The sequence below is a fragment of the Stenotrophomonas sp. YJH_SMC_105-26 genome (assembly GCF_059368915.1).
The window spans coordinates 277,746-505,920 of sequence record NZ_JCAFSD010000001.1; the positions used below are offsets into that span (position 1 = coordinate 277,746).

204 protein-coding genes, 9 tRNA genes and 3 pseudogenes (2 of these 216 only partly in view) are annotated in these 228,175 nt (G+C 66.9%); 84 read left to right on the forward strand and 132 right to left on the reverse strand.

What is annotated here, in order from left to right; translation table 11 throughout:
* The 8 genes from AC5P7F_RS01395 to AC5P7F_RS01430 form a co-directional block, all read right to left on the reverse strand.
* Positions 1–670, reverse strand: the 5' portion of a protein-coding gene (locus AC5P7F_RS01395) for a carbohydrate ABC transporter permease (RefSeq protein ID WP_006456347.1). Its footprint begins 167 nt before the window's first position; 670 of the gene's 837 nt are visible here — the first part of the coding sequence; its start codon is at positions 668–670; its stop codon lies beyond the left edge, outside the window.
* The gene (locus AC5P7F_RS01400; RefSeq protein WP_164077315.1) at positions 667–1,548 is read right to left on the reverse strand and encodes an ABC transporter permease subunit; all 882 of its coding nucleotides are present in this window, start codon (positions 1,546–1,548) and stop codon (positions 667–669) included. The genes AC5P7F_RS01395 and AC5P7F_RS01400 overlap by 4 nt, the downstream gene beginning before the upstream one ends.
* Entirely contained in the window at positions 1,545–2,885 is a 1,341-nt protein-coding gene (locus AC5P7F_RS01405) for an extracellular solute-binding protein (protein WP_164077314.1), read from the reverse strand. Before AC5P7F_RS01405 ends, AC5P7F_RS01400 begins: the two co-directional genes overlap by 4 nt.
* A gap of 4 nt (positions 2,886–2,889) precedes the next feature.
* A complete protein-coding gene (locus tag AC5P7F_RS01410) occupies positions 2,890–4,494 on the reverse strand; it encodes a glucoamylase family protein (RefSeq protein ID WP_014647750.1) in 1,605 nt (534 codons plus the stop codon).
* A gap of 243 nt (positions 4,495–4,737) precedes the next feature.
* A complete protein-coding gene (locus tag AC5P7F_RS01415) occupies positions 4,738–7,818 on the reverse strand; it encodes a TonB-dependent receptor (RefSeq protein WP_481462502.1) in 3,081 nt (1,026 codons plus the stop codon).
* A gap of 78 nt (positions 7,819–7,896) precedes the next feature.
* Positions 7,897–8,934 carry a LacI family DNA-binding transcriptional regulator gene (locus tag AC5P7F_RS01420; RefSeq protein ID WP_014647752.1) on the reverse strand — a complete coding sequence of 346 codons (1,038 nt, stop codon included), beginning with the start codon at positions 8,932–8,934 and terminating at the stop codon, positions 7,897–7,899.
* Between the two features lie 148 nt (positions 8,935–9,082).
* Positions 9,083–9,358 (reverse strand): BolA family protein, encoded by a 276-nt coding sequence (locus tag AC5P7F_RS01425; protein ID WP_014647753.1) that lies wholly within the window; start codon positions 9,356–9,358, stop codon positions 9,083–9,085.
* Complete coding sequence (locus tag AC5P7F_RS01430; protein ID WP_014037825.1) at positions 9,355–9,654, reverse strand: YciI family protein; 300 nt, start codon at positions 9,652–9,654, stop codon at positions 9,355–9,357. Before AC5P7F_RS01430 ends, AC5P7F_RS01425 begins: the two co-directional genes overlap by 4 nt.
* 375 nt (positions 9,655–10,029) lie before the next feature.
* On the opposite strand from AC5P7F_RS01430, the gene AC5P7F_RS01435 reads away from it, so the two are divergent.
* From AC5P7F_RS01435 to AC5P7F_RS01445, 3 genes are read left to right on the forward strand one after another with little or no spacing between them, the layout of a single operon-like run.
* Positions 10,030–10,938: a segregation and condensation protein A gene (locus AC5P7F_RS01435; protein WP_014647754.1), complete on the forward strand. Its 909-nt coding sequence runs from the start codon at positions 10,030–10,032 to the stop codon at positions 10,936–10,938.
* A 13-nt stretch (positions 10,939–10,951) separates the two neighbouring features.
* Positions 10,952–11,827 carry an SMC-Scp complex subunit ScpB gene (gene scpB / locus AC5P7F_RS01440; RefSeq protein WP_014647755.1) on the forward strand — a complete coding sequence of 292 codons (876 nt, stop codon included), beginning with the start codon at positions 10,952–10,954 and terminating at the stop codon, positions 11,825–11,827.
* Complete coding sequence (locus AC5P7F_RS01445) at positions 11,820–13,457, forward strand: pseudouridine synthase (RefSeq protein WP_164077313.1); 1,638 nt, start codon at positions 11,820–11,822, stop codon at positions 13,455–13,457. Before scpB ends, AC5P7F_RS01445 begins: the two co-directional genes overlap by 8 nt.
* Positions 13,458–13,572: 115 nt before the next feature.
* Here the strand turns inward: AC5P7F_RS01445 and AC5P7F_RS01450 are convergent, their stop codons facing one another.
* The gene (locus AC5P7F_RS01450; protein ID WP_069116916.1) at positions 13,573–14,361 is read right to left on the reverse strand and encodes an AraC family transcriptional regulator; all 789 of its coding nucleotides are present in this window, start codon (positions 14,359–14,361) and stop codon (positions 13,573–13,575) included.
* Between the two features lie 90 nt (positions 14,362–14,451).
* Between AC5P7F_RS01450 and AC5P7F_RS01455 the strand changes: the two genes are divergently transcribed.
* Complete coding sequence (locus tag AC5P7F_RS01455; protein WP_164077312.1) at positions 14,452–15,582, forward strand: MFS transporter; 1,131 nt, start codon at positions 14,452–14,454, stop codon at positions 15,580–15,582.
* Here the strand turns inward: AC5P7F_RS01455 and AC5P7F_RS01460 are convergent.
* The 3 genes from AC5P7F_RS01460 to AC5P7F_RS01470 all read right to left on the reverse strand — a co-directional run bounded on the left by AC5P7F_RS01460 (position 15,569) and on the right by AC5P7F_RS01470 (position 18,084).
* Entirely contained in the window at positions 15,569–16,003 is a 435-nt protein-coding gene (locus tag AC5P7F_RS01460; RefSeq protein ID WP_014037831.1) for a hypothetical protein, read from the reverse strand. The genes AC5P7F_RS01455 and AC5P7F_RS01460 overlap by 14 nt on opposite strands.
* 111 nt (positions 16,004–16,114) lie before the next feature.
* Positions 16,115–16,921 carry an amidohydrolase gene (locus AC5P7F_RS01465; protein ID WP_053495345.1) on the reverse strand — a complete coding sequence of 269 codons (807 nt, stop codon included), beginning with the start codon at positions 16,919–16,921 and terminating at the stop codon, positions 16,115–16,117.
* Between the two features lie 14 nt (positions 16,922–16,935).
* Positions 16,936–18,084 carry a pyridoxal phosphate-dependent aminotransferase gene (locus tag AC5P7F_RS01470; protein WP_032960092.1) on the reverse strand — a complete coding sequence of 383 codons (1,149 nt, stop codon included), beginning with the start codon at positions 18,082–18,084 and terminating at the stop codon, positions 16,936–16,938.
* Positions 18,085–18,322: 238 nt separating this feature from the next.
* Between AC5P7F_RS01470 and ccmA the strand changes: the two genes are divergently transcribed.
* From ccmA to AC5P7F_RS01525, 11 genes are all read left to right on the forward strand, one after another.
* Positions 18,323–18,892: a heme ABC exporter ATP-binding protein CcmA gene (gene ccmA, locus AC5P7F_RS01475; protein ID WP_414616775.1), complete on the forward strand. Its 570-nt coding sequence runs from the start codon at positions 18,323–18,325 to the stop codon at positions 18,890–18,892.
* The gene (gene ccmB / locus AC5P7F_RS01480) at positions 18,889–19,584 is read left to right on the forward strand and encodes a heme exporter protein CcmB (protein ID WP_014647762.1); all 696 of its coding nucleotides are present in this window, start codon (positions 18,889–18,891) and stop codon (positions 19,582–19,584) included. The genes ccmA and ccmB overlap by 4 nt, the downstream gene beginning before the upstream one ends.
* Before the next feature lie 43 nt (positions 19,585–19,627).
* A complete protein-coding gene (gene ccmC / locus AC5P7F_RS01485) occupies positions 19,628–20,398 on the forward strand; it encodes a heme ABC transporter permease CcmC (RefSeq protein ID WP_032960090.1) in 771 nt (256 codons plus the stop codon).
* Positions 20,395–20,583 (forward strand): heme exporter protein CcmD, encoded by a 189-nt coding sequence (locus tag AC5P7F_RS01490; RefSeq protein ID WP_046431684.1) that lies wholly within the window; start codon positions 20,395–20,397, stop codon positions 20,581–20,583. The genes ccmC and AC5P7F_RS01490 overlap by 4 nt, the downstream gene beginning before the upstream one ends.
* A complete protein-coding gene (ccmE, locus tag AC5P7F_RS01495; RefSeq protein WP_014647764.1) occupies positions 20,580–21,041 on the forward strand; it encodes a cytochrome c maturation protein CcmE in 462 nt (153 codons plus the stop codon). The genes AC5P7F_RS01490 and ccmE overlap by 4 nt, the downstream gene beginning before the upstream one ends.
* On the forward strand, positions 21,042–22,961 hold the full coding sequence (locus AC5P7F_RS01500; RefSeq protein WP_049420105.1) for a heme lyase CcmF/NrfE family subunit: 1,920 nt from the start codon (positions 21,042–21,044) through the stop codon (positions 22,959–22,961). It abuts the gene before it with no gap.
* Between the two features lie 8 nt (positions 22,962–22,969).
* A complete protein-coding gene (locus AC5P7F_RS01505) occupies positions 22,970–23,587 on the forward strand; it encodes a DsbE family thiol:disulfide interchange protein (RefSeq protein ID WP_014647766.1) in 618 nt (205 codons plus the stop codon).
* Between the two features lie 4 nt (positions 23,588–23,591).
* Entirely contained in the window at positions 23,592–24,041 is a 450-nt protein-coding gene (locus AC5P7F_RS01510; RefSeq protein WP_049405998.1) for a cytochrome c-type biogenesis protein, read from the forward strand.
* Complete coding sequence (locus tag AC5P7F_RS01515) at positions 24,035–25,024, forward strand: c-type cytochrome biogenesis protein CcmI/CycH (protein WP_164077490.1); 990 nt, start codon at positions 24,035–24,037, stop codon at positions 25,022–25,024. Before AC5P7F_RS01510 ends, AC5P7F_RS01515 begins: the two co-directional genes overlap by 7 nt.
* Positions 25,025–25,200: 176 nt before the next feature.
* On the forward strand, positions 25,201–26,313 hold the full coding sequence (gene metX / locus AC5P7F_RS01520) for a homoserine O-acetyltransferase MetX (RefSeq protein ID WP_164077491.1): 1,113 nt from the start codon (positions 25,201–25,203) through the stop codon (positions 26,311–26,313).
* On the forward strand, positions 26,314–26,658 hold the full coding sequence (locus AC5P7F_RS01525) for a DUF1294 domain-containing protein (RefSeq protein ID WP_164077492.1): 345 nt from the start codon (positions 26,314–26,316) through the stop codon (positions 26,656–26,658).
* A 112-nt stretch (positions 26,659–26,770) separates the two neighbouring features.
* On the opposite strand, the gene cydC is transcribed toward AC5P7F_RS01525, so the two are convergent.
* The gene (gene cydC, locus AC5P7F_RS01530) at positions 26,771–28,450 is read right to left on the reverse strand and encodes a thiol reductant ABC exporter subunit CydC (protein WP_164077493.1); all 1,680 of its coding nucleotides are present in this window, start codon (positions 28,448–28,450) and stop codon (positions 26,771–26,773) included.
* Positions 28,447–30,192: a thiol reductant ABC exporter subunit CydD gene (gene cydD / locus AC5P7F_RS01535; protein ID WP_164077494.1), complete on the reverse strand. Its 1,746-nt coding sequence runs from the start codon at positions 30,190–30,192 to the stop codon at positions 28,447–28,449. The genes cydC and cydD overlap by 4 nt, the downstream gene beginning before the upstream one ends.
* Before the next feature lie 228 nt (positions 30,193–30,420).
* Here cydD and AC5P7F_RS01540 point away from each other — a divergent pair, with 228 nt between their 5' ends.
* The 10 genes from AC5P7F_RS01540 (at position 30,421) to pgaD (ending at position 41,112) form a co-directional block, all read left to right on the forward strand.
* The gene (locus AC5P7F_RS01540) at positions 30,421–32,010 is read left to right on the forward strand and encodes a cytochrome ubiquinol oxidase subunit I (protein ID WP_005410352.1); all 1,590 of its coding nucleotides are present in this window, start codon (positions 30,421–30,423) and stop codon (positions 32,008–32,010) included.
* A gap of 15 nt (positions 32,011–32,025) precedes the next feature.
* Complete coding sequence (gene cydB / locus AC5P7F_RS01545; protein ID WP_164077495.1) at positions 32,026–33,177, forward strand: cytochrome d ubiquinol oxidase subunit II; 1,152 nt, start codon at positions 32,026–32,028, stop codon at positions 33,175–33,177.
* Positions 33,178–33,235: 58 nt separating this feature from the next.
* Positions 33,236–33,352 carry a cytochrome bd-I oxidase subunit CydX gene (cydX, locus tag AC5P7F_RS01550; RefSeq protein ID WP_495204127.1) on the forward strand — a complete coding sequence of 39 codons (117 nt, stop codon included), beginning with the start codon at positions 33,236–33,238 and terminating at the stop codon, positions 33,350–33,352.
* A gap of 55 nt (positions 33,353–33,407) precedes the next feature.
* Positions 33,408–33,484: transfer RNA gene (locus tag AC5P7F_RS01555), tRNA-Pro, on the forward strand.
* Positions 33,485–33,624: 140 nt separating this feature from the next.
* Positions 33,625–33,701 (forward strand) — tRNA-Pro (locus AC5P7F_RS01560).
* 222 nt (positions 33,702–33,923) lie between these two features.
* Entirely contained in the window at positions 33,924–35,129 is a 1,206-nt protein-coding gene (locus AC5P7F_RS01565; protein WP_032956113.1) for a CynX/NimT family MFS transporter, read from the forward strand.
* A gap of 342 nt (positions 35,130–35,471) precedes the next feature.
* Complete coding sequence (pgaA, locus tag AC5P7F_RS01570; RefSeq protein WP_164077496.1) at positions 35,472–37,499, forward strand: poly-beta-1,6 N-acetyl-D-glucosamine export porin PgaA; 2,028 nt, start codon at positions 35,472–35,474, stop codon at positions 37,497–37,499.
* Between the two features lies 1 nt (position 37,500).
* On the forward strand, positions 37,501–39,387 hold the full coding sequence (pgaB, locus tag AC5P7F_RS01575) for a poly-beta-1,6-N-acetyl-D-glucosamine N-deacetylase PgaB (protein WP_075076327.1): 1,887 nt from the start codon (positions 37,501–37,503) through the stop codon (positions 39,385–39,387).
* Positions 39,388–39,394: 7 nt separating this feature from the next.
* Entirely contained in the window at positions 39,395–40,645 is a 1,251-nt protein-coding gene (pgaC, locus tag AC5P7F_RS01580; RefSeq protein WP_172412062.1) for a poly-beta-1,6-N-acetyl-D-glucosamine synthase, read from the forward strand.
* A complete protein-coding gene (pgaD, locus tag AC5P7F_RS01585; protein WP_014647778.1) occupies positions 40,642–41,112 on the forward strand; it encodes a poly-beta-1,6-N-acetyl-D-glucosamine biosynthesis protein PgaD in 471 nt (156 codons plus the stop codon). Before pgaC ends, pgaD begins: the two co-directional genes overlap by 4 nt.
* Positions 41,113–41,224: 112 nt before the next feature.
* On the opposite strand, the gene AC5P7F_RS01590 is transcribed toward pgaD, so the two are convergent.
* The 11 genes from AC5P7F_RS01590 to AC5P7F_RS01640 form a co-directional block, all read right to left on the reverse strand.
* Positions 41,225–42,496, reverse strand: a complete 1,272-nt coding sequence (locus AC5P7F_RS01590; protein WP_481462519.1) for a glutamate-5-semialdehyde dehydrogenase — start codon at positions 42,494–42,496, stop codon at positions 41,225–41,227.
* Positions 42,493–43,650 (reverse strand): glutamate 5-kinase, encoded by a 1,158-nt coding sequence (proB, locus tag AC5P7F_RS01595; RefSeq protein WP_014647780.1) that lies wholly within the window; start codon positions 43,648–43,650, stop codon positions 42,493–42,495. Before proB ends, AC5P7F_RS01590 begins: the two co-directional genes overlap by 4 nt.
* An 11-nt stretch (positions 43,651–43,661) precedes the next feature.
* Positions 43,662–43,925 carry a YciI family protein gene (locus tag AC5P7F_RS01600; protein WP_014647781.1) on the reverse strand — a complete coding sequence of 88 codons (264 nt, stop codon included), beginning with the start codon at positions 43,923–43,925 and terminating at the stop codon, positions 43,662–43,664.
* Entirely contained in the window at positions 43,925–45,220 is a 1,296-nt protein-coding gene (argH, locus tag AC5P7F_RS01605) for an argininosuccinate lyase (RefSeq protein WP_014647782.1), read from the reverse strand. Before argH ends, AC5P7F_RS01600 begins: the two co-directional genes overlap by 1 nt.
* A gap of 20 nt (positions 45,221–45,240) precedes the next feature.
* Positions 45,241–46,194 (reverse strand): N-acetyl-gamma-glutamyl-phosphate reductase, encoded by a 954-nt coding sequence (argC, locus tag AC5P7F_RS01610; RefSeq protein WP_014647783.1) that lies wholly within the window; start codon positions 46,192–46,194, stop codon positions 45,241–45,243.
* The gene (locus AC5P7F_RS01615) at positions 46,191–46,790 is read right to left on the reverse strand and encodes a GNAT family N-acetyltransferase (RefSeq protein WP_014647784.1); all 600 of its coding nucleotides are present in this window, start codon (positions 46,788–46,790) and stop codon (positions 46,191–46,193) included. The genes argC and AC5P7F_RS01615 overlap by 4 nt, the downstream gene beginning before the upstream one ends.
* Before the next feature lie 4 nt (positions 46,791–46,794).
* Positions 46,795–48,123, reverse strand: coding sequence for an acetylglutamate kinase (locus AC5P7F_RS01620; protein WP_046431735.1), 1,329 nt, complete (start codon positions 48,121–48,123; stop codon positions 46,795–46,797).
* Between the two features lie 75 nt (positions 48,124–48,198).
* The gene (locus tag AC5P7F_RS01625; RefSeq protein ID WP_014647786.1) at positions 48,199–49,287 is read right to left on the reverse strand and encodes an acetylornithine deacetylase; all 1,089 of its coding nucleotides are present in this window, start codon (positions 49,285–49,287) and stop codon (positions 48,199–48,201) included.
* Between the two features lie 151 nt (positions 49,288–49,438).
* Entirely contained in the window at positions 49,439–50,635 is a 1,197-nt protein-coding gene (locus AC5P7F_RS01630; protein WP_014647787.1) for an argininosuccinate synthase, read from the reverse strand.
* A gap of 119 nt (positions 50,636–50,754) precedes the next feature.
* A complete protein-coding gene (locus AC5P7F_RS01635; protein ID WP_197641348.1) occupies positions 50,755–51,765 on the reverse strand; it encodes an N-acetylornithine carbamoyltransferase in 1,011 nt (336 codons plus the stop codon).
* 331 nt (positions 51,766–52,096) lie between these two features.
* On the reverse strand, positions 52,097–52,660 hold the full coding sequence (locus tag AC5P7F_RS01640) for a glycine zipper 2TM domain-containing protein (RefSeq protein ID WP_014647790.1): 564 nt from the start codon (positions 52,658–52,660) through the stop codon (positions 52,097–52,099).
* A gap of 188 nt (positions 52,661–52,848) precedes the next feature.
* Between AC5P7F_RS01640 and cysS the strand changes: the two are divergent.
* The 3 genes and pseudogenes from cysS to AC5P7F_RS01655 all read left to right on the forward strand — a co-directional run.
* Positions 52,849–54,321 (forward strand): annotated as a pseudogene (cysS, locus tag AC5P7F_RS01645) (cysteine--tRNA ligase); the annotation flags it as partial.
* A gap of 168 nt (positions 54,322–54,489) precedes the next feature.
* A complete protein-coding gene (locus AC5P7F_RS01650) occupies positions 54,490–54,942 on the forward strand; it encodes a SufE family protein (RefSeq protein ID WP_032956126.1) in 453 nt (150 codons plus the stop codon).
* Positions 54,939–56,186 carry an MFS transporter gene (locus AC5P7F_RS01655; protein WP_032956128.1) on the forward strand — a complete coding sequence of 416 codons (1,248 nt, stop codon included), beginning with the start codon at positions 54,939–54,941 and terminating at the stop codon, positions 56,184–56,186. The genes AC5P7F_RS01650 and AC5P7F_RS01655 overlap by 4 nt, the downstream gene beginning before the upstream one ends.
* Positions 56,187–56,738: 552 nt before the next feature.
* Here AC5P7F_RS01655 and dksA read toward each other — a convergent pair.
* Positions 56,739–57,965 (reverse strand): RNA polymerase-binding protein DksA, encoded by a 1,227-nt coding sequence (dksA, locus tag AC5P7F_RS01660; protein ID WP_075076325.1) that lies wholly within the window; start codon positions 57,963–57,965, stop codon positions 56,739–56,741.
* A gap of 271 nt (positions 57,966–58,236) precedes the next feature.
* On the opposite strand from dksA, the gene yidD reads away from it, so the two are divergent.
* Genes yidD through AC5P7F_RS01675 form a run of 3 tightly spaced genes read left to right on the forward strand, consistent with a single transcriptional unit; the run spans position 58,237 to position 60,684 of the window.
* Positions 58,237–58,491, forward strand: coding sequence for a membrane protein insertion efficiency factor YidD (gene yidD / locus AC5P7F_RS01665; protein WP_014037867.1), 255 nt, complete (start codon positions 58,237–58,239; stop codon positions 58,489–58,491).
* A gap of 1 nt (position 58,492) precedes the next feature.
* Positions 58,493–59,839 carry a dihydroorotase gene (locus AC5P7F_RS01670; protein WP_164077498.1) on the forward strand — a complete coding sequence of 449 codons (1,347 nt, stop codon included), beginning with the start codon at positions 58,493–58,495 and terminating at the stop codon, positions 59,837–59,839.
* Positions 59,839–60,684: a peptidoglycan DD-metalloendopeptidase family protein gene (locus AC5P7F_RS01675; RefSeq protein WP_164077499.1), complete on the forward strand. Its 846-nt coding sequence runs from the start codon at positions 59,839–59,841 to the stop codon at positions 60,682–60,684. Before AC5P7F_RS01670 ends, AC5P7F_RS01675 begins: the two co-directional genes overlap by 1 nt.
* Positions 60,685–60,773: 89 nt before the next feature.
* Here the strand turns inward: AC5P7F_RS01675 and AC5P7F_RS01680 are convergent, their stop codons facing one another.
* The 5 genes from AC5P7F_RS01680 to efp all read right to left on the reverse strand — a co-directional run bounded on the left by AC5P7F_RS01680 (position 60,774) and on the right by efp (position 65,041).
* The gene (locus AC5P7F_RS01680) at positions 60,774–61,478 is read right to left on the reverse strand and encodes a squalene/phytoene synthase family protein (RefSeq protein ID WP_014647798.1); all 705 of its coding nucleotides are present in this window, start codon (positions 61,476–61,478) and stop codon (positions 60,774–60,776) included.
* A gap of 11 nt (positions 61,479–61,489) precedes the next feature.
* Positions 61,490–62,185: a phosphoglycolate phosphatase gene (locus AC5P7F_RS01685; RefSeq protein WP_014647799.1), complete on the reverse strand. Its 696-nt coding sequence runs from the start codon at positions 62,183–62,185 to the stop codon at positions 61,490–61,492.
* A complete protein-coding gene (gene ubiG, locus AC5P7F_RS01690) occupies positions 62,182–62,898 on the reverse strand; it encodes a bifunctional 2-polyprenyl-6-hydroxyphenol methylase/3-demethylubiquinol 3-O-methyltransferase UbiG (RefSeq protein WP_014647800.1) in 717 nt (238 codons plus the stop codon). The genes AC5P7F_RS01685 and ubiG overlap by 4 nt, the downstream gene beginning before the upstream one ends.
* Positions 62,899–62,924: 26 nt before the next feature.
* The gene (locus tag AC5P7F_RS01695) at positions 62,925–64,268 is read right to left on the reverse strand and encodes a TRZ/ATZ family hydrolase (protein WP_014647801.1); all 1,344 of its coding nucleotides are present in this window, start codon (positions 64,266–64,268) and stop codon (positions 62,925–62,927) included.
* A gap of 206 nt (positions 64,269–64,474) precedes the next feature.
* Complete coding sequence (efp, locus tag AC5P7F_RS01700; RefSeq protein ID WP_005410381.1) at positions 64,475–65,041, reverse strand: elongation factor P; 567 nt, start codon at positions 65,039–65,041, stop codon at positions 64,475–64,477.
* A 96-nt stretch (positions 65,042–65,137) separates the two neighbouring features.
* Here efp and epmB point away from each other — a divergent pair, with 96 nt between their 5' ends.
* Complete coding sequence (gene epmB / locus AC5P7F_RS01705) at positions 65,138–66,178, forward strand: EF-P beta-lysylation protein EpmB (protein WP_180834965.1); 1,041 nt, start codon at positions 65,138–65,140, stop codon at positions 66,176–66,178.
* Positions 66,179–66,244: 66 nt separating this feature from the next.
* Here epmB and AC5P7F_RS01710 read toward each other — a convergent pair whose 3' ends face one another.
* From AC5P7F_RS01710 to AC5P7F_RS01720, 3 genes are all read right to left on the reverse strand, one after another.
* Positions 66,245–68,371 carry an EAL domain-containing protein gene (locus AC5P7F_RS01710; RefSeq protein WP_164077500.1) on the reverse strand — a complete coding sequence of 709 codons (2,127 nt, stop codon included), beginning with the start codon at positions 68,369–68,371 and terminating at the stop codon, positions 66,245–66,247.
* Positions 68,368–69,243, reverse strand: coding sequence for a phosphate/phosphite/phosphonate ABC transporter substrate-binding protein (locus tag AC5P7F_RS01715; RefSeq protein ID WP_227864238.1), 876 nt, complete (start codon positions 69,241–69,243; stop codon positions 68,368–68,370). Before AC5P7F_RS01715 ends, AC5P7F_RS01710 begins: the two co-directional genes overlap by 4 nt.
* A gap of 104 nt (positions 69,244–69,347) precedes the next feature.
* Positions 69,348–70,118 carry a TrmJ/YjtD family RNA methyltransferase gene (locus AC5P7F_RS01720; RefSeq protein WP_164077501.1) on the reverse strand — a complete coding sequence of 257 codons (771 nt, stop codon included), beginning with the start codon at positions 70,116–70,118 and terminating at the stop codon, positions 69,348–69,350.
* A 120-nt stretch (positions 70,119–70,238) separates the two neighbouring features.
* On the opposite strand from AC5P7F_RS01720, the gene AC5P7F_RS01725 reads away from it, so the two are divergent.
* Positions 70,239–71,066, forward strand: a complete 828-nt coding sequence (locus AC5P7F_RS01725) for an inositol monophosphatase family protein (protein ID WP_005417749.1) — start codon at positions 70,239–70,241, stop codon at positions 71,064–71,066.
* Between the two features lie 671 nt (positions 71,067–71,737).
* On the opposite strand, the gene htpX is transcribed toward AC5P7F_RS01725, so the two are convergent.
* Positions 71,738–72,604, reverse strand: coding sequence for a protease HtpX (gene htpX, locus AC5P7F_RS01730; RefSeq protein WP_014647806.1), 867 nt, complete (start codon positions 72,602–72,604; stop codon positions 71,738–71,740).
* Positions 72,605–72,697: 93 nt separating this feature from the next.
* Here htpX and gluQRS point away from each other — a divergent pair, with 93 nt between their 5' ends.
* From gluQRS to phaR, 3 genes are all read left to right on the forward strand, one after another.
* A complete protein-coding gene (gluQRS, locus tag AC5P7F_RS01735) occupies positions 72,698–73,618 on the forward strand; it encodes a tRNA glutamyl-Q(34) synthetase GluQRS (RefSeq protein WP_134809106.1) in 921 nt (306 codons plus the stop codon).
* A 17-nt stretch (positions 73,619–73,635) separates the two neighbouring features.
* Positions 73,636–74,376 (forward strand): beta-ketoacyl-ACP reductase, encoded by a 741-nt coding sequence (locus AC5P7F_RS01740; RefSeq protein ID WP_014647808.1) that lies wholly within the window; start codon positions 73,636–73,638, stop codon positions 74,374–74,376.
* Between the two features lie 183 nt (positions 74,377–74,559).
* Complete coding sequence (gene phaR / locus AC5P7F_RS01745) at positions 74,560–75,099, forward strand: polyhydroxyalkanoate synthesis repressor PhaR (RefSeq protein WP_032956189.1); 540 nt, start codon at positions 74,560–74,562, stop codon at positions 75,097–75,099.
* A 74-nt stretch (positions 75,100–75,173) separates the two neighbouring features.
* On the opposite strand, the gene AC5P7F_RS01750 is transcribed toward phaR, so the two are convergent.
* The 6 genes from AC5P7F_RS01750 to AC5P7F_RS01775 all read right to left on the reverse strand — a co-directional run bounded on the left by AC5P7F_RS01750 (position 75,174) and on the right by AC5P7F_RS01775 (position 82,745).
* Positions 75,174–76,136 carry a TraB/GumN family protein gene (locus tag AC5P7F_RS01750; RefSeq protein WP_164077502.1) on the reverse strand — a complete coding sequence of 321 codons (963 nt, stop codon included), beginning with the start codon at positions 76,134–76,136 and terminating at the stop codon, positions 75,174–75,176.
* Positions 76,137–76,138: 2 nt separating this feature from the next.
* Positions 76,139–77,068, reverse strand: coding sequence for a DUF1684 domain-containing protein (locus AC5P7F_RS01755; protein ID WP_049442406.1), 930 nt, complete (start codon positions 77,066–77,068; stop codon positions 76,139–76,141).
* Between the two features lie 11 nt (positions 77,069–77,079).
* A complete protein-coding gene (mutL, locus tag AC5P7F_RS01760; RefSeq protein ID WP_049442405.1) occupies positions 77,080–78,984 on the reverse strand; it encodes a DNA mismatch repair endonuclease MutL in 1,905 nt (634 codons plus the stop codon).
* A 146-nt stretch (positions 78,985–79,130) separates the two neighbouring features.
* The gene (locus tag AC5P7F_RS01765) at positions 79,131–80,699 is read right to left on the reverse strand and encodes an N-acetylmuramoyl-L-alanine amidase (protein WP_164077503.1); all 1,569 of its coding nucleotides are present in this window, start codon (positions 80,697–80,699) and stop codon (positions 79,131–79,133) included.
* 82 nt (positions 80,700–80,781) lie between these two features.
* On the reverse strand, positions 80,782–81,264 hold the full coding sequence (tsaE, locus tag AC5P7F_RS01770) for a tRNA (adenosine(37)-N6)-threonylcarbamoyltransferase complex ATPase subunit type 1 TsaE (protein WP_049442404.1): 483 nt from the start codon (positions 81,262–81,264) through the stop codon (positions 80,782–80,784).
* The gene (locus tag AC5P7F_RS01775) at positions 81,261–82,745 is read right to left on the reverse strand and encodes an NAD(P)H-hydrate dehydratase (protein ID WP_164077504.1); all 1,485 of its coding nucleotides are present in this window, start codon (positions 82,743–82,745) and stop codon (positions 81,261–81,263) included. The genes tsaE and AC5P7F_RS01775 overlap by 4 nt, the downstream gene beginning before the upstream one ends.
* A 23-nt stretch (positions 82,746–82,768) precedes the next feature.
* Between AC5P7F_RS01775 and queG the strand changes: the two genes are divergently transcribed.
* Together queG and xseA are read left to right on the forward strand one after the other, a co-directional pair.
* Positions 82,769–83,839, forward strand: a complete 1,071-nt coding sequence (gene queG, locus AC5P7F_RS01780) for a tRNA epoxyqueuosine(34) reductase QueG (protein WP_164077505.1) — start codon at positions 82,769–82,771, stop codon at positions 83,837–83,839.
* Positions 83,840–83,883: 44 nt separating this feature from the next.
* On the forward strand, positions 83,884–85,215 hold the full coding sequence (xseA, locus tag AC5P7F_RS01785) for an exodeoxyribonuclease VII large subunit (RefSeq protein ID WP_046431756.1): 1,332 nt from the start codon (positions 83,884–83,886) through the stop codon (positions 85,213–85,215).
* Positions 85,216–85,865: 650 nt separating this feature from the next.
* On the opposite strand, the gene AC5P7F_RS01790 is transcribed toward xseA, so the two are convergent.
* Positions 85,866–86,762, reverse strand: coding sequence for a M48 family metallopeptidase (locus tag AC5P7F_RS01790; RefSeq protein ID WP_005417787.1), 897 nt, complete (start codon positions 86,760–86,762; stop codon positions 85,866–85,868).
* An 84-nt stretch (positions 86,763–86,846) separates the two neighbouring features.
* On the reverse strand, positions 86,847–88,733 hold the full coding sequence (locus tag AC5P7F_RS01795) for an SUMF1/EgtB/PvdO family nonheme iron enzyme (protein WP_164077952.1): 1,887 nt from the start codon (positions 88,731–88,733) through the stop codon (positions 86,847–86,849).
* Positions 88,734–88,817: 84 nt separating this feature from the next.
* Between AC5P7F_RS01795 and rnd the strand changes: the two genes are divergently transcribed.
* Positions 88,818–89,897 carry a ribonuclease D gene (gene rnd / locus AC5P7F_RS01800; RefSeq protein WP_046431761.1) on the forward strand — a complete coding sequence of 360 codons (1,080 nt, stop codon included), beginning with the start codon at positions 88,818–88,820 and terminating at the stop codon, positions 89,895–89,897.
* Positions 89,898–90,028: 131 nt separating this feature from the next.
* On the opposite strand, the pseudogene AC5P7F_RS01805 reads toward rnd, so the two are convergent.
* Positions 90,029–92,359: pseudogene (locus AC5P7F_RS01805) on the reverse strand (TonB-dependent receptor).
* A 231-nt stretch (positions 92,360–92,590) separates the two neighbouring features.
* Here AC5P7F_RS01805 and AC5P7F_RS01810 point away from each other — a divergent pair.
* Positions 92,591–92,666 (forward strand) — tRNA-Ala (locus AC5P7F_RS01810).
* A gap of 61 nt (positions 92,667–92,727) precedes the next feature.
* On the opposite strand, the gene AC5P7F_RS01815 is transcribed toward AC5P7F_RS01810, so the two are convergent.
* Positions 92,728–92,901: a hypothetical protein gene (locus AC5P7F_RS01815; protein WP_180834959.1), complete on the reverse strand. Its 174-nt coding sequence runs from the start codon at positions 92,899–92,901 to the stop codon at positions 92,728–92,730.
* Positions 92,902–93,059: 158 nt separating this feature from the next.
* On the opposite strand from AC5P7F_RS01815, the gene AC5P7F_RS01820 reads away from it, so the two are divergent.
* Positions 93,060–93,545: a hypothetical protein gene (locus AC5P7F_RS01820; protein ID WP_075076317.1), complete on the forward strand. Its 486-nt coding sequence runs from the start codon at positions 93,060–93,062 to the stop codon at positions 93,543–93,545.
* A gap of 6 nt (positions 93,546–93,551) precedes the next feature.
* On the opposite strand, the gene AC5P7F_RS01825 is transcribed toward AC5P7F_RS01820, so the two are convergent.
* Complete coding sequence (locus tag AC5P7F_RS01825) at positions 93,552–94,313, reverse strand: SDR family oxidoreductase (RefSeq protein WP_014647822.1); 762 nt, start codon at positions 94,311–94,313, stop codon at positions 93,552–93,554.
* A 132-nt stretch (positions 94,314–94,445) separates the two neighbouring features.
* On the opposite strand from AC5P7F_RS01825, the gene AC5P7F_RS01830 reads away from it, so the two are divergent.
* Positions 94,446–95,288 (forward strand): bifunctional transcriptional activator/DNA repair enzyme AdaA, encoded by an 843-nt coding sequence (locus tag AC5P7F_RS01830; RefSeq protein ID WP_049408320.1) that lies wholly within the window; start codon positions 94,446–94,448, stop codon positions 95,286–95,288.
* Between the two features lie 82 nt (positions 95,289–95,370).
* On the opposite strand, the gene curA is transcribed toward AC5P7F_RS01830, so the two are convergent.
* Entirely contained in the window at positions 95,371–96,396 is a 1,026-nt protein-coding gene (gene curA, locus AC5P7F_RS01835; protein WP_046431768.1) for an NADPH-dependent curcumin/dihydrocurcumin reductase, read from the reverse strand.
* A gap of 334 nt (positions 96,397–96,730) precedes the next feature.
* Between curA and AC5P7F_RS01840 the strand changes: the two genes are divergently transcribed.
* From AC5P7F_RS01840 to dxs, 7 genes are all read left to right on the forward strand, one after another.
* A tRNA-Phe gene (locus AC5P7F_RS01840) sits at positions 96,731–96,806 on the forward strand.
* 72 nt (positions 96,807–96,878) lie between these two features.
* A tRNA-Phe gene (locus tag AC5P7F_RS01845) sits at positions 96,879–96,954 on the forward strand.
* A gap of 141 nt (positions 96,955–97,095) precedes the next feature.
* Positions 97,096–97,647, forward strand: a complete 552-nt coding sequence (locus AC5P7F_RS01850; protein WP_049405026.1) for a lipocalin family protein — start codon at positions 97,096–97,098, stop codon at positions 97,645–97,647.
* A gap of 165 nt (positions 97,648–97,812) precedes the next feature.
* Complete coding sequence (locus tag AC5P7F_RS01855; protein WP_014647826.1) at positions 97,813–98,289, forward strand: LEA/WHy family protein; 477 nt, start codon at positions 97,813–97,815, stop codon at positions 98,287–98,289.
* Positions 98,290–98,353: 64 nt separating this feature from the next.
* Positions 98,354–100,144: an acyl-CoA dehydrogenase C-terminal domain-containing protein gene (locus AC5P7F_RS01860; protein ID WP_164077954.1), complete on the forward strand. Its 1,791-nt coding sequence runs from the start codon at positions 98,354–98,356 to the stop codon at positions 100,142–100,144.
* Positions 100,145–100,619: 475 nt separating this feature from the next.
* Positions 100,620–101,285: an HNH endonuclease gene (locus tag AC5P7F_RS01865; RefSeq protein ID WP_032956174.1), complete on the forward strand. Its 666-nt coding sequence runs from the start codon at positions 100,620–100,622 to the stop codon at positions 101,283–101,285.
* A gap of 105 nt (positions 101,286–101,390) precedes the next feature.
* Entirely contained in the window at positions 101,391–103,298 is a 1,908-nt protein-coding gene (gene dxs / locus AC5P7F_RS01870; RefSeq protein WP_032956193.1) for a 1-deoxy-D-xylulose-5-phosphate synthase, read from the forward strand.
* A gap of 139 nt (positions 103,299–103,437) precedes the next feature.
* Here dxs and AC5P7F_RS01875 read toward each other — a convergent pair whose 3' ends face one another.
* The 3 genes from AC5P7F_RS01875 to AC5P7F_RS01885 form a co-directional block, all read right to left on the reverse strand.
* Positions 103,438–103,641, reverse strand: a complete 204-nt coding sequence (locus tag AC5P7F_RS01875; protein ID WP_005417823.1) for a hypothetical protein — start codon at positions 103,639–103,641, stop codon at positions 103,438–103,440.
* Between the two features lie 174 nt (positions 103,642–103,815).
* Positions 103,816–104,379, reverse strand: a complete 564-nt coding sequence (locus AC5P7F_RS01880) for a DUF3011 domain-containing protein (protein ID WP_495204128.1) — start codon at positions 104,377–104,379, stop codon at positions 103,816–103,818.
* A gap of 127 nt (positions 104,380–104,506) precedes the next feature.
* Positions 104,507–105,178, reverse strand: coding sequence for a response regulator (locus tag AC5P7F_RS01885; protein ID WP_495204129.1), 672 nt, complete (start codon positions 105,176–105,178; stop codon positions 104,507–104,509).
* 340 nt (positions 105,179–105,518) lie between these two features.
* Between AC5P7F_RS01885 and AC5P7F_RS01890 the strand changes: the two genes are divergently transcribed.
* The 7 genes from AC5P7F_RS01890 to AC5P7F_RS01920 all read left to right on the forward strand — a co-directional run bounded on the left by AC5P7F_RS01890 (position 105,519) and on the right by AC5P7F_RS01920 (position 109,233).
* Positions 105,519–106,136, forward strand: coding sequence for a hypothetical protein (locus AC5P7F_RS01890; RefSeq protein WP_014647832.1), 618 nt, complete (start codon positions 105,519–105,521; stop codon positions 106,134–106,136).
* Positions 106,133–106,684 carry a GTP-binding protein gene (locus tag AC5P7F_RS01895; RefSeq protein WP_164077552.1) on the forward strand — a complete coding sequence of 184 codons (552 nt, stop codon included), beginning with the start codon at positions 106,133–106,135 and terminating at the stop codon, positions 106,682–106,684. Before AC5P7F_RS01890 ends, AC5P7F_RS01895 begins: the two co-directional genes overlap by 4 nt.
* Entirely contained in the window at positions 106,677–107,048 is a 372-nt protein-coding gene (locus tag AC5P7F_RS01900; protein WP_164077551.1) for a roadblock/LC7 domain-containing protein, read from the forward strand. The genes AC5P7F_RS01895 and AC5P7F_RS01900 overlap by 8 nt, the downstream gene beginning before the upstream one ends.
* A gap of 63 nt (positions 107,049–107,111) precedes the next feature.
* Positions 107,112–107,474 (forward strand): hypothetical protein, encoded by a 363-nt coding sequence (locus tag AC5P7F_RS01905; RefSeq protein ID WP_041863646.1) that lies wholly within the window; start codon positions 107,112–107,114, stop codon positions 107,472–107,474.
* Positions 107,475–107,583: 109 nt separating this feature from the next.
* The gene (locus tag AC5P7F_RS01910) at positions 107,584–108,030 is read left to right on the forward strand and encodes a pilin (protein ID WP_164077550.1); all 447 of its coding nucleotides are present in this window, start codon (positions 107,584–107,586) and stop codon (positions 108,028–108,030) included.
* Positions 108,031–108,183: 153 nt separating this feature from the next.
* Positions 108,184–108,639, forward strand: coding sequence for a pilin (locus tag AC5P7F_RS01915; RefSeq protein ID WP_164077549.1), 456 nt, complete (start codon positions 108,184–108,186; stop codon positions 108,637–108,639).
* A gap of 111 nt (positions 108,640–108,750) precedes the next feature.
* Positions 108,751–109,233, forward strand: coding sequence for a pilin (locus AC5P7F_RS01920; protein ID WP_481462487.1), 483 nt, complete (start codon positions 108,751–108,753; stop codon positions 109,231–109,233).
* Positions 109,234–109,278: 45 nt separating this feature from the next.
* Here AC5P7F_RS01920 and AC5P7F_RS01925 read toward each other — a convergent pair whose 3' ends face one another.
* Both AC5P7F_RS01925 and AC5P7F_RS01930 read right to left on the reverse strand, forming a co-directional pair.
* A complete protein-coding gene (locus tag AC5P7F_RS01925) occupies positions 109,279–109,623 on the reverse strand; it encodes a hypothetical protein (RefSeq protein WP_414616454.1) in 345 nt (114 codons plus the stop codon).
* Positions 109,624–109,699: 76 nt separating this feature from the next.
* Positions 109,700–109,957 carry a hypothetical protein gene (locus tag AC5P7F_RS01930; RefSeq protein ID WP_061478083.1) on the reverse strand — a complete coding sequence of 86 codons (258 nt, stop codon included), beginning with the start codon at positions 109,955–109,957 and terminating at the stop codon, positions 109,700–109,702.
* Positions 109,958–110,351: 394 nt separating this feature from the next.
* Here AC5P7F_RS01930 and AC5P7F_RS01935 point away from each other — a divergent pair, with 394 nt between their 5' ends.
* From AC5P7F_RS01935 to AC5P7F_RS01950, 4 genes are all read left to right on the forward strand, one after another.
* A complete protein-coding gene (locus AC5P7F_RS01935) occupies positions 110,352–110,633 on the forward strand; it encodes a hypothetical protein (RefSeq protein ID WP_014647838.1) in 282 nt (93 codons plus the stop codon).
* Positions 110,634–110,645: 12 nt separating this feature from the next.
* Positions 110,646–110,879 carry a DUF1653 domain-containing protein gene (locus tag AC5P7F_RS01940; RefSeq protein ID WP_014647839.1) on the forward strand — a complete coding sequence of 78 codons (234 nt, stop codon included), beginning with the start codon at positions 110,646–110,648 and terminating at the stop codon, positions 110,877–110,879.
* A gap of 91 nt (positions 110,880–110,970) precedes the next feature.
* A complete protein-coding gene (locus AC5P7F_RS01945) occupies positions 110,971–111,543 on the forward strand; it encodes a TetR/AcrR family transcriptional regulator (RefSeq protein ID WP_046431777.1) in 573 nt (190 codons plus the stop codon).
* 13 nt (positions 111,544–111,556) lie between these two features.
* On the forward strand, positions 111,557–111,889 hold the full coding sequence (locus AC5P7F_RS01950) for an SMR family transporter (protein WP_164077547.1): 333 nt from the start codon (positions 111,557–111,559) through the stop codon (positions 111,887–111,889).
* A 22-nt stretch (positions 111,890–111,911) separates the two neighbouring features.
* Here AC5P7F_RS01950 and AC5P7F_RS01955 read toward each other — a convergent pair whose 3' ends face one another.
* On the reverse strand, positions 111,912–112,085 hold the full coding sequence (locus AC5P7F_RS01955; RefSeq protein ID WP_005417836.1) for a DUF1328 domain-containing protein: 174 nt from the start codon (positions 112,083–112,085) through the stop codon (positions 111,912–111,914).
* 94 nt (positions 112,086–112,179) lie between these two features.
* Positions 112,180–112,821, reverse strand: coding sequence for a LysE family transporter (locus AC5P7F_RS01960; protein ID WP_164077546.1), 642 nt, complete (start codon positions 112,819–112,821; stop codon positions 112,180–112,182).
* Between the two features lie 162 nt (positions 112,822–112,983).
* On the opposite strand from AC5P7F_RS01960, the gene AC5P7F_RS01965 reads away from it, so the two are divergent.
* A complete protein-coding gene (locus AC5P7F_RS01965) occupies positions 112,984–113,676 on the forward strand; it encodes an amino acid racemase (protein ID WP_164077545.1) in 693 nt (230 codons plus the stop codon).
* 12 nt (positions 113,677–113,688) lie between these two features.
* Here the strand turns inward: AC5P7F_RS01965 and AC5P7F_RS01970 are convergent, their stop codons facing one another.
* Complete coding sequence (locus AC5P7F_RS01970) at positions 113,689–114,084, reverse strand: hypothetical protein (protein WP_032956187.1); 396 nt, start codon at positions 114,082–114,084, stop codon at positions 113,689–113,691.
* A gap of 241 nt (positions 114,085–114,325) precedes the next feature.
* On the opposite strand from AC5P7F_RS01970, the gene AC5P7F_RS01975 reads away from it, so the two are divergent.
* Together AC5P7F_RS01975 and AC5P7F_RS01980 are read left to right on the forward strand one after the other, a co-directional pair.
* The gene (locus AC5P7F_RS01975) at positions 114,326–114,841 is read left to right on the forward strand and encodes a DUF3011 domain-containing protein (protein ID WP_111206887.1); all 516 of its coding nucleotides are present in this window, start codon (positions 114,326–114,328) and stop codon (positions 114,839–114,841) included.
* Positions 114,842–114,927: 86 nt separating this feature from the next.
* Positions 114,928–115,377, forward strand: coding sequence for a GNAT family N-acetyltransferase (locus tag AC5P7F_RS01980; protein ID WP_032957620.1), 450 nt, complete (start codon positions 114,928–114,930; stop codon positions 115,375–115,377).
* Here the strand turns inward: AC5P7F_RS01980 and AC5P7F_RS01985 are convergent.
* The 11 genes from AC5P7F_RS01985 to thrS all read right to left on the reverse strand — a co-directional run bounded on the left by AC5P7F_RS01985 (position 115,356) and on the right by thrS (position 123,806).
* Positions 115,356–115,697: a low molecular weight protein tyrosine phosphatase family protein gene (locus AC5P7F_RS01985; RefSeq protein ID WP_014647846.1), complete on the reverse strand. Its 342-nt coding sequence runs from the start codon at positions 115,695–115,697 to the stop codon at positions 115,356–115,358. The genes AC5P7F_RS01980 and AC5P7F_RS01985 overlap by 22 nt on opposite strands.
* Entirely contained in the window at positions 115,694–115,894 is a 201-nt protein-coding gene (locus AC5P7F_RS01990) for a hypothetical protein (RefSeq protein ID WP_014647847.1), read from the reverse strand. Before AC5P7F_RS01990 ends, AC5P7F_RS01985 begins: the two co-directional genes overlap by 4 nt.
* 117 nt (positions 115,895–116,011) lie before the next feature.
* Positions 116,012–116,088: transfer RNA gene (locus tag AC5P7F_RS01995), tRNA-Pro, on the reverse strand.
* A 68-nt stretch (positions 116,089–116,156) separates the two neighbouring features.
* Positions 116,157–116,513 carry a MerR family transcriptional regulator gene (locus AC5P7F_RS02000; RefSeq protein WP_005410431.1) on the reverse strand — a complete coding sequence of 119 codons (357 nt, stop codon included), beginning with the start codon at positions 116,511–116,513 and terminating at the stop codon, positions 116,157–116,159.
* The gene (locus tag AC5P7F_RS02005; protein ID WP_005410432.1) at positions 116,494–116,793 is read right to left on the reverse strand and encodes an integration host factor subunit alpha; all 300 of its coding nucleotides are present in this window, start codon (positions 116,791–116,793) and stop codon (positions 116,494–116,496) included. Before AC5P7F_RS02005 ends, AC5P7F_RS02000 begins: the two co-directional genes overlap by 20 nt.
* A 27-nt stretch (positions 116,794–116,820) precedes the next feature.
* Positions 116,821–119,202: a phenylalanine--tRNA ligase subunit beta gene (gene pheT / locus AC5P7F_RS02010; protein WP_046431787.1), complete on the reverse strand. Its 2,382-nt coding sequence runs from the start codon at positions 119,200–119,202 to the stop codon at positions 116,821–116,823.
* A gap of 87 nt (positions 119,203–119,289) precedes the next feature.
* Positions 119,290–120,285, reverse strand: a complete 996-nt coding sequence (locus tag AC5P7F_RS02015) for a phenylalanine--tRNA ligase subunit alpha (RefSeq protein ID WP_005417865.1) — start codon at positions 120,283–120,285, stop codon at positions 119,290–119,292.
* Between the two features lie 193 nt (positions 120,286–120,478).
* A complete protein-coding gene (gene rplT, locus AC5P7F_RS02020) occupies positions 120,479–120,838 on the reverse strand; it encodes a 50S ribosomal protein L20 (protein WP_005410435.1) in 360 nt (119 codons plus the stop codon).
* Positions 120,839–120,849: 11 nt separating this feature from the next.
* Positions 120,850–121,047: a 50S ribosomal protein L35 gene (gene rpmI, locus AC5P7F_RS02025; protein WP_005410436.1), complete on the reverse strand. Its 198-nt coding sequence runs from the start codon at positions 121,045–121,047 to the stop codon at positions 120,850–120,852.
* Positions 121,048–121,313: 266 nt separating this feature from the next.
* Positions 121,314–121,856: a translation initiation factor IF-3 gene (infC, locus tag AC5P7F_RS02030; protein WP_079222586.1), complete on the reverse strand. Its 543-nt coding sequence runs from the start codon at positions 121,854–121,856 to the stop codon at positions 121,314–121,316.
* 48 nt (positions 121,857–121,904) lie between these two features.
* On the reverse strand, positions 121,905–123,806 hold the full coding sequence (gene thrS / locus AC5P7F_RS02035) for a threonine--tRNA ligase (protein WP_032957627.1): 1,902 nt from the start codon (positions 123,804–123,806) through the stop codon (positions 121,905–121,907).
* Between the two features lie 429 nt (positions 123,807–124,235).
* On the opposite strand from thrS, the gene AC5P7F_RS02040 reads away from it, so the two are divergent.
* From AC5P7F_RS02040 to AC5P7F_RS02050, 3 genes are read left to right on the forward strand one after another with little or no spacing between them, the layout of a single operon-like run.
* Positions 124,236–124,532: a hypothetical protein gene (locus AC5P7F_RS02040; RefSeq protein WP_005410439.1), complete on the forward strand. Its 297-nt coding sequence runs from the start codon at positions 124,236–124,238 to the stop codon at positions 124,530–124,532.
* Positions 124,532–124,795, forward strand: a complete 264-nt coding sequence (locus AC5P7F_RS02045; protein ID WP_046431798.1) for a hypothetical protein — start codon at positions 124,532–124,534, stop codon at positions 124,793–124,795. The genes AC5P7F_RS02040 and AC5P7F_RS02045 overlap by 1 nt, the downstream gene beginning before the upstream one ends.
* A 10-nt stretch (positions 124,796–124,805) precedes the next feature.
* Complete coding sequence (locus tag AC5P7F_RS02050) at positions 124,806–126,365, forward strand: PepSY domain-containing protein (RefSeq protein WP_164077544.1); 1,560 nt, start codon at positions 124,806–124,808, stop codon at positions 126,363–126,365.
* A gap of 24 nt (positions 126,366–126,389) precedes the next feature.
* On the opposite strand, the gene AC5P7F_RS02055 is transcribed toward AC5P7F_RS02050, so the two are convergent.
* The 29 genes from AC5P7F_RS02055 to AC5P7F_RS02195 form a co-directional block, all read right to left on the reverse strand.
* Positions 126,390–126,794 carry a VOC family protein gene (locus AC5P7F_RS02055; RefSeq protein WP_041863657.1) on the reverse strand — a complete coding sequence of 135 codons (405 nt, stop codon included), beginning with the start codon at positions 126,792–126,794 and terminating at the stop codon, positions 126,390–126,392.
* A gap of 97 nt (positions 126,795–126,891) precedes the next feature.
* On the reverse strand, positions 126,892–128,082 hold the full coding sequence (locus AC5P7F_RS02060) for a glycoside hydrolase family 18 protein (RefSeq protein ID WP_049405013.1): 1,191 nt from the start codon (positions 128,080–128,082) through the stop codon (positions 126,892–126,894).
* Positions 128,083–128,362: 280 nt separating this feature from the next.
* Complete coding sequence (pnp, locus tag AC5P7F_RS02065) at positions 128,363–130,471, reverse strand: polyribonucleotide nucleotidyltransferase (protein WP_164077543.1); 2,109 nt, start codon at positions 130,469–130,471, stop codon at positions 128,363–128,365.
* A gap of 151 nt (positions 130,472–130,622) precedes the next feature.
* Positions 130,623–130,883: a 30S ribosomal protein S15 gene (gene rpsO / locus AC5P7F_RS02070; RefSeq protein ID WP_005417886.1), complete on the reverse strand. Its 261-nt coding sequence runs from the start codon at positions 130,881–130,883 to the stop codon at positions 130,623–130,625.
* Positions 130,884–131,056: 173 nt separating this feature from the next.
* Complete coding sequence (gene truB, locus AC5P7F_RS02075) at positions 131,057–131,965, reverse strand: tRNA pseudouridine(55) synthase TruB (protein WP_014647857.1); 909 nt, start codon at positions 131,963–131,965, stop codon at positions 131,057–131,059.
* A gap of 107 nt (positions 131,966–132,072) precedes the next feature.
* Complete coding sequence (rbfA, locus tag AC5P7F_RS02080) at positions 132,073–132,456, reverse strand: 30S ribosome-binding factor RbfA (protein ID WP_005410447.1); 384 nt, start codon at positions 132,454–132,456, stop codon at positions 132,073–132,075.
* A 132-nt stretch (positions 132,457–132,588) separates the two neighbouring features.
* Positions 132,589–135,234: a translation initiation factor IF-2 gene (infB, locus tag AC5P7F_RS02085; RefSeq protein ID WP_014647858.1), complete on the reverse strand. Its 2,646-nt coding sequence runs from the start codon at positions 135,232–135,234 to the stop codon at positions 132,589–132,591.
* A 92-nt stretch (positions 135,235–135,326) separates the two neighbouring features.
* Positions 135,327–136,838 (reverse strand): transcription termination factor NusA, encoded by a 1,512-nt coding sequence (gene nusA / locus AC5P7F_RS02090; protein WP_014647859.1) that lies wholly within the window; start codon positions 136,836–136,838, stop codon positions 135,327–135,329.
* A 4-nt stretch (positions 136,839–136,842) separates the two neighbouring features.
* Complete coding sequence (rimP, locus tag AC5P7F_RS02095) at positions 136,843–137,433, reverse strand: ribosome maturation factor RimP (protein WP_014647860.1); 591 nt, start codon at positions 137,431–137,433, stop codon at positions 136,843–136,845.
* A 366-nt stretch (positions 137,434–137,799) separates the two neighbouring features.
* Positions 137,800–137,876 (reverse strand) — tRNA-Met (locus tag AC5P7F_RS02100).
* A gap of 82 nt (positions 137,877–137,958) precedes the next feature.
* Positions 137,959–138,035 (reverse strand) — tRNA-Met (locus AC5P7F_RS02105).
* 127 nt (positions 138,036–138,162) lie between these two features.
* Positions 138,163–139,623 carry an NADH-quinone oxidoreductase subunit NuoN gene (gene nuoN / locus AC5P7F_RS02110; RefSeq protein WP_032957446.1) on the reverse strand — a complete coding sequence of 487 codons (1,461 nt, stop codon included), beginning with the start codon at positions 139,621–139,623 and terminating at the stop codon, positions 138,163–138,165.
* Between the two features lie 15 nt (positions 139,624–139,638).
* Positions 139,639–141,147 (reverse strand): NADH-quinone oxidoreductase subunit M, encoded by a 1,509-nt coding sequence (locus AC5P7F_RS02115; protein ID WP_019660580.1) that lies wholly within the window; start codon positions 141,145–141,147, stop codon positions 139,639–139,641.
* A gap of 23 nt (positions 141,148–141,170) precedes the next feature.
* On the reverse strand, positions 141,171–143,345 hold the full coding sequence (nuoL, locus tag AC5P7F_RS02120; RefSeq protein WP_046431809.1) for an NADH-quinone oxidoreductase subunit L: 2,175 nt from the start codon (positions 143,343–143,345) through the stop codon (positions 141,171–141,173).
* 7 nt (positions 143,346–143,352) lie between these two features.
* Positions 143,353–143,658: an NADH-quinone oxidoreductase subunit NuoK gene (gene nuoK / locus AC5P7F_RS02125; RefSeq protein ID WP_005417921.1), complete on the reverse strand. Its 306-nt coding sequence runs from the start codon at positions 143,656–143,658 to the stop codon at positions 143,353–143,355.
* Positions 143,655–144,311 carry an NADH-quinone oxidoreductase subunit J gene (locus AC5P7F_RS02130; protein ID WP_014647864.1) on the reverse strand — a complete coding sequence of 219 codons (657 nt, stop codon included), beginning with the start codon at positions 144,309–144,311 and terminating at the stop codon, positions 143,655–143,657. The genes nuoK and AC5P7F_RS02130 overlap by 4 nt, the downstream gene beginning before the upstream one ends.
* 9 nt (positions 144,312–144,320) lie before the next feature.
* Complete coding sequence (nuoI, locus tag AC5P7F_RS02135) at positions 144,321–144,809, reverse strand: NADH-quinone oxidoreductase subunit NuoI (protein WP_005410456.1); 489 nt, start codon at positions 144,807–144,809, stop codon at positions 144,321–144,323.
* Between the two features lie 4 nt (positions 144,810–144,813).
* The gene (gene nuoH, locus AC5P7F_RS02140; RefSeq protein WP_014037948.1) at positions 144,814–145,908 is read right to left on the reverse strand and encodes an NADH-quinone oxidoreductase subunit NuoH; all 1,095 of its coding nucleotides are present in this window, start codon (positions 145,906–145,908) and stop codon (positions 144,814–144,816) included.
* A complete protein-coding gene (nuoG, locus tag AC5P7F_RS02145; protein ID WP_164077541.1) occupies positions 145,905–148,139 on the reverse strand; it encodes an NADH-quinone oxidoreductase subunit NuoG in 2,235 nt (744 codons plus the stop codon). The genes nuoH and nuoG overlap by 4 nt, the downstream gene beginning before the upstream one ends.
* Positions 148,136–149,476, reverse strand: coding sequence for an NADH-quinone oxidoreductase subunit NuoF (gene nuoF / locus AC5P7F_RS02150; RefSeq protein WP_014647866.1), 1,341 nt, complete (start codon positions 149,474–149,476; stop codon positions 148,136–148,138). The genes nuoG and nuoF overlap by 4 nt, the downstream gene beginning before the upstream one ends.
* 4 nt (positions 149,477–149,480) lie before the next feature.
* Positions 149,481–150,008 carry an NADH-quinone oxidoreductase subunit NuoE gene (nuoE, locus tag AC5P7F_RS02155; RefSeq protein ID WP_014647867.1) on the reverse strand — a complete coding sequence of 176 codons (528 nt, stop codon included), beginning with the start codon at positions 150,006–150,008 and terminating at the stop codon, positions 149,481–149,483.
* A 97-nt stretch (positions 150,009–150,105) separates the two neighbouring features.
* Entirely contained in the window at positions 150,106–151,413 is a 1,308-nt protein-coding gene (locus AC5P7F_RS02160) for an NADH-quinone oxidoreductase subunit D (protein WP_014647868.1), read from the reverse strand.
* Positions 151,410–152,159 carry an NADH-quinone oxidoreductase subunit C gene (locus AC5P7F_RS02165; protein WP_014647869.1) on the reverse strand — a complete coding sequence of 250 codons (750 nt, stop codon included), beginning with the start codon at positions 152,157–152,159 and terminating at the stop codon, positions 151,410–151,412. Before AC5P7F_RS02165 ends, AC5P7F_RS02160 begins: the two co-directional genes overlap by 4 nt.
* A gap of 33 nt (positions 152,160–152,192) precedes the next feature.
* Positions 152,193–152,747 carry a NuoB/complex I 20 kDa subunit family protein gene (locus AC5P7F_RS02170; protein ID WP_005417936.1) on the reverse strand — a complete coding sequence of 185 codons (555 nt, stop codon included), beginning with the start codon at positions 152,745–152,747 and terminating at the stop codon, positions 152,193–152,195.
* Complete coding sequence (locus AC5P7F_RS02175; protein WP_008265012.1) at positions 152,738–153,094, reverse strand: NADH-quinone oxidoreductase subunit A; 357 nt, start codon at positions 153,092–153,094, stop codon at positions 152,738–152,740. Before AC5P7F_RS02175 ends, AC5P7F_RS02170 begins: the two co-directional genes overlap by 10 nt.
* Before the next feature lie 111 nt (positions 153,095–153,205).
* A tRNA-Leu gene (locus tag AC5P7F_RS02180) sits at positions 153,206–153,290 on the reverse strand.
* A 51-nt stretch (positions 153,291–153,341) separates the two neighbouring features.
* Positions 153,342–153,779, reverse strand: coding sequence for a preprotein translocase subunit SecG (gene secG / locus AC5P7F_RS02185; RefSeq protein WP_164077540.1), 438 nt, complete (start codon positions 153,777–153,779; stop codon positions 153,342–153,344).
* A gap of 31 nt (positions 153,780–153,810) precedes the next feature.
* Complete coding sequence (gene tpiA / locus AC5P7F_RS02190; protein WP_014647872.1) at positions 153,811–154,566, reverse strand: triose-phosphate isomerase; 756 nt, start codon at positions 154,564–154,566, stop codon at positions 153,811–153,813.
* A gap of 781 nt (positions 154,567–155,347) precedes the next feature.
* Positions 155,348–156,283, reverse strand: coding sequence for an isopenicillin N synthase family dioxygenase (locus AC5P7F_RS02195; protein ID WP_032956201.1), 936 nt, complete (start codon positions 156,281–156,283; stop codon positions 155,348–155,350).
* Positions 156,284–156,477: 194 nt separating this feature from the next.
* Between AC5P7F_RS02195 and AC5P7F_RS02200 the strand changes: the two genes are divergently transcribed.
* The 3 genes from AC5P7F_RS02200 to AC5P7F_RS02210 are packed head-to-tail and all read left to right on the forward strand — an operon-like array spanning position 156,478 to position 160,368.
* Positions 156,478–158,352 (forward strand): DUF3413 domain-containing protein, encoded by a 1,875-nt coding sequence (locus AC5P7F_RS02200; protein ID WP_495204130.1) that lies wholly within the window; start codon positions 156,478–156,480, stop codon positions 158,350–158,352.
* Positions 158,353–158,372: 20 nt separating this feature from the next.
* Positions 158,373–159,518, forward strand: coding sequence for a glycosyltransferase (locus AC5P7F_RS02205; RefSeq protein WP_197603055.1), 1,146 nt, complete (start codon positions 158,373–158,375; stop codon positions 159,516–159,518).
* The gene (locus AC5P7F_RS02210) at positions 159,511–160,368 is read left to right on the forward strand and encodes a polysaccharide deacetylase family protein (protein ID WP_049407821.1); all 858 of its coding nucleotides are present in this window, start codon (positions 159,511–159,513) and stop codon (positions 160,366–160,368) included. The genes AC5P7F_RS02205 and AC5P7F_RS02210 overlap by 8 nt, the downstream gene beginning before the upstream one ends.
* A 78-nt stretch (positions 160,369–160,446) precedes the next feature.
* Here the strand turns inward: AC5P7F_RS02210 and glmM are convergent, their stop codons facing one another.
* From glmM to trpB, 5 genes are all read right to left on the reverse strand, one after another.
* The gene (glmM, locus tag AC5P7F_RS02215; protein ID WP_014647877.1) at positions 160,447–161,808 is read right to left on the reverse strand and encodes a phosphoglucosamine mutase; all 1,362 of its coding nucleotides are present in this window, start codon (positions 161,806–161,808) and stop codon (positions 160,447–160,449) included.
* Positions 161,808–162,683: an acetyl-CoA carboxylase, carboxyltransferase subunit beta gene (accD, locus tag AC5P7F_RS02220; protein WP_005410473.1), complete on the reverse strand. Its 876-nt coding sequence runs from the start codon at positions 162,681–162,683 to the stop codon at positions 161,808–161,810. The genes glmM and accD overlap by 1 nt, the downstream gene beginning before the upstream one ends.
* Positions 162,684–162,944: 261 nt before the next feature.
* Positions 162,945–163,754 carry a tryptophan synthase subunit alpha gene (gene trpA, locus AC5P7F_RS02225; RefSeq protein WP_014647878.1) on the reverse strand — a complete coding sequence of 270 codons (810 nt, stop codon included), beginning with the start codon at positions 163,752–163,754 and terminating at the stop codon, positions 162,945–162,947.
* A gap of 1 nt (position 163,755) precedes the next feature.
* Positions 163,756–164,436, reverse strand: coding sequence for a hypothetical protein (locus AC5P7F_RS02230; RefSeq protein WP_014647879.1), 681 nt, complete (start codon positions 164,434–164,436; stop codon positions 163,756–163,758).
* A complete protein-coding gene (gene trpB / locus AC5P7F_RS02235) occupies positions 164,433–165,650 on the reverse strand; it encodes a tryptophan synthase subunit beta (protein WP_032957499.1) in 1,218 nt (405 codons plus the stop codon). The genes AC5P7F_RS02230 and trpB overlap by 4 nt, the downstream gene beginning before the upstream one ends.
* A gap of 97 nt (positions 165,651–165,747) precedes the next feature.
* Here trpB and AC5P7F_RS02240 point away from each other — a divergent pair, with 97 nt between their 5' ends.
* A complete protein-coding gene (locus tag AC5P7F_RS02240) occupies positions 165,748–166,635 on the forward strand; it encodes a LysR substrate-binding domain-containing protein (RefSeq protein WP_164077420.1) in 888 nt (295 codons plus the stop codon).
* A 71-nt stretch (positions 166,636–166,706) separates the two neighbouring features.
* Here the strand turns inward: AC5P7F_RS02240 and AC5P7F_RS02245 are convergent, their stop codons facing one another.
* The 13 genes from AC5P7F_RS02245 to prmB form a co-directional block, all read right to left on the reverse strand.
* Positions 166,707–167,816: a toxic anion resistance protein gene (locus AC5P7F_RS02245; RefSeq protein ID WP_032957495.1), complete on the reverse strand. Its 1,110-nt coding sequence runs from the start codon at positions 167,814–167,816 to the stop codon at positions 166,707–166,709.
* Between the two features lie 44 nt (positions 167,817–167,860).
* Entirely contained in the window at positions 167,861–168,562 is a 702-nt protein-coding gene (locus AC5P7F_RS02250; protein ID WP_239510509.1) for a hypothetical protein, read from the reverse strand.
* A 2-nt stretch (positions 168,563–168,564) separates the two neighbouring features.
* A complete protein-coding gene (locus AC5P7F_RS02255; protein ID WP_164077422.1) occupies positions 168,565–173,952 on the reverse strand; it encodes a DNA repair ATPase in 5,388 nt (1,795 codons plus the stop codon).
* Between the two features lie 85 nt (positions 173,953–174,037).
* Complete coding sequence (locus AC5P7F_RS02260) at positions 174,038–176,056, reverse strand: flotillin family protein (RefSeq protein WP_495205411.1); 2,019 nt, start codon at positions 176,054–176,056, stop codon at positions 174,038–174,040.
* Entirely contained in the window at positions 176,053–176,727 is a 675-nt protein-coding gene (locus tag AC5P7F_RS02265; protein ID WP_164077423.1) for a DUF1449 family protein, read from the reverse strand. Before AC5P7F_RS02265 ends, AC5P7F_RS02260 begins: the two co-directional genes overlap by 4 nt.
* Before the next feature lie 168 nt (positions 176,728–176,895).
* Positions 176,896–177,552 carry a phosphoribosylanthranilate isomerase gene (locus AC5P7F_RS02270; protein ID WP_014647887.1) on the reverse strand — a complete coding sequence of 219 codons (657 nt, stop codon included), beginning with the start codon at positions 177,550–177,552 and terminating at the stop codon, positions 176,896–176,898.
* The gene (truA, locus tag AC5P7F_RS02275; RefSeq protein WP_014647888.1) at positions 177,549–178,319 is read right to left on the reverse strand and encodes a tRNA pseudouridine(38-40) synthase TruA; all 771 of its coding nucleotides are present in this window, start codon (positions 178,317–178,319) and stop codon (positions 177,549–177,551) included. Before truA ends, AC5P7F_RS02270 begins: the two co-directional genes overlap by 4 nt.
* 32 nt (positions 178,320–178,351) lie before the next feature.
* Positions 178,352–178,714 carry a VOC family protein gene (locus AC5P7F_RS02280; protein ID WP_014647889.1) on the reverse strand — a complete coding sequence of 121 codons (363 nt, stop codon included), beginning with the start codon at positions 178,712–178,714 and terminating at the stop codon, positions 178,352–178,354.
* Positions 178,715–178,740: 26 nt separating this feature from the next.
* A complete protein-coding gene (locus AC5P7F_RS02285) occupies positions 178,741–180,753 on the reverse strand; it encodes a FimV/HubP family polar landmark protein (protein WP_164077424.1) in 2,013 nt (670 codons plus the stop codon).
* Between the two features lie 145 nt (positions 180,754–180,898).
* Complete coding sequence (locus AC5P7F_RS02290) at positions 180,899–181,927, reverse strand: aspartate-semialdehyde dehydrogenase (protein ID WP_014647891.1); 1,029 nt, start codon at positions 181,925–181,927, stop codon at positions 180,899–180,901.
* A 90-nt stretch (positions 181,928–182,017) separates the two neighbouring features.
* Positions 182,018–183,055, reverse strand: a complete 1,038-nt coding sequence (locus tag AC5P7F_RS02295; protein WP_041863663.1) for a 2-hydroxyacid dehydrogenase — start codon at positions 183,053–183,055, stop codon at positions 182,018–182,020.
* A complete protein-coding gene (aroC, locus tag AC5P7F_RS02300) occupies positions 183,048–184,151 on the reverse strand; it encodes a chorismate synthase (protein WP_014647893.1) in 1,104 nt (367 codons plus the stop codon). The genes AC5P7F_RS02295 and aroC overlap by 8 nt, the downstream gene beginning before the upstream one ends.
* Positions 184,148–185,077, reverse strand: a complete 930-nt coding sequence (gene prmB / locus AC5P7F_RS02305) for a 50S ribosomal protein L3 N(5)-glutamine methyltransferase (protein ID WP_126411215.1) — start codon at positions 185,075–185,077, stop codon at positions 184,148–184,150. Before prmB ends, aroC begins: the two co-directional genes overlap by 4 nt.
* 123 nt (positions 185,078–185,200) lie before the next feature.
* On the opposite strand from prmB, the gene AC5P7F_RS02310 reads away from it, so the two are divergent.
* Positions 185,201–185,851, forward strand: coding sequence for an SCO family protein (locus AC5P7F_RS02310; protein WP_481462546.1), 651 nt, complete (start codon positions 185,201–185,203; stop codon positions 185,849–185,851).
* The gene (gene asd / locus AC5P7F_RS02315) at positions 185,848–186,690 is read left to right on the forward strand and encodes an archaetidylserine decarboxylase (RefSeq protein ID WP_164077425.1); all 843 of its coding nucleotides are present in this window, start codon (positions 185,848–185,850) and stop codon (positions 186,688–186,690) included. The genes AC5P7F_RS02310 and asd overlap by 4 nt, the downstream gene beginning before the upstream one ends.
* Before the next feature lie 111 nt (positions 186,691–186,801).
* Here asd and AC5P7F_RS02320 read toward each other — a convergent pair whose 3' ends face one another.
* Positions 186,802–187,149, reverse strand: coding sequence for a ribonuclease E inhibitor RraB (locus AC5P7F_RS02320; protein WP_046431838.1), 348 nt, complete (start codon positions 187,147–187,149; stop codon positions 186,802–186,804).
* Positions 187,150–187,172: 23 nt separating this feature from the next.
* Entirely contained in the window at positions 187,173–188,783 is a 1,611-nt protein-coding gene (locus AC5P7F_RS02325; RefSeq protein ID WP_014647898.1) for a transglycosylase SLT domain-containing protein, read from the reverse strand.
* 122 nt (positions 188,784–188,905) lie between these two features.
* On the opposite strand from AC5P7F_RS02325, the gene AC5P7F_RS02330 reads away from it, so the two are divergent.
* Complete coding sequence (locus tag AC5P7F_RS02330; protein WP_046431840.1) at positions 188,906–190,411, forward strand: helicase HerA-like domain-containing protein; 1,506 nt, start codon at positions 188,906–188,908, stop codon at positions 190,409–190,411.
* A 126-nt stretch (positions 190,412–190,537) separates the two neighbouring features.
* Positions 190,538–191,044: a transcription elongation factor GreB gene (gene greB, locus AC5P7F_RS02335; protein WP_197641345.1), complete on the forward strand. Its 507-nt coding sequence runs from the start codon at positions 190,538–190,540 to the stop codon at positions 191,042–191,044.
* An 87-nt stretch (positions 191,045–191,131) separates the two neighbouring features.
* On the opposite strand, the gene AC5P7F_RS02340 is transcribed toward greB, so the two are convergent.
* The 11 genes from AC5P7F_RS02340 to AC5P7F_RS02390 form a co-directional block, all read right to left on the reverse strand.
* Positions 191,132–191,956, reverse strand: a complete 825-nt coding sequence (locus AC5P7F_RS02340) for a DUF3025 domain-containing protein (protein WP_164077426.1) — start codon at positions 191,954–191,956, stop codon at positions 191,132–191,134.
* Positions 191,953–193,314, reverse strand: a complete 1,362-nt coding sequence (rimO, locus tag AC5P7F_RS02345; protein ID WP_049442367.1) for a 30S ribosomal protein S12 methylthiotransferase RimO — start codon at positions 193,312–193,314, stop codon at positions 191,953–191,955. The genes AC5P7F_RS02340 and rimO overlap by 4 nt, the downstream gene beginning before the upstream one ends.
* Before the next feature lie 188 nt (positions 193,315–193,502).
* Positions 193,503–193,718, reverse strand: coding sequence for a hypothetical protein (locus AC5P7F_RS02350; RefSeq protein WP_069116148.1), 216 nt, complete (start codon positions 193,716–193,718; stop codon positions 193,503–193,505).
* An 87-nt stretch (positions 193,719–193,805) separates the two neighbouring features.
* A complete protein-coding gene (locus AC5P7F_RS02355; protein WP_495204131.1) occupies positions 193,806–202,073 on the reverse strand; it encodes a host specificity factor TipJ family phage tail protein in 8,268 nt (2,755 codons plus the stop codon).
* A complete protein-coding gene (locus AC5P7F_RS02360) occupies positions 202,064–202,459 on the reverse strand; it encodes a hypothetical protein (RefSeq protein WP_014647904.1) in 396 nt (131 codons plus the stop codon). Before AC5P7F_RS02360 ends, AC5P7F_RS02355 begins: the two co-directional genes overlap by 10 nt.
* Positions 202,459–202,920 carry a DUF1833 family protein gene (locus tag AC5P7F_RS02365; RefSeq protein ID WP_014647905.1) on the reverse strand — a complete coding sequence of 154 codons (462 nt, stop codon included), beginning with the start codon at positions 202,918–202,920 and terminating at the stop codon, positions 202,459–202,461. The genes AC5P7F_RS02360 and AC5P7F_RS02365 overlap by 1 nt, the downstream gene beginning before the upstream one ends.
* Entirely contained in the window at positions 202,917–203,270 is a 354-nt protein-coding gene (locus AC5P7F_RS02370) for a hypothetical protein (protein ID WP_014647906.1), read from the reverse strand. Before AC5P7F_RS02370 ends, AC5P7F_RS02365 begins: the two co-directional genes overlap by 4 nt.
* Positions 203,267–205,582, reverse strand: coding sequence for a phage tail tape measure protein (locus AC5P7F_RS02375; protein ID WP_164077433.1), 2,316 nt, complete (start codon positions 205,580–205,582; stop codon positions 203,267–203,269). Before AC5P7F_RS02375 ends, AC5P7F_RS02370 begins: the two co-directional genes overlap by 4 nt.
* Before the next feature lie 94 nt (positions 205,583–205,676).
* The gene (locus tag AC5P7F_RS02380) at positions 205,677–205,919 is read right to left on the reverse strand and encodes a phage tail assembly protein T (protein WP_227864145.1); all 243 of its coding nucleotides are present in this window, start codon (positions 205,917–205,919) and stop codon (positions 205,677–205,679) included.
* Positions 205,920–205,999: 80 nt separating this feature from the next.
* On the reverse strand, positions 206,000–206,344 hold the full coding sequence (locus AC5P7F_RS02385; RefSeq protein ID WP_014647908.1) for a hypothetical protein: 345 nt from the start codon (positions 206,342–206,344) through the stop codon (positions 206,000–206,002).
* Complete coding sequence (locus tag AC5P7F_RS02390; RefSeq protein WP_014037992.1) at positions 206,344–206,802, reverse strand: hypothetical protein; 459 nt, start codon at positions 206,800–206,802, stop codon at positions 206,344–206,346. The genes AC5P7F_RS02385 and AC5P7F_RS02390 overlap by 1 nt, the downstream gene beginning before the upstream one ends.
* A 365-nt stretch (positions 206,803–207,167) precedes the next feature.
* On the opposite strand from AC5P7F_RS02390, the gene AC5P7F_RS02395 reads away from it, so the two are divergent.
* The 3 genes from AC5P7F_RS02395 to AC5P7F_RS02405 are packed head-to-tail and all read left to right on the forward strand — an operon-like array spanning position 207,168 to position 208,441.
* The gene (locus AC5P7F_RS02395; protein WP_032957503.1) at positions 207,168–207,839 is read left to right on the forward strand and encodes a dienelactone hydrolase family protein; all 672 of its coding nucleotides are present in this window, start codon (positions 207,168–207,170) and stop codon (positions 207,837–207,839) included.
* Positions 207,836–208,258, forward strand: a complete 423-nt coding sequence (locus AC5P7F_RS02400) for an HIT domain-containing protein (RefSeq protein WP_014647910.1) — start codon at positions 207,836–207,838, stop codon at positions 208,256–208,258. The genes AC5P7F_RS02395 and AC5P7F_RS02400 overlap by 4 nt, the downstream gene beginning before the upstream one ends.
* Before the next feature lie 15 nt (positions 208,259–208,273).
* Positions 208,274–208,441 carry a LiaI-LiaF-like domain-containing protein gene (locus AC5P7F_RS02405; protein ID WP_005418011.1) on the forward strand — a complete coding sequence of 56 codons (168 nt, stop codon included), beginning with the start codon at positions 208,274–208,276 and terminating at the stop codon, positions 208,439–208,441.
* A 106-nt stretch (positions 208,442–208,547) separates the two neighbouring features.
* On the opposite strand, the gene dcd is transcribed toward AC5P7F_RS02405, so the two are convergent.
* Together dcd and apbC are read right to left on the reverse strand one after the other, a co-directional pair.
* Positions 208,548–209,120, reverse strand: coding sequence for a dCTP deaminase (gene dcd / locus AC5P7F_RS02410; protein WP_014037995.1), 573 nt, complete (start codon positions 209,118–209,120; stop codon positions 208,548–208,550).
* A gap of 78 nt (positions 209,121–209,198) precedes the next feature.
* Complete coding sequence (apbC, locus tag AC5P7F_RS02415; RefSeq protein ID WP_014647911.1) at positions 209,199–210,053, reverse strand: iron-sulfur cluster carrier protein ApbC; 855 nt, start codon at positions 210,051–210,053, stop codon at positions 209,199–209,201.
* Positions 210,054–210,266: 213 nt separating this feature from the next.
* Between apbC and AC5P7F_RS02420 the strand changes: the two genes are divergently transcribed.
* From AC5P7F_RS02420 to AC5P7F_RS02450, 7 genes and pseudogenes are all read left to right on the forward strand, one after another.
* A complete protein-coding gene (locus AC5P7F_RS02420) occupies positions 210,267–213,056 on the forward strand; it encodes a TonB-dependent receptor plug domain-containing protein (RefSeq protein ID WP_014647912.1) in 2,790 nt (929 codons plus the stop codon).
* A 387-nt stretch (positions 213,057–213,443) separates the two neighbouring features.
* A complete protein-coding gene (locus AC5P7F_RS02425; RefSeq protein WP_164077429.1) occupies positions 213,444–216,422 on the forward strand; it encodes a TonB-dependent receptor plug domain-containing protein in 2,979 nt (992 codons plus the stop codon).
* A gap of 94 nt (positions 216,423–216,516) precedes the next feature.
* The gene (locus tag AC5P7F_RS02430) at positions 216,517–218,544 is read left to right on the forward strand and encodes a prolyl oligopeptidase family serine peptidase (RefSeq protein ID WP_164077430.1); all 2,028 of its coding nucleotides are present in this window, start codon (positions 216,517–216,519) and stop codon (positions 218,542–218,544) included.
* A 172-nt stretch (positions 218,545–218,716) separates the two neighbouring features.
* On the forward strand, positions 218,717–220,819 hold the full coding sequence (locus tag AC5P7F_RS02435; RefSeq protein ID WP_032957470.1) for a M13 family metallopeptidase: 2,103 nt from the start codon (positions 218,717–218,719) through the stop codon (positions 220,817–220,819).
* A 215-nt stretch (positions 220,820–221,034) separates the two neighbouring features.
* Entirely contained in the window at positions 221,035–223,041 is a 2,007-nt protein-coding gene (locus AC5P7F_RS02440) for a M13-type metalloendopeptidase (protein WP_164077431.1), read from the forward strand.
* A gap of 123 nt (positions 223,042–223,164) precedes the next feature.
* Positions 223,165–223,655: pseudogene (locus tag AC5P7F_RS02445) on the forward strand (VOC family protein).
* A gap of 76 nt (positions 223,656–223,731) precedes the next feature.
* Complete coding sequence (locus AC5P7F_RS02450) at positions 223,732–225,315, forward strand: phytoene desaturase family protein (RefSeq protein WP_014647918.1); 1,584 nt, start codon at positions 223,732–223,734, stop codon at positions 225,313–225,315.
* 50 nt (positions 225,316–225,365) lie between these two features.
* On the opposite strand, the gene AC5P7F_RS02455 is transcribed toward AC5P7F_RS02450, so the two are convergent.
* The 4 genes from AC5P7F_RS02455 to gorA form a co-directional block, all read right to left on the reverse strand.
* Positions 225,366–226,037: a rhomboid family intramembrane serine protease gene (locus AC5P7F_RS02455; RefSeq protein WP_126411223.1), complete on the reverse strand. Its 672-nt coding sequence runs from the start codon at positions 226,035–226,037 to the stop codon at positions 225,366–225,368.
* Between the two features lie 93 nt (positions 226,038–226,130).
* Complete coding sequence (locus tag AC5P7F_RS02460) at positions 226,131–226,559, reverse strand: MGMT family protein (RefSeq protein ID WP_401730001.1); 429 nt, start codon at positions 226,557–226,559, stop codon at positions 226,131–226,133.
* A complete protein-coding gene (locus AC5P7F_RS02465) occupies positions 226,466–227,386 on the reverse strand; it encodes an EamA family transporter (protein ID WP_164077432.1) in 921 nt (306 codons plus the stop codon). Before AC5P7F_RS02465 ends, AC5P7F_RS02460 begins: the two co-directional genes overlap by 94 nt.
* Before the next feature lie 160 nt (positions 227,387–227,546).
* Positions 227,547–228,175, reverse strand: the final stretch of a protein-coding gene (gene gorA / locus AC5P7F_RS02470) for a glutathione-disulfide reductase (RefSeq protein WP_126411224.1). The gene runs 730 nt beyond the window's last position; 629 of the gene's 1,359 nt are visible here — the last part of the coding sequence; its start codon lies off the right edge, out of view; its stop codon occupies positions 227,547–227,549.

The following is a 228,175-nucleotide window of genomic DNA, read 5'->3' on the forward strand; positions in this document are numbered from 1 at the left end:
GCTCCTGGTCGGTCAACACGATCAGCGGCCACATGAAATCGTTCCATGCGCCCATGAAGGTGAAGATCGCCAGGGTCACCAGCACCGGCTTGAGCATCGGCAGCACGATCTGGAAGAAGATGCGCAGCTCCCCTGCCCCGTCGATGCGCGCCGCTTCCAGCAGTTCGTCCGGGATCGAACGTGCGTACTGGCGTACCAGGAAGATGCCGAACACGCTGGCCAGCGCCGGCACGATCACGCCGCCGAAGCTGTTGACCAGCCCCAGCTGCTTCATCAGCAGGAACAGTGGCAGCATCGCCACCTGCGCTGGAATCACCAGCGCCGCCATCAGTACCTGGAACAGGCGCTCGCGGCCGACGAAGTTGAGCTTGGCGAAAGCGTAACCGGCCATGGTGTTGAGCAGCAGCGAGCCGATCGTGATGCCCAGCGACACCAGCAGGCTGTTGGCGAAGTTGCCGCCCATGCCGGTGCGCGCGAACAGTTCATGGTAGTTGTGCGTGGTGATGCTCGAAGGCAGCAGCGGCGGCGGGAAATGGCTGGCCTCGCCCTGCGGCATGAACGAGACCGAGACCATCCACAGCAGCGGTGCCAGGCTGACCAGGGCCAGCACCAGCAACGCACCATTGATCATCCACGGGTACCAGCGCGACTGGCCGATTTCACGACTCATACCAACTGCCTCTTGCGACCGAAACGCAGCATCACGGTGGTCACCGCCAGGATGATCAGGAACAGCAGGAACGCCACGGCGGAGGCACGTCCCAGGTTCCACCACTTGAAGCCTTCCTCGAACATGAAATACAGCACGCTGACGGTGCTCTGCAGTGGGTCGCCGCGGGTCATCACGTAGGGTTCGGCGAACAGCTGGAAGTAGCCGGACACGGTAATCACCCCGACCACCAGCAGCACCGGGCCGAGCATCGGCAGGGTGATGTGCAGGAACTGCTTCCAGCGCGAGGCACCATCGATGCGCGCCGCTTCGTACAGGTCATGCGGGATCGCCTGCAGGCCGGCCAGGAAGATCACCATGTTGTAGCCGAAGTTCTTCCACACCGCGAACAGCATGATGGTCGGCATCGCCCAGTTGGGATCACCCAGCCAGTCGATCGGGCTGATGCCCAGATGGCCCAGGCCGTAGTTCACCAGGCCATAGCTGGTATGGAACAGGTAGCGCCAGATCACCGCCACCGCCACCAGCGTGGTCACCACCGGCGCGAACAGGGCCGTGCGGAACAGGGCCTTGAAGCGCGCGGCCGGTGCATTGAGCAGCATCGCCGCGCCCAACGACACGCCGATCGACAACGGCACGCCGATCAGCACGAAGTAGGTGGTGTTCCACAGCGACTTCCAGAACATCGGCGTCTGCAGCAGGTCGATGTAGTTGCCCAGGCCGACGAAGCGCAGGTTGCCGCTGTCGGCCAGTGCATAGAGGTCGAAGTCGGTCACGCTCAGTGCAAGCGCCGAGGCGACCGGCAGGCCGAAGAACACGCCCAGCACGATCAGCGAGGGGCCGGCGAAGATCCAGCCGGCCAGCGAAGTACGTTTCATTGCGCGCTCCCGGCGGCCACGGCGCTGCTCGATTGCGGCGACGGCGCGCGCTCCTGCAGGCGTTGTTGTTCATGCATCCAGCGGCGCTTGGCCAGCACCTTGTCCACGCGCTGGTCCAGCTCTTCCACGGCCTTGTCCTGCGGCAGGCCACCGCGCACCACCTTCTCGGTGACGATGCGCATTTCCTGCACGATGCGCTCCCATTCGAGCACCTTCGGCGTCGGCCTGACCCGCTCCAGCTGATCGCGGAACGCGGCCGCCAGCGGGTCATTGGCCAGCGACGGCGTGTTCCACGCACTGCGGCGCGGCGGCAGGTCGCCAATGATCGAATGGAAGCGTGCCTGGATTTCCGGCCGCGACAGGAATTCGATCAGCTTCCAGGACGCCTCCTTCTGCTGCGACTTGCGGAAGATCACCAGGCTGGTACCACCGGCGATGCCCGCGCCCGGACCGTCCGGCCCCGGCAGCGCGGCGGTGCCCCACTGCCCTTCCAGTTCCTTCGGCTGCAGCTTCTTGAACTCGCGGATGTTCCAGGGGCCGGAGATGTAGAACACGTTGAAGCCGCGGAAGAATTCGTCCCAGACATTGGAGATCTGCGTCTCGGACATCTTCGGCGCCCAGCCCTGCTCGAACATGTTGGCGTAGAAGCCCAGCGTGCGGCGGAACCCCGGGCTGGAGAAATTGCCCCGGGTGTCGTCGTCACGCAGCAGCGGGTCGGGCTGCTGCAAGGCCAGCGACAGCTGCTGCTCGAACTCGTTGATCGGCATCAGCACCGCGTAGCGGCTCGGGCCCTGCATGCGCTTGATCGCCGCCATCTGCTCTTCCCATTCCTGCCACGTACGCGGCGGGTGGTCGTAGCCGGCCTTGGTCAGCAGGTCCTTGCGGTAGTAGATCAGGCGCGTATCGACGTACCACGGCACGCCGACCAGCCCGCCGTGGATCACGTTGGTATCCCAGATGCCCTGGAAGTAGTCCTTCGGGTCGACCACGGTGGAGCGCTGCACGAACGGCTGCAGCGGGGTCAGCGCGTCGAGTTCGGCGAACTCCGGCACCCAGGTGTTGCCAAGCTGGCACACGTCCGGCAGGCCGTCGGCGGCGAACGCGGTCAGCAGCTTCTCATGCGCGGCGGTCCACGGGATGTTCTGCACATCCACCTTGATGCCGGGGTTTTCGGCCTCGAATTCGTGGATCAGCTCGCTGACCACCTCGGCTTCGCGGCCCATCGCCCAGAAGCGCACGGTGGTGGTGCCCGGTTCGGTACGGGCGCAGCCGGCCACGGCCAACGCGGCCAGGGCAGGCAGCGCCCAGCGGCGCAGGCGGTCGATCCAGTTCGGCATCGGGCTACTTGCCCTGGCCTGTGGTGCGGTTGGCATTGTTCTTCTGTTCCTGCGCGGCAGCCGCGCGTGATTCGGCGATACCCACCGCGCGTGCTGCCGCGGCCTTTTCGTCTTTCTGCAGTTCCAGCGGCTGGAACGACCCTTCCGGCGCCAGCCAGCCGCCACTGAACCCGGCCCGCTCCAGGCCCTTGCGGATGTACGGGTTCTTCTTCATCACTTCCCAGACGAAGTCATCGCGGTAGTTGGCGATCATGGTCAGGATCGGGCCCTGGTCGATGGCGATGTAGTCGCTGGCGACCCAGCCGCGATCGGGAACCAGACGACCGGTCTTGATCGGGATGTCGTAGTTGAAGCTGGGGTTGAACGAATCCAGGAAGCCGTAGCTGGAATAGATGTAGTCGCCAAAGCGCTTGTGCATCTCCAGCGTGGCCGGGATCACCTGCTCGGGGGCGAACACCACCGAGGCGATCGCAGCGGTCGGGGCGATGGTGCCGTCATCGAAGTTCTCGCGCAGGCCGGCGCCGCGCGAGGAGTAGTGGCGGAACTGGCGCTGCTCGCCGCGGTACTCCTGCGTGGTGTTCTGCGGACCATCGCTGGCGGTCAGGCCCCACACGTTCTCGCCATACTCCTTCCACTGCATCGGGTTGGCGATGGCATATTCGCGCTGGGCCAGCGCGGCCGACCGGCTGTTGAGGAAATAGGTGCTGCCGCGCTCGCGCATGTAAGCGTCCTGGATGTCGCGGAAGTCGATCCAGACGTGGCTGTACTGGTGGCCGAACAGCGGGCCGAAGGACAGGTATTCCTGGCCCTGGTAGACGCCCCAGTCGTTGTCGTAGGTACGCGTCCACACCGTCCACGCGTCCGGGCTGACCGGGTGCGTCGGCGAGCCCAGGGCGAGGATGTACACCATCATCGCCTCGTTGTAGCCCATCCAGTCGTGGTCGATGAAACCGCTCTCCGGGAACCAGCCCATCGAGATCAGCGGTGCACGCTGCTGCAGCCACGGCCAGTCGACCTTCTTGTACAACGTATCGGCGATCTGGCGGATTTCCTTCTCGCGCGGATCATCACCGTCGTAGTACGACTGCGCGAACAGCACGCCCATCATCAGCAGCGCGGTATCCACCGATGACAGCTCGACCCAGCTGTCGTAGCGACGGCCTTCCTGCATGTCCAGGAAGTGGTAGTAGAAGCCCTTGTAACCGGCCTTGCCGGTGCGCTGCGGGCCCATCGGCACGTCGCGGAAGAACTTCAGCGTGGTCAGCGTGCGGTCGATCGCCTGGTTGCGGCTGACCCAGCCGTTCTCGATGCCGATCGGATAGGCGGTCAGCGCGAAGCCGACCGAGGCGATGCTGGCGAACGGCCGCGACGGGTAGCGGTCCGGGGTCAGCCCGTTGACCTCGTTGGTGGTATCCCAGAAGAACTGGAAGGTGCGGCGCTCGATGTCATCGAACAGCGGCGGCAGCTCAGGCTTCATGGGCCGAGGCGGTGCATCGGCCTCGATCAGGATCACCGGCGGGCGCGGTTTGGCAGGTTCCTGCTGGGCCGGCTGGCAGGCGGCCACGGCCAGGCTCAGCGCTGCGGCGGACAACAGATGGCGTGCCTGCATGGCGCGGTTCCTCCGGTGGTCTGATCGATGGGAAAGCATACCGTCCAATGATCTGAAATCGTTTACAAGGTGTGTGCTTAAAAAACCACGAAAAACGTGGCCTGACACCGCGATCATTGCCCACGCCGCTGCCCCCTGGCCGGCAGCGGCGTGGGCAATGGACCGGCACGGGGCCGGCCATTGCCGTTTTCACCGATGCCGCCAGCGAGCCGGCGGCATCGGGTCATGCATCACCGCCCGGGCTTAGAAGCGGAAGCCCACTTCGGCCTTGACCTGGCGCGGCGTACCGACGATGTCGCCGGTCTCGTTGTAGCTCACCAGCAGCTTGCCGTCGCTCTTCACGTAGTTCAGGTTGGAGAAGTTGTCGAAGTTGAGCACGTTGATGATGTCGATACGCGCATACAACTCGGTATCGCCGGCCAGCTTGAAGGTCTTGGTCGCCTGCAGGTCAAGCGACCGGTAGCCGAAGATCTTGCCGCCGAGCAGGAAGCGGCCGTTGCCCCCCGGGTAGCCGGCGGCCGGGGTCGGCAGGCAGTTCGGGTTGCCGGCCTGTGCCACGCAGGACCAGTCGTTGCCCGCCACCGGGGTGGCCAAGGTCAGCTTGCCACCGAAGGTGATGCCCCAGAAGCCATCGTAGGAGCCCGTGACCACCAGACGGTGGCGCGGCGCGCCGTTGGACTTGATGTATGGGTATTCGCCGATGGTGCCGCGATCGAACGAGTAGTGCTCGTCGATGTTGCGGTTGTGGCGCGCAGTGGTCCAGGTATAGGCGATCGAGGTACCCCAGCCACTTTCCTTGGTGTACGGCTTCTGCGCAGACAGGAGGATCTGGGTAGCGCGGGTCTTGATGCCCTGCTGGCCAATGATCAGGCTGCCGAAGCCGGGGATGTTGCAACCCCACGGTTGGCCGTAGGTTGGCTTTTCGGCACCACACAGCATCTGGTTGTCGAAGAAGTTGCCGTTGCGGAAGCGATTGCCCAAGGTGTAGGCGAAGCCATCATAGGTCAGCGTGCGCGAGATGGTGGCGTCGGTCAGCCACTCCCCGATCTGGTTGCTCATGCCCAGGCTGAACTGGTCCGCGTAGGGCACCTTCAAGTTGTTGTTGAGCAGATCCACTTCCAGGCCTTCGTTGCTGGTACTGCCCAGCAGGGCCTGCACGTTGCCGATGCCATTGAGCAGGTTCGGGTTCCAATCGAAGCACGGGTTCTGCCCGTACAGGCAGGCTCCGCTGCGCGGGTCGCGGAAGTACACGGTCGGCTGCGGCAGGGCCAGCTTGGTGGTTTCCAACGCCAGGTAGTCGAAAAGATCACGGTCGTAGGAACGACCGGCGCCACTATGGATCACATGCTGCTCGTCGGCATTGATGTCATACGAGAAGCCCAGCCGCGGCTGCCAGGCATCCTTGAATGCCTTGCGGTTGTGGCCGTTGCTGATGTAGTCGTTGATGTTCAGGCCGCTCAACGCGAGCGTCTGCGCGTAGCTCTGCCCGGCCGGGCCATGCGGATCCTGCGCATTGAGCGCGCTGACCACTTCCGGCGGGGTCACGAAGTCCAGGTAGGTCGGGTTCTTCTCGTAGTCCCAACGCAGGCCAAGGTTCAACTGCAGGTGGTCGTTGACCTGCCAATCGTCCTGAATGAACAAGCCAATCTGCGTGGTCTTCGAGCGTACTTCCGGCAACACGCCACTGACACCAGTAATCGGCTTGGTGAACTGCGCCTTGTACGGCGTATCAATGCCAAATTCCGGGTTGCCCACGGTGTAGTAGAACTGCGGGTTGATCTGCTGCGCGTCGGAGGCGTACAGATTGATCTTCTTGTACTTGGCGCCCATCTTGATGGTGTGGTCGCCAGCCCACTCCAAGCCGTCCAGGGTCAGGTTGTCTTCGATCGACCAGCCCTTCTGGCCCTTCACCTGCGAGGCGAAGGCGCTGGCACCACCGATTTCCACAATGGTGCGTTCCTGCGGGGTGTTGCCGTCAATGTCACGGCCGTCCGGCGCGGTGTACACGTAGCCGTTGCCCAGGGTCAGCGGCAGCGGGTTGTTGAACGACTTCTCGTGGGTGACCATCAGCTCGTTGTAGAAGCGCTCACCGCTGTGATTCCAGCGCAGCGCGAAACGACGGTCTGTGTTGTCAGTGACCTTGCCATGCTCCTTGGAGGTCTGGTCACTGAACTGCTGCTGATTCTCGTCACGATCCTGGACTGTGAACTCGATGCGGTCGTTGTCGGTCGGCTCGACGTCGATCTTGGCGAAGATCAGGTCCTGCTTGAACGGCTGGCTGGCCGGGCCCAGGCCGGCGGCGGCCGCCGCCGGCAGCTGCGAGGCAGCACTGGTGACCGCGCCATTCGGGGCAATGGTCACTGGCAGATCGAAACGCTTGGCTTCGTAGGTCACGAAGAAGTGGGCCTTGTCCTTGATGATCGGACCGCCCAGCGCGAAGCCGTATTCCTTCTCCGCCGATTCTTCCTTGCTCTTTCCCGGCTGGCGTTCGGCCGGGGTCATCGCACGCATACTGTCGTTGGTGTAACGATAGAAGGTCTCGCCCTTGAACTCGTTTGTACCCGACTTGGTCGCAGCGGTGATCGCGGCGCTGGACACCTGGCCGTACTCGGCCTTGTAGTTGCCGCTGATGACCTTGTATTCACCGATGGCGAGCTGCGGGAACGGGTTGCCTGCGCTGCCGGACTGGCCGGCCACGCCGCCGCCCTTGACGTAGCTCTTCTGGCCCACACCGTCAATGTACACGTTGGTGCCGTCGGCGTTGGTCGCACCGCCGCGCAGCGAGGTGTTGCCCTTGGCGTCACGGGTGAAGATCATGCCCGGCACCGCGTCGGCGAACTCCAGGAAGTTGCGCGACACCTGCGGGGTGGTCTGGATCTGCTGCAGGCTGACGGTCTTGCCGACTTCGGAGGTGCGCACTTCCTGCAGCAGGGTCGGCGCGACGACGTTGACGGTGTCCAGGTTGGTGGCCGCGGTCGAACCGGGGGTGCTGCTGGCGGCACCGGCAAAGTTCAGCGTCGCGGTCGAGGCCACGGTGACGGTGACCTTCTGGGTCTGGCCGTTGGCGACCACGTCATAGGTACCCGGGTCCAGGCCCATCAGCGAGTAGCTGCCGTCGGCGCGGATGGTGCCACGGCGGACGGTACCGGTAGCCACGTTGGTGGCGGTCACTTCGGTACCTGCCTGGGCGCCGGCAACCTGGCCGCGCAGGCTGGCGTTGGCCGACTGCGCCATGACGTTGGGGGCGGCGGCCAGCATCAGGCAGCTGACCAGTGCGGTGCTCAGCAGCCGGCGCGCCGGCATGCGGAAGGTGGTATGCATCATCAACTCAATCTCCGGGTGGCGGTAACCGCTTGCGCGGTCCCTGCGATCAGTCAAAAAAAAGAAGGAACGCCTCTGGCTTCAATGGCCGGATGGCGGAGTGGTGGAATCGCGAACTATCAAGCGGGGAACCAGGGTCTGCTTGTCCCCTGTCCCATCCGTGGAGGTGCCGTCCATCAACTGCATCAGACGCGTCATGGCCCGGTCGCCGAGCTCGGCGATGCTGACCTGCATGGTGGTCAGCGACGGGTGGACGAAACGCGCCAGTGGAATGTCATCGAAACCTGCCAGGGCAACATCGGCCGGCACACGGACACCAGCCTGCGTGAACGCATACAGGCAGCCCAGGGCCATCATGTCGTTGGCGGCGAACACGGCATCGGGCAGCGCTCCGGCTGCCAGCAACTCCTGACCGGCGCGATGGCCGGAAGCTTCGTCGAAATCACCGGGCAGCTCGATGCCTTCGGCGCCACTGCCAAACGCCACCAGCGCGTCACGGAAGCCGCGCAGGCGCTCGCGCGCGTCGAAGTTGAGGTCCGGGCCAGAAATGAAGGCAATGCGGCGGTGGCCGGCGTCCAGCAGGTGGCGGGTCATCGCCATCGCACCGGCGTGGTCGTCGATGCTCAGCACCGGATGGTCCTGCCCGGGCAGATAGGTGTTGATCAACACCGTCGGCAGCGACTGCGGCAGATTGTCGGTCAGGAAGCCCGGGCTCTCGGCATAGGGCGAGAGCACCAGCAGGCCGTCGACGCGGCCGCGCATGGCACGCAGGGCGGCGCCCTGCTGTTCCTGGTCGCCGTGGTAGCTGGACACCAGCAGGTGCTGGCGGCGGTTGCGGGCCACGCCGTCGATGCCGCGCATCAGTTCGGAGAAGAATTCGCCGTACAGGTCAGGCAGCACCACGCCCACCGTATTGGTGCGGCGGCTGCTCAGGCTGCGGGCGGCGGCATGCGGGGTGTAACGCAGCCGTGCGGCCACCTCCAGCACAAGCTGGCGGACCGGTTCGGCGACATTTTCATGCCCGTTGAGCGCGCGGGAAACCGTGGCCACGGAGACCCGGGCTTCGCGTGCGACGTCTTTGATTGTGATAGCTGCCTTGTTCACGAAGCCGCCCTCCACGGCTTGGACCTACCAGCATTGGCGCGGAATGTAAGCGTTTCCATCTGGGCTTGTAAACAGTCCGTTAGGCGAATGTCCCGAAATGGACATGAAAACCTGTCCGTGGCCAGGCCCTTGCGGACCCGCCAGGACAGTGCGGGACAAGGGCTCAGCCCTGTTCTGACGGGGTATGTGCGCGGATGGACAGCGCGTGGATATCGGTGTCCATCATCGACCCCAGCGCGGCATAGACCGCGCGATGCCGGGCCAACGGAGCCAGTCCGGCGAAGCGTTCACTCACCACATGGACGTTGAAATGGCCGCGCCCGTCGCGCGCGCCGGCATGGCCGGCATGGCGGTGGCTGTCATCCTCGATCTCGAGCACGCTGGGTGCCAGCGCCTGCTGCAGCGCATCACGGATCCGCTCGATCCGTTCCGCGTTCACGGCAGGACCTTGCGGAACGGGCGTACCTGCACGCGGGTGTAGACGCCGGCAGCCACGTACGGGTCGGCATCGGCCCAGGCCTGGGCCTGCGGCAACGACTCGAACTGCGCGATCACCACCGAGCCGCTGAAACCGGCCGGGCCCGGGTCTTCACTGTCCACCGCCGGGCACGGGCCGGCCAGCAGCAGGCGTCCCTCGTCGCGCAGCGCGTGCAGCCGCGCCAGGTGTTCCGGCCGCGCCTGCAGCCGCTGCGCCAGCACATCCTGGCCGTCATACCCTTCGATCACATACCACACCGGCATTTCCTCGCTTGCGTTGTCGGGTCCGCAGATTCTAGCCAATGCAGCCCCCGCCCCGGTCCGGCTGGACACTGGCGCGGCAAAGGCTTACCCTAGACTCCATTGCACGTGGCTGGATGCAGCGGCCCGTCGGTTTTTGCGGCCAACGCAGCCCCCGACGACCGTCCCGCTGCTTCAAACCGGACCACCCGGCCGGGCCACGTAGACGACCTCCCCGTAGTTCTGTCGCTGCCGTTTACCGCGGCGCGTCCCGCTGTTTGATATGTGTGGAATCGCGCCGATCCCGGCGTGTCTGGCGCCTTGGGGCTCCGTGGCGTTGGCCCGGCGAACCCGGTGCCGCGACTGGTCCGTTGCAATCCTGATCTCCATTAGATGACTTCCGAACTCGCGCTCGACGCGAACCCGCCAACCCGGCCGCCCGCCCCCCAGCAGCAGGAAATGCCGCTGGCCGTGGTGCATGGGCAACCGGTCCTGCAGATTCCGCAGGACCTGTACATCCCGCCGGACGCGCTGGAAGTCATCCTGGATGCCTTTGAAGGCCCGCTGGACCTGCTGCTGTACCTGATCCGCCGCCAGAACCTGGATGTACTGGACATTCCCGTTGCCGAGATCACCCGGCAGTACGTGGAGTACATCACCGTGATGCGCGAGCTGCGCTTCGAGCTGGCGGCCGAATACCTGGTGATGGCCGCGATCCTGGCCGAGGTGAAGTCGCGGATGCTGCTGCCGCGCCCGGTCAGCGAGGAAGGCGATGAAGCCGACCCGCGCGCCGAACTGGTGCGCCGGCTGCAGGAGTACGAACGCTTCAAGCAGGCCGCCGAGAACATCGACGCCCTGCCCCGCCAGGACCGCGATACCACCGTGGCACATGCCTTCATGCCCGAACGTGCCACGGTGAAGCTGCCGCCGCCGGTGGACCTGAAGGAAATGCTGCTGGCCCTGCACGACGTGCTCAAGCGCGCCGAGCTGTTCAGCGGCCACGCCATCAAGCGTGAGGCACTGAGCGTGCGGCAACGCATGGGCGAAGTGCTGGGACGCCTGGAAGATGGCAAGTTCTATCGTTTTGAAGGGCTGTTCACCGCCGAAGAAGGCAAGCTGGGCGTGCTGGTCACGTTCCTGGCGGTGCTGGAGCTGGCCAAGGAACAGCTGCTGGACATCGTCCAGGAAGAACCGCTGGCGCCGATCTACGTGAAGTCGCTGGCGGCCGGCAACACCAATGCCCCGCTGCAGTTCAGCAGCGAGTTCGACGACAACGACGACGACGCCAATGCAGACGAGTGAGCGCTGACTGCCGATGGATCAATCGCTGATCAACCGCATTGTCGAGGGTGCCCTGCTGGCTTCCAGCCAGCCGCTCACCCTGGCCCAGCTGAAGGACCTGTTCCCGGAAGAGGAACCGGCACCGCCGGGCAGCATCGAACGTGCGCTGGAACGCCTGCGCGAGGCCTGCGAAGGCCGCGGCGTGGAACTGGTCGAGGTCGCCTCCGGCTTCCGCTACCAGGTCACCGGCGAAGTGCATGGCTGGATCAGCCGGCTGTGGACCGAACGCAAGACCCGCTACACCCGTGCCACCCTGGAAACCCTGGCGCTGATCGCCTACCGGCAACCGATCACCCGCGGCGAGATCGAACAGGTGCGCGGCGTGGCGGTCAGCAGCAACATCATCCAGGCGCTGGAAGAACGCGAGTGGATCCGCGTGGTCGGCCACCGCGACGTGCCCGGCAAACCGGCGCTGTTCGGCACCACCAAGGGCTTCCTGGACTACTTCGGGCTGAAGCGGCTGGACGAACTGCCGCCGCTGTCGGAGCTGAAGGACCTGGGCGAGCTGGAACCGCAGCTTGCCCTGGACCGCGATGCGCCGGCCGTCGCCGGTGCCGAGGGTCCGGACATCTCGGCCGGCGCCGATGGCGCTGCCGCGAACGATGATGCCAGCCTGGCCGGCAGTGACACCCCCGATTCCGCCGATGCAGCCCCTGCGTCGGCCACCGATGAGCAAGCACCTTCGCCCCTCGATGATGGGCACCCCGATTCCGCGCCGGGCGAGCGCGCGGTGCCCCTGAACGAACGCGAAGACAACGCCGTCGCGATGACGACCGTGGCTGTTGACCAAGCCGATTCCGAACCAGAGGCCGACCTCGAAACCGTCGGCCGGAGCAAAACTGATGAGTGACACCCCCCGTAACAAGCTCTCGCTGAAGCGCGAAGCCACCTCCGAACAGTTCAAGCTGGAAGAACGCCTGCACAAGGTGCTCGCACAGGCCGGCCTCGGCTCGCGCCGCGCGCTGGAACAGCGCATCGCCGAAGGCCTGGTCAAGGTCAACGGTGAAGTCGCGCAGACCGGCATGTCGGTCAAGAGCGGCGACAAGATCGAACTGGATGGCCGCGGCTTCGTCGCCACCGCCCTGGCCGAGCCGTCGCGCGTGCTGGTCTACAACAAGCCGGAAGGCGAAGTGACCACCCGCGATGATCCGGAAGGCCGCCCGACCGTGTTCGAGTCGCTGCCGCCGCTGAAGGGCGCGCGCTGGATCGCCATCGGCCGCCTGGACATCAACACCACCGGCCTGCTGCTGGCCACCACCGACGGTGAGCTGGCCAACGCCATGATGCACCCGTCGTTCGAGGTCGAGCGCGAGTACGTGGTGCGCGTGCGTGCGCCGGAGGGCGAGGAAAAGGTCTCTGACGCCATCGTCGACCGCCTCACCCGTGGCGTCGCGCTGGAAGACGGCCCGGCCAAGTTCGATGAGATCGAACGCATCGGCGGCACCGATTCGCACGACTGGTTCCGCGTCGTGGTAAAGGAAGGCCGCAACCGCGAAGTGCGCCGGCTGTGGGAGTCGCAGGGCTGCCAGGTCAGCCGCCTGAAGCGCACCCGCTATGGCAAGGTGAGCCTGCCGCGCGAACTGGCCCGTGGCCATTCGGTGGAACTGGGCACCACGCAGGTTGAAGCCCTGCGCGCCCAGCTGAAGCTGGAAGAAGGCGCACCGTCGGCACTGACGCTGCAGCCGGTGATCGGCCAGCGCCGCGCGGCCAAGACCACCGTGCGCGTGCGCGAAGGTGGCCGTGGCAACGCCTACGTCAACGGCCACAACACCGCCGACGAAGGCCGCGAGCTGCGTCGTTTCGACAACGTCCGCGAAGACCGCGGCCGTGGTCGCGGCGGCAAGGGTGGCGGCTTCAAGGGCGGCCTGACGGTCAGTGGTGAAGCGGCAGCCAAGCAGTCGCAGAAGCCGTTCAAGCAGCGCGCGCCGAAGAATGATCGTTCGCTGCCGGAAGGCAATCCGGCCGCGTTCCGCACCTGGTACGTGCCGGATGGCGTGAGCACCGGCCCGAGCGGCCATCGCAACGCCGGCCCGGGCGCACGCGGCCCCGGTGCCCGTGGTCCGGGTGCAGGCGGCCAGGGCCGTCCGTACGGCAAGCCGAAGGGCCCGGGCGCAGGTGCCGGTGGCGGCCAGGGCCGTGGCGGCTTTGGTGGTGAAGGCCGTGGCGGCGCAGGCGGCCAGGGTCGTCCGGCCGGTGGCGGCAACCGCTCGCAGGGCCAGGGCAACAAGCACCCGTACGGTCATCCGGGCAACGCGCCGAGCTTCCCGTCCGACCACGCCACGCCGGGCTTCAACCCGTATGGCAGCCCGAAGCCGGCACAGGGCGCCCGTCCGGGCGGTCGCGGTCCGGGCGGTGGCAACCACCGTGGCCCGGGTGGTAACCGTGGTCCCGGTGGTCCGGGTGGCAACCGAGGCCCGGGCGGCCCCGGTGGCAACCGCGGTCCCGGCGGCCCGCGCCGCAGCGGCCCGCGCGGCGGCTGATCGGCAGCCACGTTGAAATGCAGAACCCCGGCTCCGGCCGGGGTTTTTCTTTGAAAAGGGGACGGAGGGGATTAAGTCGTTTTCGCCACGCTGTGCGTCGAAGGGCGAAAGCGACTTAATCCCCTCCGTCCCCTTTTGCGTGGCGCTGGAAAGCGGCGGGCGTGGTACCGGTCATGCTGCGGAAAAAGGCGATGAACGGACTCTCGGCGGAAAAACCAGTGTCCTGCGCAACGTGCCCGATGCGATGGCCAAGCAGCAGCAGCTCCATGGCGCGCATCAGGCGCCATTGCTGGCGCCAGGCCTGGTAGCCCATGCCGGTGTCGCGTTGCATCAACCGGCCGACCGTGCGCACGCTCAGGCCCGCACGCGCAGCGAGCTCACCCAGTTCAGGCGGCAACTGCTCGGCCAGCGGCAGGCAGCGCGCGATGCGTGGATCGCGTGGCAGCGGCAGGTCCATCGGCGCCACCGGTGCGGCGGCGATCTCCAGCACGCACAACGCCAATTGATGGTGCGCGCGTGGCGCCCGCCAGTCATGGTCGAACGGCGCCTGCGCGATCGGTTCCAGCAATGCCTGCAGCAGGGGACCGACGCCGATGATCGCCGGCTGCTGCGGCAGCCGTGCCGACAACGTGGCATCGAAATACAGCGAGCGGTAGTCCACGGCCTGGCGCATCTGTGCGCGATGGCGCAGGCCGCCGGGAATCCATGCCGCGCGCGAGGGCGGCAGCAGGCTGATGCGGTCGCCGAAGGTCAGCCGCGTGCAGCCCCGCCGGGTGTACAGCAACTGCGCGCGCGCGTGCTGGTGCCAACCCGAATCATGATCGGCCAGCGACGACGCGATGCCCAGCACCGGTGCGCTCCAGGCATCCGCATCGAAGTGCGCATCCGGTTGCAGCCACGCCATGTCCGATTTCATCCATTTCCTGTCCGGACCGACAGAGTGCGCCACTCCGCCGGCCACCACAATACGCGGCCCTGTTTGCGGAGCACCCGCATGTCGCGTCGCCTGTTGTTGCTCACCATCGCGCTGCTGATGTTCCCCCAGTTGGCGCAGACCCTGTACAGCCCGGCCCTGGCCGACCTCGCCGGGCGCTTCGCACTGCCCCCCGGCGCCGCCAGCCAGGCCATGAGCCTGTACCTGTTCGGTTTTGCCGCCGGTGTCCTGCTATGGGGACGGCTGGCCGACCATGTCGGTCGTCGCCCTGCCCTGCTCTGCGGCCTGGCCATGTTCGTACTGGCCGCCTGCGGCGGCCTGCTGGCCAGCACGTTCGGCCAGGTCCTGCTGGCGCAGGCACTGGCCGCACTGGGTGCGGCGGCGGCCTCGGTGGTAACCCAGACCGTACTGCGCGATCACCTGAAGGGTCCGGCGTTGGCGCAGGCGTTCTCGTGGATCGGCATGGCGCTGGCCTTGAGCCCGGCGTTCGGGCTGGCACTGGGTGTGCTGCTGGTGGACAGCCATGGCTATGCCGGCGTTCAGGCCGGCCTGCTGCTGATGGTCAGCCTGCTGATGCTCGGATGCGCAACGGGCCTGCGCGAGAGCCGCCCTGCGGAAGTCGCGCACACCCCCATGCTTCCACTGTTGTGGCAACTGCTGCGTGATCGCTGGATCTGGTCACAGGCGCTGCTGGTGATGGCGTTCAACGTGGCGATGTACAGCTGGTACGCGCTGGGCCCGTTCGTATTCGAACGCCTGCACTGGCCGCTGGCCTGGTTCGGTGCCAGCGGCGCGCTGCTGGCGCTCGGCTCGGCGCTGGGTGCATGGGGCAATGCTCGCCTGCTGCGCGCAGGCGTTGCCTCCGCCACGCGCATCCGGCTCGCCGCAGGGCTGGTGCTGGCCGGTGGGCTGTTGGCTGCCTTGCTGCACAATCAGCCGGCACTGGTCGCGGCGATGGTACCGGTAGTGGCCGGGTTCGGCCTGGCCATTCCCAATGTGCTGGGCCAGGCCCTCCGCGGATACCCGCACTGCCTGGGCAGCGCCGGCGCCCTGTTCGGCCTGCTCTACTACCTGTTGATCGGCGTGGCGATGGCCGTGGTCGGCGCACTGCAACTGCTGGCGCCGACACTCATCGTGTGCGGCGTGCTTGCCCTGTGGCTGCAGCGGCCGGCACGGCTCAGCGCCGGCTGATGGTGAAGGCGGCGCCGTCCACGCCCAGATCCCAGCCCTTGCCGGTGCCGGACAGGGCCAGCGAGATGTCGCCCTTGGTCATCACCTGCGCGTTGCTGGACTTCACGGCACCCGCATGCGCGCCAACCGAGGCGTAGGTGCCCAGCAGCTCGTTGACGCTGACAGCGCCGGTGAAGCTGCCACGGCCATTGGTGATCTTCGACTTGCCCACGGTCAGGCCGCCGCCCTTCACTTCGATACGCACCGGCAGGCTGGTGCCGTTGCTGCAGCTGACCGTGCCGTTGCCGGAAGCGGTCTTGTAGATCAGTGACCAGCCGGACAGGTTGTAGCGCAGCTGGCAATCGAGGTTGCCGGCGGCGTGCGCGGCCGGGGCCAGCGTAGCAGCGGACAGGGCCAGCAGCAGGGCGAAGGGCTTGTTCATGGCAGGACTTCCAGTTCGGTCGGACTGCCGGCGAATCTAGCAGCGCGCGCGTGCACGCTGGATGCAGGCGCGCGCGCTGCGTGGCAGGCATTCAGCCGCCGTCGTGCTGTTTCAGGCCTGCTCGTCCAGATGGAAGGCATCAGCATCGAGCATCGCAGGGAAACGCGCGCGATGTGCAGCCAGTGCTTCGGCGGAAAGGGTGGTGGTCACCACCTGTTCGCGTTCGCGGATCTCCACCTGCGGCTGGCCGAGGAAGTCGATCACCGCGCTGTCGCCGGCGTAGTGCAGCTGGTTGCCGTCCACGCCGACGCGGTTCACCGCCGCCACGAAGCACAGGTTCTCGATCGCCCGCGCACGCAGCAGGGTCTTCCATGCATAGGCGCGCGCCGACGGCCAGTTGGCGACGAAGATCTGCAGGTCGAAATCCAGCTGCTGCGGGCGTTCGACGTTGTAGCGGTTGCGGCAGAACACCGGGAAACGCAGGTCGTAGCAGACCTGCGGATTGATCCGCCAGCCCTTCCATTCCACGCTCAGGCGCTCACGGCCGGCGGCATAGCGCTCGTGCTCGCCGCCGTAGCGGAACAGGTGGCGCTTGTCGTAGTACTGCAGGCCGCCCTCTGGCGTTGCGAACAGCAGGCGGTTGTAGACGCCGTTGCCCTCGCGCAGCTGCACGCTGCCGATCACTGCCGCGTTCAAGACCTTGGCCTGTTCGCGCACCCAGGCCACGGTCGGCCCGTCCATGCCTTCGGCCTGGGCGATGGCGTCGTTGGAGAAGCCACTGGTGAAGGTCTCCGGCAGGATCACCAGGTCGGTACTGCCGGCCAGCGGTGCCAGCAACGCACCGTAGTAGGCGCGGTTGCCGGCCGGGTCATGCCAGCGGGTGTCGCCCTGGACGAGGGAAATGCGCAGGTCCTGCATGTCCGTGTCTCCGCTCACAGCAGGCGCAGGCGTTCGATCGCCGCGTCCATGGTCGCTTCGTTCTTGGCAAAGCACAGGCGCACCAGGCGCTGGCCGGCCGGCGGAGTCTCATAGAACGGCGACAGCGGAATGGCGGTGACGCCCTTCTCGATGGTCAGCCACTTCACGAACTCATGGTCCGGCAGGTCGCTGATCGCCGAATAGTCGACCAGCTGGAAGTAGCCGCCCGGCACCGGCAGCGCCTTCAGGCGGGTACCGGCCAGCTGCTCGCGGAAGCGGTCGCGCTTGGCCTGGTAGAACGCGCCCAGTTCCAGGTGGTGTTCGGGTTCGTCGCGGATCATCGCGGCGAAGCCATGCTGCGCCGGGCCGAAGCTGGTGAAGGTGTTGTACTGGTGCACCTTGCGGAACTCGGCGGTCAGCGCCGGCGGGGCGATCGCATAGCCGATCTTCCAGCCGGTGCAGTGGTAGGTCTTGCCGAAGCTGGAGATGACGAACGCGCGCTCGCGCAGTTCCGGGTAGCGCAGCGCCGATTCATGGCGACGGCCGTCGTAGATGATGTGTTCGTACACCTCATCGGAGATCAGGTAGATCTGCGTGCCGCGCAGCAGTTCGGCCAGCGCCTGCATGTCCTGCGCCGACAGCATCGCGCCGGACGGATTGTGCGGGGTGTTGACGATCAGCATGCGGGTGCGCGGGGTGATCGCTGCGCGCACGCGGTCCCAATCGACCGCGAACGTCTGCGGATCGAGCGACACATGTACGGCCCTGGCACCGGCCAGGTCGATCGCCGGTTCGTAGCAGTCATACGCCGGGTCCAGCACGATCACTTCCTCGCCGGCACGCACCACGGCGTGGATGGCGTTGAAGATGGCCTCGGTGCCACCGCTGGTGACGGTGATCTCGCTGTCCGCATCGACCTGCGCGCCGTAGCAGTCCAGCACCTTCTGTGCGATGGCCTGGCGCAGCGGCGCCACGCCGGTCATCGGCGGGTACTGGTTCAGCCCGGCGGCCATCGCCCTGGCGGTCTCGTCGATCAGGCGCTGCGGCGCCGAAAAGTCCGGGAAACCCTGGCCCAGGTTGACCGCGCCGTGTTCGGCGGCGAGCTGGGACATCACGGTGAAGATCGTGGTACCGACCTTGGGCAGCTTGGTGGTGGGTTGCATCGGCCTGGGCTGTGGGGGAACAGACCTGCGAGTTTACGCAATCCGCGCGTCGGTAGTGCCGGCCGCCGGCCGGCAACCTCGGCTGGCAGATGGCGAAATTGCCGGCCAGCGGCCGGCACTACCCTGTGAATTCACCGCTACAATTGCCGCCGCACTCCGGCATGAAGACCTTTGCCCCTTGAACACCCCTGCATTGCTGGCTGCCAGCGGCCTGAGCTTCTCCCGCAATGACGAGCCGGTGTTCGGCCCGCTGGACTTCCATGTGGACGCCGGCGAAGCCCTGCTGGTGCAGGGCGGCAATGGCGCCGGCAAGACCACCCTGCTGCGCGTGCTGGCCGGCCTGGCCCGGCCCGGTGCCGGCCAGGTGCGGATCGACGGCAAGCCGGCCAGCAATGCCGAGCGCGCGCGCTATGTCGCCTACCTCAGCCACCTGCCAGCGCTGAAACCGGACCTCGGCACGCTGGAAAACCTGCATTTCCTGTGCGGCCTGCACGGACGGCGTGCGCGGCAGATGCCCGGCAACGCGCTGGCCATCGTCGGCCTGGCCGGTTATGAGGACACCCTGGTACGGCATCTGTCGGCCGGACAGAAGCGGCGGCTGGCACTGGCGCGCATCTGGCTGTCGCCGGCACCGTTGTGGCTGCTGGACGAACCCTATGCCAACCTCGACCTGGAGGGCATCACCCTGGTCAACCGGATGATTTCGGCGCACCTGCGCGCCGGTGGCGCTGCGCTGGTCACCACCCACGGTGCCTATGCCGCACCGCCGGTGCGCACCCGCCAGCTCGACCTCGGCGGTGCCGCGTGATCGCGCCGGGCACCGAACCGGGCCTGTGGCAGACCGCAGGCGCCCTGCTCAGGCGCGACCTGCGCCTGCTCTGGCGCCGCCGCGGCGATGCGCTGCAACCGCTGCTGTTCGCGGTGCTGGTGGTGGTGCTGTTCGCCCTGGCCCAGGGCCGCGAACCACAGCTGTTGGCCGCCACCGCCGGTGCAGTGCTGTGGCTGGCCGTGCTGCTGGCCGGACAGCTGTCGCTGGATTCGCTGTTCCGCTCCGACGCCGAGGATGGCTCGCTGGAACAATGGCTGCTGGCGCCGGTGCCGCTGGCCTGGCTGGTGCTGGTGCGCGTGCTGCTGCATTGGGCCACCACTGCGCTGCCGCTGATCGTGGTCAGCCCGCTGCTGGCCGAAATGCTGCATCTGCCGCATGACCAGCTGCCGATGTTGCTGGCATCGTTGCTGCTGGGCACGCCGTTGCTGAGCCTGATCGGTGGCGTGGTCGCCGCGCTGACCGTAGGCATCCGACGCTCTGGTATTCTCGTGGCGCTGCTGTCGTTGCCGCTGTACGTGCCGGTGCTGGTGTTCGGCGCAGGCAGCCTGGCGGCAGCCGGACGCGGACAGGATCCGGTCGGTGCGCTGCTGATGCTGGGCGCCGGCCTGCTGGTCGCGCTGGTGCTGGCGCCGCTGGCCACTGCCGCTGCAATACGTATTTCTCTGAGTTGACCGAGCTGAGAGCCAATCCACCCCTGCTGGATAGCCGCCACGCATGAATCCGATTGTCCGCTGGTTCCACCAACTCGGTTCGCCCCCCACGTTCGACCGTTTCGCTGCCCGCTGGTCGCGGGTGTTCTACCTCGCGGCGGTGCCGGTGCTGCTGGTCGGCATGTGGCAGGCGCTGCTGGTGGTGCCACCGGAAGCCAAGCAGCTGGACAGCTTCCGCATCCTCTACATCCACGTGCCCAGTGCCTGGATGAGCCTGTTCGTCTTCGCGCTGATGGCGCTGTATGCGGCCATCGCACTGGTCTGGCGGATCAAGGTCTGCGAGATCCTGGCCATGGCCTGCGCGCCGATGGGCGCCGGCTTCACCCTGATCACCCTGTTGACCGGCAGCATCTGGGGCAAGGGCACCTGGGGCACCTGGTGGGACTGGGACCCGCGCATGACCAGCGAACTGGTACTGCTGTTCCTGTACCTGGGCGTGATCGGCCTGTACCACGCCATCGAGGACCGCCGCAGCGCCGCGCGCGCCGCTGGCCTGCTGGCCATTGTCGGTGTCAGCCTGCTGCCGGTGATCCGCTACTCGGTGGACTGGTGGGGCGGCCTGCACCAGCGCCAGTCGATCAACGTATTCGGTGAATCGGCGATCAGCAGCGCGATGATCGCGCCGCTGTGGTGGATGGTGATCGGCACCAAGTTCTGGTTCGCCGGTTCGGTGCTGGCCAAGGCCCGCGCCGACAATCTCGACCGCGAGGCCGGCAAGGCCTGGGTCGGCGGCCGCGTCGATGCCGGACGCCCGGCCCGGGAGGCCCAGCCATGACCCACCTGCCCTATGTGATCGGTGCCTACGCGGTGTTCGTGCTGGTGCTCGGCGCCGATGCCATCGGTTCGTGGCTGCGCCTGCGCGTGGCGCGCCGGCTGGCACTGGCCCGCCAGCAGCGCCAGCATACCCGCGCCGGCAGGCAGGACGCAGCGACGCCGTTGTCGACGGAGCTGGAACGATGACCCCGGTACAGCGCCGCCGCCTGGTGTGGGTGCTGCTGGCCCTGCTCGCCTCCGGCCTGGCCACCGCACTGGTGGCGATGGCACTGGAGCGCAACATCGCCTACCTGTACACGCCCTCGGAAGTGCTGCGCGGCGATGTCGATGCACAGTCGCGCTTCCGCCTCGGTGGCATGGTGGTGAAAGGTTCCTTCAACCGACCGGTCGGCTCGCTGGAGGCGCGCTTCGAGGTGACCGACGGCGACGCGCAGCTGGCGGTGACCACGTCGCGGATCCTGCCGGACATGTTCGCCGAAGGCACGGCGGTGGTCGCCAGCGGCCGCCTGCAGGACGGCACCTTTGTCGCCGACGAGGTGCTGGCCAAGCACGATGAGAAGTACGTGCCGAAGGAAGTGGCCGACAAGATGGGCGATGCCCATCGCAAGCACGACGTGCCGGTGACGGCACCCGAGGTGCGCTGAGTGCTGCCCGAACTGGGTCAGATCCTGCTGCTGTGCGCGTTGCTGGCCTCGCTGCTGCAGGCCGGCCTGCCGCTGGTCGGTGCGCAGCGCAACAATACGGCGTGGATGGCGGTGGCACGACCTGCCGCGTTCGCGCAGCTGCTGCTGGTCGCCGGCGCGTTCGCGGTACTGACCGCCGCGTTCGTGCAGCAGGACTTCTCGGTGCGCTACGTGGCCGAGAACTCCAATTCGCTGCTGCCGATGGTCTACCGCTACTCGGCGGTCTGGGGCGCGCACGAGGGCTCGCTGCTGATGTGGGCGCTGGTGCTGGCGCTGTGGACCGGCGCGGTGGCGTTGTTCTCGCGGCACTTGCCGGCACCGGTGCAGGCGCGCGTGCTGGCGGTGATGGGCGTGGTCAGCGTCGGCTTCCTCGCCTTCCTGATCTTCACCTCCAACCCGTTCCTGCGCCTGAACCCAGCACCGCTGGAAGGCCGCGACCTCAATCCGCTGCTGCAGGACCCGGGGCTGATCATCCATCCGCCCATGCTGTACCTGGGCTATGTCGGCTTTGCGGTGCCGTTCGCCTTCGCGGTTGCCGCACTGCTGGAAGGCCGCGTCGACGCACGCTGGCTGCGCTGGACGCGGCCATGGACCAACGTCGCCTGGGGCTTTTTGACCCTGGGCATCGCGCTGGGCAGCTGGTGGGCCTATTACGAGCTGGGCTGGGGCGGCTGGTGGTTCTGGGACCCGGTGGAGAACGCCAGCTTCATGCCATGGCTGGTCGGTGCGGCATTGATCCATTCGCAGGCCGTCACTGAAAAGCGCGGCACCTTCGGCAGCTGGACCCTGCTGCTGGCGATCGCCGCCTTCGCGCTGTCGCTGCTGGGCACGTTCCTGGTGCGCTCCGGCGTGCTGACCAGCGTGCATTCGTTCGCCGCCGATCCCTCGCGCGGCTTGTTCATCCTGGTGTTCCTGTCGGTGCTGGTCGGTGGCAGCCTGCTGCTGTACGCGCTGCGTGCCAGCCAGCTGAGCGTGGATGCCGAGGACCCACGCCGTGGCTTCACCGCCACCTCGCGCGAGACCCTGCTGCTGGCCAACAACCTGCTGCTGGCCACCGCCTGTGCGATGGTACTGCTCGGCACGCTGTACCCGCTGCTGGCCGATGCGCTGTCGCTGGGCAAGATCTCGGTCGGCCCGCCCTACTTCGGCAGCCTGTTCCTGCTGCTGATGGCGCCGATGATCCTGCTGCTGCCGTTCGGCCCGCTGGTGAAATGGCAGCGTGACCAGCCCTCGCGCGCCTTCGCGCTGCTGGCACCGTGGCTGGGCCTGGCGCTGCTGCTGGGCGCGCTGGCCTGGTGGCAGGCGCCGCAGAACGGGTGGAAGGCCGGCATCGGCGTGGCCGCTGCGGCCTGGGTCGCGCTCGGCACCGCACGCTTCGTCTGGCAGCGCCTGCGCGGCAATGGCCGCTTCACCGCCGAAATGCTCGGCATGATCGTCGCCCACGCCGGCATCGCCGTGTTCCTGGCCGGCGCGCTGCTGGTGGAGGCGCTGAACGTGCAGCGCGAAGTGGCGCTGGCACCAGGCCAGCAGCTGGTGGTCGGTCGCCACGAAGTGCGCTTCGAAGGCGTGGACCATCGCGAAGGCCCGAACTTCATCGCCGACCGCGGCCACCTGCGCGTGTTCCGCAACGGCCGCGAGCTGGCCCTGCTGCACCCGGAGAAGCGCCAGTACGCCAGCGGCGGCCAGGTGATGACCGAGGCCGGCATCGATGCACGCTTCAATGGTGACGTCTACGTGGCATTGGGCGAGCCGCTGGGCAACAATGCATGGGCGGTCCGGGTGCACATCAAGCCGTACGTGCGCTGGATCTGGCTGGGCGCGCTGTTGATGGCCCTGGGCGGATTCATCACCGCCGCCGATCGCCGTTTCCGTCGTCCGTAGGAGTTCCCATGTCCGAGTCCCCCACCCCGCGTCCCTCCCGCCCGCTGCCGCCGGTAGCCATCGTGATCGGCGTGCTGTTCTTCTTCGGCCTGCTCGGGCTGATGATCTACGGGGTGATGAAATCAGGCGATCCGCAGCGCGACGTACTGCCGTCGGCACTGATCGACAAACCGGCGCCGGCATTCGCGCTGCCGGTGCTGCACGACCCGGAAATGATCGTGCACAGCGACGACCTGCGCGGCGCGCCCTACCTGCTGAACGTGTGGGGCAGCTGGTGCGCGGCCTGCCGCGAAGAACACCCGGTGCTGACCCGCTTCGCGGAAAGCAAGCGTGTGCGCGTGATCGGCTACAACTGGAAGGACGACCCGACCGACGCGCTGCACTGGCTGGAACAGCTGGGCAACCCGTTCATGGTCGTGCTCAGCGATGTCGAGGGCCGCACCGCGATCGACTGGGGCGTGACCGCCGCACCGGAAACCTTCCTGGTCGATGGCAGCGGCATCGTGCGCTGGAAGTACAGCGGTGCGATGACCCAGCGCGTGGTCGACGAGAAGCTGATCCCGGCGCTGCAGAAGATCGAGAAGGCCCAGGGCAGTGCCGGCAACACCCTGCATACGGCGCCCTGAGCCCATGCGCTGGCTGCTGGCGTTGCTGCTTCTGACGCTGCCGCTGGCCGCGCTGGCCCAGCAGCCGCTGCACGATCCGCAGCCGCTGCAGTTCCGCGATGACGCCGAGGAACGCCGCTTCCATGACCTGGCCGCGCAGCTGCGCTGCGTGCAGTGCCAGAACCAGTCGCTGGCCGATTCGAACGCGCAGATCGCCCAGGACCTGCGCCGCGAGGTGCTGCAGCTGATGCAGCAGGGGCACGACGACGCACAGATCAAGCAGTTCCTGGTCGCGCGCTACGGTGAGTTCGTGCTCTATCAACCACCGTTGCAGCCGGGCACCTGGCTGCTGTGGGGTGGCCCCCTGCTGGTGCTCGGCGCCGGTGCACTGGTAGTGCTGGGCATCGTCCGCCGACGTGGACGCACCGTCGGCGCGGCGCCGGCCGGCAAGGCCGATGAAGGAGACGAATGGTGAACCATTGGCTGCCGATGCTGGCCGGGCTGGTCGCCGCGCTGATGGCAGCGCTGGTGCTGTGGCCACTGCGCCAGCGCGGTCGGCGCGGTTTCGTGGTCGGCGTGCTCGCGCTGGGCGTGGCCGGTGCCTGCCTGTATCTGCTGGTCGGTGACCCAAGGGCGGCACAGGTACAACCGACCCCGTCGGCAGCCACCCTGCGCGATGGCGTGCAGGCACTGCAGGACGCACTGGAGCGCGACCCGCAGCGTGCCGACGGCTGGGCATTGCTCGGCCGTTCGCAGGCCGAACTGGGCAACGCCGCAGCCGCGGCGGATGCCTTCGCGAGGGCCGCCGCATTGGCACCGGAAGATCCGGGCGTGCTGGTGGAAGCCGCGCAGGCGCGCGCGCAGGCTGATGCCGGCAAGCAGTTCGATGACACCGCAATGGCCTGGTTGCAGCAGGCGCGCGCACAGGCTCCCGATGCCGAGCGCGCCAGTTGGCTGCTGGGCATCGCCCTGCTCCAGCGCGGAAGGAACGCCGAGGCCGCGGATGTGTGGAGCGGCCTGCTGCCACGACTGGAGCCGGGTGCCGCGCAGGCGCTGCAGGCACAGATCGCCATCGCGCGCGAGGCCGCTGGCCAGGCGCCCGATGCTGGCGCTGCGGCGCCACCGGCGCTGCTGCAGGTGCGCGTGCAGCTGCCGGCACTGAAGAACGCCGAGTGGCCAGCCAGCACCCAGGTGTTCGTGCTGGCCCGTGCCGTCGGCGGCCCGCCGATGCCGGTGGCCGCTCGCAAGCTGCCGCTGAGCGGATTCCCAGACACGGTCGGGCTGGGCGACGGTGACAGCCCGATGCCGACCGCACCGCTGTCGGCCCATCGCGAAGTGGAAGTGGTGGCACGCATCTCGCGCAGCGGCAGCGCCAACCGCAGCGAGGACGACCTGCAGAGCGTTCCGGTGAAGGTAAGCCTGCCCCACGACGGTGTTGTGGAGCTGCGCTTCCCTTGACCTGTAGAGCCGAGCCCATGCTCGGCTGCCCGGCGCCGGCAACTCAACCGCAGCCGAGCATGGGCTCGGCTCTACAGTAGATCCACGCCATGCGTGGATGCGACGGTCCGGTCCGCGTCCATCCATGGAAACCAGCGTGTCGCCAGCTCCACATGCGGCCCCGCTAGAATGACTGCATGACCGAATTCATCCCGCCCGGCACCCGCTTCCACGCCCTGCCCTCGCCGTTCCCGTTCAAGCGCGGTGGCGCCCTGCATGGCGCACGCGTGGCCTACGAGACCTGGGGAACGCTGGCCGCTGACGCCAGCAATGCGATCCTGATCGTGACCGGCCTGTCGCCGGATGCGCATGCGGCGGCCAACGAGGCCAATCCGGCGCCGGGCTGGTGGGAAGCGATGGTTGGCCCCGGCAAACCCATCGATACCCGCCGCTGGTTCGTGGTCTGCGTGAATTCGCTGGGCAGCTGCAAGGGATCGACCGGCCCCGCCTCGATCAACCCGGCCAGCACTGAGCCCTACCGCCTGGACTTCCCCGAGCTGTCGATCGAAGACGGCGCTCGCGCCGCGATCGAAGTCGTGCGTGCGCTGGGCATCGCGCAGCTGGCCTGCGTGGTCGGCAATTCCATGGGCGGGATGACTGCGCTGGCCGTGCTGATGCTGCACCCAGGCATCGCGCGCAGCCACGTCAACATTTCCGGCAGTGCGCAGGCGCTGCCGTTCTCGATCGCGATCCGCTCGCTGCAGCGCGAGGCGATCCGTCTCGACCCGCGCTGGAATGGCGGCCACTACGACGATGCCGAGTACCCCGAGTCCGGCATGCGCATGGCGCGCAAGCTGGGCGTGATCACCTACCGCTCGGCACTGGAATGGGATGGCCGCTTCGGCCGCGTGCGGCTGGATTCGGACCAGGCCGACGACGATCCGTTCGGCCTGGAATTCCAGGTGGAAAGCTATCTGGAAGGCCACGCACGGCGCTTCGTGCGTTTCTTCGATCCCAACTGCTATCTGTACCTGAGCCGTTCGATGGACTGGTTCGACCTGGCCGAGTACGCCGACGGCGACGTGCTGGCCGGGCTGGCGAAGATCCGGGTGGAGAAGGCACTGGCCATCGGTGCCAACACCGACATCCTGTTCCCGGTGCAGCAGCAGCAACAGGTCGCCGACGGCCTGCGTGCCGGCGGTGCCGATGCGCGCTTCATCGGCCTGGAATCGCCACAGGGCCATGATGCCTTCCTCGTCGATTTCGAGCGTTTCGGCCCGGCCGTGCGCGGCTTCCTCGACGCGCTGTAAGTGTCGTGGCGGCGTAACCTCGCGCTGGCCGCCTTCGGCGCGCTGACCGCCTTGATGATCAGCGGTGTGCTGCCGTTGTGGCTGGGTGGCTGGTGCCTGCTGGCCAGTGCGGTGTCGTTCGGCCTCTATGGCCATGACAAGCGCGCGGCGCAGCGAAAGCGATGGCGCATTCCCGAGCGCACCCTGCAGCTGCTGGCCTTCGCCGGAGGCTGGCCCGGCGCGCTGCTGGGCCAGGCGCTGTTCCGCCACAAGCATCGCAAAGCCGCATTCCAGTGGGTGTTCTGGCTGTGCGTGCTGGCCAACGTGGCCTCGATCGCGGTGATGCTGCGCGAGTTCTCCCATTGACCGGCCTGTAGAGCCGAGCCCATGCTCGGCTGGCTTGCTTCCGGAGCCGAGCATGGGCTCGGCTCTACAGTAGATCCACGCCATGCGTGGATGTGCCGACCAAGGTCGGCATCTACCGAAGCACTTCGCGCTCCAACACCCCATCGCGCAACCGGTACTGCGCATCGACCACGCCTTCGGGCAGGTCGTCGTGGGTGATCATCAGCAGGCTGCGCCCGTCCAGCAACCCGGAAAGGTCCTGCAACAGCGCACGTGCGGAATCCACGTCCAGGCCTTCGGTGGGTTCGTCCAGCAGCAGGATCGGCGCATTGCGCAGCAGCGCGCGCGCCAGTGCCAACCGCCGCGCCTGGCCGGCCGACATCGTCGCGCCGTTCTCGCCCACCCAGGCCTGCAGGCCACCGTTGCGCTCGGCCCAGTCGCCCAGGCGCACGCGACGCAGGACCGCCCACAACGCGGCATCACGGGCGTCGGGATCCCCCAGCCGCAGGTTCTCGGCCACGGTACCGGCAAACACCGGTGCGTTCTGCGGAAGCCAGGCCAGCTGGCGGTGCCACTCGGCCTGGGCGACGTCGCGCAGGTCGCGTCCGCCATAGGTGATTCGCCCCTGTTGCGGATCCCACAACCGCAGCAGCAGGCTGGACAGCGTGGTCTTGCCACTGCCGCTGTCGCCACGGATCGCGATGCGTTCTCCCGGCGCCAGGGTCAGCTGCAGGCCGGACAACACCGGCCGCGCGGCACCTGGCCACTGGAAGTGCACGTCATCCCAATGCACGTGCGCCGCCTGGGGTACCGGCTGCGGCGTCTGCGGATCCTCCACCGTCGGCGGTTGTTCGACGATGGCCTGCAGGCGGTCAGCAGCAACGCGCCCGGACTGCAGCGACTGCCAGGCCAGGCCCATGCCGGCCCAAAGTTCGATCAGCGCCACGGTCAGGAAGACGAGGCCCGCGGCCATTTCCGGCGCGATGTGCTGCTGTTCGGTGGCGTGCAGGGCCAACGCCAGCATCGCCACCAGGCCCAGCCCCGCCACCAGGCCGTGCAGGGTCGAGGCCGCGATCAGGCGCCAACGCCGACGACGATCACGCGAGGCCAGCTGCTTGGCGGCCACGCGTACCTTCAGCTGCCAAGCCGCATCGGCATGCAGCGCAGCCAGGTCACCGGCCCCCTCCAGCCCTTCGAATGCAGCGGTGCGCAACGCCGCGCGGTGCGCGGCACGATCGGCCTCTTCGTCGTCATGGCCACGCACGCCCAGCCACGGCACGCCGAAGGCGATCAGCAGCGCCAGCACCGCCAGCAGTACCGCCGCCGAGGGCAGGATCAGCGCTGCCGAGGCAACCGCCACCAGCGACAGCGCGCCCAGCGCCACCAGCGGCCCGATCGCACGCACCAGCAGCCCATCCACTTCGCCGATGTCCCCCAGCAGCCGCGCCAGCAGCTCGCCGGTGCGCGTGGCGCCCAATCGTGCCGGCGCCAGTGGCAGCGCGCGGCGGAAGAACCACACGCGCAGGTCGCGGGCGATGCGCAGCGTGGCATCGTGGCCGACCAGCTTTTCGAAGTAGCGCGACACGATGCGCGCCATGGTCAGGCCACGGATGCCGGCCGAGGGTGAGAAGAAGTTGAAGCCCTGGCCGAGGCCCGCCGCACCGGCCAGCGCGGCAGCGGTCAGGAAGCCACCGGACAGGCCCAGCAGTGCGGTGCCGGCCAGCATCGTGGTCCACAGCAGCAGCAGGGTCAGCAGCAGGCGCGGACGATGGCGCAGGAACACGGCGCGCAGCGAATCGGGCGAACGGCTCACGCGCGCACCGCCTGTGCCGGTTCCACCAGCCGGCCTTCCGGCAACAGCAGGCAACGGTCGGCCCACGCGATCACGGCCGGGCTGTGGGTGGCGACAACCACGCTGCGGCCACGTGCATAGGCGGCCAGGCTGCGCAGCAACGCCGCTTCGGTATCGGCATCGAGGAACGCGGTCGGTTCGTCCAGCAGCAGCACCTGCGGGTCGCGCAGCAGCAGGCGGGCCAGGCCGATGCGGCGCGCTTCGCCACCGGACAGGCCGAAACCACGCTCGCCGATCACCGTATCCAGCCCCTGCGGCAGGCGCTGTGCGAACTGCAGTACCTGCGAGGCCTCGGCCACCGCGCGCAGGCGCGCATCGCTGGCGCCGGGATCGGCCAGGCGCAGGTTGTCGGCGATGCTGCCGTGGAACAGGTACGGTCGCTGGCTGGCATAGGCCACCTGCACGCCGGGGCGCAGCTGCAGCTTGCCGGCACGCGGCGGCAACCAACCGGCCAGCGCCTCCAGCAGCGTGCTTTTGCCGGACCCGCTGGGACCGACCAGGGCCAGGCGCTGGCCCGGCTCCAGCAGCAGGTCCAGATCCCGCAGCACATCCTGCGGCGCCCCCAACGGGCGCAGTACCAGTCCTTGCGCCTGCAGTGGCGGCAAGGCGGCCTCGGCCGGCTCCACCGCCAGCGGCGCAACCTCGTTCTCGATCAGGCCCTGCTCGTCCGGCAGCGACTGCAGCAGGCGTTCCACTTCGGCGGCGGCGGCCAGTGCATTGGCGCGATCGTGGTAGTGCGCAGCCAGCCGTCGCAGCGGCGCATAGAACTCCGGCGCCAGCAGCAGGCAGAACAGGCCCGCACCCAGCGTCGGCACCGCTGCATGCAGCGACATCATGCCCAGATAGCTCAGGCCCAGGTACAGCGCCACCATCGCCACGCTCACCGAGGCGAAGAATTCCAGCACGGTGGACGACAGGAAGGCGATGCGCAGCACCTTCAGGGTGCGCACGCGCACGCCTTCGGCGGCGGCCTCGATGCCGGCCAGTTCGGCTTCGCCGCGGCCATACAGGCGCAGCAGGCCCAGGCCCTTGATGCGGTCGGCGAAATGGCCGCTCATGCGCGCCAGTTCGCCCAGCTGCGCGCGCCCGGCGGCTTCAGCGCCCCAGCCCACCAGCATCATGAAGAACGGCACCAGCGGCGCGGTGAACAGCAGGATCAGCGCCACCACCCAGTCCACCCAGGCGACAGCGGCCAGGATCAGCAGCGGCACCACCACCACTTCGGTGCGCACCGGCAGGAAGCCGCTGTAATAGCTCTCGATCGCATCACCGTGATGCAGCATCAGTTCGCCCAGTTCACCGGTGCGGCGCTGCCGCAGCCAGAGCGGGCCCTGGCCCAGCAGGCGCGCGAACACGCGTTCGCGCAGTGCCAGCCGGGCGGCGTCGGCCACGTCACCGGCGGCGGCCTGGGTGGCGCTGCCCAGCAGGGTGCGCAGCACCAGGATCACCGCCAATCCCGCCAGCACCGGCAGGCCAGAGGCCAGCGGCACGCGCTCCACCAGCACCTGCTGCACCAGCCAGGCGATGGCGGCAGCCTGGCCGATCAACAGCGCGCCGGACAGGCTGATGCACAGCGCGGCCAAGCGCTGGCGGCCCCGGGCGGAGCGTGCCAGGTCGGCCAGCCAGGCCATGCGCACACGCCGCTGGCGGGCGGTTTCAGCTTCCGGGGACAGGCCGTCAGGGGTCGTTTCGGCAGCGCTCAAGAGGTCTTCACGGGCAGCGGGGGAGACACGGCATTGTAGGCGCAGGCAATAGCCCGCCCCTGCGGCCGGCGGTCGCAGTCTTCATCAGGTTGGCATACGATCAACCGGGGCACCTGTTCATACATTGATCTGGATCAAGGCTGTTTGAAGTAGTCGGTCACATCATTCACGTCGTAGACCACCCTTCCCGCCACCTGCAACGGCACTATCCAACGAGGTAGCCAGGCCATGATTGATCAGACAGTCGTAGAACTGTCGCGGCTGCAATTCGCGCTGACCGCGATGTACCACTTCCTATTCGTACCGCTCACCCTCGGCCTGTCCTTCATGGTGGCCATCATGGAGAGCGTGTACGTGATGACCGGCAAGGAGATCTGGCGCAGGATGACCCTGTTCTGGGGCGTCCTGTTCGGCATCAACTTCGCCATGGGCGTTGCCACCGGCATCGTCATGGAATTCCAGTTCGGCATGAACTGGTCCTACTACAGCCACTACGTGGGTGACATCTTCGGTGCGCCACTGGCGATCGAAGGCCTGATGGCGTTCTTCCTGGAAGCGACCTTCGTCGGCCTGTTCTTCTTCGGCTGGAACCGCCTGAGCAAGGTCAAGCACCTGATGGTGACCTGGCTGATGGCGCTGGGGACCAACCTGTCGGCGATCTGGATCCTGGTGGCCAATGGCTGGATGCAGAACCCGACCGGTGCGGTGTTCAACCCGGAAACCATGCGCATGGAAGTGGTCGACTTCATGGCGGTGGTGTTCAACCCGGTGGCGCAGGCCAAGTTCGTGCACACCGTCAGCGCCGGCTACGTGACCGGTGCGGTGTTCGTGATGGCGATCAGCGCCCTGTTCCTGCTGCGCAACAAGCACAAGGACCTGGCCCGTCGTTCGTTTGCGGTGGCCGCGGCGTTCGGCCTGCTGTCATCGCTGTCGGTGGTCGTGCTGGGTGACGAGAGCGGTTACGCCGCCAGCGAACACCAGAAGATGAAGCTGGCCGCGATCGAGGCGATGTGGGAGACCGAGCGTGCGCCGGCCGACTTCACCGCCTTCGGCATCCCCAACCAGGAGACTCACCAGAACGACTACGCGGTGAAGATCCCCTACCTGATGGGCCTGATCGCCACCCGCTCGTTGAACCAGCCGATTCCCGGCATCCTGGAACTGGTCGAGCGCGCCGAACACCGCGTGCGTGGCGGCCAGCTGGCCTACGGTGCATTGGAACGCCTGCGCGCCAACAAGAACGACGTTGAAGCGCGCGAGATGTTCGACCGCCACTGGCAGGACCTGGGCCACGGCCTGCTGCTCAAGCGCTATCGCGATGACATCCTCAACGCCACCCCGCAGGAGATCTCGCAGGCGGCGATGGACACGGTGCCGCGCGTGATGCCGTTGTTCTGGACCTTCCGCGTGATGGCCGGCCTGGGCTTCTACCTGATCGCCTTCTTCGCACTGGCCTTCTACTACTCGTGCCGCAACAACTTCCAGGACAAGCGCTGGTTCCTCAAGCTGGCCCTGTGGACGCTGCCGGCACCGTGGATCGCGATCGAGTGCGGCTGGTTCGTGGCCGAGTATGGTCGCCAGCCGTGGGCGGTCGATGGCGTGCTGCCGACCTTCTATGCGGCGTCGGGCCTGGCCCTGCATGAAATCGTGCTGACCCTGGCCGGCTTCACTGCCATCTACACCGCGCTGATCGTGGTCGAGATCAAGCTGATGCTCAAGGCGATCCGCAAGGGTCCGGACGAGGTGCTGCCGTCGCTGCAGTCGCCCCAGCCGCATGCTTCCCACAATGCCTCGGCGCCGGCCGCCGGCCAGGCCTGAGGCAGGAGAACCAAGATGGATTTCATTCTTCTGGACTACACCACGCTGCGCGTGATCTGGTGGCTGCTGCTCGGCATCCTGCTGATCGGTTTCGCCGTGATGGATGGTTTCGACCTGGGCGTGGGCACCCTGCTGCCCTTCGTCGCCCGCAACGACGCTGAGCGCCGGCTGGTGATCAATACCATTGGTCCGGTCTGGGAAGGCAACCAGGTGTGGCTGATCCTGGGCGGCGGCGCGATCTTCGCCGCCTGGCCGCCGCTCTACGCGGTCAGCTTCTCCGGGTTCTACCTGGCGATGTTCGTGATCCTGTTCGCCCTGATCCTGCGTCCGGTCGGCTTCAAGTTCCGCAGCAAGATGCCCAGCGAGCGCTGGCGCAACACCTGGGACTGGGCGCTGTTCATCGGTGGCTTCATACCGGCGCTGATCATGGGCGTGGCGGTGGGCAACGTGGTGCTGGGCGTGCCGTTCCACTTCGATGACAGCATGCGCATCTTCTACACCGGCTCGTTCTTCGGCCTGCTGATGCCCTTCGCACTGCTGGCCGGCCTGCTCAGCGTGTCGATGCTGGTCGCCCACGGTGCCGCCATGCTGGTGCTGAAGACCGACGGCCCGGTGGCCGAGCGTGCGGCCCGCTTCGGCAGCATCGCCGCGATCATCGCTTTCGTGCTCTTTGCGGTCGGCGGCGCCTGGGTGGCCTTCGGCCTGCCGGGTTACCAGATCAGCTCGCAGGTGGTCACCGACGGCGCCACCAATCCGCTGCTGAAGACCGCCGAACTCGGCGCCGCCGGTGGCTGGATGCGCAACTACAGCACGATGCCGGCCACGATCCTGGCCCCGCTGCTCGGCCTGGCCGGCCTGCTCGCCAGTGCGGTGCTGCTGCGTGCCCGCCGCGGCGGCCTGGCCTTCATTGCCTCCGGTGCGGCCATCGCCGGCATCATCCTGACCGTCGGCTTCGCCATCTTCCCGTTCCTGCTGCCGTCCTCGAGCCAGCCCACCTCCAGCCTGACCGTGTGGGATGCCTCGTCCAGCCACCTGACCCTGTGGATCATGCTGCTGGCCACGGCGGTGTTCCTGCCGATCATCCTCGCCTACACCACCTGGGTGTACCGCGTGCTGAAGGGCAAGACCACCACCGAAGAGATGGGCAACAACCCGAACGCGTATTGATTGCTTGCACGTGTGCCGACCAACGGTCGGCACCTACCCGGAATGAAGGAGACTGATCATGTGGTATTTCGCCTGGATTCTCGGTGCCGGCCTCGCCTCGACGGTGGCCATCCTCAACGGCATGTGGTTCGAAGCCCGCGAGCAGAACCGCATCGAGAAAGAAAAACGTCGCTGAGCTGTAAAAAAACCTTGCCGCCTTGGCCTTCACACGGTATCTTAGGCGGCTCCTTCGGGGTGTAGCTCAGTCTGGTAGAGCGCTACGTTCGGGACGTAGAGGTCGCAGGTTCGAATCCTGTCTCCCCGACCACTTCGGTGGTCGCATTGAAGCCTGGTGAAGTCGTCCAGGCTTTTTTGTTCCCTGAAGTGGCACTGCTTCGGCAGTGTGAAGAAAACAGCATTCACCCCTTGCCGCCATCGGGGTGAATCGCTAGAATAGGCGGCTCCCTTCGGGGTGTAGCTCAGTCTGGTAGAGCGCTACGTTCGGGACGTAGAGGTCGCAGGTTCGAATCCTGTCTCCCCGACCACTTCGGTGGTCACCAAGAAGCCTGGAAGACATCACTGTCCTCCGGGTTTTTTTTGTATCAGGCACCTGGCCGCCCGCATGACGGGACCTTGCCGGAGCCCGCACGTACAATGGCCGCGCTGCCGGCCCGCCAGCAGCCCCTCCCCCACCTGCCGCTTCGGCGTAGACCGATGCCGGCGCTGCATGCCATTGCCCCGGCGTGCGACACCTGCAAGGACCACCGATGAGTTCCTCCCCTTCCGATTCGCCGTCGCTGCTGCACGGCCGCGTCCTCGCATTCGCCGCGATCCTGCTGGCAGCGATCAACCTGCGCACCGCGGTCACCTCGATCACCCCGCTGCTGGACGTGCTCGGCCAGCAGTTCGGTTTCGGTACCACCATGACCGGCGTGCTGGGGATGCTGCCGACCGCGTCGTTCGCACTGTTCGGCGTGGCCACGCCGGCACTGGCGCGGCGCCTCGGGCTGGAGCGCACCACGCTGCTGGCGATGGTGATGGCGATGGCCGGCCTGCTGCTGCGTTCCAGCGCCGGCAACGTCGGCACGCTGCTGTTGGGTTCGGTGGTGGCACTGGCCGGCATGGGCATCGGCAACGTGGTGGTGCCGCCGCTGGTGAAGCGCTATTTTGCCAACAAGGTCGGCACCATGAGCACGCTCTACATCAGCGTGCTGCAGCTGGGCACGATGCTGCCGGCACTGCTGGCGGTGCCGGTGGCCAACGCCGCAGGCTGGCGCGTGTCGCTGGGCATGTGGGCGCTGCTGGCGCTGGCTGCCGCACTGCCGTGGCTGGTGCTGGCCACGCGCGCGCCGAAGCCGCAGTCCGACGTGTCCGATCCGACCGCGCAGCCGCACGGCAAGGTCTGGCGCACGTCACTGGGCTGGAGCATGACGCTGATGTTCGGCATGACCTCGCTGATGACCTACTCGATGTTCACCTGGCTGCCGCGCATCGTGGTCGAGGCCGGTGGCACGCCCGCGTTCGGTGGCGTGATGGTCGCCGTGTTCTCGGCGCTGGGCCTGCTGCCATCGCTGGTCATTCCGTCGATGGCGGTGCGCATGCAGAACCCGTTCCCGCTGGTGCTGATTGGCTTCTTCTCGTTCGTGATCGCCTTCACCGGCCTGCTGCTGGCACCGATGAAGGCCCCCCTGCTGTGGGCCTGCCTGCTCGGCGTCGGCCCATCCACCTTCCCGCTGGCACTGACCCTGATCAACCTGCGCACCCGCACCCCGACCGGCTCGGCGGCGCTGTCCGGCTTCATGCAGGGCGTGGGCTACAGCTTCAGCTGCCTGGGCCCGTTCCTGGTCGGCTGGCTGCACACGGTCAGCGATGGCTGGACCCTCCCGTTCAGCTTCCTGTTCGGCTGCGCCGCCCTGATGCTGTGCGCTTCGTGGGTGGCCTGCAAGCCGCGCAAGCTGGAAGATCTCTGGTAAGCCACGTGGGGCGCGCAACCGGGCCCACCTACCATTCGTCAGCCCGTCTGCGCATTTTGACGCCGGGCTGACAATTCCGGGCGGATAGTGCCCACGAATGCCCATCCTTGCCGCGTGCCGGCATCGGGCATGGGGGCGGCAGCGCCGCCCGGGCCACCACTCGGTGTGCGGGGGACTTTCGTTTCAGACAAGACATCGCAGGTCGCTGTCCGGGTTGTATCCGTCTTCGCTGGGCGGGAATGCACGAAGGGAGTGACGCGGGCCACGGCCACGCCAAAAGCTGGCATGTGATGTGCGTCACATTTTTCAGGTTGTCTGGTTCGGAAGCCAAGGGGGTCCCCAATGGTTGTCCACCGCCGGCTGGCGCTCTGCGTCGGCCTCGCCTGCACCGCCCTGGCCTGGGCCAGCAGCGCTGCACCGCCCGACCGCGAAGCAGCGTTGGCCGAGATCGGCCGCTATCGAGACCAGGCGCGTTGGCTGGACGCCCTGGGCGCGATCGAGCGCGCCAGCCAGCAGCAACCCAACGACGACCTGCTGTTCAAGCTACGCGTATTGACGCTGGGCGACATCGGCAACGCCTGGCGTGCGTGGGAGCTGTACCAGCAGCGCCCGCAACTGTTCGACGCTGCGCAGAAACAGCGCCTGGAAGGCGACTACCTGGCCAAGCTGGTGGTCTGGAGCCTGGCCTACAGCAGCAGCGAGGACAGCCGCCTGGAAGAAGCCGAATCGACCCTGGCCCGCATGCAGCGCTACCTCGGCGGCGAAGGCACGCCGCCCTCGCAGGCACCACTGCGGATCCGCATGGACCGGCTGGTCCTGCTCAACCGGCTGGGCCGCCATGCACAGGTCCGCGAGGAAGCGCGGGCACTGCAGGCCGAAGGCCACACCCTGCCCGACTACGTGCTGCCCGCAGTGGGCGATTCGTTGATGGGCACCCTGCACCCTGAAGAAGCCATCCCGGTGCTGCAGGCGGCCGTCGCTGGCGACCCGACGCGCGACGCCTCGCATTCGGAACTGGCTTACGCCTACCTGGAAAGCGAGCAGCAGGAAAAGGCCATCGACCTGCTGCAGGCATGGCGCGACAAGGAGCCGGCGTGGCGCTGGAGCAACGGCAAGTCGCCGTACGCGAACTGGTCGCGCTACGAGGCCGATCTCAACCTGGCGATGGTGCGCGCCTACAGCGGCGACCTGCACACCGCGCAGCACGACCTGGAGTCGATGGTCGAGATCGCACCCGGCAACGGCGGGCTGCAGAGTGCGCTGGGCAGCGTCTACATGATGCGCGGCTGGCCACGCCGGGCGCTGCAGCGCCAGCAGATGGCACACGCGCTCGATCCGCGGGACATCGAACCGCGGCTGGGCATGGAAGAGGCCTATGTCGCCCTGCAGCGCGACGACCTGGCGCGGCCGCTGCACGATGACCTGGTCGCACGCTACCCCACCCAGCCGGCAGTCGAACGCATGGACCAGGCCTGGCGCGCGCATCGCGGCTGGCAGCTGAAGGCATGGACCGACATCGGCCGCAGCTCCGGGGGCGGTGGTACTTCGCCCCTGGGCAACAACGACCGCCACTACGGCGTGGACGTGGAGACGCCGGTCCTTGATGACCGTTGGCGGTTGTTCGCCCTCGCCGACCGTCGCGTGACCGACTTCCAGGACCAGCGCATCGATCCCCTGTGGCTGGGTGCGGGCGTGCGTTACCGCTTCGGGCAACTGGATGCGGAAGCGGCGGTCCTGCGCGCCAACGATCACATCGGCGACACCGGCCTGCGCGTCGGCGTCGGCTGGCAGTTCAACGATTCCTGGCACGCCGGCGTGGTGGTCGCACGCAATGACCCGGAGGCCTCGATGCAGGCGCGCGCGGCCGGCATCACCGCCGACAGCGTGAGCGCACAGGTGGACTACCGGCGCAGCGAGCTCACCCACTGGACGTTCGGCGCGAGCCGCTTCCGCTATGACGACGGCAACCACCGCGAGCTGTTCGGCACCAGCGTCCAACAGCGCCTGCTGACCCGCCCACGCTGGCTGGTCGATGGCCTGGCCAGTGCCTACACCAGTCGCGGCAGCCGCGATGATGCGCCCTACTTCAACCCGAAGCGCGACCGCATGGTCGAGATCGGCCTGCGCATCGACCAGCAGCTGTGGCGGCACTACGAGCGCCACTTCCGGCACCGGCTGACCGTCTCGCTGGGTGACTACTGGCAGGACGGCTTCGGCAGCGCGTTGGTGCCGTCGGTGTCCTACATGCACGAGTGGCAGCTGGGCCCTGGCCGCGTGTTCGAGTATGGCGTGCGGTGGTCACGACCGGTCTACGACGGCCATCGCGAGCGCCATATCGGCTTCGAAGCCGCATTGCGCTGGGGAGACTGACATGGCCCGCTTCCTGCGACTGATCGTGCTCCTGCTGCTGGCCTGCGTGCCACCGGCGTTCGCGCAGCAGCCCCTGCATCTTGATGCGATCGACAACGGCCTGCTGATCCTCAGCTACCACGACATCCGCGACAAGGTGGCCGCCAAGGGTGATGCCGATTCCTATGCGGTGAGCACGCAGAACTTCGCCGCGCACCTGGACTGGCTGGGCGCGCACGGCTACCACCCGGTTTCGCTGTCGCAGCTGATCGAGGCCTCGCAGGGCCGCGCCACGCTGCCTCCCAAGCCGGTGCTGCTGACCTTCGACGATGGCCTGCGCAGCGTCTACGACAAGGCGTTCCCGCTGCTGCAGGCCTACCACTACCCGGCCCTGGTGGCGGTGATCACCGATTACGTGGACATGGCACCGGGCCGCACCATCGACTACGGCTACCGCCCGTTCGGCCATGATGACTTCGTGACCTGGGCGCAGCTGAAGCAGATGCACGACAGTGGCCTGATCGAAGTGGCCAGCCATACCGACGACCTGCACCACGGCGTGCTTGCCAATCCGCAGGGAAACTCCACGCCCGCCGTGGTCACCCGCATCTACACCCCGGCCACGCGCAGCTACGAGAGCGGGACACAGTATGAGCAGCGCCTGCGCACTGATCTTTCGCGCAGCGTGCAGCGCATCCAGCAGCACCTGGGCGTGCGCCCGCGCGCCATCGTCTGGCCATATGCCGCGTACAACCAGTTGAGCAACGACATCGCCGAGCAGCTGGGCATGCCGGTTTCGTTCGACCTGGAAGGCCGTAGCACGCCAGTGGCCAGCGACCTGCACGGGCTGGCACGATTGCTGGTGAGCAACAACCCGACCGTGGAAGGCCTGGCCTACGAACTGCGCCGAGACGTGGCGCTCGATGGCATCCGCGCCCTGCAGATCGATCTGGATGACATGTATGACCCGGATCCAGCGCAGCAGGCACGCAATCTCGATGCATTGATCGAGCGGGTCAAGCGCATCGCGCCGACCCATGTCTATCTGCAGGCCTTTGCCGACCCGGACGGCAACAACACCGCCGATGCGCTGTATTTCCCGAACCGGCACATGCCGATGCGGGCGGACCTGTTCAGCCGCGTCGCCTGGCAGCTGAAATCCCGCGCGGGCGTGAAGGTCTACGCGTGGTTGCCAGTGCTCGGCTTCGAACTGCCCGACCCGGAGCAGCGCAAGGTGCTGGCGATCCGCAATGGGGATGCCGACGGCATGTACCGGTTGGATTTCACCAACCCGAAGGCCAGGCAGATCATGCTCGACATCTACGAGGACCTGGCGGTCAATTCCTACTTCGAGGGCCTGCTGTTCCATGACGACGGCTACCTGCGCGACACCGAGCTGCCCGCCCTGGCGGCCGGCGAAGATGGCAGCGCACGTACCCAGGCACTGATCGACTTCACCCTGGCCCTGCGCAACAGCGCGCAGCGCTGGCGGCCGAAACTGGCAACGGTGCGCAACCTGTATGCCGAGCCGGTACTCCGCCCGCAGAGCGAAGCCTGGTTCGCGCAGCGCCTGGACCTGTTCAACAAGGCCTACGACCAGACGGCGCTGATGGCGATGCCGTGGATGGAAGGCAGCAGGCACCCCGAGCGCTGGCTCGACCAGTTGCTGGCCGCGGTACGTGCGCACGACCCGCAGCTTCAGCACACGCTGTTCGAGCTGCAGACCGTCGATTGGCGCAGCGGGCAGCCGATTCCCGCCGGGCGCCTGCGTGCGCAGATCCGCCAGTTGCAGGCGCAGGGCGTGCACCACTTCGCCTGGTACCCCGATGACTTCATCGCCGACCAGCCCTCCACCCGCGATGCCCGCGCGGCAATGTCCGCCGGCAACTTCCCGTACCCGGAGAAGTGACGTGGACATGCATCCGCTGCTGCAGGTCCTGTTCCAGTTCGCCTTCTACTACCCGATGGTGATGGCGTTCTTCTGGATGTCCGGTGGCCTGTACTACTACTTCCGGCGCGAGCGTCACTCACGTCCGCGCAACGATCCGCCCTTGATGATCGCCCCTCCCTTCGCGACCTTGCTGGTGCCCTGCCACAACGAAGCAGAAAACCTGGACGACACGCTCACTGCGGCGCTGGCCCAGCGCTACCCCGCCGATTACGAAGTGATCGCCATCGACGATGGCAGCAGCGATGACACCGGCGCACGGCTGGATGCGCTGGCGGCAAGGCATCCACGGCTTCGCGTGCTGCACCTGGACCGCAACCTGGGCAAGGCCAATGCGCTGCGCATGGGCGCACTGGCCGCACGCTCGGAGTACCTGGTGTGCATCGATGGCGATGCGATGCTGGAAGAGCATGCACTGCACTGGATGGTCTGGCACCTGGTCAGTGGCAACCGGGTCGGTGCGGTCACCGGCAACCCGCGCATCCGCAACCGCTCCACCCTGCTCGGACGCCTGCAGGTGGCGGAATTCTCCTCGATCATCGGCATGATCAAGCGGGCACAGCGCGTGTATGGCCGCATCTTCACCATCTCCGGCGTGATCGCCGGCTTCCGCCGCACTGCCCTGCACCAGGTCGGCTGGTGGTCGGATGACATGGTGACCGAGGACATCGACATCAGCTGGCGCCTGCAGCGCGCGCACTGGGACATCCGCTACGAACCCAATGCGCTGTGCTTCATCCTGATGCCGGAGACGCTCAAGGGCCTCTGGCGGCAGCGCCTGCGCTGGGCCCAGGGCGGCGTGGAAGTGATGCTGCGCCACGCGCGCTCGCTGCTGCACTGGAAAGAGCGGCGCATGTGGGGCGTGCTGCTGGAGTACGTGTTGAGCGTGGTCTGGGCCTACACGATGCTGTTCATCGTGCTGCTGTGGGCACTGGGCAAGTTCATCGAGCTGCCGCCGCAGCTGCATATCGCCAGCCTGCTGCCGGAGTGGCATGGCGTGATCCTGGCGCTGGTCTGCCTGCTGCAGTTCGCCAGCAGCCTGATCATCGACCGGCGTTACGAAACACAGATTGGACGCAATTACTTCTGGGTCATCTGGTACCCGATGGCGTACTGGCTGATCAGCCTTTCCACCACCCTGGTGGCGCTGCCCAAGACGCTGCTGCGCCGTCGCAGCAAGCGCGCCACCTGGACCAGCCCTGACCGGGGGATCCGATGAACGCGCAACGCCCGTCCAACCGCTTCGACTCGCGGATGATCCGCAAGCCGCATCGCCAGCCACACTTCCAGCGCACGGCCTGGGGCTTCGTCACCCTGGCGTTCTGGGGCTTCTACTTCTATCTGTGGGCCCCCCTGGTGACCCTGCTCTCGTGGCTGATCGGTGGCCAGCTGGCCTGGCGGCAGCTCTACGAACGGCAGAACCAGTTCGACCCGTACGTGCTGGTCGCGCTGCCATTGATGCTGCTGTGCGCCAGCGTGCTGCTGATCGCCTGGGCCGAGTACAACCGCGCCCGCTTCCGTGGCCGCGAACGCCGCCTGCCGCGGCCCCTGGCCAGCCTCAACGAAGTGGCCGCCGATCTGGGCGCCAGCACCGGGCTGGCCGAACGCCTGATGGGCTGCAAGGCCGCCACGCTGCACATGGATGATCACGCACGGCCGGTCGGCATCCGCCGCGAGGTGGTGTAACCCGACGACCTGGTAGCTGCCGACCTTGGTCGGCGCTTGGGCCTGGTGGGTGCCGGCCTTGGTCGGCACCGGGGTTTGCCGCGAAGAGCATCTACGCGCCGCGTGGATCCACTTATGTACGCGTCTGCCCTTCGCCGCGCACGACAAATCGTTCAACGGTGAGGGCTTCCAAGCCCATCGGGCCGTAGGCGTGCAGGCGCGTGGTGGAAATACCGATCTCACTGCCCAGGCCCAGCTGGCCACCATCGGAGAAGCGCGACGAAGCGTTGACCATCACCACCGCCGAGCGCAGCGCGTTGACGAAGCGCTCGGCGTGGCCGGTGTCCTCGGTGGCGATCACTTCGGTGTGGTCGGAGGTATAGGTGCGGATGTGCGCGATGGCTGCATCAAGATCATCGACCACGCGCACCGCCAGCACCAGATCGAGGAACTCGGCGGCGTAATCCTCCTCGGTCGCCGCCGTGCTGCCCGGCAGCAACGGCTGCGCCTGCGCATCGGCGCGCAGCTGCACCCCACGCTCACCCAGCGCCTGCGCCACGCGCGGCAGGAACGCGTCAGCCACGGCGCGGTGCACCAGCAGCGTCTCCAGCGAATTGCACGCCGCCGGCCGGCTGCACTTGCCGTCCACCAGCAGGTCGATGGCCTTGCCGAGGTCGGCGCTGGCGTCCACGAACAGGTGGCACACCCCCTTGTAATGCTTGATCACCGGCACGCGCGCGTGCTCGGCCACGAAACGGATCAGGCCTTCGCCGCCACGCGGAATGGCCAAGTCGATCAGCTCATGCCGCTGCAGCAGTTCCAGCATCGCCTCGCGGCGCAGGTCGGTGAGCACGGTCACCGCCGCCGGCGGTACGCCGTTGGCCTTCAATGCACCGGCCAGCGCCTGGGCGATGGCGGTATTGGAGTGGATCGCTTCGGAACCACCGCGCAGGATCACGCCATTGCCGGCCTTCAGGCACAGCGCGGCGGCTTCGGCCGTCACGTTCGGGCGCGCCTCATAGATCATCGCGATCACGCCCAGCGGCACGCGCACCTTCTGCACGCGGATGCCGTTGGGACGTACGTCGTCGCGCGTCACCTGGCCGACCGGGTCAGGCAGCGCGGCCACCTCGCGCACCGCCTCGGCCATCGCGAACAGCCGCGGCGGGTCCAGTGCGAGGCGGTCGAGCATGGCACTGCCAACGCCCTTGTCGCGCGCGGCGGCGAGGTCGCGTGCGTTGCCGGCCAGGATCAGTCCGGCATTTACTTCCAGGGCCTGCGCCATCGCCAGCAGCAGCATGCGTCGCGCCGCACTGTCCAGGCCGGCAACGATCTGCGCTGCATCACGGCAGGCGCGCGCCTGGGCTTCGATTTCGCTCATCGGGGTGTCCTTCAAACCGGTCATGGCAGCACCAGGTCGTCACGATGGACGACGCTACCACCGTAGTTGTAGCCCAGCACGGCCTGGATGTCGCGCGAATGATGGCCGGCGATCCGGCGCACGTCGTCGGCCGCGTACTGGCTGACGCCGCGGGCGACACAGACACGCCCCTGCGGTGCGATCCAGCACACCTGCACCATGTCGCCGCGGCGGAATGCCCCCTCGGCAGCGGTGATGCCGCCGGGCAGCAGCGAGGCGCCCTTCTCCCGCATCGCCTGTGCCGCACCGGCATCGACGACGATCGCGCCCTCGGCCAGCGGCGCGTGCCGCAGCCAGTGCTTGCGGGCAGCCTCGCGGCTGCGTGCGGCGTGGATGCGGGTGCCGAACAGGCGGTCCTGCGCCAGCGCGCGCACCACATCGCTGCTGCGGCCGTTGAACAGGTAGGTTTCGATGCCGAGGCGGCCCGCCTTGGCCGCCGCCTCCAGCTTGGTACGCATGCCGCCGGTGCCGGCGCGCGAGCCGGCGCCGCCGGCCATCGCCAGCACATCGTCACTCAGTTCCGGCACGTCGTGCAGTGGCCGCGCGTCGGCCACGGTGCGCGGATCTGCGCTGTACAGGCCGTCGATGTCGGTGGCGATGAACAGTGCATCGGCATCGACCAGCGCGGCCACGGTCGCGGCCAGGTTGTCGTTGTCACCGAGCTTGAGCTCGTCCACCGATACGGTGTCGTTCTCGTTGACCACCGGCAGCGCACCCAGCCGCAGCAGTTCGCTCAGCGTGGCGCGTGCATTGAGGTAGCGGCGGCGGTTGCGCAGGTCGTCGTGGGTCAGCAGCACCTGCGCCACCGGGCGCTCGAAGAAGCGCTGCCAGAGCCCGATCAGCTGCGCCTGGCCGAGCGCGGCCAGGGCCTGCCGCGCCGCCATCGCCGCACCGGGTTCATCGGCCCGCGGCAGGATCGCGCGCCCCGCCGCAACCGCGCCGGAGGAGACGATCACCACCTCGCGCCCAGCCAGTACGTTGGCGGATACAAACTGGGCCAGGCCCAGCGCGTGGCGTGGCGACAGGCCGCCACCATCGGCCGCCAGCAGGCTGCTGCCAACCTTCAGCACCGCACGCCGCCATGGCGGCAGCGCCTGTTGCGGGAACGGCGAAGCGACGGTGGCGGCGTGCAGGGTCATCGGTCAGGGCCTCAGCGGGTATTCCATTCGTGCACGGTCAGCTCGGAAGCGTGCATCGTCACCAGCGGATCGGTGGCGACGATGGCCCGCGCCTGTTCCAGGCTCTCGACATTGCACAGCACATAGGCGCCACCGCTGCCATCGGCGAAACCACCGGTCAGCTGCAGCTTTCCCTGTGCCTGCAACGCCTCGAGGAAATCGCGGTGCGGCTGCACCGCCGCATCGTTGAAGTCCGGCCGGCGCATCGCCATCACCAGATAGACAGTGCCCGCCATCAGGACAGCGCCTGCCAGCGTGCGCGCAGTTCGTCCAGGCGCAGATCGGCAGCCGAGCCCGGCGATACACGCGCAGCCAGGCTGCCTTCCGGGGTACGTCCCTGCCCTGCGCTGTCGGCACCGGCTGCAGCGGCCTTGTAGGCCTCGCGGAACGGCACACCGGCCACCGCCGCTTCCACGGCGACGTCGGTGGCATACATGCCCGAATCGATCGCTGCGCGCAGCCTGTCGTCACGCCACTCCAGATTGGCCAGCAGCGCCGGCAGCAGTTCCAGCGCGGCCAGGCCACGGCCGAAGCCGTGGAAGATGGCGCCCTTGGACGACTGCAGGTCACGGTGATAACCCGAAGGCAGCGACAGCAGCTGCTCGATCTCGGTGCGCGCGGCGGCGACGCTGGCGTGGGTCGCACGCATCAGCTCGATCACGTCCGGGTTGCGCTTGTTGGGCATGATCGAACTGCCGGTGGTGTACTGCGCCGGCAGCGCGACGAAGCCGAACTCGGCGCTGGTGAACAGCGACAGGTCCCAGGCGATGCGGCGCAGGTCCAGCGTAGCGCCACCGAGTGCTTCCAGCGCGGCCAGCTCGAACTTGCCGCGCGACAGCTGTGCGTAGATCGGCGAGATCTGCATACGCGCGAAACCGAGCGCGGCCGTGGTGTGCTCGCGGTCCAGCGGCAGGTTCACCCCGTAGCCGGCGGCGGTGCCGAGCGGATTGGCGTCGACCAGCGCATGGGTGTCACGGGCGCGGATGGCGTTGTCGATGAAGGCCTCGGCCCATCCGGCCCACCACATGCCGGCCGAAGAGACCACGGCGCGCTGGATATGGGTATAGCCGGGAATCGGCAGGTCCTTCTCGGCCTGCGCACGGTCCAGCGCGATCTTGGCCACGTCGGTGCTGAGCCCGGCCACGCGCAGCAGCTTCTCCTTCAGCCACAGGCGGGTGGCGACCAGGATCTGGTCATTGCGGCTGCGGCCGGTGTGGATCTTGCGGCCAGCGTCGCCGAGGCGTTCGGTCAAACGCGCTTCGATTGCTGAGTGACCGTCTTCGTACTGCGTATCCAGCACGAAGCGGCCTTCACGGAAATCCTGCGCCAGCACGTCGAGCTCGCGCAGCAGGCCTGCCAGCTCGTCGGCGCTGAGGATGCCGATGTGCTGCAGGCCCTGCGCATGCGCGGCGCTGGCAGCGATGTCATGCAGGAAGAACTCGCGGTCGAGGATCACGTCGTCGCCGGCGAGGAAGGTCTGGATCTGGGCGTCGACAGCGACGCCGGGCTTCTGCCAAAGAAGGTCTGCCATGGGGGCTCCGGAAGGCGTGTTCAGTGCGGGATCGACGTCAGTTCGTCGATGCCCAGCGCAAGGTTGAGGTTCTGCATGGCCTGGGTGGCCGCGCCCTTGAGCAGGTTGTCCAAGGTCGCCACCACCACCACCCGCTTGCCGCCCGGGGCCAGGGTGAAGCCACCGACCTGGGCACCGTGGCGGCCGGCGATGCGGCTGACCCACGGCGCTTCATCCACCACTTCGATCAGGGGTTCGCCGGCATAGGCCTGCTGGAAGCGCTCGACGATCTGTTCGCGGGTCTGCACGCGGTTCAGCCACAGGTTGGCGGTCAGCGTGATGCCGCGGAAATGCGGCGCGACGTGCGGCATGAACTCGACGGCCACGCCCAGCTGCACCGACACCTCGCGCTCGTGCACGTGGTTGGTCAGCGCATACGGCATCAGGTTGTCGGCCAGCAGTTCGACGTTGTTCTTGTCCGACGGCGTGGTACCGGCACCGGAGTAGCCGGAGACACCGAAGCACTGCGGCGGGCCGGCCAGCAGGTCCAGCAGCGGATGCACCGCCAGCTGCATCGCCGTGGCATAGCAGCCCGGGTTGCTGATGTGCTTCTGGCCGTTGTAGCGGCCGCGGGTCAGCTCCGGCAGGCCGTAATACCAGCTGTTGTCGAAGCGGTAGTCGGCCGAGAGATCGACGATGACGGTGTCCGGCTTGGCGGCTTCAAGCGCGGCCACGAACGGTGCGGCCAGGCCGTTGGGCAGGGCCAGGATCACCGCGTCCACGCCTTTGGCGGCCACCGCGTCGGCATCCAGGTTCTCGTACTGCAGCTCGCCCTGGAACTCCGGGTGGTGGTCGGACAGGCGCTGCCCGGCGCGCTCGCGCGAGGAGACAAAGGCCAGTTCCAGGCGCGGATGGGCGGCCACCAGCTTGATCAGCTCGGCGCCGGTATGGCCGCGGGCCCCGACGATGCCCAGGGTGAAAGTCGAATCGTTCATGCGTGGCTGTCCAGGCGGTACTGCAGGTGGCGCTTCACGCCCTGCCATTCCGCATCGATGATGGAGAAGATGACGGTGTCGCGCGGCGTGCCGTCGGCGTGCCGCTTGTGGTTGCGCAGCACGCCATCCTGCTTGGCGCCGAGGCGTGCGATGGCGGTGCGCGAGGTGAAGTTGAACCAGCTGGTCTCGAACACGACGCTCAGGCACTGCAACCGCTCGAACGCGTGGCTGAGCAGCATCAGCTTGGTCTCGGTGTTGACCCCGGTGCGTTGCGCAGACTCGCCATACCAGGTGTAACCGATACTCAGGCGCGGCACGTCCGCTTGCAGATCGTAGTAGCGGGTGGTGCCGACAATCTGGTCGTTGGCATCGAACACCACGAACGGCAGCACCCTGCCTTCGGCCTGCGCCTGCAGCGCTGCCTGCACGTAGCCGGCCATGGTCTTCGCATCGGGCACCTGGGTGTACCAGAGCCTGGACAACGCGCCATCGCCAAGCGCGCCGCGCAGGCCATCGATATGCCCCATCTGCAGCGGCTCCAGCCGCGCATGGGTGCCCGCCAGCGTAGGGACCTTGGTCCAGTCGGCATGGTTCATGTGTTCAGCCCTGCAGGCTCGGCGCGCGCCGGGCGCAATGGTCGACATAGGTCTTGATCCGGTCGATGCCGTCGGCGCCGAACCAGAACACCTTCCAGTGGTCCTGCTTGTAGCAGCCGTCGGATTCAGCGTAATAGAAGTGGTTGATCGGATTGCCATGGCGCGAACGCCAGAACAGCTGCGGGGTTTCCTCCAGCATCACGTTCCAGACCGCGCGGCCCAGGCCCTCGCCCTGCGCATCGTCGAGCACGGCGAACTTGTCCAGGTACACGCCCTCGGCCTCGTCGGTGAGGATCACCGCGGTGCGGTAGTTCTCGCTGACGTAGGCGCGCAGCAGCTTCGTCTTTTCGAAGTACTCCGGCACCAGGGTGCGGCCGAAGCTGGATTCGATCAGGCCCTTCAGGCGCGGCAGGTCCAGCGCGTTCCAGGCGGTGGCGCGCAGCACCTTCTCGCCCTTGCGCACCAGCGTGCCCGAACCCTTGTGGGTGAACAGTTCCTTGGCCAGGTCGGCCGGGCGCGTGATCGACACCGACGATTCCAGCGGCAGGCGATCGAGCAGATCCTTGATCTGTTCGATCTTCACCTTCATGCCGCCGTGGATCCACGGCTGCGCGATCAGGTGGTCGTACTCGGTGGACAGGTTGATCGAATCGATTACGTTGCCCTGCTCGTCCAGCAGGCCGCCAGTGCCGGTCAGGAAGATGATCTTGTATGGCTGCAGTTCCTGCACCAGCTCGTTGGCGGCGAAGTCGGCGTTGACGTTGAGGATCTGGCCGCCAGCGGTCTCGCCCAGGCTGGTGATGACCGGGATCGACCCGGCACGCAGGCTGGCCTCGATCGGTGCCAGGTTGACCTTCTTCACCTCGCCGACCAGGCCGTAGGTGTCCACGTCCAGGTACTGGGCCTCGAACACGCCGCCGGTGATCGAGGTGGCGCGCGCGCCGTTCTGCTGCAGCGCCTCGACCAGGCGCAGGTTGGACTGCTGGAACACCCGGCGCACGATCGCCAGCGCTTCCGGCGACGTCACGCGCAGGCCGTTGACGGTCTGCTTCTCGATGCCGGCGGCCGACAGTTCGGCATCCAGCTGCGGGCCGGCACCGTGCAGTACGATCGGGGTCAGCCCGACTTCCTGCAGGAACGACAGCGAAGAGGTCAGCGCGTCGAGGTCGTCGCGCAGCACCGCGCCGCCGACCTTGACCACGGCGAAGCGCTTGGCGTCCAGCTGCGAGAAGCGCTTGAGGTACTGGCTGATCTCCTTCGCGCTGGCCATGCTGGAAAGCAGGCGCACGATGGTCTGGCGGGTCTGGCGGTGGGGCTGGAGGGCAGGAGACATTTCGGTTTCGTCACAGGCGGCGGTCGCCGCGTTGCAGTTCCACCCGGCCAGGGCCGGGCGGCGTTGTAGGGTCGATCAGGCGCCGGCGGCGATGATGCGATGCACGGCGTCGGTGTAGCGCTGCAGCTGCTCCAGCGTCACGAACTCATCGGCGGTGTGGGCCTGGGCGATGTCGCCCGGGCCGAACACCAGCGTGGTGTAGCCACCGGCGGAGAACAGCGAGGCCTCGGTCCAGAAGTCCACCGCGTTGCCGATCGGCAGCTCCAGCGCATCGGCCACATCGCGCGCCAGCAGGCGGCGGTTCTCGGCCTCGGCGATGTCACCGGCCGGCAGGCTGGGGCCACGGAACGTTTCGGTGAACACGGCGGCTTCTGGTTCGGCGAAACCGGCGAAGGTCGCCAGCAGGCCATCGATGTCCATCGACGGCAGCGGGCGGAACCCGAAGCGCACCTCAGCAGCCGGTGCGATCATGTTGGCCTTGATCCCGCCTTCGACGCGACCGATGTTGAAGCGCAGCCCGGTCAGCCCGCCGAAGCGGGCCGAGGCCAGCGATTCCACATGGTCCAGTGCACGGTTGCCCCAGCGCATGGCCTGGTGCAGCGCGCTGGCGGCCGCGTCCTGCTTGCCGGACGCATGGCCGGCGCGGCCGGCGAACTGCATCAGCACCGAGCTGATGCCACGATGCGCCAGCACCGCTTCACTCATGGTCGGCTCGGCCACCAGCACCGCTTCATACGGCAGGCCACGGGCCAGGAACGCGGCGATACAGCGCGGATCGTTGGCTTCCTCGTCGCTGGAGAACAGGAAGGCGGCATCGCCATCGCTGGCATTGGCCGCCGCCACCAGCGCAGCGGCGGCGCCCTTGATGTCACACACGCCCAGGCCGACCACGCGGTCGTCCAGGCGGCGCATCACATGCGGGTCGGCACTCCAGTGCGGCGAGTCCGGCACGGTGTCCAGGTGCACGTTGAACAGGTACTTCGGCGTCCCGCGCACGGCGTACAGGCTGACTGCGCCCGCGCCATGGTCGATCACCTCGACGTTGAAGCCGGGCAGGTTGTCGCGCAGGTAATCGAAGATGCCACCGGTGGTGATCGCACGCGGCGGGTTGCGGGTGTCGAAGGACACCAGGGCCTGCAGGTGATCGAGCGTCTGTTCAAGCATGTGTCTGAATATCCGTAGGGTTCGAAATCGGTAGTGCCGGCCGCTGGCCGGCTCCGCAATGATCCAGCCGTGCCACGAGCCGGCCAGCGGCCGGCACTACCCTCCATCGACGTTGCGAGGCGCCGGCCAGCGGCCGGCACCCCGTCACAGGTCAACCGCGATTGACCTGCGCATAGACAGTGGAGCTCATCCCGAACAGCTTGATGAAGCCTTCAGCCTCCTCCACGCCCCAGTCGGCCGACTGCGCGTAGGTGGCGCCCTTGGTGTTGAGCAGGTGCGGCGACTTCACGGCCACCGCATCGACGCGGCCACCACGGGTTTCCAGCACCACTTCGCCGTTGACCTTGGCCTGCGAGGACTTCAGGAAGGCTTCGATGTCGGTCTTCAGCGGGTCGTGGTAGAAGCCTTCGTACACCAGCTCCACCCACTTGCGCGCCACGTCCGGCTTGAAGCGGTTCTGCTGCTTGGTCAGCACCGCATCTTCCAGCGCACGGTGTGCGGCCAGCAGCGAAACCAGGCCCGGGGCCTCGAACACGATGCGGCCCTTCAGGCCGATCACGGTGTCGCCGGTGTAGACGCCGCGGCCCACGCCGTACGGGGCGAACAGCTTGTTGAGCTGGGCCAGGATCTGGTCGCCCGGCAGCGCCTTGCCGTCCAGTTCGACGGCTTCGCCTTCAACGAACTTCAGGGTCACGGTCAGGGCCTGCTCCGGCCACTCGCTGCGCGGTGCGCACCAGCCACGCGCGCCCTCGCCCGGAGCTTCCCACCGGTCGATCTCGCCGCCGGACATGGTCAGGCCCAGCAGGTTCTCGTTGATGGTGTAGGCCTGCTGCTTGGCGCGCACGCCGAAGCCACGCTCTTCCAGGTACTTCTGCTCGTAGGCGCGGGTCTGGGTGTGTTCCTTCTGGATCTCGCGGATCGGCGCGATGATCTGGTAGTCGCCCAGCGCCTTCACGGCCAGGTCGAAGCGGACCTGGTCGTTGCCCATGCCGGTGCAACCGTGGGCGATGATGTTGGTGCCCAGCTCGGCAGCACGCTTCAGCGCGGCATCGACGATCAGGTAGCGGTCCGAGACCAGCAGCGGGTACTGGCCCTGGTAGCCTTCGCCGGCCCACACAAACGGCTTGACGAAGCCTTCCCAGATGGCCGGGCCACCGTTGACGGTAAGGTGGCTCGCCACGCCCAGTTCGGCGGCGCGCTTCTCGATGAAGTCACGCTCTTCATCATCGACGCCGCCGGTGTCGGCGAACACGGTGTGCACGTTGTAGCCGCGCTCCTGCAGGTACGGCACGCAGAAGCTGGTATCCAGGCCGCCGGAGAAGGCGAGAACGACGTCTTTGTTGCTCATGGGGGTCAGGTCCACTTGGGGGATGGGAATTCGGTAGAGCCGACCGTTGGTCGGCTGGAATATTGGATGCGACGCTGCGGGAGCAGCCGACCAACGGTCGGCTCTACCCCTTGTTCGATCTAGCGCCCGGCAACCGCCGCCATGATCGCCTTCTGCACGTGCAGGCGGTTCTCGGCTTCGTTGATGGCGATGCACTGCGGCGAATCCATCACCGCGTCGGTGGCCTTCACGTTGCGGCGCAGCGGCAGGCAGTGGCTGAACACACCATTGTTGGTCAGCGCCATCTTCCGCTCGTCCACGATGAAGTGCTTGAACTGGTCGCGGATCGGCTTCTCCGGTTCCCAGTTGCCGAAGAACGGCAGCGCGCCCCAGCTCTTGGCGTAGACCACGTCGGCGCCGGCGTAGGCGCTGTCGATGTCATGGCTGATCTTCAGCGAGCCGCCGCTCTCGGCCACGTTCTGCTCGGCCCAGCCCATGTAACGCTCGTCGAGGATGTAGTCGGCGGTCGGGCACAGCAGGGTCACGTCCATGCCCATGCGGGTGGCGATGGTCAGCGCCGAATTGGCAACGGCGGTGTTCAGCGGCTTGGGGTGGTAGGTCCAGGTCAGCACGTACTTCTTGCCACGCAGGTCCTGGGTGCCGAAGTGCTCCTGCAGGGCCATGATGTGGGCCAGCTCCTGGCACGGGTGGGTGATGGTCTCCATGTTGATGACCGGCACCGGCGAGTACCTGGCGAGGCTGTTGAGGACGATGTCCTGGCGGTCGTAGGCCCAGTCGATGAACTTGGGGAACGCACGCACGGCGATGATGTCGCAGTAGCGACCCAGCACCTTGGCCACTTCAGCGATGTGCTCTTCGGTATCGCCGTCCATCACCGTGCCGAGGTTGAACTCGATCGGCCACGCATCCTTGCCCGGCTGCAGCACCACCGCGTGGGCACCGAGCTGGAACGCGCCCAGTTCGAAGCTGGTGCGGGTGCGCATGGACGGGTTGAAGAACACCAGCGCGATCGACTTGCCCTTGAGCTGGTCGCCGAGCTTGTTGCGCTTGAACAGCGCCGCCTGGGTCAACAGCGCGTCGAGATCGCTGCGGCTCCAGTCCTGGGTGTTCAGGAAGTGCTTGGGGGACATCATCTTTCCTTGCGTGGCGGCGCCGGTTTCGACGCGGTGGAAGGGAAAACAGGAATCAAAGGTGGAGCGGGAAGATTGCAGTTGCAGCTTTCAGAAGATGCATTTTCGAAGCGCGGAAACGAAAAAACCCAGCCGGCGGGCTGGGTTTTTTCGGACGAACAGCAAAAAGCTCCGGTTACCCAGCGAGAATGTGGGGTTCCGGTCGACGCGCACGCGAGGTCATGCCCGACGCCTGTCGGGCTGCGCTGCTGTCGTGCTGGAAGTCGGTGAGCTTCATGGTCAGCCATCTTTGCATGCGGCCGGGGCCGGCGCAAGGGCCGGGGTCCCAGAATCAGGGATTGCTGGCCGTGCCCTGCTCCGGGCCGACCCAGGGCGTGATCGACACCCGGATCTTGAGCCGGTTGCCGGGGTCTTCCGGCAGCCGCGAACGGTACTTGGTGCCCTTGTAGACGTAATCCACGTCGTAGGCGATGGGCCGGCGGAATTCACGCCCCACCGGCACGATGCGGCAGTCGCGGGTCAGCATCGGGCCAGTGTTGGCCGGTGCCGGGGCCGGCGTCTCGGCTCCGGGCTCCTCAACGGCCTCTTCGTCGCTGCGCTTGAACATCGAGCGCACCGAGTCCCAGAAGCGGCTGATCCGGCCCTTGTCCTCGACCGGCTCCTCGCCGGTCACGTTCACCGGGGCCAGGGTCCGGGTCGACACCGGCTCGCAGTGCTCCTCGGTGCGGGTCGCGCGCAGGGTCTGGAACACCGGCTCCACGTTCAGCACCTGGGCGTAGTCGAACTTCACGTTCTCAACGATCACCACCCGGTTGCGGGGCTCGGCCTCCTGCGCCAGCACCACGGCGGGCAGCGCCGACAGGCAGGCCAGGGTCAGCAACGCGGTGGATTTCATTGGCGACGGGAGCAAGGACACGGCAATAGTGTAGGCAGTGGCGAGCGCAAGGGGCTGAACATTACCCGTCCACGCCGCTCCTGCCCACCCCACCCCGGGCGGCCCCGGCGTCCACCGGTGGCAACGGGTGCCCCCAAAGGGGGCCGACACGTTCTAAAATCACAGGCTTGTCCCCCAGCCACAGCCCCATGACCCTGCGCCTGCACAACAACCTGACTCGCCAGCTCGAACCGTTCACCCCGCTCGATCCGGCCTGTCCGACCCTGTATGTGTGCGGCCCGACGGTCTACAACTACGTGCACATCGGCAACGCCCGTGGCCCGGTGGTGTTCGGGGTGCTGGCCGACCTGCTGCGGCGCCGTTTCGGTGGCCTGCGCTACGCGCGCAACATCACCGACGTGGACGACAAGATCAACACCGCCGCGCGCGAGCAGGGCGTACCGATCAGCACCATCACCGACAGGTTCGCCGCCGCCTACCGTGAGGACATGGCCGCGCTGGGCGTGGTGCCGCCGGACATCGAGCCGGAGGTGACCGCGCACATTCCGCAGATCATCACCATGATCGAGCAGCTGATCGCCAACGGGCATGCCTACGCTGCCGAAGGCCACGTGCTGTTCGCGGTGGCCAGCTTCGATGGCTACGGCAAGCTCTCGCGCCGCGATCCGGACGAAATGCTGGCCGGCGCCCGTGTCGACGTGGCCCCGTACAAGCGTGATCCGGGTGATTTCGTGCTGTGGAAGCCGTCCAGCGACGACCTGCCCGGCTGGGCGTCGCCCTGGGGCCGTGGCCGCCCGGGCTGGCACATCGAGTGCTCGGCAATGGCCGCCGCCCACCTGGGCGAGACCATCGACATCCATGCCGGCGGCGTCGACCTGCAGTTCCCGCACCACGAGAACGAGCTTGCGCAGAGCGAGTGCGCCCACGGCGGCAAGATCTTCGCCCGCTTCTGGCTGCACAACGGCATGCTCAACTTCGGCGGCGCCAAGATGAGCAAGTCGCTGGGCAACATCGAGCGCGTGCACGACCTGGTGCGCCAGCACCCGCCGGAAGCACTGCGCCTGGCCCTGCTGTCGGCCCACTACCGGCAACCGCTGGACTGGTCCGATGGCCTGATCGAACAGTCGGTGCGCACCCTGGACCGCCTGTACGGCACCTTGCGCGAGCTAGGCGACGTTGAGGCCCCTGCTGAGATTCCAGCGATCATCGAGGAAATTCTAGACGATGATCTAAATACCCCGCAGGCGCTAGCCGAGCTCTACGCATACGCGGACAGCGCTTCCAGACTGCAGCACCAGCGCAGCTGGATAATCCAGCATTTGAGCTCAGTAAGTAAATTCTCGGCGCTGACGCGCGTCGATGCACGAACAAATGTTGGCCTGCTGGTCAAAGTCGGAGCCATTACCGAAGATCACCGTGAGCTTTTTGAGCAACAGTCGGCCGGGCTGAGCAACGCTGAAATCGCTCAGCTCCTTAAGCAGTCTCTAAAGGACTGGCAGCCACCGGCACGAGCACTGCGCTTGGCCAAATCGCGCCTCCTCGGCGCCGGCCTGGCCTTGGGCCTGCTGCAGGCCGATCCGGCGCAATGGTTCGGTACCGCCGCCGGCGATGATGGTGACGATGCGCGCATCCAGGGCCTGATCGATGAGCGTGCCGCTGCCAAGAAGGCGCGCGACTTCGCCCGTTCCGACGCCATCCGCGACCAGCTGGCCGCCGAAGGCATCGTGCTGGAAGACACCCCGCAGGGCGTGCGCTGGTCGCGCAAGCGCGGCTGACCCGCCCTGCCCCGTGGCCGGTACGCCGGCCACGCCCCCACCGTAGAGACTGTTGTGATCGACTCCCCGTTCCCGCTTGAACCCACCGCCGCCGAGGCACAGGCCGCCATCGCCGAGGAATTCGGCTTCTTCGGCGACTGGTCCGAGCGTTACCAGTACCTGATCGACCTCGGCCGCAAGCTGCCGGCCTTCCCGGAAGAATGGAAGACCGAAGAGCATCGCCTGCTCGGCTGCCAGTCGATGGTCTGGATCGTGCCCGAAGGCAACGCGCAGTCGCTGCGCTTCCATGCCATCAGTGATTCGGCGATTGTCTCCGGCCTGATCTTCCTGGCCCTGCGTGTGTACTCCGGGCGCTCGGCGCAGGAGATCCTGGCTACCGAGCCGAGCTACATCCAGGACATCGGCCTGGCCCGCCACCTCTCGCCGACCCGCAGCAACGGCGTGGCGGCGATGCTGGCCTTCATCCGCGAGACCGCGCAGGCCCAGCTGCAGCGCGACCCGTCGTGAGCGAGCCTGCCACAGCCGAAGACAGCGCGCTGGGCCTGCTGTCCCGGCCCGGTTTCGCCAGGCTGCTGGCGTACCGCATCTTCGCGATGCTGTCCTACCAGGTGGTCGCGGTCACCGTCGGCTGGCACATCTACGAAGTCACCCGCAATCCGTTCTCGCTGGGCCTGATCGGCCTGGCCGAGGTGCTGCCGTTCTTCTGCGTGGCGCCGTTCGCCGGTTACCTGGTGGATCACCTGCCGCGCCGCCGCCTGGGCATGGTCGCCTGTTGCGGACTGATCGCCACCGCACTGGTATTGACCAGCGTGGCCATGGGCTGGCTGCCGATCGACGGCGTGTGGCCGATCTACGCAGCCATTGCGCTGACCGGCATGGTCCGCGCCTTCCTGTCGCCGATCTACAACGCCCTGTTCGCCCGCGTACTGGCCCGTGACCAGTTCGCGCGTGGCGCCGGCCTGGGCGCGGTGGTATTCCAGGCCGGCATGATCGCCGGCCCGGCACTGGGCGGCGTGCTGGTCGGCTTCGGTGGCAAGGGCCTGTCCTACGCGGTGGCCACCGCCTTCGCGCTGGTGGCGATGGCCTGTCTGGCCACGCTGAAGGTGGAGGAGCCGGTGCACACCGGCCCTGCCGCGCCGATCTTCAAGAGCATCGCCGAAGGCGCGCGCTTCGTGGTCGGCAACCGGATCATGGTCGGCGCGATGGCGCTGGACATGTTCTCGGTGCTGCTGGGCGGCGTGGTGGCGATGCTGCCGGCGTTCCTGCACGAAATCCTGCACCACGGCCCGGAAGGCCTGGGCATCCTGCGCGCGATGCCGGCGCTGGGCTCGGTGTGCGTGGGCCTGTGGCTGGCCCGCCACCCGCTGCACCGCAATGCCGGCCGCGTGCTGCTGTTCGCGGTGGCCGGCTTCGGCCTGTGCGTGATCAGCTTCGGGCTGTCGCAGCACTTCTGGCTGTCGGCGCTGATCCTGCTGTTCTACGGCGCCTTCGATGGCGTCTCGGTGGTGATCCGCTCGACCATCCTGCAGCTGGCCACGCCGGAAGAAATGCGCGGTCGCGTATCGTCGATCAACGGCATCTTCATCAGTTCGTCCAACGAGCTGGGCGCGTTCTATGCCGGCACGATGGCGAAGCTGCTCGGCCTGGTACCGGCCGTGGTGCTGGGCGGGTTCGCGGTGCTGAGCGTGGCCGGGATCACCGCGTGGAAGAACCCGACGCTGCGGAAGTTGAATCTTCGCGACCTGCAGTGAGCCTGTAGAGCCGAGCCCATGCTCGGCTGCGTATTTCCGTGCGCCCACGCGCCGGGCCATGCCCGGCGGGCTCTTTCCGCGACCGCGGTGGGGTGTCACGTTTCTTTTCGCGCGAAAAGAAAAGTAACCAAAGAAACACGCCGCCATCCGCGAGCCGGCGCTGCGCGCCGGTGCCCTGTGCTCCTCGGTGAATCAGGGGACGACGCGGAGAGCCAGCCGACCAGCAGTCGGCTCTACAGGATAGAGCCGCCTCTTCGCCCCTGATTCCCCTGCGGTGCTCGGCTCGCTACAAGGCGGACTCAACAGCCGCGAGCGCACGCATGACCGCTCCTGATAGAGCCAAGCCATGCTTGCCTGCCTTTGCTTTTGCTTTTGCTTTTGCTCTTCCTTGCCCTCCGGCTTCGGCCTGAGCCGAGCGTGGGCTCGGCTCTACATCGGACCCACCCGCAGGCTCCACCCGATACCCGGAAGGCGCTCTACACAGCCAACTCGAACCCAACAAAAAACCCGGCCGAAGCCGGGTTTTCTGCATGACCAGACAACGATCAGGAATCAGTCGCCCTGCTGCTTCTGCAGATGCTCCCAACGCTCCTGGGCATCGATGGTGCGCTCGGCGGTCAGGCGCGCCTCCAGGCGCTCCAGGCCGATTTCTTCGCCGGTGTCGACGCAGTAACCGTAGTCGCCCGCTTCCAGGCGCTTCAGGGTGCTGTCGATCTTGCCGATCAGCTTGCGGTAGCGGTCGCGGGTACGCAGTTCCAGCGAGTTCTCGGTTTCGCGGGTCGCGCGCTCGGCTTCGTCGCCGATGTCACGCACTTCCTCGCGCAGGTTCTCGATGGTCTGCTTGGACTCTTCCACCAGGTCCGCGCGCCAGTTCTGCAGGCGCTGGCGGAAATACTCCTGCTGCAGCGGGCTCATGTATTCCTCTTCCGAGGACGGCTTGTAGCCAGCCGGCAGGATCGGGCGGCCGGTGGCCTCGTCGGTCTTGTATTCGACCACCTTGTACTTGCTGCGCGGGGCCGGTGCTGCCGAGCGGGCGGCGACGGCCACGGCAACCTTGCCGACAGGGCGCGACACGGTCTTCGGGGCGGAATCGGATTTCACGGCGGTTTTGGCAGGCGATTTCGAAACGGGCACGGGATTCTTGGATTGCGGGGCCTTCGAAGCGGCAGGAGCGGCGGCCGGGGCCGGCTTGGAGGCCGGTTGGGCTGCTGCCACTGCCACGGTCTTGGCCGGGACAGGCTTGGCCGGAGCCGGCTTGGCAGCAGGCTTCGGTGCGGACTTCACTACTGGGGCCGGGGCCGGCTTTACGGCCGGTGCGGCAACATTCTTGGCAACCTTCTTTGCAGCGGCAGGCGTGGCGACCGGCTTGGCCGCAGCGACCTTCTTTGCCGCCGGCTTGGCGACCGGCTTGGCTGCAGCCTTCTTCACCACCGCCTTCGGCGCCGGCTTGGCTGCTGCCTTCTTGACCACCGGCTTGGCGACGGTCTTCTTCACCGGCGCAGCCTTGCTGACGGCCTTTTTCACCGGCGCCTTCTTGCTGGCAGCGGCTGGCTTGGCCTTGGCGGGCGCAGCGGCCTTCTTCGCCACCGGCTTGGTTGCCTTGACCGGCGTTTTCTTTGCGGTGGCCTTCCTGGCCGCCGGTTGCGAGGACGCTGCCTTGGTCGCCGGCTTGCTCGCCGGCTTCTTGGCAACGGGCTTTGCCGCCAACTTCTTCACAACAGGCTTGGCGGTTTTCTTGGCGGCCGTTGCGGCCTTCTTTGCAGTTTTTTTAGCAGCCACGAAACGCTCTTCCTTGGATTCCCCGGGGCCCGGGAAAGCGGGCCTTTATAGCCTACCCGACCCGCAGCAGCAACCTCGGCACCCTGCTCCATTCAGTCCTGGAGCCAAGGCGCCCAATGGGCAGTCCGACGAACACGGACCGCCTTGCGCGGTACGGAACCTGGCCAGCACCCGACGGTGCTGGTACCGGTCGCAGGCCATCGGCGACATGCGACCAACGGCCCATCCTGCACAAATGCGGCCTTCATGCCAACTGGCATAAGATGACTGGGTGATCTCGCGCCTGCTCATCGCCCTGCTGCGCTTCTACAAGCGCTTCATCAGCCCCTTGCTGGGGCCCCGCTGCCGTTTCGTGCCGAGCTGTTCTGAATACGCGATGGACGCGATCTCGCGGCACGGCCCGCTGCGCGGCAGCTGGCTGGCTGCGCGCAGGCTGGGCCGCTGCCACCCGTTCCATCCCGGCGGCTTCGACCCCGTGCCCGAGTCCCCCAACGCCCCCTCTTGCCGTTGCACAGGAAAACATTGACATGTCCTCCACCCTCATCACCAATGCCCGCATGGTCAACGAAGGCCGCACCTTCGACGGCGACCTGCGCATCGAGAACGGCCGCATCGCGCAGATCGGCAACGGGCTGGCGCCGCGCGACGGCGAGCAGGTGGTGGACGCGGCCGGGCGCTGGCTGCTCCCGGGCATGATCGATGACCAGGTGCACTTCCGCGAACCGGGCCTGACCCACAAGGGCGACATCGCCAGCGAATCGGCGGCGGCCGTGGCCGGTGGCCTGACCAGCTTCATGGACATGCCCAACACCAACCCGCCGACGCTGGATTCGACCATCCTGGAAGCCAAGTACGAGCTCGCGCGCGGCCGCGCCTGGGCCAACTACGGCTTCTACCACGGCGCCAGCAATGACAACCTGGACGCCATCCGTGCGCTGGACCCGAAGAAGGCGCCGGGCGTGAAGGTGTTCATGGGTGCTTCGACCGGCAACATGCTGGTCGACAATCCCGAAACGCTGGACGCGATCTTCCGCGAATGCCCGACCCCGATCATCACGCACTGCGAAGACACGCCGATGATCGATGCCAACCTGAAGGCCTTCCAGGAAAAGTACGGCGATGCGCTGACCCCGGACATGCACCCGGACATCCGCTCGCGCGAAGCCTGCATCAAGTCGACCCGCCTGGCGATGTCGCTGGCGCGCAAACACGGCACCCGCCTGCACGTGCTGCACATCTCCACCGCCGATGAACTGGCGCTGTTCGAGAAGGGCCCGCTGATCCGCGCCGATGGCAGCCGCAAGCAGATCACCGCTGAAACCTGCGTGCACTTCCTGCACTTCGCGCGCCCGGACTATGCGACCAAGGGCAACCTGATCAAGTGCAACCCGGCCATCAAGGAAGTGTCCGACCGCGAGGCGATCACCGCTGCGCTGGCCGACGACGTGCTGGACGTGCTGGCTACCGACCACGCGCCGCACACCTGGGAAGAGAAGCAGAAGCCCTACGCGCAGGCCCCCTCCGGCCTGCCACTGGTGCAGTACGCGCTGGTGGCCGCGCTGGAGCGCGTGCACGAAGGCAAGCTGACCCGCGAGCAGGTGGTGCAGAAGTTCGCCCACGCCCCGGCGCAGCTGTTCGACGTGGAAGAACGTGGTTTCCTGCGCGAAGGCTACTTCGCCGATCTGGTCCTGGTCGAAGACGTGCCGTTCACGATCAAGCGCGAGGACGTGCTGTCCAAGTGCGGCTGGTCGCCGTTTGAGGGCACCACCTTCCGTTCGCGCGTCGCCTCCACCTGGGTCAACGGCCAGCTGGTGTGGGACGGCAGCAACCTGGTGGGCGAACCCGCCGGCCAGCGCATGACCTACGACCGCTGATGCGCTCGGCACTTCTGATCGGGTCGCTGCTGGCCGCGCCCCTGTTTTCCGTACCCGCGGCGCAGGCGCAGGATGGCATTGGCAGCCTGATCGACAGCCGCGTGGTGTTCCCGGCCAGTGCGTCGCAGGGCGCACTGGTGATCGGCAAGGTTCCCGCCGGCAGCCGCGTGCAGTACGCCGGTCGCCAGCTGCGGGTGAGCGGCTACGGCAGCGTGGTGTTCGGCATCGGCCGTGACGAGAAGGGCCCGCTGCGCGTGCAGGTGCAGCGCCCCGATGGTGGCAGCGAGACCGCGACCATTGCGGTGACGCCGCGCGACTGGCCCACAGAGCGGGTCAATGGCGTGCCGCCGAAGACGGTCAACCCGCCGCCGGCGATTGCCGAGCGGATCAAGCGCGAACAGGCGCAGGTGACCTCCGCACGCGCCCGCGATGACGACCGCACCGACTTCACCCAGACCTTCATCTGGCCGGTGCAGGGCCGCATCAGCGGCCGCTTCGGCAATGCCCGCGTGTACAACGGCCAGCCCGGTGCCGGTCATTCCGGCATGGACATCGCGGTGCCGACCGGCACGCCGGTGAAAGCACCGGCCGCCGGCATCGTCACCTTCGCCGGCCCGGACCTGTACCTGACCGGCGGCACGTTGCTGCTCGACCACGGCTTCGGGGTCAGCTCCAACTTCCTGCACCTCTCGCGCATCGACGTAAAGGTCGGCGACCGGGTTGAACAGGGCCAGGTGATCGCTGCGGTCGGCGCCACCGGCCGCGCCACCGGCCCGCACCTGCACTGGGGCATGAACTGGTTCGAGACCCGTATCGACCCGCTGCTGGTGCTGGAGCGCAAGTAACGGTAGTGCCGGCCGCTGGCCGGCAACCTCATCCTCTTCCGCGCCCTGCTGGATGCCGGCCAGCGGCCGGCACTACCAGGTACGTTGGATCAACCGCGCGCGGCCCACCACACGCGCAGCAGGGTGCGCACCGGGGTGGCCTCGATCGGCTTGCCTGCGGCCTGTGCCGCCACCCGCGCACGCGCCAGGCTGGACCACACACGGCGCGGGCGCGGGCCGGGCACGCGGGTGCCCCACCCCTTCAACAGATGCTGCGCCCAGCGCTGTGCGGCATTGCTGGCGTCCTCGTCCAGCAGGCTGCGCGGCACACCCGCCACGCCAGCGTCCTGCAGGCGCTGCGCCAAGGTCTGCAGCTGCACCGCACGACCGGCGCCGGTGCGCGGCTTGTCAGCGAACAAGGCCGCCTCCACCGCGGCTACGGCCTCGGCGTAGTTCGCCAGCGCGCGCCCGGCGCCGGCCGCATCCAGCGCGACCGTGCGCGCTTCAACCAGATCCGGAAGTGCTTCGGCCAACTGGGCCCACGGTGCACGCACCGGCTCCAGCAGCCTGCCCAGCGGATGGCGCGAGCGATGTCCCGCCCAGCTGCGCAGCTCCTCGCCCCACCACGCCAGCTTGGCGTCGGCCGGCAGCGGATCGCCGCTGGTGTTGAGCATGTCGTCGAACTCCTGCAGCAGCGCGAACCACGCCACTGCAAGCTCGCGTTGCGATTCGGCCACGAACGGGGCGGCCACCGACCATTCCGGCCAACGGCTGCGCCACTTGTCGAGGAAACTGTCCAGCGCGGTACTGCTCACTACACCATTCCTTACGGCTGGGCCGGGGCTGCCGGCCGGGTCGGCCAGAGACTGGCCAGTTGCAGAAGTTCAGCGTTCTCGACCAGCACGTCGGCCTGCCAGGCCAGCGGATCGTCGCTGTGCAGGCGGTAGCCCCACAGGGCTGCCACCGACGGCATGGCCGCGGCCCGCGCGGCGATGATGTCGCGCTCGTCGTCACCCACGTACACACAGTCTTCGGCGGCAACGCCAATGGCCTGCGCAGCGTGCAGCAGCGGCAGCGGGTGAGGTTTGCGCTCGGCCAGGCTGTCACCGCCGACCAGCACTGCACAGCGCTGCTGCCAGCCGTGCTGCGGCAGGATCAGCCGCGCCAGGTACTCGGGCTTGTTGGTGACGATGCCCCACACGGTGCCGGCGTCATCCAGCGCGGCAAGCATGCCGGCCACGCCATCGAACAGCACCGCGTGCTGGCCGATCAGCGCTTCGTAGCGCTGCAGGAATTCCGGAATCAGTGCATCTCGCGCAGCGGCATCCAGGTCCGGGAAAGCGGCCCCGACCATCGCGCGCGAGCCCTTGGATACCACCGGGCGCAGCACCGCCGGATCGATCGGCGCACGACCACGCTCGGCCAGCATCGCGTTGCAGGTAGCGACGAAGTCCGGCGCGCTGTCCAGCAGGGTGCCGTCCAGGTCGAACAGCACCGCACGCGGGAAGCGGGCGGCGGTCATGCCGGCTTGACCGCGTAGGCCAGGTAGTTGATGTCGGTGCGGCTGCTCAGGCGGGCATGGTTGCGCCACGGCTCGTAGGCCATGCCGCTGACATCCACCAGTTGCAGGTCGGCCTCGCGCAGCCAGCGCGCCAGCTCGGCCGGCTTGATGAATTCCTGGTAGTGGTGCGTGCCCTTGGGCAGCAGGCGCGCCACGTACTCGGCGCCGACGATCGCCACCGCGAACGCGGCGGCGGTGCGGTTGATGGTCGACAGGAACAGGTGGCCGCCCGGCTTCAGCAGGCGCTTGCAGGCCTCGATGATCGCGCCCGGGTCCGGCACGTGCTCCAGCATTTCCATGCAGGTGACCACGTCGAAGCTGCCCGGCTGCTCGGCGGCCAGATCCTCGGCCGCCTGCACCCGGTAATCGACCTGGGCGCCGCTTTCCAGCGCATGCAGGCGCGCGACCTTGACCAGCTCCGGGGCCAGGTCGATGGCGGTGACGTCAGCACCGGCCTGGGCCAGCGCTTCGCTCAACAGGCCGCCACCGCAGCCGATGTCGAGCACGCGGGCGCCGCGCAGCGGCACGCGGTCAGCCACGTACTGCAGGCGCACCGGATTCAGCGCATGCAGCGGCTTCTGCGGGCCGTCAGCGTCCCACCAGCGGTTGGCCAGCGCAGCGAACTTGTCCAGCTCGGCCTGATCGAAATTTGAGGAAGCGTGGGGGGCAGTCATGGGGGATGTCCTTGCGGCGCCAGGGTTCAGGCGCGGATATGGCGGATGCGCTCGCGCCACTGGCGCGCGTTGGCGATGATGCCCGGCAGGTCCATGCCGACCAGCTCGCGCTGCACCAGCTTCGGCTTGCCGGCGATCCAGACATCGCTGACCTGCTGGCGGCCGGTGGCGTACACCAGCTGCGACAGCACGTTGTGCAGCGGCTGTGTTTCCAGCGCGGACAGATCAACGCAGACCAGGTCGGCCTGCTTGCCGACTTCGATCGAGCCGATGCGGTCGCCGAAGCCGAGCGCGCGTGCGCCACCCAGCGTGGACGCGCGCAGCGTGGTTGCCGCGTCCAGTGCAGTGGCGTCGTCGGCCACGGCCTTGGCCAGGATCGCCGCGGTGCGGTTCTCGCTGAACATGTCCAGGTCGTTGTTGCTGGCGCAGCCATCGGTACCGATCGCCAGGTTCACGCCTGCGCGCTGCAGGGCGCAGGCCGGGCAGAAACCGGAGGCCAGCTTCAGGTTGGATTCCGGGCAATGCACCACGCTGACGCCACGTTCGGCGCACAGGTGGATTTCCGCATCGGTCAGCTGGGTCATGTGCACCGCGATCAGGCGGTCGTTGACCAGGCCGAGCCGATCCAGCCGCGCCAGCGGGCGCTGGCCGTGCAGCCTGATCGAATCGTTGATTTCCTGCGCGGTCTCGTGGGTGTGCAGGTGCACCTGCATGTCGAGCTGGTCGGACAGCATCCGCACCCGCTCGAAGTTGGCATCATTGACCGTGTAAGGCGCATGCGGCGCGAACGCGGTGCCGATCAGCGGATCGGTGCGCCACTGGTCGTGCAGTTCACCGGCCTTGGCGAAGTACTCGTCGTCGGTCTTGGCCCAGGCGGTGGGGAAATCGATGATGACCGCGCCCACCAGCGCGCGGAAACCGTGTTTCTTGTAGACCGCGGCCTGCACGTCGCCGAAGAAGTAGTTCTCGTTGGCGCAGGTGGTGCCGCCGCGCAGCATCTCGGCGATGGCCAGGGTGGTACCGTCGGCAACGAATTCGGGGCCGATCACCGCCGCTTCCACCGGCCAGATGTGCTGCTGCAGCCAGGTCATCAGCGGCAGGTCGTCGGCAACGCCGCGCAGCAGGGTCATCGGGTTGTGCGTGTGCGCGTTGACCAGGCCCGGCATCAGCGCAGCCTCGGGTCGGCTCACCACCTGGGTGGCGCGGAAGCGTGCGCGCGCCTCGGCACGCGGCAGGATGGCCACGATCTCGCTGCCACGCACGGCAACGGCATGGTCTTCCAGCACCACCGCATGCGGCTCGATCGGAACGACGTAACCGGCTTCGATGAGCAGGTCGCAGGCTTCGGGGAGGTGCGGGCTATCGCTCATGCGGGCTCACTGGCTGTGGGGGCGGCGAGATACTTCTGGGGACACGCCCCTGAGTAAGGGGCTGCCGCGAAGCGGCGGGGTCTGGAGACCCGTGAAGCGGGGCCCATGATCTGCCGAAGCAGATCATGGGAGCGCCAGCGCGAATGTGCTGGCGCGTACCCGGCCAGCGGCCGGCACTACCGCAAGGTCGGCCTATGGCCGGAACCTTACTTGACGCGTGCGGAGTATTCGCCCGAACGGGTGTCGACGCGGATCACTTCGTCCTGGTTGACGAACAGCGGCACGCGGACCACGGCGCCGGTTTCCAGGGTGGCCGGCTTGCCGCCGCCGCCCGAGGTGTCGCCACGGACGCCCGGATCGGTTTCGGTGATCTTCAGTTCGACGAAGTTCGGCGGCTGCACGAAGATCGGCTCACCGTTCCACAGGGTGACCACGCAGGACTCTTCGCCCTTCAGCCACTTTTCGGCGCCGCCCATGCCGGCCTTGGTGGCCTGGACCTGCTCGAAGGATTCCGGGTCCATGAAGTGCCAGTACTCACCGTCGCTGTACATGAAGTTCATGTCGGTATCGACGACGTCGGCTGCATCCAGCGAGTCGGTCGACTTCATGGTTACTTCCTGGGTACGGCCGTCCTTGATCAGGCGGTACTTCACGCGGGTGAAGGCCTGGCCCTTGCCCGGCTTGACGTATTCGGTGTCGATGATGACGGCCGGTTGGTTGTTGACCAGGATCTTCATCCCGTTCTTGACGTCGTTCATGCCGTAGCTGGCCATGCGTAAACTCCTGAGTGGCAAAAACGCCGCGGGTGCGGCGAGCCGTTAGAATGGAAAGCCCACCGGGTGCCGGTGGGCGACTGTTTTTCTGCCCCCATGATAACCGCAGGCCCCCTCTCCATGCAGCTTTCCGCCTTCCCCCGGCCCCAGTCGCCAGGCGCGCCCGCGCGCTGGCAGCAGCTCTGGCGCCAGGCGCTGCGCGACCCGCACGCCCTGCTGGCCCGGCTGCAGCTGGACCCGGCCGCGCTGGGTGTCTCGGAGGCGGCCATTGCCCAGTTCGCGCTGCGCGTGCCGGAGGGCTTCGTGGCGCGCATGCGCGTGGGCGACGCGGCCGACCCGCTGCTGCGCCAGGTGCTGCCCGTCGACGAGGAAATGCGCCCGGCACCCGGGTTCAGTTTCGATGCGGTGGGTGATGGTGCCGCCAGGAAGGCCACCGGCGTCATCCAGAAGTACCGTGGACGCGCCCTGCTGGTCGCCACCGGCAGTTGCGCGATCAACTGCCGCTACTGCTTCCGCCGCCACTTCGACTATGCCGCGGAAAACGCCGCCAAGGGCGGCTGGCAGGAGGCCGTAGCGGCCATCGCGGCCGACCCGGACATCGACGAGGTCATCCTGTCCGGCGGCGACCCGCTGTCACTGGCCACGCACAAGCTGGCCGAGCTGACCGATGCGCTGCGCGCGATCCCGCACATCCGCCGCCTGCGCATCCACACCCGGCTGCCGATCGTGCTGCCGGAGCGCGTGGACGAGGAGCTGCTGGCCTGGCTGGGCAGCCTGCCGTGGCCGCTGGCGATCGTGGTCCACGCCAACCATGCCAATGAGTTCGACGCCAGCGTGGACGCTGCGATGAGCCGCCTGCGCGGCGTCGGCGCCCAGCTGCTGAACCAGGCCGTCCTGCTGCGCGGGGTCAACGACAGCGTGCAGGCCCTGCAGGACCTGAGCGAGCGCAGCTTCGCCGCCGGCGTGCTGCCCTATTACCTGCACCAGCTGGACCGGGTCGAGGGCGTGGCCCACTTCGAAGTGGACGACAGCCAGGCCAAGGCGCTGATTGCCGGCCTGACCGCACGCCTGTCCGGCTACCTGATCCCCAAGCTGGTGCGCGAACTGCCCGGCGACCCGAGCAAGCGCCCGGTGTAATTCCGCAGGGGGTCAGATCCCTTTTCCTGCGGAAAAGGGATCTGACCCCGACACAACAACCGTCGGTCAGAGACCCGATTCGATCATCCGCACCACTTCGGTGGCAGTCACCGGGTGGCTCAGCCAGTAGCCCTGGCCAAGATCGCAGCCGCGCTGCACCAGCAGTTCGAACTGCGCCTGCTGCTCGATGCCCTCGGCCACCACCGTGATGCCCAGTGCGTGGGCCATGGCGATGATGGCCGTGGTCAGTGCCAGATCGTCGGGATCGCGCTGCATGTCGGCCACGAAACTCTTGTCGATCTTCACGCCGTCCACCGGCACCTGGCGCAGGTGGCTGAGACCGGAGAAGCCCGTTCCGAAATCATCCAGCCAGACCTTCACGCCGGTGCGGTGCAGCTTGTCCAGCAGCTGCGCGGCAACCATCTCGTCGCCGATCACTGCGGTTTCGGTCAGCTCCAGGTGCAGGCGCGAGGCCGGTAGCCCGGACTCATGCAGGCACTGTGCAACCAGCGCCGGCAGCTCGCCGCCGCGCAGCTGCCGCGGTGATACGTTCACCGACACGAACAGATCGTCGCCGCCCGCCCCCCGTGGCCACTGCGAGGCTTCCATGCAGGCCGCACGCAGCACCTTCGGGCCGATGATCTCGATCAGTCCACTCTGCTCGGCCACTTCGATGAACACCGACGGCGGAATCGTGCCCAGGGTCGGATGCTGCCAGCGCAGCAGCACTTCGACGCCGACCATGCGCCGGTCGCGCATGCGGAAGATCGGCTGGTAGGCCAGGCGCAGCTCGCCGCGCTCCCAGGCCCCGCGCAGCTCCTGCTCCATGTGCACGCGGCGCTCGACCGCATGGTCCATCGCCCGGCTGTAATGGCGGTAGCAGTTCTTGCCGGCCATCTTCGCCTGGTACATGGCGATGTCGCCGTTCTTCAGCAGCGTGGTCGCATCGGCGGCATCGTCCGGGAACAGGGTCACGCCGATCGAGGTCCCCAGGAACAGCTCCCTGCCCTGTACCACCAGCGGCTTGCCCAGTTCGCGCACCAGCACCTCGGCCAGCAGCCGGGCGTTCGCGGCCACGTCGCCATCGCCGACCAGGATCACGAACTCGTCGCCGCCGAAGCGGGCCAGCAGCGCCTCATCGCCTCCCGCTTCGGCAACCGCGCGCCCGATGCGCTGTGCGAACTGCAACAGCGCTTCGTCACCGGCCTCGTGGCCGAGGGTATCGTTGACGCGCTTGAAGTCGTCGATATCGGCGAACAGCAGGCCCAGCCGATGATTGGATGCGCGCGCCGCCATCAGGCGATGGTCCAGTGCTTCCCGGAACGCCAGCCGGTTGGTCAACCCGGTCAGCGCATCGGTATAGGCCATGCGCCGCACCTCGCGGTCATGGCGGGCGATGGAATCGCGCATCCGGGCAAAGCCGCGCACCAGCTCGCCGACCTCGTCATTGCGGGTGTTCTCGGCCAGCGGCGCCTGGTAGTCGCCAGCCTCGATGCGGCGTGCCGCAGCGGCCAGGTCCCGGATCGGCGCCACCAGGGTGCGCTGCACGTACAGGATCACCACCACGCCGATCACCACCAGCAGGCCCAGCATCAGCAGCAGCCAGCCCAGGTGGCGGCTGCCGACCTGCTGCAGGCGCTCGCCGAGCGTGGCATTGGCTGCCTGTTCGCGCTGCTGCACCTCGTCCAGCGCCATGCCGACGCGGACGCCGCCGATGCGCTGGTTGCCGACCATGATCGGCATGGTGTTGTCGAGCACCTTGGGCGATTCCTGCACCACCAGCGCCTGCGCCACCGCGGCCTTGGGAGCGAGCGGGTCGGCCATCGGCTGGCCGAAGCCGGGCACCTCGATCGAGCCGTCATGCACCAGCCGGCCACGGTCGTCGAACACCAGCACATAGCGCACGACCGGCTGCCGTGCGGTGCTGCGCACCAGCGCACCGACCTGGTCCAGGTCGCGGTAGTACAACGGGTTGGCCAGCGCGTCGGACAGCTCGCGCGCCATCGCTTCGCCGCGGCTGCGCACGCTGCGGTCGAACAGTTCATGGATGACGCCACCACTGAGGTTGCGCACCTCGCCCTGCATCGCCGCCTGCCGCCCCAGCAACACTGCCAGGATCGCCACCACCACGACCATCGCCCCGCCCATCGCGAGCAGGAACCGGGCCTGCATTCCCGAGCCGAGCCACTTCATTCCACTTCCATCCGCACGCGCGTCAATCCTTGTTTCAATTCATCCAGCCGCTGCTGCGCATGCGCATCGACGCGGTGGAAACCGGAAGTACCGAAAAACCGATGCAACGCCCCCTGCGCCTGCGGGTCACTGGCCGCCTGCAGCAGGACGTCCTGCAGCCGGTCACGCACCCGCGGGTCGAGGTCGGCGCGCACCATCTCCACCGCCCGCGGGTAGGGCCTGGTGCGCAGCAGCTCGCGGAAGTCGCGCCGGAATGCCGCCGGCATCCGTCGCTCGTCGTTCCAGTCCACGCTGCTCACCGCCCCCACGTCAACCACGCCCTTGTGCACGAACGTAGCGATGTTCAACTCGCTGCGCGCGAACACATACCCCACACTGTCCCGGCCCGGCATGTCCCACACGCCGGCCAGGATCTGCGGCGCCAGCCCCTCCTGCAGCAGCGTCATCACCGGCACCAGGTAGGCACTGGTGGACGCCGTGTTCTGCAACGCCAGGCGATGCCCACGCATATCCTGGATGCGCTGGACCGGACTGTCGCGGCGCACGAAGAACACGGTCTGGTACTCACGCACGCCATTGCGCTCGGTCAGCAACAACGGCCGCGCGCCACTGCGCTGGCCGAGTGCCACCGCCGTACCCGACGTTTCCGTGACCCAGTCGACCCGCCCCCGCCGCAGATAGCTGGCCATCTGCTGCGGGTCGCGCGCCATCAGGATCCGCCCCTCCTTGATGCCGACGTCATGCATGCGTGCCACCACATAGTCCAGCAACGGCTGCAGCTGCTCGTAATGGGCCTTGGGATCATCGCTGATCCGGCCCAGCACCAGCACCGGGTCCGGTGCTGCATGCACCGTCCCGGCCAGCAGGATCATGACCAGGCTCAGCAGTCCCCTCTGCACTGCCCTTCGCAGACCCGACACAGGCTTCATCCCCCCCTGGGTATCCGGACAGACTACCCGAAAAAATGAGAACGTCGTCAGCTGTCCTTGTTGCCCGCTTGTGCCAGTCGCGCCATGCGCTGGGTGTCGGCCAGGATGCCGCGCAACAGGCGCACTTCCTGCTCGCTCGGCTCGCTGCGCAGGAACAGGCGGCGCAGCTTGCGCATCGCTGATTCCGGTGCGCGGCCCTTGTGGAAATCGATCTCGTCCAAGGTGTCGCCGAGCTGGGCGAAGAAGCTCTCCATCTGCTCATGGCTGGCGGCCTGTTCGCGGAAACCCGGCTCGGCGTCGGCGGCCGGCTGCGCGCCCAGCAGCTGCATGCGCGTTTCATAGGCCAGCACCTGTACCGCAGCTGCCAGGTTGAGCGAGCTGAACGCCGGGTCGGATGGAATATGCACCGCCGCATGGCAGAGCTGCAGTTCCTCGTTGGTCAGCCCGGTGCGCTCGCGACCGAACACCAGCGCCACCTCGGCGCCCTCGCCCACCTTGGCCACCGCACGGGCGGCGGCATCGGCCGGCAGGTACTCCTCCAGCTGGACGCGGCGGGCACGGGCGGTGCAGCCCAGCACCAGTCGGCAATCGGCCACGGCCTCGGCCAGGGTGGCCACCACCGGGGCGTCCCCCAGCACGTCTTCGGCACCGGCCGAGCGGCGGAAAGCCTCCTCGTCCAGCGGTTTTTCGGGGGCGACCAGCACCAGGCGGGCCAGGCCCATGGTCTTCAGGGCACGGGCGGCAGCGCCCATGTTGCCGGGGTGCTGGGTACCGACCAGGACGAATCGGAGGCGGGTGGCGGCGGGAAACTGGGACATGAACAGGGAAAAGGTCGAGCTGGACGATGACCAATGGTAAACTGTGCGGCCGGCCACTGCGCCGGACCCGCTCTTTTCCCCCGCCAGTCCATCTCTTCTGCCTTTCCGGGAGCCCACGCCATGCAGAAACCCGCCGTCACCGTCATGGTCAAGGCCGCCCGCCTCGCCGGCAACGTCCTGTTGCGCAACATCAACAAGCTCGAGGCACTGAACGTGGTGCAGAAGGGCCGGATGGACTACGCCAGCGAAGTGGATGCGGACGCGGAAAAGGTCATCGTCAAGGAACTCAAGCGCGCTTACCCGGACTACGGCATCTTCGGCGAAGAAGGTGGCGTGCAGGGCGAGCGCCGCCAGATGTGGGTCATCGACCCGCTGGACGGCACCAGCAATTACCTGCGCGGCGTGCCGCACTACTGCGTGTCGATCGCTCTGGTCGAGAATGGCGAACCGACCGATGCGGTCATCTTCGACCCGCTGCGCAATGAACTGTTCACCGCAAGCCGTGGCGCTGGCGCCGTGCTGAACGACCGCCGCATCCGCGTGGCCGATCGCAAGGACCTGGAAGGCACGATGATCCACACCGGCTTCGCGCCGCGCGAGCGCAGCCGTGCCAGCGCCCAGCTGAAGGCGGTTGACGCCCTGCTGGTGCACGGCGAGGACATCCGCCGCACCGGCTCGGCCGCACTGGACCTGGCCTACGTGGCCTGCGGCCGCGCCGACGCCTACTTCGAAGCCGGCGTGAAGGCGTGGGACATCGCCGCCGGCCTGCTGCTGGTCCGCGAGGCGGGTGGCAAGGTCTGCGACTTCAAGGGCGCGACCCTGGGCCGCATGGACAACCGTGGCCCGGAGACCCACCAGATCGTGGCCGGCAACCTGAAGGTGGCCGAGTCGCTGCAGAAGGTGCTGGTCAACACCGGTTATGCGGCGGAGTTCGACGCGAAATTCTGAGGTTTCGCGTAATGCGGTTCATGGAGACGGCACCTGCGAGGGTGCCGTTTTCGTTTGTGCGCACGGAGAGTCGTTTCCGCGACCGCGGAGGGGTGTCGCTTTCTTTGCTCGTGCAAAGAAAGTAACCAAAGAAACACGCCGCCAGGGCGCGAGCCGATGCTACGCATCGGTACCCTGCGCTCCTCGGCCCGTCGAGGGACGGTGCGGGAACTCGCTGCGCTCAGACACCCGCACCTCTTCGCCCTCGCCGGACCTGCGGTGCTCGGCTCGCTCAAGGCGGACCCAAGGTCAAATGCCACAGCTGAACCCAGTAAATCCACGCCACGTGTGGATGCTGTTGTTCTTGATCTTGATCTTGATCTTCCAGTCCGCCTTGAGCGAGCCGAGCATCGCAGGGGAATCAGGGGCGAAGAGGCGCCGGTGTCTGAGCGCAGCGAGTTCGGCGCCGTCCCCTGATTCGCCGAGAAGCACAGGGAACCGTCGCGCAGCGACGGCTCGCGCCCCGGCGGCGTGTTTCTTTGATTACTTTCTTTGCACGAGCAAAGAAAGTGACACCTCCCCGCAGGCGCGGAAACGATCCGCCGGGCACGATCCGGCATCAGCAATGCATCGCGCAAACAAAAACGCCCGGCGCGAAGCCAGGCGTTCCTGCACTACCGTGGAGCGGTGGCTTACGCCGCCGTCGACGCCCGCAGCGCGGCGATGCGCTCTTCCAGCGGCGGGTGGCTCATGAACAGCTTCTTGGCCGTCGAACCGGAAATGCCGAAGGCGGCAATCTGGGTCGGCAGCGTGCTCTGGCCGTGGTTGAGCTGCAGGCGCTCCAGCGCGGCGATCATCTTCTGGCGGCCCGCCAGCGAGGCACCACCCGCATCGGCACGGAACTCGCGATGGCGCGAGAACCACATCGAGATCATCGTGGCGAACAGGCCGAACACCATCTCCAGCACGAACACGATGATGTAGTAGGCGAAGCCGCGGCCGCCGCCTTCGCGGTTGCCCGACAGCGCGCTGTCGATGATGCCGCCGACCACGCGGGCCAGCACGATCACGAAGGTGTTCAACACGCCCTGCAGCAGTGCCATGGTGATCATGTCACCGTTGGCGACGTGGGCGATCTCGTGGCCCAGCACCGCTTCGGCCTCGTCTTCACTCATGTTGTGCAGCAGGCCGGTGGACACCGCCACCAGCGCGTTGTTGCGGTTGGCACCGGTGGCGAAGGCATTGATCTCCGGGCCGTCATAGACCGCCACCTCGGGCATGCCGATGCCGGCCGCCTTGGCCTGCCGCTCGACGGTGGCCAGCAGCCAGCGCTCAGTCTGGTTGCGCGGCTCGGTGATCACCACCGCACCGGTGGAGCGCTTGGCCATCCACTTGGACAGCAGCAGCGAGATGAAGGAGCCACCGAAGCCGAAGATCGCGGCCATGACCAGCAGGCCACTCATCTGGCTCGGATTGACCCCCAGCAACGACATCACGATGCTGGCGAGGATCAGGACCGCGAAGTTGGTCGCCAGGAACAGGGCAATGCGGGTAAACATGGGAAAATCCGGCTCGGAAGGGGTCGATACCAGTCAATTTGCGGTGTGGTCAGCTTGAATTCAAGCGCCAACCTGACCGACGATTCAGCCAGCATGACCTCCCCCATTTCCTGCGGCCGCTTCGCGCCCTCGCCGACCGGCCTGCTCCACCCCGGATCCCTGCTTGCCGCCTTCGGCAGCTGGCTGCTCGCCCGCCATCACGGCGGCCTGTGGCGGCTGCGCATTGAAGACGTCGATCCGCCGCGCACGGTGCCTGGCGCCGCGGAGGCACAACTGCAGGCGCTGGCCGCCTTCGGCCTCACCCATGACGGCCCGGTCCTGTGGCAGAGCGCGCGCGGGGAGGCCTACCAGGCCGCGCTCGACGTGCTGCTGGCCAGCGATCTGGCCTTTGTCTGCCACTGCAGCCGCAGCGAACTGGCCGCCAGCGGCGGCATCCACCACCGCTGCGTTGCGCGACAGCCACGACCGGACCCTGCCGTCCGCTTCCGCGTGCCACGCGGCAGCATCGTGCACTTCAATGATGGCCTGCGCGGGCCGCAGCACCAGGACGTGCATGCCGAGGTTGGCGACTTCGTGCTGCGCCGTGCAGATGGCTGCTGGGCCTACCAGTTGGCCGTGGTGGTCGATGACGCCGCACAGGGCGTGACCGAAGTGGTGCGCGGCGCCGACCTGCTCGATTCCACCGCGCGGCAGATCCTGCTGCAGCAGGCACTGGGCCTGGCCGTGCCACGCTACTGGCACCTGCCGCTGCTGCTCGATGCACCGGGGCACAAACTGTCCAAGTCGCTGGCGTCGCTGCCGGTGGACAGCACGCGGCCGGTGCCGGTATTGCGCGCGCTCTGGCGGCTGCTGGGCCAGGCGCCTGCCGCACTGGACGGCGCCGATGACCGGGATGCGCTGCTGGAGGCTGCGCAACGGGCGTTCGACCCGGCGCGGCTGCCGCGGACCGACATCCTGTTGCCGGCCGGCGCACTTTCCGCGCCGATGTTGCAGAATCCCCCTTCCCCCACCTGATACCCGGACAGCACTCCATGACATCTCGCGTCGCACTGGTCACCGGCGGAACCGGCGGCATCGGTACCGCCATCTGCCAACGCCTGGCCGACCAGGGCCACCGGGTCGCCACCAACTACCGCGACGAGGCCAAGGCCCGCGCCTGGCAGCAGGCGATGACCGAGCGCGGCTACCACGTGGCGATCTTCCCGGGCGATGTCTCCGATCCGGACAGCGCCGAAGCACTCGTGCGCGCCGTCGAGGCCGAGCTGGGCCCGGTCGAGATCCTGGTCAACAACGCCGGCATCACCCGTGACACCACCTTCCACCGCATGCGCGCGGACCAGTGGCACGATGTGATCAACACCAATCTCAACTCGGTGTTCAACGTCACCCGGCCGGTCATCGAGGGCATGCGCCGCCGCGGCTGGGGCCGGGTCATCCAGATCAGCTCGATCAACGGCCTGAAGGGCCAGTACGGCCAGGCCAACTACGCTGCGGCCAAGGCCGGCATGCACGGCTTCACCATCTCGCTGGCCCGCGAGAACGCCGGCTTCGGCATCACTGTCAACACCATTTCGCCCGGCTACGTCGCCACCGACATGGTGATGGCGGTTCCGGAGGACGTGCGCGCCAAGATCATCGCCGACATCCCGACCGGACGCCTCGGCAAGCCGGAAGAAATCGCCTATGGCGTGTCCTTCCTTGTGGCCGAGGAAGCCTCGTGGATCACCGGCAGCAACCTGGACATCAACGGCGGCCACCACATGGGCTGGTGAGCCGCGCAGGGGGGCGCCGCGGCATGCACCGGCGGCCCCTGCCGATGGTCATGCTGCGCAGCACGCAAACCCTTGTTGCGCAACATGATCGCCCCTGAAAGCCAAGCCTGGCGGGGGCTGGAGCGGTTGCAACCGCTGCTGCACTGCGCCATGCTGCGCGTCTACTGTGACGAGTACCGCTTCATGGCTGCGACCCGCATCATCAAGAAGTATCCGAACCGCCGTCTCTACGACACCGAGATCTCCAGCTACATCACCATCGAGGACGTGCGCCAGCTGATCCTGGACGGTGAAGACTTCGAAGTCCGCGACGCCAAGAGCGGCGACGACCTCACTCGATCGGTCCTGCTGCAGATCATCGCCGACCAGGAACAGGACGGCGAACCGATGCTGTCCACCCAGCTGCTGAGCCAGCTGATCCGCTTCTACGGCGATTCCCTGCAGGGCTTCATGGGCAACTATCTGGAGCGCAGCATGCAGGTCTTCCTCGACCAGCAGCAGCAGTTCCGCCAGCAGATGGGCAACCTGCTGGGCCAGACCCCGTGGGCGATGATGAACCAGCTGACCGAGCGCAACCTGGAGTTGTGGCAGGAATTCCAGCGCAGCATGGGCAGCGGTTTCGGTGGCCCGCGCCCGGGCGGTACCGGAACGGGAACCGGCACCGGCAACAAGCCCGGCGAACCGGGCACCGGCACCGGCACCGGCGGCAAGACCCGCCGCTGAACGGCAGCTACGGCTGATACGAAAACGGCGCGCCCCTGGCGCGCCGTTCTGTTTGGCATCGCGCCAACGATGCGTCAGCGTTTCGCCTTGCACCCCGTGCACACGCGCTCGACCTTGTAGCCCTTGGCCTTCAGCTTCTCGACCACGCCATCACTGCCCAGCAGGTGCAGCGTGCCGACCACCACCAGCGTACCGCCCTGCCCGGCCTGCAGGTACGGCTGCAGCTTCGGCACCCAGGCATCGTTGCGCCCGGTGTTGATGCGCTGGTACAGCTGCGGATACTGCTGGCGCATCTCCGCCGCCATCTTGGTCCACAGCAGGCGCTCGTCGCCGCGACGCCATGCATCATGCAGCAGCCGCGCCTGCTCATCGGCCTTGCCGGCCTGGTCCAGCGCTTCGGCCAGCATCTGCCGCTGCTCCTGCACCGTCATCCCGTCAAGCATGCCGATCTGGGTATCGATGTCCTCCAGGCCCGCCGTCTTGCGGCCGGTCTTTTGCGCACGCTCCATGAAGTGGCGGTCCAGGCCCAGCGCCGGGTCCAGCCCCAGTTTCTGCATCTGCCCGACCGAAATGCTCAGGCCGACAAACCAGGCCTTCATGCCCTGCATCTGCGCCAGCGGCAGCTGGTTCTGGGCAGCAAAGGCCTGCAGCTTCTGCCAGGTCGGCGCACCCAGATCACGCTTCAGCTCGCTGCCATCGGTGCGGGTCGCGGCCTGCACCATGCGGCTGGCCAGCTGCGGCGACTGCATGTCTTCCGGCGACAGCTCGAACACCACCCGCTGCGAGGCCTCGAACGCCTGCTCGACATCGGGCGACAGCGGGTAGTCCTGCGGCTTCAGCAGGTGGAACGACCCCAGCAGGTAGACGCGTGCATCGCCCGGGCCGGTGACTTTCCACAACAGCGGTACGGGCGGCTTGGCCGCCGCGGCGGTCGCGGCCGCAGCCGTGGTGCCCGGCGCATCGCGGGCAGTGGCCAGGGTTGCCATCGCGCACGCCGCCATCAGCAGCGCGGCACGGAACAGGTGTTTGATCGGCATGGTCAGCCTTCTCCTTCAGGCAGGTGGTACGCCTTCTCGCCCGCTTCCACGTGCAGGTCCAGCCGGTTTTCCGGTGGCGCCAGCGGACAGGTGGCGTAGGCGGTGAACGCGCACGGCGGGTTGTAGGCATGGTTGAAATCGATGCGCACGGTGCCGTCTGCGGCGGGCGCATCGGTATCCAGGTAGCGACCGGCCGGATAGCTGCCGCGGCCGCTGGTGCGGTCGGCGAAGATCAGGAACAGCGGCTGCCCGGGCGCACCGATCGCTTCCAGCCGCCAGCTGCGACCATCGCGTTCGAACTCGACCGCGCCGGCATTGGGCATCTCGGTGGTCAGGCCGGTGATGTCGACGATCGGCAGGGTCTTGCCCGGCGGGTGCGCGATGAAGCGCGCCTGCACCTGCCAGTCCACGCCGCCCGGCCAGTACTGCAGGCCGGCAAAGTCACGCCGCGCAGGCGCATCGGCATGCTTGACCCGCAGCGCGTCCCGCGGCCCCCGGCGGATGATGCTGAGCTGGCCCTTGCCGCCATCGAAGGCCAGCAGCGTCGGTTGCGCGTCCTTGTCGGTGTCAACGCGGATGCGGCCGCGCACCGGCAGGCCATCATGACTGACATCGACACCGGCTTCAGGCGTGAACCACCACTGCGTCCCTTCGCGACGCAGCAGGCCCAGCTTGTCCGGGCCAACCGTCAGGCGGATGCCGTTGGTAGCGCCGCTGCCAACGAAATGCGATTTGTTCTGCAGCCAGTGCAGGCCCACCAGCGCCGTCCAGCCATCGGGCCGGGTCAGGTCCTGGTAGCGCGCTACACGCCATTGTTGCTGCGCGGCCGCGTAGGCCGGATCTTCAGCGGCCGTCGGCACCGGCGGTGTTGCCGGGCTGCAGGCGGCCAACACCACGGCGGCCAGCAGGCCCGCCATTCCCCGATAACGCATCGATGCTCCCCTCAACGTCCGCGCAGGAACCAGCGGTCGATCTCCGCCAGCGAAAAACGGGCCCAGGTCGGTCGGCCGTGGTTGCACTGGCCGGACCGTTCGGTGATTTCCATGTCGCGCAGCAGCGCGTTCATTTCCGGCAGGGTCAAGCGCCGGTTGGCACGCACCGCGCCGTGGCAGGCCATGGTCGAAAGCAGTTCGTCGCGTGCACTGGCCACGCGGCGGCTCTGGCCATGCTCGCGCAGGTCGGTCAGCACGTCGCGCAGCAGCCCTTCCGGTTCGGCATGCGCCAACAATGCCGGAATACTGCGCACGTGCAGCGAACCGGGGCCGGCACGGGTCACCTCGAAGCCGAGCGCCGCCAAGGTTTCAGCTTCGCTCTCGGCGGTGTCGGCCTCGCGCTCGCCCACTGCCAGCGTGATCGGCACCAGCAACGGCTGCGACTGCAGGCCGATGCCATCGTGCGCGTTCTTCAGGCGCTCGTAGCCGATGCGTTCGTGGGCCGCATGCATGTCGACCACGATCAGGCCTTCGGCGTTCTCGGCCAGGATGTAGATGCCATGCAGCTGCGCGATCGCATAGCCCAGCGGCGGCACGCCTGCGTCGGCACTGGTGACCGGCAGTCCGTTCTCGGTCGGCATCGGCGGCAGCGCAGCACCGCGCTCGGCGCCGGCCGGTGCGGCATACAGCGCGGCATAGGCAGCCGGTGCATCGGCCACCTGCAGGCCCAGCGGCTGCTGCGGGCGCCATCCGGAGAATCCGCCACCACCACCTCCCGAGCCGGCACCCGGCGCGGGCCCACGCACCAGCCCGAATCCCGACGCGCCTGCGCTCGATGCCATCGGCATGGCCGTGGCATCCACCGGCTGCGCAGCACCGGCACCGATCTCCTGCGCCGACATGCCGGCGCGGGTATCGGCCAGCGCATCCTTCAGCGTGCGGTAGACGAAATCATGGACCAGCCGCGAATCACGGAAGCGCACTTCGTGCTTGGCAGGGTGCACGTTGACGTCGACGCGGGTCGGATCCAGTTCCAGGAACAGCACATAGGCCGGCTGGCGGCCGTGGTACAGCACATCGCCGTAGGCCATCTTCACTGCGTGGGCGACGCTGCGGTCACGCACCGAGCGACCGTTGACGTACAGGTACTGCTGGTCGGCGCTCGCGCGCGAATAATGCGGCTGCGCGATCCAGCCATGCAGGCGCAGTCCGGCACCGCTGTGGTCCACGCGCACGGCCTGGTTGGCGAAATCCTCGCCCAGCGTTTCGGCAAGGCGTGTATCGGAATACAGATCGCCCGGCTTGTAACGACGCGAGGCCTTGCCGTTGTGCGACACGCGCAGCTCGACATCCGGCCGTGCCAGCGCCAGCGAACGCAGCCACTCTTCGATATGGCCCAGTTCGGTGCGCTCGGCGCGCAGGAACTTGCGCCGCGCCGGCACGTTGTAGAACAGCTCGCGCACTTCCACCGTGGTGCCCGGCGCGTGCGCGCGCGGGGTCACCTCGCCGATCTTGCCGCCTTCGATCTGCAACGCCGAACCGTGCTCGTCATGCGCGCGGCGCGAGGCCAGGGTGAAGCGGCTGACCGAGGCGATCGAAGGCAGCGCTTCACCGCGGAACCCCAGCGTTGCCACGGATTCCAGATCGTCCAGGTCGGCGATCTTGCTGGTGGCGTGGCGCGATACCGCCAGCGGCAGCTGCTCCGGTGCGATGCCGCTGCCATTGTCACGGATGCGGATCAGGCGCACACCGCCCTCTTCCAGATCGATGTCGACGCGGCTGGCGCCGGCATCGATCGCGTTCTCGACCAGTTCCTTGACCACCGACGCGGGCCGTTCGACCACTTCGCCAGCGGCGATCTGGTTGATGAGGATCTCCGGCAACGGCCGGATCGGGCGCGGACCGGGCGCGCTCATGGGAGGTGATGGGCAGCAGACTTCATGGGTCGATGATAGCGGAGCTGCCGAGGATAGAGTCGAGCCATGCTCGACTGCGGGCTACCGACAAGGCCCAGTCGAGCGCGGCTCGACTCTACGGAAAGCAGCAACCCGCCTTCGGCGGCTTACTTGCTGCCGCCGGCCATGGTGCCGGCCGCGTCGATCTCGGCCTGGGCGCGGGCCGCATACAACGTCCCCGGCGGCGGCTGGCGGCTGAAGAAGGTGTGCACGCCATCCAGCACGGCGCCAGCGATCTTGCGCTGGTACGCCGGGTCCATCAGGCGGCGTTCTTCATCCGGATTGGAGATGAACGCGGTTTCCACCAGCATCGCCGGCATGTCCGAGGTGCGCAGCACCGCGAAGTTGGCGCGCTCGATGTTCGGCTTGTGGTTGTTGCCGATCCGCTTCAGGCCGCCCAGCACGTGGCCGGCCGCGTCTTCGGACGCCTTCATGTAGCCGCTCTGCGCCAGGTCCAGCAGCACGTTGGCCAGGGTGCCTTCGGTCTGCTGCAGGCGCACGCCACCGACCAGGTCGGCCGCGTTTTCCTTGTCCGCCAGCCAGCGGGCGCGCTGCGAAGAGGCGCCCTTGGTCGACAGCACGTAGACCGATGAGCCCGTGGCCGAGCGGTTTTCGGCCGCGTCGGCATGGATCGAGATGAAGATGTCCGCCTTGTTCGCACGCGCCTTCTGCGCACGCATAGGCAGCGGAATGAACACGTCGCTGTCGCGCGTCAGGTAGGCCTTCAGGCCTGGCGTGGCGTTGACCTGGCGGGCCAGCTCGCGCGCCACTGCCAGAGTGACATCCTTCTCGCGCTTGCCGGTCGGGCCGATCGCACCCGGGTCCTGGCCGCCGTGTCCGGGATCGATCGCCACCACCAGGTGGCGCATGCCCGCCTGCATGCGGATACGCGACGCATCGCTGGGCATGACAGGACGCGGCGGTTCCACCGGCGTCGGTGCCGGTGTAGGCACGGTGGCCGGCGGCGTGGTCACCACCGCTGCGGTGCGCTGGCCGGCGAGGATCGCGGCCGGCGAGGACGACGGCGTGCTGCTGGCGGTGACACCGGCCGCAGCAACCTGGGCCGGCGCGGTGGTCGGTGCCGGGGTCGGCGTGGCTGGTGCGGCGGCAGTGGCGCTGGCCTGCTGCTGTACCTGTGCGGTCAGCAGGGCCGTGGCACGCGCGGCATCGGTGCGCGACTGCGCGCTCTCGGCCGGAGTCGGTACAGGTGCAGCTCCCGCCGCGGGCGCCTGCGGCTGGACGGCTGGCGTCGCCGCCGGGCGGCGGCTGGCCACGGCCGGGCCATCGCCCGGCCATTCGATCACCAGCTTGGATTCATTGCCCTCGCGCTGCATCTGCGGGCGGAACGGCGCCACCGATTCGGCGAGGTCGAAAACGACGCGGAACGTGCCTGGGACCGGCTGTCCGGTACGCACCGCCGTGACCACGCCCTGCGCGGCCGGCATCTTCAGGTTGCGTATGGCGCTGGAGTCGGGGAAATCGACCACCAGGCGGTTCGGGCCGGCCAGCGACAGGGTTTTGTAGCCGCCACTGCCGACCAGCGAGATCTCGGCACGGGTGCCGGTAGCGCCGGTGTTCAGCAGGACCTGTCGGACTTCACCCGCCCACGTACTGACGCTCGCCAGACCCAGTCCGACGGCGGCACAGATGGCGATGAGACGGTTCCCCGGGCGCATGGCTCAGGATTCAATCACCGCGCTGAACGGAATGCAACACTTTTTTCCTTAATAATCCGTAACCTGCCGGTCTTTGTTCTCGTCAGCCGACAGAAATGGCCTGCAAGTCGCCCCCTTGCGGCAACCGTTCCAGCCATTCATGTCCTACGTCGCTGGCCCCAGTGAGACGGACGCGTCGTCCCTGCCCGTCGATCTCCAGCGCCACCACCAGGTCGGTCGGCGGCAGCGCGCCGGCGCCCCGTTCCGGCCATTCGACCAGCCACAGCACCGCGCTGCCCTCGTCCAGGCCGAGGAAATCCAGCTCACCGGCCTGGCCGATGCGATACAGGTCCAGGTGCCACGCCTCGCCGCCACTGGCCAGCGGATAGCGCTCGACCAGGGTGTAGGTGGGGCTGCGGATCGCGCCCTGCACGCCCAGCGCGCGCAGCAGCGCGCGGGCCGTGGTGGACTTGCCGGCACCCAGGTCGCCGCGCAGTTCGATCAGCGCCTGCGGCGGCCGGGTGGCCGCCAGCCACTGCCCGAGCAGTTCGGTGGCGTCGCTGTCGGCAAGGAAGAATTCGGTCATGGGGAGAGGTCCGGGTTGGCCAGTCGCCGCAGCGGCGCCAGCAGATCAGTAGGAAGCAGGCCGCGCGCGCCATCGGCGGCAGCTGCATCGCCCGCCAGCGCATGCAGCAGCGCGCCCGCGGCCGCGGCATCGAAGGCCGCAAGGCCCTGCGCGCGCAGGCTGGCGATGATGCCGGTGAGCAGGTCGCCCATGCCTCCCGCGGCCATCCCTGGGTTACCGGCAGCGATCAACCGGGGCGTTTGCCCAGGCGCTGCCACGATGCTGCCAGCGCCCTTCAGCACCACCACGGCATGGAAGCGCTCGGCCAGCATGTGCGCACAGGTGTAGCGGTCGGCCTGGATTTCAGCCGTGCTGCAGCCGAGCAGGCGCGCGGCCTCGCCCGGGTGCGGTGTGAGAATGGCATCGGGCAACGCGCGCGGATCCTGCGCCAGCAGGTTCAGGGCATCGGCATCGACCACCAATGGCTTGTTGCTGGCCAGCACCCGCGCAAACAAGGCGCGTGCCCATTCGTCCTGGCCCAGACCGGGCCCGATCGCCACCACCTTCGCCTTGTCCAGCAGCGCCGGCAGCACATCGCCATCTTCCAGTGCATGGGTCATGGCCTCGGGCAACCGGGCCAGCAGTGGACCGACGTGGTCGCGGCGGGTGCCCAGGCTCAACAGCCCCGCACCCGCGCGCAAGGCGGCTTCGGCCGCCATCGCGATGGCACCGCCGCTGCCATGGTTGCCGCCGACGCACAGCACGTGCCCGGATTCGCCCTTGTGGGTATTGGCGCGGCGCGGTGGCAACAGGGCCCGCAACCTCACCTGCGTCCAGTGCTCCGCAGCGGGCACCACGCCTTGCCAGGCCGCCGCGGGCAACAGCAGGGGCGCCAGGACCTTGTGCCCGCAATGATCCAGCGCATCGCCGGAATACAGCCCGCGATGCGCCACGATGAACTGCAGGGTCAGTGCAGCGCGCACTGCTACGCCCGGCACCGCCCCACGGTCGGCATCGACGCCACTGGGAACATCCAGCGCCAGCACCGGCGCAGTCTGCGCGTTGAGCGCGGTAATCAACGCCTGCGCCGTACCCTCCGGCGCGCGATCAAAGCCCAGCCCGAACAGGGCATCGACCCAGACGTCGGCCTCGGGCAGCATGCCGTCGAAATCGGTGATGGTGCCGCCGCCGGACCTGAATTCAGATGCTGCACGCTGTGCCAGCGCGGTCGAGGGCGGCCTGCCCGGCAGGGCGATCACTGTCACCTCGCGCCCGGCCTGCAGCGCGTGACGGGCCAGCACCTGGCCATCGCCCCCATTGTTGCCAGCGCCGACCACCACGCCGATCCGCCGCGCCTGGGGCCAATGCTGCAGCAGGCAGTGCCAGGCGGCCTGGCCGGCCTGCGCCATCAGGCCCCAGCCGCCGTCGGCGGCCAACGCCGAGGCCTGCGCATCAAGCGCACGCGCGGCAGCGGAATCGAACAGATCGGCAAGGTTGGCCATGCAGGGATTTTATACTGGTGCACATGTCCCCCGCCCCCACCCCTGTCGATCCGGTCCAGGCCGTGCAGCGCATCCGCGAACTGGCGCGTGCGCATGGCTTCCAGCGCTGCGGCATCGCTGGTATCGAACTGGGCGAGGATGAAGCGCACCTGGCCGACTGGCTGGGCCAGGGCCTGTACGGCACGATGGACTGGATGGCGCGCCACGGCACCTTGCGCGCGCGACCGGCCGAGCTGCTGCCCGGCACCGTGCGCGTGATTTCAGTGGGCATGGACTACAGCCACAAGGACGACACCGAAGCCTGGGCGACCCTGGCCGACCCGGGCCGCGCCTACGTGGCGCGCTACGCGCTGGGCCGCGACTATCACAAGCTGATGCGCAACCGCCTGCAGAAGCTGGCGACGCAGATCAACGATGAAGTAGCGCCACTGGGCTACCGCGTGTTCGTCGATTCCGCCCCCGTGCTGGAACGCGCACTGGCGCGCAACGCCGGCCTCGGCTGGATCGGAAAGCACACGTGCCTGATCGACCGCCATGGCGGTTCATGGTTCTTCATCGGCGAGATCTACATCGACATCCCGTTGCCGATCGATACGCCGGCCACGGCGCACTGCGGCACCTGCACGCGTTGCATCGACGTCTGCCCGACCCAGGCCATCACCGGCCCGCAGCGGCTGGACGCGCGGCGCTGCATTTCCTACCTCACCATCGAGCACGACGGCGCCATTCCCGAAGACATGCGTCCGTTGATCGGCAACCGCATCTACGGCTGCGACGACTGCCAGCTGGTCTGCCCCTGGAACAAGTTCGCCAAGCGCACCGACGAAGCCGATTTCCGCGCGCGCAACAACCTCGATACCGCGCGCCTGGACCAGCTGTTCGCCTGGGACGAGGCCGAGTTCCTGCGCCGCACCGAGGGCAGCCCGATCCGCCGCAGCGGGCACGAGCGCTGGCTGCGCAACATCGCCGTGGCACTGGGCAACGCACCGTCCTCGGCCGAAGCATTGGCCGCGTTGCGGACCCGCGTCGATGATCCCTCGCCGCTGGTGCGTGAACACGTGCAGTGGGCGCTGGGCCAGCACACGGCGCGCTGACGTGCGATCCTGAGCCCCCGCTCCACCCGCAGCACGCCGTTCCCATGCAGCCACGCAACAACGACATTTTCACCCCCAGCCAGCTCAACACCCTGGCCCGCGACCTGCTGGAAGGCAGTTTCCCGGCGATCTGGGTCGAGGCTGAACTGGGCAGCGTGGCGCGTCCTGCCTCCGGTCACCTGTATTTCACCCTGAAGGACGCGCGTGCGCAGCTGCGTGCCGCAATGTTCCGGATGAAGGCGCAGTACCTGAAGTTCGTGCCGCGCGAAGGCATGCGCGTGCTGGTGCGCGGCAAGGTGACCCTGTACGACGCCCGTGGCGAGTACCAGATGGTGCTGGACCACATGGAAGAGGCGGGCGAAGGCGCACTGCGCCGCGCCTTCGAGGAACTGAAGGCACGGCTGGAGGCCGAGGGCCTGTTCGACCCGGCGCGCAAACGGCCACTGCCGGCGCATGTACAACGTCTGGCAGTGATCACCTCGCCGACCGGCGCCGCCGTGCGCGATGTGCTGAGCGTGCTCGGCCGCCGTTTCCCGCTGCTGGAAGTCGACCTGCTGCCGACCCTGGTGCAGGGCAGCAGCGCCGCCGCGCAGATCACCCGCCTGCTGCAGGCGGCCGATGCCAGTGGTCGCTACGACGTGATCCTGCTGACCCGCGGCGGCGGTTCGCTGGAAGACCTGTGGGCCTTCAATGACGAAGCCCTGGCCCGTGCGATCGCCGCCAGCCACACCCCAGTGGTTTCGGCGGTCGGCCACGAAACCGACTTCAGCCTCAGCGACTTCGCCGCCGACCTGCGTGCGCCGACGCCTTCGGTGGCAGCTGAACTGCTGGTACCCGACCAGCGCGAACTGGCCCTGCGCCTGCGCCGCACGGCCGCGCGCATGGTGCAGCTGCAACGGCATGCGATGCAGCAGGCGATGCAGCGCGCCGACCGCGCCCTGCTGCGCCTGAACGCCCAGAGCCCGCAGGCGCGGCTGGACTTGTTGCGCCGACGCCAGCTGGATCTGGGCCGGCGCCTGCATGCTGCGTTCAACCAGCAGCAGGAGCGTCGCGCCGCGCGCCTGCGTCATGCGGCGGCAGTGCTGCGCGGGCACCATCCGCAGCGCCAGCTCGATGCGATGCAGCGCCGTCTGGCTGCCCTGCGCGGGCGGCCGCAGGCCGCGATGCAGCGCCTGCTGGAGCGCGATGCACTGCGACTGCGCGGACTGGCGCGTTCACTTGAAGCAGTCAGCCCGCTGGCGACCGTGGCGCGTGGCTACAGCATCCTGACCCGCAGCGATGACGGTACGCTGGTGCGAAAGCTTGATCAGGTACAGTCCGGTGACGCCCTGCAGGCCCGCGTCGGCGACGGCGTGATCGACGTACAGGTCAAGTAAGGGGCGTTCGGCAGGGCTGCGCCCTGCACCTGCGGTAGTGCCGGCCGCTGGCCGGCAACCTCAACAGCAACAGCAAAAGCGGCTCTGGATTGCTGATGGTTTGGTGGGGCGGTGTGGCTGTGCAGGACACGCCGTAAACCCCGCTGCGCGGTCCGGCCCAGCCGCCGGCGGCTGTGCGTTCGGGCGCTTGCGAAGCAGTGCTTCGCAAGCAAAGCGCCCTCACCCTTGGGGGCTCGATGGCGCCAACGGTCCTGCACAGCCACACCGCCCCACCTCTGACAGATTCCGATGACTGTTGGTAGGTGTCGAGCTTGGTCGACACGGTAGATCCACGCCATGCGTGAATGCATCTCTGCCAGATGGCGAATCAATTCGGGGTCAGATCCGATTTCCTACGGAAAACGGATCTGACCCCAAGAGCATTTCCGACAGACCGCAGCAAACTGTCGAAGGCGGGGTGGGTCCGGTTGCGGGAGTGTCCGCGGCATGGATGCCGCGGCCAAGCCCCCATGGAAGGGTTTACGGCGTCTCCCGCAACCGGACCCACCCCGCCATCCCTCAGGAAACCCGCTTCTGCTGTTGCTGCTGCCGGCCAGCGGCCGGCACTGCCTACCGCGGGTGCAGGGCTGCAAGCCCTGCCGCCCCTCCCCCTACTTTGCCTGCTCGCAGAACTTCTGCCGGTACTCGAGCGCCTTCGGCATCAGCGCCTGCAGGTTCTGGATGCGGGTACCCGGGTTCGGGTGGGTGGAGGCGAACTCCGGCGGCGCCTGGCCGCCACTGGCCTGGCCCATGCGCTGCCACAGCGGCACCGCCTCGCGGGGATCGAAGCAGGCCGCTGCGGCCAGCATCAGCCCCACTTCATCGGCCTGCGTCTCGTGGCTGCGCGCATAGGGCAGCAGGTAGCCGTAGCCCATCGCCGACATCATCATCTGTTGCTGCTGCGCATCCATGCCGCTGGCGGCACCAGCCATCTGCCCGATCTGGGTCAGCTTCTGCTGCGCCATCCGCTGTGCACCATGGCGTAGAAGCGCATGGGCGATCTCATGGCCCATCACCACCGCCATCGCGTCACGCGTACGCGCCACCGGCACCAGGCCGGTGTAGACCGCCATCTTGCCACCCGGCAGGCAGAACGCATTGGCCTGCTCGGACGGGATCACATTCACTTCCCACTGGAAATCCCGCGCGAAATGCGCCGGCTGCACGCCGTGCTCCTGTGCCAGCGCGGTCTCCACCACGTCCACCTTGGCGATCAGGCGCTGGGCGATGTCGCGCACATCACGCGCGATCGGCGCATTCGGATCCATCGGCCGTTCCTGCGACAGGATCTGCTGGTAGGCCTGCAGCCCGAGCGCGGTCTCCTGGCGCGCATCCAGGCTGCTGTCGATCATCACCTTCTCGCCAGTGTAGGGATCGACCGTGCGATTGGAGAACCAGTAGAACACCGCATAGCCCGCCGCCAGCAGCAGCACCCACCAGCGGATGTTGCCGAACAGGCCGCGCCGCTGCGGGCCTTGCGGCGAACGGGAAAAGGGATCGTTGCGCATCGGTGTCTTCCAGCAGGCCCCGCCGGCCGGCGGGCACGGCGCAATCTTAGTGCGCGGACGCCAGCAGCGGGTGAAGCCCGATGCTCAGATGCCCCGCACCAGACGGAAGCCGATGCGCGCGTTGGTGGTGTCCGAGTCCTGCGATTGCCGCCAGGCCGCACGGGTCTGCTCGGGCGCATTGGCCCAGTTGCCGCCCCGGATCACCCGCGACCGGCAGCCCGGGTTGAACCAGGCGACACCATCGGACGGCGCACGCCGGTAGCTGGCATGCCAGCAGTCGGCCACCCACTCGCTGAGATTGCCGGCCATGTCGTGCAGGCCGAAGGCATTGGCCTGGAAACTGGCCACCGGCGCGGGCCCCCACCAGCCATCGCCATAGCCGACGAAGGCGTTGTGCCAGTGCCGTCCCGAGGGCGAGACATCCTTGCTGCCGGTGAAGTTGCCAGCGCCGGGCGGCGGCGTGCCGGCGTCGCCCCACGGATAACGGCCACTGCTGCCGGCACGCAGCGCGTACTCGAATTCGGCCTCGCTGGGCAGCCGGTAGCTGCGTCCTGTCTGCTCGGACAGCCACGCCGCGTAGTTTTCGGCATCACGCACGCTCACATGCATCACCGGCGAATTGCCCAGTGCGCGCGCGCCATCGTAATCGGAACGCCAGTCCACACCGCTGCGGCGGATGAAATTGCCGCTGCGCTCGTCATAGACCACCGAGTGGCCGCGCCGGGTCGCACGCGGCCGCGCATTGGTCGACTTCACATAGCGCTCGAAATCACTGACCGTGATCTCGGTGATCGCCATCGCAAACCCGCGGTCGAAGCGCACATAATGCGAGGGCCGCTCGGCATCGCTGGCACCGGGCTCGGCATCACCCGCGCCCATCTGGAAGCCACCATGCGGCACCACGATCATTTGCGGGCCGCGCCCGCCATCGCGCATGGCGTCGCTGAACACCTGCCCGGGACGGAAGCTGCCGTAATGGGTGGCCAGGTCGATGCGTTCGCGCAACTGGGCCACCACCGCATCCCCTGGCAAGGCGATGCGCAGGGCCTCGGCCAGCTTCTCGCGCGCCGGCTTCAGGCCCTGTGGCGTCGCCAGTTCGCGAAGGCCATCATCGCGCAGCTGCAGCAGTGCCGCCGCGCGTATCTGTTCGATACGTTCGAAGGCATCGGCAATGGCCGGTGACGAATCACGGACCTTGCTGGCTTCGGCCAGCCAGGTGCCGGCGCTGGCAAAGTCACGCACCCGCGCCGCGTCCTCGGCACGGCGGATCAGGCCACTCTCGGCCGCCGCCAGGCCCTGCCGTGCCCGGCTGTTGTGTTCATCCAGGGCCAGCGCTTCACGGAAGTTGCCGATCGCGCCGTCACCGTCCTCACCGATCCGCCCCGAACGCAGGTCTTCCTCGCCGGCACGGTTGTAGGCCACCACGCGCTGGGCGAGCTCCACCCGTCCCTGCAGCGCGCGAACCTTCTCATCCTTCGGCGCCAGGGTCAGCAGCACCAGTGCCTGGCGGCTGGCCTCGGCCAGCGCCTCGCGCTGCTGCAGCGGCCGGACCAGCAGGGCATCGGCCTGCTGCTGAAGGCGCTGGCGGGCGCGCTGCAGGCCGTTGCGGGCCTGGTGGTCATCCGGGTCTTCTTCCTGCACCGCCAGCCACAGCGGAACCGCCGCGTCGGCGTCCTCGTACAGGCGCCCTTCGGCGAACGCCTTCTCGGCCGCGCGACGCAGCTGGGCCAGGCTGCGCCCCTGCCGATCGACCCGCGGTGGCGTCCACCGCTGCACATCCTCGGCGGCATCCTCACCGGCGATGGTGACGCTGCCCTGCGCCGCCTCCGGCGTCGCGTCCGCCTGCATGCCTTGCTGCGGCCGTGCGTCCTCGCCAGCAGCCGGTCCCGGCTCCGGCGTCGCCGAGGGCGACGGCGTGCAGCCGGCCAGGGCCAGGGCGGTGCACAGCACGGACGACAGCGGAAAACGCAAGCAGGATCTCCTTCGGCACGGATGCGGACCGACGTTAGGCTATTCTCCCCTGCCTGAGCAAACCCGAGTAGTAGGCCCTGACCCGTGGCAATCTGGATCACCACCCCCGCCGAGCTGGATCCGTACTTCCAGCAGCGTCCGGCCCGCATCGGCCTGGACACCGAATTCATCCGTGAACGCACCTTCTGGCCGCAGTTGGCCCTGGTGCAGATGGCGGTCGGGCAGGACATCCTGCTGATCGACCCCCTGATTCCCGGCATGACCGAGGCGCTGGCGCCGTGGCTGGCCGATGAATCGATCGTCAAGGTGATGCACAGCGCCAGCGAAGACCTGGTCGCCTTCAAGTGGGCCTGCGGCGTGTTGCCACGTCCGCTGTTCGACACCCAGATCGGCGCCTCGCTGGCCGGCATCGGTGGCGGTATGGGCTACCAGAAGCTGGTCGCGGAAATCACCGGCGTGGCGCTGGCCAAGGGCGAAACCCGTTCGGACTGGATGCGCCGCCCGTTGTCCGACTCGCAGCTGCAGTACGCCGCCGACGATGTCGAGCACCTGTTCGCGCTGCATGACGCCATCGATGCCAGGTTGCAGGCGCTGGGCCGCCAGCAGTGGCTGCACGACGACGGCGAGCGCCTGCTGGCCAGCGTCGCCAATGACGAAGACCGTTGGCCGCACCTGGCGATGCGCTCGGCGCAGTTCCTCGACACGGCCGCACAGCATCGGCTGCTGCGTCTGCTGCGCTGGCGCGATGTGCAGGCACGCAGCAGCGACCGCCCGCGCAGCTGGATCCTGGACAACGAACTGGCCGCCACGCTGGCACGCACGCCACCGGCCGATGCCGCCGCACTGGGCAAGCTGTTCGAACAGTTCCCGAAGGCACCGCGCAAGCTCGCGGGCGCTGTGTGGCAGGCGCTGGATACGCCGCTGGCCGATGAGGCCGAAGCACCGCTGGCGCTGCCGGCCAACGACAGCAACAAGCAGGCACTGAAGAAGCTGCAGGACGCGGTTGCCGAGCGCAGCCGCGAACTGGGCCTGCCGGATGGAGTATTGGCCTCACGCAAGCACCTGGAAAGCTATCTGGAACGCCGCCAGTGGCCGGCCGCACTGGCCGGCTGGCGCCAGCAGGAACTGGAATCGCAGCTCCAGGCGCTGCTGCCGGCACGCTGAAGCACCTGTCGCGGCGCCGGATTGCATTCCCGCCGCCGTCGAACGCAACAAGAAGGGCGACCCGGATCACCGGGCCGCCCTGCGCACTCCAGCAGTGCGAGGGTGGGACCGCCCACCCTCGCGGCAACGCCTTACCAGTTCATGTTCAACGAGACACCGACGGTGCGCGGTTCGTTGTAGACCGCGGCCATGTAGTTCTCGATCACACCCTTGAGGTTCTTCTCGTTGGTGATGTTGCGCGCGAACAGCGCCACTTCATAGGCACCGTAGTTGCCCGAGTAGCCGATCTTCAGGCCGCCCTCGAAATCACCCTTGGAGTTGAACTCCTTGCTGTCGTACAGCACGAAGCTGGTGTAGCCCTGCTTGTTCCAGTCGGTGGACACGAACATGGTGCCCGCGTCGCTGACCGGGAAGTCGTAGCGGGCGGCCAGGTTGACGTTGTACTTCGGCGCGTTCGGCAGCGGGTTGCCGTCGATCTGCGCGAAGGTGTTGGCACCGACCTTGATGGTCGGGTCATTCACCGTGCACACCACCTTGCCGTTGAGGCCGCAGACCTGCGCGTAGACGCGCTTGTCCTTGATCTCGCTGTGCAGCAGGCTGACGCCGGCGCTCAGGGTCAGGTTCGGGATCGGGCGCAGCTCCATGTCCGCTTCGAAACCGTAGGCCTTGGCCTTGTCGGCATTGAACAGCACGCCGTTGCCGTCCGAATCGTTGCCGTTGAGCTGGATGTCATTGACGGTGTAGGTGAACGCGGTGGCGTTCAGGCGCAGGCGGTTGTCCCACAGGCTGCTCTTCACGCCGGCTTCCCAGGACAGGATGGTCTCGGAATCGGCGGTGGTGAAGTCGGCATTGAACACCGCCGAACGGCCCTGGATGGTCGGGCCGCGGAAGCCGCGTGCGACCTTCGCATAGACGCTCACGTCCGGCGTGATCTGGTACATCGCGCTCAGATCCCAGCTCGGGGTGGTGTCGGACATCTTGACGTCGGTGCGGCCCTTGTAGGTCACCACGCCGGCGGCGGTGTCAGCGGTCTTCAGCAGGCGGGTGTGCTTCTCGTCCTTGGTCTGGCGCAGGCCGGCCGTGACGGTGAACTTGTCGGTGAAGGCGTAGCTCAGCTGGCCGAAACCGGCCCACGAGGTGTTCTTGTTGCGCAGTCGCACCCAGTTGTTCGGGTTGCGGGCCGCACCCTGCAGGAACCACGCACGCTGGTAGAAGTCGGTGGTGTCGCTGCCGTTGAAGTAGAACGCACCGGCCTGCCACTGCAGGGCGCTGTCGTCATGGCTGGCCAGGCGGAATTCCTGGGTCCACTGGTCCAGGTCGCGGATGCGGCCCATCGACTGGCCGTAGCCGTTCGGCACACCGTTCACCGGGAAGTTCACCGCCGCGCCGCCGTCGGTGTCACCACGGCTGTAGCCGGAGGTGGTCTCATAGGCGGTGATCGAGGTGAAGTCGATCGCGCCGAAGTCGTAGCGTGCCTTCACCGAGCCGCCGTAGGTCTTGTAGGCCTGCGGGTTGTTGTCGGCTTCGTCGTAGGCGACCTGGTCGCGCGGCACGTCGGTCTTGTTCGAGCCCTTGGTCAGCGCACCACGCAGGAACAGGGTCGAGGTGCCTTCGTAATCACGGGCGTGGGCCGAGGCCAGGATCGAGAACTGGTCGCTCGGGGTCAGCAGCAACTGCGCGCGCACGTTGCGGTCATCGAAGCCGCCCATGGCGTTCTTCTTCGGGCTGACCGTGCCGTCAGCGCTCGGGCCCTTGTAGGTGTTGTCGACGTAGTCGTCGCGGTGCTGGTACAGCGCCGACACGCGGAACGAGGCGATGTCGTTGATCGGGCCGCCAAAGCCGCCGTCGATCGACACGCTGTTGTAGGTCGCATAGCTGGCGCTGACGCGGCCGGTGTAGTCCTGGGTCGGCTTCAGCGTGTCGAACTTGATGATGCCGGCGGTGGTGTTGCGGCCGAACAGCGAGCCCTGCGGGCCGCGCAGCACTTCCACCTGGTCCACGTCATAGACCGGGTTGGACTTCAGCACCACGTGCTCCAGCACCACGTCGTCCTGGATGATCGACACCGGCTGCGAGGCACCCAGGTAGAAGTCGATGTTGCCCAGGCCGCGGATATAGAAGCGCGGGAAGATGCGGCCGGTGGTGGTTTCCGCATACAGGCTCGGCACGCGGCCGGACAGCGCCAGCAGGGTGTCGTCGCCGCCGGCGGTGAAGTCGCGCATGCGCTCGCCCTGCACCACGCCCACCGAGACCGGCACTTCCTGCAGGTTCTGCTAGCGGTGCTCGGCGGTCACGGTGATCGTGTCCAGGCCCGTCGGGGTCGGCGCGCTGTCCTGCGCGGCGGCACCAAAGCTGCCGACCAGGGCCAGGCCGGCACAGGCCAGGGCCAGCGGATGGCGGCGGAAGGAAACGAAGGAAGACGACATACCCGACAGGCGGCGGGAATCGGAATGGGAGGGCATGGAATGCTCTGAGGAGGCGTCCGTGCGGCCTGCGCGAGCCGGGCGGCAAAAAGGAGGAGAACTGCGCAAGCCGCCATTATCCCCCAAATTGTTACGATTTCGTTGCGCGGCATCCGGCCCCGACAAACCGGACGGTTTCGGCACAGTGCACGCCTTCATGCCACGCCGTCCGGCACATCCCGGGTCGGCTTGGCAAGGCGCAGCCAGTTGGCTACACTGAAGCCCTGCCGTGGGGCCATAGCTCAGCTGGGAGAGCGCGTCGTTCGCAATGACGAGGTCAGGAGTTCGATCCTCCTTGGCTCCACCACTCATAAAGAAGACCCGCCGATCATCGCGATCTGCGGGTTTTTTCTTGCATCGATCACGAGTCAGGCAGGTTCCTGATCCCCGTCCTTGCGGCGTGGACCACGCGAATGCGTATCACGCACCTGCTGATCGCGCTGCCCCGGCCGCTGCTTTGCCACGTCCTCCTGCGCCCTGTCCTGACGGCTTTCCTGTACGCCCTGTTCCGGATCGCCAGGGTCTTTGTCGCGCTCGCTCATCGAAGTCTCCTGTGCCGGCGAAGGCCGATCAGGACTTCACGCTAGAGGCTGCGCAGTGATCCGCAGGTCAGGCCCGCGCGAACAGCGTGTGCAGTTCCGCTTGCCGCCGCAGCTCACGGCTCTGCAGAATCCGGACCAACATGCCCAGCCAGTCCGCGATGTCACCTCCCGCCCAGCACGCCGCGCGTACGCTGCCAATGCGCCTCGATCCAGCGGACGGCAGCATCCAGCTCGGCCACCTGACGACGTTGATCTGCCCCACCCTGTCACTGGAGGAGGCGCGCATCGCCTTCGCCACGCTGATGCATGGCGAGCGCGATGCCGGCACCGGCTATCACTGGCTCAGCCTGCACCGGGTCAGTCTGGGCGGTGCGCCCGCCGGCATCAGCCTGTGCTTCCACGGGCAACAGCTCGACATGGTGACGATCGGCGTCGATCTGCCGGGTGCGACACTGGAAGACGGCTGGCCGACCCAGGTCGCAATCGATGCCGAAGTCGCTTTCATGCGTCGCACCTTGGCCACGGCTCTGGGGCGCAAACTGGCAGGTGGCCGCGCCCGGTTCGAGTGGGGCGAGGCATGGGCCCGGTTCGACCCGAAAGGCTTCATGGCCAGCAGCGGTATCCGCTACACGCCGCGCTCGTGACGCCGCTCAGGTACGGGTGATCGACACTCCACCTTCAACACGCATCGCGGTACCGGTAACGAAACTGCTTTCATCGCTGGCCAGGAACAGCGCCGCGTTGGCGATCTCCTCCGGCTCGGCCATGCGCTTGAGTGCGTGCAGCGAGCGCACGAAGTCGCGGGCATCGCCGGTGGGTGCGGCCTGCCGGCCCATCTCGGTATCGGTACCGCCAGGCAGCAGCACGTTGCTGCGTACGCCACGCGCGCCGTACTCGGCGGCGATCACCTGGCTCAGGCCGATCAGTCCGGCCTTGCTCGACGCGTAGGCGGCCATACCCGGGAAGCCCACGGTATGGCCGACAAAGGTACCGACAAACACCAGCGAGCCACCCCCGCGTGCCAGCAATGCCGGCAACTGCGCGCGTGCGGCATGGAAGGCGGCGTCGAGATTGGTGGCCATCACCTCGCGCCACGCATCCGCCGGGAACTCTGCTGCCGGCACGCCGGGGCCGAGCATGCCGGCATTGTTGAGCGCGATGTCCAGGCCTCCGAATGACTGTTGGGCCAGATCCACCAGCGCCTGCGCCGTGCCCGGATCAGCCACATCGGCGGCATGCATCACCACCTCGCCGCCGGCGCCACGGATCTGCTCGGCCAGTGCGTGCAGCGGTTGCGGCCGCCGCGCATTGAGCACCAGTTTTGCCCCTTCGGCAGCAAAGCGCAGGGCGCTGGCACGACCAATGCCAGCGCTGGCACCGGTGATGAGGGCGATCTTGTTGTTCAGGCGCATGAGGGTGGTACCGGTTGTGGAGTGGCCGCCACGATGCCGCGCCTCCGGCCCACCAACACTCCGTTTCCGGGCCTCGCGGCCAGGTGCAGGAAACGGAGTTTCCGCAGAACCGGCACGTGCCAGAATCCGCCCATGGACAGCACCGCCACCACCGCCCTCGACGCCCGCGTCGAACGGGTCTGCCGCCATCTGCAGGCCAGCCTCGACGAGCCCTCGCTGCAGGAGCTGGCCGACATCGCCGGCTGCAGCCCGACGCGCCTGCATCGCCTGTTCAAACAGGCCACCGGGCTGACCCCCAAGCAGTACGCTGCCGCGCTGCGCGCCGACCGCCTGCGCACCGGGCTCGAACAGCAGGAGCGCATCACCGATGCCTTCCACGATGCCGGCTTCGGCTCCAGCGGGCGCTTCTACGAGAACGCACCGAAGTTGCTGGGCATGACTCCCAAGCAATGGCGCGCAGGTGGTCGCGGCGAAGTCATCCACTTCGCGCTTGCCGAAAGCTCACTGGGCAGCGTGCTGGTGGCCAGCAGCGGGACCGGCGTGGTCGCGATCCTGCTCGGCGACGATCCGGAGGCGCTGCTGCAGTCACTGCAGCAACGCTTCCGCCAGGCCGAACTGGTCGGTGCCGACCACGGCTATGAGCAACTGGTGGCACAGGTGGTGGGCCTGGTCGAGGATCCCTCGCGAGGCGCCACGCTGCCGCTGGATATCCGCGGCACCGCCTTCCAGCAGCGGGTATGGCAGGCACTGCAGCAGATTCCGCGCGGCCAGACCGCGTCGTATGCGGATATTGCCGCGCATATCGGTGCACCACGCTCGAGTCGTGCGGTGGCACGTGCCTGCGCGAGCAATCCATTGGCGGTAGCCGTGCCCTGCCACCGCGTGGTGCGCCGCGACGGTGACCTGTCCGGCTATGCCTGGGGCGTTGCGCGCAAGCGCGAACTGCTGCGCCGGGAAAAGGTCGCCAACGGCTGACGCCACCCGATAGCCGCCGACCTTGGTCGGCACACCCAGCTTCCGGTAGTGGCCGACCTTGGTCGGCACACCCACCAAGCACTCAATCCAGCTTCACCACCAGCTTGCCGAAGTTGCGACCCTGCAACAGCCCGAAGAACGCCTCCGGCGCCTTCTCCAGACCTTCCACCACATCCTCGCGGTACTGGATGCGGCCCTCGCGCAGCCACTGCGGCATCTCGCGTTCGAAGTCCGGCCACAGGTGGTTGAAGTCGTGCACGATGAAACCACGCACGGTCAAGCGCTGGCGCAGGATCTGGCTGAACAGTGACGGCAGCCGATCCGGGCCAGGCTGCTCGACGCCCCGCTCGTTGTAGGTCGCGATGGTGCCGCAGACCGGAATGCGGGCGAAGTCGTTGAGCAGCGGCAGCACCGCATCCAGCACATGGCCGCCGACATTCTCGAAGTACACGTCGATGCCCGCAGGCACTGCCGCGCGCAGTTGGTCCGCAAAATCAGCCACGCGATGATCCAGCGCCACGTCCACGCCCAGCGTCTGCAGATAGGCACGCTTGGCCTCGCCACCGGCGATGGCGACCACGCGCGCGCCCTGCAGCTTGGCCAGCTGCGCCACGGTCGCGCCCACCGGCCCGGTCGCGGCGGCTACCACCAACGTCTCGCCCGGCTTCAGACGGGCGATTTCATGCAGGCTGGAATAGGCGGTGAAACCGGGCATGCCATATACCCCCAGCGCCGTACTGAGCGGCAGCCCGGCCGGATCCAGACGACGCCCCAGCGCCTTGGCCGGCAGCACCGCGTGGGTCTGCCAGCCCCCCGGCGCCAGCACCAGCTCGCCTGCGGTTACGCCCTCGGCCTTGGATTGCAGCACCTCGGCCACGGTCTGGCCTTCCATCACCGCCCCTACCGCCACCGGCGCGGCATACGACGGGCCCTCGTCCATGCGTCCTCGCATGTACGGGTCCAACGAAAGGTAGCGGTTGCGCAGCAGCACTTCGCCCTCGGCCAGGGCCGGCAGCGCAACCTGTTCCAGGCGGAAATTGGCTGCACTTGGCGCCCCCTGCGGACGCGAGGCAAGCACGATGCGGGACGCGGTGGAGCAATCGGACATGGCCAGGTCTCTGCTGTTGCCAGCATCGGGAAAGGACTGCCGACACTACGCTGCGGCGATCCCCGATGGCGGCCACGAAAACAGCGTTCCATTGCCCGGACCCGCGCGGGTCCGGCGCACCCCTTGCCCTTGCAGCTTTGGCGAACGCGGCGACCTGCAGATTTCCACCGCAGACGACAATCGATGGGCCACGCCCCGCTCCACAACGGAGGATCAAGCACTTGCGAGCGCGCAGAGGGCAATGTGAAGAAATCTTGGCAAAACGCTTGCCGAAGGCAGCCGACCTCCGTAATATACGCGTCCTTGGCAGCGACCTCGCTGCAACGAAACATGTGGCCGAGTAGCTCAGTTGGTAGAGCAGGGGATTGAAAATCCCCGTGTCGGCGGTTCGATTCCGTCTTCGGCCACCACTTTCGAAGGCCTGCAGAAATGCGGGTCTTTTTTTTCCGGAAACCGCACTCACCGCGGTAGCGACACAATTTGGCCGAGTAGCTCAGTTGGTAGAGCAGGGGATTGAAAATCCCCGTGTCGGCGGTTCGATTCCGTCTTCGGCCACCATCTTCAGAGACCTGCAGAAATGCAGGTCTTTTTTTATTTGCGCTTCGCGCAAGCGGCGACCACCGTGGCCCGGTTGACGAAACATTTACACCGGCACGGGCCGCGGCACCTACGCTCCAGACTCCTGCCTGGAGCCTGCCGATGCATCTGCGCCCCGCCCTGCTCGCCTGCCTGCTGCTGGCCGCCTTCCCGGTGATCGCCACTGAACCGGTGCGCGCGGTCGAGCACCTGGACATTGATCGCTACGCGGGCCAATGGCACGAGATCGCGCATCTTCCAGTCTCGTTCCAGAAGCAGTGCGTGGGCGACATCACCGCCAACTATGGCCTGCGCCGCGACGGCCGCATCAGCGTCACCAATGCCTGCCGCAAGGGTGACGGCGAGCGCGTGGTCGCCGAAGGCGTGGCACGCCCGGTGGCCGGCCATCCCGGGCAACTGCAGGTGCGCTTCGTCCCCGACTGGCTGAGCTGGGCGCCCCTGGTCTGGGCCGACTACTGGGTGCTGGCGCTGGACCCGGACTATCAATGGGCCCTGGTCGGCGAACCCGGCCGCAAGTATCTGTGGATCCTCTCGCGCCTGCCGGAGATGGAGCGCGATCGGTTCGAACAGTTGAAAGCCAAGGCCGAGTCGATGGGGTACGACCTCGGGCCACTGCGCCTGATGGCCCCGCTGCGCGATCCCGCGGCCGACTGAACCGCTTCGCATCCGGCGCATCGTGCGCGCGCCATCCGGCGTTGTGCATGCCCGACCGCCATCTTCACGCGCTACCCTCTGCGGACGGGTCGCTCCGGGCGATCCATAAAACCATACGCCGTAGTATGCTTACCCCAACGCACCCCCTCCAGAGGACTTGCGCCCATGCTCCACCGCTTCCGTACCGCCTTGATCGTCCTGTGCACCCTCGCCCTTGTTGCCTGCAGCAACGGCATCGTCAAGCGTGTTTCGGAACCGGCGGCCAGCCTGCAGCAGCTGACCGTGCGTGCCGACGGCAACTGGACCGTGGCCCTGCGCCTGCAGAACTTCAGCTCGATGCCGATGACCTTCGATGATGTCTCACTGGCGCTGACCGTCGGCGACAGCGATGCCGGCACCCTGCAGGTCAAGCCCGGCATCTCCATCGGCGGCACCTCCGCCGACGTCATCAATGTCGACCTCGTGCCCAGCTCGACCGCGCGCCTGGTGGTGGCCGACGCGCTGGCCAGCAACCGCACCCTGGCCTACGCCCTGAAGGGAACGGTGGCGGCCACGCCGCAGGAAAAGAAGCAGCGCAGCTTCGACATCAGCAGCCGCAGCACCCTCAACCAGGCCCCCGGCCTGCCCGGCGTGCTGCGCTGAACCCGCCTTTCGTCGCGGCGCCCGGCGCCGCTCCCCTCTGCCCTGATCAAATCGAGACGTACCGATGAGCAGCTACACCGCCCCGCTTTCCGACCTCCGTTTCGCCCTGCACGACGTGCTCAAGGTCGAACCCCTGTTCGCCCGCCTGGGCTTCAGCGACGCCACCGCCGACGTGGTCGATGCCGTTCTGGAGGAAGCCGGCCGCTTCAGCGCCACCGTGCTGGCCCCGCTCAACAGCGTCGGCGACGAGATCGGCTGCGTACTCGACCAGGCCACCGGTGAAGTGACCACCCCGCCCGGGTTCAAGCAGGCCTACGACCAGTTCGTCGATGGCGGCTGGACCGGCCTGACCGCCTCGCCGGAGCTGGGCGGCCAGGGCCTGCCGCACACCCTGGGGGTGCCGCTCAACGAAATGATCAACGCCGCCAACCTGGCGTGGGGCAACTTCCCGCTGCTCTCGCACGGCGCCATCGAAGCGCTGAAGCAGCACGGCGAGGCGTGGCAGCACGACGCCTTCCTCAAGCCGCTGATCGAAGGCCGCTGGACCGGCACGATGTGCCTGACCGAGCCGCACTGCGGCACCGACCTGGGCCTGCTCAAGACCAAGGCCGAGCCGAACGCCGACGGCAGCTACTCGATCACCGGCACCAAGATCTTCATCACCGCCGGGGAGCACGACCTGACCGGGAACATCGTGCACCTGGTGCTGGCCAAGCTGCCCGACGCCCCTTCGGGCGCCAAGGGCATCTCGCTGTTCGTCACCCCGAAGTTCAAGGTCGACCGCGATGGCAACGTCGGCGAGCGCAATGCACTGCGCTGTGGCTCGATCGAACACAAGATGGGCATCAAGGGGTCGGTCACCTGCGTGATGAACTTCGATGGTGCGCAGGGTTACCTGGTCGGCCAGCCGCACAAGGGCCTGCAGGCCATGTTCACCATGATGAACACCGCGCGCCTGGGTGTCGGCCTGCAGGGCATCGGCCTGTCCGAGCGCGCCTACCAGAACGCACTGAAGTACAGCCGTGAGCGCCTGCAGTCGCGCGCCCTGAGCGGCGCCAGGTTCCCGGACAAGCCGGCCGACCCGATCCTGGTCCACCCGGACGTGCGTCGCATGCTGCTGACCGTGAAGTCGCTGGTCGAAGGCAGCCGCCTGCTGGCACTGCACGCCGCCACCCTGATCGACATCGCCCACCACGCCGAGGATGCCGCCGAGCGCGAGCGCGCCGACACCCTGGTGAGTTTCCTGACCCCGATCTCCAAGGCCTGCCAGACCGAATGGGGCATCGAGAACACCTACAACGCCCTGCAGTGCTTCGGTGGCCACGGCTACATCCGCGAGCACGGCATGGAGCAGCTGGCCCGCGATGCACGCATCACCACGCTGTATGAAGGCACCACCGGCATCCAGGCGCTGGACCTGATCGGCCGCAAGACCGCATCCAGCCAGGGCGCCGGCCTGAAGCTGATGCTGGCCGAGATCGAAGCCTTCGCCAAGGAACACGAGGGCAACGAAGCGCTGGCCGAGTTCATCGGCCCGCTGCGCGCCAAGGCCGCCGAATGGGGCAAGCTGACGATGGACGTGCTGCAGCGCGCGGCCGCCAATCCCGACGAACTGGGCGCGGCCAGCTACGACTACCTGTTCTATTCGGGTTACGTGGTGCTGGCCTACTGGTGGGCCCGCAGCGTCGCCGCCGCCGATGCCAGCGCGCACGGCGCCGCCTTCGCCCAGGGCAAGCGCGAGACCGCACGGTTCTACTTCGCCCGCGTGCTGCCGCGCACCCTCAGCCACGCCGCCGCGATCCAGGCCGGCGCCGCGCCGCTGATGGCCATGGACGACGAGCGCTTCGGCGCCTGAGCCGGGCTTCGCCCGGCACCCGCGGTAGTGCCGGCCGCTGGCCGGCAACCGCAATAGCAACAGCTGGATCCCGGTGGATGGCGGGGCGGTGTGGGCTGGCAGGACACGCCGTAAACCCCGCTCCGCGGTCCGGCCCAGCCGCTGGCGACTGTGCCTTCGGGCGCTTGCGAAGCAGTGCTTCGCAAGCAAAGCGCCCTCACCCCTGGGGGCTCGATGGCGCCCTCCATGGCGCCAACGGTCCTGCCAACCCACACCGCCCCGCCTCTGACAGTTCCCCGCGATCTGCGTAGATCCACGCCACGCGTGGATGGAAACCACCGAAATCCATCTGGGGAAAAGCCCCCCTTTGTTAAGGGGGGCGCACCGACAGGTGCGGGGGATAGGAGGAATGCGCGGACCTGAATCATTGCGATTTGGGTTTCGCCCTCCGGGCGATACCCAAATCGCAATGATTCAGGTATAAGCTGTTCTCCCGATGGAGACAGACACTACACGCTTGGGTCTGATCGAAGCCGGAGCTCCGTTTTCTGCTCCGGGCGCCGAAGCATCGCCCAACGCCACGACGCTGCATCGCCCCGGTTCGGTCCGGCTGCTCTCGCTTGATGCCCACGGACGCGTACTGGACTGGATCACCTGGCAGGATGCGGCCTGCCTCTACGCCCGCGAGGCGGTGGCCTGGACGCTCGGCGACCCCTGCCTGCACATCCACGGCGGCACCAACCGCTTCAGCGGCCTGCAGAGCGGCATGGACCTGCACCCGATCATCGCCGCCCGCGGCCACGCCCGCTCCCGTGCGATCGACCCGACGCCGAACCTGACCAACCAGGCCCTTTTCGCCCGCGACGCCCATCTGTGCATGTACTGCGGCCAGCAGTTCAGCCGCCCCACGCTCACCCGCGATCACGTCATGCCGCTGTCCAAGGGCGGCCTGGACTGCTGGGAAAACGTGGTCACCGCCTGCTTCCACTGCAATTCGCGCAAGAGCGACCGCACCCCGCAGCAGGCCGGCATGCCCCTGCTGGCAGTGCCCTACCGGCCCAGCTGGATCGAGCACCTGATCCTGTCCAACCGCAACATCCTGGCCGACCAGATGGCCTTCCTGAAGGCGCAATTGCCCAAGCGCTCGAAACTGAGCACCTGAACGCCTGAAAATGCAACCCTCACCGTCCTGTCACGGACGGCGGCGTTTGCTTGCCCCACCCCCGTTTGAGGGCGAAAATGGGCGTTCAGAAAAAGTGCGAACATGATGATCGACTCTGCCCGCTATCCCCGCCTCGCGCGCATCCAGACGCCGGATGACCTGCGCACGTTCGACGAATCCGAATTGAGGGCGGTTGCCGACGAACTGCGCGCCTACCTCATTGAATCGGTGGGCAAGAGTGGCGGCCACTTCGCCGCCGGCCTGGGCGTGATCGAGCTCACCGTGGCCCTGCACTACCTGTACCAGACACCGCACGACCAGCTGGTCTGGGACGTCGGCCATCAGACTTACCCGCACAAGATCCTGACCGGCCGCCGCGACGAGATCCACACCGTCAAGCAGAAGGACGGCATCGCGCCGTTCCCGAAGCGCGAGGAAAGCGAGTACGACACTTTTGGTGTCGGCCACTCCTCGACCTCGATCTCGGCCGCACTGGGCATGGCCATCGCCCGCCAGTCCGAAGGCGACGACCGCAAGATCGTGGCGGTGATCGGTGACGGCGCGATGACCGCCGGCATGGCGTTCGAAGCGCTGATGCACGCTGGCGGCATGGAGCCGGAGCCGAACCTGCTGGTGATCCTCAACGACAACAACATGTCGATCTCCGAGGCCGTGGGCGGCCTGACCAAGATGCTGGGCCGCGCCACCGGCAGCCGCACGCTCAACGCGCTGCGCGAAGGCGGCAAGAAGATTCTCGGTGACAAGAAGAACAATCCGGCACGCTTCGTGAAACGCTGGGAAGAACACTGGAAGGGCATGTTCGTGCCTTCCACGATGTTTGAGGAAATGGGCTTCCACTACACCGGCCCGATCGACGGCCACGACATGCCCGCCCTGCTGTCCACGCTGAAGACGCTGCGCGCCTCCAAGGGCCCGAAGCTGCTGCATGTGATGACCACCAAGGGCAAGGGTTACGAGCCGGCCGAGGGCGACCAGATCGGTTACCACGCCGTGGGCCCGTTCGATCCGGACAAGGGCCTGGTGGCCAAGGCCGGGGCCAAGAAGCCGACCTACACCGATGTATTCAGCGACTGGCTGTGCGATGCCGCCGCCGCCGAGCCGCGCCTGTACGGCATCACCCCGGCGATGCGCGAAGGCTCCGGCCTGGTGCGTTTCAGCAAGGAATACCCGCAGCGCTATTTCGACGTGGCGATTGCCGAACAGCATGCGGTCACCCTCGCCGCCGGCATGGCCACACAGGGTGGCAAGCCGGTGGTGGCGATCTACTCGACCTTCCTGCAGCGCGCGTACGACCAGCTGGTACATGACGTGGCCATCCAGGACCTGGACGTGCTGTTCGCGATTGACCGCGCCGGCGTGGTCGGCCCGGACGGTGCGACCCATGCCGGCAACCTCGACCTGAGCTTCCTGCGCTGCGTGCCGAACCTGGTGGTGATGGCACCGTCCAACGAAGCCGAGTGCCGGCAGATGCTCAGCACCGGCCTGCAGCACCCGGGCCCGGCCGCCGTGCGCTACCCGCGCGGTACCGGCACCGGCGTTGCAGCCGGCACCGACCTGTCGACCCTGCCGATCGGCAAGGGCGAACTGCGCCTGCAGGGCAGCCGCATTGCCCTACTCGCCTTCGGCAGCACCGTGGCCGCCGCCGAGCAGGTCGGCCGCGAACTGGGCCTGAGCGTGGTCAACATGCGTTTCATCAAGCCGCTGGACCGCGAGCTGGTGCTGGCTGTCGCCGCCCAGCACGAGGGCCTGGTGACGATCGAAGACAACGTGGTGGCCGGTGGCGCCGGCTCCGGTGTTGGTGAACTGCTCAATGCCGAAGGCGTGCTGCGTCCGATCCTGCACCTGGGGCTGCCCGACAGCTACCAGCACCATGCCAGCCGCGAAGACCTGCTGGCCGAAGCCGGCATCGACGCCGCCGGCATCCGCGCTGCTGTGCTCAAGCGCTGGCCGCAGCTCGCCGCAGGTACCCCGCCGCTCAGCGCGGCAGGCTGAGGCCGATCACCACCCGGTAGATCCACACAGGGCGCAATGGGCGCGGACAGCGTCCGCACCCTCCAGGCTTGAAACGCGTAGATCCACGCCATGCGTGGATGATGGAATTCCGGGTGCCTGCCTTGGCAGGCACCCGCGCTCAGCCGTAACTGACCGCTTCGACGAACGCGCCGCTGGCTTCCACGCGCACGGCCGCACGCTGACCGGTGTCGACAAAGTGCAGGCGGGCCAGAGTCTCGGCGAAGTCGTAGGCGCGGGCGCCATCGCGGAACTCGATCGGCTCCGGCCGGTCCGGATGCAGCACGCGCCACTGGCGCTGTTCGCATTGCAGGCGGATCAACATGCAGCTCACTCCTTGAGACAGCGTATCGACGGCGGCGGGATGCCCATGCCGGTTATGGCACACGGCACCGCTGGAATTCAGGGCACGCAACGTGCCCTGATCGCAGACAATACGGCGTTCAAAATGTGAGCTGTATCAGATTATTCTGATTTTCATGGGCTGAACCCGTAAAGGTCAGTTCACCTGGAACTGCGCCCGGCAGCCATCACTCACCCAGATGCCGCGGCGATCCCAGCCCCAGCTCTGGCCTTCGATGCAGGCGCTGCGTGAGTCCTGGCGGATCAGCCGCACACCCCGGCGGATGCGCGCATCGCAGTACTCCTGCCGATGTCCATTGGAATGGCAGGTGACCACATCGCCGCCGCCCCATCCGTTGCCATTGCCATTGCCCCAGCCGCCACCATTGCCACCCCAGCCGCCACCGCGGCGGTATTCACCGACGAATTCGGCACGGCACCCCTGCGTGACCCAGACGCCGTTGCGCGACTGGCCCCAGGTCTCACCTTCCACACAGGGCGAACCGGACAACTGGCGGATCAACCGCGCGCGGCCGTCCAGGCGGCACTCATTGCTGCGATTCTTGACCGACTCGCAGCGCACGATACCACTGCCATCGCGGCCACCATAGCGGTCGTCGTCATAGCCGTAGCCATAGCTCTGCGCCTGGGCGCCGCCGGCCGCCGCCAGCATCGGCAACAGGGTGCAGGTCAGGGCGCGCCAAGTGAGTGCCTTGCCCATCGAGATCTCCAGATGAATACGATGGCGCAAGCATCCGGGATTCACGGCCCGGCGCACAGAGGGGAGCGCAACGGCAGTTTTTCCCCATTCAAACAACGCAACCGGACCTGACTGGACCGCCGTGAGCTCATGGCCCCCCGTTTGCTGCCCCACTGGCCATGCCACCGGCATTGCCCAGGCGTTCCTCGAACGCATAGGCGAACAGCTCGGCATCATTGCTGATGCCCAGTTTCCTCATCGCCGAAATGCGTTGCCGGCTGATGATACTGACGGTGCGCCGCAGCTGCCCGGCGATCTCTGTGATCGAAGGCCCCGACACATACAGCCGCAGAACTTCCAGCTCCTTGGGCGACAGTACTGAAAGCGATCGCTCACGCCCGGAGTCCTGCAGGCAGGGCGCCAGCTCGGGGTCCAGGTAGATCCCGCCACTCAGCACGGCATCGACCGCCTTGCGAACGCCATCCACGCCACTGCTTTTGCACACCAGTCCCCGCACACCCGTGCGCATGGCCATGTTCAAGGTCGTGGCATTGGTGACCATCGTGACCAGGATCACCGGCACCTTGGGGTAATTGCGACTCAACGCCTGCAGCATCGACTGGCCATCCGAGCGCCCCCCAGTGGGCATCGAGAAATCAGTCACCACCAGATCAACGACTTCTTCGGCCAGGATCGACATAAGGCTTTCTGCACACCGCGCCTCTGCCACCACGCGATGGCACCCACCAGCCTCGATCACGATGCGCGTACCAAGCAGGATCAGAGGATGGTCGTCCGCGATGGCAATTCGAGTGAGCATGCTGATTACCCGTAAATAGTCACGCCGCAATGCGCAGCAAAAACCCTAGTAATCATTCCGGGCAACGTCAACTTAACAATGATCCACTGCAATTGATTTCATTCAAGCAGAATCGCCAGCCCGTTTCCATTATTTGCATTCGCGATCATAAACAAACGCCGCGCGTGAAATTTCCCAATAGTTTCATTCCAGAAATCCGGAAAGGCCGCTTACATATCCATCTCCGATTACTCGCTGCGCTGGACACCCCATGGTCCGATTCCGTCGTCAATCGTTTGAGGATCTGCAAGGACCACTTGAACCAACGCCGCTGGCACCGGCAACACTGCCGACGGCAGCATTGCCGTTCGTACAGCAGTTGCGCCTGCACCTAGCAAGCGACAGCACGCCGTCACGGCGGCCGGCCCATGCCGCGATCATCCACGGCGAGGCCACGGTGTGCTGGCTGGATGCCAGGAACGACCGGATGATGACCACTGCGCCAGCGCCGATCACCCTGACGCTGCTGCAGAGGCTGTTGCGCGATGAGGATCCCCCGCTGAGTCTGGTGCCGGTGACCCAGGATGTGTTCATGCAGCGCGCGACAGTGTCCAGCAACATCCCGCTACGCCCGACCCTGTGGAACGTCGGCCTGTCCACGGCTGATCACAACGCGCCGATGCCTACCCTGCACGAGAGCGCGAAGCTGCGCCTTCGTCGCTGGCCGGATTTCCGCATCCTGGCCCATCGGCCGGATCATTTCCGGCTGTGCGCGCTGCTGATCAAGCAAGGCGCATCCGTGCAGGCGTGCTGCGACCTCCTCGACCTGCCGCGCCGTACCGTGCAGTCGTTCTTCAATGCGGCGTTTCTCACCGCCTATGCCTTTCCCGTCGTAGGCGAGGACGCACCCGTGCGCCCCTCGCCCACCGATGGCCTCGTCAACCTGTGGCGACAACTTCGCATCCGCTGGAGTGCATGACCGTGCGTGAGCACAAGATCGTAGTGATGGGCCCACTTGGCGCGGGCAAGTCCACCCTCGTGCAGACCCTGACCCGGGGCAAGGCCGTAGTGACCGAGGCCCGCAATACCGACCCTGCCGTGGGCAAGCAGTACACCACCGTAGCCATGGACTATGGCGACATCGACCTGCCGGGTGGCGACCGCCTGCGCCTGTATGGATCGCCCGGACAGGAGCGCTTCTCGTACATCTGGCCGATCCTGCTGGCCGGTGCCGAAGGCGCCATCGTCCTGATCGATGGCAGCGCCAGCAAGGACAGTACGCTGGCGGGGCAGCACCTGAAGGCCATCGCAGACAACGCGCCGGGCCTGCCCGTGGTCATCGGTTTCACCCGGTGCGGCAGCACCGATGACCCGGTACAGCCGCACTGGCAGGACTGGTTGCAGGACCACGCACCGCACCTGCCGGCGTTGCCGCTGGACCCACGCGACATGGCGCAGGCCATCACCACGATGGATCTGCTGATGAGCCAGATCGAATGCAATGCCATGGCGGCCGCCCATGAATGACATCGGCCACGCTTCGGCACTGAATGCCCTGGCACGCGACGTCACCGGCATCCAGGCCCTCGTCGTTGCCAGCACCGATGGTTTTGCACTGGCCCAGGCCGGCCCGCAAGGCCATGTCGCCGATCGTCTGGCCGCGATGACCAGTTCGATGCTCGGCCTGGCCAGCGCGCTGGGCCGCGAACTGCACTTTGGCGAACTCGACACACTCATCCTCGATGCCGCCAACGGCAAGGTTCTGATGCTTGCCATTCCCGGAGCACAGCCCCGCCTATTGATGACCGCATGCGACCACAGCTGTGTCATCGGCAACGTGCTGTGGCATGCCAAGCAGTGCGTGCGTGCCCTGGCCGACAACCCGAACTGATGCATGCCTCTCTCACTGATCAGACGGCTCTTCAACTCCTCACACCCGCAACGGACCACTGAAATGAATATCGCCATCAACAAATGCCTGGACACGCTCATGCAGATCAACGGCGCACAAGCCGTTGCCCTGGTCGATTACGAAAGCGGCATGCTGCTGGGTGAAGCCGGCTCAGGCGTGGACATGGAACTGGCGGCCGCTGGAAACACCGAGGTGCTGCGCGCCAAGATGAAAACGGCCGAAGCGCTCAAACTCAACGACAACATCGAAGACATGCTGATCACCCTGGGTCGTGCGTACCACGTGCTGCGCCCGGTGTCGGCCAAGAAGGGCCTGTTCTTCTATGTGGTGCTGGATCGGCAGAAGGCCAATCTTGCTCTCGCCCGGCGCATGGTGCTGGACGTGGAAAGCTCGCTGGCGCTGTAGCGCACGACAACGATAGCCAGGGGATGCGAATGCCGGGGCTGCTCTGGGGAGAGCGGCCCCGGCCTGTGGTTGCACCGCGCGCCCTTCTCGACAACGGGAGCCGCCCTCCATGCGCCCTCGATCAACCACACAGGCGGCACGTCGCCCCCGCCACTACCGGCCCTGGGCGTCGGTCTGCATCGTCGCCGGACTGACAGCCGTCTACGCGCTACTGTTGTGCGCGCCCTCGGCAGATGACGCTACCGGCCGCACCCGGCCGCGCGACGCGGCCAGCGTGCTGGGCGGCGCCATCGCCGCCGTGGAAAGCAGTTACGCCAGAGGTGATCTCACCGTGACCAACCAGCACCTGGGTCTGCCTGCCAGCGCCGCGCATTGCGCGCACCTGCGCGCCGCGCTCCCCGACACCGGCCGCGCAGTGCTGACCTGTGATCTGCGCCAGGACGGCCGCCTGCAATGGTGGCGAACCCCTGCCGGAGAATGGCGATGCAATGCGGGCATGGCCGATGTGCAGGCAGTGCCTGTGCCATGCCCAACGCAATTGCGGCGCACTTTCTGATTATTCGCAAAACAGTCGCGCTGCCATTCAACACGTTCAACTTTACCAGTTCTTGAATATACCCACTGCCGTGCACGTGATTTCCTATGACTGCGCCACGAATGCTTGTTTCGGGGCCAGACCAACGAAACCACCACGCCACAGAGGATTGTCATGAATACCGAAATCGGCCGTACACGCCACGCAGGCAAAAGCGCATCCCGGCAGAAGGGCTTTTCCCTTATTGAACTCATGGTGGTGGTGGCGATCATCGGTATTCTGGGGATGATTGCCCTGCCGCAGTATCAGCGGTTCTCGGCCAAGGCAAAGCTGGCCGCTGCCCTCGCAGAAGTCGCCGGTGGAAAAGTCGGCGTTGAATCACTCCTCGCCGAAGGCAGCACGATCACCTCGCCGGAATCGATTGGCTTGCCCGAGTCAAGCTCCCGCTGTACCTGGATTACGGTGACAAGCGATGTCACGAATGGAGCTACGAGCATCAACTGCGAGCTCAAGAGCGACGCTGCAATCGGCAGTGGCAGCCTGACCCTGGATCGCGACTGGCAGGGAGCCTGGCTCTGCAAGGGCGACATTCCGGACCGGAGCCTCCTTCCCCAGGCCTGCATGAACTGATCGCACGCGTAAGCCCCTACATAGATCGCCGGGCCTGTATCCAGTTGCGCGCGTCTCTCCCATTGTGTGCGCCGGCCGCGATTCAAAGTTGATTTCCTCATGGAGGATCCTATGAAAAATAAAATCTCAAGAGCCGGCCACGCGGTGAGGCGTACACATCGGCAACGAGGGTTTTCTCTGGTCGAACTCATGGTGGTCGTAGCCATCATTGCAGTTCTTTCCCTGATCGCAGTTCCGCAATACAAGAAGTTCTCTACCAAAGCCAAGCTGGCGGCGGCGTTGGCCGAACTGGCCGGTGGGAAGGCGGGAGTGGAGGCTTGGTTGGCCGAAGGAGGTGATCTCCTTGGCTCAGACAACCGCAAGCTGGGCCTGCCGGAGAGCAGCGAGCGCTGTGAAACCATCACGACGAGAATTGGTCCAGATGGCGACCTGGAAATCGATTGCCTGCTGCGGTTCGATACCGGCTACAACGTGGGGACATGGCGAAACAACCTGATGCTGATCAGGGATTCGGGCAGCCATGAATGGCGCTGCTGGACTGCCATCCCCTATTACGACCTCCTGCCCAAAGGCTGTGGCCCCGGCAATCCATAGCCTGCCATGCAGATACTTCAAGCTGTTCACGCTTTGCCGCTCCAGTCAGGCAGTGGCGCCTGCGAAAGCCGGCCGTCCCCCCTCCCCTCCCTCGTCATCGCCGATGCAAACCCCTGGATCCGACGCGAACTGATACGCAGACTCCGGCCCCATCTGGACGGCAGAACCCTCGGCGAAGCGCGCTCGCCCGCAGAGGTTCTGACCCAGATCGCCAGCCCGCGCTGCAACGTACTGATCATCGATCCCTGCATGCCGACTGTGGGCCAGGCCGACGGCATGCCCCTGCTGCGCCGCATCTGCTGCCTGCGCGGGGATCTGCTCATCCTCGTGCTGGTCCAACAGCCCTTGCGCGTACTGCAGGATCGCGCCCTGCCGGCACAGATCGGTCATGTCTATGCCAAAACGGTGAATCCATCGTGGCTGTGCCATGTCGTAAGCCAGGCACTGCGCGGGGGATCCTCCGGCGTTACGCCACCGGCGCAGGACGCAAACCGGTAACCGGCCCGGAGGCGGTCGCCATCGCCTCGAAATGCACGGCATCCACGCTACTGCCCAGCGCCTCCACGCGCACCGTGCTGCCCTGGCCGGTCCGGCGATGGTGGGCGCTGGCCAGGCCAACCGCGGCATCGAACGCTGCGGCCCCGGAGTTGAATGCTTCGGCGACGCCTGCGGCCGGATCCAACAGGGACCACTGCGCGGCACTGCACTTGACGGTAATGACCATGGGACGCTCCTTCTGGGATAGGCGCAGGGGGCACCAGAGCCTCTGCTGATGCCGTCACCCTAGCCATGCCATCAGGGTGGTCCCATCAGAAAAGTACGAAAAGTCCGCGCCAATGCGTCAGAACCCCACCCTCATCACATCCCTGAGTCCGTTTAGCTCGTTCATTCCGTGATCCTTGTCACGGAGTCAGCTGGGCTTCACACTACCATCATCAACAGGGGCCCCTTCCACATGCGCACCTTCTTCTCGCACCAGCGTTCGACGTTGCTGAAGTTCTATTTCGTGGCCAGCTATCTGATTCTGATCGAAGAGTTGGTCCGCGCCGCCGTGCACTGAGCGCTTGCTGACGGGCTATTTGCGACAGAATATGTTGCTTTACGCACGGAGCTCGCGCATGAAGGTGCTTCTTCTGATTCCAGCGCTGCTGGTTCTGGCCGCATGCGCGAGCCCGGACAATGCAGCCCCGCGTGCCGACGGCAAGCCTTCGACCACCATGCCCAAGGTAGGCGGCGATCGCGACGCGCACGGCTGCATCGGCTCGGCCGGCTACCAGTGGTGCGAACACAGCCAGCGCTGCGAGCGGCCCTGGGAGCTGGCACAGGCACACGGCCTGGCCAACAGCGCCGAGGCCATCGACGCGTACTGCGCCACGCCCGCCAGCCCGGCGCGCAAGTGAGCACGACCCGTCATGGCTGAGCTGAGTCCCCTGCCCGACCTCGCCCGTGGCCGGTATCGCCACTTCAAGGGCGGCGAATACGAAGTGATCGACATCGTCCGCAGCAGCGAGACGCTGGAACCATTGGTGCTGTACCGCGCACTCTACGGCGAAGGTGGCCTGTGGGTACGCCCCTACCCGATGTTCGTCGAGCAGGTCCCAGGCAAACACGGCCCGCAGGCGCGTTTCGCACGCATCGACGATTGATCCGGCTCTCACCGGGCGGTGGCCGATGGTCGCGCCGGTGACGCGATCCGGCTGCGCTACAATCATACCGTCCAGTCGGTTTCTTCCCATCATGTCCTCGCCCCCTCCCCGCTCGCGGCGCAAAGCGCCCGACAGCGTGCGCCAGTCATTGCTGCACGCCACCATTGCCGTGATTGGCCAGCACGGGCTGGCGGCACTGACCGTGCAGGATGTCGCGCGCGTGGCCGGGGTCAGCAAGGGCGCGTTGTTCCACCATTTCAGCAGCAAGCAGGCACTGGTCGATGAAGCCATCGGCGCACTCATCGGCGAATTCGAGGCGCGTGTGCGCGCGCTCCTGCAGGACGGCACGCCCGGCCACGGCTGCTTCAGCCGCGCCTATGTGCGGGCCAACTTCGAGCACCTGCTGCAGCAGGAACAGGACAACGACATCGGCCTGACCCTGGGCAACCTGATGGAGCCGGCCCTGCTGGCGCACTGGCGCGACTGGAAGCGCGCGATGCTGGCCGAGTTCCCCGGCGAAGCCGGCGATCCGCGCCTGTACGCGGCACGCTGCGCGGCCGATGGCTATTGGGCCACCGCCTATGGTCGGCCGCTGGACGAAGCAGAGCGCCTCAATGCGCTGGCGATGGCCGAGCAGGCCCTCAAGCTGTGCGACCCGCAGTGACCCGGAGCCCGCGATGAACCCCTATATCTACCTGGCCGCCGCCATCGTGCTGGAAGTGATTGCCACGTCGCTGCTGAAGGCCTCGGACGGCATGAGCCGGCTGTGGCCGACACTGGGCGCGCTGGTCGGCTACGGGCTGTGCTTCTACCTGCTGTCGGTCACCATGAAGTCGGTGCCGACCGGCATCGCCTATGCGATCTGGTCCGGCGTCGGCATCGTGCTGATCTCGCTGATCGGCCTGGTGGTGTTCAAGCAGCGGCTGGATGCAGCTGCGCTGGCCGGCATCGGGCTGATCTGCGCCGGCGTGCTGGTGATCAACCTGTTCTCGCGCAGCAGCGCGCACTGAACACGCTGCTGCGCGACAGGTGCTAGCTGACCTTCTTCGCCACGCTCATGCCGATCAGGAACAGCACCACGGCAATGATGATGCCGGCCCAGAACAGGAACTTGGCGATGCCCACAGCGGCACCGGCGATGCCGCCGAAGCCCAGCACGCCGGCGATGATGCCGATGATGGCGAAAATGATGGCCCACTTGATCATGTCAGTCCTTACCCCGCAGGGAACGCAAACGGTGTGATCAGGCTAGGCCGCAGCCGATGCGGCAATCGTGAAAAGGCCGCGTGTGCGGCGTGAATCAGCGCGGCCGGAAGCGCAGCAGCGCCACCGCGAAGGCTAGGAACACGCTTCCCACCAGCCGCTCGAACCAGCGCCGTGCGAATGGCTTCGCAAGCCAACGGCGCAGGCCGTGGCCACCGGCGGCGTACATCAGGTACCAGAACAGTTCGCAGGCCGCGAAGGTCGCCACCAGCACGCTGTACTGCATGGCCTGGCTCCGCGACGGATCAACGAACTGCGGCAGGAACGCCGCAGCGAACAACAACAGCTTGGGGTTGCTCAGGCCAACCCACAGGCCGCCACGGAATACCGTCCCTGCGCCATGTACCGGCGCCAGTGTAACCTCGGCAGCATCGGCCACCGCGGGTGCCGGGCGGCAGCTGTCACGCCACGCCTTGATGCCAAGCCAGGCCAGGTAGGCCACACCGAGATAGCGCAGCACTTCGAACAGCATCGGCGAGGAGTGCAGCAACGCGCTCAGGCCCGCAGCGGATGCGGCCAGCACCAGCAGCATCGCCAGCAGGCAGCCGGCCATGGCCGGCACGCTGCCACGGAACCCCAGCCCGACGCTGCGCCCGAGGATGTGCAGCATGTTCGGCCCGGGCGTCCCGCACAGCACGAAGACCGTGGCCAGGAACCACCACCAGGTATGCAGGGCCATTGCCGGTTTCCACTTCAGAAGACGGCACCAGCATAGGGCACCCATGCAGGACGCGGCACATACAGCGGGCGGTGGATGCGACGGTTACAGATGCCGGCGCCCGTGCACGGCAGCGCCACTGCCATCTGTGCTGCAATGGCCGTCTCTGGCTTGGAGCAGTGCATGAAGACCCTTGGCCTGATCGGCGGCATGAGCTGGGAAAGCTCGGCGCAGTACTACCGGCTCATCAACGAGGCTGTGCGGCATCGCCTCGGTGGCGCGCATTCGGCGCAACTGCTGCTGTGGTCGGTGGATTTCGCCGGCATCAAGCAGCTGCAGCACGACGGCCAATGGGATCTGCTGGGCAACCACATGCTCGATGCTGCACGGCGGCTGCAGGCCGGTGGCGCCGAGCTGCTGGTGATCTGCACCAACACCATGCACACGCTGGCCGGCCGGATCGAAGCCGGATGCCCGCTGCCCCTGCTGCATATCGCCGACCCGACCGCCGCGGCGATCCTGCAGGCCGGCATCCGCAAGGTGGGACTGCTCGGCACCGCCTTCACCATGGAGCAGGCGTTCTACCGCGACCGGCTGCAGGACCGCTTCGGGCTGGAGGTACTGGTTCCGGAGGCCGATGATCGCCGCAGCGTGCACGACATCATCTACCAGGAGCTGACCTGCGGCGTGGTCAGCGAGCATTCGCGGCAGGCGTACGCCGGCGTGATCGCGCGCCTGGTTGCACGCGGCGCCGAAGCGATCATCCTCGGCTGTACCGAAATCATGTTGCTGGTCCGCGCCGAGGACAGCCCGGTGCCGCTGTTCGACACCACCACCCTGCACGCCCTGGCGGCGGTGGATGCGGCACTGGCCTGACCCTGCGCGCTGTCAGTCTTCGCCCTGCACTTCCAGTGCGGTGATCAACCAGTCGACCACGGCCTGCGAATCACACAGGAAGAAGATGGCATCGCCCGAACGCGCCTCGGTCAGCAGCCGATAGACGGTAATCGCCACTGCCGACTGGTTGGCGATGAACACCTCCGGGCTGCGCGGTCCCTCGCTGTGGCCGGCCACGGCATGCAGCGCCTTGCGCGCAGCCACGGTGGCGGGCGGGTCCGCGCTGCGGGCCAGTTCCGGCCCGCGCAGGCCCCACGCAATGAACACATGCTTGCCCTTGAACGTGGTGTCCAGGACACGCACCTGCCCGGCCTCTGCGCCAGCCGAGCGATGAATGACGGTACTGCTGATCAACGCAACCCCCTGTGGTCGTCGTGGTCCGCGCATCCTCCTCCACACGCCGGCTGCACGCCAGTGACGGCAGCCACAGGCTGGGCCGGCAAGCGTGGGAGAGATGTAAGAAGGTGTAAGCCGATGCGATCGGATGTGCCGCGATGATAAGGGATGTAAGGCTCTGCATGGGCCGGTGCACACTACTAAATCCCCACTGAGCCAACGCCGGAACGATCCGTTCCGATGGCCCCGGGCTGGTCCATTCTTGCGGCCCGTTCCCCTGCCGAGGCCCCCCATGACCCATCGCCTGCTGCTGCCGATTGCCCTCCCCACCCTGGCCCTGCTGCTGGCCGCCACCACGGTGGCCGCCCAGGATTACGGCAGCGATCCCATTGCGCCGCTGCGCTGCGAATCGCAGTTCAACAAGACCCAGCAGTGCCCGATCGAAGGCCGCATGCGCCTGGCCAGGCAGCTGTCGGTCACCCGCTGCGTAGAGGACCAGAACTGGGGCCAGAGCCGCCGCATGCTCTGGGTCACCGACGGCTGTCGCGCCGAGTTCGTGGCCGACGGACAGGGACGCGGCCGCTGGCCGGGGCGCGGCCGGGACCGTGACCGCGATGACGATGGCGAGCGCCTGGTCTGCGAGTCCTACGAGCAGAAGGACAAGGAATGCCGCATCCGTGTGCGCCACGAGGTACGCCTGGTCAAGCAGAAGTCGGTGACACCGTGCGTCGAGGATCGCAACTGGGGCTGGGACCGCCGCGGCGTGTGGGTCAGCGACGGCTGCCGTGCCGAGTTCCGTGTGTATTGACTGCCGACCACACGCTGGCTGTGGCGGATGCGCAGACACGGCCGACGCGATCGATAGACTGGGCGCACCCAGCCCAGGAGCCTTCGATGGTGCCGCCCGATCCCTCCTCGACGATGTTGCACATCCGCGAGGCAATGCCCGCCGACGTTTCCGCGTTGATCGCGCTCGACAGCGTTGCGGTCCACGATCCGCAACGCGCACGGCAGATCAGCGACTGGCAGGCCCGTGGTGGCATGCACGTGGCCGAATGGGCCGGCCAGCTGGCCGGTTACCTGGTCATCCACCATCACTTCTTCGGCGAAGCCTTCGTCGAGATGCTGATGGTGGCGCGCGAACAACGCAGCCAGGGCGTCGGCGCCGCCCTGCTGCGCCATGCCATCGCGCTGCACGGCCACGGCAGGCTGTTCACTTCGACCAATGCTTCCAATACCGGCATGCAACGCCTGCTCGCCGCTTCGGGTTTCATCGACAGCGGCATCGTGCACGGATTGGACGAAGGCGATCCGGAGCTGCTCTACCGCTTTGCCGGCAGCTGATCGAGATACGTGGTCACCTTTGCATCCAGCAGGTCCATCAACAGCGGATCCATGCAGCGATAGTCGTCGGGGATATCCAGGCAATGCAGGCGCTTGTATTCCAGCAGGCGCGCATAGGCGGCCTGCAGGCGATGCTGGTGCTTGGCCTCCATCACGAAGATGACATCGGCCCAGCGGATATCCGCCGGGCCGATGGGGCGTCGTGCATGCGGGCTGGTGCCGGCCGACAGCGCAGCGAAGCCGGGTCGCCGTCGCCACATGGCTTCGGCGGTCGGGCTGCGCAGCTGGTTGCGGCTGCAGACGAACAGCAGGTTGATCATTCCTGTTCTTGCAGTTGGCGGGCGCTGAGGACCGGATAGGTGAAGCCCAGCTGGCGTGCGCGCGCGAGCTTGGCATCGCGCGTATACAGCAGCTTCCAGTTCTTCTCGGGCTTGTAGCTGTAGGCGGTCGTGGCGCGGTCGCCACCACGGTTGCGAGCCTGGCTGCGACGCCAGGCACGGTTTCTTGCAGAATCCATGATGTGTTCTCGTGAGTACCGGGTTCAGCAGCCGCGGTAGTACGAGTGGCGCGCAGCATACACCGCACGCACAAAAAAGCCCACGCATCGCTGCGCGGGCTTCTTGATTCATCACAGTGGTCGGGACGGCCGGATTCGAACCGACGACCCTCTGCCCCCCAGGCAGATGCGCTACCAGGCTGCGCTACGCCCCGACTGATGCTGCGATGTGCCCGCCACTGCGGCGGGCCGTGAAGTATAGCGGATTACGATCGAAATGGGATCAGCGGCGCAGCAACTGCAGCACTTCTTCCAGCTCCATGCGCACCTGCTTGATGATCTGATTGCTCAGCGCCGATTCCTCGCGGGCATCGGGGCCGTCCAGACGCAGGCGTGCACCACCGATCGTGTAGCCCTGTTCGTACAGCAGGCTGCGGATCTGCCGCACCATCAGCACGTCGTGGCGCTGGTAGTAGCGGCGGTTGCCTCGGCGCTTGGCCGGCTCAAGGCTGGGAAACTCGGTTTCCCAGTAGCGCAGGACATGCGGCTTGACGTCGCACAGCTCGCTGACTTCACCGATGGTGAAGTAGCGCTTGGCCGGGATCGGCGGTAGTTCGCGGTTACTGCCCGGATCCAGCATAAGCTTCCACCCTCTCCTTGAGCTTCTGGCCCGGACGGAAGGTGACCACCGTACGGGCGGAAATCGGAATTTCCTCGCCGGTCTTGGGGTTGCGACCCGGGCGCTGGTTCTTCCGCCGCAGATCGAAATTGCCGAAGCCCGACAGCTTCACCTGACGTCCCTGTTCCAATGCTTCACGCAGCACATCGAAAAACGCGTCGACGAATTCCTTGGCTTCCCGCTTGTTCAGACCGACTTCGTCGAACAGCTTTTCCGCCATCTCCGCCTTGGTCAATGCCATTGCCTGCTACCCCCGAGTGCTGCCCGCTCAGCCGCGGATCCGGGCGTGGTGTTCACGCTCGATGGCAGTGACCGCCTCGGCCACCACCGCATCCACGTCGCGGTCCGTCAGAGTGCGCGACTTGTCCTGCAAAATCAAGCCCATAGCGAGACTCTTGAATCCCGGCTCGACGCCCTGGCCGACGTAACGGTCGAACAGGTTCAGGTCGCGCAGCAGCGGGCCGGCGGCCTGGCGGACGGTGGCCGCCAGATCGGCCCAGGCCACCTGTTCAGGCACCAGGAACGCCAGGTCGCGACGCACCGCCGGGAAGCGCGACAGCTCGCCGGCGCGCGGCAGTCGGCGGGCGGTCAGCGGCTCCAGGTCCAGCTCGAAGGCGTAGACGTCGGCTTCGATATCCATCGCCCGGGTCAGTCGCGGGTGGATCTGGCCGATCCAGCCGATCGCCACGCCATCGCGGAACACCTCGGCCGAACGCGCCGGGTGGCCGTAGGCGCGGACGGACGGGCGGAACTCCAGTTGCGCGCCACTGGCGGCCGCCAGCGATTCCAGGTCGCCCTTCAGGTCATGGAAGTCGACCTTGCGGGTCGGCAGGCCCCACTGCACCGCCTGCGCCTCACCGCAGACCGCAGCGGCCACGCGCGGGGTTTCCAGCGGTGCCGGCTGGCCGTCTCCGGCCTGCTGGGCGAACACGCGGCCGAGCTCGAACAGGCGCACGCGGCCCAACTGGCGGGCGGCGTTGCGGCCCAACGTGGCGACCAGGCCCGGCAGCAGCGACGGGCGCATCACCGCCAGTTCGGCCGACAGCGGGTTGGCCAGCGGCACCAGGCCGTCGCGCAGCTGCCACTGGGTCAGCAGCGCGTCGTCGACGAAGGCGAAATTGACGGTTTCCTGCTGGTCACGGGCGATCAGCTGGCGGCGCACGCTCAGCGCGTCCAGCTGGGTCTCGCTCGGCATCGCCACGCGCGAGGCACCGCCCGGCAGCGTGGTCGGGATCTGCTCGTAACCGTGGATGCGGGCCAGCTCTTCGATCAGGTCTTCTTCGATGGCGATGTCGAAGCGGCGGCTCGGCGCGACCACCTGCCAGCCGTCGGCGGCGGCGACCACGTCCATGCCCAGCGCGCGCAGGATGCGCTCGACTTCCGCATCGTCGATGGTGATGCCGAGCACGCGGGTGATGCGGGCGCGGCGCAGCACGATGGTCGCCGGCTGCGGCAGATCGGCTTCACGCACGGCCTCGGTGACCGGTGCCGGGGTACCGCCGGCCAGGTCCAGCACCAGGCGGGTGGCGTACTCGATCGCGGTGCGCGGCAGCGCCGGATCGACGCCGCGCTCGAAGCGATGGCCGGCATCGGTGTGCAGGCCCAGCTTGCGGCCACGGCCCATGATGGCGGCCGGCGCGAAGTGCGCGGCTTCCAGGAACACGGCGGTGGTCGCGTCGGTGACGCGGGTGTCGAAGCCGCCCATCAGGCCGGCCAGGCCGACCGCGCGGTCAGCGTCGGTGACCACCAGGAAGCTGTCGTCCAGCGCAGCATCGCGGCCGTCCAGCAGCTTCAGCGTCTCGCCCGCGCGCGAACGGCGCACGGCGATGCTGCCCTGCAGGGTGCCCAGGTCGTAGGCGTGCATCGGCTGGCCCAGCTCCAGCATCACATACTGGGTGATGTCGACCAGCAGCGAGACTGGACGCACGCCACTGCGGCGCAGGCGCTCGGCCATCCACAACGGGGTCTTGGCGGCAGCATTGACGCCTTCGATGACACGGCCCAGGTAACGCGGCGCTTCGGCGCCGGCGTCGAGCTGGATGCCCAGCTCACGGCTGCCGACTGCCGGAATGGCGTCGGCAGCGAAGTCCAGCACTTCACTGCGGGTGGCGGCGGCGACGTCGTAGGCGATGCCGCGCAGGCTGAAGCAATCGGCGCGGTTCGGGGTCAGCTTGATCTCGATGCTGGCATCCGGCAGGCCCAGGTACTCGACCAGGGTCTGGCCGACCGGTGCGTCGTCGGGCAGTTCCAGCAGGCCGGAAGCATCGTTGTCCAGGCCCAGTTCCTTGGCCGAGCACAGCATGCCGTTGGACTCGACGCCACGCAGCTTGGCCGGCTTGATCTTCAGCTCGCCGATCTGCGCACCGACCATCGCCAGCGGCGCGACCAGGCCCGGGCGCGCGTTCGGGGCGCCGCACACGATCTGCAGCAGTTCGCCCTGCCCGGCATCAACCCTGCACACCTGCAGGCGATCCGCTTCCGGATGGCGCACCGCGTCGACGATGCGTGCCACGACCACGTGGTCGAGGCCTTCGCCCAGCGCGGTCACGTCTTCCACTTCCAGGCCGATGGCGGTCAGCACTGCACTCAGTTCATCGCGCGAAGCGCCGGTCGGGACGTGGCTGCGCAGCCAGTTTTCGGAGAATTTCATGGTGTCATCCTGGTGGGCCCGGCGCATGCGCCTGGGCCTGCGAATTTGGGAGCAGCCGAGCATGGCTCGGCCCTACACGGTTGCGGCTTACGCGAACTGTTTCAGGAACCGCACGTCGTTCTCGAAGAACGCACGCAGGTCGTTGACGCCGTAGCGCAGCATTGCAAAGCGCTCCACGCCCATGCCGAAGGCGAAGCCGGTGTAGCGCTCCGGATCGATGCCGACGTTGCGCAGCACGTTCGGATGGACCATGCCGCAGCCCAGCACTTCCAGCCAGCGGGTGCTGCCATCGGGCTGCTGCCAGGCGATGTCCACTTCCGCGCCCGGCTCAACGAACGGGAAATAGCTGGGGCGGAAACGCATCTCGAAATCGCGCTCGAAGAAGGCGCGCACGAACTCGGCCAGCGTGCCCTTCAGGTCGGCGAAGGTCGAATGCTCGTCCACCAGCAGGCCTTCCACCTGATGGAACATCGGCGAATGGGTCTGGTCGCTGTCGCTGCGGTACACCTTGCCGGCGGCGATCATGCGCAGCGGCGGCGCGTGGTCACCCATGTAGCGCACCTGCACGCCGGAGGTGTGCGTGCGCAGCAGGCGGCCGTCGCCGAAGTAGAAGGTGTCGTGCATGGCGCGCGCCGGATGGTGCGGCGGGAAGTTCAGCGCCTCGAAGTTGTGCCAGTCGTCCTCGATCTCCGGCCCTTCCGACAGCTCGTAGCCCAGCCGGCCGAAGATGCCGGTGATGCGCTCCAGAGTGCGGGTGATCGGATGCAGGCCGGCGCGGTCGCCGTTGCGACCCGGCAGGGTGATGTCGATGGCTTCGGCGGCCAGGCGTGCATCCAGTGCCGCATCTTCCAGCAGCGCCTTGCGCTCGCCGAGCGCGCGGGTCAGCGCGTCGCGGGCCTGGTTGATCGCTTCACCGGCGGCCTTGCGCTCGTCGGCCGGCAGGGCGCCGAGCTGCTTGAGCTGCGAGGTGATGCTGCCACTCTTGCCAAGCAGGGCCACGCGCAGCTGTTCCAGCACGTCGGGGCTCTGTGCGGCGGCCACATCGGCCAGCGCCTGGGTGGTGAGGGATTGGATGTCGCTCATGGGGGGCCGGAACTCCAGTCGATCTGCCATCGCGATGCGCGAAGGGCCGACCCCTGTCGCCACCGCCGTCCCCGCGCTGCCGCCATGGCCTCGCCGGGACCCAAAAAAGAATGGGGAAGGACTTGCGCCCTTCCCCATGCATTGCCTTGACCTGACACCGTTCCGGATGAACGGTTACGGCATCGGGAAGGACTTATGCCGCCAGCGCGCCCTTGGCCTTTTCGGCCAGCGCAGCAAAACCGGCTGCGTCGTGCACGGCGATGTCAGCCAGGACCTTGCGGTCCAGGGTGATGCCGGCCTTCAGCAGACCGTTCATGAAGCGGCTGTAGCTCAGGCCGTTGATGCGGGCAGCCGCATTGATACGGGTGATCCACAGCGAACGGAAGTTGCGCTTCTTCTGCTTACGGCCGATGTAGGCGTACTGCTGTGCCTTGATGACCGCCTGCTTGGCGACGCGGAAGACCTTGCGGCGGGCGTTGTAATAGCCCTTGGCGAGATCCAGAATCTTCTTGTGGCGGCGACGCGCCTGTACGCCACGCTTAACTCGTGCCATTTTTCAGTTCCTCAGAGGTAAGGGAGCATGCGGTCCAGACGGCCTGCGTCTTCTGCACGGACATGGCCCGTCTGACGCAGATTACGCTTACGCTTGGTCGCTTTCTTCGTGAGGATGTGGCTACGGTTGGCGTGGCCGCACTTGTACTTGCCCGAGGCGGTCTTGCGGAAACGCTTGGCCGCTGCCCGGTTGGTCTTGATCTTGGGCATTGCAATGTCCTTGATGGGATTTGACCCTGGTTTCTGACTGATCTGGCGGCGGCCTGGGCCGCTCTTTCCGTCCTGCCATGATCGGCGTACGACCCGTCCTGGGTGGGTCGAGCCGGGCATGATACAGGCAAAACCGCCCTGCCACCAGCCCCAGCACCCCTTGCGCCGGCATATCACCGGCATCCTGCAAAAGCAAAGGGACGCCAGTGGCGTCCCCTTACCCTGAACCATTCAGCCAGGCGCCCCGGAAGGCGGCCCGTCAGGCCTCAGGTCTTCTTCTTCGGCGCGATCATCATGACCATCTGACGCCCTTCCAGGCGCGGACGGGATTCAATGACGATGTCCTCGCCCAGATCGGTCTCGATCCGGTTGGCCATTTCGCGACCCAGTTCCTGGTGGCTCATTTCACGGCCACGGAAACGGATGTTGACCTTGATCTTGTCGCCTTCTTCAAGGAACCCGCGCATCTTGCGCAGCTTGATCTGGTAGTCGCCCTCGTCCGTGACCGGACGGAACTTCACTTCCTTGATCTCGACCTGCTTGGTCTTCTTCTTGGCCTCGCTGGCCTTCTTCTGCGCTTCGAACTTGAACTTGCCGAAGTCCATGATCTTGCAGACCGGCGGATCGGCCTGCGGCTGGATTTCGACCAGGTCCAGGCCTTCATCTTCGGCCATGGACAGCGCTTCGTCGCGCGACAACACGCCGATCATTTCTCCGTCACTGCCGATCACGCGGACGCGCGGCACACGGATTTCCTGATTCTTGCGGTTCTGTTTGTTGTCAGGGGTGCTGATATTACGTTCTCCCAAGGGTATCGAACCGGTCCGGGTGCCTGTGCCCCCGGACCGGACCTTTGCTTACGCGCCCTCGGCCTGGAGCCGCTCGATGAAGGCCTGCAGGCTCATGCTGCCCAGGTCTTCGCCAGAACGCGTACGCACCGCCACAGCCCCATTTTCCTTCTCGCGGTCACCAATGACCAGCAGGTAGGGCACGCGCTGCAACGTATGCTCGCGGATTTTATAGCCGATCTTCTCGTTACGCAAATCCGAGCTGACGCGGAAGCCTTGCTCCGCAAGGGTTTTGGTCACGCCCGAGACGTAGTCGGCCTGGGCGTCGGTGATGTTGGCCACCACCACCTGGGTCGGCGCCAGCCAGGCCGGGAACTGGCCGGCGTGGTGCTCGATCAGGATGCCCAGGAAGCGCTCCATCGAGCCGACGATGGCGCGGTGCAGCATGACCGGATGCTTCTTCTGGCTGTTCTCATCCACGTACTCGGCGCCCAGGCGGCCCGGCATCATGAAGTCGACCTGCATGGTGCCCAGCTGCCAGGTACGGCCGATGGCATCCTTCAGGTGGTACTCGATCTTCGGGCCGTAGAAGGCGCCCTCGCCCGGCAGCTCCTGCCATTCCACGCCACAGGCGGACAGCGCCGAACGCAGTGCGCCCTCGGCCTTGTCCCAGGTGGCGTCGTCGCCCAGGCGCGATTCCGGACGCAGCGCGATCTTGATCTGGATCTCGTCGAAGCCGAAGTGCTGGTAGACCGCCAGCGCCTGCTGGTGGAACGCGGTCACTTCCGATTCGATCTGGCTCTCGGTGCAGAACACATGGCCGTCGTCCTGGGTGAAACCACGCACGCGCAGGATGCCGTGCAGCGCGCCGGACGGCTCGTTGCGGTGGCAGGAACCGAACTCACCGTAGCGGATCGGCAGGTCGCGGTAGCTGTGCAGGCCCTGGTTGAACACCTGGATGTGGCCCGGGCAGTTCATCGGCTTGACCGCGTAGGTGCGCTTCTCCGACTCGGTGAAGAACATGTTGTCCTGGTAGTTGTCCCAGTGGCCGGACTTCTTCCACAGGCTCACGTCCAGGATCTGCGGGCAGCGCACTTCGCCGTAGCCGCTGCTGCGGTAGACCTTGCGCATGTACTGCTCGACCACCTGCCACAACGCCCAGCCCTTCGGGTGCCAGAACACCAGGCCCGGCGCCTCTTCCTGCAGGTGGAACAGGTCCTGCTGCTTGCCGATGCGGCGGTGGTCGCGCATCTCGGCTTCCTCGATGCGCTTGATGTACGCCTCGAGCTGCTTCTTGTCGGCCCAGGCGGTGCCGTAGATGCGCTGCAGCTGTTCGTTCTGCGCATCGCCGCGCCAGTAGGCGCCGGAGATGCGGGTCAGCTTGAAGGCCTTCAGGAAGCGCGTGTTCGGCACGTGCGGGCCGCGGCACATGTCCACGTATTCCTGGTGGTAGTACATGCCCATCGCCTGGATGTCGTCGGACATGTCCTCGATCAGGCGCAGCTTGTAGTCCTCGCCACGGGCCTTGAAGATCTCGATCACTTCGGCGCGCGGCGTCATCTTCTTGATGACGTCGTAATCCTGGGCGATCAGCTCACCCATGCGCTTCTCGATCGCGGCCATGTCGTCCGGGGTGAACGGGCGCTCGGAATAGATGTCGTAATAGAAGCCCTCGGCGATCACCGGGCCGATCACCATCTTCACGTCCGGGTACAGCTGCTTGACGGCGTGGCCGACCAGATGGGCGCAGGAGTGGCGGATGATCTCCACGCCCTCCTCGTCCTTGGCGGTGATAATGCGCAGGCTGGCATCGTGGTCGATGACGTCACTGGCATCGACCAGCACGCCATCGACCGAACCGGCGATGGTGGCCTTGGCCAGGCCGGCACCGATCGACTGGGCGACGTCCATGACGCTGACGGGGTTTTCGAACTCGCGGCGGCTGCCGTCGGGAAGGGTAATGTTGATCATCGCATTGGCTTCGTGCGGGGCCCGCTGGGCGGGCTGGAAAGCGTTCCCGGGCCATTGCCCGGGCAATAAAAAAGCGCCGCGAGGGCGCCTGGAACACAGGGCCTTCGGGGGCAGGTCAACAGTGGGCGGTGGTAGTGCTCATGTCGCACGCTCGGCCGGCGCTGGGCGCGGGCCACCTTGTTCCAGTCAGGGTTCTGCGACGATCTTAAACCAGCACACCGGAAAGCCCAAGGCCTACCGTACGGTCCGCTGAATGGCCCTCGCTGGCGGCGTGAAAACGCAATGATTACCATGTCCGCGCAGCCCGCCCCGTGCCAGCCTGCCCGCTTCCCCCCAGGACCTCGTGATGCGCCACCCGCTCCGACCGGCTCCCGCCGGCCCCGCCCGTGCCCCGCGTTCGCTGGCCCGCTGCCATGGCGGCCGCCCGCAATGATCACCGTCGGCCTTTCCACGCTGGGCTTCTGCAGCCTGGGCATGCTGGCAGCGATGTTCTCGGCACTGGCCTTCTATGCCGCCTCGCCGCACTGCCGCTGGCCCCGCCTGCGCCGCGCCGGCCGCCTCGGCCGCCAGATCGGCCTGGTCGCCGCGGCTGCCGCATTGTGGCTGTGGATGGCCGAACTCGGCTTTGCCGCGGGCCTGGTGGCGATGCTGTGCACCTGGATGCTGGCCGCGATGCTGCTGCCGGCACTGGCCGCCTGGCATCGCCCGGGCACGGAGTCGCCCTGATGTGGCCGCGCGCCTTCGCCGGCATCGTGGCCGGCTTCTTGCTGGCCGCCGCCGCGACCGGGCTGGTGACGTGGTTGCCGCCGGGCCCCTGGCAGAACGCGCTGGTGCCCAGCCTGATCACGTTCATCCCGCTGTGGATGCTGGCTGCCCTGTGGGCGTTCAGCTTCCGCAGCGCGCTGCGCGCCTGGGTGACACTGGCCGGCAGCGCTACGGCCGGCTTCGCCGTGCTGACGCTGCTGCGCCTGACCGGTGCGGTGCAATGAGACTCCCCCCATGAAGTTCAGCTCGCAGACCCTGCGTACGTTCACCACCCTGCACACCTGGGTCGGCCTGGTTGCCGGCTTCGGCCTGTTCGTGGCCTTCTACGCGGGTGCGCTGACCCTGTTCCACCACGACCTGCCGCTGTGGCAGACGCCCGGTGCAGCCACCGCGTTGCCGGCGGGCCTGGACGATGCGCAGTACCTGCTGGAAGACGTGCTGGCGGCACACCCGGAAGCCCGCCGCCACGTCGGCATGACGTTCCCCGGCGCCGAACATCCGCAACCCCTAGCCTACTGGCAGGCCGACGACGGCAGCTGGCGCTATGCCTGGCCGGGCCAGATCGCCAGCAGCCCGACGCCGCCACAGACCGGGCTGGCCGAACTGGTCAACGAACTGCATTACAGCCTCGGACTGCCGGTGGCCGGCATCTACGTGATGGGCATCGTCAGCCTGCTGTATGGCATGGCGCTGCTGAGCGGCCTGGTGATCCACCTGCCGAAGCTGTTCGGCGACCTGTTCGCGCTGCGTCCGGGCCGCAACCTGAAACAACTGTGGCAGGACGCGCACAACGTGATCGGCGTGCTCAGCCTGCCCTTCCACCTGATGTTCGCGGTCACGGGCGCCCTGCTGTGCCTGGTGTTCGTGCAGATGGCCCTGCTCAATCCACTGATCTACGACGGCAAGGCCCTGCAGGCGGTACCGACTGCAATGGACACCGCGCCGGTGCGCGACGCCAGTGGCATCCCGGCACCGCCGGGCAGCCTGCGCCTGCTGCATGCGCGCGCGCTTGAAGTAGCCCGCGCACAGGGCGTGGCCAACTTCGAGCCGGCCTACCTGAAGCTGGCCAACGCCGGCGATGCCAGCGCCACGATCGAGATCACGGGCGAATCCACCGGCACACTCGGGCCGCTCGGTTCGGTGGCCCTGGACGTGGCCACCGGCAACGTCCTGGCCTCCCAGCTGCCGGGCCAGCGCGATGCCAACCACGCCACGCTCAGCGCCGCCTATGCCCTGCACTTCGGCGAGTTCGGCAACGGCGTGGTGGTCTGGCTGTACTTCCTGCTCGGCCTCGGCGGTGCGTTCCTGTTCTACTCCGGCAACCTGTTGTGGATCGAGTCGCGGCGCAAGCGTCGCCAGCCGCAACAGCCGCGTGCCGGGGTGAACATGGCACGGGCCACGGTTGGCGTGTGCATCGGCCTGTGCGTGGCGATCTCGGTCGCTTTCATCACCGCGCTGGTGCTGGAGCGGTCGGCACCGTCGGCGGTCGACCATGGCATCCGCTGGGCCTGCTTCGGCAGCTGGGCAGCCTGTGCGCTGTGGGCCGCACTGCGCCGCCCCGCGCAGGCGGCGCGCGAGCTGCTGTGGGCCGCAGCGCTCAGCACTGCACTGGTGCCGGTCCTGCACGGCGCACTCAATGGTGACTGGCTGTGGCGCGCCGCCGCGCGTGGCCATTGGCCGCTGTTCTGGGTCGATGCCATCGCGCTGGCCATGGCCTTCGGCTTCGCTCGCCTGGCCGTCGCCAGCCAGCGCCGCGCCCGCAACGGCGACCCCAACAGCGTCTGGGCCAACTAAGCCTTCACCGGGCATGGCCCGGCGCTACCGCTGCGGGTGTTCTTCGCCCGGGTAACGACTCACTTCGATCAGGTTGCCATCCGGGTCGCGGAAGTACACCGATTCGATCGGTCCCAGCGCACCGGTACGTGTGGCCGGCCCCTCCTCCACCGCGATGGCCTGCGCCTGCAGGTGCGCCAGCACATCGACCATTGCCGTATGCGTGACCAGGCACAGATCGGCACTGCCCGGCGTGGGTCGCAGCGCATGCGGCTGCAGTGGCGCGCTGGCCGGATGCAGGTTGATCTTCTGCTGGCCGAACTGCAGCGCGGTACGGCCAGCGCCGAAGCGCACGACCTGCATGCCGAGCACGCGCTGGTAGAAGTCACAGCTGCGTTCGATGTCGGCGACGGTGAGGACCAGGTGGTCCAGGCGTTCGAGATGGATCATGCCCAAAGCGTAGCGCCGCCGGCGTCGTCGCAATGTGCGGTGTCGGGCCGATGGCGTTGCCGCCTGGCGCCGGGCATGGCCCGGCGCCACCAGTGACTCAATCGCCGATGCGCGCCTTCTGCCAAGGGCCGAGCATCGCGTTGAGCAGGCTGGCCTGCTCGTCGTCGCCGGTCAGCTCCCACATGAACACCCCGGCCAGGCCCTGCTCGCGGGCGAACCGGGCACGCAGGCCGATCGAGCGCGGGTCTTCATAGCTGATGAAGATCTTCTGCACGGCGTTGTACAGCCACGGGCTCTGCGCCTGCGGCTGCCAGTGCTTCACCCAACCCGGCTGGTCGAGATAGCGCGCCTTGATCACCCGCCAGTCGCCGGCGTCGGCCGGTGCGCTGTAGGGCTGATACAGGCCATCCGGCGCATCGCCGGTGACCTTGAAGCCGCGCCCATAGAACGGCACGCCCAGCACCAGCTTGTCGGCCGGCACACCGTGCTCGCGGTAGTACTGCACCGCGCCGGCCACGTTGTTCCAGCGCCGCAGCTCCGGCGCCAGCGGATCGGCCGGCACTTCATGCAGGGGCGCATTGAAGGTCGACACCGATGAGAAGCCGGTGCCCATGTCATAGCTCATCAGGTTGATGAAATCGAACACCTTGGCCAGCGCCGGCAGGTCGTAGCTCGCCGCCGGATCATAGGGGCCATCGGTCTGCAGGCGACCGGCGGCCAGCGCGGCGCTCAGCAGCATTGGCTGCCCCACCTTGCGCCCGTGCGCGTCGAGTGCCACGCGGAACGCCTGCGCGAGCCTGGTCAGGTTGGCGCGATCCTGCGGGCGATGCGCCAGCTCCTTCGGCCCGCCACTGACCGGGAACTCCCAGTCGATATCCACGCCATCGAAGCTGCCGGCATGGTGATCGAAGAACAGTGCCATGCATGAGTCCACCAGGCGCTTGCGGCTGGCCTCGGTCAACGCCGCATCGGAGAACCCACCCGCACCCCAGCCACCGATCGAAATCAGCGTGCGCAGGTGCGGATGCGCCTTCTTGAGCTCGGCCAGCGCGGCGAAGTTCTTCGGCGCTTCCGCGCCGACCGCGCAGCGGCCGTCCTCGATGGTGGAGAACGCATAGAACAGATGGGTCAGGCGCTCGGCGGGAATGCTCGACACCGGATAGCGCTCGGCCGAGCCGCCGGGGTAGTAGGCACCGAAGATCGGCGGCGGCGCCGGCGCGGCGCGCGCAGCGATGGGCACGGCACCGGCAATCAGCACGGCAAGGACGGCCACGGTCTGGCGGAACATGGGATCTCCCGGTTCGAAGGCGCCGCCACGTTAGCAAACCGATGTGGCTGCGGGACGGTTGTCGCGGCATGTCGTCCCGTGGACAGGCGTGATCCGCGCAACCGTGACAGAACGATGGCCACGTGGCGGCGCTCACGCACTGCAGCAGGACATGCAGCGACCTGGATGAGCGGCACTGCATGACATCAAGGCAAAGAAAAAGCGGGCCGAAGCCCGCTTTTTCATTTGCGAAAGCGTGAGGACCGACGGTCCTCACCCACCGCACAATCAGCAGTACCGATTATTCGGCGCTGACGGCGTCGCCTTCTTCCACGGCCTTCATCGACAGGCGGATACGGCCCTGCTTGTCGACTTCCAGCACCTTGACCTTGACCACATCGCCTTCCTTCAGCACGTCGCCGACCTTCTCGACGCGATCGCTGGAGATCTGCGACACGTGGACCAGACCGTCCTTGCCCGGCAGGATCGTGACGAACGCACCGAAGTCCATGATCTTGGCGACCTTGCCTTCGTAGATGCGGCCCGGCTCGACGTCCGAGGTGATCTGCTCGATGCGGGCCTTGGCGGCCTGGGCAGCGATGGCATTGACCGAAGCGATGACGATGGTGCCGTCATCCTGGATGTCGATCTGGGTGCCGGTTTCCTTGGTGATGGCCTGGATGGTCGAGCCACCCTTGCCGATCACTTCGCGGATCTTGTCCGGGTGGATCTTGATGGTCAGCAGGCGCGGCGCGTAGTCCGACAGCTCTTCACGCGGAGCGGTCAGGCCGTGGGCCATTTCGCCCAGGATGTGCAGACGACCAGCCTTGGCCTGCTGCAGAGCCTGCTTCATGATCTCTTCGGTGATGCCTTCGATCTTGATGTCCATCTGCAGGGCGGAAATGCCCTCAGCGGTACCGGCCACCTTGAAGTCCATGTCGCCCAGGTGATCTTCGTCACCCAGGATGTCGGACAGGACGACGAAGCGCTCGCCTTCCTTGACCAGGCCCATGGCGATACCGGCCACCGGCGCCTTCACCGGCACGCCGGCGTCCATCAGGGCCAGCGACGAGCCGCAGACCGATGCCATCGACGAGGAACCGTTCGACTCGGTGATTTCCGAGACGACGCGGATGGTGTACGGGAAGGACTCCAGCGACGGCATGACAGCCAGCACGCCGCGCTTGGCCAGGCGACCGTGGCCGATTTCGCGGCGCTTCGGGCCCATCATGCGGCCGCACTCACCCACCGAGAACGGAGGGAAGTTGTAGTGGAACAGGAAGTTTTCCTTGTACTCACCGGCAACGGCGTCAATGACCTGGCCGTCACGGGCGGTGCCCAGGGTGATGGTCACGATGGCCTGGGTTTCGCCACGGGTGAACAGCGAGGAACCGTGGGTACGCGGCAGCACGCCGGTCTTCACGGTGATCGGGCGGACGGTGTCCAGCGCACGGCCGTCGATACGGACCTTGGTGTCCAGCACCGAGTCACGCATGGTGCGGTATTCCAGCTCGCTGAATTCCTTCGACAGCTCGGCCGGGTTCCAGCCTTCAGCGGCCACGCGACCAGCCAGGGCTTCGAACACGTCCTTCTTGATCGCCGAGATGGCGTCGCGGCGCTGCAGCTTGTCACGCACCTGGAAGGCTTCGCCCAGGCGCGGGCCGATGGCTTCCTTCAGGGCGGAGATCAGCGCTTCGTTCTTGGCCGGGGCTTCCCAGGTCGACGGCTTGGTGCCGGCTTCGACGGCCAGCTCGTTGATCGCGTTGATGACCTTCTGCATTTCGCGGTGACCGAAGGTCACGGCGCCCAGCATCACTTCTTCGGACAGCAGCGCGGCTTCGGATTCAACCATCAGCACGGCGTTGGAGGTACCGGCGACGACCAGCTCCAGCTGCGAGTCAGCCAGTTCGCTGACGGTCGGGTTCAGGATGTACTCGCCGTTCTTGTAACCGACCTTGGCCGCGCCGATCGGACCCATGAACGGGGTGCCAGCCAGGGCCAGGGCAGCCGAAGCACCGATCAGGGCCGGGATGTCACCGTCCACGTCCGGGTTCAGCGACATCACCGTGGCGATGATCTGCACTTCGTTCTTGTAGTCTTCCGGGAACAGCGGGCGGATCGGACGGTCGATCAGACGCGAGATCAGGGTTTCCTTCTCGGTCGCACGGCCTTCGCGCTTGAAGAAACCACCCGGGATACGGCCGCCGGCGTAGAACTTTTCCTGATAATCGACGGTCAGCGGGAAGAAGTCCTGGCCTTCGCGCGCGCTCTTGGCGGCGACGGCGGTGACCAGCAGTACGGTGTCGTCCATCTTGACGATGACGGCGCCGCTGGCCTGACGGGCGACTTCGCCGGTCTCAAGCGTGACGGTGTGCTTGCCGTACTGGAAGGTTTTGGTGATTTTTGCCACGGAGGGTGTCCTTGGGGATGCTGTCTGCGAATTTGGACCGTCGGCGACCCTTGCCGCCAGCGGGTGGCCGGATCGTTCCGGCCTGAATCGGGGATTGCGGTACTACAAAACAAAACCGCGGCGCATCGCTGCGCCGCGGGGGATTCGTTGCTTAGCGACGCAGGCCAAGCTTCTCGATCAGGGCCTTGTAGCGCTCGACGTCCTTCTTCTTCAGGTAGTCGAGCAGGCTGCGACGGCGGTTGACCATCTGCAGCAGGCCGCGGCGGCTGTGGTGGTCCTTCTTGTGGGTCTTGAAGTGGCCGGTCAGCAGTTCGATGCGGGCGGTCAGCAGTGCAACCTGGACTTCCGGGGAGCCGGTGTCAGCCGCGCTGCGCTTGTTGTCTTCAATGACCTTCTGGGTGTCGATCGACATTTCTTTTTTCTCTGTGATGCGTGGCCGGCAGGAACGCGCTTCGCGCACCGCCAGGCTCGCCGTGGACTACGAGGATGAAACCTGCGCGAGGCAGGTTGCCGGAAAACGGCCGCGAAATTGTAACGGCCGGGGGCGTCCGGGACAAGGACCGGGGCTGAACCGGCAGGCCCCGGTCAGAGGTTGAAACGGCGCTGCGGGGCCAGCAGGCCACTCTCGTCGACCTGGCCCAGGCCCTGGACAGCATCGTCCGGACCGAACACGGCCACCAGGCCGCGCGGCCAGGACAGGTCGCGCTGGCGCTGGCCCACGCAGAACCGGTGGGCCTGGTCGGCGTCCAGGTCGACCCTCGGGTATTCAGCCAGGCCGGCCGCCAGCGGCAGCAGCAACGCGTCCATGCCAGCCTCGTCACCGGCCTCGACCATCGCCCGCAGCTGGTCCAGGGTGACCATGGCAGGCTCGCGGAACGGCTCGACCCAGAGCCGGCGCAGCGCGCTGATGTGGGCGCCACAGCCCAGGCGTTCGCCGAGGTCGCGGGCCAGGCTGCGGATATAGGTGCCGGAACCACAGGTCACGCGCAGCCGCAGCCGTTCCGGCTGCTGCTCCAGCACCTCGATGGCGTGTACCTGCACCTCGCGTTCGGGCGCTTCGATGACGTCACCGCGGCGGGCCTTCACATACAGCGGTTCACCGCCCTGCTTCAGCGCCGAATAGATCGGGGCACGCTGGCGGATGGTGCCGGTCAGCGGCGCCAGCGCAGCCTGCAGGGCCTGGGCACTGATCGCCGGCACCGGGCGCTGCAGCAGTACCTGGCCTTCGGCATCGTCGGTATCGGTGGTCTGGCCGAGCACGATCTCGGCGTCGTAGGCCTTGGCCGAACCCAGCAGCAGGCCGGCGATCTTGGTCGCCTCGCCGAAACACAGCGGCAGCAGGCCGGTGGCCAGCGGGTCGAGGCTGCCGGTATGGCCGCCCTTCTCGGCGCGGAACAGGCGGCGCGCCACCTGCAGGGCGGCGTTGGAGCTCATGCCGGTCGACTTGTCGAGCAGCAGGATGCCATCCAGGCGACGGAACTGAATTCGGGTCATGACAGGAAAGTGTTGAGACGGGCCATGCTCGGCTGCCGCAGCGCGGCCTGCATCAGACATCGCGCAGCCGGAATGCAGCAACGCCGGGCATGCCCGGCGTCGCGCGGTTATTCTTCGTCGCTCTCGCGACGCTTCTCGGCGGCCAGCGTGTCGGGCAGGTCGCGCAGGATGTTGTCGATGTGCTCACCACGGTCGACCGAGTCGTCGTAGTGGAAATGCAGCTCCGGCACGTGGCGCAGCTTCATCGCGCGGGCCAGGTCCATGCGCAGGCGGTAGCCCAGTTCCTTCAGGCCGGCCACGGCTTCAGCCGAACGTTCCGGCATCAGCGCGGTGACGAACACCTTGGCATGGGCCATGTCGCGGGTGATTTCCACGTCGGACACGCTCACCGAGGGCAACCCGTGCTCGCGCACGGCGTTGTGCACCAGGGTGCCGAGTTCACGGCGCAGCTGGGCGGAGACACGGTCGGTTCGATGGAAAGTCTTGGGCACGAGGAGCTCTTGGTTCAGTTGTCGCCCGACCAACGGTCGGGCACTACCTTTGATTCGATTGTCGCCCGACCAACGGTCGGGCGCTACAGGTACATGGTGGGGCCCGACCGTTGGTCGGGCCACCTTGCAGCATTACAGGGTGCGCGGCACTTCGATACGTTCGAAGCACTCGATCTGGTCACCCGGCTTGACGTCGTTGTAGGCCTTCACCGCGATACCGCATTCGGTACCGTTGCGGACTTCCTCGACGTTCTCCTTGAAGCGACGCAGCGATTCCAGCTCGCCCTCGAAGATCACCACGCTGTCGCGCAGCACGCGGATCGGCTTGTTGCGCTTGACCACACCCTCGATGACCATGCAGCCGGCGACGGCACCCAGCTTCGAGCTGCGGAAGACGTCGCGGACCTCGGCGATACCGATGATCTCTTCGCGGATCTCCACGCCCAGCAGACCGGAGGCCACCTGCTTCACCTGGTCGATCACGTCATAGATGATCGAGAAGTAACGCAGGTCGACACCATTGGATTCGATGATGCGACGGGCCGAAGCGTCCGCACGCACGTTGAAGCCGATGACGGTGGCCTTCGAAGCGGCGGCCGAGTTGGCGTCCGACTCGGTGATGCCACCCACGCCGGAGTGGATCACGTTGATGCGGATGTCTTCGTTGGACAGCGCGACCAGTGCCTGGCTCAGCGCCTGCACCGAACCCTGCACGTCGGCCTTGATGACCAGGTTGAGGACCTGCTGGCCCTCGCCCTTGCCCAGGGTCGCCATGATGTCTTCCATGCGGCTGCCAGCGGTGGCCACCAGGCGCGATTCACGGCGCTTGGTCTCGCGCTGCTGGGCAACGTCCTTGGCCAGGCGCTCGTCCTCGACGACCACGAAGTCGTCACCAGCTTCCGGCACGCCGGACAGGCCCAGGACCTGCACCGGGATGGACGGGCCGGCGAACTCCGGCTGCTTGCCGGTTTCGTCGAACAGCGCACGCACGCGGCCGTACTGGATGCCGCACACCAGGTAGTCGCCCTTCTTCAGGCGGCCCTGCTGCACCAGCACCGTCGCGACCGGGCCGCGGCCCTTGTCCAGCGACGATTCGATCACCACGCCCGAGGCGCGGCCTTCATCGACCGCCTTCAGTTCCAGCAGTTCGGCCTGGATCGAGATGGCGTCCAGCAGGTCGTCGATGCCCAGGCCGGTCTTGGCCGAGATCTCCACCATCTGGGTGTCACCACCGAAGTCTTCGGCCACGACCTGCTCGGACAGCAGTTCGTTCTTGACCCGCATCGGATCCGCGTCGGACTTGTCGATCTTGTTGATCGCCACGATCAGCGGCACACCCGCCGAACGGGCGTGCTGGATCGCTTCCTTGGTCTGCGGCATGACGCCGTCATCGGCGGCCACGACCAGCACCACGATGTCGGTCAGCTTGGCGCCGCGCGCACGCATCGAGGTGAAGGCGGCGTGGCCCGGGGTGTCCAGGAAGCTGATCACGCCCTTCGGCGTATCGACGTGGTAAGCGCCGATGTGCTGGGTGATGCCACCCGCTTCGCCGGTGGCGACCTTGGTGCGGCGGATGTAATCCAGCAGCGAGGTCTTGCCGTGGTCGACGTGGCCCATGATGGTGACCACCGGCGGACGCTGGGTGGCTTCGCCCTGGTTTTCACCGGTCGAGGCCAGCAGTGCGTCTTCGGCGTCGTTGTCGTTGGCGCGGATCGCCTTGTGGCCGAGTTCTTCGGTCACCAGCGCGGCGGTGTCGTGGTCGATGGACTGGGTGATGGTCGCCATCACGCCCATCTTGAACAGCGCCTTGACCACCTCGCCGCCCTTCAGCGCCAGCTTCTGCGCCAGGTCGGCCACGGTGATGGTGTCGCCGATCGCCACTTCACGCACCACCGGTGCAGTCGGACGCTCGAAGGCGTGCGGGCCGGCATTGTTGCCACCGCGCGACATGTCGCGACGGCCACCGGCCTGGTTGCGCCCGCCCGGACGACCCCGGGTGTTGCTGTTGTTGCTGTTGCCACGACGCGCACGGTCGGCGGCCGACAGGTGCATCTGGCCAGCGAAACGGTCACCCGGGCCACGCTCGTTGCGCGGCGCGCTGCGGTTGTTGCGGTCGTCGTTGCGCGGCGGCGGCGGTGCACCACGCGGCGCAGCCGGGGCTGCGGCCGGGGTGCGCGGCGGGCGCGGCGCGGTTTCGTCGATCGGAGCACGCTTGGGCTTGCTGGCAGCCAGCGTCTCGGCCGCCTTGGCGGCAGCCGCAGCTTCCTCGGCGGCCTTCTTTTCGGCCTCGGCGCGTTCCTTGGCGGCGGCCTCTTCCTCACGGGCACGGACGATGGCTTCGTCGCGCAGACGATCCTTCTCGGCCAGGGCCTGCTGTTCGGCAAGGTTGCGGGCACGCGACTCTTCCAGCTTGCGCAGGATGTCGGCGCGCTCTTCGTCCGGGGTCATGGCGCGAGCACCATCCTTGACGTAGGTACGCTTCTGGCGCACCTCGACATTCACGGTCGTCTTGCTGCGACCGGAATTGACCGTCACTTCCTGCTGCTTCCGGCGGTTGAGCGTGATCTTCTTCGCAGACTGATCGGTCTCTTCCGGGGCCTGCTCGGGCTTGCCGTGCGAACGACGAAGGAAGCCCAGGAGCTTCACCTTCTCGGAGCTGGTCACGACCTGGTCGGGACCGCTGAACTTCATGCCGGCACCGGCCAGCTGTTCCAGCAGTTTTTCGACCGGCGTGTTGACCAGTTCGGCAAGCTTGCGGATGGTGGTTTGCTGCGACATTCGGATCCTATGATCTTGTGGGCGCCCCCCCGCATGTGGAGGTGGCGCGGATTCTACGCCCTGAGCGGCTCAGGGCCCTGTTCATTGCCGGCTCATTCGCCGCGTTCCAGTCGGGCGATCTCCTCGGCACGGGCGGCCAGGATCAGCGCAGCGGCGCGCGCCTGATCCAGTCCTTCGATGCCGAAGTCCATGACCTCGTCGGCGGCCAGGTCGGACAGATCCTCGCTGGTACGCACGCCGTGGCCGGCCAGCGCGTACGCGGTGGCTTCGTCCATGCCCTTCAGGGACAGCAGGTCCTGCGCCGGCTGGCCGTCTTCAAGGCCTTCCTCGACTGCCAGGGCCTCATTGAGCAGCGCATCGCGGGCACGAGCGCGCAGCTCTTCGACGATGTCCTCGTCGAAACCTTCCACGGCCAGCAGTTCGCCGACCGGGACATATGCGATTTCCTCGACGGTGCCGAAGCCTTCGCTGACCAGGATGCCGGCGATTTCCTCGTCCACTTCCAGCTTGTCCATGAACAGCTGGCGGGCCGCAGCCTGCTCGGCTTCCGACTTGGCGGTGACCTGGTCCTGGGTCATCACGTTGAGCTGCCAGCCGGTCAGGCGGCTGGCCAGGCGCACGTTCTGGCCGCCCTTGCCGATCGCCTGGGCCAGGCGGTCTTCGGCAACGGCCAGGTCCATCGAGTGCTTGTCTTCATCGACGATGATCGACTGCACTTCGGCCGGCGCCATCGCGTTGATGACGAAGTTGGCCGGGTTGTCGTTCCACAGCACGATGTCCACGCGCTCGCCATTGAGCTCGTTGGACACGGCCTGCACGCGCGAACCGCGCATGCCGATGCAGGCGCCGATCGGATCGGTGCGCTGGTCGTGGGCCAGCACGGCGATCTTGGCGCGGTCGCCCGGGTCACGTGCACAGGCCTTGATTTCCACCAGGCCCTGGCCGACTTCCGGCACTTCCAGCTTGAACAGCTCGATCATGAATTCCGGGGCGGCACGGCTGATGAACAGCTGCGGGCCACGCGGCTCCGAGCGCACTTCGGCCAGGTAGCCGCGCACGCGGTCACCGGCGCGCAGCACGTCGCGCGGGATGCCCTTGTCCTTCGGGATGAAGCCTTCGGCGTTGCCACCGAGGTCGACATAGATGTTGCCGCGCTCGGCGCGCTTGACCACGCCGGTGATCAGCTCACCCACGCGATCCTTCCACGCATCCACGACCTGCTGGCGCTCGGCTTCGCGCACGCGCTGGACGATGACCTGCTTGGCGGCCTGGGCAGCGATGCGACCGAAATCCGGGTTCTCGATCTGCTCTTCGATGTAGTCGCCGACCTCGACGCCTTCGGCTTCATCGACGGCATCCATCAGGCGGATCTGGCGGTCCGGCGATTCCATGACCACGTCATCGGCCACCACTTCCCAGCGGCGGAAGGTTTCGTAGCTGCCGTCCTTGTGGTCGATGACCACGCGGGTCAGCACTTCCTCGTCGGGATAGCGCTTCTTCGCTGCCGAGGCCAGGGCGGCCTCGATGGCATCGAAGATCACTTCACGCGGCACGCCCTTCTCGTTGGCGACTGCGTCGACTACCAGCAACAGTTCCTTGCTCATTGGCTCACTCCGCGCGCGGCTTCTTTGCCGCCGGCTCGTTGGAAGAAGAATTCGTGTTCGGCTTCGGACGCTTCGGCGCCGGACCGGTCGGCTTGCTCGGGGCCAGCCCCAGCGCCACCCAGTCGGGCATGATCCGTGCCTTGTCGATGTTGTCGGCCGACACGACCACTTCGGCCTTGTCGACGATGAAAGTGATGGTCCCCGCCGCCTCGTCGGTCGCCTCGATACGACCCTGCAGGCGACGACGGTTGTCCTGCGGCAGCTTCAGCGTGACCTTGGCCGATTCGCCGAGGTGACGGCCGAACTGTTCCAGGCTGAACAGCGGGCGGTCGACGCCCGGCGAGGACACTTCCAGCGTGTAATTGCCGCTGATCGGGTCCTCGACGTCCAGCTGCGCCGACACTTCGCGGCTGACCCGCTCGCAGTCGTCGACATTGATGATGCGCTCGGGCTGTTCAGCCAGCGGCACGTCGATGTAAAGGCGCAGGGTCGCACCGCCGGGGGCCGGCAGATACTCAACGCCCAGCAGCTCCAGGCCCAGCGACACAACGGTCGGGGCGAGCAGATTCGCGATGTCGGTTGCCTTGTCGCTCACAGCCTGCCTTGATCTCTATGGTTGGGTGCCGGCCTTGGCCGGCGTGGAAACGTGACGCCCCGGAAACGACAAAGGGCCCGTTGGGCCCCTTTTCCGGAAAGACTCCGGTGACTGGATTCCGGTTGCAACCTGCATTGCCTGCCGGTTGCGGCCCTCCTTCCGGGTCCGGACTCCCGCTGGGAGGCCGCCTTCAGGGGCACTGCTAGGCCGCTGATGATAGCGACTGCACCGCGCTGGTGCAAGGTGCGGACCCGGGTCAGATCCCTTTTCCCGTGGATAAGGGATCTGACCCCGATCACGCAGAAACAACGCAGACCCCAAAGAAAAACGCCCTCGAAGCAGGACTTCGAAGGCGATCTCTTTACTTGGTAGCGGGGGCAGGATTTGAACCTGCGACCTTCGGGTTATGAGCCCGACGAGCTGCCAGACTGCTCCACCCCGCATCAGAAGCGGAATCATGAGGCATTGCTGCGACAAATGCAAGCTTTCCCTCATTCATCGAACCGGTTGGCGCCGATCCGACGTTGGTAGCGGGGGCAGGATTTGAACCTGCGACCTTCGGGTTATGAGCCCGACGAGCTGCCAGACTGCTCCACCCCGCACCGGAAGTGTTTGAACTGCTGCCCTGCTCTTTCGAGGAGGGCTACCGCAACGATGTTCTGGCTGAACCGCTGCTGTGACAACTCAGGCTGCGCATATTACACGAATCGCGCAGCTTTGTGTCAACTTTCATGCAAGATGCGCAAATGCCTGCTGGCACCAGACCATGATCGGGTTCCAGGCCAGGCCCAGCGCGAGCAGCGCCAGGGCATTCACGCCCAGCACCACGCCCAGCACGCGGTCGTTGCTGCGCGGCATGGCCTCGCCCACCGGCTCATCGAAGTACATGACCTTGATGACGCGCAGGTAGTAGAAGCAGCCGACCACGGCGCACAGCACGCCGAGGATGGCCAGCCACAGCAGGCCGCCGTTGACGGCCGCGCCCAGCACCGCCAGCTTGGTCCAGAAGCCCAGGAACGGCGGGATGCCGGCCAGCGACGCCATGATGCACAGCACCAGGCCGGCCATCCACGGGTTGCGGGCGTTCAGGCCCTTGAAGTCCTCGATGTTCTCGGCTTCAAAGCCGGCACGCGACAGCGCGATGATCGCGCCGAAGGCGGCGGTGGACATGATCGCGTAGGCCAGTGCGTAGAACAGCGCGGCGGCGTAGCCCTGCGAACCGCCACCGGCGATGCCCATCAGCAGGAAGCCGATGTGCGAGACGGTGGAGAACGCCAGCATGCGCTTGAGGTTGCTCTGCGCGATGGCCATCAGGTTGCCGATGACCAGCGATACCGCGGCCAGGCCGGCGATCAGCAGCTGCAGTTCGGTCGACAGCGGACCCACGCCCATTTCCAGCAGGCGGTAGGCCATGCCGAACGCGGCCAGCTTCGGCGCCGAGCTGATGAACAGTGCGATCGGTGCCGGGGCACCCTGGTACACGTCCGGCAGCCACATGTGGAACGGCGCGGCACCCAGCTTGAAGGCGACGCCGGCGATCATGAACACCGCACCGGTGATCAGCAGCACGCGCTCTTCCGAGTGCGGGATGGCCTCGCGGATCACATCCAGGTGCAGGCTGCCGGTGGCGCCGTAGATCAGCGACATGCCGTAGAGCAGCAGGCCCGAGGCCAGCGAACCCAGCACGATGTACTTCATCGCCGCTTCCGACGCCAGGCCGCTTTCGCGGTTGCTGGCGACCAGGGCGTAGGAGCACAGCGCCAGCAGTTCCAGGCCCAGGTAGACCATCAGCAGGCTGCCGGCCGAGACCAGGATCATCATGCCGGCGGTGCCGAACAGGATCAGCACCGGGATCTCGCCCTGGAACAGGTCGCGATCACGCAGGTAGCGCCAGCCGTAGACCAGGGTCAGGCCGCTGAGCAGCACGATTCCGGTCTTCATCACGTCCGCGGCGGTATCGCGCACGAACATGCCATGGAAGACCTCCCCCTGCCCGCCCACGCCGGTGGCCAGCATGAACAGCACCACGGCCAGCGCAGCGAGCGAGAACAGGTGGGTGACGATCTTGTTCCGGTTGCTGACGAACAGGTCGAGGATCATCAGGGCGAAGGCGCTGCCGATCAGCACCAGCTCGGGAGCGAGCGGTGGCAGGTCAGCGGCGGTCAATGGCAGCAGCGGCGAGGTGGTCATCATCAAATCCTGGAATTACAGCAGCTTGCTGGATGCGATCTGCATCGCCAGCTTCGCGATCGAGGGCTCCATCAGGTCGGTCAGCGGCTTGGGGTAGATGCCCAGGGCCAGCACGCCGATGGCGAACACGCCCAGCACCAGCCATTCGCGGCCGTTGATGTCCTTCAGTTCGGCAACATGGCTGTTGGCCACTTCACCGAAGAAGATGCGCTTGTACAGCCACAGGGTGTAGGCGGCGCCGATGATCAGGGTGGTGGCCGCGCCCAGGGCGATCCACGGATTACGCTGGAAGGCCGAGAGGATGACCATGAACTCGCCAACGAAACCGCTGGTACCCGGCAGGCCCGCGTTGGCCATGAAGAACAGCATCGCGAAGGTGGCGAACCACGGCATCACGTTGACCACGCCGCCGTAATCGGCGATGCGGCGGCTGTGCATGCGGTCGTACAGCACGCCGACGCAGGAGAACATCGCGCCGGACACGAAGCCGTGCGAGATCATCTGCACCATGGCGCCCTGCAGGCCCAGGCGAGCGGCATCGGCGTTGCCGGCTTCGCGCACCAGCCACAGGGCGATGAAGGTGCCCAGGGTGACAAAGCCCATGTGCGCGATCGACGAATAGGCGATCAGCTTCTTCATGTCGTCCTGCACCAGGGCGACCAGGCCGACGTAGATCACCGCGATCAGCGACAGCGCGATCACCAGCCAGGCCCATTCCTGCGACGCGTCCGGGACGATCGGCAGGTTGAAGCGCAGGAAGCCGTAGCCACCGATCTTCAGGGCGATCGCGGCCAGGATCACCGAACCGGCGGTCGGCGCTTCCACGTGGGCGTCCGGCAGCCAGGTGTGGACCGGGAACATCGGCACCTTGACCGCGAAGGCGATCAGGAAGGCGAAGAAGATCCAGGTCTGCTCCTTGGCCGACAGCGGCAGCGCGTACAGGTCGGCCAGCTGGAAGCTGCCGCCCTTCATGTACAGGTAGATCAGCGCCACCAGCATCAGCACCGAGCCGAGGAAGGTGTACAGGAAGAACTTCAGCGCGGCGTAGATGCGGCGCGGACCGCCCCAGACACCGATGATCAGGAACATCGGGATCAGCATCGCTTCGAAGAACACGTAGAACAGCATCGCGTCCGTCGCGGCGAAGATGCCGACGGTGACACCTTCCAGGATCAGGAAGGCCGCCACGTACTGGTTCACGCGCTTGTCGATGGCGCTCCAGGCGCCGATCAGGGCAAGCACGCTGACCAGGGTGGTCAGCAGGATCAGCGCCACGGCAATGCCGTCCACGCCCAGGTTGTAGCCGATCTTGTACGCCGGGATCCAGGCATGGGTCTCGACGAACTGCAGACCATCGACGCCTGCGTTGTAGCCGCTCAGCAGCGAGAGGCTCGCCACGAAGGTCAGCACCGCTACGCCCAGCGACGCCCAGCGGGCGGTCTGCGCATCACGGATCGCAAGGATCAGGGCACCACCGATGATCGGCAGCCAGATGAGGACACTGAGTAGAGGCCAGTTCGACACGTCTTCTTATTCCGTACAGGTCATCAACGCAGGTAATGCATCAGCACGCCCAGCAGGGCAATCAGGCCGATGATCATCGCGAAGGCGTAGTGATAGAGGAAACCGGATTGGGTACGACGCAGCACGCCGGCTGCGACGTCCACAACACGTGCCGAGAGATTGACCACGCCGTCGACGATGTTGCTGTCGATCCAGCGCGAGACCTTGCCCAGCTTGACGCTGCCACCGGCAAAGCCATCGATCCACAGCTTGTCGAAGCCGTACTTGTTTTCAAGCACCGACACCAGCGGAGCAAAGGTCTTGCGGGCCTTGCCCGACAGGTCCGGCTTCCACAGGTAGAACAGTGCGGCCAGCAGGAAGCCCGCAACGGTCAGCATGAACGCCGGAGCCATCATGCCATGCAGCGCGAAGGCGACCGGGCCATGGAACTCCTCACCCAGGAAGCCGATGGTGTTCTTGGCCGGATCGTAGAAGTCGACGATGCCGGTGAAGAACGTGTGCGCCTGGCCCTTGATGGCATCGTGCGCGTGGTTGCCGGCCCAGTCGGTGCCGTACAGCATCGGGCCGATGCTGAAGAAACCGATGGCGATCGACGGGATGGCCAGCAGGATCAGCGGCAGGGTCACCACCCACGGGGTTTCGTGCGGCTCGTGCGGACCGTGGCCATGGCCGTGGTCGTCGTGGCCATCACCATGGTGTGCATCGCCGTGGTGGGCGTCGGCGGCGTGGTGATCGTCATGGCCATGGCCGTGATCGTCATGCGCGTCGCGGAAACGCTCCTTGCCGTGGAAGGTCAGGAACAGCAGGCGGAAGCTGTAGAAGCTGGTGACGATCACGCCACCCAGCACCGCCCAGTAGCCATAGGTGGCCACCCAGCTGTTGGACAGGTGCGCGTGCAGCTCGGCCGCCTCGATGATGGTGTCCTTCGAGTAGAAGCCGGAGAAGAACGGCGTGCCGACCAGCGCCAGGGTACCGATCCACATGGTGATGAAGGTGATCGGCATGTACTTGCGCAGGCCGCCCATCTTGCGCATGTCCTGCTCGTGGTGCATCGCGATGATGACCGAGCCGGCGCCCAGGAACAGCAGGGCCTTGAAGAAGGCGTGGGTCATCAGGTGGAACACGGCAGCCGAATAGGCCGACACGCCCAGTGCAACCGTCATGTAGCCCAGCTGCGACAGGGTCGAGTACGCGACCACGCGCTTGATGTCGTTCTGCACGATGCCGATCAGGCCAGTGAAGAACGCGGTGGTGGCACCGATGAACAGCACGAAGTTCAGCGCGGTCTGCGACAGCTCGAACAGCGGCGACATGCGGGTGACCATGAAGATACCGGCGGTCACCATCGTCGCGGCGTGGATCAGTGCCGAGATCGGGGTCGGGCCTTCCATCGAGTCCGGCAGCCACACGTGCAGCGGGACCTGGGCCGACTTGCCCATGGCACCGATGAACAGGCAGATGCAGATGACGGTGGCGATCGACCAGATCACCGGCTCGTTCAGCAGCTGCATGCCCAGCAGCGTGCCGTCCCAGATCTGCAGCTGGGCGCGCGGGTCGGCCAGCATGCCGGCCTGCGAGAACACCTGCGAGTAGTCCAGGGTGCCGAACACCCACAGCACGCCGGCGATGCCCAGCAGGAAGCCGAAGTCACCGACGCGGTTGACCAGGAACGCCTTCATGTTGGCGAAGATCGCGGTCGGGCGCTTGAACCAGAAGCCGATCAGCAGGTACGACACCAGGCCCACCGCTTCCCAGCCGAAGAACAGCTGCAGGAAGTTGTTGCTCATCACCAGGGTGAGCATCGAGAAGGTGAACAGCGAGATGTAGCTGAAGAACCGCTGGTAGCCCGGATCGTCCTGCATGTAGCCGATCGTGTAGATGTGGACCAGCAGCGACACAAAGGTCACCACCACCATCATCATCGCGGTCAGCTTGTCGACCATGAAGCCGACGTGGGCCGAGTACTGGCCGACTTCGAAGAACGTGTAGATGTTCTGGTTGAACGGCTGCGCCCCACCCCACAGCAGCTGGTAGAGCGTATACATCGACAGGCCGCAGGCCACCGCGACGCCGAGGATGGTGATGGTCTGCGCGCCGAAGCGCTTGACCTGGCGACCGAACAGGCCGGCGATGATGCTGCCGAACAGCGGTGCGAGCACCACTGCGATCAACAGACTCTTGGAGAGAGTGATTTCCATCTGTGGATCAGCCCTTCAACGAATCGACTTCGCCGACATTGATCGTGCGGCGTGTACGGAACAGAGTCACCAGGATCGCCAGGCCGATGGCGGCTTCCGCGGCGGCGACGGTCAGGATGAAGAACACGAACAGCTGGCCGGACGGATCGCCCAGCTGACGCGAGAAGCCGACGAAGTTGATGTTCACCGACAGCAGCATCAGCTCGATCGACATCAGCAGGACGATGACGTTCTTCCGGTTGAGGAAGATACCGGCCAGGCTGATGGCGAACAGCACCGCGCCCAGCGCGAGGATATGGCCAAGGGTGATCACGGCTGGGTCTCCTCGCCGGCGACCGGCTTGCTGTTGCTGTGCACGACCGGTGCTTCGGCACCCATCTTGACCATGCGCAGGCGCTGGCCGGCCTTGACCATGGTCTGCTGGCCCGGGTTCTGGCTCTTCACGCCGGTACGGCGACGCAGGGTCAGCATCACGGCGGCAACCACGGCCACGGTCAGGATGACGGCGGCGAACTCGAACGGCAGCAGGTACTCGGTGAACAGCGTGCGTGCCAGCCAGGTGATGTTGGAGCTGTCGGCGGCGACCGCAGCGGCGTTGTCGGCCGGGAACGGCGTGACCGAACGCGCCTTGACCCCGATCAGGATCAGCATCTGCGCCAGCATCGCGACCGCGACAATCAGGCCGACCGGCAGGTAGCGCACCCAGCCCTCACGCAGCTTGGTGGGGTCGATGTCCAGCATCATCACCACGAACAGGAACAGCACCATCACCGCACCGACGTAGACCAGCACCAGCGCCACACCGAGGAACTCGGCGCCCACCAGCAGCCACACGCAGGCGATGGAGAAGAAGGTCAGCACCAGGCAGAGCACGGCGTGAACCGGGTTGCGCACGCTGATCACCGCACCGGCCGAAACCGTTGCCGCGATGGCGAACACCCAGAAAGCGATATTTACCCAATCCATCTCTCGACCTCAGCGGTAAGCGGCATCGGCGGCGCGACGCTCGGCGATCTCGTTTTCGAGACGGTCGCCCAGGGCCAGCAGCTGCGGCTTGGTAACGATGTTTTCGCCACGATTCTCGAAGTGGTACTCGAGGATGTGGGTTTCGACGATCGAGTCCACCGGGCAGCTTTCCTCACAGAAGCCACAGAAGATGCACTTGAACAGGTCGATGTCATAACGCGTGGTGCGGCGGGTGCCGTCCTCGCGCTTGGCCGAGTCGATGGTGATGGCCAGCGCCGGGCACACCGCTTCGCACAGCTTGCAGGCGATGCAGCGCTCTTCGCCGTTGGGATAACGGCGCAGCGCATGCAGGCCACGGAAGCGCGGCGACTGCGGGAACTTCTCCATCGGGTACATCATCGTGTACTTCGGCTTGAAGCTGTACTTCAGCGTCAGCCAGAGGCCCGCCAGCAGTTCGAGCAGCAGCAGGCTCTTGAAGTAATGGGTAATCCTGTTCATCACTTTAGACGCCCTTTTGAATCACGCCGAAGAACACCATGACGGCGGTAACCGCGATCCACAGAATGGCCAGCGGGATGAAGACCTTCCAGCCCAGGCGCATGATCTGGTCGTAGCGGAAGCGCGGGAAGCTGGCACGGAACCAGATGTAGGCACTGGCGAAGAAGAACACCTTGACGAACAGCCACGGCGCGCCCCCCTTCCAGATCCAGTCGACCAGCGGCGAGACATCGCCGAAGTTGACCCAGCCCTGGACCGGGCTCAGCCAGCCGCCGAGGAAGAAGATCGAGATCAGGAAGCTGATCAGGATCATGTTCGCGTATTCGGCCAGGAAGAACAGGGCGAAGGCACCGCCGGAGTATTCGACCATGTGGCCGGCGACGATTTCCGATTCGCCTTCCACCACGTCGAACGGCGCGCGGTTGGTTTCAGCCACGCCCGAGACCCAGTAGATGACGAACAGCGGGAACAGCGGCAGCAGGAACCAGTCGAAGAAGCCGGAACTGCCGGCCTGCGCCATCACGATGTTGCTCAGGTTCAGGCTGCCCGAGGCGATCATCACGCCGACCAGGGCGAAGCCCATGGCGATTTCGTAGCTGATCATCTGCGCCGAGGCGCGCATCGCCCCCAGGAACGCATACTTCGAGTTGGACGCCCAACCGGCCAGGATGATGCCGTAGATGCCCAGCGAGGTCATCGCCAGCAGGTACAGCAGGCCGGCGTTGGCGTTGGACAGCACGATCTGCGAATCGAAGGGCACCACCGACCAGGCCGCGAAGGCCGGGGCCAGGGTGATCAGCGGGGCCAGCAGGTAGATCGCCTTGTTGGCGCTGCTCGGCTGAACCACTTCCTTGAACAGCAGCTTGAAGACGTCGGCGAAGGCCTGGAAGATGCCCATGCCCACGTACATCGGGCCGTGGCGGACGTGCATCCAGCCGATCAGCTTGCGTTCCCAGACCACGTAGAAGGCCACCGAGATGATCACCGGAACGGCGATCACCAGGATCTTCAGGATGATCCAGATCAGCGCGCCGATGTCACCGAGGCCCAGCAGCCACTGGTGCAGCGGGTCGACCGCGTTCAACAGCAATTCGTTCATGCAGCCACCACCGATACGCGAGCGGCACCCAGCGGCGCGGTCGCGCCGTGGCCCGATTCAATCCAGACCGAACCCGCAGCGACGCGGGCGTCGACCACCACCGGCAGGGTGGCCTTGCCGGCATCGGTGCCGACCTTGGCCATCTGCCCTTCCTGCAGCTGCAGGCGAGCGGCATCTTCAGCGTTCAGCACGATGCGCGGGGCGTTGTTGAGCGGATGCGACTGCAGCGCCGGGGCGCGACGGACCACCGCATCGGTGCGGTAGATCGCGGCGGTCGAAGCCACTTCCAGGCCTTCGCCGGCAACCACCGGCTGCGCCGAAGCGGCAACGGTGACCGGTACCGGGGCCAGGCTGGCGCGCAGGCCGGCCAGGTCGGTGAAGTCGAAACCGGCCACGGCCAGCTCGCCGCCCAGGGCGCGCAGCACGCGCCAGCCTTCACGGGCCTCGCCCGGCAGCTTGCCGCCGGCACGGGCCGACTGCTCGCGACCATCAAGGTTGGTCAGGGTGGCGTCGATTTCCGGCAGCGCACCGATCGGCAGGATCACGTCGGCGACGTCGCGGGTCGAGGCACAGGCGAACTGGCTGAAAGCCACCACCTGGGCACCGGCCAGCGCCTTGCGCGCGGCAGGGGCATCGGCGAAGTCCAGGCCCGGCTCCAGGCCGTACACCACATAGGCCTGGCGCGGCTGCGCCAGCATCGCGGCGACGTCCTTGCCAGCCGGCAGCACACCGGCGCGGGTCAGGCCAACGGCGTTGGCGCCCTGCGGGATGCGGCACAGCTTGGCACCGGTGGCGGAGGCGAACTCACGCGCAGCAGCGCGGATCGCGGCAGCCTGCGGGTGGTTTTCGGCGATGCCACCGACGATCAGCACGGTGTTGTTGCCGCCCTGCACTGCCGAACGCAGCTCGGCGTTGGCCAGCGCGTCGACGAACTTCGACGGTGCGACGATCTGCTTGCCGGCGATGCTGAAGGCGAAGTCGAAGTCCACCGGGTTGACGACATGGATCTTCGCGCCCTTGGTGGTCTGCGCCTTGCGCAGGCGGGCGTGCAGCAGCGGCAGTTCGTGGCGGATGTTGCCGCCCAGAACGACGATGCGGTCAGCACCTTCGATTTCGGCCAGCGGCAGGCCGAACACTTCGGCGGTTGCGGCGTCGGAGAAATCGCGGTTGTTGATGCGGTGGTCGATGTTGCCCGTGCCCAGGCCCTTGGCCAGGCGGGCTAGCAACGCGCCTTCCTCGTTGGAGGTGGACGGGTGCACCAGCACGCCCAGGTTGTCGCCCTGGTTCGCCTTGAGGATCTCGGCGGCCGCGGCCAAGCCTTCGGCCCAGCTCACTTCCTTCCACTCGCCATTGACCTTGCGCAGCGGCTTGACCGCACGGTCTTCGCTGTACAGGCCCTGGTGCGAGTAGCGGTCACGGTCGGACAGCCAGCACTCGTTCACGGCTTCGTTGTCGCGCGGCACGGTGCGCAGCACTTCACCGCGACGCACGTGCAGGAACAGGTTCGAACCCATCGCGTCGTGGTAGCCCAGCGATTCGCGCGCGGTCAGTTCCCACGGACGGGCGCGGAACTGGAACACCTTGTTGGTCAGCGCGCCGACCGGGCAGACGTCGACGACGTTGCCGGACAGCTCGGTGGTCAGCGGCTTGCCGTCAAAGGTACCGATCTGCAGGTTCTCACCGCGGTACATGCCACCCAGTTCGTAGGTACCGGCAACGTCGGCGGTGAAGCGGACGCAGCGGGTGCACTGGATGCAGCGGGTCATCTCGGTAGCGACCAGCGGGCCCATGTCCTCGTCCGGCACCACGCGCTTGCGCTCGTTGAAGCGGCTGACCGAACGGCCATAGCCCAACGATACGTCCTGCAGCTCGCACTCGCCGCCCTGATCGCAGATCGGGCAGTCCAGCGGGTGGTTGATGAGCAGGAACTCCATCACCGAGCGCTGGAACTTCAGTGCCTTCTCGCTGCGGGTGGCGACCTTCATGCCGTCCATCACCGGGGTGGCGCAGGCCGGCGCCGGCTTCGGCGACTTCTCCACGTCCACCAGGCACATGCGGCAGTTGGCGGCGATCGGCAGCTTCTCGTGGTAGCAGAAGCGCGGAATCGGAATACCGGCCTTGTCGGCCGCCTGGATGATCATCGAACCCTTGGGCACGACCAGCGACTTGCCATCGATCTCGATGGTCACGTGATCCGGTGGCACGTTCGGGTTTACGGGTTGCGCGCTCATGCGGCGGCTGCCTCCACCTTCTTGCCGTCAACCATCGAATGACCGTTGACGATGTAGTACTCGAATTCGTCCCAGAACTGGCGCAGGAAGCCCTGGATGGGCCATGCAGCCGCTTCACCGAACGCACAGATGGTGTGGCCTTCGATCTGCCCCGCCACCGCCTTCAGCTGGTGCAGGTCTTCCATCGTGGCCTTGCCGGCGACGATGCGCTCCAGCACGCGGTGCATCCAGCCGGTACCTTCACGGCACGGGGTGCACTGGCCGCAGGATTCCTTGTGGAAGAACTGGCTGATGCGGCAGGCGAACTTGACGCAGCAGACGCTGTCGTCGAGCACCACGATCGCGCCCGAACCCAGGCCGGAGCCCAGTGCACGGATGGTGTCGTAGTCCATCGGCAGGTCCTCCAGCTCGGCCGCGGTCAGCACCGGCATCGACACGCCGCCCGGGATCGCGCCCTTCAGCGTGCGGCCCGGACGCAGGCCACCGGCCATTTCCAGCAGGTCGTGGAATTTGGTGCCGAGCGGCACTTCGAAGTTGCCGCCGTTCTGCACGCAGCCGGACACCGAGAAGCACTTCGGACCGCCGTTGGCGGTCAGGCTCAGGCCCTTGAACCACTCCGGACCGTTGCGGATGATCGCCGGCACCGAACCGTAGGTTTCGGTGTTGTTGATCGTCGACGGCTTGCCATACAGGCCGAAATTGGCCGGGAACGGCGGCTTGTAGCGCGGCTGGCCCTTCTTGCCTTCCAGCGATTCCATCAGCGCGGTTTCTTCGCCGCAGATGTAGGCGCCGGCGCCCAGCGCACCGTAGATGTCGATGTCCACGCCGCTGCCGAGGATGTTCTTGCCCAGCCAGCCGTTCGCATAGGCGTCGGCCAGGGCCTGCTCGAAGTGCTCGAACGGCTCGTGGTGGAACTCACCGCGCAGGTAGTTGTAACCCACGGTCGAACCGGTGGCGTAGCAGGCAATCGCCATGCCTTCCACCACCGAATGCGGGTTGTAACGCAGGATGTCGCGGTCCTTGCAGGTGCCCGGCTCGGATTCGTCCGAGTTGCAGAGGATGTACTTCTGCATGTTGCCCTTGGGCATGAAGGACCACTTCAGGCCGGTCGGGAAGCCTGCGCCACCGCGGCCGCGCAGGCCCGAGGCCTTGACCATCTCGATGACCTGCTCCGGCGGGATCTTCTCTTCGAGGATCTTGCGCAGGGCGGCGTAGCCACCGGTCTTCAGGTAGCTTTCGTACGACCACGGGGTGTCGTAATGCAGGGTGGTGTAGACCACCTGGTGCGGCAGCGGCGCGGGGCCGACCGGACCCTTGGATTCGTGGTGATGTGCCATGCCCTTACTCCAGCCCGTCCAGCAGCTCGTCGACCTTTTCCAGGGTCAGACGCTCATGGTAGTGACCGTTGATGACCATCATCGGCGCGCCGCCACAACCGGCCAGGCACTCTTCCTCGCGCTTGAGGTAGACGCGGCCATCCGGGGTCGATTCACCGTGCTTGATGCCCAGCTTCTTCTCGCAATGGCGGACGATGTCCTCGGCGCCATTGAGCCAGCAGCTGATGTTGGTGCAGATGGCCACGTTGTTGCGGCCCACCTTCTCGGTCTCGAACATCGAGTAGAAGCTGGCGACCTCGTAGGCCCACACCGGCGGCAGGTCGAGGTACTTGGCGACGGCGGCGATCAGCTCGTCGGTCAGCCAGCCCTGGTTCTGCTCCTGGGCCGCATGCAGGCCCTGCAGCACGGCAGAGCGCTTGCGGTCCGGCGGGAACTTGGACAGCCAGTGATCGATGTGAGCGCGGGTCTTGTCGCTCAGCACCACCATCGGGTCGACGTCGCGCGCCGCCTCGAAATTACCTGTCGCCTTCATCGGCCGACCTCAGCGAAATGCATAACGTGAAATTCCAGAAACTGCGGCGCCGGCTTGCGCCGGCTGCCTGCAGCGGGCGTTGGCGTGGCGGACGGCATTACCGGTCAACCTCGCCGAACACCAGGTCATAGGTACCGATCATCGCCACCACGTCGGCCAGCATGTGGCCGCGCACGATCGAATCGATCGAGGACAGGTGGGCGAAGCCCGGTGCGCGCAGGTGCACGCGGAAGGGCTTGTTGGCGCCATCGGAGACCAGGTAGCAGCCGAATTCGCCCTTGGGCGCTTCCACGGCCGCATAGGTTTCACCCGCCGGTACGCAATAGCCTTCGCTGAACAGCTTGAAGTGGTGGATCAGCGCTTCCATGTCGTCCTTCATGTCCTCGCGCTTGGGCGGAGCGACCTTGAAGTTCTTGACCATGACCGGGCCGGGGTTGGCCTTCAGCCACGCCACGCACTGCTTGATGATGCGGTTGGATTCGCGCATTTCGGCGACGCGGACCAGGTAGCGGTCGTAGCAGTCGCCTTCCTTGCCCAGCGGGATGTCGAAATCGACAGCATCGTACTTGGCGTACGGGCGCTTCTTGCGCAGGTCCCAGGCCACGCCCGAGCCACGCAGCATCACGCCGGTCATGCCCCACTGGTGCGCCAGTTCCGGAGTGACCACGCCGATGCCGACGGTACGCTGCTTCCAGATGCGGTTGTCGGTCAGCAGGGTTTCGTATTCGTCGACGCGCTTGGGGAACTCGACGGTGAAGTTCTCCAGGAAGTCCAGCAGCGAGCCTTCGCGTGAAGCATTGAGCTGCTTCAGCGCCTTGCCCTTGTGCCAGCGCGATTCCTTGTACTTCGGCATGTGGTCCGGCAGGTCGCGGTAGACACCGCCCGGGCGGTAGTACGCCGCGTGCATGCGCGCGCCGGAGACCGCTTCATAGCAGTCCATCAGCTCTTCGCGCTCACGGAAGGCATACAGCATCACGGCCATCGCACCCAGGTCGAGCGCGTTGGAGCCCAGCCACATCAGGTGGTTGAGGATGCGGGTGATCTCGTCGTACATGGTGCGGATGTACTGCGCACGCTCCGGCGCCTCGATGCCCATCAGGGTCTCGATCGCGCGCACGTAGGCGTGCTCGTTGCACATCATCGACACGTAGTCGAGGCGATCCATGTAGCCGATCGACTGGTTGAACGGCTTGGACTCGGCCAGCTTCTCGGTGCCACGGTGCAGCAGACCCACGTGCGGGTCGGCACGCATGATGGTTTCGCCGTCCATTTCCAGGATCAGGCGCAGCACACCGTGAGCGGCCGGATGCTGCGGGCCGAAGTTCATGGTGTAGTTGCGGATTTCCTGCCGGCTTTCGGCGGCGTTGCTGGCGAACGCTTCGCCGGCCTGGTGTACGTGGCTCACTTCACTGCCTCCTGCGCGCGCTCACCGGCTGCGGTCTGCAGACGGGCGTCGTCACGGATCACGCGCGGCACGCCGACACGCGGCTCCACCGAGGTGACCGGTTCGTAGATCACGCGCTTCTTTTCTTCGTCGTAGCGGACTTCGACATTGCCGATCAGCGGGAAGTCCTTGCGGAACGGATGGCCGACGAAACCGTAGTCGGTCAGGATCCGGCGCAGGTCCGGGTGGCCTTCGAAGATCACGCCGTACAGGTCGAACGCTTCGCGCTCGAACCAGTTCAGGCCCGGCCACACGCTGGTCAGCGAGGACACCACCGGCAGCGCTTCGTCAGGGGCGAAGCAGCGCAGGTGCATCATCAGGTTGTGCTGGTACGAGCGCAGCTGGGCGACCACGGCGAAACGCTGGGTCGGCATGTGCTGCGGGCGGGCACCGTCGGCACCGTTTTCCTCGGTGGGGAACTCGCCCCACGCGAAGCGGCCCTGGGCCTTGCCTTCGACGCCACGGCTGAAGCCCTGCGAGGACACGTCGGCGGTGTCCCATTCGTCGGAGCCATAACCGAGGTAGTCGACGCCGCACAGATCCACGGCCTGCTCGAAACCAAACTCGTCACGCAGCGCCAGGGCGGTGGCGTGCCACTCGGCGGCAGGCACTTCCAGCGTCACTTCGCCGCGGGGTTCGACCACGATGACCTTCGCACCAGCGAAACGTGCGGAGAGTCGGTCGATGAAGGATGCTTGCTCTGCCATGGGGGCTTGGCGCGCTCTTGTCAGGTGAAGGGGTCAGCGGGCGATGGTCTGTGTACGCCAGATCTTCTTCTGCAGCTGCAGGATCCCGTACACCAGCGCCTCGGCGGTCGGCGGGCAGCCCGGGACGTAGACGTCCACCGGCACCACGCGATCACAGCCGCGCACGACAGAATAGGAGTAGTGGTAATAGCCACCGCCGTTGGCGCAGCTACCCATCGAGATGACCCACTTCGGGTCCGGCATCTGGTCGTAGACCTTGCGCAGCGCCGGGGCCATCTTGTTGACCAGGGTACCGGCCACGATCATCACGTCGGACTGACGCGGCGACGGGCGGAACACCACGCCGTAACGGTCAAGGTCCAGGCGCGCGGCGCCGGCGTGCATCATCTCGACCGCGCAGCAGGCCAGGCCGAAGGTCATCGGCCACATCGAGCCGGTGCGCGCCCAGTTCAGCAGTGCGTCGACGCTGGTGGTGACGAAGCCCTTTTCCAGCAGCGGGTTGTCGCCTTCCGGCCGCAGGATGTCATCAACCCGGCCTTCCGGCGACGGGTTGTTCATGAGGCCATCGAGAGTCTGAATCACTCCCATTCCAGCGCTCCCTTCTTCCAGACGTAAATGAAACCGAGGAACAGCATGCCGACGAACAGGCCCATGGTGATGAGCGAACGGGCGCCCAGCTCCATGAAGACCTGGGTCCACGGCACGATGAAGATGATTTCCAGGTCGAAGACGATGAACTGGATCGCGATCAGGTAGTAGCGCACGTCGAACTTCATGCGCGCGTCTTCGAAGGCCTCGAAGCCGCACTCGTACGGCGACAGCTTTTCCAGATCGGGGCGGCGGGGACCGAGGAATCGACCAACCAGCATCAGCGTAATGCCGATACCGGTGGCAACGATCAGAAACAGCAGAGAAGGCAAATATTCGGCCAGCACAGCGATTCTCTCTTGCCTCTGCCGCCGCGCCTGCAGGCGCTTTGGCATGGGGGAGTGGACGGGAACCTGCCTGGCGCCTTGCGCGCCAGACGAACCCGCTTTACTTACAAATGGTGCCCAAGAGGGGACTCGAACCCCTACGACTTGCGTCGCTACCACCTCAAGGTAGTGCGTCTACCAATTCCGCCACCTGGGCAAACGATCACATCAGACTATCTTCCCGATGCGCCGCGTATTGTAACCGGCTTCAGTGTTTCTGGGAGCCTTCCGAAGGCTTTTCTTCACCAGAAACCGAAGATTCCGCCTGAGCCGGCACATTCGCCGCCGGAACCGGGGCGGCCGGGACCGGATCGGCCTTCGGAACGGGCGGCAGTTCGCCCGCCGGAGCCGCCGGCGCGCTGGCCGCCGGGGCGGACATCAGGCCCAGGTCCTGGTCGGCCGCCGGACGGGTGCCGTGACCGGCATACCAGGCCATGAAGAGACTGATGCCGAAGAACACGACGGCCAGCCACTTGGTCGACTTGGACAGGAAGTTCGAGGCGCCACGCGCACCGAACACCGTACCCGAGGCGCCGGCGCCAAAGCCCGAACCCGCCGCCGCACCCGAGCCACGCTGCATCAGGATCAGCGCGATCATGGCCACAGCGACCAGCACGTAGACGACATTGAGGATCAACATCAGCATTGGAAACCGCCCTCGGACAATACTTCTAGGATTAGTTCGCGGCCGCCGCCCGTGCGATGGCCAGGAAGTCCGCGGCCACCAGGGAGGCGCCGCCGACCAGCCCACCATCGACATCCGGCTGCGCGAACAGTTCCCCGGCATTGTCGGGCTTCACGCTACCGCCGTAAACAATGGGCAGTGAATCAGCAATTCTAGCATCGAAGCGCGCAACTTCGCCACGGATGAACGCGTGCACCTGCTGTGCCTGCTCCTTTGTAGCAGTACGGCCGGTACCGATGGCCCAGACCGGCTCGTAGGCGACCACGGCCTTGGCAAAGCCGGCCGCGCCGACCAGTTCCAGCACCGGCGCCAGCTGGCTGGCGATGACCGCTTCGGTCTGTCCGGCCTCGCGCTGCTCCAGGGTCTCGCCCACGCACAGCACCGGCACCAGGCCGGCATGCTGGGCGGCGGCGAACTTGCGCGCGACCAGCTCGCTGCTTTCATGGTGATACTGGCGGCGCTCGGAATGGCCGACCAGGCCATAGCGGGCCCCGACCTCGACCAGCATGGCCGCGCAGACCTCGCCGGTATAGGCGCCCTTCTCGTTGCTGCTCACGTCCTGCGCGCCGAAGGCCAGGCTGGTCTCGCCGAAGTCCTCGACCAGCTCGCCCAGGTACGGCAGCGGCGGCAGGATCACCACGTCCACACCCTCCAGCGGAAGCCCGGCGGCCACCTGCCCCAGCAGTTCATTGGCGAATTGACGGCTGCCATGCAGCTTCCAGTTTCCGGCGACGATCTTGCGGCGCATGAGCGGGTGGCTCCTGTGTGAAGTCAGCCGGTCATGATACCCGTTGCGGCAAAATCCGTTTCATTGTAAGCGGTTACATGGATTTTCAGCCAACGGCGCAGCCCCTCGTGGCGGAGGGGGGGGGTCGGGGTTTGGTTGGTCGCGGAGAGCCCGGCTAGATCTGGGGCTTGGCCGGGCGGGTGGGACTGCGCAGGGGGCGCTGCAAGTACGTCCATGTAAGCTCGATCGCCGCTTGCTCGTGTGCGCTGTCCTGCGCACACGGCAAGACCGGGATTGGGCGTCCTGCCCAACCCGCCCGAGGCATGCCTCGGGCCCATGCGGCTCACGCCCCTGCGCAGCCCCACCCGCCCGGCCTCTGACACAGTCCGGCGGTTCCGCCCGCCACGGGAAGAAAAAAGAAGAGCAAGAGCAAAGACAAAAGCTGCATTCCGGGTTGATGCTGGCTGGACCAACCCCCTACCCCACTTCGATCCGAGAGATCTCATCCACGCATGGCGTGAATCTACCGCGTCGAGCAAGGTCGACACCCACCAACCGTCACCGGGAAACTGCCGAAGGCGGGGAGGTGTCGGATGGCGGGGTGTCCGCGGCATGGATGCCGCGGCCAAGCCCCCAGGGATGGGTTTACGGCGTCCCCGCCATCCGACACCTCCCCGCCTCCCCACGGAACACCCCAGAGCCGCTTTGGCTTTGGACTTGCCGGCCAGCGGCCGGCACTACCGCGGGTGCAGGGTGCAACCCTGCAAAGAAAAAGGCCGCCTTTCGGCGGCCTCACTTTTCTTTACTTCAGCTTGATCTCGCGCAGGCGTTCCTCGAGGAAGCCGTGGGCGGTGATCGCCTCCGGATACCGGCTCGGGTTCTCCGGAGTGATGCACGAGGGCAGCACGTCGATCAGGAAGTCCGGGTTCGGGTGCAGGAAGAACGGCACCGAGTAGCGCGGCTGGCGCGCCAGGTCACCCGGGGGGTTGACCACGCGGTGGATGGTCGACGGATACACGTGGTTGGTCAGGCGCTGCAGCATGTCGCCGATGTTGACCACGATCGTGTCCGCATCTGACGTAAATGGCACCCACTCGCCGTCATGCGACTGCACTTCCAGGCCTGCGGCACTGGCGCCGACCAGCAGGGTGATGAAGTTGATGTCGCCATGGGCACCGGCACGCACGTTCGGGATGTCGTCAGTGGTGATCGGCGGGTAGTGGATCGGGCGCAGGATCGAGTTGCCGAAGTTGGTCTTGTCGGCGAAGAAGTCTTCCGGCAGGCCAATGTGCAGGGCCAACGCGGACAACACGCGCGACCCCAGGTTGTCCAGCGCCTGATACAGGCCGTAACCGCGCTCACGGAAACCTTCGACCTCGGCCGGCCACAGGTTCGGCGCCATCACGTCCCGGTACTTGGAATCGTCGGCGATCTCGCGGCCGATGTGCCAGAACTCCTTCAGGTCGAAATGCTTGGAGCCCTTGGCGGTTTCCACGCCGAACGGGGTGTAGCCACGGGCGCCGCCGCTGCCGGCCACGTGGTACTTGCGCTTGACCTCTTCCGGCAGGGCGAAGAAAGCCTTGAAGGCATCGTAGGCCGCGTCGATGTCGGCCTGCGGGATGCCGTGGTTACGGATGCCCGCGAATCCCCATTGGCGGTAGGCCGCGCCCAGCTCGGCCACGAAGGCCTCGCGGTCGCTGTCGAAACGGGTGATGTCGAGGGTGGGGATCTGGCTCACAGCGGTTCCTGGCTTGTCGTTGGGTCTGAGGGGGCCAACGCATTCATGGCCCGCCTGAACATTGTGACAGATCGCCCGGGGGACGCCACTCGATACACGGAAACAAACCGATACAATGCGCGACCCGCGCGCGGAGCAACGCTTCCGTCACGTTGGCCCTGCCCCTCCCCTGCACCCCCTGAACCTGCCCCACCATGCCCGCAGCTGCCCCTGCCGCCCCTGCCATTGAAGGTTCCGCCCGGCGCTGGCGGCTGGCCTGGTGGTCGCTGTTCATCGTCGGCAATGCGGTACTGGCCGCGGCGATTGCGCTGGGCAATGTACCGCTGCGTGACAATCCGGGCGGCGGCGCCGGCCTGGCCTATCTGGCGGTCGCCCTGCCCGGCCACCTGCTCGCGTTCGGTGCGCTGGCCGGCCTGCTGCCGCTGCTGCTGGGCCTGTGGCCACGCAGCGCGCGTACGCTGAGCATCAGCGCGGCCGTGCTGCAGGGCCTGTGGCTGTGCCTGCTGCTGGTCGACGCCAAGGTCTTCACCCTGTACCGCTTCCACCTCAATGCCATGGTCGTGAACATGGTGTTCGGCGGCGCCCTGCAGGACCAGGTTGCCCTGTCCTGGAAGACCTGGCTGCAGGTCGGCCTGCTGGTTGCCGCGGTCTTCACCGCCGAGGGCCTGCTGGCCTGGGCATGCTGGAAACTGCTGCCGGCCGCGCCGCGCCGTCGACGGGTGCTGCAGGCCTGGGCGGTGGTCGCGCTGGTGATGGCCGGCGGCCAGGTCGCCACGGCCTACTACGACGCCCGCGGCGACCGTGATGTGATCGCGCAGTGGAACTACCTGCCGTGGGCGCAGCCGATCACGGCCAAGAGCTTCATGCGGCGCCTGGGCGTGGTCAGCCAACAGCACGCCGGCCTGCCCGACCCGCGCCATGCGCAGCTGCTGTACCCGCTGCATCCGCTGCGCTGCCAGAGCCCACATCGTCCCAACGTACTGATGGTGGTACTGGAGTCGCTGCGCCACGATGTGCTGACACCGCAGCTGATGCCCAACACGTCGACGCTGGCGCGGGATGCGCGCGTCTTCGACCACCATTTCAGCACCGGCAATGCCACCCGCTACGGCCTGTTCGGGCTGCTCTACGGCCTGCCCGGCGGCTATTGGCCGAGCATGCTTGACGAGCAGCGTGGCTCGCAGCTGTTCCAGGTGCTGGGCCAGCAGGGCTACGACCTGCACCTGTACGGCAGTGCGCCGTTGTACAGCCCGGAGTTCGATCGCACGGTGTTCGCCGATGTCCGCGACCAGCTGCACCAGGGGCCGGCAGCGCTGAAGTCAGACGGCCGCGACCGCGCGATCATCAGTGCGCTGCAGCAGGACATCCGCGCCAGCCAGGCCGCGCAGCGCCCGTGGTTCGGCTTCGTGTTCCTCGACTCCACCCATGCGCCCTACCACATGCCCGAGGGCTATCCGGCGGTGGCCACACCGATGGCCGCCGATATCGATTTCCTCAAGTTCGGCCCGGAGCATGACCCGACGCCGGAACTCAACCGCTACCGCACCGCCGTGCACTATGCCGACAGCCTGATCGGCTCGCTGCTGGACGACCTGCGCGCACAGGGCCTGGCCGAGGACACCATCGTGCTGGTCACCGGTGACCATGCCGAAGAGTTCAACGACCTCAAGCTGAACTACTGGGGCCACAACGGCAACTTCTCCGACTATCAGCTGCAGGTCCCGTTCGTGCTGCATTGGCCGGGCAAGGCCGCTGGCCACGACGCACGCACCAGCTCGCACGAAGACTGGGTGCCGACACTGATGCGCCACGCACTGGGTTGCGAGAACGCACCGGCCGATTACAGCACCGGCCAGGACCTGCTGGCCGAGCCGCAGGGCACGCGTGCGCTGGTGGTCGAAAGCTGGTCGCAGCGCGCGGTGCGCCATGGCGATGCCATCTATGTGTTCGACAAGTTCGGCAACGCCACCGCCCTGGACCTGCGCTACCGGCCGCTGCCACAGCAGGCGCCCGATGCGGCCGCCGTACGCACTGCATGGGAAGCGCTGACCCGCTTCCGCAACCGCTGACCCTCAAGGATCGATCCTGCATGAACCGTCCGCTGCGCATCCTGCACACTGAAGCCGCCAAGGGAATGGGCGGGCAGGAGATCTACATCTTCCGCCACATGCAGGTGATGCGCGCGCGTGGCCACGAGGTGGCGCTGCTGTGCCAGCCCGAAGCGCGACTGGCCCAGCTGGCACGCGATGATGGTTTCACCGTGCATACCCTGCGCATGGGTGGCCTGCTGCGCCTGCTGCGCGGCATCTGGTCGGTCTCGCGCCTGGTGCGCCGCGAACGCTATGACGTGGTCAACACCACCAGCCGCCGTGACGCACTGATCGCCGCCGCCGGTGCACGCCTGGGCGGCACGCCGCTGGTGGTGCGCTCGCGCCACCTGATGAGCCCGGTCAACTCGCTGCTGACCTATACCGGCCTGCCGCACCGGGTGCTGACCGTCAGCAGCTTCGTCAAGCAGTTGCTGGCCGCGCGCGGCATTCCGGCCGAACACATCGGTATCGTGCCGCCCATCGCGGTCCCGCCGCGCTGGAGCAAAATCCGCAAGGACGACCCCTGGCAATGCCTGCAGGAGGTACGCGCGGACGTGCGCGCCGAACTCGGCTTCGGCGAACAGGACATCGTGGTCGGTTGCGTGGCGGTGCTGCGCGAACCCAAGGGTCATGCCGACCTGCTGCAGGCGATGGTACCGCTGTGCAAGACGCACCCGAACCTGCACCTAGTGGTGGTCGGCGATGGCCAGCCGGTCATGGACCGGCTGCAGGCGCTGCGCGACGAGCACGGGCTGCAGCAGCAGGTCCATCTGCTTGGCTATCGCGATGGCGCATGCCGGTTGATGGCTGGCTTCGACATCTTCGCGCTGGCATCGCACAAGGAAGCGGCCGGTACCGTCTTCCTGGAGGCCGCCTATGTCGGGGTGCCGATCGTGGCCACGCGGGTGGGTGGCGTGCCGGAGATGGTGGTGGATGGCAGCAATGCGATCCTCACCCGGCTGGGCGACAATGCAGCCCTGACAGGCGCCCTGCGCCTGCTGGTGGACGATCCGGAACGGCGGCGGCAGATGGGCCGCGCCGGGTGGGACTGGATGCGCAGCGCGCACCGGTTCACTCCCGACGGCCACGGTGAGACCACCGAACACTATTACCACCAGTGGCTGAAGGAGCTGGGACATGGCTGATGCCCGAACCGTACCGGTGCTGATGCACCACCACGTCAGTCCGTCGCCGGGGATGATCACCGTGTCACCGGAGAATTTCGAAAGCCAGATCGCGTGGCTGGCCGGCAACGGCTGGACGTCGCTGACACTGGACCAGTACGCCGGCTTCCTGGCCGGCAAGCCGGTGCCGCGCAAGTCGATCGTGATCACCTTCGACGATGGCTACCTGGACAACTGGGTGTATGCGCACCCGATCCTGCAGAAGTACGGCATGCACGCGGTGGTGTTCGTGGTCACCGGCTGGATGGGCGAAGGCCCGGAGCGGCCCCACGCCGGGCTTGCCGGGGCAACGTTGCCTGCCACGCCGGACCATCGCGGCTGCGAAGCGGCGATCTACGAGCAGAACCGCAGCGACGACGTGATGATGCGCTGGAGCGAAGCGCGCGCGGCCATCGCCGCCGGCACCTTCGAAGTGCATTGCCACACCCATACCCACACCCGCTGGCTGCGCCGCGACGACCTGGACCGCGCACAGCGCCGTGCCGGCCTGAGCCACGACCTGGCAGTCTCGCGCGACGTCCTGCAGGACAAGCTTGGCGAGGTGTCCGATACGCTGTGCTGGCCCTACGGCGATTTCGACCAGGACCACATCGAGGTGGCGCGCGAGCACGGCTTCCGCTACCTGCATACCACCCACCCGTTCGGACGCAATGTGGTGGGCGGCGACCCGGAGCGGATCTATCGTTTCGCGATCCGCAACCGCCCGGCCAGCTGGCTGCGAAAACGCATCGCACAGAGCTACAACCCGCTGATCGCACCGCTGTTCAATGGCTTCAAGGCACGCCAGAAGAAGATGGTGCCGGGGCCGTAGGCAACCCACCGCCCTGCCCCTTCAACGAAAACGCCCCGGCATTCCGGGGCGTTTTCGTTGGGCGGATGTGCAGCGGCCTCAGGCGGCGGCTTCACGTACCGCCGCGGACAGTCGATCCAGCGTGTCCTGCATCAGCGTCGCATCATCGGCCTCGACCGTGACCCGCACCACCGGCTCGGTACCGGACGGGCGCAGGAACGCACGGCCACGGCCGGCCACCGACTGCTGCGCGACAGCCAGCGCGGCCTGCACGCTGCCGGCCTGCACCGTGGCCTTGGCCGAGACATTGCCCAGCCGCACGTTGACCGTCTTCTGCGGCACCCGCACCAGTCCTTCCAGCGCCTGGCGCAGGGTCTGCCCGCTGTTGCGCAATGCCACCAGCACCTGCAGCGCGCTGACGATGCCGTCGCCGGTGGTGGCCCGATCCAGGCACAGCAGGTGGCCGGAGGCTTCACCGCCGAGCACGCCGCCGCCTTCCATCAGCGCCTGGTGCACGTAGCGATCGCCGACATTGCTGCGCACGAACGGAATCTGCAGGTCGGCAAATGCCTTCTCGACGCCGTAGTTGCTCATCAGCGTGCCGACCACCGGGCCGCGCAGGCGGCCTTCGGCTTTCCATGCACGGGCCAGGATATACAGCAGGTCATCGCCGTCGACCGGGTTGCCCTGGTCGTCGGCCATCAGCACGCGGTCGCCATCCCCATCGAAGGCGATGCCGAGATCGGCGCGGGTTTCGCGGACCTTGGCCGCCAGGTTGTCGATGTGGGTGGAACCCACGCCGGCGTTGATGTTGACGCCGTTGGGCTCGGCACCAATGCCGATCACCTCGGCGCCCAGTTCACGGAACAGCAGCGGCGCGATCTGGTAGGTGGCGCCGTGCGCGCAGTCCAGCACCAGGCGCACGCCACGCAGGTCGAACGCGCGCGGCACGCTGGCCTTGCAGAACTCGATGTAGCGGCCGACCGCTTCGCGCGCACGCGACGCCTTGCCCAGCTTTTCCGATTCGGCGGTGGTGAACGGGATGTCCAGCGCCGCTTCCAGGGCCAGCTCGGTGGCATCGTCGAGCTTCTCGCCCTGGGCGGAGAAGAACTTGATGCCGTTGTCGTAGTGCGGGTTGTGCGAGGCGCTGATGACGATACCGGCGTCCACGCCAAGCGTACGGGTCAGGAACGCCACCGCCGGGGTCGGCATCGGCCCCAGCAGCTGCACGTCGGCACCGGCGGCGACCAGGCCGGCTTCCAGTGCCGCTTCGAACATGTAACCGGAGATGCGGGTGTCCTTGCCGATCACCACGATCGGCCGGCGCCCGTCCTGGCCGCGCTGGTCGACCAGGACACGGCCCAGGGCGTTGCCCAGGCGCAGCACGAAGTCGGCCGAGATCACGCCCTGGCCGACCCGTCCACGGATGCCATCAGTACCGAAGTACTTGCGGCCTCCCATCAAGCCACCTCCGGCGCCGGCTGACGGCCCAGCATTGCCAGCAGATCGGACAGGCGGTCGCGCATTTCGCGACGGTCGCAGATCTGGTCGATGGCGCCGTGCTCCAGCAGGAATTCCGAGCGCTGGAAGCCTTCCGGCAGCTTCTCGCGCACGGTCTGCTCGATCACGCGCGGGCCGGCGAAGCCGATCAGCGCCTGCGGCTCGGCGATGTTGATGTCACCCAGCATCGCGAAGGAGGCCGACACGCCGCCGGTGGTCGGATGGGTCAGCACCGAGATGTACGGCAGGCCGGCTTCACGCAGCTTGCCCAGCGCGGCCGAGGTCTTGGCCATCTGCATCAGCGAGAACAGGCCTTCCTGCATGCGGGCGCCACCGCTCTGCGAGAAGCACACGTAGGGCGCACCGATCTCGACCGCGGTTTCCGCGGCCAGTGCGAAACGCTCGCCGACCACCGAGCCCATCGAGCCGCCCATGAAGGCGAAGTCGAACGACGATGCCACCAGCGCACGGCCCTTGAGCAGGCCGCGCATGGCGATCAGCGCGTCGTACTCGCCGGTGTTCTTCTGCGCGATCTTGATGCGCTCGCTGTACTTCTTCTGGTCCTTGAACTTGAGCAGGTCGGTCGGCCCCAGGCGCGCACCGATCTCGGTGGTGCTGTCGGCATCGAACAGGGCGGCCAGGCGCGCACGCGCACGGATCGCCATGTGATGGCCGCACTTCGGGCAGACTTCCAGGTTCTCTTCCAGTTCCGGACGGTACAACGCGCTGCCGCAGTTGCTGCACTTTTCCCACAGGCCCTCGGGGACACTGCGCTTCTTGCTGGGGGTGTTGTCGGTGCGGATGCCGGACGGCATCAACTTGCTGAGCCAACTCATGCGGGAGGACACTTCCGTTCAGGGCGGCCCGGGGGCCGCAAAGGCGGACAGTCTAGCTCCGCTTTCCCCGCCCGTGCACCCCCTTGCCAGCCACGGGGCAGCCGGAAAAAACCATGCTGGGACGTACGTTTAGATGCTGGGGCGGTGCCCGCCGCTGGCCGGCAGCCCTTGCGTGCAGACCGATGGGTAGTGCCGGCCGCTGGCCGGCAGCCCTTGCACGCGAGCCCTCAGGAGGATGCCGGCCAGCGGCCGGCACTACCGTTACGCGTCCAGCGCCTGCCGCAGCGGGGCGAGGAAGGCCCGGGCGTGCTGCGCGGCCTCTTCCGCCGAGCCCGCTTCGGCCAGCGCCGCCACCAGCGCGCTGCCCACCACCACGCCGTCGGCCTGGCGGGCCATGGCCGCGGCACTGGCGGCATCCTTGATGCCGAAGCCCGCCACCACCGGCACCGACGCACGCGCGCGCAACGCCTGCAGGCGGGCACTGGCGGCATCGCTGTCCAGGCGCTCGGACGCGCCGGTGACACCGGCAAAGCTGACGTAGTAGAGATAGCCACGGGCCAGCGCCAACAGCTTGTCGGCTCGCGCCTCGCTGGTGGTCGGCGACGCCAGCAGTACCAGCGCAAGGCCGGCTGCGTCGAACGCCTGCTGGGCGTCGCCCGCTTCTTCCGGCGGCAGGTCGACCAGCAGCACGCCGTCCACGCCGGCGTCGACGGCGGCCTTGGCGAAGGCCGCGTAACCGTGGATCTCCACCGGGTTCAGGTAGCCCATCAGCACCACGGGGGTCTGCGCATCGCGCTCGCGGAACTGCGCCACGGCCTGCAGGACGTAGCGGCTGCCGGCGCCGCGCGCCAGCGCGCGCTCGGAGCTGCGCTGGATGGTCGGGCCATCGGCCATCGGGTCGGAGAACGGCACGCCCAGTTCAATCACGTCGGCGCCGGCGTCGACCAGTGCGTGCATGACCGGCACGGTGGCCTCCAGCGAGGGATCACCGGCCGTGACGAAGGGGATCAGCGCCTTGCGCTGCTGTTCGCGCAGACGCTGGAAACAGGCATCGAGTCGGGATACGGACATTTCAGGCACATCCTTCAATCAGTTCAATCGCATCGCTGGTTCCCCAGTACATCTGGGTGACCCGCCCTTCAAACAGTTCCACGCGGATACCCAGGTCCGAACCCGGGTCCTGCCAGGTGAGGTACTCGCCCTGGTCACCGTCGTAGGCATGCGGGCTGGATACCGGCGGCTTCGGGAACTGGGCCATGGCCTGGGCGCGGGTCATGCCGACACGCAGGCCGAACGGACCGGGCTGCTGGGTCGGCGCCCCGCTGTCCGGATCCAGGCCGAGATCGAAACGGACGACGCGATCTTCATCGGTCATCATCGACACGCCGGGCGGCAGCCCCTTGCCGTCGTAGTACTCGCAACTGCCGCCGATGGCTTCGACCGCCCCTTGCGCGGTCCACGGCCCGAGTGCCTTCAGATCGCTCATGTGCTGGCCGATCAGCACCTCGCCGGCATGGTCCAGCGCCACCGAGACCACCGCAGGCGCGCCATCGCTGTCCATATCTTCCGTGGACGGCGGATCGACGATCGGCGCACGTGCCATCGGGTCGAGGTCATCATTCGCGGCCGCCTGCTGTGCCGGCTGCGTGGTGGCCTTGGCGGCCGGTGCCAGCAGCGGCGGCTCCGGCGGCTGGCACGCGGCCAACCCCAGCGCCAGCAGCAGCACGCCACTGTTGCGCAGCAGCGCGCTCACAGCACCAGCCCTTCGCGCGCGGCGATGGTATGCACATCCTTGTCGCCACGGCCGGACAGATTGCACAGCACGATCTGGTCACGCGGACGCTCACGCGCCAGCTTGATCGCCTGCGCCAGCGCATGGCTGGACTCCAGCGCCGGCAGGATGCCCTCGGTATGCGCCAGCAGGTGGAAGGCCTGCAGTGCTTCGTCATCGGTGATGCCGAGGTAGCGCGCGCGGCCGGTATCGGCCAGGAATGCGTGTTCGGGGCCGACGCCCGGATAGTCCAGGCCGGCCGACACCGAATGGGTCTCGATGATCTGGCCGTCGTCGTCGCACAGTACATAGGTGCGGTTGCCATGCAGCACGCCCGGGCGACCGGCGGCGATCGATGCAGCATGGCGACCGGTGCTGATGCCATCACCTGCGGCCTCGGCGCCGACGATCTCGACCTGGCGGTCGTTGAGGAAGGCATGGAACAGGCCGATGGCATTGCTGCCGCCGCCGACGCAGGCAGTGATCGCATCGGGCAGGCGGCCGTACTCGGCCAGCATCTGCTCGCGTGCCTCGCGGCCGACGATGGCGTTGAAGTCGCGCACCATGCGCGGGTAGGGATCCGGACCGGCGACCGTACCGATGATGTAGAAGGTGTCCTGCACATTGGTCACCCAGTCGCGCATCGCTTCGTTGAGCGCGTCCTTCAAAGTGGCCGAACCGGAGGTGACCGGCACCACCGTCGCGCCGAGCAGCTTCATGCGGTAGACGTTGATCTTCTGCCGCTCGATGTCGGTGGCGCCCATGTACACCACGCATTCCAGGCCCAGCCGCGCGGCAACCGTGGCGCTGGCCACGCCGTGCTGGCCGGCACCGGTCTCGGCGATGATGCGCTTCTTGCCCATCCGCGCCGCCAGCAGCGCCTGGCCGATGGTGTTGTTGATCTTGTGCGCGCCGGTGTGGTTCAGGTCTTCGCGCTTGAGCAGGATCTGCGCGCCGCCGACATGGTCGCTCAGCCGCTGGGCGTGGTAGATCGGGCTCGGCCGGCCCACGTAGTGGGCCAGGTCGCGGTCGTAGGCGGCCTGGAATGCCGGATCCTGGCGGGCCTGGTCATAGGCCTGGGCGAGTTCCTGCAGCGGGCCGACCAGGGTTTCGGCAACGAAGCTGCCACCGTAGCGGCCGAAATGGCCCTGGGCATCCGGGAAGGCGTGGTAGTCGGCAATGGGGGAGGCAGACATGGAAGCGACCGCTGGTTCGAGACAGATGGATACTCTAGCGCACGGGTCGTGACCGGAAAATGGATATTATCTGGCATATACCGTCAGGAAATCTCACATGAGCCGTTCGCTGTTGCCACCGCTCAATGCGCTGCGCGCGTTCGAGGCCACCGCCCGCCTGGGCGGGGTTGGCCGCGCCGCGCAGGACCTGCACGTGACCCACGGCGCGGTCAGCCGCCAGCTGAAGCTGCTGGAAGACCACCTCGGCCTGGCGCTGTTGCAGCGGGCCGGTCGCGGCCTGCGCCTGACCGCTGCGGGCACGCGCCTGCAGGCAGCGTGCAGCGAGGCCTTCAGCGGCATCGAAGACTGCGTGCGCGAACTGCGCCGGCCGACCGCGGCCCCGGCGCTGGTGCTGGGCTGCAGCGGCAGCGTGCTGGCGCGCTGGATGATTCCGCGCCTGCCCGCACTGCAGGCCGCCCTGCCCGGCGTGCGCCTGCAGTGGTCGGCGCTGGATGGCAGCTTCACCGAGGCGCAGGCCGCACTGGACGCGGTGCTGCTGCTGGCGCAGGGGCCGTGGCCCCGGGGCTGGCAGGTGCGTGAGCTGGCGCCGGAACGGGTCGGCGTGGTGGTGGCCCCCTCGCATCCGGCCGCGCAGCGCCTGCGGCATGTGCCGCCCTCGGCGCTGCTGCAGGAGACGCTGCTGCACACCAGCTCACGGCCGCAGGCATGGCCGGCGTGGGCGCAAGCGCACGATCTGGACACCTCGAAGCTGCAGCTGGGTACTGCCTTCGAACACCTGTACTACCTGCTGGAGGCAGCGGTGGCCGGGCTGGGCCCGGCGATCGCACCCGAGCCCCTGGTGGCCGAGGACCTGGCCGCCGGGCGACTGGTCGCGCCGTGGGGATTTGCCGCCACCGGTGGCTTCTGGGTGCTGGCGCGACCGGATGGACCGGCAGATGGGCGCGTGGATGCGCTGGCCGACTGGCTGGGCCAGCAACTGCGCTGACAACAAAAAGGGGACGGAGGGGATTAAGTCGCAAGTGGCACAAACGACTTAATCCCCTCCGTCCCCTTTTTTCAGCTGGCAGTCGGGGTGGCCAGTCGCTGCTGCAGGTCTTCGCGCAGGCGCGACAGCTCGACTTCGGCCTGCTGCCGCTGCTGCATTCCTTCGCGATGGATGCTGCGCACTTCCTCGACCGTGGCGATCAACTGGTCGTGCACGTGGCGCAGCGTGGCCACGTCGATCACGCCGCGCTGGTTGCTGCGCGCGGTATCCACCGAGGCCTGGCGCAGCAGGTCGGCGTTGCGGCGCATCAGCTCGTTGGTGGCATCGTCGATGGCGGTGGACAGCTCGACCGCGGCCTTCTGCTCACCCAGCGAAAGCTGGATGGCGAACTGGCGCTTCCACGACGGGATGGTGATCTCGCGCACCGTGTTGAACTTCTCGATCAGCTGCAGCGCGTTGGCCTGGATCAGGCGGATCATCGGCAGCGACTGGTCGGCCGCATGCTGCATCAGCTGCAGGTCGGACACGCGCTTTTCGAGGAGGCGGATCGCGTTGTCGACTTCGCTCTGGCGGATGCGCTGCTGCGGATCCTCACTGCCCTGCCCGGCCTGCTGCTCGGCCTGCAGTTCGGCCAGGCGCTGCTTGCCGGCCGCAGCATACAGGCCCAGCGCATGGCGTTCTTCGCGGACGATGTCATGCATGCGGTCGAACTCGCCCACGCGCTTGCCCATCAACGCCTGCTGCACACCGACATCACCCAGCAGCTGCTCGATCTGCGCATTGGTGTCGCTGAACTTCTGCACCAGCTCGCCCTTGGATACGCGCAGGCGGTCGATCAGGCCACCGATCACCGGCACCTTCGACCGCTGCGCGAAGCCGTCCAGCTTCAGGCTGCGTGCGATGCGCACCACTTCGCCCAGTTTCTCGCCGCTGGCATCGAGGTCACGATTGCGCACCTGGTCCAGCAACTGGCTGGAAAACGCTGCGGTGCGCGTGGCCGCTTCGCGACCGAAGACCTGCAGGTTGCCCGGGCGCAGGTCTTCCAGCTCCAGACGGATCTCGGCGATGCGCGGCAGATCCTCGCGGACCAGGCCAAGCGCCTGCAATGCGCCTTCATCGAGCGGAACGGCGGTAGTCGTGCCGGGCACGAGGGCACCGGGGGTCTGGCTGTCCTGGGTCATCGGGCAGTCTCCTTGCAGTTGGGTAAGCGGCAGCGGCGGACGGCTCAAGGCAGTCTAGCCTGAGCCGCCGCGACCTCGTCATCGATCTGTGCGTGCAGCGTGGCGGCCTTCGCCGCCAATGTGGCGCCGGCCGCGGCCTGGCCCGCCGCGGCGGCCTGCCGCCAGGCTGGCAACAGGACGTCATGGATGCGCGCGAAGCGTTGCAGCAGCACGTTGTCCTGGTCCTGCAGGAGCTGCCACTGGCCGGCCTCGAGACGGCGCAGCGTGGCCAGCCGGCGCAGGTGATCGAGCCGTTGCGACAGCGCGGCCTGGCCGGCGGTATCCAGCGACGCCAGCCGCACCGCTGCCAGCTCGACCCAGGCGTCCAGCGCTGCGGCCGCCGCTGAATGTCCGGCGATGGCCATGGCCCGCAGCTGTAGCTGCTGCTGCAGCTGCTGGGCCTGCTCGCGCGCCTGCAGGGCCAGCACGCCCAGCTGCGACTGCAGCGCACGTCCTTCCGCCTCGCGATCGACATCGCGCCCCAGCAGGCGGCCCCACCAGCCCGCCTGCTGCCGGACCTGCGCCGGGTTATCGGCCTGCAGGGCCAGCGCGATGCGTGCCAGTGCGGCCACCAGCCCTGCGCCCGCGCCCGGCGGCAACGGTGTTTCGCGCCGCGCCAGCGCCTGCAGCAACGGCGCACCATAGTCGGCCAGCGCGGCGACATCGGCCGTGTCCGGCAAGCTCGGTGGCGGCAGTGGCGCCTGCATGGTCACGGCAGCGGCGGCGGCTTCGGTGTCGTCGCTGGAATCTCCTCACCGTCGTCCGGCGGCAACGACTCGCCGTAGAAGTGACGCATCAGCGCCTCATCCAGCGCGCGCTCCTCCGGCGTCGTGGCACGGCGCACACGCGCACGCTGCGCCACCGCACTGTTCGGCACCCCACGCTCGACCTGCTGCCGCGCCCAGCCGGCGAACGCGGCCAGGGTCTGCGACACCTGTGCCTGCTGCGCCTGCGATGCCGCCAACAGTTCCACCAACGGTGCCAGGCCAGCCTGCAGGTCGTCGGCCAGGACCGACGTCGGCACACTGGCGGCTGCCGCGACCGGCACCGGCGCGGCGGCCGGACGTGTTTCAGAAAGACGATGCAGGGCCTCCAGCAACGCCGGCCATGGTGCCGGGTCGGCAACGGCAATCGCTTCCGGCGCCGGCGGTGGAAGCTGCAGGGCGGTGGCGATGTCGGCCAGCTGCGCGACCACGCGCCCACCGACATCGCTGTCGTCGGCCCCCATGGCCTTGTTGCGCAGGAAGTCGCGCTTGATCTGCGTCCAGCGTTGCGCCTGCGTGTCGTCCAGCACGCCGCGCAGCTCGGCCAGCTTCAACAGGTTTTCTTCGGCGCCGGTGGTCAGCAGCTGTGCCTCGCCCAGGTAGTGGTCGGAGATCAACTGCTGCAGCTCCTCCTCGTTCATCACCGGCGAGATCTTCTCGGCCAGCTTGTTCATGTTGCGGTAGCTACCCTGCAGCCGGAACGGCGGCTCGGTGCGGTAGCGGTCGTCCTGCGCGGCACTGGCGATGTACTGCTGGTTGACGCGGTAGACCACATCGCGCACGCGCAGCATGCGCTGCAGGGTGGCGGTGATTTCGTTGATCTCCGCGCTGCTGTAGGCGTGGCTGAGGCCGTTGGTCGAGACCTCCTTGCCCATCGCCCGGTCGACCAGCGTGTACAGGTCAGCCATGTCGCGCGTAGCCAGCGGCGCCAGCACCGGGTTGGAGGTCAGGCTGTTCTCGATGTAGCTGAGGGTAAAGGCCGCTTCCATGCCACCGAGCACATCACCCAGGTTGTAGATGTCGGCACGGTTGGCCAGCATGTCCGGAATCTTGAACACCTCGCCAGACTCGGTATACGGGTTGCCGGCCATCACCACGCAGAATTTCTTGCCGCGCATGTCGTAGGTGCGGGTGCGACCGCGCCACACACCTTCGATACGGCGGGTGCCATCGCACAGCGAGATGAACTTCTGCAGGAACTCCGGATGGGTGTGCTGGATGTCGTCCACATACAGCATGGTGTTGTTGCCCATTTCCAGCGCCAGGTTGAGCTTCTCCAGCTCCTGCCGCGAGGTCGCGTCCGGTGCCTGGGCCGGGTCCAGCGACCGCACCTCGTGACCCAGCGCCGGGCCGTTGATCTTCATGAAGACCAGGCCCAGGCGGTGCGCCACGTATTCCATCAGCGTGGTCTTGCCGTAGCCGGGCGGCGAAATCATCATCAGCAGGCCCATCAGGTCGCTGCGCTTGTTCTCGCCGACCGTGCCCATCTGCTTGGCCAGGTTGTCACCGATCACGCCCAGGTAGACATCATTGATCAGCTTGTTGCGTACGAACGAGGACAGCGGCCGCGCCTTGAACTCGGAAAGCCGCAAGGTCTCGCGCTCGCGGCCGATGATGCCCTGGCGCAGCGCCTGGTAGGCATGGAACGCTGGCACGAAATGACGCAGGTGCTGCTTCAGGCGCGCCAGGAAATCATCCAGCGATACCACCAGCGTGCCGTTGCTGATGCGTGCGTGTTCACCCAGCAGGCCACTGACCTCCGCCTGCAGCGCGGCGTCGCTGGCACGGGTACGCAGCTGGCGCTGCACCAGCAGCAGTGCTGCAGCCTCGTCAACGTAGCCGGCATGCGGGGCATGCGCCGGCATCCGCGCCAGCGCCCGCAGCCACTGACCGGCCAGCGCCCAGCGCGTGGCCAGCGGATCCTGGCTGCGCTGCAGGGCGCGTTCGACCGCCTCGCGTTGCCCGGCCTGTTCCAGCTGCCGAGCCAGTGCCTCCAGCAGCGCTACCGCATGGCGGCTGCTGCTGAACACCGGTTCGCCGGCCGCCAGTTCCTCGCCCAGATAAGCGGCCGCGGCCTCTGCGGCATCGGCATCGAACGGCAACGCGTGGGATTGCGCATACGCCAGCAGTGCCTCGGCCATTTCCGCACGCAACGCCAGGCGCCCTTCGTCGGACCCCAGCAGGCGTGCCAGCGCTTCAGCACCCATCTGGCGGGCCGGCCATTGCGCCACCGCTTCGCGCCGCTGCTCGGCAGCCCAGAACAGCACCGCCAGCGCACGCACCCGCGGTGCATGCCGCAGGCTGCCGGCCGCCTGCTGCAAGGGCAGCAACGCACGCAGGATCAGCGCGGCATCATGGTCATGGATGCCGCGCTCGTAGCCTTCGCGGTAGCGCGGTGCGGCAAACGCACGCACGCGCTGGTCCAGTGCTTCGGGCGTGGCGACGTCGTGCTGCAGCGTGGCCAGGTCAAGCCCGTCGCTCCCCTCCTGCGCGGCCATCAACAGGCTGCCGGCAAGATACTCGCCGCGATACAGTGCAGGTGATTCGGAGTCCAGGGTGACCGGCCAGAACGGCTTCAGCGCATCCAGCTCCGGATCGTGCAGGGTCTCCAGGAAGTCGGTGCCGGTCAGATGGATCGCCAGCGTGTCACCACGCGGCAGCAGGGTCAGGTCCAGCGCCTGGGTGTTGACGCTGAAGCGATGGCGCGGCCCCAGCCGCACCACGTTGCCGCCCGCCTCGTACAGATCACTGCGGTCACGCAGCTGGCGCACCGCCTGGTCACGCACGCCCTTCAGGCGCGCTTCGATGTCGTCGGCCTTGACGTTGTCATGCAACGCGCGCAGGCGTTCGGCCAGCTCACGCAGCTTGAGGATCAGCGGATCGCCGGCAAAGAACGCATTGAGCTCATCGGCGGTGGCGAAGCGCTCGGTGCGCTTGGCCAGGCCATCGAGGATGCGGCTGGCCGCATCCAGCACCGAACGTGCCTTGCGCTGGCGGTCATCCAGCAGCGCCTGCTTGTGCGTTTCGAAGGCTTCAACCAGCTCTTCGCGCTTGCTCAGGATGTCGCCGAGGAACTGCTCGTGTTCGCCGAACTGGCTCTCCAGCTCCTCCAGCTGCACCAGCAGGCGCGACAGCTGCTCGTCGGCACGCTCCGGGTCCGTGGCCAGCGCCAGCGCGCTGGTGATCGACTGCGAGAACAGCGCGAACTGCGCGGCGAACTGCGCCACGGCCTCGGCTGAGCCGAGCGACCTGCGGCGCTGATCGGCACGCGCGCGGGCCTGGTTGAGGCGGCCGTACAGCACCGAAATGGACTCGACCACGCGGGTGCGGGCGGTGGCATCGTCCACCTTCAGGCCGGCCATCAGTTCAGACAGCATATCCAGATCGGCCGCCATCCCGCGCAGCCCCTCCAGCTGCTCATCCAGCTGGCGGGCACTCTGCGCCTGCTGCGCAGCTTCATCCAGCGCCTGCAGGCGCGTGGTCAGCGGCACCAGCGCGGCATCGCCGGCGAGGAAGTCACCCGTGGCGGCGCCGACATGATCCTGCGCCTCCACCAGCTCGGCCGTCATCGTCTCGATGCGCGCGGTGTCGATGTAGCGCAGCTCGCGGATGGTCAGCAGCCGTCCACGCAATGCGGTGATCGCATTGAGGGCCTCGACGAAGGCCTGCACCTCGTTCCAGTTCTGCGGCTGCAGCCGGCCCAGCAGCGCCTTGTGCGCGGCCTCTGCCTCGACCATCGCCTGCGCCGACTGCTGGCGGATCGACTGCACCTTCTCGTACTCGTCCAGCACCGATTCGCCGGTGGCGCTGATCTGCCGCAGCAGCGCCTCGGCGCCATCGCAGGCCGCGTCGCCCAGCCAGTGGTGGGCATCGAACAGGCGCCGGGTGTCGGCCACCAGGCGCTGGTAGCGCTGCACCGACACGTCCTGGCCATCGATCTCGCGCGCCAGGTTGAACAGGTTGGAGATGCCCCGCACCAGTTCGGCGTTGCCGATGCGTCCCATGAAGGTGTTGCCGGGTGGCCGGCTTGCAGCAAACTCGTCACTGCTGAACGGGGTCTGCCAGACCTGCATCGGATGGATGCGGGTCGGTTCGCTGCCTTCGGCATGGAACAGCACCATGCGCCCGTCCTGCATCAAGGCGTAGCCATGGCCGAACACCGGGTTCTGCAGCACGCGCTGGATGGTGTTGTAGACGAACAGCGCCGAGCGCCCGCCTTCGCGCTCGTAGAAGATGTACAGCACGTCCTCGCCGTTGGGCGAACGGATGCTGCGCTTGAACTGCATGCCGGCCATCGAGGCGTCGAACGCCTTGTGCTCGCCGCCCTGCAGGTAATAGCCACCCGGGAAGATCACGCCGTGGTCTTCGGGCAGCTGCACGCAGGCCTGCACGATCGCATCGTTGCGCACGATGCCGCCGGTCAGCGTGTTGTAGATCAGCCCGCGCCACTCCGTCTCGCGGTACGGCAGCACTTTCAGCAGCACCAGCGAGCCGACCCGGGCGAACTCGAACTGGGCGTCGTCCAGCGACTGCGTGCTGTCCTCCACCGGTTCGCTGTAGATGCCCTGCCCGGTCTCGGTGTTGTTCTCGACCTTGATCGTGAGGTCGCCGCCGGTGGTCTCCACGAACAGGGTATCGAGGATGTTCAGGTGCGAATGGCGGCCATTGACCGCCAGGTCGCGGGTCGCCCGGGTCCATTCGAAGTCGAACGGCGGCGGCAGTGCGATATCGCGCTCACCGCGCGCATCCAGATAGGTCAGTTCGCCATCGCGCGACAGCGCCCAGCGGAACACGCGCACGTCGCTGCTGCGCTCACCGATCTGGAACGACGCCAGCAGCTTGTCGCCCACCACGATCAGCTGCAGCAGGCGCGCGTGCTTGTAGTAGGCGTACAGTTCGTTGAAGTCGTGCACGAAGCCGGGCTGGTCGAGGAAGCTGCCCTTCAGCTCCAGCGCCGCCACGTCGTAGCCGTCGCTGCCCTGCACCAGCCGGTACAGGCCGAACACGTCCTCGATGCGGGTCTGGGTCTTCAGCCCGATGAACACGTTGTAGCCGAACAGCAGGCGGTCCGGCCCGACCTGCACGATGTCACGGCCGACGCAGTTGTTTTCGCTGCGGATGCGGAAGCGCCCGACTACCTCCAGGCGGCTGTCGCCGAACTCGGCCAGGCGCTGGCGGTTGAGCGTTTCGGCCAGGCCCTGCAGGCGCTGGCCCTGCTCGGCCAGGCGGCGGCGCAGGACTTCATAGGCACCGCCCTGGGCAACGGCCTGGTCGACGGTAGTGCCGCCGGCCTCCGGTGCAGTGGATTCGGCGGACGGATGGGTATCAGACATCAGCAGGCTTCCGGCTCACGGGCGGACGGCCGCGGTTGCGGCCGGCGCGGGCGGGCGATGGCCGCAGCAGCCATCGCCCGATGCATCAACGGGCGCTGTCGACCACGGTGGCCGACACGGTCGGCACCGCTTCGGCATCCTCGGCGATCTGGCGCGGCGCCGGTTCGGCCACGGCCACGCCCAGGTAGCGCTGCATCAGCTCCTGCACGATCGGGCTCTTGCCGGCAAAGCCTTCGATCGACTTGCCCAGCGACACCGCCTTGACCAGGTTCTCGAACATGCCGCCGTCGCCACCGACCAGGTCGATATCGGCGTTGCGCAACGCGCTGGCGATGACGTTGGCGTTCTCGCGCGAGACTTCCTTGCCGGCTTCGATCGAGGCCAGCGCCTGCTTCAGGCTGTTGTCCAGCATCATGCGGAACTCTTCGTGGCCACGTGCCTGGTCGCTCAGCGAAGCGATCGCTTCGAACTTGCGCACCAGGCCTTCGGCTTCGGCCAGCAGCTTCTTCTGCACCACGCCGGCTTCGGCGTTGCCCAGCGATTCGGTGGCGGTGGCACGGGCCAGGCCCATCTTCTCCTCACCCTGCGCCTGCGCCTGCAGGGTCTCGGCCAGCACGCGGGCTTCGTTGCTGCCCTGCTTCAGGCTGGCTTCGGCCTTGGCTTCGATCACGCGGGCCTCGGCGATGCCGACCTTCTCGATGGCCAGTGCCGAAGCTTCACGCACCTGCGCTTCGGCCAGGCCCGGTGCGGCCTGCTCGGCGCGCAGCGCGACGGCCAGCAGGCGCTTGGCTTCGGCCTGCTTGCCGGCTGCTTCGTGTTCGGCCTGGGCCAGCGTGGTCAGTTCCACTGCGCGATGCTTGGAAGCGGTCTCGCGTGCCTGCGCTTCCTTTACCTCGCGCACCAGCGATTCCTGTGCCTTGGCCTCGGCTTCCAGGATCAGCACCTGCTTCTGGCGGTCGGCCTCGGAGACCTCGCGCACTTCCTTGATGCGCTCTTCCTCCTGCGCCACGGTCTTGTCGATGGAGATGCGTTCGCGGGTGATGTTGGCCACGTCCATCTTGCCCTGCTCGACCACCTTGTCGCGCTCCACGCCCTGCAGCTGCACTTCGCGGTCGGTGGTGACCTGCTCAAGCTGGCGTGCGCGCTCCACGCGCTCGGCCTCGATGGCCACGGCGCGCTGGCGGTTCTGCTCGGCCACTTCCACTTCGCGCAGGCGGTTCTGGTCGCGGATCTCGATCAGCTGCTGTGCTTCGATGCGGGCGTTCTCGGACAGCTGGCGCTGCTCTTCCTGCACCTTGGCGGTCTCGGCCTCCTCGCGCGCGCGGATGGTCTCGATCTCGCGCTTCTGGCGTGCTTCGGCTTCGGCCTGCTGGCGTTCCAGCGCCAGCAGCGCTTCACGCGCTTCCACGTTCTTCTTGGTGATGGCGAGCTTCTCGTTCTGCTCCAGCTCGTTGGTCACCACGTTCTGCGCGGCGGTCAGCTCGGTGATCTTGCGGATACCCTGCGCGTCAAGGATGTTGAACTGGTCCAGCAGCGCCTTCGGGGTCTGCTCCAGGTAATCGATCGCCACGTCTTCCAGCACATAGCCGTTGAGGTCGTTGCCGATCACCGCGATGATCTCGTCGCGGAACTCCTGGCGCTTCTCGAACAGTTCGGTGAAGTCGAACTTCTTGCCGACCGTCTTCAACGCTTCGGAGAACTTGGCGTTGAACAGCTCATCGACGGCATGCTTGTCCGACGCACGGTCGGCACCGATGGCCTTGGCCACGCGCAGCACGTCGGCCTGGGTCTCGTTCACCCGCAGGTAGAAGGCCACGGCGATGTCGGCACGCATGTTGTCGCGGCAGATCAGGCCTTCCTTGCCACGGCGGTCGATCTGCAGGGTGATCAGGCTGATCCGCATCAGCTCGGCGCGGTACAGCACCGGGATGATCAGCGCACCGGTGAAGTGCACCTTGGGCGTGGAGCTCATGTCGTTGACGATCAGGGCCACGCCCTGGTCGACCTTGCGGTAGAAGGCCTTGAACAGCCCGGCCACGCCCAGCAGCAGGACGAGCAGGCCGCCGGCGACGGCCAGGAACGGTAAGAGGGATGCCAACGTCATTGATGAGTCTCCTTGTTGCCCGGAAGCAGGTTGTCCTGGAAATCGAGGGCGATCGCATCGGCGCGGACCACCCGGTAATAGTGTTGTTCGGCCATGTGCTCGACCAGCACGATGCGCTCGCCACGCTGCAGTTCGATGTCGCTGCGGATCTGCAGCACCAGCCCGGCGCCGCCATCATCGACCGTGGCATGACCGCTGCGTGCGTCCACCTTCGGCGATGCGACCACGCCGGCCCGGCCGAGCAGCGATGCCTGCGGCACCGGCCGCAGGCGCAGCAGGAAGCGCCGGACCGGGCGCAGGATCAGCGCGATGAGCGGTACCGCTGGCAGCGGTGCCAGCACCGCCACGAGCGTACCCAGGCCCCAGCGCAGCAGGTCCGGCAGCGGCAGCAGTACGAACAGATGGATGAAATAGGTGATGAGCCAGCCGAACAGGCTCAGCAGGGTGACCACCACCATGATCGGGACGCCACCCAGGCCCCAGCGCGCCAGCATGGCCGACAGGCCACTGAGGTCGGTCCCCGCCTCGATCGCGCCATCGGCGCCGAGATTGCCAAAACCGTCATCGACCAGGCCGAACGCCGCAACCGCCCAATACATCACCGACACCAACAGCAGAATGCTGTACGGCAGCGTCGGGTAACCGAGTACGACGGTGAGAAACTCCTGCATCGCTTGCCTTCCTGGGCTGTGGGCGGCGGCCGCCCGTTCGGGGCGCGCCGCGCGCGTCCCGTCGATCCCCGCGCCAGCCCTCATGGCAGGCGCGCTTGGGACCATCCTATGTGAAGAATGCGTGCAGGCTCAAATCCAGGTCCAAATCACGGCAAATAATGACGCCAATCACTCGAGAACCGTGCAATCGGCGCGGCGCACTTCCTCGACGAAGGTGCGCATCTTGTAGCCGTCCTTGATGCCCGGCTCCAGTTCGATGCCACTGGAGACATCCACGCCCCACGGCAGGGTACCCAGCACCGCGTCGTAGACGTTTTCCGGGTTCAGGCCGCCGGCCAGCAGGAACGGGCGATGCAGGCCGGTCGGGATCCGGCCCCAGTCAAAGGCCACGCCTGTGCCGCCACCGCCGCCCGGCGCGTGGCTGTCGAACAGGAAGCCGGCGGCGCTGGGATAGCGCAGCTGCAGGGTGCGGGCGTTGATCTCTTCACGGCCGCCCATGGCGATCGCCTTCAGGTACGGCATGTTGAAGCTGCGGCAGAAGCTCTCGTCTTCCTCGCCGTGGAACTGCAGCAGGGTCGGTCGTACCGTGCGCAGCACCTCGCGCACTTCTTCCTTGCTGTTGTTGCGGAACAGCGCCACCACGTCGACCATGGGCGCGATCGCCTGGCGCATCGCGCGTGCCTCGGCCGGAGCGACCCGGCGGCTGCTTTCACGGGCGAAGATGAAACCCACCGCGTCCACGCCCAGCTCACCGGCCAGGCGGACGTCGCCGGCCCGGGTCATGCCACAGAACTTGATGCGCGTGCGGTAGTAGGAGCGGCTCATAGCGTGACCTCGGCGGGCAGATGCCAGTTGTCGGGGTACAGGGGCCCAAGGAACACCAGGCCCTGCGGCGGTGCGGTGGGACCGGCTACGGTGCGATCGCGCCCGGCCAGCAGTTCGGCGATCCATTCCACCGGCTTCTCGCCACTGCCCACCAGGATCAGCGATCCGACGATATTGCGGACCATGTGATGAAGGAATGCATTGCCCTGCACGGCGACCTCGATCACCTCGCCCTGGCGGCTGACCTGCAGTGACTGCAGTTCACGCCGTGCATGCAGCGCCTGGCACTGCACCGAGCGGAACGCGCTGAAGTCGTTCTCGCCTAGCAGGGCCTGGCCGGCGGCATGCATCAGGCCCGCGTCCAGCGCACGGCGCTCCCAGCTGAGGGTCTGCCGCTGCAGCGCCGGCCGCACTTCGCGGTTGAGCAGGCGATAACGGTAACGGCGTGCCCGCGCCGAGAAGCGGGCGTGGAAATCATCGGCCACGGGCACGCACCAGCGCACCGCGATCGAGCGCGGCAGGCGGGTGGTGGTGCCCAGCATCCAGGCGCGCGGATCGCGCACCACGTCGGTGTCGAAATGCACGACCTGGCACTGGCCGTGCACGCCGGCATCGGTGCGACCGGCACAGACCACCTGCAGCGGCGCATCGGCCACCGACGACAGGGCCTGCTCAAGGCTGGCCTGCACGCTGGGACCACCCTCGCCCAGGTTCTGCCAGCCCCTGAAATCGCTGCCGTCGTACTCGACGCCAAGCGCGTAACGCATGTGCTACCTCGATGTTGCGGGAGGGGCGGCGCTCAGGCCGGATCGCGTTCGGACCAGACCGCCAGTTCGTTGCCACCGGGCTCGACGAACTGGAAGCGGCTGCCACCGGGGAAAGAAAACACCGGCCGTACGATCTCACCGCCAGCGTCGCGCACCGCCGCCTCGATGGGCGCCAGCTGGTCGGCATACAGCACCAGCAGCGGCGCGCCGCTGTCACTGGCCCGTTGCGGCTGGCCGCGGAAGAAGCCGCCCTGCAGGCGGCCATCGTCGAAGGCGGTGTAGTCGCTGCCATAGTCGACGAACGACCACCCGAACACCTTTTCGAAGAAGGCGCGGCTGTCGGCCGGGTCACTGGAGGCGAATTCAACGTAGTCGATACGGCGCTCGCGGCTCATGGCACGGTCCTTGTCGGCGGGTTCGGTCACGGCAGGCGGGCCAGCAGTTCGCGAGCCTGGGCCTGGCAGTGCAGGTCGCCGCCCTCGGCCACTTCCAGCAGCAACGTCCGTGCGGTCTGCGCATCGCCCAGGTCGAGGTAGGCGATGGCCAGTTCCAGGCGTTCCTGCCCGGCGCGCGGCGCCCAGCCGGCATCGCTGGCCGGCGCGGCAGTACCGTCTTCATGCGCGGCCGCGGCCAGCGCGTCGTGCGGCGCCGCGCTCGAATCCCCGCCGTCATGATGCTCGGCCGGCAGGTCGAACACGCCGCGGAACTGCGGCTGCTGTTCGGCGTGCAGCGCGTAGTCCGGTACTGCGATCTCGTCAGGGACCGCCTGCGCGGGCGGCTCATCCTGCACGGGGGTGTCCTGCATGGCCACCGGCTCGTCCCAGCGCGGCAGGTCGGTCACGGCCCCGGGCAGCTCCACCACTTCGTCATCGCGCAGCGTCTGCGCCTGCCAGTCAGTCTGGGCGGCGACGTCGGCGACCGCTTCGGCAGCCACGTCATCCTGCACCTCGGCTTCGGTCGCCCAGGCAGGCATCGCCGGTTCCTGGCGGCCACTGTCGGACACCGCCGTCGACCACGAAGACTGCTCGGCCAGCGTATCCAGCGCCGCGCCGGCCGGTACCGCAGCGGCCAGGCCGGCGGCGTCGCCTTCCTCGCGCAGCGGCGGCAGTGGCGACGGCTTGCGACGACGCAGCAGCCAGGCCGCGCCGGCCGCCAGCAACAGCACCGGCAGACCCAGCCAGTACCACGGCGTTGCCGCATCGCGGGCATCCGGTGCCTGCGCCAGGCGCTGCTGCGCCGCGGCCAGGTCGTTGTCCTTCATCGCGATCAGCGACTGCTGCTGTTCCTTGAGTTTTTCCAGGTCGGCCACCCGCTGCTTCAGCTCGCCGATCTCGGCATCGCGGGTCGCGATGTCCTCGCGTGCCTGGCGCAGTTGTTCGTTGCCCAGCATGTCACCCTCGCTGCCGGCTGCAGTGCCGGTGGTTGTGCCCGCGTGCGCGGCGTCGGAGGCCAGCGCCGGAGCGATTTCAAGTCGTGCCCCAGTGGCCGCAGCCGGGGAAGAAGCGTTCGTGGTTCCCGCCGTGGCGACCGGGGCGACAGTACCCGCCGGTTGCGGCACGGTGCGCGCCTGACGCCACTGTGCGGCATGCTCGCGCACCAGCGCGGCGGCCTCGGCGGCATCGACCGCCGCCAGTGCATCGCTGCCGGGCATGCGCAGCACGGCGCCCTGCCTGAGCAGGTTGACGTTGCCACGGATGAAGGCCTCCGGGTTGGCCCGCAGCAGCGCAATCATTACGCGGTCGCGGCTGACCTGGTTGCCGCGGGCCACCACGCTGGCGATCTGCGACAAGGTCTGCCCACGCTGGACGGTAACGCTGCCATCGGCTGCCGGTGCGGCAGCGGGTGCAGCCACTGCACGCGGGCGAGCCGGTGCGGGTGCCGGCGTGGTGGCGGTGGACGGCGCAGGCGCGCTCACGCTCTCCGCGGCGGCGGGCGCCGGGGCGGCCTCACGGGCGATGGTGTTGGAGAGCGTACCTGCGGGTGCAACGATTTCCGGCTCGGCCACGGCCAGTGCGCTGGACGGTGCATCGACCAGCGCCGAGTACTCGCGCACCAGGCGGCCCTGGCCCCAGTCCGCCTCGATCAGGAAGCTCAGCGACGGGGTCTCGACCGGCGTCTGCGAGGTCACCCGCACCACTGCCCTGCCCTGCGCATTGCGGGTCAGTTCGAACTGCAGTTCGCCCACCAGCCCGGTCGGCCGCTGCAGGCCGACGCGCTCGAAGGTGACCGGTGAGGCCAACGCGACACGCAGGTTCTCCAGCTCGGACGGATCGGCCGAGACCACCGGGATTTCGGCCAGCAGGGGCTGGCCCGGCTTGGACAGGACACGGATGTCGCCCAAGCCCAGGGCAAGCGCCGAACTGCTGGCCAGGGCCAGCAGCGCGGTGGAAAGATAGAGGAGGGGGCGCTTTGCGCCCCTGGCCCGTTTATTCATGGCGACACTATAAAGCGTGCGGACCGCGGTCCGCACCCACCGATGGGAACCTTCGGTAGTGCCGGCCGCTGGCCGGCAGACACGCACGTGCCATCACGGCAATGCCGGCCAGCGGCCGGCACTACCGGTGAGGCAACCGCTGTGATCAGCGCTGCTCGGCGGCGACCAGCTCGGCCAGCTGCACGGCATTCAGGGCGGCGCCCTTGCGCACGTTGTCCGATACGATCCACAGGTTCAGGCCGCGCGGGTGCGACAGGTCCTCACGGATGCGGCCGACGTACACCGCGTCGGTGCCCGAGGCGTGGGTGACCGGGGTCGGGTAGCCACCGGCCTCGTGACGGTCCACCACTTCGATGCCCGGCGACTGCTCCAGCAGCGCACGTGCTTCGGCCACGGTGACCTTGTCGCGGGTTTCGATCGCCACCGACTCGGAATGGCCGTAGAACACCGGCACGCGCACTGCAGTCGGGTTCACCAGGATGCTGTCGTCGCCGAGGATCTTGCGGGTCTCCCAGATCAGCTTCATTTCTTCCTTGGTGAAGCCGTTGTCCTGGAAGTCGTCGATGTGCGGGATCAGGTTGAAGGCGATCTGCACCGGGAAGCGCTGCGGATCGATCTCCTGGAAGCTCAGCAGCTGGCCGGTCTGCTTGCCCAGCTCCTCGGTGGCCGAACGACCACCGCCGGACACCGACTGGTAGGTGGAGACGTTGATGCGCTCGATGCCGTACTTGCGGTGCAGCGGCGCCAGCGCCACCAGCATCTGCATGGTCGAGCAGTTCGGATTGGCGATGATGCCGCGCGGACGGTTGGCGACCTGTTCCGGGTTGACTTCGGACACCACCAGCGGCACGTCATCGTCGTAACGGAAGGCCGAGGAGTTGTCGATCACCACCGCACCTGCGGCGGCGAACTTCGGTGCGTATTCCTTGGACACGCTGCCACCGGCCGAGAACAGCGCGATCTCGACGCCGGCCGGATCGAAGGTGGCCAGGTCCTGGACCGTGACCTTCTGGCCGTTGAACTCGATCTCGCCACCGGCCGAACGCTCGGAGGCCAGGACGCTCAGGGTACCGACCGGGAAATCACGCTCGGCCAGGATCGACAACATGGTCTCGCCGACGGCGCCGGTGGCACCGACAACGGCGACGTGGAAACTGCGCTGTGCATTGCTCATGGGGGAACTCTCACGAAAACGGGAATGGGGAAAAACACGCACGACAGCTGGGTTCGGGGAACCTCCTCAAGCGGGGCGCGCGGAGGTTCCCTATCGTTTCCCGGTTTTTTTGCCCAGCGTCACGCGCGCGGCCATCGCCGCGTCAGCGTTGATCGCGCTCGGCATCCGCGACGGGCCGCCGTCCAGGCCGAGCCCGGCAAGCAGATTATCCACGGCCAGCTGTACCATCGCCGTGCGCGTGGCCAGCGAGGCGCTGCCGATATGCGGAGTGAGCACGACGTTGCGCAGCGCCAGCAGTTCCGGGCGTACCGTTGGCTCGCCTTCGTACACATCCAGACCCGCCGCAGCCAGGCGACCGTTGGCCAGCGCATCGGCCAGCGCGATCTCATCGACCAGGCCACCGCGGGCGATATTCACCAGCGTCGCCGACGGCTTCATCTTCGCCAGTGCGGCGGCATCGATCAGATGATGCGAGGCCGGCGTGTACGGCAGCACCAGCAGCAGGTGGTCGGACTGTGCCAGCAGCGTATCCAGGTCCACATAGGTCGCGCCCACTTCCGCCTCGGTCGCCGCCGGCAGCTGCGACCGGTTGTGGTACAGCACCTTCATGCCGAAACCGTGCGCGCCGCGACGGGCGATGCCCTGGCCGATGCGGCCCATGCCAAGGATGCCCAGCGTGCTGCCGTGGATATCGGCACCGAGCATGGTCTGGAACGACCACTGCTGCCACTGCCCTTCGCGCAGCCAGCGCTCGGACTCGGTGATGCGGCGCGCGGTGGCCATCAGCAGGGCGAAACCGAGATCGGCGGTGGTTTCGGTCAGTACGTCCGGTGTGTTGCTGGCCAGGATGCCGGCCGCGCTGAGCGCGTCGACGTCCAGGTTGTTGTAGCCCACCCCGACATTGGCGATCACCCGCAGCTGCGCGGCGCCGGCCACCTGGGCCGCGCCGATGCGCTCGTTGAGCGTGATGATCGCGCCGTCGGCGCTGGCCAGTTGTCCGGCGATCTGGTCCGGGGCCCAGGCGGTGACGGTGTCGGTGCTGCGCAGCTGCACGCGATCGCGCAGCGGCGCGATGGCCGCGTCGATCAGCGGCTGGCTCACCCACACGGTCGGCCGCGTGTCAGCCATCGATCTGCCCGGGAATGCGCGGGGTGATCGTGCCCACATCGCCGCACTGCGCGCGGTGACGCAGCGCCTGGTCCATCAGCACCATCGCTACCATCGCCTCGGCGATCGGGGTGGCGCGGATGCCGACGCAGGGGTCGTGGCGGCCGGTGGTGACCACCTCGACCACGTTGCCGGACGTATCCAGCGACGGGCCCGGCAGGCGCAGGCTGGAGGTCGGCTTCAACGCGATCGAGGCGACCACCGGCTGGCCGGTGGAAATGCCACCGAGGATGCCACCCGCATGATTGCTGGCGAAGCCCTGCGGGGTCAGCAGGTCGCGGTGTTCGGTGCCCTTCTGCGCGGCGCTGGCGAAACCGTCGCCGATCTCCACGCCCTTCACCGCGTTGATGCTCATCAGCGCGGCAGCCAGTTCACCGTCGAGTTTGCCGTAGATCGGCTCACCCCAGCCCGGCGGCACATTGTCGGCGACCACGTCCACGCGCGCGCCGACCGAATCTCCGGACTTGCGCAGCGCGTCCATGTACGCCTCCAGTTCGGGCACCTGTGCAGCGTGCGGCCAGAAGAACGGGTTGTCTTCCACCGCCGACCAGTCGAAACCGGCCGGGGTGATGTCGCCCAGCTGCGACAGGTAGCCACGCACGGTGACGCCGAAGCGCTCGGCCAGCCACTTCTTGGCGACCACGCCAGCGGCCACGCGCATGGTGGTCTCGCGTGCCGAGGAACGGCCGCCACCGCGCGGGTCGCGGATGCCGTACTTGTGCCAGTAGCTGTAGTCGGCATGGCCCGGCCGGAACTGCTGGCCGATGTTGGCGTAATCCTTGCTGCGCTGGTCGGTGTTGCGGATCAGCAGCGCGATCGGGGTGCCGGTGGTCAGGCCCTCGTACACGCCGGACAGGATCTCGACCTCGTCGGCCTCGCGCCGCGCCGAAGTATGCCGGCTCTTGCCGGTGGCGCGGCGCTGCAGGTCGTGGGCGAATTCGGCCGCGTCCAGCGCCAGCCCCGGCGGGCAGCCATCGATCACGCAGCCGATGGCCGGCCCGTGCGACTCGCCGAACGTGGTGACGGTGAACAGCTTGCCGAACGAATTGGAGCTCACGGGCGGCGCGCCGCCAGTTCGGTGATGCGTGCGCTGTGGGCGATCAGCTCGCGGCATTCAACCGCGAAGATACCCATCTGGCCGACCTTGAATTCGATCCAGGCGAAATCGACTTCCGGCAGCAGCTTGACCAGATGCTGCTCGGACTCGCCCACTTCACAGATCAGCAGGCCGTCCTCGCTCAGGTGCAGCGGGGCATCGCGCAGGATCTTCAGCACCAGGTCCAGGCCGTCGTCGCCGGCACGCAGGCCCATCTCCGGCTCGTAGGAGTATTCCTGCGGCAGGGCATCGGTCTCGTCGTTGGTGACGTATGGCGGATTGGTGACGATCAGGTCGTAGTGGCGGCCGGACAGGCCGTTGAACAGGTCCGACTTGATCAGGGTGACGTTGTGCGCCTGCAGGCGCTCCTTGTTTTCTTCGGCCAGCGACAGTGCATCGTCGCTCAGGTCGACGCCGTCCACCTGCCAGTTCGGGTAGTAGTGGCCCATGGCGATGGCGATGCAGCCCGAACCGGTGCACAGATCCAGTGCACGGTACACGTCGCGGCCGGCCAGCCACGGCTCGAAGCCGCATTCGATCAGTTCGGCGATCGGCGAGCGCGGTACCAGGGCGCGCTTGTCGCTCTTGAAGCTCAATCCTGCAAACCAGGCCTCACCGGTCAGGTAGGCGGCCGGGATGCGTTCATCGATGCGGCGCTGGAACAGCTCCAGCACGCGCAGCTTTTCGGCCTGCAGCAGGCGCGCCTGGCCGTAGGCCGGGCCGAGGTCGTGCGGCAGGTGCAGGCTGTGCAGCACCAGCTGGGTGGCCTCGTCCAGCGCGTTGTCGTAGCTGTGCCCGAAGGTCAGCCCGGCTTCGTTGAAACGGCTGGTGCCGTAGCGGATCAGATCGATGATCGTGTGGAGTTCGGCGGCCGTTTCAGCGGTCATGGCGGTACTGCGGGCAAAGTGGCCCCCGATTATAGGGGCTGGCGCCCGTGGCGGCATCCGTTGCGGCGGAAACGATTCGGGCCACAGCCGGTATGATGGGGCCCACTTCGCGCGGGAGCCCCCATGTTCAATCGCAACGCCGGCATCATCCTGCTGATCGCCCTGGCGGCGGGTCTCGGCCTGCTGGCCGCCCAGCAGGTGTTCGCGCCGAAGCCGCCGGCCAATGCCCCGGCCACCGAAGCGATCACGCTGTACCCGCAGCCGCGCGAACTGCCTGACTTCAACCTGGCCCAGTCCGACGGCACCCGCCTGATCCCGGGCGAACTGAAGGGCCACTGGACCCTGGTGTTCCTGGGCTTCACCTTCTGCCCGGACGTCTGCCCGACCACGCTGACCGCGCTGGCCGGCGCGCAGAACCAGTGGGAAGCCCTGCCCGACAGCCTGCGCCCACGCGTGCTGTTCATCTCGGTCGACCCCGACCGCGACAGCGCCACCCGGCTGGGCGAGTACGTGCACGGCTTCCACAAGGACACCCTGGCCGCCACCGCTGACGTTCCCTCGCTGGAGCGCTTCGCCACCTCGTTGGGCTTCGTGTTCCAGAAGGTGCCGGGCAAGCATTTCGACGAGAACCCCGAGGATTACACCGTCGAGCATTCGGCCAGCCTGGCCGTGCTCGACCCGCAGGGCCGCCTCGCCGGCCTGGTACGCCCCCCGTTCAACGCGCCGGCGATCGCCCGCGACCTGCAGAAGCTGACCGAGAAAACCGCCCCATGAGCCTCACCACCGCCCTGACGTATGCCCTGCCCCACCGCCTGCTGTCCTCGATGGCGCGTTCGCTGGCGTACTCGGACGATCCGCGCGTGTCGCGCTGGCTGATCGACACGGTCACCCGCAAGTTCAACGTCAACCTGGACGAAGCGGCCAACCCGGACCCGCGCAGCTATTCGACCTTTAACCAGTTCTTCACCCGTGCGCTGAAGCCGGGCGCACGCGTGGCCGATGCCGATCCGCGCAGCCTGGTGATGCCGGCCGACGGCCGCATCAGCCAGCTCGGCAGGATCGAGGCCGGCCGCATTTTCCAGGCCAAGGGCCAGTCGTTCACCGCCGCCGAACTGCTGGGCGGCGCCGAGGATGCCAAGCCGTACAACGACGGCCTGTACGCCACCGTGTACCTGTCCCCGCGCGATTACCACCGCGTGCACATGCCCTGGACCGGCACCCTGCGTGAAACCGTGCACGTGCCAGGGCGCCTGTTCAGTGTCGGCCCGGCGGCCGTCAACGGCGTACCGCGCCTGTTCGCACGCAACGAACGCCTGGTCTGCCATTTCGATACCAGCTTCGGCCCGATGGTCAGCGTGATGGTCGGTGCACTGCTGGTGTCCGGCGTGGAAACCGTGTGGAGCGGCGAGGAGATTCCGCACTACGGCGACCGCATCACCCGCAAGGACTACCGCGGCCAGGGCATCAGGCTGGAGCGTTTCGCCGAGATGGCACGCTTCAACTACGGCTCGACCGTGATCGTGCTGCTGCCGCCGGGCGTGGCCGAATTCGCCCCGCAGCTGGGCGCCGAAAGCCCGGTACAGCTGGGCCAGGCCCTGGCGAAGCTGCGCTGATAAAAAGGGGACGGAGGGGATTAAGTCGTTTATGCATAAACGACTTAATCCCCTCCGTCCCCTTTTCCACAACGGGATGCCGGCCAGCGGCCGGCACTACCGGTACGCGCGTTACTGCAGGGCCGGGGCCGGGCCGACGTCCATGCCGTCGTAGTCTTCCACGCCCTTCTCCGCGGCCAGCGCTGCGAATTCCTGGTTGCGACGGTCCAGCGAGGCTTCGTCGTGGATCTCCACGCGCTCCACATGCAGCACGTGGAACGGCGCGTCACCCTCTTCCGGATCTTGTTCGAACAGTTCCACGAAGGTGTAGCCCTGCGCCTGCAGGTGCTCTGCCAGTGCCTGCAACGGCTCAGCAGTGGAGTGCACGAAGAAGTACCCCCACAGCAACGGGCCGTTGATGTCCCAGTCGGTGTTTTCGCGGAGGTTGGCGAACAGGTTGCGGGTGTCTTCGAGATCCATGTGGGTTCCAGGGGTCGGGGGAATTACTTGTCGCAGCCCTGCAGCTTCAGCGTCTGGCCGTGACGCAGGCTGTAGGCCGGGGCCTTCAGGCCGTTGGCGCGGGCCAGGGTCGGCACGTCGCACTGGAACTTCGCCGCGATGGCGCCCAGGGTCTCGCCCTTGCCCACCTTGTGGCTGCGCACCGGCTTCGGGCGCGCGGCCGGCGCCGGGCGAGGCGTCGCCACCGCCGCCACCGGCGTGGTCGGCACACTGGTGGAGGCCGCAGCGTCGGCCACCGGCACCACGCCGCCCACGGCGACGCTGCCGGTGTAGCTGGCCGCGGTCGGGCGCTTGATCGCCGCGTTCAGATCGGCGGTGATCAGGGTGCGGGCCAGGTCGGCACGCGGGCCACTGACGCAGTTGCGCTGGTACAGCCCGGCGATGCGGGTGGTGGCGTTGATCAGGGTGCCGGCCGGAATCCAGCCATCGGCTTCATAGCGCGGGTTGAGGTTGCGCAGCGCGCGCATGTAGCCATCACGGGTGCCGTGGCTGCCCAGGCAGATGGTCAGTTCATAGATGGTGGTGGACTTGGCCAGGCGCAGCGTGGCCGGCTGCGCGCTGATCTTCGGGAACTCCACGCCATACTGCTGCGGGTGCAGGAAGATCCAGGCCGCGGCAATCACCATCGGCACATAGTCCTTGGTCTCGCCCGGGAACTGGTTGTAGACACTGTCGGTCCAGAAGCTCTGGCCGGCGCTCTGCTTGAACACGCGTGCGGCACGGCCTTCGCCACCGTTGTAGGCGGCCACCGACATTTCCACGTTGTTGTTCAGTTCGCGCAGGCGTTCGTTGAGGTAGCTGGCGCTGGCCTCGGCGGCGCTGCGCGCATCGAAGCGCGTGTCGAAGCCGGTGCCATCCGGGCCGAGGCCGAAGCGACGGCCAGTGGCCGGCATGAACTGCATCAGGCCGGCGGCGCCGGCACGCGAGGAGGCGTGCACGCGGCCGTTGGATTCCTTGGCCATGATGCCGAACAGCAGCGCCTCGGGCAGGCCACGCTTCTCCCACTCCGGCCACATCACCGCGCGCAGGTTCTGGTAGTTCTCGTAGCTGGTCAGCAGCGCCGGACGCATGTCGGTCAGCCAGCGACGGATGCCGGCCTGCACCGCCGGGTTGTACTCGACCATGCTGTCGAAGGCGTGCCGCTTGTCGTTCAGCAGCGCGGCAGCGCGCGCGGCCTCGGGCACATCCGCGGTCAGCGGGCCGATGTGATCCGGGTCGGCTTCCAGGCGGTCCCCCCCCTCGTCGGCCACGTCATCGCTGGCAGCGGCATCGGCGTCGTGCTTGAGCAGGCGCTTGTAGCTGGCCAGCAGGGTGCCCATCTGGCAGCCCTTCTGCTTCACGCAGTCGTTGAGGACATCTTCCATGTCCTCCAGCGCGGCGTCGGCCTCGTTGCTGCCCTTGGGGTCGGCATTGGCGACCAGCAGCAGGGCGTCGCTGTAGCGCTTTTCGGCGACGGTCATGCGCTGCTGCAGCGCATCCACCTTCACCTTGTCCCGGGCCGAAACCCGCTGCGCATGGGCGTCGGGCGCCAGGGAAACCAGGCCGGCCAGGGCCAGCAGCGGCCAACCGCGGGAAATCAGGACAGGAACGGGCATTGATGGCACTGTGTGCGAAACAGGCAGGCAGAGTAGCGGCGCCGCCAAGGTCCGGGCAAGCCGACCTTCGGACCGTCACTGCCGGCGGTTAACATTGGGCTATTCATCACAAGGGCTGGACCATGGATCCGATTCTGCTCGGCAAAGGCATTACCGACGATATTGCCGTCACCCTGCTGCCGAAACTCGGCAACCGCCACGGCCTGGTGGCCGGCGCCACCGGTACCGGCAAGACCGTGACCCTGATGACGCTGGCCGAGGGCTTCTCGCGACTGGGCGTGCCGGTGTTCCTGGCCGATGTGAAGGGCGATGTCTCCGGCCTGGCCGTGCCCGGCAGCGGCGCCGAGAACCTGCTCCAGCGTGCCGCCGAGATCGGCGTGGCCGACTATGCGCCGGCCGCCAGCCCCACCCTCTTCTGGGACCTGTACGGCAAGCTGGGCCACCCGGTGCGCACCACCGTCAGCGAAATGGGCCCGACCCTGCTGGCGCGCATCCTCGAGTTGAACGACACCCAGTCCGGCGTGCTCGACATCGTGTTCAAGCTGGCCGACGACCGCGGCCTGCTGCTGCTGGACATGGACGACCTGCGCGCCCTGCTCGGCCTCGTCGCCGAGGAGCGCAAGGACATCTCCACCGAGTACGGCCTGGTCAGCGCGCAGTCGATCGCCGCGATCCAGCGTTCGGTGCTGCGCCTGGCGCAGGACGGTGGCGAGCACTTCTTCGGCGAACCTGCGCTGGAGCTGGCCGACATCATGCGGGTCAACCACGACGGCCGCGGCATGATCGGCATCCTCGCCGCCGACCAGCTGGTACTCAAGCCCAAGCTGTACTCCACCTTCCTGCTGTGGCTGCTGTCGGAGCTGTTCGAGCAGCTGCCGGAAGTGGGCGACCTGGACAAGCCGAAGCTGGTCTTCATCTTCGACGAGGCACACCTGCTGTTCGACGATGCGCCGCCATCGCTGGTGCAGCGCATCGAGCAGGTGGTGCGCCTGATCCGCTCCAAGGGCGTGGGCGTGTATTTCTGCTCGCAGTTCCCCGACGACGTGCCAGGCAACATCCTCGGCCAGCTCGGCAACCGCGTGCAGCACGCACTGCGCGCGTTCACCCCGCGCGACCAGAAGGCGGTGAAGACCGCGGCCGAAACCTTCGTGCCGAACCCGAAGCTGGACGTGGCCAAGGTACTGAGCCAGCTCGGCACTGGTGAGGCCCTGGTCTCCACGCTGCAGGACAAGGGCATCCCGATGCCGGTGCAGCAGACCATGATCGCGCCGCCACGCTGCCGGATGGGGCCGATCACCGAAGCCGAACGCGCCCAGGTGCGTGCCGGCAGCCCGGTCGGCAGTCGCTACGACACCGCGATCAACCGCGAATCGGCCGCCGAACTGCTGGCCCAGCGTGCACAGAAGACTGTCGAACAGGCGCAGGCGCCGGCCGCGCGCAGCCGCGAACAGGACGAAGCGCAGGAAGGCGGTTTCGGCCAGGCGATCAAGGATGCGATCTTCGGCACCAAGCGCCGCCAGGGCATGATCGAGACGATGGCCAAGCAGACCACGCGCACCGTCGGCACCAAGCTGGGCAACCAGATCGTGCGCGGCATCCTGGGTGGCATCTTCGGCGGAAAGCGTTGATCTGCCACGGCCGGGGTCAGAGCCCTTTCCGCTGGAAAGGGATCTGACCCCAGGGTCGGATCCCCCCCGCCAGGGAGGGCTCCGACCCCGCTCCCCGTTCGTCATCCAGAAAAGAAGTCGTATTGCATGTCGCGTTGGCGTCCCCCCGCAGAAAAAAGCACGGCCCTGATCACCGCCTCCGGGCATGCCCGGCTGAAGGCCGAACTGGATGAGCTGTGGCGCGTGCGCCGCCCGGAGGTGGTGAAGGCACTGGCCGCGGCCGCCGCGGAAGGTGACCGCTCCGAGAACGCCGAATACACCTATCGCAAGAGGCAGCTGGGCGAGATCGACCGTCGCGTGCGCTACCTGACCAAGCGGCTGGAATCACTGCGCGTGGTCGACACCACGCCGACCGACCCGCTGGCGGTGTTCTTCGGCGCATGGGTGGAACTGGAGAATGTGGACAGTGGCGAGACCAGCCGCTATCGCATTGTCGGGCCGGATGAGACCGATGCCGGGCTGGGCTGGATCAGCATCGATTCGCCGTTGGCGCGGGCGCTGCTGAAGAAGCGACTGGATGATGAATTCTCGGTGGAGCTGCCCGGCGGGCAATTCACCTTTGCGGTGATCGGGGTGGAGTACGCGCCGTTGTAGAGTCGAGTCATGCCCGACCTCGCTGCCGTTGTAGAGCCGAGCCCATGCTCGGCTGGTGGGCAAACACAGCCGAGCATGGGCTCGGCTCTACAACGGCGGCGGGTATGTGCGCCCTGCACGCAACGGGCGGAAATAATCGGCATTGCGATAGAAGGCGGAATCCTGCACGCCGTGCCAGCCAGGAATACCCGCCAACGGCAGGGGCCGCAGCTGCAGCGGATCGGTCACTGCCCTGCCTTCGGCAATGGCCGCAGTCACCGCGTCAACGCAGGCAGCATCGGCATCACCCTGCACCACCACGCACTTGCCCACCAGCAATCGCCCCGGCAGCAGTGCCTGTTCCATCAACGCGTGCCCGAATACCGCGGCAATGGCGATGTCACCGCTCTGCCAGCGCGTTGGCTCGAACAACGCAGGCCAGTCATGCCCATCCCACGCGCGCAGCAGCGTGACATCACCCACACGCACGATCACGCCGGTTTCGTCGAACTGGGTCAAGGCGGCCTGCGCGCGGTTGCGCTGGCCGGGTGGCATGGCTTCGATATGCCGGCACTGCTGCACGTTGAGTGCCCGCTTGAGCTTTGGGTGGGAGGCCCACACCAGCGCGTTGAACAGGTCGTGCCAGTTGTCGGCACGGGTGGCAATGCGCCCCTGCGCGATGCGGGCCTCGTAGTGCAGGCCATCGGCCAGCAACGCGGCATCCTGTTCGACCAGCTGCCAACCCGGCAGGGACAGGCGTGCGTCAAGCGCCGCGATGGACGGCCAGTGGGGGCCATCCAGCAGATCACGGAAATCCTGCAGCCCGGCAAACAGCGGCTGCGCGAACACCTGCGGATCGATCGCCGCACGTGGCGGCGGTACGAAGCGCCGGACGCCGCCCCCGTCATTGGCGGCGGTCGTCGCTGCGGTCACAGCATCTTGAGGTCGAATGCCGGGCGGGGAGCGGCGGGCAGCGCGTCACCGTACAGGTCGTGCTCGTCGCTCTCGGTGATTTCCACGTCGACGAAGTCGCCCACGCGCAGCGGCACCTGGTCGGCGTTCTGGATGTGCACCAGTCCGTCGATCTCCGGCGCATCGGCCCTGGAACGGGCCACGGCGATATCGCCTTCGATGGCGTCGACCAGGCACTGCTGCACGGTGCCGATCTTGGCCTCCAGGCGTGCGGCGGAGATCTGCGCCTGCTTCTCCATGAAGCGGGCCAGACGCTCCTGCTTCACTTCCTCCGGCACAGCATCGGGCAGATCGTTGGCGGTGGCCCCCTCGACCGGCGAATAGGCGAACGCGCCCACGCGATCCAGCTGCGCTTCGTCGAGGAACGACAGCAGTTCTTCGAACTCGGACTCGGTCTCGCCCGGGAAGCCGACGATGAAGGTCGAACGCACGGTGATGTCCGGCGCGATACGGCGCCAGTTCTGCACGCGCTCCAGGGTCTTCTCGACCGCACCGGGGCGCTTCATCAGGCGCAGGATGCGCGGACTCGCATGCTGGAACGGGATGTCCAGGTACGGCAGGATGCGGTTCTCGGCCATCAGCGGCACCACTTCGTCCACGTGCGGATACGGGTAGACGTAGTGCATGCGCACCCACGCATCCAGCTCGGACAGGCCTTCGCACAGCGCCTTCAGGCGGGTCTGGTAGGCCTTGTCGCGCCACATCTTCTCGGCGTACTTCACGTCCACGCCGTAGGCAGAGGTGTCCTGCGAAACCACCAGCAGCTCACGCACGCCACCACGCACCAGGCGCTCGGCTTCGCGCAGCACCTCATCCACCGGGCGCGAGACCAGCTTGCCGCGCATCGACGGAATGATGCAGAAGCTGCACTTGTGGTTGCAGCCTTCGGAAATCTTCAGGTAGGCGTAATGGCGCGGGGTCAGCTTGATGCCGTAGTCGGGCACCAGATCCACGAACGGATCGTGCTTGGGCGGCAGTGCTTCATGCACCGCTTCCATCACGCTCTGGTAATCCTGCGGGCCGGACACCGCCAGCACGTTGGGGTACGCCTCGCGGATCTGCTCAGGGCGCTTGCCCAGGCAGCCGGTGACGATGACCTTGCCGTTCTGGTTCATCGCCTCGCCAATGGCATCCAGCGACTCGGTCACCGCCGAATCGATGAAGCCACAGGTGTTGACCACCACCACGTCGGCCGAATCGTAGGACGGGACGATGTCGTAGCCTTCCGAGCGGAGCTGGGTGAGGATGCGCTCGGAATCGACGAGGGCCTTCGGGCAGCCAAGGCTGACGAAGCCGACTTTGGGGTTCAGCTGGGACATGGAATCGCGGGACTCTGGGGGCCTGGGCCCCTGCCGGCATGGCAGGGGTTCCTGGGGGCCGGGGCCTGAAAGGGCGCCAGTATACCGGGCTTCGGGCCAGCGCCCTGAATCGCCGCTGCCGCCTGCGGCGCCTGGCCCGTGAAGGGTCAGTACCCGGTCATATCCAGCACCACTGCAACCGCCCGGTCTCAGCCAGCGGCTGTTTCAATGGGCAGCGCTTCTTCCACCTCGATCGCCTCGAACCGGTACAGTGCCCCGAACTTCAAGGCATACGCATCCAGCGGCGATACCGGGATCACCATCTGCGGAAGAAGGTTCTCGCCCTCCGGCCGGAAATGCAGATTGACCACCCCCGACTGCTCCACTGCGCGGGTCAGCAGGACAAGACGTGCGTTGAACTTCATGTTGGATCTCCAAAAAAAGGGCCGCATCCACCGGCGGCCCGAACGGTTTTCATGCAGGGCACCCACCGCGACGGGCAGGTGCACGGGTCACCACACGCCCATGCGCACGCGCAGGCGTCCGGCTTCGTCATAGACCCGCCAGTTGCCATCGCTGTACTCGGTACGACGCCCGCCACCGGGGGCACTGACACTGAACGCGTCGGCCACCACATCGAAACGCGAGACCTGGCCGCTGGACGCCAGTTGCACGCCCCCTACCCGGCCATCTGCACGGACGTTGACCGACCACTGCGCGGAAGACTCGGTGCCTCCGGCCGACCAGGTGGGCGGGGCGGTTGCTGCCGCGTCCACCTGGCTGAGCATCGGGCGGAACATCCAGAAATAGGGCGTGTTTCCACCGGTGCCGATCACGATCACGCGAAAGCGAGCGAAGGTCGCCGTGGCGGGCGCCTTGGTGATCAGGAACGTGCGCGTCAAGCGGTCGAGCGTGATCGGGGTTCCGGTATCGCTCCTCACGCCAGGGCTGTGCACCAGCCCCAGGTGATTGCCGGCCGCATCGAAGAACGTCATCTCCAGCTTGGCTTCCACGCGATGGGTATTGATCCAGGCGGACGCGCAATAGGTCTTGCCGCCTTCGATGGCGATGTCGTACTCGGTTCCCCACCATGCCATTTCGCCTGCTGCGACGACGCCGGGCGTCACCGCGCCCAGCCCGAAGATCCCCTGCGGATGCCAGTTGTCATCGCCGGTGGGGTTGCCCAGTTCGGTCCACCGCCCGTTCGGATTACTGCCCCAGCCCCACCCCGAGCGCTGCCAGAAGGGGAACGTGGTGTTCATCAGCAGGTTGCCACCGGCGCCCAGATTCTTGACCTGCGCCTGCATGCTGGTGACCACGGCTGCATCCGCCTTGCCACCCAGTGAGGCCTGCACGCCATCGATCCGCCCGGACAGCGCAGTCAGTTGCGTACCCTGCTGGCTGACCTGGCTGTTCAGCTGCGAGAAGCCGCTGGCCGATACATCGCCCACCTGGGTCTTGAGCTGGGTCAGGTCACGCGCGGTGGTGTCCAGCTTGGTGCCCTGCTGGCTTACCGAGGTGCTCAGCCCCGTGATGGCCGAGGCATTGGCATCGTTGGCCACCTGGTCGGTGATGTCATAGACCTGGACGCTGTCCACCCGCACCTGACCGTTGTCGGGATGAACATAGAGGTTCAAGCGCCAGGCATCGATGCCGCTGTTGAAGGCATCGAAGTCGAACGATCGGGTCTCGAACGCCTCCACCGCGAACACGGCACGCAGATCCTGGTAGGACTGCTGGCCTGCCGCATTCTTGCGATACATCCGCACCAGCAGATTGTTGGCGCCGCCAGCACCGCAGGCGCGGACGATCACCCGCAGGCGGCGCGCGCCGTTGATCGGCACCCATTTGCCACCGTTGGCCTGCAGGGTCGGATTCACGTTCGTGTAGCGGTTGAGCAGCACACCTGGGCGTCCGTCGCCGTTGACCGTACTCCACACCGCCCCATTGGCCGCCGCCGATGCCGTCCACCCCCCCAGCCCTTCGGCGAAGTCGGGATTGGGCAGCAGGCCGCTTCCGGTGTTGAGCACGCCCTTCAGCCCGCTGGACAGGTCGGTGAGCTGCTGCGCCTGCGCGTCGACCTTCGTGCCCTGCTGATCGACTTTGGTGGTCAGCGCGGTCACCGCGGTGGCCGTGGCAGCGGCGCTCTGCTGCGCGGCGTAGGCGTCGGTGACATCGATCATGCGGATGTCGTCCACCTGCACGCGCACGCCCACTTCGCGCGCACCACTTCCTCCCGGAATGCTGACCAGCATCCGCCACTTCGCCGCAGACGCGGCGGTGTCCAGGTAACCGCTGACCTTGGTCCAGCCATCCTTGCGCAGCGAGGCCAGTGCGTAAGCCTGCAAGGGCCAGGAATTCTCCGCGTTGGCTTCGTTGGTGGTCTGCCAGCCCACCCGGATGGAACCACCGGTCGGCTGGATACTGTCCGGATGCAGGCGGGCGTAGTACTCCACATAGATGCGGCGATTGCCGGTGATGGGGGTCCACTGCCCGAGGTACAGGTCCGCATTGGTGTTCGGACTGGTGTTGGCCGCAACGTTCACATCCAGACCGCGCTCACCGGTCCGGCGAGCATCGGCGCGGACGGTGTAGATCGTGCCCGCCGCACTGCCCAGCAGCTGGCCATCCTGGAACGTTTCGAACGCACCCAGCGGGAACAGGCTGTCGCTGCCATTGAGGACCGACTGCACGTCCGACTGCAGCTTGAGCACACTGGACGCACTGCTGGTGACACGATCGCCCAGCTGCACCACGTCGCTGCGCAGGTTGGCGATGGCCGTCGCGTTGCCGGCGATGTCCTGCGCATCGGTGATGTCGTAGAACTCGATCCGGTCGAACAGCACCTTGCCGCCGGCGTTGGTCAGATGCACCTGCGGCATGATCTCGTTGCGATCCTGCGCGGCAGACCATTCGGCCGTGTAGGTTTTCCAGGACGCATCGGACAGGTTCAGCGTCACGTCGGCATGGCTTTCACTCACCCCGCTGGTCCGCACGCGCAGCCGGCAGACCAGGGTCGCCGTCGCATCGTCGAAGGCGCGGGCGACCATCACCAGGCGGTACCGCCGCGACCTGCCGGCAACAACGGGCAGCCACCGCGCGTCATTGGCCGTGATGGCCGGATTCTGCCCGGCCTGCGGCCCATGCGTCATCAGCAACGCATCACCACTCTGGCCCGATGCCTTCACCCACTCCACGGTGTTGGCCGACACGGTACGGGTCAGCGTCCACCAGGCGGCACTGCCAGCAAAGTTACTGTTGCGCAGCACGTTGTCGCTGCTGGTCACCGAGGTGTCGACCCGCGCGGCCAGGCTGGTCAGGCTGTCGGCGGCGGACACCAGGTCGGTACCGAGCTTGCTGACGTCGGTGCGCAGCCCGGTCAATGCGTCCGCATTGCTCCGCGCCGTACGATCGAGCATCGACGAATCCTGCGATCCGGTCGGCACGCCATTGAGCACGGTGACGGTCATTTCCACCCACATGCCAGTACGGCCGGTCTCCGGCAAGGGCGACAGGATCTGCCTGCCACCGCCGGCACCACTCCTGCGCCGCCCGATCATCACCAGCATCCGCGACCCCGACAGGGCCGCCAGGTTTTCCTGTGACAGGCCCGCGTCCAGCAGGCGGGTGCGCAGGCCACTGGTGTCGCTGTTGCTGGCACTACTGATCGCCCCCACTGCATCGGACGTATAGGCAATGAAGTACTGGTTGTCCTTCAGCGTCTGGTCGTACCAGGTGTTGAAGCGGGCCGACTCGCTCTGCAGATTGCCATGGGTATCGAACACCGCCGTATCGGTGATGCTGTTGTCCGCATTGATGATGCCCACCCGCAGCCCCCGGTTGGCGCCCATGCCCGGCACGATGCTGCCATTGGCACGGTACACACCCGATGCTCGGGGGCCACCGGTGGGCCAGGCGAGGATATGTGCGTTGGCGATGATGTTGTAGGCCACCATGTTGCCGATGCCCGAGGCCAGCCGGGTGACGTCCTCGGCGGCACTGCTCAGCTTGCCATCGATCTGTTCCACCCTGGTCGACAGGCCACTGACCGCCGCAGCGTTCGCGTCGACATCGGTCACATCCTCCACCCACAGATCGTCCAGCCACAACGTGCCGGCCGTGCCATTGCGATTGATCGTGACCTTGATGCCCTGCACCGTGCCGGTAGGCGGCAACGTCACGAAGGTCTCGGTCTTGACCCAGTCCGCCGATTTCGGGAACGACTGCGTGGCGCCGCCCATCAGGTTGCCGTTGTGGTCGGCGACGCGCAGCTTGGTATTGTCGGCGGTGCCGTCGAAGTCCTCGCTGGTCCGCGTCCAGCACGACACTCGATAGCGACGGCCGGCGGTCAGGGTGATGACGCGCCCCTCATTGACCGCGGCGCTGACCACCGTATTGCTTCCGCCCGCATAGGGCTCCGCCTTCCAGCACAGGCTGTTGCCGCGGCCCTCGCGCACCACCGATGCTGCGGTGGTGTTGAAGAACGTCCAGCCGGTGCCAGCGCCCAGGTTGAAGTCGCCATTGAGCGCGAGGTTGCTGCCCGCGCCCATCACCGCTTCCATGCGACTCTTCAGCTGCACCAGGTCCTGGCTGCTGCTGGTAACCCGGCCATCGAGCTGCCCGACTTCGGTCTTCAACGCATTGAAGGCGCTGGATCCGATCTTGTCCCCCATCGTGGCATCGAGGCTGTCCACGCGCCGCCCCAGCGCGGTGTCAGCGGTCACCATCGCCTGCTGCAGGCTGCTGACACTGGCACCGGTGGCCAGCGCGCCGGTGCCTGCCGGCATCCGTGCCTGGAGTGCCTGGATCGACTGCGCGTTGACCTGGTCGCCACTCAGCCGTGCAGTCTTCTCGGCCGCGATCAGGCCCTGGCTAACCCCTGCCAGGTCACCGCCCTCGTAGCTGCCGCGCAACTGCACGGCCAGCGACTCGCGCCGGCCCGCTTCGCTGCTGTCTGCTGCGACGCGTGCAGTGGCTTCGTCCTGCAGCATGGCCACCGACGCACCCGGCGTCGGGCGACCGATCGCCACCCAGTCCAGCAGGAAGTAGTCGGCATCGGTCTGCGCCTTGGACAGATCCAGGCGGATCTGGTCGACGATGGTCCCGTTCCATGGAATGTTGTCCACGTCCAGCGTCGCGATGCCGTTGCTGTCATAGCTTGGCTCCGCGAACTGCACCATGCGTGCGTTGTCCCACGACTGGCCGGGACCATTCCACAGCAGGCGCCCGTCCCAGGCAGGACTGCCCACCTTGCGGATGCGCAGCTTGACGAAGCGGTGCGCCGCGCCCTGGACATCCTGGCCGCGCGGGCTCGTCACGAAGGCGTCGCTGGCATGGTTGGCCGGGCGCAGCCAGCCCTCCACCAGCGTTGGACTGCCGCCATTCGCGCCCCAACCTTCCACGCTGCTGTCGAAGTACCAGATGCGCTTGCTGTCGAACTGCACGCCACTGCCTGCCGACAGCTGGCTCACCATGCGGGTCAGGTTCTCCACATCCGACCGGCGCTCGCTGGTTTCGCGGGTCACCGCCGTGGTCAGCTCGGTGCGGGTATTCAGATCGCCGGCAGCACGGTCCAGCACTTCGCGCGCCAGGCTCGCCTTGAGCGCCTGCGCCTGCTGGTCCAGCCGTTCGGCCTGGCCGGCAAGTCGTTGGGCGCTGGCGGTGATCTGGTCCTGCAGGCGCAGCGATTCGCTACGCAGCGCCTCGGCTGCACGGGTGGCGGCGGCCAGGTCGCTGTCGATGCGGGCGTTGATTTCCTTGCCCAGGTCCTGCTTGACCGATTCGACCACACCGCCGATTCCCTCCAGCGTCTGCCCGGTATTGCGCCCCAGCGAGCGTCGCAGGTAGCGGGCACCGACGGACAGCACGCCAGCGGTGTTGCGACTGCGGCACGCAAACGTCCAGCTGCCCGCCTCTGGCAATACGGCTTCGATTGCGGAGGTGAAGAAGCCACCGGCATCGCCCAGCGGGGTCATGTGCTCCCACAGCGGGTTGTCGATACTGCCGGCGGTATAGCGGATCTCCACGCCGGCGAAATCAGCCGACTGCACGGTGTCGCCGGAGAAGCCCCACACATACCGGCGCACGCCACCGCTGAGCTCTTCGATGTCGAACAGATCGACCAGGACCGGCGGCGCATCGGCACCCAGCGTGGTGTACTGGGTGGACACGGCAACGCCGGCACGGCCATCGGGGCTGTACGGACGAACGACCACCGGATAGGTACCCGCTCCGGGAATCGCCCAGCTCGCTGATCGCGTGGTGGTGCGTGCCACTTCCTCCAGCGCGGCATTGCCGTCTGGATCGGACAGGACCCGCGTTTCGCCGGTGGGTCCACTGATATCGAAGCTGGCCTGCAGTTCGGTATGCACGCTGCCACCCCGGCTGACCTGGCGCTCGACCACCTTCAGATTGCTGGCCACCGGCCGGGTCTGCAGCGAGGATTCATTCGACGGCGGCACATACTGCCCGGTCCGCACGTAGTGCCAGAACTCGGGCCCCTCCTGCACCACCTCCACAGCGGCGCCCTTCAGGTCACCTTCCGGGCGGATGCCGGTCACGCGCACGCGGGTACCCGGCGTCTGCTTGAAGTCGTAGATCCAGATCGTGTCGTGTGCAGGATTGCCGTCGTTGTGGCCCGGCAGCGGTGCATCTGCCGGCCACGGATCGGCCAGCACCAGCCTGTCACTTGGCTCAGCGCCCGGAACCACGCGCAGTACGCGGTAGACACGCTCGCCTGGAATACGCAGGCCGATGAACGCACTGCCCAGCGAAGGTGCCGGGACCGTCTCGTCCAGTTGCAGCGTGGCAACGCCTGCAGCGTCGACGGCGGCATCGATCAGGCGGCCACCGAAGCCCCACTGGGTCAGGTCGTGCTGCAACGCCAGCACCGACAACCGCGAGTAGGCCAGGTGCTCGATGTCGGTGCTGTAGCTGATCGACTTGTATTGATAGACGCTCTGCGCCAGATGCCAACGCGCCAGCATCGCGGCATGGGCTTCGGAGCTGACGCCCTCACCGGTGATCTTGGCCGGATTGAGCATCACCTCCACGCCCGGCGCCGGCACGCGCAGCGTCGCCGCCTTCCTGGTGCGGCGGTCCAGGTAGCTGTACTCGATGCCGTCGGCAGCGTTGGCCAGGGTGTAATCGACCTGGAACTGGCCCTTCTTGATCGTGGCCATGTTGACCACGCCGGACAGGGGCTGCTCATCGGCCGCCCAGGCCACGCCCAGCCGGCCCTTGGCCCAGGTCACCTGGCCGAAGCCGGCCAGCGCGATGGCGTCGAGCACTGCCTGGTGGCTGCGCACCTCGGTCAGCCAGTAGTCGTAGCCCAGCGCGTTGTCCGCGCAGTGCAGCATGAAGGCTTTCAGGCTTTCGATATCGATGCGCCGGTCGGCCATGCCCAGGCCGGCGATGCGCTTGCCGTTCTCATCATGGATGCCACGCGCGTAGGCCAGGATCTGTGCGCCCGGGTTGCTGGTTTCCTCGGTCACCCAGCCGGCCGCTTCACCCTTCCACACCGGAATCGGTCGCGCATGAGCCACGCAGCGGATCTCATCCGGGGTGCCATTGAGCTGGCCGGACGCCTTCATCTGCAGGCCGATGGCAGGAATGCCGGCATGGCTGGCGTCGTCGCGCTGCACGCTGACCAGCGTGGTCCAGGTGAAATTCGCCTGCGCGCCACTGCCATCGGTGTTCTGCCCGGCCACGCGTACGCGCACGTCGTACTGGCCCAGCTCCACGTCGCGGCCGTAGCTGACGCGGCGCGCCTTCTGCGTGCGTCCCACGACGCTGTAATTGCCGAACGACTGCCAGGCATCGGAGCCGACCGGCCGGTACTGGATCTGGATCTGCTCGCGGTTGTCCTTGTCCTTGCCCTTGGACGTGGTATCCCACAGCCGGAACTCGATGTTCACCTGCAGGCGCAGAGAGTCAGCGGAGCTGGTGCGTTCCACCCACGGGCTGGCCACGTGCTTGGCATCGCTGCCGGTATCGAGCAGCTGCGCGCCTTCAATCACATCAGCGTTGCTGTACAGCGGAATCGCTTCGTCGGGCATCTGCGGGAAGCCGCGGAACCAGGTGCGTACGCCTTCGTAGCTGGACAGCGCTGAATCACCGTTCTGCAGGGCCTCCACCCGGCCAACGTTGATGCCCGGGCTGAGGGTCAGGCCGACGTACTGCTCATCGCCCTCGAACCAGGTATAGGGGCGGCTGATCAGGTCCGGAGCGAGGCGCGTGGAACCGAACAGCAGGCCCAGCGGTTCATAGGCGCGCACACGGTTGCGCGGCGCTGCCAGGGAATACGCCGTGTCGGCGACACCGCCACCACCGGGCTTGGGCGGCTTCGGCGTGAGAACCTTGTTGATCAGCACGCTGCCGGCCACGTAGACCGCGGATGCAGCCAGCGTGCCGTACGTGCCTGCGATGGCGCCTGCGCCCCACGCGGAACCGGCCACCAGCGTGCCGATGCCGAAGGTGAAATAGGTCAGCGCGATCATCGCCACCAGCGGAATCACCGCCTTGCCCACCACGCTGCGCACTTCGATCAACTGGCCATGGCGCGGTCGCGTGTGCATCCACTGCTCGCGCGGCACCTCCAGCCCGTCAACGCAGACCTGCCATGCGCGGCCATCGAGCCCGTCTACATGGCGCATGAGGAATGCGTACAGGCTTTCACCCGGGCGCAGTTCGACCGGCACGTTGCGCTGGCCATCCAGCAGCACCGGGTGCGGGGTGATGATGAGGCGGCCGTCGACCGCCGGTTGTGGTGTCAGTTCCATGCGTAGTATCCCTCGATCCTCAGCCCAAATCCGGGCAGGTCACGAACGCGGTGCAGCACGCTGCAGCCGTTCGTTTCGTTGCTGTGCAAGACCCAGCCCTCATGAGCCAGGAAAAAGAAAACCCCGGCGTGGCCGGGGTTGTGTTGTCCGCGTTCGATCATCAGTACCAGGTCGCCGTCCTGTGGAGGGCCCTCGCGAGGTACCGCCTGCGCGCGCGACAATGCGCCCAGCTCGGCCGAGCCGCGCCGCCCGCGCGGCCGGCGTCCGGGCAGTGCCACTTCACGGGCGAACAGCGCCCGCTGCACCTGCATCACCAGGTCGGCGCAGTCGCACGCTGCTTCGTCATAGGGGATGCCCACCCATCGCTCGACGTCGACCAGGCGCATCAGAAGATTCCCGGCAGCGTGAACGGATTGGCATGCAGCAGCACGGCCTGCTGGCGCATCAGGAAGTCGACACCACACTGGGCACTGACCGTGCGCGTGTTGACCGACACCTGGGTCATCGGCAGGTCGTACTCGGCCTCGATGGCATCCGGATCGGCGCGATCGGTCAGCATCAACCGTGCGGTCACCATCTCTCCGGGGGCAAGCCCTTCCAGGTCCTCGGTGAGTGCGCGGCCGATGTTGTCGATCACCAGCTGCGCGCGCGGTGCCTGTCCACTGACATCGTCGGGAAGCTGGAAGCCGAACGGTGCGGCAATGAACTCCTTGCCGTTGCTGGTCCAGTTGACGTTGTCGTTGACGATCCGCAACACCTCCGGCATCGACGGCGCCGACACTTCCAACAGCATCAGCGGTCCCTGGGTGTCGGCCAGGCGCTGGCGGCGCTCATGGAAGGAACTCATCGCATGTACTCCAGTACAAGATCGCGCTTGGAGAAGCGGAACCGGGTGTTCAGTGGCACCAGGCGGCCGATGCCCTGCGGGAAGCGGGCGCTGATCGGCTGCCCGGTCCGCGGGTGCTCCATCGTGAACCAGCCGACGCGACCGACATCGTGCAGGTACCACGCTTCGAATGCCTCGGCGTCAGCCGCGGTGCGGAACTGCACCGAGGCGTACACGTTCTTCATCACCCGGCTGTTGAGCGCGCGCATCTTGCTGGGGCCGCGCTCCATCTCGGTCCGCTCTTCCGAAGCGACGATCTCCTCGCCGTAATCCGCAAAGCGGATTTCTGCATATTCTGGCCAACTGCTCATCCCACTGCCTCCGTCCATCCGTATCGGGCCCGTCCAATGGCGCCCAGCTCACCACCGTTGAGGCTGTCGCCCACGATGTCGATCACCAGCCGCCGTACTTCGCTGCCATCGGGCATGCGCTGCCGCTCTTCCCGGGTGTTGACCCGGCTTTCGCCGTAGTTGTTGATTTCCACATTCATCCCACCCTCGCCGGCACGGGCGATCGGTACCTGCACATAACCCCCGCTATCACCACCGGACAGGCCATTGCCGGTTCGCAGCGAAGTGCGCAGGGCGAAGAATGCCGATGGGCCGCCGAGCGCAGCCATGTCTTCCTGGCTGAGCACGCCCTCGCCCTTGTGGACGATGCCGGCCGGCTCGTACTTGCCCCCTGGGCCTGTATAGCCGCCGATGGAAAAACCGGTGATCTTCGGTCCGAACATCTGCCCGATCGAACTGATCAGCCCACTGACCATCTGTTTGGCTGCCACGCGCGCCAGATCGGCGATGATCGAGTCGGCGAGGTCGGAGAAGGACAGCTTTCCGGTCTGGGCAAACTTGACCAGACTGTCTTCCAACCCGCCCAATGCATTACTGAAGACGCCGTGGCTCAACTCGGCGGCATTGGCCGCGGCATCGGCATAGTCCTCGAACGCCCGCATTGCGCCGTTCTTCCAATCGGACTGGTATGCCTTCTTGTTCTCCTGGAACTCTGCCTCGCGTTGCAGTGACTGTTCATGGAATGCATCGAGCTCGGCCAGCCGGGCTCTGTAGCGCTCCGACTCGATGACCTTGCCGTCCTCACCACGCGACTCGTCGTCCAGCGCGCGCTTTCGATTGTCTCGATCCTCATCCAGAGCGGAACGGCGTTGCATGCGATCCACGCTCGCTGCGCCATGGCCGATGCCGAACAGCGCCTGATCGTTGCCGCGCTGCTGTGCATGCGCCGCCTGCTGGAGCTCCCGCTGCAGCTTCAGCAGATCCTGCTGGGCCTTCTTCGACGCTTCAGCGGCTGCCGCTTCCTTGGCCAGGGCCACCGCGGCGTCCAGCGAGGCCTTCACCCGCAGTTGCTTCTGCTCGCTGAGCTTCTTCTCGGCATGCTCCATCTCGTCAAGGAGGGTGACCTGCAGCTTTTCCGCCTCTGTCATCCCCTCCTTCAGCTTCTGCCGCACCCGGTCCTGGGCGATCTGCTTCTCGATGCGATCCATCAGCCCGGCGTACGCATCAGCCTGCTCGTGCACGCCCCTGACCGACTGCTGGGCGGCCTGCTGCTGTTCGCGGAACTGGGCCTTGCGTTCGATGTCGGCCTTCTTGCGCGCGGCATCCCTGTTGAACTCTGCGCGCTGGGCCGGGTCCATCTTGTCCGGGCCGCCCCTTGCGTTGATCTCCGCGCCGCGTTCAGCCATCCAGGCCGCGTACTCGCCACGGGTCAGCCGGATCCACTCGACCTCGTCCCGCCACGCCTCTCCGCGCATGGCGCCCAGCATGCCGTTGAAGGCATCGGTCGCCTTCAATGCGTTCCATTGCGTCGCACCCAGAGACGCGATGAGCTGGTCAAGCGTCTGGTTGTCCACGTTCTGGATGGCCGCGGCAATCGCATTGAACAGCTTCTCGTCGAGGGCGCCCCTGATCGTTTCTTTCAGGCCCCGGAACTTCTCCTGGACCGGCGCGACCTCCGCCTGGAACGCTTCCAGGTTCGCCCTGGCCTTCTCCAGCTCGGCGTAGTCCGAGGCTGCACTCAGGCCCGCCCCTTCCCGTCCCGATCGCTGGCCATGACTCACTCGGCCTTCCCAATGGACGACCGAGCCCTGCAGCGCCTTCTCGCGTGCCTCCAGCTCGCGCAGCGCCCTGGCCTGCTCATGCAGCGTGGCGACCGCCTGCTCCAGGGGCAGCGTGCCCGCGCCCATGCCCAGGCCGGCCTGGTCCATCGAGAACGACATCTGCTGCAGCGACTGCATCTGCTCCTTGTACTCGCTGCGCGCACGTTCGGACGCCTTGACCATGTCCAGGTACGCTTCGCCCAGCTTCTGCACCGACGCGATGGCGATGCCCCATGGGCCACCGGCGGCCGTCAGCAGGCCGCTACCAAGCTCCTTCAAGCCGCTGCCGAGCACATCGCCGCCGACGTTGGCCTTTGCCTTTGTCGCGGCCTTGCCCGTTGCGCCCTCCGGTGCCGCATGCACGCGCACCAGCGCGGCGGCCGTCCGCTCGGCCTCCGCGCGCAGTGTCTTGAGATTCTGCGTTGCCAGGCGGCTGGCCTCCGCCATTGCGGTACGGAAGCCCGTCGTGTTGACCCGCAGTACTACGTCTAGATTCTGGTTAGTGGACGCCATACGCGTTCCTCCAAGAATGATGAGGGGCCCCGCAGGGCCCCAGGTTCGATTGCATGCCACCCATCGGAGAAGCAATGCCCTGCCCCGCCCGGAATCACGCCGCAGCGTTGCGCCGCGATGCGCTGCCGAACAGTTCCAGCAGCTGCTGCGAGCGCTCCTTTGCCGCCCTCTCCGGCGACGCACGCGGTCGCACCAGCAGGAAGTCGTCGGCAGTGGTCGTATTGCCGTGCACCTGCGCCAGCACACTGGTCAGCTGGGCGAGCATCCCCTGCAGGGGCTGGTCCAACGGCTCCAGGCGTGCGAACGCATACATCTCCGAGAGCTGGCGGGAGGTCACTCCCGCCAGCAGGTGGTCCGGATGCGGGAGGCCCAGCCTCCACGCGATCCGGAACTGAAGCCGGCGCTCAGGCCGGCGGATCAGTTTTTTTCCAGCTCTCCCACGGCCGCATCGCCGAGCGCATTGAGCGTCTGCGCGACACGGAACACGCGATCCAGCGCCGCGGCCGATTTCGTGCCCAGCTGGGCCACCTCGTGGTCGGAGAACAGGCGCTCGCCCATTTCATCGACCAGGCACAGGCCGACGAATCGCGCGCGGAAGTCATCCACCTTGGGCGTGTCACCGCCATAGGTCTCCTGCTCCCAGCGATCACGGTCACGCGCCGACATCATCGCCACGCGCACGCTGCCGCCCCATTCGGGTACGGCGACGTCCTCGTGCCGGCGATCCTGCGCGTCCAGGATCTGCTGCTTGCCCAGCAGCATCACGGGGTGCCGCCAGCGGCCACGGTTACCAGCGCGAACTCACGCGGCAGCAGGTCCGCAGTGAACGTCAGCACCTGGTTGGTGCCCGGGGCCACGTTGAAGGCGGCGACCTTGGCGACGAAGGTAGCGGCATCGCCGGTGGGCAGCACCATCAGGAAGTGCAGGTCGGCATCCGGATCGGCGTCGCGCAGGATCTCCTGGCCTGCCGAGCTGCCGACCGGCCAGCGGTGGCCGGACACCTGCACGGCCTGGCCGCCGGACAGACCCGCGATGTTCTCCATCTGCTTGGAACGCAGGTTGGTGGCATCAAGGGTGTTGGCCTGGCCGCGGCCGAACGGGAAGGCGGTCAGGCCGTCGATTTCGGTATAGCCGGCCGGATTGTTCGGCGCGGTCGGGGCGGTACCGGCCTTCACGTACAGCGCGGAGTCCTGGGCGGAAATGGCTTGATTGATGGACATGGTGTTGAATCTCCTGGAAATGAAAAAGCCGCCTTGCGGCGGCTGGGGTTCGGGGTGATCAGGCTCGGGGCTGCCTGCAGTGGGTCATCGTGGCTGGCCCGTCACAGCCACCGGTTGCGCGTTGCGATCCGCAACACGCGGACAACAAAAAAGCCCCCGGCTCGCGCCGGAGGCTTGTATGTCATCGTGGCTGAAAGCTTAGGCTGTGGGTGTGCACCGGTCAATGCAGAAACAGCCCTCTGCACCGCCTTGGGAACGCACTGCCGCAAACCCGCAGCCGCCCGATCCGGCACAGCCGCTGACGCCGCGCTAACCGGCGCAGCGCCGACAATGCAGCTCTGTTCCCAGCAACGAGGAAGATGACGATGGCCGAGTGGATCACCCTGGATACGCATCACGGCCCGGTACGGGCCTGGCAGGCCCTGCCGGACGGCACCGCGCGCGGCGGCCTGGTGGTGGTGCAGGAAATCTTCGGCGCCAACCCGCACATCCGCAGCGTGGCCGAGCGCTTCGCAGCCGAAGGCTATGCGGTGCTGGCGCCCTCGTTCTTCGACCTGGTCGACGGCCCCGACGCCGACCCGGATGCGCTGCCCTACGACGCCGAGGGCGTGAAGCAGGGCCTGGAACGGGTCGGCGCGCTGGGCATGGAACGGGCGCTGGAGGTCGTGCGCGCGGCGGCCACCCGGCTGGCGCCCTACGGCAAGGTCGGCACCGTCGGCTACTGCTGGGGCGGCACGGTGGCGATGCTGTCCGCACTGCGCCTGGGGCTGCCGTCGGTCAGCTACTACGGTGCGCGCAACGTGCAGTTCCTCGACGAGGCGCCCAAGGCCCCGGTGATCTTCCACTTCGGCGCCCAGGACCGCAGCATCCCGCCGGAAGCGGTCCAGGCCCACCGCGAGAAGCTGCCGCAGATGGCCACCTACGTCTATCCGGCCGATCACGCCTTCAACCGGGAGGTCGGACATGCGTATGATCCAGACAGCGCCGCCCTGGCGCTGCAACGCACCCTGGACTTCTTCTCGGAGCATCTTGGATGAGCGAATTCGAACTCGATTCACGCCTGGCCACCGATAGCGTGCTGGTGGCGGAAGGACCGTTGTCGCAAGTGCGGCTGATGAACGACGAACGATTCCCCTGGCTGGTGCTGGTACCGCGCCTGGCCGGGGTGACCGAGTGGATCGAGCTGGACGGCGAGCAGCAGGACAAGCTGCGCACCGAGCTCAACCGCGCCTGCAAGGCCCTGAAGGGTGCCGACGGGGTGGAGAAGATCAACATCGGGGCGCTGGGCAACATCGTGCGCCAGCTGCACTTCCATGTCATCGGCCGCCATGACGGTGATCCGGCCTGGCCGGGCCCGGTCTGGGGCAGTGGCCCGGCGCACCGCTACGAGCCGGCGGCGCTGGACCAGCATGTCGCCTACTGGAAGGAACGGCTAGGATATCCGGCCCAGTCCTGAGCCTTCGCCGACCCGATGCGATTCAACCTCGTTGCCGCCGTCCTGCTGATCCTGATCGGCCTGTTCATGCTCGCCAGCAATCTCGGCTGGACGCACCTGAACCTGTCCAAGCTGCTGTTGACCTGGTGGCCGGTGGCCCTGGTTGGTGTCGGCATCGCGATGCTGTTCGGTCGCGGCAAATAAGGAAGGCGGCGCATTGCGCCGCCTTCCCTCATGTAGAGCCGAGCCATGCTCGGCTTCAATGCAGGGCAACCGAGCATGGCTCGGCTCTACAAATCGCCTGCAATCGTCAGGTCCGCGGCAGGGTCACGCCGGTCTGGCCCTGGTACTTGCCGCCACGGTCGCGGTAGGACGTCTCGCAGACGTCATCGGCGGCCGCCTGGAAGAACAGCATCTGTGCCACGCCTTCGTTGGCGTAGATGCGCGCCGGCAGCGGCGTGGTGTTGCTGAATTCCAGGGTGACGTGGCCTTCCCATTCCGGCTCCAGCGGCGTCACGTTGACGATGATGCCGCAGCGCGCGTAGGTGCTCTTGCCCAGGCACACCACCAGGGTATCGCGCGGGATGCGGAAGTACTCGACGGTACGCGCCAGCGCGAAGCTGTTCGGCGGGATGATGCATTCGTCGGCGGTGATGTCGACGAAGCTGCCCGAGTCGAAGTGCTTGGGATCGACGATCGTCGAGTTGATGTTGGTGAACACCTTGAACTCGCGCGAGCAGCGCACGTCGTAGCCATAGCTGGACGTGCCATAGCTGACGATGCGCTGGCCGTTGGCCTGCTTCACCTGCCCGGCCTCGAACGGCTCGATCATGCCGTGCTGCTCGGACATGCGGCGGATCCAACGGTCACTCTTGATGCTCATGCTTTGTCCTGGGGGTACGAGGGGGCGCGAGGATTCTAGCAGGGGCCCGGCCTCGGCCGGCGGCCCCTGCCCCGGCCCTTACAGCAGCGACGACAGGATCGGGATCGAAGCCCGCGGGCGCCTGCCCACTTCCTCGATCAGGCGCTGTGCGGCATGGCGGTAGGCCTGGGCCGGCGCCGAATCCGGCTGGGCGACGGTGATCGGGGTGCCTGCATCGCCCTGTTCACGGATGCCGATCTGCAGGGGCAGAGAGCCCAGCAGCGGCACGCCGTACTGCGCGGCCATGCGCTCGCCGCCGCCCTCGCCGAACAGGTGCTCGATGTGCCCGCAACTGCTGCAGGTGTGCACCGCCATGTTCTCGACGATGCCCAGCACCGGCACCTCGACCTTCTCGAACATCTTCAGCGCTTTCTTCGCGTCCAGCGTGGCGATGTCCTGCGGCGTGGTGACGATCACCGCACCGGCCAGCGGAATCTTCTGGGTCAGGGTCAGCTGGATGTCACCGGTGCCCGGCGGCAGGTCGATCAGCAGGAAATCCAGGTCGTCCCACAGGGTGTCGTTGAACAGCTGGGTCATCGCCGAGGTGGCCATCGGGCCCCGCCAGATCATCGGCGTGTCCTCTTCGATCAGGTAGCCGATCGACATGGTGTCCACGCCAAAGGCACGCAACGGCTCGATGCTCTTGTTGTCCGGGCTTTCCGGGCGACCGGACAGGCCCAGCATGGCCGGCACGCTCGGCCCGTAGATGTCCGCATCGAGCACGCCCACGCGCGCACCGAGCTGCTGCAGCGCCACGGCCAGGTTCACCGAGGTGGTGGACTTGCCGACGCCGCCCTTGCCCGAACCGACCGCGATCACGTTGCGGATGCGGGCATGCGGCGTAAGTCCCTTCTGGACCTGGCTGACATGGGGACGGCGGGGAGAACTGTTCACAACGGGCACCGGCGGGGTCAGGGGGATAACCCGACATCATACAAGCTGGATGCAAGCTGACTGAAATTCAGGAATGCGACAGATTCGTGCACAGATTGTTAAGTTCATGTTACGTTCGATGAGCACTGTTTTGAGCTGCGGAGCCGGATATTCCAGCCCGCGCGATGGCGCATGCGCAGTGCCGTTTTTGTTTTTGCTCTCCAATGGAATTACATGAAACACGTCAGCAATACCGCACGTCGCAACACGCTCGCCGTCGCCCTGATGTCCGCTCTGATGGCCGCCGCCCCGGCAATGGCCCAGGACAAGGCGACCAACCTGGACAAGATCACCGTCACCGGTTCGCTGATCCCGCAGACCCAGGTCGAAACCCAGACCCCGGTGATGTCCATCACCGCCGAAGACATCCAGACCCGCGGCTTCAGCAGCGTTGCTGAAGTGCTGCAGCAGTCGTCGCTGACCACCGGCGGCCTGCAGGGTGGACAGACCTCGGGTGCGTTCACCCAGGGCGCCGAAGCCGCCGGCATGTTCGGCCTGAACCCGGGCTACACCAAGTACCTGATCAACGGCCGCCCGATGCTCTCGTATCCGGCGCTGTACAACGGCAGCGAGTCGTTCAACAACATCAGCGGCATTCCGATCGACATCGTCGAGCGCATCGAGGTCCTGCCGGGCGGCCAGTCGTCGCTGTACGGCTCGGACGCGATCGCCGGCGTGGTCAACATCATCCTGAAGGAACGCATGGACGGCGGCACGATGTCGATCCGTGGCGGCACCTACACCGAAGGTGGTGGCAGCAACATCCGCTTCAGCGCCGCCAAGGGCTTCAATGCATTCGACGACCGCTTCCACGCGCTGGTCAACGTGCAGATCGAAAACGGCAGCCCGATCTGGGGCTACCAGCGTGACATCACCAAGCAGAACAACCCGGTCGGTTACACCGCACAGCTGCCGTCGAACGACTTTGCCGTCATCGGCAACGCCGACAACAAGCTGTACATGATGGACCCGACCCGCTGCGCCAACGTCGCAGGCCTGTACGACGGCACCACCACCGTCGGCAAGCGTGCATCGGGCGAATCGTGCGGCTCGGTGTACAGCGCCGGCTACAAGACCCTGAAGAACGGCAAGAACAGCGGCCAGTTCTACTCGTCGATGACCTTCGACGTGAACGACAACTTCCAGCTGTTCGCCGATGTGCTGTACAGCAAGGAGAAGACCGAGTTCACCTCCGGCTCCAGCGCCCTGTGGTGGGGCACCAAGTCGGTGATGGGCGGTTTCTACGACCAGGGCCTGGGCAAGGTCGTGAACCTGCAGCGCGCCTTCGCACCGGAAGAAATCGGCCCGGGCCACTACAACAACATCCTGAACTCCGATGAGAGCCGTTCCTACCAGGTCACCCTGGGTGGCAAGGGCATGGTCGGCGACTGGGACTACAGCGCCAGCTTCACCCGCGGCGAATACCGCCTGGACCAGAACCGCTTCGCGCGCTGGAAGGACAAGATCGAAGGCTTCTTCGGCGACACCGTGCTGGGCCCGCGCCTGGGTACCACCGCTGATGGCTTCGGCATCTACAACCCGGACTACGCTGCGTTCTACTCGCCGATCACCCCGGACCAGTTCGCCAGCTTCACCGGCTATGGCACCCACCGCAGCAAGACCTGGCAGAACCTGGGTCGCGTGCAGGTGACCAACGGGTCGCTGTTCTCCCTGCCGGGCGGCGACGCCGGCCTGGCCGTGGTGCTGGAAGGTGGCAGCGAAGGTTGGGATTACTCGCCCGACCAGGCCTTCGTCGATGGTAACGCCTGGGGCGCCACCGCCGTGGCCGGTGCCGGCCACCGCAGCAACTACGCGGTGACCAGCGAACTGCGCATGCCGGTGTTCGAGTCGCTGACCATCAGCGCCTCGGGCCGCTACGACGCCTTCAAGATCGCCGACAAGACCGTTGACAAGGCCACCTACAGCATCGGCCTGGAATACCGCCCGGTTGAGAGCCTGCTGCTGCGCGGCAAGTACGGCACCGCATTCCGTGCGCCGACCCTGTCCGATGCCTTCCAGGGCATGAGCGGCTCGTTCGCCTCCGGCCAGAACGACTACTACCGCTGCAGCCAGATGGGCTACGCGCTGCGTGACGAAGCCTGCTCGTTCTACAAGACCACCTCGGTGTACAGCGAAAAGTCCGGCAACCCGGACCTGAAGCCGATCACCGCCGACGTGTGGAGCGCGGGCGTGGTGTGGGCCCCGGTGAGCAACTTCTCGCTGTCGGTCGACTACTACAACTGGAAGATCAAGAACGAGGTCAAGACCCTGAGCACCGACCAGCTGCTGCTGGCCGAGTACCAGTGCCGCAACGGCCTGCCGAACAACACCTCGGCCAGCTGCCAGAACGTGACCGACTGGGTGTCCCGCGACGCCGGTGGCAACCTGGCCCGCGTGTACACCCCGAAGCTCAACGTGGCCAGCCAGAACCTGGAAGCGGTGACCGTCGGCGCCAAGTACCAGCAGGACCTGGGCCGCTTCGGTTCGCTGATGTTCTCGGGCAACTACACCAACATGCTGAAGCGTGAAGTGGTGCCGCTGCCGGGCGCACAGAAGCTGGATCTGCTGAGCGATCCGTACAACATGTGGTACTACGACAACTTCGCCAAGGTGCGCGGCGATGTGTCGGTGGGCTGGGCCATCTCCAAGTTCACCACCACCCTGTACGCCAACTACGTCGGCAGCACCCCGAACTACCTGGCCTACACCGGCCGCAGCTATGACTACGTCCACTCCTCCGGCGCCAAGGCCGGCAAGTGGGGCTCGTACACCACCTACAACATGAGCCTGAACTACCAGGCGCAGGACGATCTGACCCTGTCGCTGATGGTCAACAACGTGTTCAACAAGCTGCCGGAAGGCCAGCGCTACAACTACCCGGGCAACGAATCGACCCCGTTCAACGACGGCTTCTACAGCGTCTACGGCCGTCAGATCTCGGCCCAGGTCAAGTACGACTTCTGATCCCGTCGTATTCCGGACTGCGTGTCTGGACCAGGCCCCGCTTCGGCGGGGCCTTTTTTTGTCCGTCGCACAGCACGGCCACATCCCGTTCACGGTTCAGACACGTTTGACATGAACCGAAACAAATCAATACATATCAATGAGATGAAGGAGAAATGGGCGCTCCTGTCACTGCAAGGCGCGCCCATCACCCACAGCTTCATGACTCCCTCGTGAACGTTTGACAGGCTCGGTTAATGTCGTGTTAATCTCGGGTCATCGGCACGTGAAGCCGGTACCAGCGCCGGGTGGCAGCACGCTGCCGACCCCGGGCAAGGGGCACACGGAGACGCCGACAAGGACCTGTCCCGGTGTACGACGCAATCATTCGATTCAAGGGGATTTCAGATGATCAATCGCAAGTCGCTCAGCAAGCACCCGCTGAGCTTCGCCCTCGCCTCCGCCGTGCTGCTCGCTGCGGCTGCCCCGGCGATCGCACAGGACGCCTCGAGCTCGACGCAGACCACCGAAGAGGCATCCAAGTCCAAGGCCACCAATCTGGATACGGTGACCGTCACCGGCTCGCGCATCAGCCGCGACGTGTTCAACTCGGTCTCGCCGGTGCAGGTCGTCACCCGTGAAGAAACCACCCTGGCCGGCTTCAATTCGACCACGGCGGCCCTGCAGAGCACCGCGGTCACCGCCGGTGCGGCGCAGATCAACAACGCCTATGGCGGCTACGTCACCGACGGTGGCCCGGGCGCCAACACCCTGGGCCTGCGCGGCCTCGGCCCGACCCGCACCCTGATCCTGCTCAATGGCCGCCGCGTGTCGCCGGCCGGTACCCGCGGCTCGGTGGGCTCGACCGACCTGAACGTGCTGCCGAACTCGATCGTCGACCGCGTCGAAATCCTGAAGGACGGTGCGTCCTCGATCTACGGCTCCGACGCCGTTGCCGGCGTAATCAACATCATCACCAAGAAGAAGGTCGATGGCGTCAGCTTCGAAGCACAGCACAACGCCACCGATGGCGGCGGCGGTGAAGAGCGCCGTTACTCCATCATGTTCGGTGCCACCGGCGAGCGCTCGCACTTCTCCGGCTCCTATGAGTACTACACCCGCAACGAGCTGACCCTGGCCGACCGCAGCTGGGCCGGTGGCTGCCCGACCGACATGTACCGCGACATCGACGCGGGCGACTATTGGGGCAGCGGCGACTTCATCGACCCGCTGACCGGCAAGCCGAAGTGCTGGTCGCTCGATGCCGGCGGCACCACGCTGAACACCATCGGCACCAACACCCGTACCGGTGTTGCGGCCCCGGGCGGCGCCGGCACCCGCTTCAACCGCTGGCGCCCGAATGCGGCCATCACCACCGGCCTGGTGGGCTACGAAGGCGTGGACCTGAACACCCGCGACACCTTCGATCCGGCCATGCGCAACCAGTCGCTGATCTCGCCGACCAAGACCCACACCCTGTACCTGCAGGGTGGCTTCGACCTCAACGCACTGGGCGATGCCGAGCTGTACTACGAGTTCCTGGGCAACAAGCGCAAGTCGACCCAGACCGGCTATCGCCAGCTGACCCTGGACTATGCCGTGGGCAGCCCGCTGATCCCGGCCAACCTGCGTGACAGCGTTGCCGGTGCTCCGACCGACCAGACCAGCGGCAAGAACCTGGGCGTGCGTGCGTTCATCGGTTTCGGCAACGACACCAACAAGCAGAACGTCGACTTCCTGCGCTTCAATGCCGGCCTGCGTGGCCACCTGAGCTCGGAGTGGAACTATGACTTCAACGTCATGCACTCGCGCAGCGACGCCGACTACACCTTCGAGAGCTTCCTGACCAGCCGCCTGCGCCAGAGCCTGGACGTGGTCTCCAACGGTGCCGGTGGCTATGTCTGCCGGGACGGTTCCAACGGCTGCATCGCCGCGCCGGCGCTGAACACCAACACCATCGGTGGCAAGCTGCCGCAGGACTGGAAGGACTGGGTGTTCGTGCCGGTCACCGGCAACACGCTGTACAAGGAAACGACGGTCAACTTCAACGTCAACGGCCCGCTGTTCGACATGCCGTACGGTTCGGCCGGTGGTGCATTCGGCGTCGAGTACCGCAAGGCACGCATCGACGACACCCCGTCGCCGTACTCGATCAATGCCGACCTGTACAACCTGACCAACGCCACTCCGACCCGCGGTTCGGACTCGGTGTTCGAAGCCTACGGCGAACTGGAACTGCCGCTGCTGTCCGGCGTCACCGCTGCCGAGGAACTGACGGTCAACCTGTCCGGCCGCTACACCGACTACAAGTCCTACGGCTCGGATGAGACCTACAAGATCGGCGCGCTGTGGACTCCGGTGAAGTGGCTGTCGTTCCGTGCGTCGTACGGCACCTCCTACCGCGCACCGGCGCTGTTCGAACAGTTCCTGGGCGGCACCACCGGCTTCCTGAGCAGCAGTGCCGACCCCTGCAACGAGTATGGTGATCGCAACCCGAGCTCGCCGCGTTACCAGAACTGCGCATCGCTGGGCCTGGCACCGGACTACCTGGCCACCCAGGGCGTGACCGTGGTCACCCAGGGTGGTGCCGAGGCCGGCCTGGAAGCCGAAACCTCCAAGGCCAAGACCCTGGGCGTGGTGATCCAGCCGGAATTCGGCAGCGGCTTCGGTGACCTGTCCTTCGCCGCCGACTACTTCGACATCGAAGTGAAGAACGGCGTCGACAGCGCGGGCGGTGCGAACATCCTGTCGCGCTGCTACGACAGCGGCAGTGCCGACTTCTCCTCCGGTTCGGGTCTGTGCCGCCTGGTGGCCCGCAACCCGGTCAACAACCAACTGGTGGTGACCAACGGCTTCATCAACCTGTCCACCGACAAGGTCCGTGGCCTGGACTTCACCACCCGCTATGTCCGCGAAATCGGCCCGGGCACCCTGCGCACCACGCTGCAGTTCACCCACTACCTGGAACAGGCCAGCAAGGTCTTCTCCGACGATCCGCTGGTGGACTACAACGGCATGCTGTCGCGTCCGGAAAACACCGCCTCGCTGGACCTGAGCTACAAGTGGAAGAACTGGCAGGTGCGTTACGGCCTGGACTGGATCGACAAGATGGACAGCTACGCGTACTACGAGGAGCGCAACCCGGGTGACTTCGATCCGGCCACCTCGGCGTACAAGCTGTACACCCCGAACTACTTCCTGCAGGCCATCTCGGTGAAGTATGAAGCGGACAAGTGGTCGGTCACCGGTGGCGTGCGCAACTTCGCCGACCGCAAGCCGCCGACCATCTCCCAGGGTGTCTACAGCACCGTCGGCAACGCGCTGCTGTACAGCGGCTTCGACTACTTCGGTCGCAGCTACTTCCTGAACATCACGCGTTCGTTCTGATCCTGCTCCCTGCAACCGCCGCCCTTCGGGGCGGCGGTTCCATTTCAGGCACCGGATTCTCCGCAGGCCGGTGCCAACGCATTCCGAGGTTGCAATGAAGCGAGCCCTGCTGCTGGCGGCCCTGGCCAGCCTTTCACCGTTGCTGCACGCCAAGCCTGTGGCGCCCACCATCGAACAGATGGCCGCCTTCCCGGCCATCTCCAGCCTGTCGTTGTCACCAGACGGAAAACACATCGCCGGCCTTCGCGCCGATGGCGAGGAGCGCGTGATCGTGGTTTGGCGGACCGATGCACTGGACAAGCCACCCACGGTGATCGGCGCCAACCGCATGAAGTTCCAGAGCGTGTCGTTCATCAAGAACGGACAGCTGGCCGTCGTGCTGTGGCAACCCTACGACCTGCGCGCCGACCGGGTGACCAAGACCTTCGTCAGCAAGTTCTTCATCACCGACATCGAAGGCAAGCAGTGGAAGGAGCCGATCACGCCGCCGCGCGCCTCCAGTCGCAATGAAGAGCTCGAGCAGGCACTGGCCAACGCCACGGTGCTCGACACCCTGCCCAACGATCCCGACCACATCCTGGTGGTCAACGGTTCGGGCAGCAGTTCCGGTGACGTCTACAAGGTCGACCTGCGCAACTTCACCTCCCAGCGCATCCAGAAGACCGAAGAGCGCGTGGCGGGCTATATCACCGACCTGGACAGTGAACTGCGGGCACGCCTGCGGCAGGACGTCGACGGTACCGGCGCCTACGTCGCCACCGAGTTCCGCTCGCCTGCCAACGGTGCCTGGGAGGAGCATTTCCGCTCCTACGTGAAGAACCGCGACGTCAACCAGGTGATCGGCTTTGCCGATGATCCGAACATCGCGTTCGTACTCAGCAATGTCGGCCGCGACAAATCAATCGTCTACGAGTACGACATCACGGCCCGCAAGCAGAAGGAAGTGCTGTTCGAGCACAAACTGTTCAACGCCGGCTCGATGCTGATCAACCGCCACCGGAGCGGTGCGGTACCCTTCGGCGAGATCATGGGAATCGGCTACGCCGGTCCGCGCGGCGACGACATCCAGTGGACCTCTCCGCGCATGAAGGCCCTGGACCAGGGGCTGCGCCAGGCGCTTGGCATCCGCCAGGAGCCGCTGGCGATGGTCGATACCGCGAACGGCCAGCGCTACACCGCCAACTACGATACAGGCCTGAGCTACCGCATCGTCGACTACACCGCCGATCTTTCCAATGTGCTGGTGGCTACCTCCGGCCCTTCCAACCCGCCCGAGTATCACCTGCTGCACGACGGCAAGCTGACCCTGCTGGCCAAGACCTATCCGCAGATCCAGCCAGCCGCGCTGGGCACCACCCGGCTGGTCTACTACAAGGCACGCGACGGGCTGGACATTCCGGCATTCCTGACCACGCCCAGCGCCGAGCTGTGCGGTGCCGGCCCGTGGAAAGCCGTGGTGCATCCGCACGGCGGCCCGTGGGCACGCGATGGCATGGACTTCGACGGCTCGATGTGGGTACCGCTGATGGCATCACGCTGCATGGCGGTCCTGCGCCCGCAGTTCCGCGGCTCGGCCGACTGGGGCCGCAAGCTGTGGATGGCCGGTGATGCCGAATGGGGCCAGAAGATGCAGGACGACAAGGACGATGGCGCGCAGTGGATGATCGACCAGAACATCGCCCAGCCCGGCCACATCGCCATGTTCGGCTTCTCCTATGGCGGCTACTCGGCGTTCGCGGCTTCGGTGCGTCCCAATGGCCTGTACAAGTGCGCCATCGCCGGTGCCGGCGTTTCGGACATCAAGAAGATCTGGTCGCGCTTCTATACCAACCCGTTCTTCCGCCAGGCCCAGGCGCCGACCGTGGCCGGCCTCAACCCGGTCGACAAGGCCGATGAAATGAAGATTCCATTGATGGTCTACCACGGTGACCGCGACCGCACGGTGCCGATCGAGCAGTCGGAGTGGTTCGTGAACAAGGCCAGGGGTTCGGGGCAGCCGGTCGAGTTCCACGCCATCGCCGACTACGCGCATGGTCCCGCCTGGACCCGCGCGATCATGGGTGACCAGCTCAGGCTGATCGACGACTACCTGGGCAAGGGCTGCGGCGGCGGCGGCCTGTAAGCCGCACCGCTTCCTGCAAGGGCGCCCACGGGGCGCCCTTGCGCGTTCTGGCCCTTGCGCCCGGACATGACCTTCGACACCCTTGCAGGCCAGGCCGGCGGCGTATCGTTCGGCCCACGGCCGTACCTGCGGCTTCTCCCTGACTCACTCGGCCTGGAGGCCAAGAATAGTGATGACGCGCACTCCCAAGATCGTCCTGCTCAGCCTGGCCGTGTCGGCCGTGCTGGCCGGCTGCGGCAAGAACGAAACCCCGGCCAAGGATGCCGCGACCCCCGCCCCGGCCACCGCCGAAGCCACCACCTACAAGCTGGACGACAGCAAGCTGCCGGCCTACAACGCCTTCCAGCCGAGCGACCTGGACACCACCAAGGACGCGTGCACCGCCTTCGGCGACTACGTCAACAGCAAGTGGCTGGCCGCCAATGAAATCCCGGGCGACCGCACCAGCTGGGGCGCGTTCACCATCCTCGACGAACGTTCGGTGGCCGTGCAGCACCAGCTGGCCGAACAGGTTGCGCAGGTCAAGAATCCGAACCACATCGAGAAGATCGTCGGCGACCTGTGGGCCACCGGCATGGACGAAGCCAAGATCAACGCCCAGGGCATCGAGCCGCTGAAGGCCGACCTGGCTGCGATCGACGGCCTGCAGGACAAGGCGGCCATCGCCAACTACCTGCGCACCAGCGCCGCCAAGGGTGACAACCTCCTGTTCGGCTTCGGCGCTGAAGCCGACTTCAAGAACTCCGGCGTGAACATGGCCTATGCCAGCCAGGGCGGCCTGGGCCTGCCGGATACCACCTACTACACCGATGCCAAGAACGCCGACAAGCTGAAGGCCTATCAGGCGCATGTCGCCAAGGTGCTGGAGCTGTCCGGCGTGGCCGCGGCCGATGCAGCCAAGCAGGCCGAGGACGTGGTCAAGTTCGAAACCCGCCTGGCCAAGGCCTCCAAGTCGCGCGTGGAGCTGTCGCGCAACGTCGAGCTGTACTACAACCCGGTCACCCTGGCCGACGCCGACAAGCTGACCCCGAACTTCAGCTGGACCGAGTTCTTCAAGTCGCAGGGCGTGGCCGCGCCGGAGAAGTTCTCGCTGGCCATGCCGGCCTTCCATGAGGAAGTGAGCAAGTCGCTGGCCGACACCGATCCGTCGGTGTGGCGCGCCTACCTGCGCTTCCACACCGTGGACAGCGCCTCGCCGTACCTGGCCGATGCCTTCGTGCAGGAGAACTACGAGTTCTACGGCAAGACCCTCAACGGCCAGAAGGAGCAGAAGCCGCGCTGGAAGCGTGTGCTGGGCACCATCGAAAACGATGCCGGTGAAGCCTTCGGCCAGCTGTACGTGAAGGTTGCCTTCTCGCCGGAAGCCAAGGCGAAGATGGAAGAACTGGTGAAGAACCTGGCCGCCTCGCTGAAGGACCGCATCCAGGGCCTGAGCTGGATGAGCGAGGAAACCAAGGCCAAGGCCATCGCCAAGTGGGAAACCTTCACCCCGAAGATCGGTTACCCGGACAAGTGGCGCGACTGGTCGGGCCTGCAGACCCAGCGCGACAGCTACCTGGGCAACGTGCGCGCGGCCAACGAGTTCAACTACAAGTTCAACCTGTCCAAGATCGGCAAGCCGGTGGACAAGACCGAGTGGGGCATGACCCCGCAGACCGTCAACGCCTACTACAACCCGCTGCAGAACGAGATCGTGTTCCCGGCCGCCATCCTGCAGCCGCCGTTCTTCGATCCGAAGGCCGACGACGCGCTGAACTACGGCGGCATCGGTGCGGTGATCGGCCATGAGATGACCCACGGTTACGACGACCAGGGCGCACGCTTCGGGCCGACCGGCAACATGGAAGACTGGTGGACCCCGGCCGACAAGAAGAACTTCGAAGGCCTCACCGGCAAGCTGGTCAAGCAGTTCGACCAGTACAAGGTCGACGGCCAGGCAGTGAACGGCCACCTGACCCTGGGCGAGAACATCGCCGACCTGGGCGGCCTGGCCACCGCCTACGACGCCCTGCAGAAGGCGACCGCCGGCAAGGAAGATGCGAAGGTCGACGGCTTCACCCGCGACCAGCGCTTCTTCTTCAACTGGGCCACCGTGTGGCGCACCAAGTACACCCCGGAAAACGCCAAGGTCCGCCTGGCCACCGACCCGCACGCCCCGGCGCAGTTCCGTGCCATGGGTGCGCCGTCGAACCTGCCGACCTTCGCTGCCGCGTTCCAGTGCAAGGCCGGTTCGCCGATGGCCCGCACCGGCGAGCAGCAGGTGGTGATCTGGTAAGCCACGGCTGACGCTGCGGCAGACCTGCAAAGGCCCGGGAATCCCGGGCCTTTGTTTTTCACAGCGCCCGTCATCCACGCATGGCTCAGGCCGTTGGTAGATGCCGACCCTGGTCGGCGCACGGCCCAGCGGCGCCACCGTGACGCGTGCATGCCGCGCCCATGCACAGCTTGCTATAGTGCGCGCGCCCTCAATCCATCACGGATTCGTTCCACATGCCCAATTTCCGTCCGCTTGCCATCGCCCTGGGCATCAGCCTGGCGACGCTGGTCCCGACCCACGATGCGTTCGCCGCCAAGAAGAAGGCCGCGCGCGCCCCGGCCGTCAGCGCCCAGTGCAGCGACTTCTACGACGCCACCAACGCAGGCTGGCTGAAGGCCAACCCGGTGCCGCAGACCGGTGCCACCACCGCGCTCGGCCAGCTGGTCGAGCGCAGCCGCCAGCAGCAGCGTGAACTGCTCGACGCCGCGATGAAGTCGCCGCAGGGCAACGTGCAGAAGCTGCTGGGCGACTTCTGGGCCAGCGGCCTGGACGAAGCCGCCGTGGAAGCGGACGGCTCCAACCCGATCGCGCCGCTGCTGACCCGCATCAACGCCATCAAGAAGGCCAAGGATGTGCCGGCCTCGATCGCCGCGCTGCACCAGGTGGGCATCCCGGTGGCCTTCAACTTCGGCCCGGACGTCGACCTGAAGGCGCTGGACCGCCACATCGGTTACTTCATGCAGGGCGGCATGGGCCTGCCGGACCCGGCGTTCTATACCCGCACCGACGCCGATACCGTGGCGCTGATGGCGCGCTACCGCAACTACGTCAAGCAGATCCTGGCGCTGACCGGCACCCCGGCGGCCAGGCTCGATGCCGAATCGCAGGCGGTGATCGCGCTGGAGACCGAGCTGGCGCGCAATGCGCAGTCGCTGGCCGGCATCAACAACCCGTTCAACAACTACGCGCCGATCTCCACCAAGGAGCTCAACAGCCGTTACCGCAACCTGCAGCTGGACGCGTTCCTGAAGGCACAGGGCGTGGACGACGACCTGGTCTCGCTGGCCGACCCGGGCCTGTTCAAGCAGCTCGATGGCATGGTCACCAAGCTCAAGCCGGACCAGTGGAAGGCCTACCTGCGCTGGCGCGTGGGCGACTCGATGGCACCGTACCTGTCCAAGGCCTACCGCGACGCGGAGTTTGAATTCCGTGGCCGCGTGCTGCGTGGCGAAACGCTGCCGCCGCAGCGCTGGGAAGACGTGCTGGAGGCGATCAACGTGGCCGCCGGCCCGATGGTCGGCCGCGAATATGCGGCCCGTTACCTGTCGGCCGAAGACCGTCGCCAGGCGGCGTGGATCGTCGACAAGCTGCGCGAAGTGCAGATCGAGGCGGTCAAGAACAACAGCTGGATGAGCGCCGAAGCCAAGACCGAAGCGCAGGCTAAGCTGGCTGCGCTGAAGATCGAGATCGGCACCCCGTTGCGCGACCTCGACTACAGCGTGCAGCCGATGGGCCGCGGTTCGTTCGGCGGCAACATGCTGATCGCGTCGACCTGGCGCCACCGCGAGGAAATGAAGCGCATCGGCAAGGGCAACGCCGACCGCCGCTGGGACGTGCTGCCGCAGCAGCCGTCGCTGGCCTACGACCTGGCACAGAACCGCCTGATCGTTACCGCGGCGATCCTGCAGGGCCCGGTGTTCAATGCCAAGGCCGACGCCGCCGACAAGTTCGGCAGCTTCGGTGGCCTGGTCGGCCATGAGCTGACCCGTGCGATCGACGCCAAGGGTGCACTGGTCGACGCCAAGGGCGAACTGCGCAGCTGGTGGACCCCGGCCGACAAGACCGCCTGGACCCTGCTTGGCAACCGCGTGGCCGCGCAGTACAGCGCCTACGATTTCCCGGGCGTGAAGGGTGCCAAGGTCAACGGCACGCTCACCCAGGAAGAGAACCTGGCCGACATCGCCGGTCTGGAACTGGCCTGGGCGGCCTATACCGCGCAGGAGCCGAAGGCCAAGCCGGCACAGCAGCAGGGCTTCTTCCGCGCCTGGTCGGCGTTGTGGGCACAGCAGCTGTCGCCGAACGAGGCCGTGCGCCGCCTGACCGCCGACATCCGCGCGCCGGGCCTGTGGCGCAGCAACGGCACGCTGGCCAACCTGCCGGCATTCGGTGCCACCTTCAGCTGCAAGGCCGGCCAGCCGATGCAGCGCAGCGAAGCCGACCAGATCAAGGTCTGGCGCTGAGCCACGCGCACTACCCGTAGTACAGGGGGCGCCTTCGGGCGCCCTTTTTTGCGGGTGCAGCACGATCCCGGGTTAACACCGCGCGTGCTATCGCTGCGGCTTCGTCCATCGCGGAGCCCCGACATGGCACACAAGAACACGATCTGTCTCTGGTACGACAACGGCGCGCTTGAGGCCGCCACTACGCCAGCATCCTGCCCGACAGCGCGGTGATCGCCGTGCATCACGCCCCCGGCGACTTTCCGGATGGCAAGGAAGGCAACGTGCTGACGGTCGAGTTCACGGTCTGCGGCATTCCCTGCGTCGGCCTCAACGGCGGCACCGCGTTCAAGCACAGTGAAGCGTTTTCCTTCCAGATCCAGACCGAGGACCAGGCCGAGACCGACCGCCTGTGGGATGCGATCGTCGGCAACGGTGGACAGGAAAGCCAATGCGGCTGGTGCAAGGATCGCTGGGGCATCTCCTGGCAGATCAGCCCGCGCATGTTGATCGAAGCCGTGACCAGCAAGGACAAGGCATTGGCCAAGCGCGCCTTCAACGCGATGATGCCGATGAAGAAGATCAACATCGCCACCATCGAAGCGGCAATCAAAAAAGGGGACGGAGGGGATTAAGTCGTTTCTCCCCATGCCCCGTGTGCAGATGCAGATTGCGACTTAATCCCCTCCGTCCCCTTTTTGCGAGGTGTTGATGTCCTGGGATGCGATCGTCGTTGGTGGCGGCCACAACGGCCTGGTCTGCGCGGCCTATCTGGCGCGCGCTGGAAAGAAGGTGCTGGTGCTGGAACGTCGTGGCGTTCTCGGCGGTGCTGCAGTCACCGAGGAATTCCATCCCGGCTTCCGCAACTCGGTGGCGTCGTACACGGTGTCCCTGCTGCAGCCGAAGGTGATCGACGACCTGCAACTGCATGCGCATGGGCTGCGCATCATCAATCGCCCGGTCAACAACTTCCTGCCGATGGAGGATGGTCGTTATCTGCTGTCGGCACCGGGCCGCACCCAGGCAGAGGTCGCGAAGTTCTCCGAGCGGGATGCGCAGCGGCTTCCCGAATACGAAGCGCGCCTGGAGATCTTCGCCGATGTGCTGCGCGCGTGGGCCCTGCGCGCGCCACCGGATGCCGGCGTTGCGGGTGGTTGGCGCGCGTTGCCTGCGCTGTGGCAGATGGGTCGTCTTGGTCGTGAACTGGCCACGCTGGATGCCTCGCTGCGGCAGGAGCTGCTGGACCTGTTCACGCTGTCGGCAGCCGAGTATCTGGATCGCTGGTTCGAAAGCGAACCGATCAAGGCGCTGTTCGGCTTCGATGGCATCGTCGGCAACTACGCAAGCCCCTATACACCGGGCAGTGCCTACGTACTGCTGCACCACGTATTCGGCCAGTGCAATGGCGTGAAGGGTGCGTGGGGCCATGCGATCGGCGGCATGGGCGCGATCAGCCAGGCGATTGCAGCCTCGGCACGCGAGGCCGGAGCGGAACTGCGCGTGGAGGCCGGCGTGCAGCGCGTGCGAATCGAACAGGGCCGCGCGGTGGGCGTCGAACTGGCCAACGGCGAGATCCTGCGCGCACGCACGGTGGTCGCCAACGTCAATCCGAAACTGCTGTACGAACAATTGCTGGAACCGGCACAGGTACCCAACGCGACACGCGAACGCATGGCGAACTGGCGCTGCGGTTCCGGCACGTTCCGGATGAACGTGGCGCTGTCGCGGCTGCCGGAGTTCCGCGCCCTGCCCGGGCCCGGCGATCACCTCAGCGCCGGCATCATCATGGCACCCAGCCTGGATTACATGGACCGCGCCTGGCTGGATGCGCGCCGCGACGGTTGGGCGCGCGAACCGATCGTGGAAATGCTGATTCCGAGCACGCTGGACGATTCGCTGGCGCCGCCCGGGCAGCACGTGGCCAGCCTGTTCTGCCAGCATGTGGCGCCGGTGTTGCCTGAAGGCCGGCATTGGGACGATCACCGGGAGACCGTGGCCGACCTGATGATCGCCACCGTCGAACGGCATGCGCCCGGCTTCACCGCCAGCGTGCTCGGTCGGCAGGTGCTGTCGCCGCTGGATCTGGAACGCACCTTCGGCCTGGTCGGCGGCGACATCTTCCACGGCGCACTGAGCGCCAACCAGCTGTTCTCGGCACGGCCGATGGTCGGCCAGGCCGGCTATCGTGGCGCCCTGCCCGGGCTGTACCTGTGCGGTTCGGGCACACACCCCGGCGGTGGCGTCACCGGTGCACCGGGGCACAACGCGGCGCAGGTGGTGTTGCAGGATCTGTAGAGGCGTGCCCACCAACGGTCGGCACCTGCAGCGTCAAATGATCCTTCGGATCATTTGACGCTGCGCAGATGGTTCGGGCGCTTCGGTGGGCCGGGCGGGCGGCGCCTGAACGGCGGCTGCCCGCGCCAGTAGCGGATCAGCAACCAGCCGAACAGCATGCCGCCGAGGTGCGCGAAGTGGGCCACGCCCGGCTGCCAGCCGGTCATGCCCAGCACCAGCTCGCCCACACCGAACAGGATCACGAAAGTGCGCGCCTTCATCGGGATCGGCGGGAACAGCAGCATCACCCGCTGGTTCGGGAACAGCATGCCGTAGGCCAGCAGCAGGCCGAACACGCCGCCGGAGGCGCCCAGCACCGTGGCAGGGTTTTCCAGCAGCGTACCCACCAGCAGCTGGCAGACACCGGCACCGGCCACGCACACCAGGTAGTACAGCAGGAAGCGCTTCTCGCCCCAGGTCTGCTCCAGCGGCGCGCCGAACATGAAGACCGCCAGCATGTTGAAGAACAGATGGCCGAAGCTGCCATGCAGGAAACCGTAGGTCAGCAGCTGCCAAGGCTGGAAGTTGCCACCCGGCGAGAACGCGTCGAAGCCCTGCTGCAACGGTTGCAGCATGAACGGCTCGAAGGTCTGCATGCCGAGCAGGAACGGCTGCTGCAGCAGGAACAGGATCGCGTTGGCGATCAGCAGGGCCTTGGTGACGGTTGGCAGTCGCGGGAACATGGGAGCACCGGCATGGAACGGCCTCCATCATAGCCGCAGCATCGTGTCTTGTTGGCGACCCGCAGGTCCGGCCTGTTCAGTCGCCAGCGGTGCTCAGCCCGGGCCCCACACCGCTGCGTCCAGCGCCGCCGCCGGATCGGTCGCCGGCATCCGCACCCGGCCGTTCTCCACCCGCACACCCTCGGCGCGCAACCGTTGTGACTGCTCGCGCCAGCCGGCCGACCCTTCTTCCATGGCAATGCGCCCGTCCGAGCGCAGCACGCGGTGCCAGGGCAGGTCCGGGTCGTCGTTCTGGCCCAGGATGCGTGCGGTCAGGCGTGCACGCCCGGGCAGGCCCGCGCGCATCGCCACCTGGCCGTAGCCCATCACCTGCCCCGCCGGGATTGCGCGGATCACCGCCAGGATGCGCGCACGCGCCTGCTCCGGCGTCAGCGCCGCAGGCGGGTCACCAGCAGAACGCCGATCAGCACCAGCACGGTGCCGGCGATCTGCGCCGGCCCCATCGGTTCGTCGAGCAGCCATAGGCTCATCACGATGGTGGAAACAGGGCCCAGCATACCGACCTGCGCGGCCAGCGACGAACCCACGCGCTGCACCGCCAGCATGATCGCCAGCACCGGCAGCACCGTGCACACGGTGGCATTGACCAACGACAGCCACTGCACCGGCGCCGGTGCCTGCCACAGCAGCGGCAGCGGATGGGTCACCGCGAAATGCAGCAGCACCAGCACGCTGGCCACGCAGCTGGCATAGGCGGTCAGCCGCACCGCACCGATGCGCGCGACCACCTGCCCACTGCCGAACAGGTACAGCGCATAGCTGAGGGCACTGCCCAGCACCAGCAGGCTGCCGACGATGATCTGCCCACCCTCGCGCTGCAGATCGTGGCCGAAGGCCAGCAGCACGCCGAGGTAGCTCAGCACCAGCGCACCGATCTGCAAGCGGCCCGGCCGCTGGCGCGCCAGCAGCACGTTGATCAGCAGTACCAGGGTCGGGTTCAAGTACAGGATCAGCCGCTCCAGGGTCACGCTGATGTACTGCAGTCCCTGGAAGTCGAGCAGGCTGGACAGGTAGTAGCCGGTGAAGCCCAGCCACAGCACGCGGGCACGGTCGGCCCAGGACAACGGCTCGGCCCGGCGCGCGGCCCACGCTGCCATCAACGCGAACAGGGGCAGCGCCATCAGCATGCGCAGGGCGAGCAGCGTGGTGGCATCGACGCCGTGGCGCAGGCCGAGCTTGACGATGATCGCCTTGCCCGACGCGGCGATGGCGCCGATCGCGGCCAGGCCGATGCCGCCCAGCGCAATGCGTGGGGAAGCAGTGGCGATGCGGGAAGCGGGAGTGGACATCAGGACGACGGCGGGCCGCGCAGAGCGGCCCGGTAAGGCGTGGGGGACGCTCATTGTCGCATGGGGGCGCCCGCTGCCCTGTAGAGCCGAGCCTGCGCTCGGCGTCGCCAGGCCGGGGCGAAAGGCTGCCGAGCAGGGCTCGGCCCCACAACATCCCGGCTCAGCGCATCAGCACCACTTCTTCGGCCGAGGTCGGGTGGATCGCCACGGTGTCGTCGAACTGGGCCTTGGTCGCGCCCATCTTCACCGCCACCGCAAAGCCCTGCAGGATCTCGTCGGCCGCTTCGCCCAGCAGGTGGATGCCTACCACGCGTTCTTCCGGACCGGCACAGACCATCTTGAACAGGCTGCGCTGGGTACCATTGGCCAGCGCCTGCAGCATCGGGCGGAAGCGGCTGTGGTAGACGCTCACCTGGTCGAAACGCCGGCGCGCTTCTTCCTCGCTCATGCCCACCGCGCCCAGCGGCGGATGCGAGAAAACCACGCTGGCCACGTTCTCGTAATCCATTTTGGACTGCGGGCGCCCCCCGAACAGGCGGTCCATCAGCCGCCGCGAAGCGGCCACCGCCACCGGGGTCAGGCCGACCTTGCCGGCGATGTCACCGACCGCGTGCACGCTCGGCACGCGAGTGGTCTGCCACTCGTCCACCTGCACCTGGTCGTGCTCGCCGATGTCGATGCCGAGCGCTTCCAGACCCAGGCCACGGCTGTTGCCGCGGCGGCCGGCAGCGAAGAACACCGCATCGAACACACTGTCGATCGGGCCGTCATGGCCGAACGCCCGCACGC

Excerpts from the sequence above, each read along its gene's own strand:
- AC5P7F_RS01400 (WP_164077315.1), bottom strand. The coding sequence starts at position 1,548 with ATGAAACGTACTTCGCTGGCCGGCTGGATCTTCGCCGGCCCCTCGCTG.
- AC5P7F_RS01405 (WP_164077314.1), bottom strand. The coding sequence starts at position 2,885 with ATGCCGAACTGGATCGACCGCCTGCGCCGCTGGGCGCTGCCTGCCCTG.
- AC5P7F_RS01410 (WP_014647750.1), bottom strand. The coding sequence starts at position 4,494 with ATGCAGGCACGCCATCTGTTGTCCGCCGCAGCGCTGAGCCTGGCCGTG.
- AC5P7F_RS01415 (WP_481462502.1), bottom strand. The coding sequence starts at position 7,818 with ATGATGCATACCACCTTCCGCATGCCGGCGCGCCGGCTGCTGAGCACC.
- AC5P7F_RS01435 (WP_014647754.1), top strand. The coding sequence starts at position 10,030 with ATGACTTCCGAACTCGCGCTCGACGCGAACCCGCCAACCCGGCCGCCC.
- scpB (WP_014647755.1), top strand. The coding sequence starts at position 10,952 with ATGGATCAATCGCTGATCAACCGCATTGTCGAGGGTGCCCTGCTGGCT.
- AC5P7F_RS01445 (WP_164077313.1), top strand. The coding sequence starts at position 11,820 with ATGAGTGACACCCCCCGTAACAAGCTCTCGCTGAAGCGCGAAGCCACC.
- AC5P7F_RS01450 (WP_069116916.1), bottom strand. The coding sequence starts at position 14,361 with ATGGCGTGGCTGCAACCGGATGCGCACTTCGATGCGGATGCCTGGAGC.
- AC5P7F_RS01455 (WP_164077312.1), top strand. The coding sequence starts at position 14,452 with ATGTCGCGTCGCCTGTTGTTGCTCACCATCGCGCTGCTGATGTTCCCC.
- AC5P7F_RS01460 (WP_014037831.1), bottom strand. The coding sequence starts at position 16,003 with ATGAACAAGCCCTTCGCCCTGCTGCTGGCCCTGTCCGCTGCTACGCTG.
- AC5P7F_RS01465 (WP_053495345.1), bottom strand. The coding sequence starts at position 16,921 with ATGCAGGACCTGCGCATTTCCCTCGTCCAGGGCGACACCCGCTGGCAT.
- AC5P7F_RS01470 (WP_032960092.1), bottom strand. The coding sequence starts at position 18,084 with ATGCAACCCACCACCAAGCTGCCCAAGGTCGGTACCACGATCTTCACC.
- ccmC (WP_032960090.1), top strand. The coding sequence starts at position 19,628 with ATGAATCCGATTGTCCGCTGGTTCCACCAACTCGGTTCGCCCCCCACG.
- AC5P7F_RS01490 (WP_046431684.1), top strand. The coding sequence starts at position 20,395 with ATGACCCACCTGCCCTATGTGATCGGTGCCTACGCGGTGTTCGTGCTG.
- ccmE (WP_014647764.1), top strand. The coding sequence starts at position 20,580 with ATGACCCCGGTACAGCGCCGCCGCCTGGTGTGGGTGCTGCTGGCCCTG.
- AC5P7F_RS01505 (WP_014647766.1), top strand. The coding sequence starts at position 22,970 with ATGTCCGAGTCCCCCACCCCGCGTCCCTCCCGCCCGCTGCCGCCGGTA.
- AC5P7F_RS01510 (WP_049405998.1), top strand. The coding sequence starts at position 23,592 with ATGCGCTGGCTGCTGGCGTTGCTGCTTCTGACGCTGCCGCTGGCCGCG.
- AC5P7F_RS01515 (WP_164077490.1), top strand. The coding sequence starts at position 24,035 with ATGGTGAACCATTGGCTGCCGATGCTGGCCGGGCTGGTCGCCGCGCTG.
- metX (WP_164077491.1), top strand. The coding sequence starts at position 25,201 with ATGACCGAATTCATCCCGCCCGGCACCCGCTTCCACGCCCTGCCCTCG.
- AC5P7F_RS01540 (WP_005410352.1), top strand. The coding sequence starts at position 30,421 with ATGATTGATCAGACAGTCGTAGAACTGTCGCGGCTGCAATTCGCGCTG.
- cydB (WP_164077495.1), top strand. The coding sequence starts at position 32,026 with ATGGATTTCATTCTTCTGGACTACACCACGCTGCGCGTGATCTGGTGG.
- cydX (WP_495204127.1), top strand. The coding sequence starts at position 33,236 with ATGTGGTATTTCGCCTGGATTCTCGGTGCCGGCCTCGCCTCGACGGTG.
- AC5P7F_RS01565 (WP_032956113.1), top strand. The coding sequence starts at position 33,924 with ATGAGTTCCTCCCCTTCCGATTCGCCGTCGCTGCTGCACGGCCGCGTC.
- pgaA (WP_164077496.1), top strand. The coding sequence starts at position 35,472 with ATGGTTGTCCACCGCCGGCTGGCGCTCTGCGTCGGCCTCGCCTGCACC.
- pgaB (WP_075076327.1), top strand. The coding sequence starts at position 37,501 with ATGGCCCGCTTCCTGCGACTGATCGTGCTCCTGCTGCTGGCCTGCGTG.
- pgaC (WP_172412062.1), top strand. The coding sequence starts at position 39,395 with ATGCATCCGCTGCTGCAGGTCCTGTTCCAGTTCGCCTTCTACTACCCG.
- pgaD (WP_014647778.1), top strand. The coding sequence starts at position 40,642 with ATGAACGCGCAACGCCCGTCCAACCGCTTCGACTCGCGGATGATCCGC.
- AC5P7F_RS01590 (WP_481462519.1), bottom strand. The coding sequence starts at position 42,496 with ATGACCGGTTTGAAGGACACCCCGATGAGCGAAATCGAAGCCCAGGCG.
- proB (WP_014647780.1), bottom strand. The coding sequence starts at position 43,650 with ATGACCCTGCACGCCGCCACCGTCGCTTCGCCGTTCCCGCAACAGGCG.
- AC5P7F_RS01600 (WP_014647781.1), bottom strand. The coding sequence starts at position 43,925 with ATGGCGGGCACTGTCTATCTGGTGATGGCGATGCGCCGGCCGGACTTC.
- argH (WP_014647782.1), bottom strand. The coding sequence starts at position 45,220 with ATGGCAGACCTTCTTTGGCAGAAGCCCGGCGTCGCTGTCGACGCCCAG.
- argC (WP_014647783.1), bottom strand. The coding sequence starts at position 46,194 with ATGAACGATTCGACTTTCACCCTGGGCATCGTCGGGGCCCGCGGCCAT.
- AC5P7F_RS01615 (WP_014647784.1), bottom strand. The coding sequence starts at position 46,790 with ATGAACCATGCCGACTGGACCAAGGTCCCTACGCTGGCGGGCACCCAT.
- AC5P7F_RS01620 (WP_046431735.1), bottom strand. The coding sequence starts at position 48,123 with ATGTCTCCTGCCCTCCAGCCCCACCGCCAGACCCGCCAGACCATCGTG.
- AC5P7F_RS01625 (WP_014647786.1), bottom strand. The coding sequence starts at position 49,287 with ATGCTTGAACAGACGCTCGATCACCTGCAGGCCCTGGTGTCCTTCGAC.
- AC5P7F_RS01630 (WP_014647787.1), bottom strand. The coding sequence starts at position 50,635 with ATGAGCAACAAAGACGTCGTTCTCGCCTTCTCCGGCGGCCTGGATACC.
- AC5P7F_RS01635 (WP_197641348.1), bottom strand. The coding sequence starts at position 51,765 with ATGTCCCCCAAGCACTTCCTGAACACCCAGGACTGGAGCCGCAGCGAT.
- AC5P7F_RS01640 (WP_014647790.1), bottom strand. The coding sequence starts at position 52,660 with ATGAAATCCACCGCGTTGCTGACCCTGGCCTGCCTGTCGGCGCTGCCC.
- AC5P7F_RS01670 (WP_164077498.1), top strand. The coding sequence starts at position 58,493 with ATGTCCTCCACCCTCATCACCAATGCCCGCATGGTCAACGAAGGCCGC.
- AC5P7F_RS01675 (WP_164077499.1), top strand. The coding sequence starts at position 59,839 with ATGCGCTCGGCACTTCTGATCGGGTCGCTGCTGGCCGCGCCCCTGTTT.
- AC5P7F_RS01685 (WP_014647799.1), bottom strand. The coding sequence starts at position 62,185 with ATGACCGCCGCCCGCTTCCCGCGTGCGGTGCTGTTCGACCTGGACGGC.
- ubiG (WP_014647800.1), bottom strand. The coding sequence starts at position 62,898 with ATGACTGCCCCCCACGCTTCCTCAAATTTCGATCAGGCCGAGCTGGAC.
- AC5P7F_RS01695 (WP_014647801.1), bottom strand. The coding sequence starts at position 64,268 with ATGAGCGATAGCCCGCACCTCCCCGAAGCCTGCGACCTGCTCATCGAA.
- efp (WP_005410381.1), bottom strand. The coding sequence starts at position 65,041 with ATGGCCAGCTACGGCATGAACGACGTCAAGAACGGGATGAAGATCCTG.
- epmB (WP_180834965.1), top strand. The coding sequence starts at position 65,138 with ATGATAACCGCAGGCCCCCTCTCCATGCAGCTTTCCGCCTTCCCCCGG.
- AC5P7F_RS01710 (WP_164077500.1), bottom strand. The coding sequence starts at position 68,371 with ATGAAGTGGCTCGGCTCGGGAATGCAGGCCCGGTTCCTGCTCGCGATG.
- AC5P7F_RS01715 (WP_227864238.1), bottom strand. The coding sequence starts at position 69,243 with ATGATCCTGCTGGCCGGGACGGTGCATGCAGCACCGGACCCGGTGCTG.
- AC5P7F_RS01720 (WP_164077501.1), bottom strand. The coding sequence starts at position 70,118 with ATGTCCCAGTTTCCCGCCGCCACCCGCCTCCGATTCGTCCTGGTCGGT.
- AC5P7F_RS01725 (WP_005417749.1), top strand. The coding sequence starts at position 70,239 with ATGCAGAAACCCGCCGTCACCGTCATGGTCAAGGCCGCCCGCCTCGCC.
- htpX (WP_014647806.1), bottom strand. The coding sequence starts at position 72,604 with ATGTTTACCCGCATTGCCCTGTTCCTGGCGACCAACTTCGCGGTCCTG.
- gluQRS (WP_134809106.1), top strand. The coding sequence starts at position 72,698 with ATGACCTCCCCCATTTCCTGCGGCCGCTTCGCGCCCTCGCCGACCGGC.
- AC5P7F_RS01740 (WP_014647808.1), top strand. The coding sequence starts at position 73,636 with ATGACATCTCGCGTCGCACTGGTCACCGGCGGAACCGGCGGCATCGGT.
- phaR (WP_032956189.1), top strand. The coding sequence starts at position 74,560 with ATGGCTGCGACCCGCATCATCAAGAAGTATCCGAACCGCCGTCTCTAC.
- AC5P7F_RS01750 (WP_164077502.1), bottom strand. The coding sequence starts at position 76,136 with ATGCCGATCAAACACCTGTTCCGTGCCGCGCTGCTGATGGCGGCGTGC.
- AC5P7F_RS01755 (WP_049442406.1), bottom strand. The coding sequence starts at position 77,068 with ATGCGTTATCGGGGAATGGCGGGCCTGCTGGCCGCCGTGGTGTTGGCC.
- mutL (WP_049442405.1), bottom strand. The coding sequence starts at position 78,984 with ATGAGCGCGCCCGGTCCGCGCCCGATCCGGCCGTTGCCGGAGATCCTC.
- AC5P7F_RS01765 (WP_164077503.1), bottom strand. The coding sequence starts at position 80,699 with ATGCGCCCGGGGAACCGTCTCATCGCCATCTGTGCCGCCGTCGGACTG.
- tsaE (WP_049442404.1), bottom strand. The coding sequence starts at position 81,264 with ATGACCGAATTCTTCCTTGCCGACAGCGACGCCACCGAACTGCTCGGG.
- AC5P7F_RS01775 (WP_164077504.1), bottom strand. The coding sequence starts at position 82,745 with ATGGCCAACCTTGCCGATCTGTTCGATTCCGCTGCCGCGCGTGCGCTT.
- queG (WP_164077505.1), top strand. The coding sequence starts at position 82,769 with ATGTCCCCCGCCCCCACCCCTGTCGATCCGGTCCAGGCCGTGCAGCGC.
- xseA (WP_046431756.1), top strand. The coding sequence starts at position 83,884 with ATGCAGCCACGCAACAACGACATTTTCACCCCCAGCCAGCTCAACACC.
- AC5P7F_RS01790 (WP_005417787.1), bottom strand. The coding sequence starts at position 86,762 with ATGCGCAACGATCCCTTTTCCCGTTCGCCGCAAGGCCCGCAGCGGCGC.
- AC5P7F_RS01815 (WP_180834959.1), bottom strand. The coding sequence starts at position 92,901 with ATGAGCGAGCGCGACAAAGACCCTGGCGATCCGGAACAGGGCGTACAG.
- AC5P7F_RS01820 (WP_075076317.1), top strand. The coding sequence starts at position 93,060 with ATGTCACCTCCCGCCCAGCACGCCGCGCGTACGCTGCCAATGCGCCTC.
- AC5P7F_RS01825 (WP_014647822.1), bottom strand. The coding sequence starts at position 94,313 with ATGCGCCTGAACAACAAGATCGCCCTCATCACCGGTGCCAGCGCTGGC.
- AC5P7F_RS01830 (WP_049408320.1), top strand. The coding sequence starts at position 94,446 with ATGGACAGCACCGCCACCACCGCCCTCGACGCCCGCGTCGAACGGGTC.
- curA (WP_046431768.1), bottom strand. The coding sequence starts at position 96,396 with ATGTCCGATTGCTCCACCGCGTCCCGCATCGTGCTTGCCTCGCGTCCG.
- AC5P7F_RS01850 (WP_049405026.1), top strand. The coding sequence starts at position 97,096 with ATGCATCTGCGCCCCGCCCTGCTCGCCTGCCTGCTGCTGGCCGCCTTC.
- AC5P7F_RS01855 (WP_014647826.1), top strand. The coding sequence starts at position 97,813 with ATGCTCCACCGCTTCCGTACCGCCTTGATCGTCCTGTGCACCCTCGCC.
- AC5P7F_RS01860 (WP_164077954.1), top strand. The coding sequence starts at position 98,354 with ATGAGCAGCTACACCGCCCCGCTTTCCGACCTCCGTTTCGCCCTGCAC.
- AC5P7F_RS01865 (WP_032956174.1), top strand. The coding sequence starts at position 100,620 with ATGGAGACAGACACTACACGCTTGGGTCTGATCGAAGCCGGAGCTCCG.
- dxs (WP_032956193.1), top strand. The coding sequence starts at position 101,391 with ATGATCGACTCTGCCCGCTATCCCCGCCTCGCGCGCATCCAGACGCCG.
- AC5P7F_RS01875 (WP_005417823.1), bottom strand. The coding sequence starts at position 103,641 with ATGTTGATCCGCCTGCAATGCGAACAGCGCCAGTGGCGCGTGCTGCAT.
- AC5P7F_RS01880 (WP_495204128.1), bottom strand. The coding sequence starts at position 104,379 with ATGGGCAAGGCACTCACTTGGCGCGCCCTGACCTGCACCCTGTTGCCG.
- AC5P7F_RS01885 (WP_495204129.1), bottom strand. The coding sequence starts at position 105,178 with ATGCTCACTCGAATTGCCATCGCGGACGACCATCCTCTGATCCTGCTT.
- AC5P7F_RS01895 (WP_164077552.1), top strand. The coding sequence starts at position 106,133 with ATGACCGTGCGTGAGCACAAGATCGTAGTGATGGGCCCACTTGGCGCG.
- AC5P7F_RS01900 (WP_164077551.1), top strand. The coding sequence starts at position 106,677 with ATGAATGACATCGGCCACGCTTCGGCACTGAATGCCCTGGCACGCGAC.
- AC5P7F_RS01905 (WP_041863646.1), top strand. The coding sequence starts at position 107,112 with ATGAATATCGCCATCAACAAATGCCTGGACACGCTCATGCAGATCAAC.
- AC5P7F_RS01910 (WP_164077550.1), top strand. The coding sequence starts at position 107,584 with ATGCGCCCTCGATCAACCACACAGGCGGCACGTCGCCCCCGCCACTAC.
- AC5P7F_RS01915 (WP_164077549.1), top strand. The coding sequence starts at position 108,184 with ATGAATACCGAAATCGGCCGTACACGCCACGCAGGCAAAAGCGCATCC.
- AC5P7F_RS01920 (WP_481462487.1), top strand. The coding sequence starts at position 108,751 with ATGAAAAATAAAATCTCAAGAGCCGGCCACGCGGTGAGGCGTACACAT.
- AC5P7F_RS01925 (WP_414616454.1), bottom strand. The coding sequence starts at position 109,623 with ATGACCGATCTGTGCCGGCAGGGCGCGATCCTGCAGTACGCGCAAGGG.
- AC5P7F_RS01930 (WP_061478083.1), bottom strand. The coding sequence starts at position 109,957 with ATGGTCATTACCGTCAAGTGCAGTGCCGCGCAGTGGTCCCTGTTGGAT.
- AC5P7F_RS01935 (WP_014647838.1), top strand. The coding sequence starts at position 110,352 with ATGAAGGTGCTTCTTCTGATTCCAGCGCTGCTGGTTCTGGCCGCATGC.
- AC5P7F_RS01940 (WP_014647839.1), top strand. The coding sequence starts at position 110,646 with ATGGCTGAGCTGAGTCCCCTGCCCGACCTCGCCCGTGGCCGGTATCGC.
- AC5P7F_RS01945 (WP_046431777.1), top strand. The coding sequence starts at position 110,971 with ATGTCCTCGCCCCCTCCCCGCTCGCGGCGCAAAGCGCCCGACAGCGTG.
- AC5P7F_RS01950 (WP_164077547.1), top strand. The coding sequence starts at position 111,557 with ATGAACCCCTATATCTACCTGGCCGCCGCCATCGTGCTGGAAGTGATT.
- AC5P7F_RS01955 (WP_005417836.1), bottom strand. The coding sequence starts at position 112,085 with ATGATCAAGTGGGCCATCATTTTCGCCATCATCGGCATCATCGCCGGC.
- AC5P7F_RS01960 (WP_164077546.1), bottom strand. The coding sequence starts at position 112,821 with ATGGCCCTGCATACCTGGTGGTGGTTCCTGGCCACGGTCTTCGTGCTG.
- AC5P7F_RS01965 (WP_164077545.1), top strand. The coding sequence starts at position 112,984 with ATGAAGACCCTTGGCCTGATCGGCGGCATGAGCTGGGAAAGCTCGGCG.
- AC5P7F_RS01970 (WP_032956187.1), bottom strand. The coding sequence starts at position 114,084 with ATGCGCGGACCACGACGACCACAGGGGGTTGCGTTGATCAGCAGTACC.
- AC5P7F_RS01975 (WP_111206887.1), top strand. The coding sequence starts at position 114,326 with ATGACCCATCGCCTGCTGCTGCCGATTGCCCTCCCCACCCTGGCCCTG.
- AC5P7F_RS01980 (WP_032957620.1), top strand. The coding sequence starts at position 114,928 with ATGGTGCCGCCCGATCCCTCCTCGACGATGTTGCACATCCGCGAGGCA.
- AC5P7F_RS01985 (WP_014647846.1), bottom strand. The coding sequence starts at position 115,697 with ATGATCAACCTGCTGTTCGTCTGCAGCCGCAACCAGCTGCGCAGCCCG.
- AC5P7F_RS01990 (WP_014647847.1), bottom strand. The coding sequence starts at position 115,894 with ATGGATTCTGCAAGAAACCGTGCCTGGCGTCGCAGCCAGGCTCGCAAC.
- AC5P7F_RS02000 (WP_005410431.1), bottom strand. The coding sequence starts at position 116,513 with ATGCTGGATCCGGGCAGTAACCGCGAACTACCGCCGATCCCGGCCAAG.
- AC5P7F_RS02005 (WP_005410432.1), bottom strand. The coding sequence starts at position 116,793 with ATGGCATTGACCAAGGCGGAGATGGCGGAAAAGCTGTTCGACGAAGTC.
- pheT (WP_046431787.1), bottom strand. The coding sequence starts at position 119,202 with ATGAAATTCTCCGAAAACTGGCTGCGCAGCCACGTCCCGACCGGCGCT.
- AC5P7F_RS02015 (WP_005417865.1), bottom strand. The coding sequence starts at position 120,285 with ATGAGCGACATCCAATCCCTCACCACCCAGGCGCTGGCCGATGTGGCC.
- rplT (WP_005410435.1), bottom strand. The coding sequence starts at position 120,838 with ATGGCACGAGTTAAGCGTGGCGTACAGGCGCGTCGCCGCCACAAGAAG.
- rpmI (WP_005410436.1), bottom strand. The coding sequence starts at position 121,047 with ATGCCCAAGATCAAGACCAACCGGGCAGCGGCCAAGCGTTTCCGCAAG.
- thrS (WP_032957627.1), bottom strand. The coding sequence starts at position 123,806 with ATGATCAACATTACCCTTCCCGACGGCAGCCGCCGCGAGTTCGAAAAC.
- AC5P7F_RS02040 (WP_005410439.1), top strand. The coding sequence starts at position 124,236 with ATGATCACCGTCGGCCTTTCCACGCTGGGCTTCTGCAGCCTGGGCATG.
- AC5P7F_RS02045 (WP_046431798.1), top strand. The coding sequence starts at position 124,532 with ATGTGGCCGCGCGCCTTCGCCGGCATCGTGGCCGGCTTCTTGCTGGCC.
- AC5P7F_RS02050 (WP_164077544.1), top strand. The coding sequence starts at position 124,806 with ATGAAGTTCAGCTCGCAGACCCTGCGTACGTTCACCACCCTGCACACC.
- AC5P7F_RS02055 (WP_041863657.1), bottom strand. The coding sequence starts at position 126,794 with ATGATCCATCTCGAACGCCTGGACCACCTGGTCCTCACCGTCGCCGAC.
- AC5P7F_RS02060 (WP_049405013.1), bottom strand. The coding sequence starts at position 128,082 with ATGTTCCGCCAGACCGTGGCCGTCCTTGCCGTGCTGATTGCCGGTGCC.
- rpsO (WP_005417886.1), bottom strand. The coding sequence starts at position 130,883 with ATGTCGATCGACACCCAGAAGGTCATTGAAGACAACAAGCGCAGCGCG.
- truB (WP_014647857.1), bottom strand. The coding sequence starts at position 131,965 with ATGACCCGAATTCAGTTCCGTCGCCTGGATGGCATCCTGCTGCTCGAC.
- infB (WP_014647858.1), bottom strand. The coding sequence starts at position 135,234 with ATGTCGCAGCAAACCACCATCCGCAAGCTTGCCGAACTGGTCAACACG.
- nusA (WP_014647859.1), bottom strand. The coding sequence starts at position 136,838 with ATGAGCAAGGAACTGTTGCTGGTAGTCGACGCAGTCGCCAACGAGAAG.
- nuoN (WP_032957446.1), bottom strand. The coding sequence starts at position 139,623 with ATGACCACCTCGCCGCTGCTGCCATTGACCGCCGCTGACCTGCCACCG.
- nuoL (WP_046431809.1), bottom strand. The coding sequence starts at position 143,345 with ATGGAAATCACTCTCTCCAAGAGTCTGTTGATCGCAGTGGTGCTCGCA.
- AC5P7F_RS02130 (WP_014647864.1), bottom strand. The coding sequence starts at position 144,311 with ATGGATTGGGTAAATATCGCTTTCTGGGTGTTCGCCATCGCGGCAACG.
- nuoI (WP_005410456.1), bottom strand. The coding sequence starts at position 144,809 with ATGAACAGGATTACCCATTACTTCAAGAGCCTGCTGCTGCTCGAACTG.
- nuoH (WP_014037948.1), bottom strand. The coding sequence starts at position 145,908 with ATGAACGAATTGCTGTTGAACGCGGTCGACCCGCTGCACCAGTGGCTG.
- nuoG (WP_164077541.1), bottom strand. The coding sequence starts at position 148,139 with ATGAGCGCGCAACCCGTAAACCCGAACGTGCCACCGGATCACGTGACC.
- nuoF (WP_014647866.1), bottom strand. The coding sequence starts at position 149,476 with ATGGCACATCACCACGAATCCAAGGGTCCGGTCGGCCCCGCGCCGCTG.
- nuoE (WP_014647867.1), bottom strand. The coding sequence starts at position 150,008 with ATGAAGGCGACAGGTAATTTCGAGGCGGCGCGCGACGTCGACCCGATG.
- AC5P7F_RS02165 (WP_014647869.1), bottom strand. The coding sequence starts at position 152,159 with ATGGCAGAGCAAGCATCCTTCATCGACCGACTCTCCGCACGTTTCGCT.
- AC5P7F_RS02170 (WP_005417936.1), bottom strand. The coding sequence starts at position 152,747 with ATGGGAGTGATTCAGACTCTCGATGGCCTCATGAACAACCCGTCGCCG.
- secG (WP_164077540.1), bottom strand. The coding sequence starts at position 153,779 with ATGCTGATGTTGATCCTCAATGTCGTCTACGTGCTGGTCGCTGTGGCC.
- tpiA (WP_014647872.1), bottom strand. The coding sequence starts at position 154,566 with ATGCGCCGCAAGATCGTCGCCGGAAACTGGAAGCTGCATGGCAGCCGT.
- AC5P7F_RS02200 (WP_495204130.1), top strand. The coding sequence starts at position 156,478 with ATGCCCGCAGCTGCCCCTGCCGCCCCTGCCATTGAAGGTTCCGCCCGG.
- AC5P7F_RS02205 (WP_197603055.1), top strand. The coding sequence starts at position 158,373 with ATGAACCGTCCGCTGCGCATCCTGCACACTGAAGCCGCCAAGGGAATG.
- AC5P7F_RS02210 (WP_049407821.1), top strand. The coding sequence starts at position 159,511 with ATGGCTGATGCCCGAACCGTACCGGTGCTGATGCACCACCACGTCAGT.
- glmM (WP_014647877.1), bottom strand. The coding sequence starts at position 161,808 with ATGGGAGGCCGCAAGTACTTCGGTACTGATGGCATCCGTGGACGGGTC.
- accD (WP_005410473.1), bottom strand. The coding sequence starts at position 162,683 with ATGAGTTGGCTCAGCAAGTTGATGCCGTCCGGCATCCGCACCGACAAC.
- trpA (WP_014647878.1), bottom strand. The coding sequence starts at position 163,754 with ATGTCCGTATCCCGACTCGATGCCTGTTTCCAGCGTCTGCGCGAACAG.
- trpB (WP_032957499.1), bottom strand. The coding sequence starts at position 165,650 with ATGTCTGCCTCCCCCATTGCCGACTACCACGCCTTCCCGGATGCCCAG.
- AC5P7F_RS02240 (WP_164077420.1), top strand. The coding sequence starts at position 165,748 with ATGAGCCGTTCGCTGTTGCCACCGCTCAATGCGCTGCGCGCGTTCGAG.
- AC5P7F_RS02245 (WP_032957495.1), bottom strand. The coding sequence starts at position 167,816 with ATGACCCAGGACAGCCAGACCCCCGGTGCCCTCGTGCCCGGCACGACT.
- AC5P7F_RS02250 (WP_239510509.1), bottom strand. The coding sequence starts at position 168,562 with ATGCAGGCGCCACTGCCGCCACCGAGCTTGCCGGACACGGCCGATGTC.
- AC5P7F_RS02255 (WP_164077422.1), bottom strand. The coding sequence starts at position 173,952 with ATGTCTGATACCCATCCGTCCGCCGAATCCACTGCACCGGAGGCCGGC.
- AC5P7F_RS02260 (WP_495205411.1), bottom strand. The coding sequence starts at position 176,056 with ATGACGTTGGCATCCCTCTTACCGTTCCTGGCCGTCGCCGGCGGCCTG.
- AC5P7F_RS02265 (WP_164077423.1), bottom strand. The coding sequence starts at position 176,727 with ATGCAGGAGTTTCTCACCGTCGTACTCGGTTACCCGACGCTGCCGTAC.
- AC5P7F_RS02270 (WP_014647887.1), bottom strand. The coding sequence starts at position 177,552 with ATGAGCCGCTCCTACTACCGCACGCGCATCAAGTTCTGTGGCATGACC.
- truA (WP_014647888.1), bottom strand. The coding sequence starts at position 178,319 with ATGCGTTACGCGCTTGGCGTCGAGTACGACGGCAGCGATTTCAGGGGC.
- AC5P7F_RS02280 (WP_014647889.1), bottom strand. The coding sequence starts at position 178,714 with ATGAGCCGCGAGCGCCGTATCGACTACGTTGAATTCGCCTCCAGTGAC.
- AC5P7F_RS02285 (WP_164077424.1), bottom strand. The coding sequence starts at position 180,753 with ATGAATAAACGGGCCAGGGGCGCAAAGCGCCCCCTCCTCTATCTTTCC.
- AC5P7F_RS02290 (WP_014647891.1), bottom strand. The coding sequence starts at position 181,927 with ATGAGCAATGCACAGCGCAGTTTCCACGTCGCCGTTGTCGGTGCCACC.
- AC5P7F_RS02295 (WP_041863663.1), bottom strand. The coding sequence starts at position 183,055 with ATGGCTGACACGCGGCCGACCGTGTGGGTGAGCCAGCCGCTGATCGAC.
- prmB (WP_126411215.1), bottom strand. The coding sequence starts at position 185,077 with ATGACCGCTGAAACGGCCGCCGAACTCCACACGATCATCGATCTGATC.
- AC5P7F_RS02310 (WP_481462546.1), top strand. The coding sequence starts at position 185,201 with ATGTTCAATCGCAACGCCGGCATCATCCTGCTGATCGCCCTGGCGGCG.
- asd (WP_164077425.1), top strand. The coding sequence starts at position 185,848 with ATGAGCCTCACCACCGCCCTGACGTATGCCCTGCCCCACCGCCTGCTG.
- AC5P7F_RS02320 (WP_046431838.1), bottom strand. The coding sequence starts at position 187,149 with ATGGATCTCGAAGACACCCGCAACCTGTTCGCCAACCTCCGCGAAAAC.
- AC5P7F_RS02325 (WP_014647898.1), bottom strand. The coding sequence starts at position 188,783 with ATGCCCGTTCCTGTCCTGATTTCCCGCGGTTGGCCGCTGCTGGCCCTG.
- AC5P7F_RS02330 (WP_046431840.1), top strand. The coding sequence starts at position 188,906 with ATGGATCCGATTCTGCTCGGCAAAGGCATTACCGACGATATTGCCGTC.
- greB (WP_197641345.1), top strand. The coding sequence starts at position 190,538 with ATGTCGCGTTGGCGTCCCCCCGCAGAAAAAAGCACGGCCCTGATCACC.
- rimO (WP_049442367.1), bottom strand. The coding sequence starts at position 193,314 with ATGTCCCAGCTGAACCCCAAAGTCGGCTTCGTCAGCCTTGGCTGCCCG.
- AC5P7F_RS02350 (WP_069116148.1), bottom strand. The coding sequence starts at position 193,718 with ATGAAGTTCAACGCACGTCTTGTCCTGCTGACCCGCGCAGTGGAGCAG.
- AC5P7F_RS02355 (WP_495204131.1), bottom strand. The coding sequence starts at position 202,073 with ATGGAACTGACACCACAACCGGCGGTCGACGGCCGCCTCATCATCACC.
- AC5P7F_RS02360 (WP_014647904.1), bottom strand. The coding sequence starts at position 202,459 with ATGCGCCTGGTCGACGTCGAGCGATGGGTGGGCATCCCCTATGACGAA.
- AC5P7F_RS02365 (WP_014647905.1), bottom strand. The coding sequence starts at position 202,920 with ATGAGTTCCTTCCATGAGCGCCGCCAGCGCCTGGCCGACACCCAGGGA.
- AC5P7F_RS02370 (WP_014647906.1), bottom strand. The coding sequence starts at position 203,270 with ATGAGCAGTTGGCCAGAATATGCAGAAATCCGCTTTGCGGATTACGGC.
- AC5P7F_RS02375 (WP_164077433.1), bottom strand. The coding sequence starts at position 205,582 with ATGGCGTCCACTAACCAGAATCTAGACGTAGTACTGCGGGTCAACACG.
- AC5P7F_RS02385 (WP_014647908.1), bottom strand. The coding sequence starts at position 206,344 with ATGCTGCTGGGCAAGCAGCAGATCCTGGACGCGCAGGATCGCCGGCAC.
- AC5P7F_RS02390 (WP_014037992.1), bottom strand. The coding sequence starts at position 206,802 with ATGTCCATCAATCAAGCCATTTCCGCCCAGGACTCCGCGCTGTACGTG.
- AC5P7F_RS02395 (WP_032957503.1), top strand. The coding sequence starts at position 207,168 with ATGGCCGAGTGGATCACCCTGGATACGCATCACGGCCCGGTACGGGCC.
- AC5P7F_RS02400 (WP_014647910.1), top strand. The coding sequence starts at position 207,836 with ATGAGCGAATTCGAACTCGATTCACGCCTGGCCACCGATAGCGTGCTG.
- AC5P7F_RS02405 (WP_005418011.1), top strand. The coding sequence starts at position 208,274 with ATGCGATTCAACCTCGTTGCCGCCGTCCTGCTGATCCTGATCGGCCTG.
- dcd (WP_014037995.1), bottom strand. The coding sequence starts at position 209,120 with ATGAGCATCAAGAGTGACCGTTGGATCCGCCGCATGTCCGAGCAGCAC.
- AC5P7F_RS02420 (WP_014647912.1), top strand. The coding sequence starts at position 210,267 with ATGAAACACGTCAGCAATACCGCACGTCGCAACACGCTCGCCGTCGCC.
- AC5P7F_RS02425 (WP_164077429.1), top strand. The coding sequence starts at position 213,444 with ATGATCAATCGCAAGTCGCTCAGCAAGCACCCGCTGAGCTTCGCCCTC.
- AC5P7F_RS02430 (WP_164077430.1), top strand. The coding sequence starts at position 216,517 with ATGAAGCGAGCCCTGCTGCTGGCGGCCCTGGCCAGCCTTTCACCGTTG.
- AC5P7F_RS02435 (WP_032957470.1), top strand. The coding sequence starts at position 218,717 with ATGACGCGCACTCCCAAGATCGTCCTGCTCAGCCTGGCCGTGTCGGCC.
- AC5P7F_RS02440 (WP_164077431.1), top strand. The coding sequence starts at position 221,035 with ATGCCCAATTTCCGTCCGCTTGCCATCGCCCTGGGCATCAGCCTGGCG.
- AC5P7F_RS02450 (WP_014647918.1), top strand. The coding sequence starts at position 223,732 with ATGTCCTGGGATGCGATCGTCGTTGGTGGCGGCCACAACGGCCTGGTC.
- AC5P7F_RS02455 (WP_126411223.1), bottom strand. The coding sequence starts at position 226,037 with ATGTTCCCGCGACTGCCAACCGTCACCAAGGCCCTGCTGATCGCCAAC.
- AC5P7F_RS02460 (WP_401730001.1), bottom strand. The coding sequence starts at position 226,559 with ATGGCTGCTCGACGAACCGATGGGGCCGGCGCAGATCGCCGGCACCGT.
- AC5P7F_RS02465 (WP_164077432.1), bottom strand. The coding sequence starts at position 227,386 with ATGTCCACTCCCGCTTCCCGCATCGCCACTGCTTCCCCACGCATTGCG.